Consider the following 223,621-nt stretch of genomic DNA (forward strand, 5'->3'; position numbering starts at 1 on the left):
GGTGCTGCTCGCCTTATATTCGGCGGTAAAGGCTTCCCAGCCTGCATCATGGGGTGGCGGGGCCTTGTCTGCATAACGGGTGATGGTCACGGCATCGCTGTCCGACAAGGGCGCTGCGCTGCCGCGCCGGGCGAGCATGCGCACGATGGTCGTGGTCGTGGTGCTGTCATGCTTTGCATACCATGCCTGATGGTCGGCAACGGCCTTTTCAAAGGTCGCCCATTTGCCGGGAATTACGGCACTGTGCCGGATCGTCGTGTATTGGGTGCCTACAGGGCAGGAGGGGGCCTTGCCGACCGCCGCTTGCGCATGAGCGGCAGGCGCCGCGAACAGCGCGGCCAGAATGAGGATGGATTTCTTCATGATATGCCCCTCCAGTCACATGGCACAAGGCCACATCAACGAAACTGTAGGCCCGGATCATTACTTGGATAAGGCGAATATTGCCGGTGTAACAATATTTAACTGATGCAACTCGGTCTCGAATAATGGGGAACAATCGGAGATTTAGCAAAGACGGCCGGCAATATCATTACCGACCGTCGCCAGGGTTTCCTCGAAATCAGGCGGCGGCGGGCTGAGGCCGGTTGGCGATCAGGCTGTCGACCACCGAAGGGTCCGCCAGCGTCGAAGTGTCGCCCAGGTTCGAAAAGTCGTTCTCGCCGATCTTGCGCAGGATACGGCGCATGATCTTTCCCGAGCGGGTCTTGGGCAGCCCAGGTGCGAACTGGATCACATCGGGCGTGGCGATCGGGCCGATCTCATGGCGGACCCAGGCGATGAGGTCCTTGCGCAGGGCCTCGTCCGGCTCGACTTCGGCATTGGTGGTGACGAAGGCGTAGATGCCCTGCCCCTTGATCTCGTGCGGCATGCCCACCACCGCCGCTTCCGCGACCTTGGGATGAGCGACGAGCGCGCTTTCTACTTCGGCCGTGCCCATGCGGTGGCCCGAGACGTTGATGACATCATCGATGCGCCCGGTGATCCAGTAGTACCCGTCCTCGTCGCGGCGGCAGCCGTCGCCGGTGAAATAGGTGCCCTTGAAGGTGCTGAAATAAGTCTGGAAGAACCGGTCATGATCGCCCCAGACGGTGCGCATCTGGCCGGGCCAGCTGTCGGTGAGGACCAGGCAGCCGTCGCCCGCGCCTTCTATCTCCTTGCCCTCGGTATCGACCAGCCTGGGCTGAACGCCGAACATCGGGCGGGTGGCGGAGCCGGGTTTCAGCGCCGTGGCGCCCGGCAGCGGGGTGATCATGATGCCGCCGGTTTCCGTCTGCCACCAAGTGTCGACGATCGGGCAGCGCCCCTCGCCCACGACTTCGTGATACCACGACCATGCCTCGGGATTGATCGGCTCGCCCACGCTGCCCAGCAGGCGCAGTGATTTGCGGCTGGTCTTCTTCACCCAGTCGTCGCCTTCGCGCATCAGAGCGCGCAGGGCCGTGGGAGCGCCGTAGAATATCTCGACACCGAATTTGTCGACGATCTGCCAGAACCGGCTGGGATCGGGGAAATTGGGCACGCCTTCGAACATGACCGTGGTCGCGCCGTTCATCAGCGGGCCGTAGACGGCGTAAGAGTGGCCGGTCACCCAGCCCACATCCGCCGCGCACCAGAAAATCTGACCGGGGCGGTAATCGAAGACGTATTCATGCGTCATCGAGGCCCATACCGAATAGCCGCCGGTGGTGTGCAGCACGCCCTTTGGCTTGCCGGTGGAGCCGGAGGTGTAGAGGATGAACAGCGGGTCTTCCGCATTCATTTCCTCAGGCGCGCAATCGGCGCTTTGGTCGGCGACGGCGGAGGCCCAGTCGATATCGCGGCCCTCCACCAAAGGCGTACCGCCGCCGGTATGGGCCAGCACGATCACCGTATCGACGCAGGACGAGCGCTGTACAGCCTCGTCGACATTGGCTTTCAGCGGAACTTTCTTGCCGCCGCGCAGGCCCTCGTCGGCGGTGAGCACGATGCGGCTGTCGCAATCGGTAATGCGGCCCGCCAGCGCGTCTGGCGAGAAGCCGGCGAAAACGATGGAGTGGATCGCGCCGATCCGGGCGCAGGCGAGCATGGCGACGGCAGCCTCGGGCACCATCGGCAGGTAGATGGTGACGCGCTCGCCCTTTTTGACGCCCTTCGCCTTGAGGAGATTGGCGAAACGGCAGACCTGTTCATGAAGCTGGCGATAAGTGATGCGGCGTTCCGGCTGGTCCGGGCTGTCCGGCTCCCATAGAATCGCAATGTCATCGCCATGTGCGTCCAGGTGCCGGTCGAGACAATTGGCCGAGAGGTTCAGAGTGCCATCGGTGAACCACGAAATGCCGAAGTCTTCCTCATGGAAGCTGGTCTGCTTGACCACGGTGAATGGCTTGATCCAGTCGAGGCGCTGGGCCTCCTGGCGCCAGAAGGCGTCCGGGTCCGCAACCGACTTTTCGTACATTTCCTGGTAGCGGGCGTCGTCGATCAGGGAATTCTCGGCCCACTCGGTGGGTACGGGATAGACGGCGTCAGCCATTTGGATGCTCTCCTCTCGCGTCATTCGTGCCGGGCTCTTCCGGCCTTGATGCAGCCTTATCACGGCCGGCGCGCGGTCACGACACCGAACATCGGTGTCAGGACAGCAGGCAGTGCCGAAAGTGGGGCCGCTTGTGATCTGGATCAAGACGTGACGCACGGGAGAGGATGCCGCCGGGCAGTCTCGATCGTGAGCCAGGACAACCACGCCGCCATCGATCCTGAACGCGAGAAAGGCTTCACGCCCGAACCCCTTGAAGAAGATCCGAAGCTGTTCGTTCTGGCACGGAATTTCCGGTAAAATCAGACGCTCCACCGTTTTGGAGACACTCTGCGTCGAAACGCTAACGACATGGTAACGCCTTGCGCGCCAAGCGTGCATCTCGTCCAAGGAGAGAACATTGCAGCACGACGGAATCAATGGTCGGAACGATGGGCACGCGGCGCGTTCCACGCGAATCGGCGTCGAGATTCTGTGCGAAGTACGTCAGGGCACCCGCCCCTGGAAAGTGGCGCGGCTGGAAGACCTCTCCCCCGGCGGTTTCCGCATAGCCAGTTTCGCCGACGCGCGGCCCGAAGTGCCGCTGCGCATCCGCATTCCCGGGCTTCAGCTCCTGAGCGCCCGCATCTGCTGGGTGCGTGACGGCGCCGTAGGCTGCGAATTCGCCGAGCCGCTGCATGTCGCGGTGTTCGAACATATCGTCAGGGCAGCCGGGTAACCACAGAAAGCCGCGTCCGGTCATGAACACCGGAGCTGACCCAAACGAAAAGGGGCGGACCTTGCGGCCCGCCCCTTTCGCTTCGCAATGAATGCACGTCACATGTGGAGCGCGCGTCCGTAAGCGGCAAGCGTCGCCTCGTGCATCGTTTCCGAGATCGTCGGGTGCGGGAACACCGTGTTCATCAGTTCGGCCTCGGTGGTTTCGAGGGTCTTGCCCACCACGTAGCCCTGGATCATCTCGGTCACTTCCGCCCCGATCATGTGAGCGCCCAGCAGTTCGCCGGTCTTGGCGTCGAACACCGTCTTGACGAAGCCTTCTGCCTCGCCAAGCGCGATGGCCTTGCCGTTGCCGATGAACGGGAAGGTTCCGGCCTTGACCTCATAACCGGCTTCCTTGGCCTTGGCCTCGGTCATGCCGACCGACGCGATCTGCGGATGGCAATAGGTGCAGCCCGGGATGTTGTTGCGATCCAGCGGATGCGGGTGGACGTCCTTGTTGCCCATTTCCTTGGCGATGGATTCGGCCGTTGTGGTGCCTTCATGGCTGGCCTTGTGCGCCAGCCATGGGCCCTTCACGCAGTCGCCGATGGCCCAGACGCCAGGGACGTTGGTGCGGCCATAGTCGTCCACCTTGACGAAGAACTTCTCGTCCGGCTCGATCTTCAGGTCTTCCAGGCCAATGTTCTCGACGTTGGGCACGATGCCGATGGCGACGATGACGTGGCTGAATTCCTGCGTCTCTTCCTTGCCGCCCTTGGGGGTGATCTTGACGCTGACACCCTTGTCGGACGGCACTACGTCGCCGGCCTTGGCGCCTGTCAGGATCTTGATACCCTGCTTGGTCAGCGACTTTTCCAGGAACACCGAAATGTCCTTGTCCTCGACCGGCACGATCCGGTCGAGCATCTCGACGACCGTCACATCGACGCCCATGTCGTTGTAGAAGCTGGCGAATTCGATGCCGATGGCGCCCGAACCCAGGACCAGCAGCTTGGTCGGCATTTCCTTCGGCGTCATCGCGTGGCGATAGGTCCACACACGGTTGCCGTCGGCCTTGACCTTTGGCAGATCGCGGGCGCGGGCGCGGGCGCCGGTGGCGATGATGATGTGCTTGGCCGACAGGGTTTCAGCGCCCTTGTCGCCGGTCACTTCCAGCTTGCCGGGCGCGACGAGCTTGCCGGTGCCCATGTGCACGGTGATCTTGTTCTTCTTCATCAGGTGCGTGATGCCCTGATTGAGCTGCTTGGCCACGCCGCGCGAACGCTTGACGATGGCGTCGAGGTCGGCGGTGATGTTGTCCGCTGCCAACCCGTAGTCCTTGGCGTGCTTCATGTGGTGCAGGATCTCGGCCGAGCGCAGCAGGGCCTTGGTCGGGATGCAGCCCCAGTTGAGGCAGATGCCGCCGAGCAGTTCACGCTCGACGATGGCGGTCTTCAGGCCCAGCTGCGCCGCGCGGATCGCGGCAACGTAGCCGCCGGGGCCGGAACCGAGAACGATGACGTCGTAAGTATCAGCCACTGAATCAACTCTCCTGTTCGATAGCGCGGGGTTTGCCCGCATCGTCGATCGCAACGAAGGTGAAGACCGCTTCGGTCACCTTCACCTGTTCTTCTTCATGACGGTGGCGCCGCCACGCCTCGATGGCGATGGTCATCGAGGATCGCCCCACCTTGCGCAAGTTTCCGTAGACGGAGACTTCGTCGCCGATCTTCACGGGTTTGTGGAACTGCATGCCGTCCATCGCGATGGTCACCGCGCGGCCGTGCGAATGGCGCGCGGCGATCAGGCCGGCGCCCATGTCCATCAGGCTCATCAGCCAGCCACCGAAGATGTCGCCGTACGCGTTGGCATCGGCAGGCATCGCGGTAATGCGTATGACGGGTTCGCGGTATTCTTCAGTCATATATCAATCGACACCCATGGTCGTGGCGATCGAACGTGGCCGGTCGTTCTCATCCAGCGTAACGAAGGTGAAAGTGCCGGCGGCGACTTCGACCTGATCCTCGCTCGCCCGCGCCCGGCCGAAGCCGCGCGTGACAATGGTCATCGAAGTTCGCCCGGTCCTTGCCACCTGCGCAAAGACGTTGAGTTCATCGCCCACGACCATCGCGCCGGGAAAAGTAAAGTCGGTCGCACCCACGACCACGGCCTTGTGGCCGGTGCGCCGGGTCACCAGAGAAGCGGCGCCAAGGGCAAGCTGGCTCATCAGCCAGCCCCCGAAGACGCCGCCATAGGGGTTGAGGTCGGTCGGCATCGCGGTCACGCGAATGACGAGGTCTCCGGCCTCATGCTCCATCTCAGGCGACCATGCCCAGCGGGTTTTCGACATAGTTGCGGAACGCGGCCATCAGGCGTGCGCCATCGGCGCCGTCCACGGCGCGGTGATCGAAACTGCCGGTTGCTGTCATCACGGTTGCTACTCCCAGCGAACCGTCTGGCATGACCCAGGGACGCTTGTCGCCTGCCCCAATGGCGAGGATGGTCGCCTGCGGGGGATTGATGACGGCAGTGAACTGCTTGATACCCATCATGCCCATGTTCGAGATCGAGGCGGTGCCGCCCTGGTATTCCTCAGGCTTGAGCTTGCCGTCCTTGGCCCGAGCGGCCAGGTCCTTGCTGGCCTTGGCGATCGCCGAAAGCGACTTGCCGTTGGCGTCCTGCACGATCGGGGTGATCAGGCCGCCGGGGATCGAAACCGCCACCGAAACGTCGGCGCGCTCATACTTGATGAGCTCGCCGCCAGCGAAGGTCACGTTGCATTCGGGCACTTCGATCAGCGCCAGGCCAAGGGCCTTGATGAGCATGTCGTTGACCGAAACCTTCACGCCCTGCTTTTCCAGCGCGGTGTTGATGTCGGCGCGCAGGGCCATAAGCTTGTCGAGGCGCACGTCGACCGTGAGGTAGATATGCGGCGCTTCCTGCATGGACTGCGTAAGGCGGCGCGCGATCGTCTTGCGCATGCCGGACAGCTTCTCGACGCTGTGGGGGATGCGCGCGTCGAGCAGTGCGCGGGTTTCCGCGGCCATCTCGACCGTGGAAGCCGGCGCGGCGGGAGCGGTGTCGTTCTGAGCGGCAGGCGCGGCCTTCTTCGCCTTGGCAGCGCCCGGCTGGGCAGCTTCGACGTCAGCCTTGACGACGCGGCCATTGGGGCCGGTGCCGGTCAGTGCTTCGATGTCGACGCCCTTGGCGGCGGCGATACGCTTGGCAAGCGGGGATGCGATCACGCGGCCCTCCTGGGTTGCGGCCGGAGCCTTGGTTTCAGCCTTGGCGGCGGGAGCGGGCTGTGCGGACTTGGTTTCAACCTTAGCGGTTTCGTCCTTGGCGGCCTCATCCTTAGGCGCGTCGGCTTTGGGGGCGTCAGCCTTGGGGGCGGCGTCGATGGCGGAGGCGTCCTCGTCCTCGCCGAGAAGCACGGCGATCACGGAGCCGACCTTCACGCCTTCGGTGCCTTCAGCGATGGTGATCTTGCCGATGGTGCCTTCGTCGACGGCCTCGAACTCCATCGTGGCCTTGTCGGTTTCGATTTCGGCCATGATGTCGCCGGAGGAAACGGTGTCACCTTCCTTGACCAGCCATTTGGCGAGTTTGCCTTCTTCCATCGTGGGCGACAGGGCGGGCATCTTGATCTCGATGGGCATGGAAGCGATTTCGTCCCTTGTTATCCTGGGGAGGGTCTGCGGGTTGGCCTTTCCTTGGACATTTTGGCGCGCGCGCACAAGCGCCTTGGCGTTCCTTTTTTCGCAACTGTGATGGCTTGCGCAGTAGTTCAATCGGCCCGATAAGCCGGGCTGAGAGGGAACGGCCATGCGTATCTACCTGGTGATTGTCGATGAAAGCGACGAAGCGCTGGTCGCGCTGCAGTTCGCTGCAAGGCGCGCGGCCAAGACTGGCGGGGCTTTGCACCTTCTTGCGCTCGTCCCGCCGCAGCCCTTCAACGCATTCGCCGGGGTTCAGGCCACCATCGAGGAAGAGGCCCGCGCACGCGCCGAAACGCTGGTGACGGCGGCTGCCGGAAACCTTTTGTCGCAAGGCGCGAAGATGCCGGTAATATCTGTACGCGTTGGAGAAGACATCAAGGTGGTGCGCAAATACCTTGAGGAACATCCGGAGGTTTCGGCGCTGGTGCTTGGCGCCGCGAACGAAGGCGGACCGGGGCCGCTTGTCGCGCACTTCACCGGCGCGGGCATGGCGCACATGACCTGCCCGGTTTTCGTGGTGCCCGGCGGACTGGACGCGGATGCGATTGAACGGTTGAGCTGAGATTTGCTGCGAAGGCAGCGGATGGTCACGAGGCTTCGACACGCTCGGCATGAGCGGAAAATCGAAGGCGTTCAGACTGCGCTTGCTGGCAGCCCCTGCCCCACCCAACTCCGCTCATCCTGAGCTTTTCGAAGGATGAAGGCAGGGCACGGCGCCAGCCTACCGCTTGTTCTTCCCCTTGTGCCGGATATTCGCCGGCCGCCCGCGCTTGCCCACCAAGTGGTTGCCGCGCTTCTGGAAGGCCTGCTGCTGCGGACGCCCGCGCGGCTCGATGCTGCCTTCGGCGTCCTCCAGCTCGAACTTGAGCGCACCCGTCAGCGGGTTGGCCTCGGCCAAGCGCAGACGCACGATCTGCCCGATGGCATAAGTGGTGCGGGTGCGTTCGCCCACCAGCACCTGTGCCTTCTCGTCATAGCCAAACCGCTCGTCTCCTAATGTCGAGACAGGTACGAGGCCGTCACCGCCGAGGCTGAGGATCGTGGCGAAGAAGCCGAACTTCTGGACCCCGGTGATGCGGCAGTCGAACACCTCGCCCACCCGGCTCGACAGCCAGGCGGCGACGTAGCGGTCGATCGTCTCGCGCTCGGCCTCCATGGCGCGGCGCTCGGCCTTGCTGATCGCGTCGCTGATGCGGCCAAGGTCGCTGCGGTCGCGCTCCGCCAGACCAGAGGTCGCGGGGATGTTACCGTCGGGCCGGGGCTGCTCCAGCCCATAGGCGTCGACCAGCGAACGGTGCACCAGAAGATCGGCATAGCGCCGGATCGGCGAGGTGAAGTGCGCGTACGAACCCAGCGCCAGGCCGAAGTGCCCGGCATTGCTGGGGCCGTAATAGGCCTGCGTCTGGCTGCGCAGCACGGCTTCCATGATGAGCGCCTTTTCGGCCTCGCCGGTGATGTCCTTGAGCATCCGGTTGAACAGGCCCGGCGTGATGACCTGCCCGAGCGACAGCTTCTTTTCGAACGTCGCGAGGTAGTCCTTGAGGGCCATCAACTTCTCGCGGCTCGGCGTCTCGTGGATACGGTAGACCACCGGAGCGACCTTGGATTCCAGCGCCTTGGCGGCCGCGACGTTGGCCGCGATCATGAAGTCCTCGACCACCTTGTGCGCGTCAAGCCGCTCGCGGATGGCGATTTCGGTGATGCGGCCCTTGTCGTCCAACTGCACGCGGCGCTCGGGCAGCTCCAGTTCCAGCGGATCGCGGTTCTTGCGCGCCGTGGCCAGCGCTGCCCAGCAGGCCCAAAGATGCTTTAGGTGATCCTCCGCGCGGTCCTCGTCCATCCGCGCCTGCGCTTCTTCATAGGCGATGACCTCGTGAATGCGGACCAGGGCGCGGGTAAAGCGCCATTCGGTGACGCGACCCTCGGCGTCGATTTTCATGTGGCAGGCCATCGCCGCACGGTCCTCGCCCGAGCGCAGCGAGCAGACATCGGCGCTCAGCACTTCGGGCAGCATCGGTACGACGCGGTCGGGGAAGTAGACTGAGTTGCCGCGTTTGCGGGCCTCGCGGTCGATCTCGCCCCCGGGGCGCACGTAGAACGAGACGTCGGCGATGGCCACGAGGGCATCAAAACCGCCCTTCCCATCCGGCATGGCCCAGATCGCGTCGTCGTGATCGCGCGCATCGGAGGGATCGATGGCGACGATCGGCAGATGCCGCAGGTCCTCGCGCTTGTCATGACTGAGCAGCAGTTTCGCCGCAGCTTGCGCCTCGTCCAGCGTTTCCTGTCCGAAGTGGTTGGGGATGCCGTGCTTGTGGATCGCAATCAGGCTGAAGGCCTTGGGCGCCAGCGGTTCGCCCAGCACCTGCACCACCTTGATCGAAGGCCGCATCGACTTGCCGATCGGCTCGCCCAGCACCAGTTCGCCCGGCTTGGCGCCGCCAAGGTCGGAAATCAGCGAGGAATTGCGGATGCGCTTGTCGACCGGCGCCAGCCAAGCCTTGCCGGCGGTGTCCACCTCGACCACGCCCAGCACCTGGTCCGCGCGCAGTTCCAGCTTCTTCATCGGGTAAGCGCGCCAGCCGGTTTCGCTCTCCTCGGTCCGCGCCAGCACGCGGTCGCCCTTGCGCAGGGCGGCAGGCGGGCGCTGGCCGCGCGGCCCCTTCTCGATAAGGCGAATGCGCGGCGGCGGGGTGGCGTCATCGGGCTGCCAGGTATCGGGCACGGCGATGGCCTCGCCTTCCTCGATATCGATCACACGCAGCACGGTGACCTTGGGCAGCCCGCCCATCTTGTGGAAAGCGGTGCGCTTGCCGTCTATCAGGCCTTCCTCGGCCATGTCCTTGAGAAGCGCCTTGAGCTGGATCTTCTCCGCGCCCTGCAGGCCGAAATGCCGCGCAATCTCGCGCTTGCCCACTGTTTCGGGCGCATTCTGGATGAAGTCGAGGATCTGCTTGCGCGTGGGCAAGCCGGGAGCGGGCCGGTTCTTGAAAGGCATGAGGCCAGCAATGGAGCCGATGGCGCGCTAATGCAATGGGCGCGCCATCGGCCCGGATCAGTAAGACCGTGCCACGTAGATCTTCTCCACCGCCGGACGTCCAGTGAAGACGCACGAACCCGTTGCCGGAGCCGCGCCCAGCGGGGTGTTGCGCATCGTCAGCTTGAGCGTCTTGAGCTTTTGCACCACAGCTTCCAGTTCGTCGCCCGTGGGGCGTGCCCACTCGACTTCGACCCAGCCCGGATAGCGCTTGTCGTCGGAGAAGAACGCGGCGATTTCATCGAAACTGGTGGCGGTCGCAATGTTGGCATCGCGGCGCGCCTTCGCTTCGGCATAGAGCGAGGTCTGGATGTCCTCGATCTCGGCAGCGGCGCGGGCAATGAAATCGTCCTTGGCCATACCGACGAAGTTGGCCTTGGCGGCTTCGTTCCACAGGCGGTCGCGGCGCAGCATCGAAACCTGGCCGCCCGCGGCATCGCGGCCGCCGATTTCCAGCACGATCGGCACGCCCTTCTTGACCCAGGCCCAGCGCTTCTGCGTGGCCTTGCCGGGGCGTTTGTCGAGCAGCACGCGCACCGGCTCGCCCAGCGTGGACTGGCTGGCAAGCGCTTTGCGCAGCTCCTCGCAGTACGCGAGCAGCGCGTCGTCTTCCGGCGTTTCGCGCAGCATCGGCAGGATTACGATCTGCTGCGGCGCGACGCGCGGCGGTACGCGCAGGCCATCGTCGTCGCCGTGAACCATGATGAGGCCGCCGATCATCCGGGTCGACGTACCCCAGCTGGTCGTGTGCGCATATTGCTGCGTGCCTTCGCGGTCCTGGAAGGTGATGCCGGCGGCGTGGGCGAAGCCGGTGCCCAGATAGTGCGAGGTGCCGGCCTGAAGTGCCTTGCCGTCCTGCATCATCGCCTCGATCGAATACGTCGCGACGGCGCCGGGAAAGCGCTCGTTCTCGGGCTTCTCACCAGCGACCACCGGCATCGCCAGCTCGTCCTCGGCGAAATCGCGGTACATTTCCAGCGCGCGCAGGGTTTCCTCCATAGCGTCGCCCTTGTCGGCATGGGCGGTATGGCCCTCCTGCCAGAGGAACTCACTGGTACGCAGGAACATGCGCGTGCGCATTTCCCAGCGCACCACGTTGGCCCACTGGTTGACCATCAGCGGCAGGTCACGCCACGACTGCACCCAGCGCGCCATGGCCTGGCCGATCACCGTCTCCGAGGTGGGGCGCACGATCAGCGGTTCTTCCAGCTTCGCCTCGGGATCGGGCACCAGTCCGCCCTTGCCGTCACCGATCAAACGGTGATGGGTGACGACCGCCATTTCCTTGGCGAAGCCTTCGACGTGCTCGGCTTCCTTGGCGAAGTAGGAAAGCGGGATGAACAGGGGAAAGTAACAGTTCTGGACGCCGGCGGCCTTGATACGGTCGTCCATCAGGCGCTGGATGCGCTCCCACACGCCGTAGCCCCACGGTTTGATGACCATGCAGCCGCGAACGCCGGATTCCTCAGCCATCTCGGCTTCGGAAACGACTTCCTGATACCACTGGGCGAAATCGTCTTCGCGCTTGGTGGTGAGGGCGTGGCGGATGGCGGGCGTCTGGTTGGACTTCTGATTCATGGCAGCGCTGTTAGCGGCACTTGGGCCAAGGTTCAAACGCCGCGAAACGGCTAATCGAGAAAGTCTGCCAGATCTTCGGGAAAGAACTGTTCCTCCAGCGCGGCGAGTGCAGCGCGGTCGAACCAGCGCCAGGTTTTCATGACCGCGCGTTCGAGTTCGGTATGGCCGCCGGTGTCGATCGCATCGGGATCGACACCGGCCGGCAGGCGCACACGGAAATAGCGCTCGTCGGCGATGACCGGCACGCCTTCGATGGTGATGAATTCGGCCCGCTTCTGAGCAATTTCCGGCCCGGGATCGGCAGTGATGCCGGTTTCCTCAAGCAGTTCGCGGCGCGCGGCCTGCTCGAAGGTTTCGCCGCGATCGACGGCGCCGCCTGCCGTGCACCAGAATGGCGCACGGTCCGGCGGATCGAACCGGAACAGCAGAATTCTGCCCGCATCGTCCAGCAGGATGATGCGCGCGGCAGGCCGAGACGCGCGGGGTGCCATCAGTTCGATCCAGATACGGAAGCCGATTACTTGCCCAGAGAGTCGAGCCGCTTCTGGATTTCGGCCATCTGGTCGCGCAGCGCGGAAAGATCGCCTGCCGAGTCGGCGGCGGGCGCCGGGGCTTCGGACGGCGCCTTGGGCGCATCACCCTTTTCAGCGCCGGGCATGAAGGCCGACGACGCCGCGCGGAACATTGCCATGTTCTGCTCGGCCAGTTTGGCCAGAGGGTTGTTGCCGAGGCTGTCCTCGAATGCCTTGGCGAGCTTGGACTGGTTGGCCCGGAAGTTTTCCATCGAGGCTTCCAGATAATGCGGGATCAGAGACTGCATCGAATTGCCGTACATGCTGATGAGTTCGCGCAGGAAGTTCACGGGAAGCATCTGCTCGCCGTTGGATTCTTCTTCCATGATGATCTGGGTCAGGATGGTGTGGGTGATGTCGGCGCCGGTCTTGGCGTCGAGAACCTTGTAGTCCACCCCCTCGCGGGTCATCTTGGAGAGGTGGTCAAGCGTGATATAGCTTGACGAGCGGGTGTTGTAGAGCCGCCGGTTTGCGTATTTCTTGATGATTACGGTGTTGTCGTCAGTCGACGCCGTTTCAGCCATTACCAGTCCCCAATCCTGCGGATGTTTAGGATATCATCCTGCAATATCGCATTGCAACACAAATTGCTGCGCAGCAAAAGAGGGAATATCCGAAATACATCCGATAACTGGCGGAATTTTCGACTAAAACGCTGGCTGAAGGCTCCATGCGGCGCAAGCACACCGGCAGGCGTTAATTTACGTGGGCGAAAGTGCATCCAGGGCAGCATTCCACGGCAGCATCACGGCGCCGTGGCGCGCCGGGTAGTCACGCGCGGCGGCTATGGCGTCAAGGCGCGGCCAGTCCGGGAAGTCACCTTCACCGCCCAGCCAAGCGGCAATCGCGCGGCGTGCTTGCGCAATCTGGTCCGAGGTGAATCCTGCGGCAGCGCTTGCGAAGATGGCGGCCGCCGCCTGCCCGACAGCGCAGGCCTGACTGCGTACGCCGATCCGTTCGACAATGCCGCCGGCCCCGGTCGAGAGACCGAGGGTAATGGTGCTGCCGCAACTCTTCGAGCGCCCCTCACCGCGCAGCGCAAGATCGTCGGTGAGCGGATAGCGCGCCAGTTCAATCGTCAGGCCAAGTACTTCGGGGGTGTAGAGAACCGCCGCGGTCATAGCGCTCAGCGCGCCGTCTCAGCGGCGACAGCTTCGCGGCGGCGCTCGGCGATCACCTGGACGAGCGCTTCGCTGCTGGCGTTTATGAAGGAATAAGTCCGTGCGGTCGTGATCCAGTCAGGCCGGCCGCCTACGCCCCATACGGTATCGTAGCCCAGCACCAGCACCGAGAAACCCAGCACGATGATGATCACGCCCTTCACCGCGCCGAAGCCCAATCCCAGCACCCGGTCGATCGGCCCCAGGACCGAGGCCCTGCTCTTGCTTCCCGCCCATCTGGCGACCAGCTTCACAAGCGCGAAGGGAATGCCGAGGCATAGCGCGAAAGCAAGCACCGCTGCACCCGATTCCGAACCGACATGCGGCTCCAGCCATGCCGTGGCCGGTGTGTGCAGCATGCGGATGGCGAAGATCGCAAAGACCCACGCGGCCAGCGCCAGGATCTCCTGCACGAAGCCGCGGATAAAGCCGGTAATGGCGCCGAGGCCCACGAAGAGCAGCACGGCAATGTCGAAGCCAGTCATAGACGGAGACGATTAGGCATCGGACAGGATGCGGTCAACGAGGTTGGGCAACATTGCCAGCCCGGAAAATTTCAGCCCCTGTTCCGGCGGCGGTCCATTGGAAGGCCCGAACGCGCTCTCAAAACCAAGCTTGGCAGATTCACGCTGCCGGATCGAGCCATGGGCGACCGGGCGAATCTCCCCCGCGAGCGAGACTTCGCCAAACCACACGGCGGTCGTCGGCAGCGGTTTGTCGCCCAGCGCCGATATCAGCGCGGCGGCGACGGCAAGGTCGGCGGCGGGGTCACTCAGGCGGTAGCCGCCCGCGACATTGAGGTAGACTTCGGCGCTGGAGAAACTCAGCCCGCAGCGCGCTTCCAGCACGGCGAGAAGCATTGCCATCCGGCCCGAATCCCAGCCCACCACGGCGCGGCGCGGAGTGGCTCCGCTTTGCAGGCGTACGATCAGTGCCTGGATTTCAACCAGTACCGGGCGGGTCCCTTCCATCGCCGGGAACACTGCGCTGCCCGCCATTGGTTCCTCGCGGCCGGAGAGGAACAGCATCGAGGGGTTGCCGACTTCGGCGAGGCCCGTACCCTCCATCGCGAAGACGCCGATCTCGTCGACCGGCCCGAAGCGGTTCTTCAAGGATCGCAGGATGCGGTACTGATGGCTGCGCTCGCCCTCGAAGCTCATCACCACGTCGACCATGTGTTCCAGCACGCGCGGGCCGGCGATCGAGCCATCCTTGGTGACGTGGCCGACGAGGACCAGAATGACGCCGTTTTCCTTGGCGTAGCGGATCAGTTCGAACGCGCAGCCGCGGACCTGGCTGACCGTGCCGGGGGCGCCTTCGATCTGATCTGAATGCATGGTCTGGATCGAATCGATCACCAGCAGCGCCGGCGGGTCCATCATGCCCAGCGTGGTCAGGATATCGCGCACCGAAGTTGCCGCCGCGAGTTGGATCGGGGCGCTGGAAAGGCCGAGCCGCTCAGCGCGCAGACGCACCTGTCCGGCGGCTTCCTCGCCGCTGACGTAGACAGAAAGGCCGCCGGCCTTCGCCACATTCGCCGAGACCTGCAGCAGGATCGTCGACTTGCCGATACCCGGATCGCCGCCCATCAGGATCGCCGAGCCGGGCACGAAGCCGCCGCCCAGCGCCCGGTCGAACTCGGAGATGCCGCTGGTGCGCCGCTTGGGGATTTCGCCGGGCTGGTCGAGCGGCGTGAACAGGATCGGCCGCCCGCCTGACGACAAGTCGTGCTTGGACGAGAAGATCGTCTGCGGCGCGTCCTCGGCCAGCGTGTTCCACTCGCTGCAATCGGGGCACTGGCCCTGCCAGCGCGTGGAAACGCCGCCGCAGGCCTGGCATATAAATCGACGTTTCGGTTTCGCCATGGCTGTTCGACTAACCGGAACGGAATGAGAACGCAATTGCCATTCTTGTAATGTTGCCAATATCGCCGCGCTGGGCCAAGCTAGGTGAATGCAGCAGAAAGAACTGCGGATCGCGCTGGTCTGCTATGGCGGTGTCAGCCTTGCGGTCTACATGCACGGCGTCACCAAGGAACTGTGGAAGGCCCTTCAGGCCAGCCGTGCGCTATGGTCACGCGAGGACGCGCCCGAGGGCAGCGCGGCGGTTTATCTGGCCCTGCTCAAGCGGCTCGAAAGTGTAGGCAATGTGCGCCTGCGTATCCTGACCGATATAGTCGCCGGGGCTAGCGCGGGCGGCATCAACAGCGTGTTCCTAGCGCAGGCGATTCATTCGGGGCAGTCGCTGGAGCCACTGACCGACCTATGGCTCGACAATGCCGATGTCGACATGCTGCTCGATCCCGAGGCGCGGCCCGGATCGCGCGCGGCAAAGTTCTGGGCCAGCCCCCTCGTCTCCTACCTGCTGCACCGGCCCGGCAATGCGGTGAGCGCCAGCGTTGCGCCCGAGGCGCGTGCGGAAGTACGCGACAAGCTGTCGCGCCTGATCCGCTCACGCTGGTTCGAGCCGCCGTTCAGCGGCATCGGGTTCTCGCGCCTGCTCTACCGCGCGCTGACGGCTATGGCCGAGGCGCCGGCAGGCAAACCATTGCTACCGGCGGAGCATCCGCTGGACCTGTTCGTCACGGCTACCGACTTCAAGGGCCACCTTGAAACGCTGCGGCTCCATTCGCCTGAACTGGTACTGGAGAGCGAGCACCGCCTGACTTTGGGCTTCCATTCAGTGGCCGGGAAAACTAGCGGGCAGCCGCTGGCCGGTATTCCGGAACTGGTGCTGGCGGCGCGGGCCTCGGCCAGTTTCCCTGGCGCTTTCCCGCCGCTAAGGATCGAGGAGATCGACCGTCTTGTCGCCGAACACGGCGCGTCCTGGCCGGAGCGCGACACTTTCCTGGCGCGGGTAATGCCCGAACATGCGCGGCGCGGGGAACTCGGTTCGGTCTCGCTGATTGATGGCTCAGTGCTGGTCAACGCGCCCTTTTCGGATGCGATGGCGGTGCTGCGCGACCGGCCGGCCATGCGCGAAATCGACCGGCGCTTTGTCTATATCGACCCAACACCCGACCACCTGGGCGCAGAGATGCGCCGCGATACCGCCCTGCCCGGCTTCTTCCCGGTGATCTTCGGCGCGCTTTCCGCGATCCCGCGCGAGCAGCCTATCCGAGACAATCTGGAAACCCTCGCCCGCCAGTCGCGTGAGATGGCGACCCTGCGCGAGATCGTTCTCGCCATGCGGCCGCAGATCGAGGACACGGTGGACAGGCTGTTCGGCCATACCCTGTTCCTTGACCGACCGACGCCAAAGCGTCTCGCCGCGTGGCGGGCCAAGGCGCAGGGCGCGGCGTTGGAGCAGGCGGGATATGCCTATCACGGCTATGCGCAGGTCAAGTTCAGCGGCATCGCGGCGATGATCGCCCGCATGGTTCTGGAGGCAGCGCCGGAGCTGGATTTGCCATCGACCGACCCGATCAGGGCTCGGCTCATGCTGCACCTTGCCGCCAGCGGGATCGATCGCATGCAGGCGCTGCGCGAGGCGGTTTCTCCCGCGATGATCGGGTTCTTCCGCGCGCACGATATCGCGTTCAGGGTGCGCCGCCTGCGGCTGCTGGCGCGGCGGGTGACGCAGGAGTGGGAAGCAGAGCCTGACGTCACCGAAGAAGACCGCGATAACGCCCGCGCGGCGATCTATGCCGCGCTCTCGCTTTATATAGAGCGCGAGCCACTGACCGCGCTGGGCGATGATTTTCCGGCGCTGGCGCGGGCATTTTTTGAAGACCCGCAAGCAGTCGTCGATCATATCGAAAAGCGGCGTAACCTGATCGAGGCCGACGCCGCTGTCGACGATCTGCTGGCTCAGGCTCTGGCCGCCATGCCGCAGGCGCTGCGGCGGCGGGTGCTGCTGGCCTATCTGGGATTCCCGTTCTACGACACCGTAACGCTGCCCCTGCTGCGCGGCGAAGGGCTGAACGAGTTCGATCCCGTGCTGGTCGACCGGATTTCGCCCGAGGACTGCCATGCGATCCGGCGCGGGGGCACCGGCGAGACGCTGCGCGGGACCGAGTTCTACAACTTCGGTGCTTTCTTCAGCCGCACCTACCGCGAGAACGATTATCTGTGGGGACGTCTCCATGGGGCGGAGCGTATTATGGACATGATCGCATCGACGCTGGGCGCCGAGCACGCGATGTCGCCGGTGGAACTGCTGGGGTTCAAGCGCCGCGCCTTCATCGCCATCCTAGATGAGGAGAAGACCCGGCTCCGTGCCGATCCCGGGCTGGTCAAGCGCATCCGGCGCGAGGTTCTGGCGGGGGGTGGGCTTACGCCCAGGCGCTAGGATACCTACGCATCCCCCTTGAAAATATTCAAGCGCCGCAAAAGGTTAACGGAGGGGACTTGCGGACTGACGCGAGGCTGCGTCAGGCGGAACTCCCCTCCGCAATCGCTTATTCGGTCAGGTCGTTCCAGGCGTCCTTCAGCCGGTCGAAGAAGCCCTTGGAGCCGGGGCATTCGTCACCCGTCTCGGTCTCCTGCAATTCCCGCAGGATTTCCTTTTGCCGCACGGAGAGCTTGGTCGGTGTTTCCACCGAAATCTCCACGACCATGTCACCACGGCCGCGCCCCTGCAGCACCGGCATCCCGGTGCCGCGTTTGCGCAGCTGCTTGCCCGACTGGATGCCGGCGGGAATGTCGACGGTGATCGCTTCCCCGTCGATGCCGGGAATCTCGATCGATCCACCCAGCGCTGCGGTCGTGAATGTGATCGGTACTCGGGTCAGCAGCGTAGTGCCCTCGCGCTCGAAGACGCGGTGACGCTTGACGTGCAGGAAGATGTAGAGATCGCCCGGAGGTGATCCGAACGGTCCTGCCTCGCCCTTGCCGGACAGACGGATACGGGTGCCGGAATCCACGCCCGGCGGGATGTCCACCTGCAGCGTCTGCGGCTTGTCCACTCGGCCTTCGCCGCCGCACGAACGGCATGGCTTTTCGATGACCTCGCCCCGGCCGTGGCAGGTCGGGCAGGTGCGTTCCACAACGAAGAAGCCCTGCTGCGCGCGCACCTTGCCGTGGCCGGCACACATCGAGCAGCCGCGCTTGGCGGTGCCCGGCTCGGCGCCGGTGCCCTTGCACGGTTCGCACCCCTGCGAGACTTCGATGGTGATCTCGGTGCTCTTACCGCGGAAGGCCTCATCGAGGCTGACTTCCATGTCGTAGCGCAGGTCCGCGCCGCGGCGCTGCTGCTGACGCCCGCCGCCGCCGAACGAGCTGCCGAAGATCGATTCGAAGATGTCGCCGATATCACCGAAGTCACCGCCCTGGCCGCCGCCGCCGCCCGCGCCCTGCTGGAAGGCAGCATGGCCGTAGCGATCGTAGGCCGCGCGCTTCTGAGGGTCCTTGAGGCAGTCGTAAGCGACGCTGATGAGCTTGAATTTCGCTTCGGAATCGGCGCACCCTGGATTTTTGTCCGGGTGATAGCGCATGGCAAGCCGGCGGTAGGACGACTTGATGACCTTGTCATCGGCGCCACGCTCGACTTCGAGCAGTTCGTAAAAATCTATTTCAGTAGCTGACACGTGATAGTTCCCCGCCGGAATACTCTAACCGCCACCGGCGCGATTTGCACCGGTGGCGGTCAGGGTTTTCATCAGGACTGATCAGCCCTTGTTTTCATCGACTTCCGAGAATTCGGCGTCGACCACATCGTCGTCACCGGCCTTGGCCGCTTCGGGCGAAGCAGCCGAAGCCTGCTCCTTCTCGTAGATGGACTGGCCCATCTTCATCGCCACCTGGCTCAGTTCCTGAGCCTTGGCGTTGATTTCCGCAGCATCGTCACCGGCAAGCGCGGTCTTGGCCGCGGCGATCGCGGCTTCGACTTCAGCCTTCAGAGCGGCGTCGATCTTCTCGCCGTTCTCGGCGATCTGCTGCTCGGTCGCATGGACGAGGCTGTCGGCCTGGTTGCGGGCCTCGGCCGATTCGCGGCGCTTCTTGTCCTCTTCGGCGAACTTCTCGGCATCGCGAACCATCTGGTCGATGTCGCTGTCCGAAAGGCCGCCCGAGGCCTGGATGCGGATCTGCTGTTCCTTGCCCGTGCCCTTGTCCTTGGCGGACACGTTCACGAGGCCGTTGGCGTCGATGTCGAAGGTCACTTCGATCTGCGGCACGCCCCGGCGCGACGGCGGAATGCCGACGAGGTCGAACTGGCCGAGCATCTTGTTGTCCTGCGCCATCTCGCGCTCGCCCTGGAACACGCGGATCGTAACCGCCTGCTGGTTGTCCTCGGCGGTCGAGTAGACCTGGCTCTTCTTGGTCGGGATCGTCGTGTTACGGTCGATCATCTTGGTCATGATGCCGCCCAGCGTCTCGATGCCCAGCGACAGCGGGGTCACGTCGAGCAGCAGCACGTCCTTGACGTCGCCCTGCAGCACGCCGGCCTGGATCGCCGCGCCCATGGCGACGACTTCGTCAGGGTTCACACCGGTGTGCGGTTCCTTGCCGAAGAACTCCTTCACGACTTCGCGCACCTTGGGCATGCGGGTCATGCCGCCCACGAGCACGACTTCGTCGATGTCCTTGGCCGAAAGACCGGCATCGGCGATCGCCTTGCGGCAGGGTTCCAGAGTGCGCTGGATCAGGTCTGCGACCATCTTCTCCAGGTCGGAGCGGGTGATCGTTTCGACGAGGTGCAGCGGAGTGGTGGCGCCGCCTTCCATGCGTGCGGTGATGAAGGGCAGGTTGACCTCGGTCGTCGCGGTGGACGACAGCTCGATCTTGGCCTTCTCAGCCGCTTCCTTCAGGCGCTGAAGAGCGAGCTTGTCGGTCTTCAGGTCCATGTTTTCCTTGGCCTTGAACTTCTCGGCCAGCCATTCGACGATCTTCGAATCGAAGTCTTCGCCGCCCAGGAAGGTGTCGCCGTTGGTCGACTTGACCTCGAATACGCCGTCGCCGATTTCCAGGACCGACACGTCGAAGGTGCCGCCGCCAAGGTCATAGACAGCAATGGTCTTGCCGTCCTGCTTGTCGAGGCCGTAAGCCAGCGCAGCCGCGGTCGGCTCGTTGATGATGCGCAGCACTTCGAGACCGGCGATCTGGCCGGCGTCCTTGGTGGCCTGGCGCTGTGCGTCGTTGAAGTAGGCAGGCACGGTGATGACCGCCTGCGTGACCGTCTCGCCCAGATAGGACTCAGCGGTTTCCTTCATCTTCTGCAGCGTGAAAGCCGAGATCTGCGAAGGCGAGTAGTCTTCGCCGCCAGCCTGGACCCAGGCATCGCCATTCTTGCCCTTGACGATGGTGTAAGGGACCAGTTCGGTGTCCTTGCGGGTCACCGGATCGTCGAAGCGGCGGCCGATGAGGCGCTTCACCGCGAAGATCGTGTTGTTGCCGTTGGTGACGGCCTGGCGCTTTGCCGGCTGCCCGATCAGACGCTCGCCATCCTTGGCGAATGCGACGATCGAGGGCGTCGTGCGGGCGCCTTCGGAATTCTCGATGACCTTGGGCTTGCCGCCGTCCATGACGGCGACGCAGCTGTTGGTGGTGCCAAGATCGATACCAATTACTTTAGCCATTATCCCCATTCCTCACGTCAGTGGGTGACACCGTGCGGATCGCCTCCCTTACACAAGGCAAGGCAGCTTGCACGGCTCGGTGACGCTTAACGTCGTCGAGGCGCGATATAGGGGCGGTTTTGCTTGGAACAAGTGTTCTCGAATGGCATTAGGCGAGCGATTTTTCCCCGGCGAAGTCACAAGGATACCTTGACCGTGAAACCACATCGCCCCCTCGCCCTGCTTCTTTGCACTGCCATGGCCCTTGCGCTGGGCGCCTGCGGCAAGGAGCCGGACAGCCCCACCGCCTCGAACGAGGCCACCCTCACCGGCCCCGATGCCAAGCCGGGACTGGTCGCGAGCGACGGCAAGCTGGTGCTTCCGGTGATCGCCGGGCGCCCGGCGGCGGTCTATTTCACCGTGCGCAACGACGGCGCCGAGCCGGTTACGCTGGCCGCCGTCAGTATTCTGGGCGCCGGCAAGGCCGAAATGCACGAGACCAAGGGCGGCTCCATGGGCAAGGTCGATTCGCTGCCGGTCGACCCCGGCGCGTCGGTTGTCTTCGCGCCGGGCGGGCTGCATGTCATGGTCTTCGACCTGCCTGCCGCGCTCAAAGCCGGTGGCAAGGCGGAGTTGACGATGACGTTTTCTGACGGAGACAAGCTGTCGATGCCGCTCGCCGTCGAGGCGATGGGCGGCGACATGGGCGACATGGGCGACATGGAAGGGATGCACCACTGAGCGTCCCACCCGGAGAAGAACGCGCGCTGACGGCGGGCGAGGCGGCGCTGATCCGCTCCGTCTTCGGCGAGGCGATCGATTGCGGCCCGGTGCGAGTGCGGCGGCGCAAATGGTTTCCATTTCAGCCGGTCAACACGGCGATGGCGCCTTGCGGCCACTTGCATTTCCACCCGCGAGCCAGCTTGTACAGAGGCGATTTCTCGCAGGCACCGCTCGGGCTGCAGGGGCTCTTCATTCATGAGATGACGCATGTGTGGCAGACACAGCGCAAGGGACGGTGGTATCTGCCGCTGATGCGCCATCCGCTGTGCCGCTACGACTATTCCTTGCGTCCAGGCTGGACGCTGGAGCGCTACGGCATCGAGCAACAGGCCGAAATCGTACGCCACATCTTTTTGATGGGGCTTGGCGTGGATGTGCCGGGAGCGCCTCCACTGGAAAGCTACCGGGGCATAGTGCCGTTCGACCGCGCCCGCCTCTAAACCAAACTGCGTCGTGAAACGAAACGGGGCGCGGCGATATTTCGTCCGCGCCCCACGTGCGACCCATTTGGGTTATCTAGTCCGCGCCCAGATCAGCAATCGCGATCCCAGTAACGGTCGCCGCGGCGGTCGTAGCGATAGCAGCCGCGATCGCCATCCTTCTTTGCGGTGGAGCCAGCCACAGCGCCTGCTGCCGCACCGATCGCCGCGCCGGTGGCTACGTTGCCGCCCGTAATGGCACCGACGCCTGCACCGAGTGCGCCGCCGGCGAGAGCGCCTTCACCGCCGTAGTTGCTGGCACAGCCAGCCATGCTGAACGCACCGGCTGCGAGGATGGGGAGGATAAACTTACGCATCGATGGTCTCCGAAAAAGTCATGCTATGCCAAGTCAACGGAGAAAAACGCGAGAGGTTCCGCCGCAACAAAACGACACATGCTTCGGAACGCTCGGCATAAGCAGTGTTTGCCGGGAAAATGCCCGACCGCAAACATAACCCCGGCAAAGCACTACGCAAACGCAGCGCCGCCGGGGTCATGCATTTAACAAAATCCGCTCAGGCCGAGCTTGTCGAAGCCCCCTGACCCAAGCGCATCGCTATCAGTCGGGCTTCTTGGCCACGGCCACCATCGCGGGGCGCAGCAGGCGGTCCTTGATCATGTAACCGGCCTGGAGCTCCTGCACGATCGTGCCCGCTTCGACATCGGCCGAGGGAACCTCGATCATCGCCTGATGCTGGTTGGGGTCGAGCGGCATGCCCATGGCGGCGATGCGGGTGATGCCGTGGCTGGTGAACACCTTGTCGATCTCGCGGCCCGTGGCCTCGATCCCGGCGACGAGGCCCTTGAGCTTCTCGTCCTCGCGCATGTCGGCGGGGATCGCCGTCAGCGCGCGGGCCAGGTTGTCCGACACCGACAGGATGTCGCGGGCAAAGCCGGTGGCGGCATAGGCGCGCGTGTCGGCGACGTCCTTTTCCAGACGGCGGCGCACGTTCTGCGTTTCGGCGCGGGCGTAAAGCACTTCCTGCTTCGCGCCGGCCAGTTCCTCACGCAACTGCGCCAGTTCTTCGTTCTCGCCCTTGGAATCCAACATATCCTCGGGAACCCCCTTCAGTTCCTCGGCCACGGCGGCGTCTACAGTCTGGTCTTCGGGAGACTGCTTCTTGTCGTCGGTCATATTCTTCTACTGTTCCAGCTATCCGATGAGCTTGCCCAGGCTCTGGGCAGTGAAATCCACCATGGGCACTACGCGCGCATAATTCAACCGCGTGGGGCCGATAACCCCCACCACGCCGACCACCTTTCCTTCCCGGTCCCGGTACGGCGAGGCAATCACCGAAGACCCGGAAAGCGCGAAAAGCCGGTTCTCCGAGCCGATGAATATCCGCGTCGCCTGCGCCTCGCGCGCGGTGTCGAGCAGGTCGGCGACCGATTGCTTGTTTTCAAGGTCGTCGAGCAGCGAGCGCACCCGTTCGAGATCGGTCAGCGCCGCCTCGTCCAGCAGATTCGCCTGTCCGCGCACGATCAGCACCGGGCGGGCCATGGCGTCCTCGCTCCACACGGCCAGCCCGCGTTCGACAAGGTCGCGGCTGGCGGCATCGAGCGCCGACTTGCCCGAGGATATGTCGGCGCGCATCGCCAGCGCTGCTTCGGCCAGCGTGCGGCCGATCAGATGCGCGGAAATGTAGTTGGAGGCTTCCTCCAGAGCACCGGGCGGCAGGCCCATGGGCAGTTCAACGATGCGGTTTTCCACCCCGCCGTCCTCGCCCACCAAAACGGCCAGCGCCCTTCCCGGCCCCAGCGGCACGAGTTGCAGGTGCGTCAGGCGCGGCTCACGCCGGGGCACCATGACCACGCCCGCGCCCGAGGTGAGGCTGGAAAGCAGCGCACTGGTCGCCTCCAGCGCTGCCTCGATCGGGCCGGGGGTCGAGATGCGGCTCTCGATCGCCAGGCGTTCCTCCACCGTGGGTTCGGCCACCTGCATGATGCCGTCCACGAACAGGCGAAGCCCCGCCTCGGTCGGCAACCGGCCGGCACTGGTATGCGGCGCGGCGAGCAGGCCCTGCCCCTCAAGGTCCGCCAGCACCGATCGGATCGAGGCAGAGGACAGGTTCATGCCCCCGGGCCCGGCCAGAATCTTCGAACCGACCGGCGCACCGGTGGCGAGATAGCCTTCCACCACCAGCCGGAAGATGTCGCGGGCGCGGGTGGTCATTTCGGTGATCGGCGGCGTGGGCATATGTTTCATTTAGGCCATGCCCCGGCTTAGGCAATGCCCCGCTTGGGCACAGTCGACTTCCACAGGACTTGCGGCCCCGCGGCTTATGCGACTAGGGGCCGAGCGTAGTTTCAGACAAGGATGACTCCATGCGACCTTCAGGCCGTGCCGCAGACGAAATGCGCGCCATCGATATCCAGACCGGCTTCACCAAGCATGCCGAAGGCTCGGTGCTGATCTCGTTCGGCGATACGCGCGTGCTGGTCACCGCCTCGGTCGAGGAAAAGGTCCCCCCGTTCCTGCGCGGCAAGGGCGAAGGTTGGGTTACGGCAGAATACTCGATGCTGCCCCGCGCCACTCACACGCGCGGCAGCCGTGAAGCGGCCAAGGGCAAGCAGTCGGGCCGCACCCAGGAAATCCAGCGCCTGATCGGCCGTTCCTTGCGTTCGGTGGTCGACATGAAGAAGCTGGGCGAGCGCCAGATCGTGCTCGACTGCGACGTGATCCAGGCCGACGGCGGCACCCGCACCGCCTCGATCTCGGGCGCATGGGTTGCGCTGCGTCTTGCCGTCGACAAGCTGATGGCCGAAGGCAAGATCAAGGAAGACCCGATCCAGGCCCGCGTCGCCGCCGTTTCCTGCGGCATCTGCGAAGGTACCCCGGTGCTCGACCTCGACTACATCGAGGACAGCGCCGCTGATGCCGACGCCAACTTCGTACTGATCGAAGGCGGCAAGATCGCCGAAGCACAGGCCACCGCCGAAGGCGCGACGTATGACGAAGAAGGCCTGCTGCGCCTCCTGCGCCTTGCCCGCATCGGCTGCGAGGGTATCTTCGCGGCGCAGGCCAAGGCTGTTGGCCGCTAAAACTACCCTGCATGGCCTCCGCCAATGTGGAGGCCATGCGCCTGATGTGTGAGGAATATTCGATGACCCGGAAACTCGACGGACAACGCCTGGTCATCGCCACGCACAACGCGGGCAAGCTGCGCGAGATTTCCGCGCTGCTCGCCCCTTACGGCATCGAGTGCCTGTCTGCCGGCCAGCTCGGACTGCCCGAGCCTGAGGAAACCGGCACCACGTTTGCCCAGAACGCTTTGCTAAAGGCCCACGCCGCCGCCAAGGCCGCGCAGTTGCCGGCGCTTGCCGACGACAGCGGTCTTTCGGTGACGGCGCTGGGCGGGCGCCCCGGCGTCTACACCGCCGACTGGGCCGAGCGGCAGTGGTTTGAAGGCGATCCGGGCCGCGACTGGTACATGGCGATGGGCAAGGTCGAAGGCCTGCTCGCGCAGCAAGGCGCCGAAGTCGACCGTTCGTGCTGGTTTTCCTGCACCCTCGCCATCGCCTGGCCCGAGGGTGATGAGGCCGTCTACGAGGGCCGCGTGAACGGCGCCTTCTGCTGGCCGCCGCGCGGCACGATGGGCTTCGGTTATGACCCCGCATTCATACCCGAAGGCCACGACCAGTCATTCGCCGAGCTGCCGCTCGCGGAAAAGCAACGCATCAGCCACCGCGCCGATGCCTTTGCCAAGCTGGTCGCGGAGCAATTCGGCGCGTAAGCTGATCTGATGGCCCGCGCTCTATACATCCACTGGCCGTTCTGCCTCGCAAAGTGCCCCTACTGCGACTTCAACAGCCATGTCCGCGACCGGGTCGATCATGCCGCATGGCAGGATGGACTGCTCGCCGACATGCGCCACGAACACGCGCTGGCAGGCGGCGAACCGCTCGATTCGATCTTCTTCGGCGGCGGCACGCCATCGCTGATGCCTCCTGCCCTCGTGGCACGGCTGCTGGAGGAAGCGGAAAAGCTCTGGGGCTTTGCGCCCGGCATCGAGATCACGCTGGAGGGCAACCCCTCCTCGGTCGAAGCGGCGAATTATGCCGCGCTGGCAAGCGTGGGCGTCAACCGCGTGTCGCTGGGCATTCAGGCGCTCGACAACGAGACGCTGCGTTTTCTTGGACGGCTGCACGATGCCGGTGAAGGGCTGGCTGCGCTGGATGTGGCGCAGACGCATTTTGACCGGGTCAGCTTCGACCTCATCTATGCCCGTCCCGGCCAGTCGCTGGACGGCTGGCGCGCGGAGCTTTCGCAGGCGCTGTCCTACGGGACGGGGCACCTCTCGCTTTACCAGCTGACCATAGAGCCGGGTACGCGCTTCGAGACGATGGTGCGCAAGGGCGACTTCACGCCGCTGGACGAAGACGCCTGCGCCGACATGTTCGCCCTTACCCGCGAGATGACCGCAACTGCCGGCCTGCCCGCCTACGAAATCAGCAACCACGCCCGCCCTGGCGAGGAAAGCCGCCACAACCTGACGTACTGGCGCTATCAGGACTATTGCGGCATCGGCCCGGGTGCCCACGGACGGCGCGGCGGCGTTGCCACCGTGCGCCACCGCAAGCCGGAGAACTGGCTGGCCGGCATCGACGCCAGGCGCCACGGCGTTGTCGAGGAACGCGGCCTTGGCCTCTCCGAACAGGCGAGCGAGGCCATGCTGATGGGCCTGCGCCTGCGCGAAGGCGTGGACCTCGATGTGATGGCGAAGCGCTTTGGCCACCGTCCGGCGCAGCTATGCGATACGTCCAAGGCGGACTTCTACGAACGACAGGGCCTGATCCGCCGCGAAGGTTCGTGGATCGGCGTGACCGAGGCCGGCATGTGCCTGCTCGACGGGCTGCTCGGCGAACTGGTGCCCTCAAGCCTGGTCGAAGGCTGATGGCCCAAAAGGCCGACCTTATGGAGGCCTGGGGCGCGTATCTGGCACACGATCGCCGCCGCAGCCCGCATACCGTGCGCGCCTATCTGGCAACGGCCTCGCGCCTGCTGGATGCGCTGGGTGACAGCGACTGGGGTTCGCTGGCGAAGATCGAGGCTCCGGCGCTGCGCGGTCATCTCGCGGCGCGGCGGCAGGACGGGATCGGCAATGTCTCCGCCGCGCGGGAGCTTTCGGCGCTCAAGGCCTTCCTTTCCTTTGCCCGCAACCGAGCCGGGATGGCGCAGGCGGCCCCGCCGCGTCTCAAGGGGCCGCGCGTGAAGAAGGGCCTGCCGCGCCCGATCACCCCGGACGAGGCGGTGAACCTTGCCTCCATTGTCGAGGAAGACGCCTCGCTGCCATGGATCGGCGCGCGCGACCGGGCGGTGCTGCTATTGCTCTACGGCGCGGGGCTGCGCATTGCCGAGGCCCTGTCGCTGACCGGCGCGGTGCTTCCATTGGCCGAGACGCTGGTGGTTACCGGCAAGGGCAGCAAGCAGCGCATGGTGCCCTTGCTGCCGATCGTGCGTGCGGGCGTCGCGGATTATGTAGAAAAGTGCCCCTGGCCGGTAGAGCGGGACAAGGCGCTGTTCCGGGGTGCCAAGGGCGGGCCGCTCTCTCAGGGGATGGTGCAAAAGGCCGTGGCGCGCGCGCGCGTGGTGCTGGGCTTGCCGGCAAGCGCCACGCCCCATGCCTTGCGCCACAGCTTTGCGACGCACCTGCTGGGTGCGGGCGCGGACCTGCGTTCGCTTCAGGAATTGCTGGGGCATGTGTCGCTAAGCTCGACGCAGATATATACGCGGGTGGATGCAGCGACTTTGCTGGACGTCTACCGCAACGCGCATCCGAGAGAACAGGGATAATGGAGATTTCCCGCGATCAGCCCTCGCGCGGCTTCCATGTCGCCACGCGCCAGATATAGCCGATCACGGTCGCCACGCCGATCGCCACGGTAGCCCATCCCAGCCACACTTCCGCCTCGGACAGCGTATGGCCAAGCCAGCGCCCGCCCAGGATCAGCAGGGCGTTCCAGATCGCAGCGCCCGCAGCGGTGAACAGAAGAAACCGCAAGTGCCCCATGTGTGCCAGTCCCGCCGGGACCGAGATCATCGTGCGGAACATCGGCATGAAGCGCAGCACGAAAACCACCCAGTGCCCGTGCCGCCGAAGGAATTTACCCGCCACTTCGACATCGTGCCACTCCAGCGTCAGCCAGCGGCCCCAGCGGTTTATGAACGGGCGCAGGCGTTCGTAACCCAGCCGGTCGGCGATGAGGAACAGTACGTAATTACCCAGCGCCGCTCCAGCCGTGCCCCATAACAGGAGCGGCCAGAAGTGCATGTCGCCGCGCGCTACGGCGATCCCGCCAAGGCCCATGATGACCTCGGACGGGATCGGCGGGATGATATTCTCCATCGCCATCAGGAACATGATGCCGAGATAGCCGCCCTGCCGGACGATTTCGTAGATCCACTCAGCCATGGGACGCGCCGATCACATCGCCGCGTGGCGGACCTCGATGGCGTCCCAGATCATGGCCCCGGTGTCGGTGCCGTTGAAGCGGTCTATCGCCACGATGCCGGTGGGCGAAGTCACGTTGATTTCCGTCAGCCATTTTCCGCCAATCACGTCGATACCAACGAAAACCAGCCCGCGCGCTTTGAGTTCCGGGCCAAGCGCTGCGCAGATTTCCTCTTCAGCCGAAGTGAGCTGGCTGGCCTCTGCCGATCCGCCCACCGCAAGGTTGGAGCGGAACTCGCCCTCGCCCGGCTTGCGGTTGATGGCGCCCGCGAACACGCCGTCGACCAGCACGATGCGCTTGTCGCCTTCCGACACGTCGGGGAGGAAGGGCTGGACCATGAACGGCTCGACCCAGGCGTTCTCGAACATCTCGATCAGCGCGCCGAGGTTGGAGCCATCGGCAGGCACCCGGAACACCGCCTTGCCGCCGTTGCCGTGAAGCGGCTTGATGACGAGATCGCCCGGGTTACGCTGGTTGAACGCCTTCACGTCCTCGATCCGGCGGGCGATGAAGGTGGGCGGCATGAACCGCGCATAGTCGAGGACGAAGACCTTCTCCGGCGCATTGCGCACGGCGGCCGGATCGTTGACCACCAGCGTGCGCCCGGCAAGGCGCTCCAGCAGGTGAGTGGCGGTGATGTAGCCCAGGTCGAACGGCGGGTCCTGGCGCATCAGCACCACGTCGATGTCTTCGCCAAGGTCGATCAGCCGGTATTCGCCCCGCGTGAAGTGAGCGCCTTCCACTTTCTGCACGGTGACCGGCGCGCCCCAGCAGGTAAGCCGTCCGGCGGCGCCGTGCGAGGCATCATAGGCCAGAGTGCGTACGTCGTAATGGAACAGCGTATGCCCCCGCGCCTGGGCGCTGAGCATCAGTGCGAACGAGCTGTCGCCCCCGATCTTGACGGTTTCGAGCGGGTCCATCTGGACGGCTACGCGTAAGCTCATGGCAGGTATCGGCCTTTGCGAAAGGGTTGTCGGGCGCGGCTTAGCCGCAACGCCCCAAAGGTGCGACCGGAATTGCGAGTTTCAAGCGTTGAGCTTTGCTAAACTGTCGCCGATCATCCCATCGGCTGCCAGGCATTGATGATCCGGCGTGGCCACTGACCGGGCGCGATGAGGATCACGTCGATGCGCACGTCGTCGCCTGGCCGCTGGTAGCGCGCGGTCAGCAGCGCGGCGCCGTCCGCCACGCGCCGCAGCCGCCGTTCGTCGATGGCGATGTCGAGTTCCTTGCCGGTGCGCCGCCACTTCACTTCCACGAAGCACAGCATCCGTCCGCGCCGCGCGACAAGGTCCACCTCGCCGCGCCGGGTCTTCACCCGCCTTGCCAGCACCCGCCAACCGGTCAGCCACAGGTAGACCGCAGCCAGTGTTTCCCCGCGCCGTCCGTCCCGCTCGGCCCGCGCGCGGGTGTTCATTTCAGTTCCCCCGTCATTTCAGCTCCATCGCCCGCGCGTAAAGCGTCTTGCGATCAAGCCCGGTCGCCTTGGCCACAGCCGCTGCGGCCTGCGAGGCCTTTGCCTCGGCCAGCGCTGCCAGCAGCAGGGCATCTACATCGACCTCGCCCTTGGCCTCATCCCCCGGCGGGGCGATCAGCAGGACGATCTCACCCTTGGGCGGATGCGCCTCGTAGTGCGCGGCGATCTCTGACGGAGCGCCGGTGCGGCATTCCTCGAACTTCTTGGTCAACTCGCGCGCCACGGCAACCTCGCGCCCCGGCAGGACCGCTTCGATCGCCGCCAGCGATGCCCCCAGACGCGGTGCGGTTTCGTAGAACACCAGCGTTGCCGGCACGGCGGCAAGGCTGGCAAGCGTATCCTCGCGCGCCTTGGCCTTGTTGGGCAGGAAGCCGGCGAACAGGAACCGGTCGTTCGGCAGACCCGAAAGCGTCACGCCAACCACCGCGGCATTGGCGCCGGGCAGGCTGGTGACGGCAATGCCCCGCTCCCGCGCGGTACGCACCAGTCGGTAGCCCGGATCGGAGATGAGCGGCGTGCCCGCATCGCTCACCAGCGCCACGGGTTCAGCCTCCATCAGTGCAAGCAGGCGTTCGCGGTCATGCTCGCCTGCGTGATCGTCGTAACGGATAAGCCGTTGCTTTATCCCCAGATGATGCAGCAGCTTTCCGGTGATGCGGGTGTCTTCGCAGGCGACTGCGGCCACACCTTTCAGGGTGTCGACGGCCCGCAAGGTGATGTCCCCCAGGTTGCCAATGGGGGTTGCGACTATGTACAGGCCCGGCGAAAGTGTGTTTTCCATCACCAGACTCATGGCCCATAGACCAAGGGAGCGGCAAGCAATGTTCGACAAAGGCCAAGATCGGCGGATCAATCGGCGCAATCTCCTCGCCGCAGCCGCGATGGCCGTGCTCGCGGGCTGCGCCGTGGTACCCAAGGCGCCGACGTCGACCGCCCCTCCCCCGCCCCCGCCAACGCGCCCCACACAAAGCGACATCCCCGTGGATACCGAGCGCCACCGCGTGGCCCTGCTGGTGCCGGTGACAGGCGCTAATGCGGGTGTCGGCCAGTCGATCGCCAATGCCGCCAACATGGCTTTGCTCGACACCTCGGCAAAGAATCTGCGCGTCACAACCTACGATACCTCGGCCAACGCCGCCGAAGCCGCGCGCAAGGCCGTCGCTGACGGCAACCAGCTGATCCTGGGGCCGCTGCTGGCAGACGACATTCCGGCGATCTCCGCTGTTGCAAGGGCCGCCAAGGTGCCGGTGATCTCGTTCTCGAACGACGAAAAGGCGGCCAACAAGGACGTCTTCATCATGGGCAACCTGCCGGGCCAGTCGGTCACCCGCACGGTCGAATATGCCCGCGCCCAGGGCATTTCGACTTTCGCCGCGCTGGTTCCGCGCGGCGATTATGGCGACCGCACCAGCAGCGCCCTGCTTGGCGCCGTGCGCGCAGGTGGCGGCTCGGTGATCGCGCTCGAACCCTATGAGCGCAGTGCCGCCTCGATCGCTTCGGCCGCGCAGCGGGTGAAGGCCAAGGGCGGCTTCGACGCGCTCCTCATCGCCGACAGCGGCAGCCTTTCGGCCCGCGCCGCGACCGCGTTCAAGGGCCCGGTCAAAGTCGGCGGCTCCACCGTGCGCGTGCTCGGCACCGAACTGTGGAGCGGCGAGCGTGAGCTGACCACCACCCCCGCACTGGCCGGCGCATGGTTCGCCACCGTTTCCGACCAGCGCTTCGGTCAGTTCTCCAAGAGCTACCGTGCCCGCTTCGGCGGCCAGCCCTTCCGCATCGCCACGCTGGGCTACGACGCCGTCCTGCTGACCTTGCGCGTCGCGCGCGACTGGAAGCCCGGTTCACGCTTCCCGGCGGAGGCCCTGCGTGACACCAAGGCTTTCCCCGGCGGGTTCCTGGGCGTGGACGGCGCTTTCCGCTTCACGCGCGGCGGCCTTGTCGAGCGGGCGCTGGAAGTGCGCGAAGTCCAGACCGGCGCCGTCAAGGTCATCAGCCCGGCCCCGGTCAAGTTCGGCGAGTGATTCGCCGCGGGCCTTCAATTGGCCCGCAAGGACCCGGGCGGTTGCTTCCGTTCGTGCCGATAACCCCGGCACGGACGGATAAAACTGTTCCCGATTTGGTCCATACTGCTCTCAAGGCCCGAAAACGGGTGAGCCTGCGGAAAAACCTTGGCTACGCGCTTGCTTGCGGAATCGCGCTCCCCCTATAGTCGCGCTCATGGCCGACGACCTGTTTGACAAGCTCCCCGCCGCAACCGGCGAATCCTACGATGGCTCGGCGATCGAGGTGCTGGAGGGGCTTGAACCCGTCCGGCGCCGTCCCGGCATGTACATTGGCGGCACTGACGAACGGGCGCTGCACCACCTCGCCGCCGAAGTGCTCGACAACGCGATGGACGAGGCCGTCGCCGGCCACGCCAACCGCATCGAGTTCACACTGGAAGAGGAACCCGGCACCGCCGGGCGCATCACCATCACCGACAACGGGCGCGGCATCCCGGTTGACGAACACCCCAAGTTCCCTGGCAAGTCGGCGCTGGAGGTGATCCTCTCCACGCTCCACTCGGGCGGCAAGTTCTCCGGCAAGGCTTATGCCACCTCGGGCGGTCTGCACGGCGTGGGCATCTCGGTGGTCAACGCGCTTTCGGTGAAGACCCGCGTGGAAGTGGCTCGCAACAAGGAACTCTACGCGCAGGAATTCTCGCGCGGGCAAACGCTCGGGCCAATCCAGCGCGTGGGCGCGGCGCCCAACCGGCGCGGCACTTCGGTGACCTTCACCCCAGACATCGAAATTTTCGGCGACCAGAAGTTCAAGCCCGCACGCCTGTTCAAGCTCGTGCGCTCCAAGGCCTATCTTTTCGCGGGCGTCGAAATCCGCTGGAAATGCGCGCCCGCACTGGCCGTCGACGGCGTTCCGGCCGAGGCGACGTTCCAGTTCCCCGGCGGTCTTGCCGACCATCTTGCCGAGCAGATCGGCACCCGCGAATGCGTCACCACGCAGTTCTTCTCCGGCAGCCAGGACTTCCCCAAGGGAGATGACGGTTCCGAACAGGGCCGGGTTGAATGGGCGATCGCCTGGCCGCTCTACTCCGACGGCGCGTATTCCTGGTACTGCAACACCATCCCGACACCCGATGGCGGCACGCACGAACAAGGCCTGCGCGGCGCGCTGACCAAGGGCATCCGCGCCTTTGCAGACCTGGTCGGGCAGGCCAAGAAGGCCAAGGACATAATACCGGACGACGTGGTGACCGGCAGCGAAGTCATGCTCTCGGTCTTCATCCGCGACCCCCAGTTCCAGAGCCAGACCAAGGACCGCCTCACTTCGCCAGAGGCCGCGCGCATGGTGGAAGCGGCTGTGCGCGACCACTTCGATCACTTCCTCACCGACAATCTCGACCGGGGCAAGGCCCTGCTGGGCGCGGTGATGGAGCGTATGGACGACCGCCTGCGCCGCAAGGCGGAGCGCGAGGTCAAGCGAAAGACCGCCACCAACGCCCGCAAGCTGCGCCTTCCCGGCAAGCTGACGGACTGTTCTGGCGAAGGCAGCGGCGAAACCGAACTGTTCATCGTCGAGGGCGATTCGGCAGGCGGTTCGGCCAAGCAGGCCCGTGACCGCAAGACTCAGGCGATCCTGCCGATCCGGGGCAAGATCCTCAACGTCGCCAGCGCCACCGCCGACAAGATCCGCGCGAATTCGGAAATCGCCGACCTCGGCCTCGCGCTTGGCTGCGGCACCCGCAAGGACTGCAACGCCGACAACCTGCGCTATGACCGGGTCATCATCATGACCGACGCCGACGTCGATGGCGCCCACATCGCCACGCTGCTGATGACGTTCTTCTTCCAGGAAATGCCTGACCTGGTGAAACGCGGGCACCTCTACCTTGCCCAGCCGCCGCTCTACCGCCTCGTCTCCGGTTCGACCTCGGCCTATGCCCGGGACGATGCCCACCGCGCGGAACTGGAAGCGACGCAGTTCAAGAACAAGAAAGTCGAGGTCGGCCGCTTCAAGGGCCTTGGCGAGATGAACCCGCAGCAGCTGCGCGAAACCACAATGAGCCCGAAGAGCCGTTCGCTGATCCGCATCACGCTGCCGCCGGAATACGAAGACCGCGCGGCGGTGAAGGACCTTGTCGACCGCCTGATGGGCCGCAATCCCGAACACCGCTTCCAGTTCATCCAGAACCGTGCGGGTGAAATCGACCCGGAACTCATCGATGCGTGAAACCGGTTTGCGCGCCGCTGCTGCGGCCGTGCTTTCCGGGCTTCTCATCGCGCCGATCTGTGCCCACGCGCAGGACGATGCCGCCAGGCTGCTGGAACAGCGAACCGGAGAAGTCGTTGCCGTCCTGCAGGGCAAGCGCGATCCGGCCGATGTGTTCGACGCCAGGTTCCTTGCCGCCGTTCCGCCCGAACAGCTGCGAACGCTTGCCGCAAAACTCACCGCGCAGGGCGGCGAAGTACAGGGTTATAAAGGCTTCCTGCGCGAGAAACGGGGATCGGCCACCTTTACGCTGCGCTTCGCCCATGCCGCCGCCCCGGCGCGGATCGAACTCAACCCGGCGGCGCCGGGCAAAGTGTCGGGTTTCCGCATCTTCGCCCTGACGCCGGCCGGTGACAGTTTTGAACAAATCGACGCCGATTTCGCCGACCTCCATGGCAAGGCAGGCTACGCTGTCTTCCAGCTGGGGGAGGACGGCGGATCGCCGACGCTCACGCACGGCCGCGCTGCGGATACACGGCTGGCGATCGGCTCCACCTTCAAACTCTACGTTCTGGCCGCCCTTACCCGGCAGGTGCAGCAGGGCCAGCGCCGCTGGAGCGACGTGGTGCCGGTTACCGGCAAGTCCTTCCCCGGCGGCACCATTCACAATCTTCCCGAAGGCGCGCCGGTGACGCTGCACACCCTCGCCAGCCTGATGATTTCTATCAGCGATAATTCCGCGACGGATATCCTCGTGCGGCTGGTCGGGCCTGAGGCATTGGAGCGGGAAGTGAGGCTGTCCGGCCATGCCAAACCCGAAGCCATGCTGCCGATCCTGACGACGGGCGAGATTTTTGCCCTGAAAAGGCAGGGCAAGGACGCCGCGCAGCGCTACGCCCGCGCCGCCCCAGCGCAGCGAGCGGCGCAGCGCGCGGCGCTCGATCTTTCCGGGGTTGCCGAGGCGGACCCCGGTGAAGTCTTCGGCCACGGCCCTGTCGCGATCGAGCAGGCCGAATGGTTCGCCTCGCCCGCCGACCTCACCCGGATCATGGACGACCTGCGCAGACTGGGCAGCAAAGAAGCCTTCGATATCCTGGCGATCAATCCCGCGATGGACAACATCACCGTCAAGGACTGGCCCTACGTCGGCTACAAGGGCGGTTCCGAAGACGGCGTGATCAGCATGACGTGGCTGCTGCGCGGCAAAACAGGCGCATGGTCAGTCGTGAGCGGCAGCTGGAACGATCCCAACGCCGTAGTCGACAACGACCGCTTCCAGACGCTGATGCTACGGCTCGCCAAGCTGGCGGGCGGGTAAGCCAGGCGCCACAGCGCGCCGCCAGGCAGCCGCGAACAGCCCCGCCAGCACTAGTGGCATCACAGGAATCCCGGCGTTCATCGCCAGCGGCCGGGCAAACGCCGGAGCGGCAAAGGCGAGCGTAATCGCCAGCTTTTCCCAAGGCGCAAAGCCGCCGCGCAGCCCCTGCCCGGTCAACCACAGCAGCGGAAAGGCAAGGATTACCATGTCGTAATCGAGCACGAACGGCGTTGCCAGCGGCGCCCCGACCAGAGTGCCGGCCGCAAGGGCGGGCGACCAGCGGCGGCGCCAGGCAGCCCATCCCACCAGGCCGGCAACCGCGAGCGAGACGATCGCCTGCACCGCGTAGGCCGGCGTGGTGGAGGCCCCCAGCAGCTTGAGTGCGGCGAAGGGGCTGGTCATCTTGGCGTAGCCGACCCCTCCGGCCGCCATGGCTTCCTCGGCCCGGGCGCTGGCGGCGAGCCAGTCGGGCCAGGTCTGCCACCCGAAGGCGAACGCCGCGATGGCGGCCAGCGTCAGCGCGGTCAGCGCGGCGGCGATGATGACTTTCCATTCGCGTGTCAGCAGCAGGACCAGCGGCAGCAGCACGCCGAACTGCGGCTTGATCGTCGCCAGCCCGAACAATACGCCCGCCAGCACCGGGCGCGAAGGCACCAGCCATGCACCCAGCCCCAGCAGTCCGGCGACGAGGAAGGCGGTCTGTCCATGCGTCACCACGATCGGCACGGCGGGAAACGCCAGGAACAGCAGCCATAGCGGCATCCGCGTGTCCGCCTCTCGCCACCAGCCGCGCAGGGCTGCGAGGTAGACGGCCGCCGTCGCTGTCAGCCAGAGGCCCAGCGCCGGAAAGTACCCCAGCAGCCCGAGCGGCCGGCAGAACGGCAGGAAAGAGGGGGGGTAGAAGAATGCGGTATATCCCGTGTCCGACGCAAACAACAGGCGCTGCGCCGCGATATGCGCTGCCCCGTCATAGGGATTGGCATGGGCGCCCAGCATCTGGCCTACCGTCCAGAAACTGATGAAGTCGCTTCCCAGCAGGAACCCGTTGCGGTCGACCCCGCCATGCGATGTCGCGATCAAGGCGATCAGCATCACGGCATTGAGCAGCGCAAGCAGGCGCAGGTATCCGCGCGCGCGCGCGGCGCCCAGCCAGTCCATCGTGCGCAGGAAATCAGCCCCCATGGCCCGTGCTGTGCAACGCGGTGGCGGGGTTGTCCATCGCCGGTTGCGCACCCACCAAACGACCTTGCCTTGCTGCGACGCACAACTTAGACCTTAACCGGATAGTTAAAGCGGACAGGACGGCCTATGCAGCGTTTCGAAGGCACCAGCGATTACGTCGCCACCGAGGATCTCAAGGTTGCGGTCAATGCCGCCGTGCTGCTGCGCCGCCCGCTGCTGGTCAAGGGTGAGCCGGGCACCGGCAAGACCGTGCTGGCCGAACAGATCGCCGCCGCCCTCAAGGCGCCGCTCATCACCTGGAACGTGAAGTCCACCACCAAGGCGCACCAGGGCCTTTACGAATACGATGCCGTGGCCCGCCTGCGCGACGGCCAGCTCGGCGACGAGCGGGTGCACGATATTGGCAACTACATCCGCAAGGGCAAGCTGTGGGAGGCCTTCACCGCCCCCGAACTGCCGGTCCTGCTGATCGACGAGATCGACAAGGCCGACATCGAATTCCCCAACGACCTGCTCGCCGAACTCGACCGGATGGCCTTCGATGTCTACGAAACCGGCCAGCACATCGCCGCCGCGGAACGCCCGGTGGTGGTCATCACTTCGAACAACGAGAAGGACCTGCCAGACGCATTCCTGCGCCGCTGCTTCTTCCACTACATCAAGTTCCCCGACCGGGAGACGATGGAAGCCATCGTCGACGTGCACTTCCCCGGTATCCAGAAGACGCTGGTGCGCAAGGCCATGGAGATCTTCTACGAACTTCGCGACGTTCCCGGCCTGAAGAAGAAGCCTTCAACCAGCGAACTTCTCGATTGGCTCAAGCTGCTCTTGAACGAGGACATGCCGCTGGACGTCCTGCAGAACAAGGACCCCAGCAAGGCGATCCCGCCGCTCCACGGCGCGCTGCTGAAGAACGAGCAGGACGTGATGCTGTTCGAACGGCTGGCCTTCATGAGCCGCCGGGGCAGCTGAGATGACTGTCCCCTACACCGGGCGCTGCAACTGCGGCGCTGTCACCGTTTCCATCGCGGCGGAACCTGCGGCAACGCGCCAGTGCTGGTGCCGCCAGTGCCAGCGCATCGCCGCAGGTGGGCCGACCAACAATGCGATGTTCCCCACAGATGCGGTTACGATCACCGGCAGCCGCGCCGATCACGCCTATGTGGCAGCGAGCGGCAACGTGCTGACGCATGAGTTCTGTGCGGACTGCGGTACGCCGGTGCTGGCAAGATCGAGCGCCCGGCCGCAGTTTCGCACGATCCGCCTGGGCCTGCTGGACGAAGGCCACGGCCTGAAGCCCACGATGGCGATCTGGACCGACGAGGCGCCCGACGGGGCGGTGATCGACCCCGCGCTGGAACGCTTTCCCGCGCAGCCTCCAGCGCCCGCTCCCTCTTCGGCGAGTTGATCCTTGTCCATGTCGCCCGGCGGGCCGGAGCCGATCCCCCATACGCGCTTTGCCGCGATCCGGGTGCGTCTCGAACGGTTCGAGCCGCGTCCCGGGTGGCGGGCATGGCTTTACGAATTTCTGCTGTTCGGGTTCAAACAGGGGTGGGCCTGCCTGTTTGGCGCACTGCTGCTGGGCCTCTTGCTGGGAACGCACCTGTTCTACCCGGCGAATGCGCCGCTGGCCCGCTACGATTTCCTGACGCTGAGCGCGCTGGGCATCCAGATCGCGATGCTGGCGCTGCGGCTGGAGACGATGGAGGAGGCCAGAGTGATCCTGGCTTTCCACATCGTCGGCACGGTCATGGAACTGTTCAAGACCGCGTTCGGATCATGGCAATATCCCGAGGCCAGCCTGCTGCGCGTGGCCGGGGTGCCGCTGTTCTCCGGCTTCATGTACGCGGCGGTGGGCAGTTACATCGCGCGTGTCTGGCGCATCTTCGACTTCCGGTTCTCACGCTACCCCAGTCCGGCGCTGAGCATAGCGCTGGCAGCGGCGATCTACGTCAACTTCTTCGCCCACCACTGGTTGACGGACATGCGCCTTGTCCTGTTCGCGGCGCTGGCCCTGTTCTTCGCGCGCACCCGTATCTGGTTTCGCGTCTGGCGCGAGGACCGCTGGATGCCGCTGCTGCTGGGCTGGCTGCTGGTGGCGCTGTTCATCTGGTTCGCCGAGAATATCTCCACGTTCTCCCGCGCCTGGATCTACCCGAACCAGCGCGGCGGCTGGGCACTGGTCCATCCTTCCAAGCTGGGCGCGTGGTACCTGCTGATGTATATTTCGTTCGTACTGGTCGCGGCGGTGCACCGACCAAGGGCGAAGGAAGCGCCGCAGCTTGCCGCGTCCGCCCATGCCGAGATGAGGTGATGACCCCATGTTCCTGAACTTCATCGACGAACTGCGCGCCGCCGGCATCCAGGCTTCGCTCAAAGAGCACCTCGTGCTGCTCGAGGCGCTCGACAAGGACGTTATCGACCAGACGCCAGAGGCTTTCTATTACCTTGCCCGCGCCACCTTCGTGAAGGACGAGGGCCTGCTCGACCGTTTCGACCAGGTGTTCCAGAAAGTCTTCAAGGGCATCCTTTCCGACTACGGCCAGCAGCCGGTCGACATTCCCGAGGACTGGCTGAAGAAGCTCGCCGAACGCTATTTCTCGCCCGAGGAAATGGAGAAGGTGAAGGCGCTCGGCTCGTGGGACGAGATCATGGAGACGCTCAAGAAGCGGCTTGAGGAGCAGCAGAAGCGGCATCAGGGCGGCAACAAATGGGTCGGCACCAATGGCACTTCGCCGTTCGGGCACTCGGGCTACAACCCCGAAGGCGTGCGCATCGGCGGTGAAGGCCAGCATGGGCGCGCGGTGAAGGTCTGGGAAAAGCGCGAGTTCGCCAATCTCGACAACACCAAGGAACTGGGCACCCGCAATATTAAGGTGGCGCTGCGGCGATTGCGCCGTTTCGCCCGCGAAGGCGCGGCCGAGGAACTCGATCTCGACGAGACCATCCGGGGCACCGCCAAGCAGGGCTGGCTCGACGTCGTCATGCGGCCAGAGCGGCACAATGCGGTGAAGGTGCTGCTGTTCCTCGACGTGGGCGGTTCGATGGACCCGTTCATCAGCCTCATGGAGGAACTGTTCAGCGCCGCCACCGGCGAGTTCAAGAACATGGAGTTCTTCTACTTCCACAACTGCCTCTACGAAGGCGTGTGGAAGGACAACAAGCGCCGCTGGTCGCAGCGCACTTCAACATGGGACCTGCTTCATAAGTACGGGCATGACTACAAGGTGATCTTCGTCGGCGACGCCGCGATGAGCCCGTATGAGATCAGCCATCCCGGCGGCTCGGTGGAGCACATGAACGAGGAAGCCGGCGCGGTGTGGCTTGGCCGCGTGGTGCAGACCTACCCGGCGACGGTCTGGCTAAACCCCTCGCCCGAGCGGCAATGGAACTATTCCGGTTCGACCAAGATGATCCGCGAGATCGTGGGCGGCTCGATGTTCCCGCTGACGCTGGACGGGCTGGACAAGGCGATGCGGGAACTGACCCGCAAGAAGGGGTAGAGCCTGCCCCCCACCTCCGCTCGTCCTGAGCCTGTCGAAGGACCGCAGCGCAGCGCCAACGCCCTTCGACAGGCTCAGGACCAGCGGAGGTGGGGAGATCGGGTTAAATCAGACCCTGTATGACTGCGCCCGCCTTTCCCGGCTATCTGTTGGCAGCGCGGGTACAGCGGCGTAGACTTGGTCATCAAAGGAGAACGGCGATGATTACGGCTCTGCTTCTGCTTTCCACCGCGCTTGGCGCAGCGGCGGCGCCGGACGGCGACAAGTCACAGGACCGCCGCAAGTGCGAATACGTCATCCAGCGGGCGGCCGAAAAGTCCGCTCGTCAGCCGCAGGCGATATCGCCCTCCCCGCCCTTGCTGCTCAGCGCCGTCGAAAAGCGGGTTCAGGGCTGCCCGGTGCTGGTCGAAGCCGGCACCGGCAGGATGATCGAGCCGCCCGTCTTCAACGACGGACCGGCCCGGAGATCCCCCGCTCAGTAAAGCAGCAGGTCGGCGACTTCTTTCCGCCAGGCCGCTTCATCGCGGGCGGCGACCGTGTCGAGATCGCCCGGTAGCGAGGCGGGGTTATCCACCCATTCGCGCAAGGCCGGGCCGCCATTGATGACGTCGATGGCGAGGCGGTCGAACTCATACTCGTAAGGGAAGTCGCGCCACAGCGGGTAATCCGGCTGTAGACGGCGGATCGCCTTGAACGCCAGCGCCTGCAGCCGCCACGGGCGGAAGCCCTCGTGGTCGTAGAAGCTGCCCTCGGCGTGGATCATGAGGCCGTTGCACAGCGCCTTGGCATGTTTGTGGAAGGTCGGCTCGAACCAGCATTCGCGTAAGGCGCAGCCTGCCAGCCACTCTGGCGCGAAGGCCTGCATTTCAGCCAGCACGGCCTTGGCGTCGATATCCGGCGCGCCGAACAGGACTTCGAGCGGGCGGGTAGTGCCGCGCCCCTCGGAAACCGTTGCGCCTTCGATCATCACCGTACCGGCATAGGCGCGGGCCATGTTGAGATTGGCGGCGTTGGGACTGGGGTTGATCCAGATCCGGTCTTCCGGCCAACCGAAGCCCGGCGCCGCGTCCGGCTGCCAGCCTTCCATGGCGATCACGTGGTAGTCGACGTTCAGGTTGAACTGGCGGATGAACCAGTGGCCCATCTCGCCCAGCGTCAGCCCGTGGCGCATCGGCATCGGGCCGGCGCCGACGAAGCTTTCCTGCCCGGCGATCAGCGTGGTGCCTTCCACCGGGCGACCTGCCGGGTTCGGGCGGTCCAGCACCCAGACGCTCTTGCCCTCGCGCGCCGCTTCTTCCAGCAGGTAGAGCAGCGTGGTGACGAAGGTATAGATGCGGCAGCCCAGGTCCTGAAGGTCGAACAGGAACACGTCGGCGGTGTCCATCATCGCCGGCGTGGGGCGGCGCACTTCGCCGTAGAGGCTGAACACCGGGATGCCGTAGGCCGGGTCGACCTCGTCCATGGTCTCGACCATGTTGTCCTGCTTGTCGCCCTTCAGGCCGTGCTGCGGACCAAAGGCGCTGGTCACGTTCACCCCGGCCGCGATCAGCGCGTCGAGCGAATGGACCAGCCCCTCGGTAACCGAGGCGGGATGGGCGATCAGGGAAACGCGCTTGCCTTCGAGAGGGGCACGCAGGGCGGGGTCCGCAAGCAGGCGGTCGATACCGAACTTCATGGGCCGCTGGGTGCCGCAACCTTTTCGATGAAGCAAGCCGGATCGTGGAAATCCGGTGCATCGCCGGTATGGGCCAGCGACCAGTAGCTCCTGTGGCCGCCCGCTTCCTCGATCACGGCGGTGAACCCGCAGTCCCACGGCGCGGCGGGCAGGCCCGCGGCGGGAATGGCGGCGTCGAAGATCGCCATGTCGGTGCCAAGGCGCAAGGTGCAGTCCGGCTCGCGCGGCATGGGACGCTCGGTCCTGCCTTCGCGCCGAGCGGTGAAGTCGTAGACGTTCCAGCGCTCGGACGGGGAGAGGTTTAGTTCGGTATAGTCCGGCCCCTCGCCCCCCTTCAGGAACAGCTCGAAACAGGTGGTCTGCCACAAGTCGTCGGCGCGGCCCTTGCCCGCGAAGGAGGGCACCGCCAGCTTGCCCGCGCCCATGATCTTCCAGCGCGCACGCAGCCATGTCGCATCGAAACCGATGATGCGCGCCTCGATGCTGCGCACCGACAGGGGAGGATGCGCGGGGTGGAAGGTTAGTTCAGCCATGCCGCCAAGCCTAGGTGGCCGCGGCGCAAGCTGGCAATGCGCAATTCGCCGAGAGGACGTTTCCGCGCGCCGCAGCTATCGTCATCCGGCGGATCGCATGCTACGCGCGCCGCTCCTTACAACACAAGAAGCACGACGATGACCCACACCTCCTCCCTGCTCCGCCTCCTCGACGAGCGCGGCTACATCCACCAGCTGACCGATGCCGAAGGCCTCGACACGCTTGCGGCCAAGCAGGTTGTGCCGGGGTATATCGGCTTCGACCCGACCGCGCCTTCGCTGCACGTCGGGCACCTGGTTTCGATCATGATGCTGCGCCAGCTCCAGCGCGCCGGCCACAAGCCGATCGTGGTGATGGGCGGCGGCACCGGCAAGATCGGCGACCCCAGCTTCAAGGACGAAGCGCGCAAGCTGCTGACCGAGGACACCATCGCGCAGAACGTCGCCTCGATCCGCCGCGTCTTCGAGCGTTTCCTGACCTTCGGCGACGGCCCGACCGACGCGATCATGGTCGACAACGCCGACTGGCTCGACAAGCTGGAATACATCCCGTTCCTGCGCGACATCGGCCAGCACTTCTCGATCAACCGGATGCTCAGCTTCGATTCGGTGAAGACCCGCCTCGACCGCGAGCAGTCGCTCAGCTTCCTCGAATTCAACTACATGATCCTGCAGGCCTACGACTTCCTTGAACTGTCGCGCCGGGCCGGCTGCCGCCTTCAGATGGGCGGCTCCGACCAGTGGGGCAACATCGTCAACGGCATCGAACTGTCGCGCCGGGTCGATGGTACGCAGGTCTTCGGCCTGACCACGCCGCTGCTCACCAACGCCGATGGCTCGAAGATGGGCAAGACGGTCGGCGGCGCGGTCTGGCTGAACGAGGACCAGCTTTCGCACTTCGATTACTGGCAGTTCTGGCGCAACACCGACGACCGCGACGTGGGCAAGCGCCTGCGCCTGTTCACCGACCTGCCGCTGGACGAGATCGAGCGCCTTGAAGCGCTTCAGGGCAGCGAGATCAACGCGGCGAAGATCGTCCTCGCCAATGAAGCCACCAAGCTGTGCCGCGGCGAGGATGCCTCGAAGGCCGCCGAAGCCACCGCGCAGACGACCTTCGCCGGCGGCGGCCTTGGCGAAGACCTGCCGACGATCGAAGTCGGGCCTGAAGGCATCCGCGCGGGCGCTGCCTGCACCGCGCTGGGCTTCGTGGCATCCAATGGCGAGGCCAAGCGCAAGATCGCCGAAAACGCCGTCCGCCTTGACGATCAACTCGTCGAAGATGTCGCACTGCTTATCGCAGTTCCTGCCGGAGAAAGCCGCAAGCTCAGCCTGGGCAAGAAAAAGCACGGCATTATCAAAGGGATCTAATCCATCCACCGCCGGTCACCGCTCTGGAGGAGCCGGCGGAATTTACCGATTGTTTGCCATTTGCGCGTAACGTCTCCGTCACGGCACAGAACAAAGGCAAACAACTCATGAGCTCAGGAGCGCAGCTCACTGTAACCGACAAAAGACGCGCCGCGCGTCACCCGGTCGACTACACCGTGATCGCCGAGCATCGCCAGCTCGGCGATCTGCCGTTGCACATCGTCAACATCTCCGCTCAGGGCTTCATGGCCCAGGGCGAAATCCAGATAGAACGCGGCGAACGACTGGTCATGCGCCTGCCGGTGATCGGCCGCATCGAGGCGCACATGATCTGGGCGCACGAAGGCCGTTCCGGGTTTCAGTTCGAGCGGATCATCCGCATCGACGACTTCCTCAAGCTGGTCGACACGATCCAGCCCAACCCGCGTCTTCGCCCCCGTCGCTGATGCCATGTGGCGGGCTTTGGCTCGCCACTATCCTGTCGATAAATTGCTGAATGACAACGTATCATTGCTCGCACCATCGACGTCTTGTGATAGTATAACATCACAAGTAGCGGGAGCGGATGGACACGCAGACCTCTCGAATCGCCCTGCTCGCTTGCGCCGGCTTCCTTTCCACCTGCATCGCGCTGGCTCTGCCGGCAACCGCTCAGGCGCAGGATGCCCGGCCCGACGCCTCGCTGCCACGCCCCGCCCCGCGCGCCCATGATCCCGCGCATCCCGAGGGCGACGAAGCGGGTAAAGACATCGTTGTCGTCGGCCACCCGCCGACCGATTACGGCCTGCTCGCCGCCACCGCCAGCCTTGCCGGTGACGCCCTCGTCGCCGAGACGCGCGGTCAGATCGGCGAAATCCTGAAGTCCCTTCCGGGCGTTTCTTCCACCAGCTTCTCCCCCGGTGCATCGCGCCCGGTGCTGCGCGGCTTCAGCGGCGACCGCGTCAGCGTGCTGACAGACGGCATCGGCTCTCTCGACGCCTCCAATGTCTCGGTCGACCATGCCGTGGTCTTCGATGCGCTGACGGTCGATCATATCGACGTATTCCACGGTCCCTCGGTGCTGTTGTTCGGCGGCAATGCCATCGGCGGCGCGGTCAACGCCATCGACAAGCGCATTCCCCGCCAGGTGCCGGACCGGATCACCGTCACCGGCATCGGCAGCTACGCCACCGCCGCCAGCGAGCGCGCGGTGAGCGGCGCCATCGACGCCCCGCTAGGTGAGCGGTTCGTCGCCCACATCGACGCCTCCTGGCGCAAGGCCGGCGATCTGCGCATAGGCGGCAATGTCTACTCCAAAGCCCTTCGCCACGACATGCTCCACGCCGCCGAGCACCTTGCCGAAGACGGCGAGGCCGCAGAAGCCGCCGAACTCACCGCAGAGGCCGGCCGCAGGAACCGGGTGCCGAACTCCGCCGCCAGGTCCTCCACCATCGGCGCGGGCCTGGCCTTCATTGACGCGGGCGGCAGCCTGGGCATTTCCTATCAGCGCTATGACAGCCGCTACGGCGTGCCTGATCGCCCGGCAACCGGCCATGGCCACGAGGAGGAGGGCCACGACGACCACGGCCATGAGGAGGAAGGGCACGTCCACGGCGAAGGCCCCGTCACCATCGACCTGCTCCAGAACCGCTTCGACCTGCGCGGCGAACTGAAACTGAGCGGCTTCCTCGAAAGCGTCCAGATCCGCGGCGCCTTTGCCGACTACAAGCATACCGAGTTCGAGGGCGACGAGGTCGGCACAGTCTTCAAGGGCGAAGGCATCGAGACCCGCGCCGATCTTGTCCAGGCGAACCACGGCGGCTGGCGCGGTCGCAGCGGCGTGCAGTACTTGTGGCGCAGCCTGGCGGTGAACGGCGCCGAAGCCCTGATCCCCGACTACGAGGTTGAACGCATCGGCGCGTTCACCCTGCAGTCCTACGAAGTGGGCGGCGGTTTCTCGCTTGACGGATCGGGCCGCTACGACAGCTCGCGCATCCAGTCGCAAGGCGCGGCCTTCCGCAAGTCGTTCGACTTGTGGTCAGGCGCGGCGGGGGCAAGCTGGAAGTCGGGCACGGGCCTGGGCCTCGGCGCGAACTTCGTCCACGGCGAACGCGCGCCCTCGCCCGAGGAACTGCTGAGCGACGGCATCCACATCGCCACCCAGTCCTACGAACTGGGCGACCGCACGCTGGGGATCGAACGCAGCAACGGCTTCGAGGCGTACCTGCGCTACAACACGCCCAAATTCGACTTCTCGCTGACCGGCTACCTGACGGACTTCGACAACTACATCGCCCCGCTTGCGACCGGCGCCGAGCAGGAAGGCCAGCCCGTCTATCAGTACACGGGCGTCGAAGCGCGCTTCAAGGGCTTCGAGGCGGCCGGCAGCGTCCAGGCGGCGGCATGGTCGGGCGGCGAACTGCGTTTCGACGGCGCGGCGGACTATACCCACGCCCGGATCAAGGGCTACGGCGCCGTCCCGCGGATCCCCCCCTTGCGCATTCGCGGCGGCAGCGCCGTGACGCTGGGCGAAGTGCGCCTGCGCGGCGAAGTGGAGTGGAACGCGAAACAGAACCGCGTCAGCGATTATGAGAACCCCACCGCCGCCTTCACCCTCGTGAACATCAGCGCCGACTGGCACCCGCTGGGGGAGAACGGCCCGGTGACGCTGATGCTTTCGGCGGACAATCTGTTCGACGTGATCGGTCGCCGGTCCGCCTCGTTCACCAACGACTTCGTGCCAATCTCGGGCCGCGACGTGCGGATCACTGCAAAGTTCACCTACTGATGCAAAAAGCGCGCGGTGTCTTGGCAACGAGACACCGCGCTGCCATGCAGCATGGCGTGAGTCTCCCCCCTTCCCCGCCCGTAGCTGAACCTGACACTCAGCCCACTTCACCCCTTGCCATCGCCGACTATCGCCGGTTCTGGCTGGCCCGGTTCTTCGCCGTTCTGGCGACCACCGGCACCGTCGTCATCATCGGCTATCAGGTCTATGACGTCGCGCGCAGCGACTATGCCATGTCGATGTCGCAGGCCGCGTTCCAGCTCGGCTTGCTGGGCTTTGCGCAGTTCGTGCCGGTGTTCCTGCTGACCCCGGTGGCGGGCGTCATCGCTGACCGGTTCGACCGCCGCAAGGTGGCCGGCATCGCCTCGCTGCTCGACATGTGCGTGGCGCTGGGCCTCGGCGTGACCACGGCAATGGAAATGCGCAGCCTGCCGGTACTTTATATGTTCGCGGTGCTGCACGGCACCGTGCGCGTCTTCATCAGCCCTTCGATGGCGGCGATCGCGCCCAACATCGTGCCGCCCAGGCTGATCCCGCGCGCGATCGGCTTCAACTCCATCGCCATGCAGGCCGGCACGATCATCGGCCCGGCTGCTTACGGCTTCCTGTTCGCGGCAAACCATGCGCTGCCTTATTGGGCATCGGCGGTGTTCACCCTGGGCGCGTCGATCGCCATCCAGTCGATCCGCAACCTGCCGCCGCCGCGCCCCGATGCGCGCAAGGCGCACCCGGTGCGCCAGATCGTCGAAGGCTTCCAGTTCATCCTGCGCGAGCGGTTTCTACTGGGCTGCCTCTCGCTCGACCTTTTCGCCGTGCTGCTGGGCGGGGCGACCGCGCTGATGCCGGTCTTTGCGCGCGACATCCTGCACGTCGGCCCCGAAGGCCTGGGCCAGATGCGCGCGGCGACCGCGGCAGGCGCGGCGGTGGTCGCCCTGTGGCTTTCGTTCCGCCCCTTGCGCGCCAATGTCGGCGTCAAGATGCTGGTTTCGGTCGCGGGCTATGGGCTGATGACGGTGGCCTTCGGGCTATCCACCCATTTCCTGCTGTCGCTGGGCTGCCTCGCGCTGCTGGGCGCGGCGGACATGATCTCGGTGTTCATCCGCAGTTCGCTGGTCCAGCTACGTACGCCCGACGACGTGCGCGGCCGCGTATCCGCCATTTCCGGCCTGGCTGTCTCGGCCTCCAACGAACTGGGCGAGTTCCAGTCGGGCTTCGCCGCGGCGCTGCTCGGCGCGACCGGAGCGGTTGTTTTCGGCGGCAGCGCTGCCATAGTCATCACCCTGGCGTGGGCCTGGCTCTTCCCGGAGATCCGCCGCGCACGAACCTTCGAAACCCGTTGGGAGCAAAAGCCATGAAGGCTGACAGCATTCTCGCCACGATCGGCAACACTCCGCACATCCGCCTCTCGCGCCTGTTTCCGGACCACGAAGTCTGGGTAAAGGCAGAGCGCGCCAACCCCGGCGGCTCGATCAAGGACCGCATCGGCCTCGCCATGATCGAGGCGGCGGAAGCCGACGGCAGCCTTTCGCCCGGCGGCACGATCATCGAGCCGACCTCGGGCAACACCGGCATCGGCCTCGCTATGGCGGCGGCGGTGAAGGGCTACAAGCTGATCCTGGTCATGCCCGAATCGATGTCGATCGAGCGCCGCCGCCTGATGCTGGCCTACGGCGCGCAGTTCGACCTGACGCCCCGCGAAAAGGGCATGAAGGGCGCGATCGAGCGGGCCAAGGAACTGATCGAGGCCACCCCCGGATCGTGGATGCCGCAGCAGTTCGACAACCCCGCGAACATCTCTGTCCACGTAGCGACGACCGCGCAGGAAATCCTGGCGGACTTCGCCGAAACTCCGGTCGACGCGCTGATCACCGGCGTTGGCACCGGTGGGCACCTGACCGGCTGCGCCGAGGCGCTGAAGGCCGTTTGGCCCGCCATGAAAGCCTATGCGGTGGAGCCGACCCTGTCGCCGGTCATCTCGGGCGGCCAGCCCGGCCCGCACCCGATTCAGGGCATCGGCGCCGGCTTCATCCCCGGCAACCTGCATACCCAGGCGATCGACGGCGCCATCCAGGTCGACCCGGCCGACGCCAAGGACTGGGCGCGCCGCTGCGCGACTATCGAGGGCATGCTGGTCGGCATCAGTTCCGGCGCGACGCTGGCCGCCATCGCCCAGAAGCTGAAGGACCTGCCCGCAGGCAGCCGCGTCCTGGGCTTCAACTACGATACCGGTGAGCGTTACCTATCGGTGCCGGATTTCCTGCCGGAATAACGGCAAGCAGCCCCTGTCCCGGATCAGGTCCGGGACAGGGGCAGACCGTCAGCCTTCGATCCGCGCGAGGCCTTCGCCGTCGATCTTGCGGTAGAAACAGCTGCGCGCGCCCGTGTGGCAGGCCGGGCCTTCAGGCCGGACCCGCAGTTCGAGCGCATCCTGATCGCAGTCCACGCGGATTTCCTCGACCCGCAGGAAATGCCCCGAAGTCTCACCCTTGAGCCACAGCTTCCCGCGTGAACGCGAATGGAAATGCGCCAGCCCGGTTTCCCGCGTCTTTTCCAGCGCCTCGGCGTCCATGTAGGCGACCATGAGGATTTCGCGGGTCGACGAATCGACTGCAATTGCAATCAGCAGGCCCTGCGCATCGAAGCGCGGAAGGAACGCGGTTCCCAGTTCGCGCTCTGCTGCGGTCACGTCTGACATCTTGAAGGTTTCCCTATTTCGGCATTGTGTGGAAGTATTGTTGCACGATAACCACAGCAGACGACCAAAATCCACGTTACCCGCCGAATCCTCTTTCAAAAAAATGCGATTCGATGAATTTTGTAACTGCAGCTGGGGGGCTGCTACTGACCTAGAGGTCGCTGTCAGGCAAGTGTCTGAAAAGACACGACCCTGATTACAAAGGCGCCACGGTTCAGGGAATGCGATCAATGAGGGATCGGATCATGCATGCGGCCAGGGGCACAACGCAGCATGATCCAAGAGTTTCGTCACGAGGACGCCCGGGATCTCAGATCCCGGGCGTTTTCGTATTCAGGCTCACGTGGTATCCAGCGCTTCGTCCAGTACGCGTGCAAAGCAGGCGACCACCACACGCTCTGCCCCGGCGCGCCGCAGCGCAGAGACGCAGGCATTGCTGGTCGCTCCGCTGGTCAGCACATCGTCGACTAGCACCACCTTCCTGCCTTTCAGCGCGTCGGTCCGACCGGGGCGTACAGTGATTACCCCTGACAGCACACGCTTGCGCGCCAGCTTGCCAAGACCGCCCAGCGACGGCGTTGCCTTGCGCCGCTCCAGCACGTCAACGCCAAGGCGGGCGCCTGTGCGCCGGGTGATCTGCCGCGCCAGTTCCGCCGCCTGGTTGTAACCGCGCTTCCACAGGCGCCAGCGGTGCAGCGGCACCGGCACGACCAGCCACTCGGCATCGACGAAGGACAGCTTGGGCACGATCAGCCCCGCCATCATCGGCGCCAGCGCCAGCCGGCTTCCGTGCTTGAAGGCCAGCACCAGCTTGCGCGACGTATCGTTATAAAGTGTCCCCGCAGCGATCCCGGCGTGGCGCGGCGGATCGGCCAGACAAGGCGCGCAGGTTCCGCCAGCGGGCATCGCATCGCCGAATGGGCGGTTGCAGGACCCGCAGGCCGGATCACCGGGTATCGCCAGCGTTGCCCAGCATGTCATGCACAGCCCCGTCTGCGCACCGATCCCCGCCCCGCACAGCGGGCAGCGCGGCGGGAATATAAGGTCAACGAGCGGCAAAAGCGCCTGAGCCAAAGTCATGGATGGACCGTATCCGGCCGCGCAAACGCCACAAGCGGTTGCAAGGATTTCATCGACGCGGCAGGGGAGCAGGCATGGAAAGCAAGGTCCCCCCCCGCATCTTCTCCGCCCGCCGCCGCATCGCCGCCCGCCGGCGCATGCTGGCGCTGCAACAGCAGCCCGACGCGGCGCGCTATCTGATCGACGACATGATCGAAGACGTTCTCGAACGCCTCTCGTTCCTGCGCTTCGAGCCGGCCACCGCGCTGGTCATCGGCGACTATACCGGCGCCCTCGCCCGCACACTGACGGCAGCCGGCGTGGCTGTCACCGAAGCCGAGCCGGCCACGGGCTTCGAGGAAGAACAGCCCTATCCCTTCGAAGGCTTCGACCTGATCGCCAGCCTTGGCACCCTCGACACCGTCAACGATCTGCCCGGCGCGCTGGTCCACATCCGCAAGGCGCTGAAGACCGGCGGGATGATGATCGCCAGCTTCCTGTCCTCAGGCAGCCTGCCCATCATGCGCGAGGTCATGCTGGCGGCGGACGGCGACCGCCCGGCGCCGCGCGTCCACCCAACCGTCGACGTCCGCTCGGGCGGGCAACTGCTCCAGCGCACGCTGTTCGCAGACCCGGTGATCGACCACCGCCATGTGGATGTCGGTTTCCGCAGCATGGAGCGGCTTGTCGGCGATCTTCGCGGACAGGCGCTGACCAATGTGCTCGCCGACCCCGGTCCCGCGCTTGGCAAGGCGGCGCTGGCGCAGGCCCGCGAAACATTTGCGGCCGCCGGTGAAGGCGGCCGCACGGTAGAGCGGTTCGAGATATTGACGCTATCCGGCTGGAAACGCTGAGGCCTTTCGATGCGCAGGCGCCTTAAACAAACACTCCGTCATCCCCGCCTTCGCGGGGATGACTAAATTGTCGATCCGCTCACCCTGAGCTTGTCGAAGGGTCCAGAGGTCGAAGCCCCCTCCGCCAAAGAGGGGGCTTCGTTCAGTTTCAGCCCAGCGCAGCCTGCGCCGCCGCAAGGCGGGCGATCGGCACGCGGTAAGGCGAGGCGCTGACGTAATCGAGGCCGACCTTCTCGCAGAACGCGATGGATGCCGGATCGCCGCCATGTTCGCCGCAGATGCCCAGCTTGATATCGGCATAGGTAGCGCGGCCACGTTCCGCCGCCAGCTGCACCAGCTGCCCCACACCCTCGATGTCCAGCGTGACGAACGGATCGCGCGGGTAGATGCCCTTCTCGACATAGGGGCTGAGGAAGCGCGCCGCATCGTCGCGGCTGACGCCCAGCGTGGTCTGCGTCAGGTCGTTGGTGCCGAACGAGAAGAACTTAGCTTCTTCCGCAATCTCGCCCGCCATCAGCGCCGCGCGCGGCAGCTCGATCATGGTGCCGACCAGATAGTCCAGCGTCATGCCCTTGTCGGCGAAGACCTTGGCCGCGGCTTCGTCGACCACCTTCTTGAGGATTTCCAGCTCGCGCCTGGTGGCGACGAGCGGGATCATCACTTCCGGCACGATCGCCTCACCCGAAGCCTTGGCCACGTCGCAGGCCGCCTCGAAGATGGCTCGGGCCTGCATTTCGTAGATTTCGGGGAAGGTGATGCCCAGACGGCAGCCACGGTGGCCGAGCATCGGGTTGAACTCGTGCAGTTCGTCGGCACGGCGCTTGAGCGTGTCCACGCCGATGCCGATCGTGTCCGAAAGATCGGCGAACTCGGCATCGCTGTGCGGCAGGAATTCATGCAGCGGCGGGTCGAGCAGGCGGATGGTGACGGGCAGGCCCGCCATCACCTCGAAGATCGCCTGGAAGTCCGCGCGCTGTTCCGGCAGCAGCTTGGCAAGGGCGGCGCGGCGGCCGGCCTCGTCTTCGGCCAGGATCATCTGGCGCACGGCCGAGATGCGGCCGGCATCGAAGAACATATGCTCGGTGCGGCACAGGCCGATGCCTTCGGCGCCGAACTGGCGGGCCATCCTGCAATCGGCCGGGGTCTCGGCGTTGGTGCGCACCTTCATGCGGCGGTGCTTGTCGGCCCATACCATGAGCGTGCCGAAATCACCGGCCAGCTCAGGCTCTATGGTCGCCACTTCGCCCGCCATGATTTCGCCGGTCGAACCGTCGAGGGTGATGATGTCGCCCTCCTTCAGTTCGCGGTTGCCGATGCGCAGGGTGCGCGTCTTCATGTCGATCGACAGGCCCGATGCGCCCGAGACGCAGGGGCGGCCCATGCCGCGCGCCACGACGGCGGCGTGGCTGGTCATGCCGCCGCGCGCGGTCAGAATGCCCTTGGCCGCATGCATGCCGTGGATGTCCTCGGGCGAGGTTTCGACGCGCACCAGAACCACGGCGTCGCCGCGTTCCGCGCGCTTTTCAGCGGTGTCGGCGTCGAGCACGATCGCGCCGGAAGCGGCGCCCGGCGAGGCGGGCAGGCCCTTGCCCAGCACGTCGCGCTTGGCCTTGGGATCGAGCGTGGGGTGCAGCAGCTGGTCGAGCGCCATGGGATCGATGCGGCGGATGGCGGTGGCCTCGTCGATGAGGCCCTCTTCCACCATGTCGACCGCCATCTTGAGCGCGGCCTTGGCGGTGCGCTTGCCCGAACGGGTCTGCAGCATCCACAGCTTGTTTCGCTCAACCGTGAACTCGATGTCCTGCATGTCGCGGTAGTGCTTTTCCAGCAGCTCGAACACCGCGGCCAGCTCGCCGTAAGCGGCGGGCATTGCTTCTTCCATCGACAGCGGCTTGGCGCCGGCGCGTTCGCGCGCGGCCTTGGTCAGATACTGCGGCGTGCGGATGCCGGCGACGACGTCCTCACCCTGGGCATTGACCAGCCATTCGCCGTAATAGGCCTTCTCGCCGGTGGCGGGATCGCGGGTGAAGGCGACACCAGTGGCCGAGGTATCGCCCATGTTGCCGAACACCATGGCCTGCACGTTGACGGCGGTGCCCCAGCCGGCGGGAATGTCGTTGAGGCGGCGATAGACCTTGGCGCGGTCGGAATCCCAGCTGTCGAACACGGCTTCGATGGCGCCCCAGAGCTGTTCCTGCACGTCCTGCGGGAACGAGCGGCCCAGTGCGCCTTCGACGATGGCCTTGTACTGCTTGACGATCTTCTGCCAGTCGGCCGCCGTCAGTTCGACGTCGTTGTCGTAGCCGTTGTCTTCCTTGGCGATTTCGAGCGCTTCCTCGAACAGATGATGTTCCACGCCCAGAACGACGTCGGAATACATCTGGATGAAGCGGCGGTAGGAATCCCAGGCGAAGCGGTCATCGCCCGAAGTCTTGACCAGGCCTTCGACAGTCTCGTCGTTGAGGCCCAGGTTCAGGACGGTGTCCATCATGCCCGGCATCGAGACGCGCGCGCCCGAGCGGACCGAGACCAGCAGCGGGTCTGCGGCATCGCCGAAGTTCTTGCCGACGGTCTTTTCGATGTGGGTCAGCGCCTGCGCCACGTCGGCGCGCAGTTCGTCCGAGAAGTTGGCACCTTCCGCGAGGTACTTGACGCATTCCTCGGTGGTGATGGTGAAGCCCGGGGGCACCGGCAGGCCGATGCCGGCCATTTCCGCAAGGTTGGCGCCCTTGCCGCCCGTGATGACCTTGTCGCGCGAGCGGGGGTCTTCATGCTTTACGCCGCCGCCGAACGTGTAGACCTGCTGAACCATCTATCCCCTAACTTTCCTGTACCGGATTAGCGCAAGTTAAACGAACCGAGGGGGAATCCTCCTACCCCTCGATCCGCGAGAAATCTGCCACGTTGTGCACTGCAGCACGAAAACGATCAAGCAGTGCAAGCCGTGAATATCGTTTGTTGGCGTCAGTATCGTTTACTGTCACCTGATCGAAAAACCCGTCGATCGGCGCGCGCAAGGATGCCAGAGCACTCATTGCACCCGCGAAGTCTTCGTCAGCAACTGCAGCAGTGGACTGCGGTTCCGCAGCATCGAGCGCGTCGATGAGATTTTTCTCCGCCGGCTCAGGCTCATAGCCGAGCGCGGAGCGGGCGGCGTAGACTTCCTTCATATCGGGATCGTCGACGTTTTCGAGCGGGTCCTCGTCGCCGGTCAGAGGATGGGCGGCCGCCTCAATCCGGTCGGCCTTCCAGTCCTCCTTGCGCAGGATGTTGGCCGCGCGCTTGTAGCCGGCGAGGAGGTTGGTGCCGTCCTCGCTGCCGACGAACGCCTGAAGCGCATGGACGCGGGCGAGCAGGCGGACCAGATCGTCCTCACCGCCAAGCGCGAACACTGCGTCGATCAGGTCGTGGCGAACGCCGGCTTCCTTCTGCTGAACCTTGAGGCGGTCGGCGAAGAAGTCGAGCAGTACCCGAGTACCTTCTCCCGCCATTTTGACGACTTTGTCACCTTCCTGCGCGGGTGTGGTCTCAGAATGAATCAGAGCTTCAACAACCGCATTTGAAGCCGCATCACGACCTACAATCTTATCCAATTGCACGAATACATCTAGCGACTGACGAGCAACCGAAACTTCGGTAAGCAGCAGCATCGCGCCAGCATGTTTAAATAGCGGATTACCTAATTTTAACCGCACACCGTTTTCAATAAGCAAGCCAATAACGGCGATAGCGGCGCGTCTAAGTGCAAAGGGGTCTTTCGACCCAGTCGGGCGTAGGTCGTAGGCGAAAAACGCCGCCAACGTATCCAGCTTGTCCGCCAGCGAAACCGCCACCGTCACAGGAGCAGTCGGCACATCATCGCCCTGCCCGACCGGCTTGTAGTGGTCGCGGATGGCGTCGGCGACGGCGTCCGGCAGGCCCTCGGCGCGGGCGTAGTAGCCGCCCATCAGGCCTTGCAATTCGGGGAATTCGCCGACCATCTCGGTGACGAGGTCCGCCTTGCACAGTTCAGCTGCCTGGCGCGCCAGGGCGGGATCGCAGTTCGGGACGATGCCTTCGCTCGCGAGCCATTCGGCCAGCTTGGCCACGCGCTCGACCTTGTCGGCGACGGTGCCCAGCTTTTCGTGGAAGGTGATGCGGGCCAGCTTCCTGGCGTGGTCCGAAAGCGCGGTCTTCTTGTCCTGCTCCCAGAAGAAGCGGGCGTCGGAGAGGCGCGCGGCGAGGACCTTGCGGTTGCCGGCGACGATCCCCTCGCCGCCGTCGACCGCGTCGATGTTGGCGGTGCAGACGAAGGCGTTGGCGAGCTTGCCGCTCCCGGTTTCCTTGGCGCCGTCCTCGCACACGAAATACTTCTGGTTCACGCGCGCGGTGAGCTGGATGACCTCGGGCGGCACGTCCAGAAACGCCTCGTCGAAGCGGCCCAGCAGCGGCACCGGCCATTCGGTGAGACCGGCGTTCTCGATCACCAGCCCCTCGTCCTCGACCAGCGTGAGGCCGGCGGCGGCGGCGGCATTGCGCGCTTCGTCGCGGATCAGGTCCTGGCGTTCGACATGGTCGACGATGACGTGGCAGACGGACAGCTTGCGCGCATAATCATGCGCGCCGCCGATGGTGATATCGCCGGGCGCATGGAAACGGTGGCCCTTGGTGGCGCAGCCGGAGACAATGCCGCCGATCTCGCACTCGACAAGGTCTTCGCCCAGGATCGCGACGATGCCGGACAGCGGGCGTACCCAGCGCAGCGATTCGGTGCTGATCGAGGCTTTGCCCCAGCGCTGCGATTTGGGCCAGGGGAAGGCGCGGATGATGGCGGGGACCGCCTCGGCCAACACGTCCTTGACGGCGCGGCCGGGCTTTTCGATCACGGCAAAATACGTGTCCTTGCCCTTGAGATCGCGGACCTGAAGCTGGTCCCTGGTCAGGCCGGTCTTGCGCAGGAAGCCTTCCAGGGCCTGATCGGGCGCGCTGGTGGCGGGGCCTTTGGTTTCTTCGCTCACGGCCTCGGTCACGTCCGGCAGCGTGTTCGCGATCAGCGCGAGGCGGCGCGGGGTGGACCACACGGTGATCTGGCCCAGCTTGACGCCGGCGGCGCCCATTTCCTTGCGGAACAGCTTTTCAAGGTCAGCGCGCGCACCCGCCTGCATCCGGGCGGGGATTTCTTCGCAGCGCAGTTCGAGAAGGAAGTCGGTCATATGGTCCACCCCGGGAACTTGGCTTCCCAGCGATCCTTGTTGGTGTCGATCCACGACTGGCACGATCCCTTGGCGAGATCGCGCACGCGGGCCATGTAGCTGGCGCGTTCCTGCACCGAGATCACGCCGCGCGCCTGAAGCAGGTTGAACAGATGCGAAGCCTCGATCGCCTGGTCGTAGGCGGCGAGGGGAATTTCCGCCTCGATGCAGCGCATGCACTCAGCCTCGGCGGCCTTGAAGCCGGCGAACAGGGCATCGGTGTCGGCGATCTCGAAGTTGTACTTCGACTGCTGCTGTTCATTGGCGAGAAAGACATCGCCGTAGCTGACGCCTTCGTTGTTGAACCTGAGGTCGTAGACCGAGTCCACGTTCTGGATATACATCGCCAGCCGTTCGAGGCCGTAGGTCAATTCCCCGGCGACGGGCTTGCAATCGAAGCCGCCCATCTGCTGGAAATAGGTGAACTGCGTCACCTCCATGCCGTCGCACCACACTTCCCAGCCCAGCCCCCAGGCGCCCAGCGTGGGGCTTTCCCAGTCGTCCTCGACGAAGCGGATGTCATGCGCCAGCGGATCGACGCCGATCGCGGCGAGGCTCTGGAGGTAGAGTTCCTGCAGGTTCTCGGGGTTCGGCTTCAGGATCACCTGATACTGGTAATAGTGCTGAAGACGGTTCGGGTTCTCACCATAACGGCCGTCGGTCGGGCGGCGCGAGGGCTGCACATAGGCGGCCTTCCACGGCTCCGGGCCGAGCGCGCGCAGCGTGGTGGCGGGGTGGAACGTGCCCGCGCCCATGCGCATGTCGTAGGGCTGCAGGATGAGACAGCCCTGTGCGCTCCAGAAATTGTGGAGCGTCAGGATCATGTCCTGGAAGCTGAGCGGCTCTTTAGCGGCGGTCATGCAGTTTCCGTCGATTTATGGGCTTGTCGTATTGTTGCGGGGCCTTTGGCGGATCAGGCCTGCCAAATCAACCGCGCAAAGCCCAAAATGGCGCCAAGTTGCACGGCAAATGCAGCCGAGCGTGTCAATTACGTGACGGCAAGTCATCCGGATGACGCTGCTGGATGGAGGGGCCGCTATCGTGCATAGGGCGCGCCATGTCCCGCTTACGCTTCTGGCTTGCCGCCCCGGCACTGGCCTTCTTCGCACTTCCGTCCGCCACCGCCTTTGCCAGGGAGCAGGCTGCCGCTGCCGCTCCAGCTGTGCGCCCCGCGCTGTGGAAGGTGTCGGATGAGGATACCACGATCTGGCTGTTCGGCACGATCCACGTCCTGCCAGAGCAGGTGAACTGGTACGCCGGCCCGGTCGCCAAGGCGCTCGACAGCGCGCAGCAACTGGTGACGGAGATCCCCATCGACGAGGCCGAGCAGTCGCAAGGCGTGGTCATGAAGATGAGCCTGCGCGAGGACGGCAAGGCCCTGCGCGCGGCGCTGCCAGCCAAGGAACGCGCGGCTTATGAAGCGGCGATGGCCTCGCTGGGCATCCCTGCGGCGGCGTTCGACGGCAACGATACCTGGTTCGCGGCGCTTATGCTGACGCTGCTGCCGCTCAAGACCGCTGGCTACAGCACCGAAAGCGGGATCGACGCCCAGGTCGCCGCAAAGGCACGCACGCGCCATCTGGCCAATTACGCCTTCGAAACCGCCGAGTACCAGATCGGCCTGTTCGACAACCTGCCGGAACAGACGCAGCGCACGTACCTTGGTGAAGTCATCGAAGCGCTGCCGACCGTGAAGGCCGACATCGACGACATGGTGGCGGCATGGAAAACGGGCGACGCCGAACACCTCGCCCAGCTTCTCAACGAGGACGAGAGCGATCCCCAAATGCGCAAGGTGCTGATTACCGACCGCAACGTGGCCTGGGCCAAGTGGCTGAAAGCGCGGTTGGACAAGCCGGGCACCGTCTTCGTGGCGGTGGGCGCGGGGCATCTGGCCGGGCCGGGCAGCGTGCAGGACCAGCTTGCCGCCGCCGGTGTCACCTCCACGCGGGTGCAGTAACTTCGATGCGGGCGCTTGCCTTCCTGCTGCCGCTGGCCTTGCTGGCGTGCTCGCCCGAGCCGAGGGCGGCGCATCCGGCGCTGTGGCGCATCACGGATGCACAGGGCCATGCGGGGTGGCTGTTCGGGACGATCCACTCCTCCGACCGGCCGCTGAAATGGCGCACGGCGGGGGTGGATGCGGCCCTTAAGCAATCGGGCGCGATCATGGTGGAGGTGGGCAACCTTGCCGACGAATCGGAAGTCGCCGCCACGTTCGCCCGGCTCGCCCGCAGCGAAGGCGAGCCGCCGCTGTCGAGCCGCGTGCCCGCGAAGGAGCGCCCTGCCCTTGCGGCGCTATTGAAGAAAAGCGGCCACGGCGATGACGATTTCGCCGCGATGGACACCTGGGCCGCCGCCCTCACCCTCGCCCGCGCCGGGGCCGAGGACGACGATGCGCGCAACGGCGTCGACCGTGCGCTGATCGCGCAGGCGGGCCGGCTGCCGGTGGTGGAGCTGGAAGGCGCCGCCGCCCAGCTCGGCCTGTTCGATGCGCTGCCTGAGCGCGAACAGCGCGGCCTGCTCGCCGCCGTCGTCACCGAGGCGGCGATACCCGACCGCGATCTGGCGAAAAGCTGGCGCACCGGAGACATGAAGGCGATCGAGGCGGAAACCCGCTCGGGCCTGCTCGCCGATCCGCAGCTTCGCGAAGTGCTGTTCACCGGCCGTAACCGCCGCTGGAGCGCACGTATCGGCGAGGCGGTGGGGGCGGGTGAGAAACCGTTCGTCGCGGTGGGCGCCGCGCATATGGCGGGGCCGCAGGGGCTTCCGGCAATGCTGACGGCGCAGGGCTTTACTGTTACGCGGGTGGAGTAGGCGCGGGGGCTTCGACAGGCTCACCCTGAGCCTGCCGAAGGGTTACCCTGAGCGATTTGATGGCATAGAGCGACTTCCGCTCACCCTGAGCTTGTCGAAGGGTCAGGCCGAGCCTGGCACAGCACCCCGCCGCCGATCCCGGCTTGCCTTTTGCCCCTCATGCGGATAAGGGCCGCGCCTTCCCGTCGTGGTCATCCCTGGAGGCGTGACGGGCGGTGCAGGGCCGATGAGCGGTCTCGTACCGAAATTTATCCAGTTTTGAAAGGCACGTCCCATGAGCGATACGCTTAACCTGCCGGCCGAGACGCGTGAACGGAATGGCAAGGGAGCCTCCCGTGATCTGCGTCGTAATGGCCGCGTCCCCGCAGTTGTCTACGGCGGCAAGGAAGAACCCCTGTCGATCCACCTCGAAGAGAAGGAACTGACCCGTCAGCTGATGACCGGCCACTTCTTCAACTCGATCATCGAGGTTGAAGTCGGCGGCAAGAAGTATCGCACGCAGCCCAAGGACGTTGCCTTCCACCCGGTGTCGAGCCGTCCGCTCCACGTCGACTTCCTGCGCGTCGCCAAGGGCGCAACCGTGCACGTCAACGTGCCGGTGGTGTTCGAGAACGAAGAAGCCTCGCCGGGCCTGAAGCGTGGCGGCGTGCTCAACGTCGTTCGTCACGAGCTGGAACTGGTCTGCGACGCCGAGAAGATCCCGCATGAGATCACCATCGACCTCACCGGCTTCGACCTGGGCGAATCGATCCACTTCACGCACGTGACGCTGCCCAAGGGCGTCGAGAGCGCGATCACCGACCGCGATTTCACCATCGCCACCATCGCTACGCCGTCTGCCCTGCGCAGCGCCGAAGGCGAAGAGGCCGAAGCCGAAGCCGAATAAGCTTCGCCGGACTCGAAACGGCCCTTCCCGCCCCGGCGATCCGGTGCGCGGGAAGGGCCTTTTCTTTTTTACGCCCGATCGTATCGAGGAAAGACGCGAATGGCCACGCAGCTCTGGGTCGGTCTGGGCAATCCCGGACCGCAATATGCCTTCAACCGGCATAACGTCGGCTTCATGGTCGCCGATGCGCTGGCGGACATTCACGGCTTTGGCCCGGTGCAGAAGAAGTTCCAGGGCTGGCTTCAGGAAGGCCGCATCGGCAGCGACAAGATCCTGCTGCTGAAGCCCGCCACGTTCATGAACGAAAGCGGCCGCGCGGTGGGCGAGGCAATGCGTTTCTACAAGCTGGAGATGTCCGCCCTCACCGTCTTCCACGACGAGCTGGACCTTGCCCCCTTCAAGGTCAAGATCAAGCAGGGCGGCGGTCATGCCGGCCACAATGGCCTGCGCTCCATCGACCAGCATCTGGGCGCGGAATTCCGCCGCGTGCGGCTTGGCATCGGCCACCCCGGCCACAAGGACCGCGTCAGCGGCTATGTGCTTGGCAATTACGCCAAGGACGAGATCGACCCGCTTTCGGGCATGCTGGGCGCCATCGCGGCGGAGGCCGACCGCCTTGCCGCCGGGGACGATACCCGTTTCATGAACGACGTGGCGCTGCGCCAGAAGGACTGACGTTTGCGCTGTCGAGTTAGTTTACAGATCGCCCACGCACTTAATGTCGTTAACCAACGAAACCCTAGTAAATCCGCGATTGGCACAGTGATTGCGTAGTATCGGTCAATCAATAGGGTAACCAAGGGGTAGACTACGATGTTCCGCAAGACACTGCTCGCGCTTTCGCTCACCACCGCTGCGAGCATGGGCCTGAGCGCACCGGCGCATGCCACCTGGAACTGGGGCGGCAACAGCCACAAGCACTCGTGCGGCTGCGGCCACAGCGCGGGCAAGAAGCTCTGCGGTTCCTCCTCGTCGAGCAGCAGCACTTCGGGCGGCACCACGACCACGTCGACTTCGGGCGGAACGACCACGACCTCGACCTCGGGCGGCACCACGACGACGTCCGGCGGCACCACCACCTCTGGCGGTACGACCACGTCGACTTCGGGCGGCAGCAGCGGCGGTTCGTCGGGCGGCACCGCCGTTCCCGAGCCCGGCATGCTCGGCATGCTCGGCGTGGGCCTGCTCGGCCTGGCCTATGCCCGCCGCCGCAAGGCTCGCGGCTAAGGCGGCGTCATCCCGCCGCCAGCCGTATTTGGCGTGAGTGCGGACACCGGCGGATGATCATGATAGCGAACGGCAAGGCCGCCGCCGGTTTCACCCGGCGGCGGCTTTCGCCTTTTTGAGGTCACGCGCGATGTCGCGGTTGTCCGGATCGGCCAGCGCCGCCGCTTCCAGCAGCCGCCGCGCCTGGGCAAGATCCCTGCCCGCCGCCAGACGCACGGCTCCCGCCATATGGAGATAGTCCGCATTGTCCCGGTCCAGCGCCGCCGCACGGTCCGCATGGGCGATGGCGGCGCCCGCATCCCCCATCCGGCTGTTCGCCAGCGCGAGCCGCTTCAACACCTCGGGATCTTCCCCGCGCTCCAGCAAGCGGGTGTAGACTGACACCGCCGTGGCCCAATCCTGCCCGGCCAAGGCCCCCTCGCCGTGATCGATCAACGCCATGGTCGCCTTTAGCCGCGCCGGATCGAGCCGCGCGCGAAGCCCTGCCGCCTCCGGCGCGCCGATCTGCCGCGCCGCCTGTTCCGCGCGTTCCAGAACGTCCGTCCGTGCCAGGGTGGTGGCCGCCAACGGTTCCAGCGTCGTCCATGCGCCCTGCGCGTCCCCGCTCGCCAGTTGCGCTTCGCCCAGCATCAGCCGCGCATAGGGATTGCCCGGAAGCCGCAGCACCGCCCGGCGAAAGATCACGCGCGCCTGCTCGGGATGGTTCAGCCGCAGCAGCGCCTCGCCATACGTCATGCTCAGCGCCGATCCCGGCTGGAGGGAGGATTCGCGCGATTGCAGCGCGTCCCTGATCTGCTCCCACTCGCCCTTTTCGGACATCAGCTGAAAGCGCAGCTCTTCCACTTCCGGCTCGTTCGGCGCGATCTTGCCCGCTTGCTCCACCAGCGCCGAGGCTTCATCGACCCGGCCCGCCGCATCCTGCAGGTTGGCGAGCGCGAGGAACGGCGGCGCCCTGTCCGGGAACGCCTCGGTCACCTTGCGATAAGCCGCGATCGCTGCCTCGTCCCGCCCCTGCGCGGCGGCAAGGTCGCCCGCCATCACCAGCGCCTCGTAAGACCGGGGCGCCAGTGTCTGCATCCGTCGCAGCACAAAGGCAGCGCGGGGAAGATCGTCGTTCAGCAGCAGATAGCGCGCGTAGGAAGAGGCAAGGCGAATGTCTCCGCCGCCCGCCATGCCTTGCTCGAACGCTTGCCGCGCCGCATCGTCCGCCCCCAGCGCAAGGTGCGATTCCGCGCGGATGCGCCAGCCGTCGGCGCTGTCATCCGCGCCCAGCAAAGCCAGCGCCTGTTCCGGTTTCTGCCGCAACAGCGCGATCTGGGCTTTCATCCGCGCCAGTGCAGGCCCTTTCCCTCCAGCGCGTTCGAGCCGCCGCAGCGCCCCTTCTGCGCCGTCGATGTCACCAAGGCGCAGGTGCGTCTCGACCAGCAGCGCCAGCATCGCGCTGTCTCCCGGCCGCTCGCCCAGCGCAGAACCAAGCGCGATGCGCGCCTCCTGATAGTTCTCGGCGGCGAAATCCGCGCGCGCCTTTTCGAACAAGGCCTCGGGGCTCTCTCCGCAGGCGGTCAGCGCAAGCAGGGCTGCAAGCGGCAGGGCGAAGTGGATGGAAGCCTTCATTCTGCCGAACTAGGGACAATGCCTGAAATTTCCGTCAACCGACCCCTCATTGCAGGCGATCTTTCGCGGCGAACTGGTCAAGTCACGGTAGCAGCGCTATGGGCGCGGCAACAAGGCATCGCTATCGGTGCGCCATAGTTTGTATTCGGAGTTATCGATGGGTTTTCGTTGCGGGATCGTGGGCCTTCCCAATGTCGGCAAGTCGACGTTGTTCAATGCGCTGACCGAGACGCAGGCGGCGCAGGCGGCCAACTATCCGTTCTGCACGATCGAGCCGAACGTCGGCCAGGTGGGCGTGCCCGACCCGCGCCTCGACAAGCTGGCCGCGATCGCCGGTTCGGCCAAGATCATCCCTACCCAGCTGTCTTTCGTGGATATCGCCGGCCTCGTGCGCGGCGCTTCCAAGGGTGAAGGCCTGGGCAACCAGTTCCTCGGCAACATCCGCGAAGTGGACGCGATCATCCACGTCCTGCGCTGCTTCGAGAACGATGACATCCAGCACGTCGACAACAAGATCGACCCCATCGCCGACGCCGAGACGGTTGAGACCGAGCTGCTGCTCTCCGACCTCGAAAGCCTCGAAAAGCGCGTGCCCGCCGCTCAGAAGAAGGCCACCCAGGGCGACAAGGAAGCCAAGATCGCCGCTTCCGTGCTCGGCCAGGCGCTGGACCTGCTGCGTGAAGGCAAGCCCGCCCGCCTGACCAAGCCCAAGGACGAGGACGAGGAGCGGGTCTTCCTGCAGGCCCAACTGATCACCGCCAAGCCGGTGCTCTACGTCTGCAACGTCGAGGAAGAAGCCGCGTCGGAAGGCAATGCCTTCTCCGCGCGCGTGTTCGAAAAGGCCGCGGCAGAGGGCGCCAGCGCCGTCATCGTCTCGGCCGCGATCGAATCCGAACTGACCGGTATGGAGATGGACGACCGGCTGGTCTTCCTTGAGGAAATGGGCCTGCAGGAAGCCGGCCTCGCCCGCATCATCCGCGCTGGTTACGAACTGCTTGAACTGCTGACCTTCTTCACCGTGGGCCCCAAGGAAGCGCGCGCCTGGACCGTTCACAAGGGCGCCAAGGCTCCCGAAGCTGCCGGCACGATCCACTCCGACATGCAGCGCGGCTTCATCCGCGCCGAAACCATCGCCTTCGACGACTTCGTGTCGCTGAACGGCGAGGCCGCCGCCAAGGAAGCCGGCAAGCTGCGTCAAGAAGGCAAGGAATACGTCATCCACGACGGCGACGTGCTGCACTTCAAGTTCAACGTCTGAAGCGGCCGCATTCACCCCGTCATCGTGAAACAAGTTCAGGGTGACGGGGCGGGCTGTAAAAGCCCGGGCCCTCGATTGGCTCTGGCACGGACGATTTCTGGCGCGGCCCTTCGAGTTTCCTACATCGCCGCCGCCTGCTACTATCGCGCCGGCTCTTTCCATCGTCGATCAAACCACCCCGCTCCCGTTCACAAGAACGCGGCGCAGCGCATGTATTTCATCAACTAACTCCAGCCTTTTTGACAGGCGCGTTACCCGCCGGGTTTTTCTTCAAACGCCTCGATGATCGGACAGGGCCCTGATTTGCTCCCGGCGCACTCGCCCGCTAACCGCCGCAGCGATTGCCTGGCCCGCTCCAACGCCGCGATCTCGCTGTCGAGATGAGCAAGCCGCGCCTCCGCCATTTCCCGAGCCCGCGCCCGGTCGTCGCTGGCATCCAGACCCATCAGTTCGGCAATCTCGTCCAGAATGAACCCCGCCGCCTTGGCCGATCGGATGAAGCCGAGCCGGCGCACATCCTCATCCGCGTAATGGCGCTGACCCTTCGCCCTGCCGATCCCGCCCGGCCGGGGATCGCGCAGCAGTCCCTTGCGCTGGTAGAACCGTACCGTCTCGACACCTACGCCGCCACTGCGCGCCAATTCTGAAATCGTCAGGGCCATGCTTGACTCCGTACCATGGTACGGAAGCTATAAGCCCGTTCATGACAAACGACCACTCCTCGAAACCGACCACCATCCTCCACCGCATGGTCTTCGAAAAGCACGTCTGCCCCTGGGGCGTGAAGTCGAAATACCTGCTCGAAAAGCGCGGTTACAAGGTCGAGGATCACTGGCTCACCAGTCGCGAGGAAACCGACGCGTTCAAGGCCGAAAACGGCGTCGCCACCACCCCGCAGACCTTCATTGGCGGCAAGCGGGTCGGCGGCTACACCGACCTGCGCACGCATTTCGGGCTCAAGGTCCACGACCCGAAAGCGAAGACCTACCGCCCGGTGCTGGCCGTCTTCGCCACCGGCGCAGGCCTTGCGATGGCGATCAGCTGGGCGACCTACGGCACACCTTTCACGCCGCGCGCGCTGGAATGGTTCGTGTCGATGACGATGATGCTGCTCGCCATGCTGAAGCTGCAGGACATCGACCAGTTCTCGACGATGTTCCTGGGCTACGACCTGCTGGCCAAGCGGCTGGTGCCTTATGCCTATGCCTATCCGTTCCTCGAATGGACGACCGGCGCATTGATGACCGCCCACGCTTTGCCGTGGATTTCAATCCCCGTGGGCCTGTTCATCGGCGCGATCGGCGCGGTGTCCGTGTTCTATGCGGTTTATATCCAGAAGCGCGAACTCAAATGCGCCTGTGTCGGCGGATCGGGCAACGTGCCGCTCGGCTTTGTCTCGCTGACCGAGAACCTGTTCATGGTCGGCATGGCGCTCTGGATGCTGGCAACAATGCTCTAGCTGCGGCAGGTCATGGTGCCATCGGCGCGGAAGGCCACCCGCTCCTGCGCGTCGTGCACGATCAGGCGCGCCGGCCAGGTGAGATCGTCGCTGCCGGTTCCCGCATCAGGCAGGCGCACGATATCGATCCAGCTGGAAAGCCCGACATAACTTGTGCGCGCACCGCCCGGCAGGTCGGCGCTGACATCCTTGGCGGAAAAGCGCTTGAGGTCCGACCCCACCCGCATGAAGCCCTCGTCCTTGCCGGCGATGAAGATCGGATCTTCGGCATTGGCGGTGCCCTGCCCTTTACGAAACCCGCAGCCGGGTTTGTCGAGGCCGTAACGTTCCACATCATCGCGGGTAATGGCTATAGGGAGGGTCGGCTTGAACGGCGCCTGGTTCATCTTTTCGACCATCGCCACGTCGCGGGCGTCCTGGGCCGCCTCCTGCGCCGAATGTTCTTTTCCGCAGCCCGCCAGAAAAGCGAGCGCTGCCAATATCACTAGCGTCTTTTGCATCACTTTCGCCCGAACAGTTTTTCTATGTCCTGATGGGCAAGCTTAACCCACGTGGGGCGGCCATGGTTGCATTGCCCCGAACGCGGCGTGCGCTCCATTTCACGCAGCAGCGCATTCATCTCGGCGACGGAGAGTACGCGGCCAGCCCGCACCGACCCGTGGCAAGCCATCGTCGCCAGCACGAGATCCAGCTTTTCCCCCAGAAGCAGAGCGTCGCCGTTGCGCGCAAGATCATCCGCGACATCGCGCACCAGCGCGGTCACATCGCTTTTCGACAATACCGAAGGCACCGCCCGCACCAGCATCGCACAAGGCCCGAATCGTTCGAGCACAAGGCCGTGGCGGGCGAGATCGCCGATCTTGTCCTCCAGCGCGTCACAGGCCGGTTCTTCCAGTTCGACCACCTCCGGCAGAAGCAGCGCCTGTGAGCGGTTCATCGCCTCCTCCGCGCCCGCTGCCTTGAGGCGCTCCAGAACAAGGCGCTCATGCGCGGCGTGCTGGTCGACGATGACGAGGCCGTCCTCCGCCTCCGCAACGATATAGGTATTGGAAACCTGCCCGCGCGCAACGCCGAGCGGATACCGCAAATCTTGCGCGCTCGTCTCGGCGGCGGGTTCGGCGCGCGAGGAAGGCTGCGCCATGACTTCGGCTTCGTAGGAACGCCAGGCCGCCCCCGCCTCGGACACCCGCGAGCCTTCGTACCGCTGCGGCGAACCACCATATTCCCGCGCAAACAGCGACCCTAGCGAGGGTGCCGCGGCGGGCGTTGCGGGCTCGACCTGCCACATATTCATCGCCGCCGTGGCAGCAGGTTGTGCGCTCTTCTGTCCTGCGCCTTCCAGCGCATGGCGCAGCGCCCCGACAAGGAAGCCACGCACAAAAGCCGGGTCACGGAAACGCACTTCGGTCTTGGCGGGATGGACATTGACGTCGACATCCTCGGGCGGAATTTCGAGGAACAGCGCCAGCACCGCATGACGATCCCGCGCAAGCATGTCCGAGTAGGCCCCGCGCACCGCGCCTACCAACAGGCGGTCCTTCACCGGCCGCCCGTTGACGAAGAGGTACTGGTGATCTGCGACGCCCCGGTTGTAGGTGGGCAGGCCTGCTACGCCGGTCAGGCGCGCGTCGCCCCGTTCAGCCTCGATCAGCACTCCGTCCTCGGACAGTTCACGGGCGATGAGGCGGGCGACCCGCGCCGCCAATTCCTCGCGCGGCTGAACCGCCAGCACGCGGCGCCCGTCCTGCTCCATTGTGAAGCCGACATCGGGCCGCGCCATCGCCAGGCGCCGAACCACGTCGAGGCACGCGGCATACTCCGAACGCGATGAGCGCAGGAACTTGCGTCGCGCCGGCACTTTGCCGAACAAGTCTTCCACCCTGATGCGCGTACCCGGCGGGAGAGCGGCAGGGGCATCGGATGCAACCACGCCGTGGTCGACCACCCGCTTCCAGCCTTCCTGCGCATTGTGGGGACGGCTTTCAACGGTCAGCCGCGCAACCGAGCCGATCGAGGGTAGTGCCTCGCCGCGAAAACCAAGCGTAGCAACGAGTTCGATCTGTTCGTCAGGCAGTTTCGAGGTTGCATGGCGTTCCAGCGCCAGCGCGATCTCTTCAGGGCGCATGCCGCAGCCGTCGTCGGTGACCTCTATCATGTCGAGGCCGCCCGACGCGAGACGCACGGTAATTTCCGTGGAGCCTGCGTCGATCGCATTCTCGACCAATTCCTTGAGCGCAGCCGCCGGCCGCTCGACCACTTCGCCGGCGGCGATGCGGTTGATCAGGTGTTCAGGCAGGCGGCGGATCGTAGGCATATGATTCTCGACTGATGAGGGAGCGCAGACCGTCAATGACGCGATGCGGCGACGAGAGAGCGAATCTAGCGACGAAGCGCAGGAAATTCGAGACGGGCTTGATGCGTTTCCCCCCGGAAAAGGCCACAATATTTTGGCCTTTCCCAAATCGATGGGCTAAGGGGTGCCCTCCCACCCAAAAACCCCTCTCGCTGGCTCCGAACCCCATTCGGCAAGCGATTGGAAAGAAACGGATTTTAGATGGCCGGCGTCTTCTCGCGATTCTTCAAACTCGGCTCCCAGAACATGGCGATCGACCTCGGGACAGCTAACACGCTTGTCTACGTGCAGGATCGCGGAATTGTCCTGAACGAACCTTCGGTCGTCGCGATCGAGACGCTGAACGGCATCAAGAAGGTCAAGGCAGTCGGCGACGACGCCAAGATGATGATGGGCAAGACCCCGGATAACATCGAGGCCATCCGCCCGTTGCGTGACGGCGTGATCGCCGACATTGAAATCGCGGAAGAGATGATCAAGCATTTCATTCGCAAGGTGCATGGCAAGAAGAACCTCTTCCGCTATCCCGAGATCGTGATCTGCGTGCCGTCGGGTTCCACGTCGGTTGAACGCCGCGCCATCCGCGACGCCGCCAGCAATGCCGGCGCCAGCCAGGTCTACCTGATCCTCGAGCCGATGGCCGCAGCGATCGGTGCCGACATGCCGGTGACCGAGCCGGTCGGCTCGATGGTGGTCGACATCGGCGGCGGCACCACCGAAGTCGCGGTACTCAGCCTGCGCGGCCTTGCTTACACCACGTCGGTACGTGTCGGCGGCGACAAGATGGACGAATCGATCGTTTCCTACGTGCGCCGTCATCATAACCTCCTGATCGGCGACGCTACGGCGGAGCGCATCAAGAAGGATTATGGTATCGCCATCATGCCGGCAGACGGCATCGGCGAAACGATCCACATCAAGGGCCGCGACCTCGTCAACGGCGTGCCGAAGGAAATCACCATTTCCCAGGCGAACATTGCCGAAGCGCTGGCCGAGCCGATTGGGCAGATCATCGAAGGCGTGCGTATCGCGCTGGAGAACACCGCCCCCGAACTGGCTGCCGACATCGTCGACCAGGGCATCGTGCTCACCGGTGGCGGCGCCTTGATCCAGGGTCTGGACGCCTACCTGCGCGAGGAAACCGGCCTTCCGGTCTGCGTCGCCGAGGACCCGCTGTCCTGCGTGGCGCTGGGCACCGGACGCGCGATGGAAGACCCGATCTATCGCGGCGTCCTGATGTCCGCCTGATCCAATGCGAGGTGCGGCGGCCGGTCCTACGGACGGCCGCTTCCCTCATGATGTGCGCGGCGAGCCTTTCCTGCACGGATACGCTGCGAAGATGACAGGAGTGCATGGCGCATGGCACCGCCAGCAAATCGGCGCTCCGGTTTTTCCCGCAGGGCGCAGTACACGACGTTCTTTAGCTATTCTGCCGGCGTCATCGGCGCGGTAGTTGGCCTTGTCCTGCTGGTTGTCGCGATCGTAAATCCCAGCGCTTTTGCTGTGCTGCGTGGGGCTGCCGCTGACGTTACCGAGCCCGCTGCTCAGGCAAGTGCTGGTGGCCGCAGCGCGACGAAGGATTTCTTCGGCGAGGTGTCCGGCTTCTTCAAGACCGGCAGTGAACATGCCCGGCTGGAACGAGAACTCGCGGAAGCCAAGGTCCGCCTTGCTGAGGCGCAGGCCACCAAGGATGAAAATCGCCGTCTCAAGCAGTTGCTGGACTTGCGCAGCGACGATGTGCAGCCGGTTGCTTACGCGCGCCTTGTCGGTTCCACCGGTGCCAGTACGCGGCGTTTCGCCACACTGGGCGCCGGAGCGGATCGCGGCGTTGCCAAGGGTATGCCTATACGCTCGCCGCTGGGCCTCGTCGGCCGCGTGCTCGAAGTCGGCGCGTCGAGTTCCCGGGTACTGCTTATAACCGACACCGAAAGCCTGGTCCCGGTGCGCCGTGCGCGCGATGGTGTTTCCGCTTTCGCACAGGGCCAGGGCGACGGCACTATCCGCATCCGCCTCGTCAACCTGGGGCTCAACCCGCTGCGTCCCGGCGATGTGATGGTGACAACGGGATCTGGCGGCCTTTACCGCCCAGGCACGCCAATGGCCGTCGTAACCAAGCTGCTGCGCGACGGCGCCATCGCCCGCGTGCTCAGCAATCCGTCCGATACGGACTACGTGACCGTCGAAAAGGCCTGGGCACCGGCGCCGCCGCCGCCTGCCGAAGCCCGGCCCGGGAGCGAATAGGCGTGCCGCTGCTATCCCGCACGGAGAGCGTGGTCAGGCAGAGGATCAACCGCAGGCCTTCGCGCGTCCTCGCGAGCAGCCTGCCATGGTTGTCGATCATGCTCGGCTCGGTCGCGCCCGGCTGGCTGCTGATCGCCTCGGCGCCGGTTCTGCCGCCGCTCGGCTTCCTAATGTTCCTCGCTTGGCGCCAACTGCGCCCCGGCCTGATGCCGATCTGGGCGGGCCTTCCGCTAGGCCTGTTCGACGACCTGTTCTCCGGTCAGCCGTTCGGCACGGCGGTTATGCTGTGGTCGATCTGCGCGATCTGCCTCGAAGTGATCGAGGCGCGTCTCCCCTGGCGTAATTTCCTGACCGAGTGGCTGGTGGCGATTGGCTTGATCATCGCTTATATCGTACTGTGTCTTGGCATCTCCAACATTGCCGGCGCCGCAGCCCCCCTTCGTGTCATCGTTCCCCAGGTCGTGATCTCCGTGCTATCCTATCCGCTCGTAGGCCGTTTCGTAGCCTTGATAGACCGTCTCCGGCTAACGCCGTTTATGGTCCTGCGATGAAATTCAGCTTCCAGCGCCTGCTGCGCCAGCCCCACGTCACAACGGGTACGCTGCGCAACAGCTTCGACCGGCGTGCGGTGGTGATGACCGGGATCCAGGGCGGCATCGGCCTGCTGCTGGCTTCGCGCATGACGTATCTCGCCGTGTTCGAAAACGAGAAGTACAAGCTTGAGGCGGAAAGCAACAGGGTCAATCTCTCGCTGATACCGCCTCGCCGGGGCTGGCTGCTCGACCGCAATGGCACCCCGCTCGCTTCCAACCGTGCCGATTTCCGTGTCGACGTCGTGCCCGAACAGATGCAGGATGCTCAACGCACTATCGCTGAACTGGGCCGGTTGCTCTCGCTCACCCCGATCGCGATGCAGGACCTTCAGGACAAGCTCGACAAGTCACACGGTTTCGCGCCCGTGGAAGTCGCCACCGGCCTTGATCTCGAGCGTTTTTCCGCCGTCAGCGTGCGCCTGCCCGATATGCCGGGCGTCGTCACCCAGCGCGGCTTTTCGCGCTTTTATCCAACCGGCCCCTCTGTCGGCCACCTCATCGGCTATGTTGGCGCCGCCTCCGCCGAGGAATACGAAAAAGATCACGATCCGGTCCTGATCACGCCGGGGTACAAGGTTGGGAAGGACGCACTCGAAAAGATCTTCGAAAAGGAACTGCGCGGAAAGCCCGGCGCAAGGCGCGTCGAAGTGACTGCATCGGGCCGCATCGTGCGCAACCTCGACACCCGCGAGGATGTACCCGGCAAGACGATCAAGCTGACCATCGATGCCGGCATTCAGGACTACGCAGCAAGGCGGATCGGCCCCGAATCGGCTGCCGTCGTCGTCATGGACTGTCAGACCGGCGATGTCCTGGCGATGGCGTCGATGCCAAGCTACGACCCCAACAGCTTCTCGGACGGCATCGGCCGGCTGGAATGGAAGATGCTGTCGGACGACGACCATGTTCCTTTGCGCAACAAGGTCCTGCGCGGCCTTTATCCGCCCGGTTCAACGGTGAAGCCCATGGTGGCGCTGTCCTTCATGGAGGCGGGGCTCGATCCTGACGAATCTGTTTTCTGCGGCGGCGGCCTGCGTGTGGGAAACCGCGTGTTCCACTGCTGGAACCGGCGCGGTCACGGCCAGGTCAACATGGCTAAGGGCATCTACCAGAGCTGCGACGTTTACTTCTACCACTTCGCCCAACGCATCGGCATGGATCCGATAGCACTGATGGCTAGGCGGCTTGGTCTGGGGCAGGAATTCGAACTGCCTGTCGTTGGCCAGTCCTACGGCACCGTGCCTGATCCGGCGTGGAAGCTGCGCAAGTATCACAAGGAATGGCAGACCTTCGACACGGTCAATGCCACCATCGGACAGGGCTACTTCCTGGTAAATCCGCTCCAGCAGGCGGTTCAGGCCTCGCGCCTTGCCAGCGGAAAGATCATCATGCCGCGCATGATCCACGATCAGGAGCATAAGGAAATGCCCTCGCTGGGTATCCCGCCTGAGCACCTGGCCTATATCCATCAGGCGATGTCTGACGTGGCCAACGGCCCCGGCTCTGCCCCCCATGCAAGGCTTCCGTTCCCCGACATCAAGCTGGCCGGAAAGACCGGCACCGCGCAGGTCGTCGGCCTCAACATTGGTAACGGCAAGGGCGGCCAGTGGAAGCATCGCGACCACGGCCATTTCATCAGCTTCGCGCCGGTCGAAAACCCGCGCTATGCCTGTGCGGTTGTGTGCGAACACGGCGGTGGTTCCGGCTCGGCCTATCCCATTGCCCGCGACGTCCTGACCTATATCTTCGACAAGCAGAAGGGCATGGATATCCTGACCGACCTTGAGAAGAAATGGGGCGGCACTGCCAAGGAACGGCTTGATGCCCGTTACCGCGCCTATTCCGCGCAGTACGGTGTCGGAGCGCCCGCGGTTTCGCCGGAAGAGGAAAGCCGCAAGGTGCAGGAGGCCGAAGCCGCGCAGGAACCGCGCCAGCCCATCGTCAGCGGCGCACAGTCCCCAGCGCCCGAACCGGACGCAGCCACTGTCCCAGCTGCCCCGGCGGTATCGCCAGGCGCTTTGCCGAGCGCGCCGCAAGGACCTGTCCAAGGTACAGTACGCCCGGGCAACACCGGAGGCGCGCAGTGAGCCGCTCGATAGTACCCGAGGCGATTTCCCGCCAGCCCTGGCTAATGCTGATCCCCCTTTGCGGTCTCGTCGCGCTGGGTGCGGCCGTACTCTACTCGGCAGCCGGGGGCGGACTGCAGCCTTATGCGCTGAGCCATGTCGTGCGCTTCTGCGTTTTCCTCGTCATGGCCGTCGTCATCTCGCACATGAGCCGGAACCTGTTCCGGATGGCCGCCTACCCCGTATTCGGAGCGATTTTGGGCCTGCTGGTGCTCGTGGAGTTGATCGGCGCCGTTGGCGGCGGTAGCCAACGCTGGCTCAACCTTGGATTCATGTCGCTGCAGCCATCGGAATTGATGAAACCGGCGATCGTCCTGGTACTCGCCCGTTTTTACGAGACCCTTCCCCATGCCATGACCGCCAGCTGGCGCGGTCTTGTTCCGGCGGGCGTGCTGATTGCGCTGCCGGCGCTGTTTGTCCTCATCCAGCCCGACCTCGGCACGGCCACCGCGGTCTGCTTCGGCGGCGTAGTCACGATGTTCCTGGCTGGACTACCCCTGTGGTGGTTTGTCAGCGCTGGCGGAGCGCTTCTGGTGATCGCTCCAATCGCGTTCTTCACCCTGCTCCACGACTACCAGCGTAACCGCGTGCTGGTCTTCCTGGACCCTGAAGCCGACCCGCTGGGTACTGGCTACCACATCACCCAGTCTAAGATCGCCATCGGGTCCGGCGGTATCTTCGGCAAGGGCTTCGGCAACGGCACGCAGAGCCACCTGCAATATCTGCCCGAACCCCACACCGACTTCGTGTTCGCGACCATGTCAGAGGAATGGGGCCTCGTTGGCGGATTCTTCGTCCTGCTGGTTTTCGCCATCGTGCTGGGTTGGGGCATGGGCGTGGCCCGCCGCGCGCCCGACCGTTTTTCCAGCCTCCTTGCCGCTGGCATGACCGCGACAATGTTCTTCTACGTCATGATCAACCTGATGATGGTCATGGGCCTTGCCCCGGTGGTGGGCATCCCCCTTCCCTTCATGAGCCACGGCGGCACGTCGATGCTGACCAACATGATCTGCCTCGGCACCATCATGGCTGTAAACCGCTGGAATCAGGGACGCGGCTCGCTTGGTTGAAAGTTTTTTAAGTTCCCTCTTCCCATCTCGAAATAGCCCGTTATAGGGACCTCTCCGCCGCCGAATCAGCGGGGCCGCAAGGCTTCAGAGGCAGGTAGCGTGGACGCATAGCTCAGTTGGTAGAGCAGCTGACTCTTAATCAGCGGGTCCTTGGTTCGAGCCCAAGTGCGTCCACCATACCTACTTCGTCCGGGCCGTTATCGGCTCGATTTGGACGGTAAACCCCTCATGGGGACGCATAGCTCAGTTGGTAGAGCAGCTGACTCTTAATCAGCGGGTCCTTGGTTCGAGCCCAAGTGCGTCCACCATACCATACCAATCCGGCGCCATCGAATGGATCGGGCCGGAACCCCTCGTGGGGACGCATAGCTCAGTTGGTAGAGCAGCTGACTCTTAATCAGCGGGTCCTTGGTTCGAGCCCAAGTGCGTCCACCACTCCCCTTACATCGCTAGCTACATTCCTTGGTTCAAGGCGACGGGCGCCCCAGTCGCGTTCAACCTGACGCGTGCGAAGAAGGCCCGGCTGCGATTCCATAGAGTTCGCCCAGTTCCTCGATCAAGTTGCCATTGAGAGGCGCACGGAACTCGACGCCGACCTTGCCCGGTAACAGCCAGCGGACCTCGGCCTCGATCGGTCTGAGATGGGCCACGCGCAATTGCACGTGCTCACCGCGCGCAAAACTTTCCGAGCTTCCGACGATGCTGCAGCCGCCTTGTGAGAGATCGCCCAGTTCGACCGGGAAGACGTGCCAGGGGCTCTTGCGGCAACGCCCTTGAAGCAGGACCGTGCGCCGGGTGTTCAAACGGTCGCCGTTGTCATTGCCCTGCACCTGAATGCCCCTGTTGCCGCCTTGACCATCACCATAGCAGCCAGAGGTAAACCGAGAGTTTCAAAGCTCGTCCTTATTGTCCTGTTCAGCATCGTCAGGAGGAACACCGGTGCCGGCAATCTGTGCATCGATCGCCTTGGCCTTGTCGACGATGGTCTTGTTGGCCGCGTCGTAGCGTTCCTGGAAATCAGGCTCGCGCTTGCAGCCGCCCAGCAGGGCTGCAAGCGCGAGGACCGGGATCACTGCCTTTCGCATCAGTAGTCCTTCTTGATGCGCACGTTGAGGCTGTTGACGCCCGAACCGCCGGCCTGACTAAGGACCGAGAGCCACTTAGTGACACTCACTTCCAACTGCGTGGCGGTGAAGCCGCGCGCGTCGGTGATCAGTTCGACGTAGATATCGTCCGTCAGGTACTGCCCGGCTGCCACGGCCGTGCCGCGCCCGCTGGCCTCGTCAGGTCCAAGGATACGCAGACGGTCGATCCCTGCTGCCGAGCGCAGCTTGCCGAGTGGATTGAGGCCACCACCGGTGCTGTTCAGCGAATTGAGCGAGGATGCCAACTGCACAGCCTGGAGCGCAGAAAGATTGGCGATCGAACTGCCAAACAGGATGCGCGAGAGCACTTCGTCGTCAGGCAGGCTGGGATCCGACGAGAAGTCTATCTGAGGGTTCTGTGCACGGCCTGTCACGTTCACATTGACCGTCACGTCCTCGATATCGTCAGTCGCGGTGATGGCCACAGTCGGGTTGAACATTTCGCTGTCGTTGAAGGAGATCAGCCCTTCGCTCAGTTCGAACGAGCGACCGGCAAAGCCGAGAGTACCGCGAACCAGCTCGACCTGACCCGCGACGTTGGGGGCCGCACTGGTGCCGGTGATGGTGAAGCGGGCGCTCCACTCAGATTCGATCCCCATGCCCGAGACATAGAGCTTTTCCGGCGCGCGCAAGGTCAGATCGAGGCGAACCAGCGAGAAGGCGCTGGCAACCTTTGGCGGTGTTTCATCGCCAGTGATACGCTGGGGGCCGACAGGCGGTTTGAAACGAACTCCGGTCAGGCGCGGAACCTGGGCCGCGCCTTCGCGCACGATCTTGTAGCGGGTTTCCGGCAGCTTGATCTCACCTGAGAGCAGGGCGACCTGTCCCGCAACCTTGGTTAGCCGCAGTGAACCGGTGGCAGTGGCGGAAAGAGCATCGCTGCGGGCAAGGCGGGCGCGGTCCAACTTGACGCTCAGGTCCATCGGATAGCCGGCATCTGCCGCGAGGCTGACCTTGCCGCTGGCGCTTACGTTGCCATCGCCGGCCTTGGCGGTAAGAGAGGTCAGTTCGAGGGTGCTGCCGGTGAACTTGCCCGCAAGCGTCATCGAGCTGAGGCGGGTGCCATAGGCCTGATTCTCGTAGACCATGTCGCGGCCCTGAACGACACCGTTGATGCAAGGATCAGAGACGCGGCATGAAAAGTCCGCAGCAAGCCCGATCGGTCCTGAGAGCGTCTGCCCAGGCAGTCCAGCGAACGAGAACAGCGTGTCGGCAGGGCCATTGTAGCGGATACCGCCTCCCAGCGGTGCTTCCATCAGGCGGGTCATCCACGGGCCATTCCCGGGTGCCAGTGGCTTCAGGCTGGCGACCATCCGGCCGATGACGGTGCCCCGGCGGCGGAACACCGTGCGGGCCTCCGCGCCGTCGGGGAGCAGCTTGCCGACAAAGTTGATGTCGACCGGCTGGCTAACCGTGCTGGAGCTGGTACGGGTGAAATTGCTGAGCGTCAGACGGGCATCCGCACGCGGGAATGCCGAACCGCCAGACTGCTCGAAGTCTAGGCTGCCGGTCGCCCTGCCGCCGATGCCGTAGCCCGGCACGAAGGCATTCACGAGCGCCATGTCAATGCCTTCCAGACGGCTCTGAACCTTCATGCCCTCCCCGTATGTGCCGGCCAGCTGCATGTTGCCGCCGCCGAAGGCGATGGTGGTAGGGAGCAGTTCATAGCCATCGCCCTTGGGGACGATGCGGGCGGGCGAAGATGTCTTGACGTCGAGGCCGCGCACCCTGCCCTGCAGCGCCACGCGCCACAGTTCGGGTTGAAGGTCGGCATTTACGCCAAGACGGAACGGTACGCCGCTGACGCCTTCGATGAGGCCCTTAGCCTTTCCGCGCCCGTCGCGGTAATCGACGATGACGCGAGCCGCAGCAAGGTCAAGCGCGCCCATGCTGGTGCCCGCGATCTGCGCGTCGGCTACGATGTAGGGCTTGTCATAAAGCACCGCGCGCCCATCGACGATGGCAGAGCCGATCGTGAGCTTTGCCGGCCCCTGGAACGTGGCATCCTTCACACGCAGGTTGAAGTCAGCCGCCTGGTACTTGCCTTCAGGGTCGAGACGGACGAAACCACCCACTCCGTTACCATTGGCCGTCAACTGTCCTGAAAAAGGTCCGGCCGGGGTTTGGACGAGCCGTCCGGCAAAATCGACACCCGAAAGGTTCGCCTTGTTGATTTGTACCGAGACGGCCTTGCCGAGCCCGAGGTTCACATCTGCCGTGAGCGGGCCATAGTCGGTATCAGCCTTGGCATCGAGGCGGTAACCACCCGGCGCACCTTTGATGCGCGCGTCAAGATTGGCGAGGCCGATGCCCAACCCAGGACGCTCGGCCGTAACGTGGGCATCGGGGTTCTGGATGGTGCCGGTCACTCGCACGCCAAGCGCGCCATACTGGCTGGACGTGCCGTTAGCGGCGAGCGAGATGCGCCCATCGGGGGACCAACTTCCCTGCCCGCCAGTGACCCGCAGCAGCGGCGCTGTAAGGCGGACGGCAGAGAACCGGGCAACGCCGTCGGAACCGTAGCGTACGTTCGACGAAGCCGAGAAATTGCCGCCGAGGTAAGTCTGCAGGCTGTCGTTCAGCAGCTTCGTCGAGCGGGCCCGCACCGTGCCTTGCAGCGCGAAGCCCTGTGCCTCGGTCTTGAGGTCCATGTTTGTGCGAATGTTGAAGATGCCGACGCTGTCAACACGGTAGTTGTCGATCTTGCCGTCGATCGCGCCGGTGTAGAGGCCCTTGCTCATGTCTGCAGCGAGCAGCAGCTTGGCATCGATACGGTCGGAACGGATGCGCATGTTGTCCGAAAGGATGCGCGTGCCATCGATCGCGAGGTCACCGTTAAGCGATACATTGGCGAGGCTGCCCCCGGCTACGGTATCGAGCCCGGTGATCCGACGAACTCGCGCGGCTACCGGGATCTTGATATGCGCACCATCGACTTTTGCCGAGCCATTCGCGGTCAGGTTTTCCAGCCCCATGTCGTTCATAACGATGCGCGTGGCCGCGATACGGTAGTCCACCTTGGGCGCGGTGAAAGCCCCGTCGAGTGCGAGGTTGGCACTGAGCCCGGCACCGCTCAGGTTCTCGGCGATGGCCGACGGCTTGAGCAGCACGAAGGCGAGCCTGAGGTCCTCGAAGCTGTTTGTCGACAGGTCGATAAGACCGTTCGGGGTCAGATTGAAAGCATCGCTGGAAATCATGCCTGATAGCTTGGCGCGGCGCTTGTCGAAAGCCGCCGTAACATCGACGTTCATGACCGGGCCAAGCAGGTTGGCGGTCGGGCCGGTGAACATACGCGCGATGTGGGTCGGGCCCTTGATGGTGAAGGTGCCGTTGCGGGCAGTGAGGGCGAGCCTTGCAAGGTCGCCGTCGCCCAGGTCTGCGGCAAGGTTGCCATTCCACGCGGCCCAGTCGCCCTTGCCGTTCAGCTTGAGGGTCGTAGGCTGCGTAAGACCCGCCAAGGTAGCGATAAGGCCGCCCTTGGGTGCTTCCATATCGAGCGCGAGATCAAGGCGATTACGCTCGGGGATCGCGTCCAGCACGGCCGTAAATCGGTCGCCGCCGCCCTTGCCTTCGACGGCGATGGTGCCGCCCTTGGCGTTGATCTGGGCGCGACCGTCGGCGATATGCGCGCGGCCTGATACCGTCATGATACGGCGCTGGCCGGACACCGGAGGTTCCGCGATGAAGCGATCGATGCGCAGCGTGCCGACGTCGATGTCGAGATCGGGCAGTAGCGGAGCGTCGCTCGGCGGGGTTGTGCGGAACTGCGGTGAACGGCGCAGGACGACGCGTTGCGCCGTGGCGCTGCGCACGTCAACGTGGTTTTCGAGGTAGGCGAAAGGGCTCCAGTCGACACGGATTTCGGGCGAGTAAAGGAACTCACCGCGCGGATCACGAACCGATAGGCCGCGTAGGATCATCTTGCCATAAAGCGACCCGTCGATGCGGGCCACGGTGATGCGCATTCCGTTCTCGAATTCGAGCCCGGCGATCTGGTCGGCCACAAAGCGGCGGCCGGGCCCGGTGTTGATGCCCAACACAACGGCGACAACGAAGGCCAGAACGCCCAGCACTATGAACGCCACGGTCTTGACCGCCCGCACCCGTATGCGGTGCCAGCGTGAAGGCCCGGCCGGGGTGATTTCGGCTTCGGTCGAGACGGTATCCACCTGCGGTTCTGGATCCTGGTTCTTGTCGTCGGCCATCAGAACGCCTGCCCGATCGATACGTAGAGATTGAAACGCGACTCGCCTGGTTTGCGGCCGATGGGAGTGGCGATGTCGAGGCGCATAGGCCCGAAGTTAGTGTAGAAACGCCCGCCGATGCCGACGCCGTAGCGCAGATTGCTGAACTGCGGTGTAGTCTCGCGGTAGGCTTGGCCTGCGTCCACGAAAGCCACGACCCCGTAGTTGCCGAAGCGGTAGCGTGCCTCGAACGATCCTTCGTTCAGGCTGCGGCCGCCCACCGGGTTCCGGTCGGGCGCTTGCTCACCCAAGGCCTGATAGGCATATCCGCGTACCGAGCCGCCGCCGCCAGCATAGAGGCGCCGCGAGGGAGCGATGTCGAAAAGGCCCGCGCCCTGGATCGTACCGAAGCGCACACGGCCTGCCAAAACGATACTGTCATTTATGGGGTAATAGGTCGAAGCGTCGATACGTGCTCGGACGTAAGGATCGAAGCCCCCTCGCACTGTAGCTTCCGGCTGTACCAAGGCGGTCACACGGTAACCCTTGGTTGGGTTGAGCAAGTCGTCCGATGTGTCGAAACCGACCTGACCGTTCACGCCCGCAACGTAATATGTGTTGCGCTTTCGGCCGCCCGTGGCGGCGTCATAGTCGGTTTCCGCAGTGCCGAGAAACTCGACGCCGAATGCATAAGTATAACGCTTTTGCCAGATCGGCGTTGAATCCCGGGCAATTCGCGCTGCCAATCGGCCGGTGTAGGCGCTGTAGGCGTCGTAATCGTTGTGGAACGCCTCTGCGACGATCTCCAGCGTGCGATCGCGCTTGCCGGAGTTGGAGCGGCGGAACGTAACACCCGCACCCTGCTGCCGGGTGCCGGCAATGGCATGGGCGATCAGCGCGCCCTCGGGCGGGAACATGTTTCGGTGGGTCCAGTTCGCCTGCGCGGTAATGCCTTCACCGGCGGCAAAGCCCAGCGAGCCGGCGATGGTGCGCGGCGGGCCGGCGTCCTGTTTTACGTGCAAGGTAACGTATTGTGTGCCGTCCCCCGCATCCTCACCGGTCTTCTGCGGTTCTACCGCCACGGTCGAAAACAGGTTCGTAGCGATGAGCGCCTTGCGCAGATCATCGACCTTACGGCTGTCATAGATTTGTCCGCGCTTGAAACGGGACAACACCTGAATGTGCTTGGCGTCGAAGGCGAGATCTCCATCGGTGACGAAACCACCGAAGCGGCCGCGCGGGCCGACCGTCACCGGCAACGTGTAGGCGCCTTCACCGGTCACCTGATCAAGCAGGATATCGCGCTCGCCAACGGCTGCAAAAGGATATCCGTTCTCTGGCAGCGCGACTGCGATCTGCGCCTCGGCCCCTTGCACGCGCTCAGCCACGATCGGTTCACCGACCTTGAGCGCGAAGTTGTCGGCCACAAGATTGGCCGGTTCTGTCGGGTCGGCCTTCAGAATGATGTCGGAGAAAACATAGCGCTTGCCGGGGGTCACCGCGATGACCGCCCCCAGCGCGGGTTTTGCCTGATCTACAGGGGGCTCGAGCCGGGTCCGCACCACCGGGCTGTACCAGCCTTGCGATGCCAGCACCGTTTCCATCAGCTGGCTGTCCTCGGTCAGGCGCGCGGATACCATCGCGGTATTAGCGGCCTTGCCGTCGCCCTTTTCAAGCGCGGAGAGGGACTTGAATTCGCCTTTCAGGTCAGCGTCGGTTTCCTTGTCGGCAAGGTCGAGCCCTTGCAAATCAAGGTGATAGCGAACCTCGACGTCCTTTTCATCCCTCGGCGCATCGTCCGCAAACTGGACGGGTGCCACCTCGAACTGCTCGAGCGGGGGGAGCGGCGCGGCCAGCTCGGTGTCGCGAACCGGAGCGTCGCCGACTGCTTCGACCGCATCACCGTCCGCCAAGGCAGGATCACCTAGCGGGACGGCCTCGGCCGTTTCCGGATTGGCGCCGGACTGTTCCCCCGCGAGCCGCCGCTCGAAAGCGTCGATAGATTCGAGGGGCTTGTTAAGTTCTGCATCATTGGCCGCATCTAGCGGCGGCACGGCAGCGTTGAACTCATCGTCAGGGATGATGGGATCGACCTGCGGTTGCAGCGGTGGTTCGGCAGGCGGCGGAGGCACCGGCACCTTGCCGGCTTCCAGTGTGTCAGCAGGTGCGCCGCTGTCCGTAACTGCCCTGTTCTGCTTCGCCGGAGCGACGGCCTTGTCCGGCATATCCTGCGCCGCGACCGGGGCGGCGACGGACATGGCGGCGACGGCGAGCGTGAAGGCAAGCGCCCCACTTGCGCAGCCATCGCGCAAACGCAGGGAACAAGCCGTCCGGTGGTCAATTAGCCTAAACATGAGCAACGCGACGAATCACCCCTTTGCCGGACCGAGATGCCCGGCCCCTCCTGAAAATGCCTATCGCATTGCAACAGCGAAAGTTCCCTCGTTCACACAGGCCGATGATGAATAACGCAAATTCGACCGGAGATGAACCTCGCTTGGCCGGTTCCGAGTTTGCAGCAAAAGTGACGCCTGGCGCCGATGCGAACACCCCGTGGGCCATGCCGCTGGCAGCCTGGGTACGGGTCGTGAAACGGGTGTGGGTCATGGTGGGCTTTCACGAACTGGGGCTGCTTTCCGCCGGACTGGCGTTCTACACCTTCCTCGCGCTCACTCCGCTGATTGCCGCGACCGTCATGGTCTATGGTCTCGTTGCAGATGTGGGCATGGTGCGCAAGCAGATGGCCAGCATCGTCGAGGTTGTCCCCGCCGATGTCGCCCACCTGCTGGAAGAACAGTTGATGCGTATTATCTCGACTAATTCCGGCGTAACCGGCCTTGCGCTGGTGATCGCGCTGTTTTTCGCCGTCTACGGCGGCATGCGAGCAGCCGGCGGGATGATGAGCGCGCTCAACATTATCAACGAGGAACGCGAAACGCGCGGCTTCTTCGTCAAGACCTTTCGAACCGGCGGCCTGACCCTCGCGGCAGTCCTGCTGGCACTCACGGGCGTACTCTCGGGCGGCGTCTTCGCCTGGCTTCAGATACAGACCAGCGTCTATCTCGGCGGCGTAACGCAATTGCTCTTCAAGATCCTCACCTGGATTTTCGCCGTCGCTCTCGGCAGTTCGGGATTCGCGCTGATAATGCGCTACGGCCCAGACCGCCGCCCAGCCAAGTGGCGCTGGCTGGCGCCGGGTTCGCTGCTTGCGACTTTGCTGTGGCTGGCGGTCTCGTTCGGCTTCTCGCTCTATGTTGCCTATATCTCGGACTACAATGCCACGTACGGCTCGCTTTCTGCCATCGTGGTGTTCCTGATGTGGCTGTTCCTTTCTGCCTATGGCGTATTGCTCGGCGCATTGCTCAATGCCGAGATCGAACGCCAGACCTTCTGCGATACCACCACTGGGCCCACTCGCCCGCCGGGCGAGCGCGGTGCAGTGCTTGCCGACGTGGTCGACGATTTGGTGCCGTCCGCCGAGCAACTGGAAAAGCGCAAGCGCCGCCGGGCAGAGGCCGAACGGCGCCGGGCGGACAGGATGTTCAGCACGCAGAAATAGGCGCCGCAGCTTTCACCCTTTGTCGCGCACTTACCCGTTATCGTGCCCGCGATGACCCGGAGAGCCGGTTGATGCGAACGCCCCGGAGCGCCTAGCTACAGCGCAACTGCATAGGGGCTGCATCCAATCCGCGGCGGTGCGAGAGAAAGGTCAAAAAGATGAACGATGTTCTCGGCTATAGCGGCAAGCGCGTGATCGTCAGCGGCTGCTTCTCTGGCATGGGCGAGGCGACTGCGAAACTGTTGGTCTCGCTTGGCGCCGAAGTTCATGGCTTCGACTTCGAGCAAAGCAGCGTGCCGCTGGCATCGTTCACAAAGATCGACCTACGCGATCCGTCCACGATCGAGGTTGCGGTTGCCGGCGTCGGCGGCAAGGTGGATGCATTGTTCAACTGCGCTGGCCTGCCAGGGGGAGGCGGTTTCCCGCCGATGGACACGATGAAGGTTAACTTCCTGGGCACCCGCCACCTGACCGATCAGGTCGTCCCGCTGATGGGAGCGAAGGGCGCCATCGTCTCCATCGCCTCTACCGGGGGCCTCGGCTGGAGCCGCCGTATTCCCATACACATGCAGCTACTGGCGACGCAGGGCTTTCAGGCCGGTCTCGAATGGTGCGAGGCCAACCTTGAGCACGTGGCTGAGGGCTATGCGTTCTCCAAGGAAGCAGTGATCGTCTGGACCCAATTGATGGGCGCGCGGCTCATCAAGAAGGGCATCCGCATCAACTGCTCGCTGCCCTCTCCCACCCAGACGCCGATGATGGCGACCTTCCACGCGACCTCAGGCAAGGAAGTGGTGGACGCCGCCGCCGAACCGCTCGGCCGCTATACCACCGCAGAAGAGCAGGCCGGTCCGCTGGTGCTGATCAATTCCGCCCTCGCCGGCGTCGTCAACGGTGTAGTCCTGCCCGTCGACGGCGGCTTCATGGGCGGTCTAGCCACGGGGCAGGTCGACATAACCAAGATGATGAACGCGCCTAGGAAACAGGACGCATGACGCCCCGATCTCATAAGGCGTGCTAGCGCCGCAAGGCGACCACCGCTCGCGGGCGGCCCTGATGATGTAATGCTCTCCGGGCGGGAAACAGAACCATTGCGGCGCGCGCCATGCAGGAATTGAATTGTGTAGCCGGTCTTACGGGCTATCCCCTTGCGATCCGGCGTGAACGACATGGCAAGGCGAGATGATGGACGAGGCGGTACTCTACGAAATCGACGATAAAGGCATCGTCCTTCTTACACTAAACCGGCCTGCCTTGCGCAATCCCATCTCTGACCCGGAGGTGATCGAAGCATTGCTCGCAGCCCTTGCCTACCTCGAAGCCGATCCTGCGGCACGCGTCGCAATCCTGACCGGGGCCGGCAAGGGCTTCTCCTCGGGCGGGGATATCAACCAGATGAAGCCGGGCGGCAATCTCAATTCCGGCTCTCCGGCGGTGACCCGCCTGAATTACAAGCGCGGGATCCAGCGCCTGCCGCTCGCCTTCGCGGCGCTCGAAGTGCCCGTGATCGCGGCGGTCAACGGTGCCGCCATGGGCGCGGGATGCGACCTCACCTGCATGTGCGATCTGCGCATAGCGGGCGAGAGCGCGAAGTTTGCCGAAAGCTTCGTCAAACTTGGCCTGATCGCGGGCGATGGCGGCTCCTGGCTCCTCCCGCGCGTCGTCGGCTGGTCGAAAGCCGCTGAGATGGCGCTCACCGGTGACCCCATCGACGCGGCCGAAGCACTTGCCTGCGGCCTCGTCAGCCGCGTGGTTCCGGACGGTGAACTTATGAATGCCGCCCGCGCGCTGGCCCTCCGCATCGCCGTCAATCCTCCCCACGCAGTCCGCATGACTAAACGCCTGCTATGGGAAGGCCGCCGCGCCGACCTCGCCTCGTTGCTGGAGATGGCCTCAGCGATGCAAGCCGCCGCCCACGCCACCGCAGATCACGCGGAAGCCGTAACCGCTTTTCTCGAAAAACGGCCGCCGGAATTCAAAGGTTCTTGATTTCAATGTGTGCCGATCCTATCCATGTCACATCGTAATGTGCGAATGGACATTTCAATGGCTACCGATGTGATCGACAAGGTGCGCAAGCTTATTTCCGAGGGCGGCATGAGCAAGGCCGGTCTCGCCCGCGCCGCAGGCCTCCACGCCAACACCCTGCGCGACTGCACCGAGCCTGACTGGAACCCTACCTCCGAAACCCTCGGTAAACTTGAGCGCGTCCTGTTCGCCAATGACGACCGCGAAGTGCTGGTGCCCATAGAAGAGATCATCGACGAAGCCCGCAACGGGCGCATGTTCATCCTGGTGGACGATGAGGACCGCGAGAACGAGGGCGACCTCGTAATCCCCGCTCAGATGGCGACTCCCGCCGCCGTCAACTTCATGGCGACGCACGGCCGCGGCCTGATCTGCCTAACGCTCACCACCCAGCGCGCCGACGAACTCGGCCTGGACCTCATGAGCCGCAACAACGGCACCCGCCACGAAACCGCCTTCACCGTGTCGATCGAAGCGCGCGAGGGCGTCACCACGGGCATCTCCGCCGGTGACCGCGCCCGCACCATCTCCGTCGCCATCGACGGTACCAAGACTCGCGACGATATCGTCACGCCCGGCCACGTCTTCCCCCTGCGCGCCCGCGACGGCGGCGTTTTGGTACGCGCCGGGCACACCGAAGCTGCCGTGGACATCTCGCGCCTCGCCGGGCTCAATCCCTCGGGCGTGATCTGCGAGATCATGCGCGATGATGGCACGATGGCCCGCATGGACGATCTGGTCGGGTTCGCCCGCATGCACGACCTCAAGATCGGCACGATCCGCGACCTCATCGCCTATCGCCGCCGTCATGACCGCATGATCGAGAAGCGCAACGAAATCACGTTCCATTCGCGCAATGGCGGCGACTGGATCGCACGCTCGTACTTCAACCGCGCAACCGGTGACGAAACCGTGGCGCTGGTGAAGGGGCGCATCGACCCCAACCAGCCCACGTTGGTGCGCATGCACACGCTTTCCCTCTTCGCCGACATTTTCGGCGAGGACACCGGCGACCGCTCCGAACTCCTCCAGCGCTCGATGAACATGATCGCCGAGGAAGGAACGGGCGTCATCGTCGTCATCAATCGGCCCATGAACAAGCTGATGTCCAAGGTGATGGACATCAAGCAGGAGTTCCGCGCCGGCGGCACCCCGGACCTTGAGGAACTGCGCGATTACGGCGTCGGCGCGCAAATCCTGGCGGAGCTTGGTATCCACGACATGGTCCTGCTGACCAACACACACCATTCCCTTGTCGCGCTGGAAGGCTATGGGCTGAATATCGTCGGCGAACGTCCCATCGTCGACACCATCGAAGGATCGAACTGACCATGGCCCGTTTCCTCATCGTCGAAGCCCGCTTCTACGACCACCTCAACGACATGCTGATCGCCGGCGCCAAGGCTGCGCTCAAGGCTGCCGGGCACAAGGCTGAGGTCATCACTGTCCCCGGCGCGCTGGAAATCCCGGCGGCCATCTCACTCGCCGACGCTACCGGCGATTATGACGGCTACGTCGCCATCGGCGTGGTCATCCGCGGCGAGACTTACCACTTCGAAATCGTCGCGGGCGAAAGTGCGCGCGGCATCATGGCTCTGACCATGGACGGCATTGCGATCGGCAACGGCATCCTGACCGTCGAGAACGAAGATCAGGCGTCCGTGCGCGCTGATTCTACGCAGAAGGACAAGGGCGGCGAAGCCGCGCGCGCAGCAGTCGCCCTTTACGATTTGAAGGAACGCTTCGGCGCCTGACACCCCGATTCCCAAAAAAGGCCAGCGCTGCCAATTTCAGAGCGGTGGCCTTTTTGCATCTAATAGACCGTTTGAGAATGGGCTTTGCCCATTCTGCCGCACCAGCCCACTCCCCCACTCGGCCACCCAACGGCAGTATTCTATGGGTGGCCGGATGGGGGAGTGGGCTGGTGTCGCATTCAAAATGCACCCTTCTGCGCATTTTCAAACGGTCTCTAACATCGTAAGTATTTATACTAATACCTGTCTACGTAGCCCTAACTAAAATCGAAATCGTTCATCTTTGCGCAATTCGGCAATGCTAATTCGCTCCTGATGAAATGTTCACATCTAGGACATTGTCAAATTTGCGGTTTTCAATCCTCCGGATTGATGTAGTCGCAATGCAGCTGTCTCCAATTTTGATCTAAAATGGAGATATCTCTAAAGATAATCTACGCCATCCGAAATGGCGGGGTCGCTAACCAAGGCTCGGGGGTTCCGGGCCCCGGTATGGGGATATCCCCTTACCCGTTGGAGAACACTTGGGTGAACAAGGACGAAAATGCGAAATCGCTACTGGCGGAGCTTGAAGCACGCCTGATCGACATGGAATCACTGGGAGCGCTGGTAGCAGCCGCCCATCTCGACTCGGCGATCGTATCGCTATGTCGGGAGTTCAACCTCCCACGCAAAGCATCCGATACGGATTAGGCTAGGCAAGACGCCCGTGCGGATGACTGCTTATGGTTGTATCCGTGGTGAACGAAGCAGACTTGCGAAACCATCCGGATAATTACCCCGGATAAACGCAGCTTTTCTCGCCACATTGGAAATAATCGCCGCGCGGATCATTTGCACTTTCAAAGTCGCGCGGCCTGCGACTGGTGACGCTATTCAATGGAGAACACGGACCAGTTGATGCGCAACCGCGCGAAAGCGATTCGGTTGATCGGCATAGCCAACGAACTACTCGCAATGGCACGCGAACTGGAAATCGGCGAAAGCTCCTCCGCCATTCCCGAATCCCTGTATGTAGGAGGAGACGCACGCGAAGGCGGGAAGCCTGCGGCTAGCCAAGACCACCCGATCTGGGTTGAACTGGCGCGCCAGGCTTATGAAGACAGACGCCGACGCACCAAGATCTTCCGGTCGGAGGAGCTGTTCGGCGAACCCGCCTGGGACATCCTGCTGGACTTGTTCATCGCCGCCAAGGAACGCCGCCGGGTGTCGGTGACCAGTTCATGCATCGGATCGGCGGTCCCGTCGACGACGGCGCTGCGCTGGATTGCGATACTGGAAAAACAGGGGCTCTTGGTGCGGGAAGCAGATCCTGGTGATGCGCGGCGGGTCTATGTCAAGTTGAGCGCACGGGGCTACGCCGCCATGCTCGAATACTTCGCGTCCGCATCGCGGTCGGTCGTGCGATTGGATGATGCTACCAAGGATATTCAACTCCCGCGCTAACGCCGGCAGGCCGGAAATCGGCGCGAGGGTAGCGGGTGTCCAGTGCCACAAAAGCACCGGACACGCGCATCATGCTGTACGCGATCAGGCGCCGAGGCGGCCGAAAGCACCAAGGCCAGCAAAACGCGCCGCCTTGCCCAGTTCTTCCTCGATGCGGATGAGCTGGTTGTACTTGGCAAGCCGGTCCGAACGGGCCAGCGAACCGGTCTTGATCTGCCCGCAATTGGTGGCGACCGCGAGATCGGCGATCGTCGCGTCCTCGGTTTCGCCCGAGCGGTGCGACATAACCGCGGTGTAGCCAGCGCGGTTGGCGATGGAGACTGCTTCCAGCGTTTCGGTCAGCGTGCCGATCTGATTGACCTTAACCAGCAGCGAGTTGGCGAGGCCCTTCTCAATGCCCATGGTCAGGCGCTTGGGATTAGTGACGAACAGATCGTCGCCAACCAGCTGGACCTTGCTGCCGACCTTGTCGGTCAGGGCCTTCCAACCGTCGAAATCGTCTTCGCTCATGCCGTCCTCGATCGAGATGATCGGATAGGCCTCGCACAGGTCGGCAAGGTAATCGGCGAAAGCGACCGGCGAAAGGCTGAGGCCTTCGCCGCTGATCTCGTACTTGCCGTTCTTGAAGAACTCGGTCGACGCACAGTCCAGCGCAAGCATGATGTCGGTGCCTGGCTTGAACCCGGCCTTTTCGACCGAAGCCATGATGAAGTCGAGCGCATCGCGCGTGCTGGCAAGGTTCGGTGCAAAGCCACCCTCGTCACCCACAGCCGTGGCCAGACCCTTTTCATGCAGGCCCTTCTTGAGGGTATGGAAGATTTCCGCGCCCCAGCGTGCTGCTTCGGCCAGCGAACCGGCGCCTACCGGCATGACCATGAATTCCTGGAAATCGATCGGGTTGTCGGCATGTTCGCCGCCGTTGATGATGTTCATCATCGGCACCGGCAGGACATGCGCGGAAACGCCGCCTACGTAGGAATAAAGCGGGAGACCGCGCGCATTGGCGGCGGCCTTGGCGGCGGCGAGGCTGACGCCGAGGATGGCGTTGGCGCCCAGGCGTGCCTTGTTCGGGGTTCCGTCCAGCTCGATCATGGCGAGATCGAGGTCGCGCTGGTCTTCGGCGTCGCTGCCGACGAGCAGTTCGGCGATTTCGTCGTTGACGGCGTCGATTGCTTTCAGAACGCCCTTGCCGAGGTAGCGGCTCATGTCGCCGTCACGCAGTTCGACAGCTTCATGCGCTCCGGTCGATGCGCCCGAGGGAACGGCGGCACGGCCAAAACTGCCGTCTTCCAGCAAAACGTCCACTTCGACCGTGGGGTTGCCACGGCTGTCCAGGATCTCACGGGCATGGATGTCGATGATGGCGGTCATTTTGGCGGTTCTCCTCCTGCGGGCGCGCAGCCCGCGCCACTGGCGGCGGTCTTAGCAGGGGAACTTCGCGTGGCAAGTTGCGTTGCAGCAATAACGGGCAAGTTGTGTTACTCTGTCCGCATATGGCTTATAAGGGATCAAATCCCGCGCCCAGGGCAGAACAAGGAAGGATACCATTATGGTCGACCCCACAGTCACCGCCGGAAACGGCACCGAAAGCGCCAAGAATCACTTCACCAAAGCCGTGGAGCAAGCAAAGGCCGGTGCCCAGGCACTCGCGGGTGAATACAAGGATAAATTCAGCCAGACCAAGGATGAATGGACCAGCGAAGCCAAGGTCAAGTCCGAGGAAGCCAAGGAAAAGGCTGGCACTTTCGCAGCAGATGCAAAGGTGAAGGCTGCTGAATACGCGGTCGAAGGCAAGGCCAAGGCCAGCCAGGCGATCGTCGGCCTGTCCAAGGTGATCGATGACAATTCCGCCCTGATCGATGAAAAGGTTGGCGCCAAGTACGGCGATTATGCCCGCACCGCTTCCAAGTCGATGCAGGACGCCGCGGCAAGGCTGGACGAAAAGTCTCTCGAAGACATCGGCGAGGAGGCCCGCGAATTCGTGCGTAAAAGCCCGGGACTGGCGATCGGCATTGCTGCAGCCACCGGCTTCGTGCTCGCTCGCCTGTTTCGGGGCAAGTGAGGGCAGTCGCCCCGCGCCTGAACACGCAAATGCAGGAAACTGATACGAGCTTCGCGCCACACCCCGACAGGGTCGCTGCCGAGGGGTACGCCGATCCATCGCTCGCCCAGGACCTGCGTCAGCTCGCCGAAGAGGCCAAGACGCTGGCGCAGGCGGAGTTTGCGTTCCAGAAATCGCGCGCATCCTTCGTCGGCACGGAAACCCGCAACATCGCGCTATTGCTGATCGTCGCGACGGTCGTGGTCTTTTTTGCGGTGATGGCCTTCGTGGTGGGAACTGTGATTGCGCTTGGTCCCTTGATTGGGCCTTGGGCCGCAATGGCGCTAGTTACCGTCACCCTTACTGCCGTCTCGTTGTTCTGCGCATGGAATGCCAGATCGCGGGTACGGCGCCTGATGATGATCATCGGCGGCAAAGACGAAACCTGATGAGGTATTGGGGGCAATGAGCAGACTGGCAGCACAAGTCATGACCGACCGCGCGGCCCGCGATGCGGCGCGTGCCAGATTCAACGGCCACTTTGAAGTCTTCAAGGCCGATATCAACGAACGCGGTATTGGCGGCCGCCTCGCTGACGAGGCCATGGAACAGGCCAAGCTGATGTTCGACGAGGCCGTTACCGTAGTCGAAGAGCATCCCGGCGCGGTGGGCGGAACCTTGGCGTTCCTGATGCTTTGGTTAGTACGAAATCCTCTCATGGCCTGGGTCAAGGATACCTTCGACCTCGGCTCTCAATAAGGAGCCTCACGGTGACCAAGACCGATCCCTCCAAGACTGACGCGCTCAAGGGTACGTCCAAAAGCACGAACGTCGTAACCCTGCCCGCTAAGGCCGTCGAGCAGCGTCCGTCTGAAAAAGTAATCGCCTTCGTGAAGCGCCATCCCGTCATCACCGTCGCTGGCGGAGTGGCGGTGGGCATCGCGGTCAGCGCATTGCTGCCGCGCCGGGCTGCCCGGCTGGTGCCTCGCCGTGCGAGCCGCAAGTTGATCGGCAAAGCAGTCGACCTGGCCGAAATAGCGAGCGCAGCGGGCTTGGTGCTCGGCAAACAGGCGAGCGAAAAGGCGATTGATGTCGGCGCTGGCGCCCGCAAGCAGGCACACGTCTTTGCCGACAAGGCCGAAAAGGCTGGTGGTGTCGCCGTGCTCAACCTCGAAAAGTACGGCCTTGCAGTAGTGGCTGCCGCGAGTGCGCTTAGCCGCGCCACTGCCAAGCGCGCAAGCAAACTGGGAGATGTCGCTGCAGATGCGGCACATCGACTTGGCGACACAGCTGCGGAGCGTTCTGCTAAGATGATTGATGCAGCCGAAGACCTCAAAACGCGCGCAAAATTGCGCCGTTGATCGCTATCACTGATATTGATTTGCAGCATCAAATAAAGTGAATGCCGTGAGGGCGATCAACCCTTGCAGCGTAACCTGTCTAAAATTATAGGGGCCGCTCCTCCCCAACCAGGAAAGCGGCCCTCTCCCATGCAAAAGCTTCACCTCGTCATGGGCGGCCGGGTCAAGGACCCGCGCAGCCTCGAATTCGTCGATCTCAAGGAACTGGACCTTGTCGGAGTCTATCCCGACTTTGCGTCTGCTCAGGAAGTTTGGAAGTCTAGCGCGCAGCGCACCGTGGACGATGCGGAAATGAAGTACGTCATCGTACACCTGCACCGCCTGCTCCAGCCCGATATCATCGAAGGCTGAGATACGGCGCTGAAGCCGGACACAATGGCGACAGACAACAAAAAAGGCCGGCAGCGATGCCGGCCTTTTTTGTTGTATCATCAGAAGATCGGATTCAGATAAATTCGATCTTCTGCACGAGGTAGCACTTGTCGCCGGCAGGAACGGTCACTTCGACCTCTTCCTCAGCCTTGCGGCCAATTAGCGCCTTGCCCAGCGGCGAGGCGTAGCTGATGCGGCCGACGCGGGCATCCGCTTCGTACGGGCCGACGATCTGATACTTCACCGGCTTATCATCGTCGTCGAGCAGAGTGACAGTCGCGCCGAAGATAATCTTGTCACTCGTCAGCGTCGCCGGATCAACGATCAGCGAGCGTGTGACCTTGTCTTCCAGATCGGCAACCATAGCCTCGACTTGGCCTTGGCGTTCCTTGGCCGCGTGATATTCGGCGTTTTCGGAGAGGTCGCCGTGGGCGCGCGCTTCCTCGATTGCGTCGACGATCAGAGGGCGCTCTTCACGCAGCGCCTTGAGTTCTGCGGTCAGCCTTGCGTAGCCTTCCGCGAGCATCGGCAGCTTTTCGATACTTGCCATTCTAACGTAATTCCTTTTGCTGCCTCTCCACGCTCGACCGACCTTTCAGAAGAATAGTCTCCTGTCCCGCCCCACGGCATATGCCATATTGGGTCAGGGCCGATCTGCTGCGATGTGGGGAGGCAAGATCGATTTCAGCTATAGTAGTCTTGCAACGAACGCACTTCAAGTTGGCTGCCACGAATCGTCGCAATCGCTTCACTTGCGGCCACACTGGCGGCGGCCGTGGTGAAGATCGATACCTTGCCGGTCAGTGCCGAAGCACGGATCGAGGTCGAGTCCTTGAGACTCTGCCACCCTTCGGTAGTGTTGAAGATCAGGGCGATGTCGCCATCGACGATCTTGTCGACGATGTGAGGGCGGCCTTCGGCAACCTTGTTCACCATTTCAACCGGCAAGCCTGCATCGGCGAGATATTTCTGCGTGCCCGACGTGGCTATCACGCGGAAACCCTGTTCAACCAGGGTGCGGATGGCGGGCAGTATCACCGGCTTGTCGCTGTCCTTGACCGAGACGAACACGGTACCCTCGGTCGGAAGACGCATCCCTGCGCCGAGCTGCGCTTTGGCGAAAGCAGTTGGGAAATCCGCATCGATTCCCATGACTTCGCCGGTGGACTTCATTTCGGGGCTGAGTACGGGGTCGACGCCAGGAAAGCGTGCAAAGGGGAATACCGCTTCCTTAACCGCCATATATGGCAGGTCGCGCTTGAACGGCGGGAAAGTGTCCAGCATCTCGCCGGCCATGACGCGGCTGGCGATCTTGGCGACCGGCTGGCCCAGCGCCTTCGCGACGAAAGGCACGGTACGCGAGGCGCGCGGGTTCACCTCGATGAGGTAGACCTCGCCGTCCTTCACCGCGAACTGGATGTTCATCAGGCCGCGTACGTGGAGGCCGAACGCCAGTGCTTCGGCCTGACGTTCCATTTCAACGATGATCTCCGGCGGCAGGCTGTAGGGCGGCAGGGTGCAGGCGCTGTCGCCGGAATGGATCCCCGCTTCCTCAATGTGCTGCATGACACCTGCCACAACAACCCGCACGCCGTCGCACAGCGCATCGACATCGCACTCGATAGCATCGCGCAGGTACTGATCGATCAGCACCGGGGAGTCTCCCGAAACCTGGACGGCGGTGGTGATGTAGTCATCGAGCTGCTGCTCGCTGTCCACGATCTCCATCGCGCGGCCGCCCAGCACGTAGCTGGGACGCATCAGCACCGGGTAACCGATACGGTTGGCCACGGCGACGGCCTCGTCGCGGCTGCGGGCGATGCCATTGGCCGGCTGCTTGAGACCCAGCTTGTCGACCATCGCCGAGAAACGCTCCCGGTCTTCGGACAGATCGATCGCGTCGGGCGAAGTGCCGAGGATCGGGATGCCCTCGTCTTCCAGCGCCTGTGCCAGCTTGAGCGGGGTCTGCCCGCCGAACTGGACGATGACACCGACGAGTTCGCCGTTCTGCTGCTCGACACGCAAGATTTCCAGCACGTCTTCGGCGGTCAGCGGCTCGAAGTAGAGGCGGTCAGAGGTGTCGTAGTCGGTCGAAACCGTCTCCGGGTTGCAGTTGATCATGATCGTCTCGTAGCCGGCTTCGGACAGGGCGAAGCAGGCGTGGACGCAGCAGTAATCGAACTCGATGCCCTGGCCGATGCGGTTGGGACCACCGCCGAGGATCACGATCTTGCGGCGATCGGAAGGCATGGCCTCATCCTCGGGCTCACCGAAGATCGGGGCCTCATAAGTCGAGTACATGTAGGGCGTCACCGCCTCGAATTCGGCGGCGCAACTGTCGATCCGCTTGAAGACGGGGACAACGCCCAGCTTGCGGCGCAGCTGGCGCACTTCTTTCTCGCTGGTGGCGCCGGCCATGGCGCGCAGGGCGTCATGCAGCAGGCCCGAGCGCTTGGCCTGGGTCTCGCCCAGACCGCCCGCGACGCCCACCGAACGAACTGCCAGAGTGGCGAGGCGCTTGTCCGAGAAGCCCATGGCCTTGATGCGGCGCATGCCGGCTGCATCGATCGGCAGACCATCCTGAAGGATCTTCGCCTCTTCGGCGATGATCTCTTCGATGTGGCGCAGGAACCACTTGTCGTAGTGAGTGATCGCGTGGATTTCCTCCACGGTGAAGCCTTCGCGGAAAGCCTGTGCCGCGTGGAGAATACGCTCCGGCGTCGCCTTGGAAAGCGCGGCGGTGATAACGTCGCGCCCTGCTCCTTCGAGCGCGGGAACACGGTTGAAGCCGTCAAGCCCGGTTTCCAGACCGCGCAGCGCCTTCTGCATGGATTCCTTGAAGTTGCGGCCGATCGCCATGACTTCCCCGACCGACTTCATCGCGGTGGTCAGGTCGTTCTTGGCGCCCTTGAATTTTTCGAAGGCGAAGCGCGGGATTTTGGTGACCACGTAATCGATGGTCGGCTCGAACGCGGCCGGGGTGGCGCCGGTGATCTCGTTGGTGATCTCGTCCAGCGTGTAACCTACCGCCAGTTTTGCAGCGACGCGCGCGATCGGGAAGCCGGTCGCCTTGGAAGCCAGCGCCGACGAACGCGATACGCGGGGGTTCATCTCGATAACGATCAGGCGGCCGTCCTTGGGGTTTACCGCGAACTGAACGTTCGAACCACCGGTCTCGACGCCGATCTCGCGCAGCACCTCGATCGAGGCGGTGCGCATGATCTGGTATTCCTTGTCGGTCAGCGTCAGCGCCGGGGCGACAGTGATGGAGTCGCCCGTGTGGACGCCCATCGGATCGACGTTCTCGATCGAGCAGATGATGATGCAGTTGTCGTGGCGATCGCGCACGACTTCCATCTCGTACTCTTTCCACCCGAGCAGCGATTCCTCGATGAGGACTTCGGTGGTGGGCGAAGCGTCGAGGCCGGAGCGCACGATCGTCTCGAATTCAGCCTTGTTGTAGGCGATGCCGCCGCCGGTGCCGCCCATCGTGAAGCTGGGACGGATGATCGAGGGCAGGCCCGTGCTCTCAAGAACCTTGAACGCCTCGTCCAGCGTATGGGCAACGCCCGAACGCGCGGAATTGAGCCCGATCTTGTCCATCGCCTGGCGGAAACGCTGGCGATCCTCGGCTTTGTCGATGGCATCGGCATCGGCGCCGATCATCTGGACGCCGTACTTCTCAAGCGTGCCGTCGTTGAACAGCGCCAGCGCACAGTTGAGCGCGGTCTGGCCGCCCATCGTCGGAAGCAGCGCATCGGGACGCTCCTTTTCGATGATGCGGGCGACGATCTCGGGCGAGATCGGCTCGACATAGGTCGCATCGGCCATGTCCGGATCGGTCATGATCGTGGCGGGGTTGGAGTTCACCAGGATGACCCGGTAGCCCTCTTCCTTGAGCGCCTTGATCGCCTGCGTTCCCGAATAGTCGAATTCGCAGGCCTGGCCGATGATGATCGGGCCGGCGCCGATGACGAGGATCGAGGAGATGTCGGTACGCTTGGGCATGGGCTGTCCTGGTGTATCCTGTGTGTCGTATATAGGTCGGTATGGTGGCCTAAGCCACCAACTCGCCAAACGCCTTGTCCCAGTACGCTGGTCCTTCGGCCTTGGCTTTCATAATTATCGCGTTCGCCTTCTGCTCCTCGCGGATCACTTCCCGGAAGCGGTCCGCCTGGAACTGGTGCATCGAGCCGCCGTATTCACCCTCGTTGGTGGACCAGGCGCCCTTCTCGATCATCAGATCGATGAAGGTCTTGCCAGCTTCCTTCGAGTGCTTGCGCACCTTGGGGCCGAACTTGCGCACGGCCACGGCGACCTTGTCGTCGAAGATGAGCTGAAGCTCACCGTAAGGGTAGAAGCGCGGCGCAACAGAAAGGTCAGCGGCGGGACCGGCGATGTAATAGGCGAGCATGTGATCGACGAGGTCAGTCATTTCAGGCACCTTGCTTTGCAGTTGTCAGGTGACGAACTGCATAGGCATAGTGCGATGCGGGGTCGAAAGCTCGCTGGAACGCGGCGGCAATGATCGCCGATGCGGCAAACGGCGCCGGCGCCGGCGCCGCTGCGAAAGCCTGACCCCTGGCTGCCATCAACCCAGCATCCCCACGAACTTGTCGAACAGGTAGAAGCTGTCCTGCGGGCCTGGGCTCGCCTCGGGGTGATACTGCACGCCGAAAGCGCGCTTGCCCTTGATCGAGATGCCGCAGTTGGAACCATCGAACAGCGAGACGTGAGTCTCCTCCACGCCGTCCGGCAGGCTGGTGTTGTCGACCGCGAAGCCGTGGTTCATCGAGGTAATCTCAACGACGCCGTCGGCCAGGCGCTTGACCGGGTGGTTGGCGCCGCGGTGGCCCTGGTGCATCTTGCTGGTGGTAGCGCCAGCGGCAAGGCCAAGCATCTGATGGCCCAGGCAAATGCCGAAAACGGGAACGTCACGCTCGATCAAAGACTGGATCACCGGGACCGCGTACTTGCCGGTGGCGGCCGGATCGCCCGGGCCATTCGACAGGAACACGCCCGCAGGCTCCAGCGCAAGGATCTGGTCCAGCGTCGTTTCGGCGGGAACCACGGTAACGCGGGCGCCTGCCTTCACGAGGTTGCGGAAGATGTTGTCCTTGGCGCCGAAATCCATGGCGACGACATGGGGACGCGCATCGCCCTCACCCGCCCCGTAACCGGCACCCAGCGTCCAGATCGAGCCTTCCCAGCCCTCCTGAATCTCGCGGCTGACGATCTTGGCGAGGTCCATGCCCTCAAGGCCAGGCCATTCCTGAGCACGCTTGATAAGCGCGGGGATGTCGAAGTTGCCTTCGGGATCGTGGGCGATCACTGCGTTGGGTGCGCCGGCCATGCGGATACGGCGGGTCAGTGCACGGGTGTCGACGCCCGAGAGCCCGACCTTGCCCTTGCTCGCCAGCCAGGGACCGAATTCGGCATCCGCGCGGAAGCTGGACGAAAGCGTCACGTCCTCGCGGACCACGCAACCTACGGCGCCATCGACTTTCGACTCGAGGTCTTCGTCGTTCACGCCGACATTGCCGATGTGCGGGAAAGTGAAGGTGACGATCTGGCCCGCATAGGACGGGTCGGTCATCACTTCCTGGTAGCCGGTCATGGCGGTGTTGAAGCACACTTCACCAACAGACTCACCGACATGGCCGAAGCCACGGCCCCAGACTACGTGCCCGTCACTGAGGACAAGCACGCCGGTCGCCCCTTCAGGTTTGGGCGCAAGCGAAGATGCGGCGTCGGCCATGATGGGTCGCTCCGTTGCAGGCGTTTTCAGACGTTGTTTGCTAAGGACCCGCCGCTAGAGATGGTTGTGCACTGCGTCAAGGCGCGGACGTGCAAAAACCCCTGCGGCCTGCTAGTTTCAAAGTCGCTTCTGCTCCAACGAGCAATCCCATTCTTGTCAGGACACCGGAAAAACAATGCTTCGTGATTCGATCAAGGCCGCGCAGATCTCTGCCATGAAAGCCGGGGAAAAGCAGCGGCTGGCCGCCATTCGCCTGATCCTTGCCAAGGTCAAGGACCGCGACATCGAACTGCGCACCGCCGAAACCGCGCCCGACGACGACGCGCTGGTGATTGACGTTCTCCAGAAGATGGTGAAGCAGCGCCGCGAATCGATCCAGCTGTTCGAACAGGGCGGTCGCCCAGAAAAAGCCGCCGAGGAACAGGCTGAACTGGAAGTGATCGAAGGCTTCCTGCCCGCCCAGCTATCCGAGGAAGAAACCAAGGTCGCGATCGAGGCGATCAAGGCCGAAGTCGGTGCCACAGGCATGAAGGACATGGGCAAGGTCATCGCACAGCTCAAGGCCCGCCACGGCAGCGAACTCGACATGGGCAAAGCCAGCGGTTGGGTGAAGGCGGCGCTGGCCTGACGCGAAACAGGCAGCAGGCCCCGTGCTTACACCTCAATGGCTCGACCAACTTCGCTCGCGCGTAGCCCTTTCCGCGCTGGTCGGACGCTCTGTCCGGCTGCAGAAGGCCGGGCGCGAGCACAAGGCCTGCTGCCCGTTCCATAACGAGAACTCGCCCAGCTTTTACGTCAATGACGAGAAGGGCTTCTACCACTGCTTCGGCTGCGGGGCGCACGGCGATGCCATCCGCTGGATGACCGACCATCAGGGCATGGCTTTCATGGACGCGGTCAAGGATCTGGCCGCCGAAGCAGGGATGGACGTGCCCGAACCGGACCCGCGCGCTGCAAAAGCGGCGGAAAAGCGCGATTCTCTCCACGACGTGATGGCCGCCGCGCAGGAGTGGTTCAAGACCAGCCTCGCGTCGCCGGAAGGAAATTCCGCGCTCAGGTACTTGGATACGCGCGGCTTTGATGCACACACCATCCAGCGCTTCGGTTTCGGGTTCGCGCCCGAAGGCCGCCAGGCGCTGAAAGGCGCCCTCAGCCGCTTCCCGGAGGAGATGCTGATAGAGGCAGGCCTGCGCATCGCCGTCGAGGAGCGCGATCCCTACGACCGTTTCCGCGGCCGCCTGATGCTGCCGATTGAGGATGCGCGCGGCCGGGTGATCGCGTTTGGCGGGCGTATCCTCGCAAAGACCAAGACCGATGCGCCCAAGTACCTGAATTCCCCGGACACACCGCTATTCGACAAGGGGCGCACGCTCTACAACCTGCACCGCGCCGCACCCGCCGCGCGCCAATCGGGGCGGATGGTCGTGGTCGAGGGGTATATGGACGTCGTCGCAATGGCGGCGGCCGGGATCGCCGAATGCGTCGCCCCCTTGGGCACCGCGCTGACGGAGCAGCAGATCGAGATGCTCTGGCGCCATGTCGAGATGCCGATCCTGTGCTTCGACGGCGACAAGGCCGGTCAGCGCGCCGCCATGCGCGCGATTACCCGCGCCCTGCCCCTGCTGCGCCCTGCCCATAGCCTGCGCATCGTTCGCCTGCCCGAGGGCCTGGACCCCGACGACCTCATCAAGGCCAAGGGCGCCCGCGCCATGGAAGCGCTGCTGAGCGAACCCAAAAGCCTTATCGAAGTACTGTGGGAGGCCGAGCGTGATGCCGTCCCCCTCAACACGCCCGAGGATAAGGCCGGTCTCAAGGCGCGGCTAATGGCGCATGTCGATGCGATCCAGGACCCCGACATCGCCAGCCTCTATCGCCGCGAGGTGCAGGACCGTTACTCCGCGTTCGCATTCCCGAAGCGCGAGAGCAAGTGGCAGCCGGGCGGAGGCGGGCAAAGCGGCTTCCAGCGCGGTTCGAGCCAGAAGGGCGGCAAATGGAACAGCCGCCCTGCCCCCGCCCCGTCCTCGCCCGAATCGATCAGCCGCCTCAACCGGCGCCACGAGCAAGGCGGCACCCGCGACGGCCTTTCTGCGGCGGTGATAGCCGGGCTTATCCGATGGCCGGATATTCTCATGCGTCACGCCGAAGCGCTGGCGCGAACCCCGGACCTTGATCCGCGTTTTGAATTGCTGATCGATTGCTGCGGTGGCAGCGAAGCGCTTGAAAGTGCGCGACTTGAAGCCATATTACGACAAAGTGGTGCGGAACCTCCCACACCCGCGGACTATTACGGATTTCGCTTCGGTTTCCTCGGAAATGGCGAAAATCCCGAAAAGTCGGCGGAGGAACTGACCCAGGCCATTCAGCTTTTGATCGAACGACCGGTTCTCGAATCAGCGCTTCAGGCAGCAACGGCCCGGCATGAACGAGAATTCACCGACGAAACTTTTGCGGAGCAACAGCGGCTACGCGAGAGAAAGCTGGAATTTGACAGTCGCCTAAGGCACATGGCGACAAGACATGCGTCTTCGTGAATTATAATTATACGAAGGCACACGGGATAACGGCGGAAGAATGAGCAAGAACGACAACACTGGCGACAACAGCGACGGTCTTGATGCACCGCTGATCGATCTCAACGAGGGATCAATCAAGAAGCTGATCGCGCGCGCCAAGCGCCGCGGCGTCATCACTGTCGACGAATTGAACGAGGCCCTTCCGCAGGACCAGATGACCACAGACCAGATCGAGGACATTATGTCCGCGATTTCGGAAATGGGCGTGAACATCGTTGAGAGCGATGAAGATGCCGACGCTCAGGCCGACGAAGACCGTGACCGTGACGCAGAAGAAGCCGATGCTGACGGCGAAGAAGTGTCCCAGCGTCTTGTTGTCGACAACAAGAAAAAAGAAACCATCGAACGCACCGACGATCCGGTGCGGATGTACCTGCGCGAAATGGGCGCAGTGGAACTGCTCAGCCGCGAGGGCGAAATCGCCATCGCCAAGCGGATAGAAGCAGGCCGCGACATGATGATCCTTGGCTTGTGCGAGAGCCCGATCACTTTTCATGCCATCATCCAGTGGTCCGAAGCCCTTAACGCCGGTGAAATGCAACTGCGCGAGATTCTTGATCTCGACGCGATGCTGACCAAGGAGCCCGCGCCCGAAAGCCTGAACGAGGACGGGGAAAGCAGCGACGACGGCGAGATCAGCGAAAAGACCGCCGGCCCTTCGTTCAAGGAAGAGGACGACGTCGAAGAGGAATCCGCCGACGACGTCGACGAGGACGGCAACCCGATCCCAAAGCGTGAAGTCGAGGAAGAGGAAGAGGACAACACCCTCTCTCTCGCCCAGATGGAAGCTGCCCTCAAGCCTGAAGCGCTTGAGAAGTTCCTGCTCATCACCGAACTGTTCCGCACGTTCGAACGTCTCCAGTCCGATCGCCTTGACGCGCTGGCGCTGGGTATCGACTTTCCAGGTACCAAGGAAGAACAGTACCAGCATCTGCGCGAAGAACTTACCGCGCAGGTGGAATCGGTCAAGTTTCATGCGACCAAGATCGAGTACCTTGTCGACAACCTCTACGCCTTCAACCGCCGCCTCACCACGCTGGGCGGACAGATGCTTCGCCTCGCCGAACGCCACAAGGTGAAGCGCGCAGACTTTCTCGAAACATACGTCGGCCGCGAACTGGACGACGCCTGGCTTGAGGAAATGGCGAAAAAAGACAAGAAGTGGGCCGCTTTCGCTGCGTCTGAAGCAGACCCGGTCGAGCGTATCCGGGTTGAAGTTTCGGACATCGCGGCTGCCACCGGCATGGCACTGCCCGAGTTCCGCCGCATCGTGAACATGGTCCAGAAGGCGGAGCGCGAGGCGCGCATCGCCAAGAAGGAAATGGTTGAGGCGAACCTGCGCCTGGTGATCTCGATTGCCAAGAAGTACACCAACCGCGGCTTGCAGTTCCTGGATCTCATCCAGGAAGGGAACATCGGCCTGATGAAGGCCGTTGACAAGTTCGAGTACCGCCGCGGCTACAAATTCAGCACGTATGCGACCTGGTGGATCAGGCAGGCGATCACCCGCTCGATCGCCGACCAGGCCCGCACGATCCGCATTCCAGTCCATATGATCGAGACGATCAACAAACTGGTCCGCACGAGCCGCCAGTTCCTCCACGAGCACGGCCGCGAGCCCACGCCCGAAGAAATGGCCGAGCGTCTGTCGATGCCGCTCGAAAAGGTCCGCAAGGTGATGAAGATCGCCAAGGAGCCGATCTCCCTCGAAACGCCGATCGGCGACGAGGAGGATTCGCACCTCGGAGACTTCATCGAGGACAAGAATGCAATCATCCCGGTAGACGCCGCAATTCAGGCGAACCTCAAGGAAACGGTTACCCGCGTCCTTGCCAGCCTAACCCCGCGCGAAGAGCGCGTGTTGCGCATGCGCTTCGGCATCGGCATGAATACCGACCACACACTTGAAGAAGTCGGCCAGCAGTTCTCGGTGACACGCGAACGTATCCGCCAAATTGAGGCGAAGGCGCTGAGGAAGCTCAAGCATCCTAGCCGGTCACGCAAGATGCGCTCTTTCCTGGATCAGTAAAACAAAAGCCCCGCTTCTGCGGGGCTTTTTGTTGTCCCGGGGCAATTCGCAGGTTAGCGACCGCCTCGCCTGCACTCGCCCTGGCCGATCACGTTAAAGCCCTTCGCCCGGGCCATGCAGGCATTACCGAATGTTTCCTGCTTGCGGCCTCTCGCCGCGCATACCGGCGCATATTCACGGGTGCAGATGGCGGGTTTTTCAGGACGGGGAGGCCGTGGTCGATGCGGGCGATCCGGGCCCGGCATGGTTTCCAGGCAACCGGCAAGAACCAGTACGGTGGCAAGGCTCAACGCGTGCACGAGATAAGGCTTCATGACTTCTCCCTTCAGTCCGGTCCATGCCGAAGGACGCACCGTGCGCCTGCAAGGCTTTCGTTGCAAGGCACTGCAAACTGTTAAGCGGCCTCTGCTTAGGATATGACCTGAGCACCGGCAGGCCGCAGAACGCTAAGGATTGCCTACAAGACTCGCCATGCGACGAACTCGCGACTAAGGGAGCCGCAAACGAATCCCTCGCGAGAAGGAAGCTGCTCTCCATGCGCATTGCGATCGCATCCGACCACGCCGCCGTCGACCTCAAGGCGGTCTTGCGCGAATATCTCATCGGAGCCGGGCACGAAGTCGCCGATCTTGGCCCCGAGACGGCCGACCGCGTCGACTACCCCGACTATGGCTACAAGCTGGCATCGGTCGTTGCCGACGGCACCGTGCAGTTCGGCGTCGCCCTGTGCGGCTCGGGCATTGGCATCTCGATGGCCGTCAACCGTGACCCGGCCTGCCGCTGCGCGCTGGTGGGTGAGCCGCTTTCGGCAGCCCTCGCCCGCGAGCACAATGACGCTAACGTCATTGCCATGGGTGCACGCCTGACCGGCGAAGACATGGCCAAGGCCTGCCTCGACGCTTTCTTCTCCACCGAGTTCGGCGGCGGCCGCCATGCAGGCCGCGTCGAGAAGCTCTCCAATCCGTCCTTCTGAAGGAGCCTGAACCCATGACCGTAGAAACCGCCATCCGTTCACCCGGCTTCTTCAGCGACACTCTTGCGCAGAGCGACCCCGCCATTGCCAAGGCGATCGGCAGCGAACTCAAGCGCGAGCGCAAGCAGATCGAACTGATCGCTTCGGAAAACATCGTCTCCAAGGCCGTGCTCGAAGCGCAAGGTTCGGTGCTGACCAACAAATATGCCGAAGGCTACCCCGGCAAGCGCTACTATCAGGGCTGCGAGCCTTCGGATGAAGTCGAAACCCTCGCCATCGAGCGCGCCAAGCAGTTGTTCGACTGCGGCTTCGCCAACGTCCAGCCCCACTCGGGGGCGCAGGCCAACGGCGCGGTGCTGCTCGCGACCGTGAAGCCCGGCGACACCGTCATGGGCATGAGCCTCGACGCCGGCGGCCACCTCACCCACGGCGCCCGCGCTGCACTGTCGGGCAAGTGGTTCAACGCCGTGCAGTACGGCGTGACCAAGGACACCCACCTGATCGACTACGATCAGGTCGAAGCCCTGGCGCGTGAGCATAACCCCAAGCTCATCATCGCCGGTGGCTCCGCCTATCCGCGCATCATCGATTTCAAGCGCATGCGCGAGATCGCCGATGCCGTCGGCGCGATCTTCCAGGTCGACATGGCCCACTTCGCCGGCCTCGTCGCGGCCGGTGAGCATCCCTCGCCCTTCCCCCACGCCCACATCGCCACCACCACCACGCACAAGACCTTGCGCGGTCCGCGCGGCGGCATGATCCTCACCAACGACGAGGCGCTGGCCAAGAAGATCAACTCGGCGGTCTTCCCCGGCCTCCAGGGCGGCCCGCTGATGCACGTCATCGCTGCCAAAGCCGTGGCCTTCGGTGAAGCGCTACGTCCCGAGTTCAAGGACTACTCCAGGCGCGTCATCGAGAACGCCCAAGTTCTGGCCGCAACACTCAAGGCACGCGGTGCGGCGATCGTCTCGGGCGGCACCGACACGCACCTGGCACTGATCGACCTCTCGCCGCTGGGCGTGACCGGCAAGGACGCCGACGAGGCGTTGGAGCGTGCAGGCATCACCTGCAACAAGAACGGCATCCCGTTCGACCCGCTGCCGCCGATGAAGACCAGCGGCATCCGCGTGGGTTCGCCCGCCGGCACCACGCGCGGTTTCGGCCCGGCAGAGTTCCGCCAGATCGGCGAGATGGTCGCCGATGTTCTTGACGGTCTTGCCAAGTGCGGCGAATCCGGTGACGCTCAGGTGGAGCAGAACGTGCGCACGCGCGTTGAAGCGCTGTGTGATCGTTTCCCCATCTACGAGGACTGACCTTATGACTGACCCCCAGCGCCCCAACAACACTGGTGATTTCGTGACCGACGCGCGCCAGGAACTCGCCGGAATGCTCAGCGATGGCCTCAGCCATCCCTCGACCAAGCCGGTTCTGGTATGGGGCGCTGTGGGCGCGGTCGCGGGCGCGTTTCTTCCATTCGTGTCGATCGGCCTCGGCCTGGCGGCAGGTGCGGGCTACAAGTTCTACAAGCGCGTCCGGCCCGAATGATCGCCTCGTATCTGAAAGTACCTGACTGAATGCGCTGTCCTTTTTGCGCCCACGACGATTCCCAGGTCAAGGACAGCCGCCCGACCGAGGATGCCACCGCGATCCGCCGCCGCCGCCAGTGTTCCAGTTGCGGCGCGCGCTTCACCACGTTTGAACGGGTGCAGCTACGTGAGATCGTGGTGGTAAAAAGCAACGATTCTGTCGGTGAACCGCGCCGCGAACCGTTCGACCGCGCCAAGATCGAGCAGTCCGTCACCCTCGCCTGCCGCAAGCGCGCGATCGAGCGCGAGAAGATCGACCGTCTCGTCTCGGGCGTACAGCGCCAGGTCGAAACTTCGGGAGAGACCGAAGTCCCGTCTCGCGTTATCGGGGAACTGGTCATGGAAGGCCTGCGCCAGCTCGATTCGGTAGCCTATATCCGCTTCGCCAGCGTCTACCGCGCCTTCAATGAGGCGAAGGATTTCGAAGAATTTGCAGGAACGGTGCGCGATGTCGGCGTCAATTGAATTGAAGAAGCCGGTCATCGTACTGGTCCGCCCGCAGTTGGGTGAGAACATCGGCAAAACGGCGCGCGCAATGCTCAATTTCGGGCTTACCGAACTGCGCCTCGTCACCCCGCGCGATGGCTGGCCCAATCCGTCGGCCGGTCCCGCAGCGGCGGGCGCCGACGAAGTTCTGGAACATGCGCAGGTGTTCGAATCTCTGGCCGATGCTGTGTCCGACTGCGCCAACGTCTATGCCACCACGGTGCGCAAACGCGGCGTTACCAAGCCTGTCGTGACGCCCGAGCAAGCCGCGCGTGAGGTTCACACCGCGCCGGGCCGCTCAGCCTATGTGTTCGGGCCTGAGCGTTCGGGGCTGGAGACGGAGGACGTGGCGCTGGCCCGCGCGATCCTGACGGTGCCGATCAATCCGCAGTTCGCCTCGCTCAACCTCGCGCAGGCGGTGATCCTGTGCAGTTACGAGTGGTCGAAGGGTGTCCCTACAGGCGTGGAGAGCGGCCTTGCCCAGCCCACCGTCGAGGACCTCCTCCCGCCTGCCCCGCAAGAAGAGCTGGAAGGCATGATCGGCCAGTTCGAGACGCTGCTGGGTCCGACTAAGTATTTCTACCCCGAGAGCCGGGCCAACGCCAGCCGGCTTACCTTGCGCAACATGCTGACCAAGCCGGGCTGGAACAGCCTTGAAGTCCGCACGATGCGCGGCGTCCTGAGCGCTCTGGGCGGTAACCGCAAACCGCGTCCGATCGAATAGGCGGCGATTAGACCGGATCGGGCTGGTATTTGGCTTGGCAGCTTCGCCTAACGCACATATTATTCGGCGACCGTTTATTTCGGGAGCCCGCTGTAATGATCCGCGCTTTGTTGTTTGTTGCCCTTGCCGCGCCCGTCGCCGCGATTGCGGCGCCAGTTCCGGCTGAGGAAAAGGTCGACAAAGCGGCGGCACCCGCTGCGGAAAAGAAGGTATGCCGAAAGATCGGCGAAACAGGCTCGCGTATGGCCAAGCGTTTTTGCCTTACGCCAACCCAATGGCAGCAGGTCGACGCCAACAACAGCCAAAGCGCAAGCACGATCCTTAACCGCAACGCCGATCAGGTTCAGCACTGACTTTCATGCCCTGAAGTTCATTCCGAACCACGCAATCCGCCGGTAACCGACCGGCGCGCAATCTTGGTCGTTGACTCTGCGGCCCAACCCGCTAAGGGCCACCCCTTCACATGGCACCTGCGTTTCGCAGGCCTGCCCATTCGGCCCCGCACCCCGGTGAAGCGGCGGCCGCATCCAGTGCAAATATGGCTGGATGGTGCACCCCGGGAAACTACGGATCGCGCAGCCACAGTGGCAGCGCGGCAGCAGAACGGAAAGTAAGACTATGTCGAAGCGTAACGCATCGAAGTACAAGCTCGATCGCCGCATGGGCGAGAACATCTGGGGCCGTCCCAAGAGCTCGGTCAACCGCCGCAGCTACGGCCCCGGCCAGCACGGTCAGCGCCGCAAGAGCAAGGTTTCGGACTACGGTCTCCAGCTGCGCGCCAAGCAGAAGCTCAAGGGCTACTACGGCGACGTGACCGAGAAGCAGTTCAAGCGCACCTACCAGGAAGCGTCGTCCATGAAGGGCGATACCAGCCAGAACCTGATCGGCCTGCTCGAGCAGCGTCTGGACATGGTCGTGTACCGCGCAAAGTTCGCGCCGACCATCTTCTCGGCTCGCCAGGTCGTTTCGCATGGTCACATCCGCGTCAACGGCGTGAAGTGCAACATTGCGTCGCGCCGCATCCGCGTTGGTGACGTCATCAGCCTCGGCACGAAGGCGAAGGAAATGGCGCTCATCATCGAAGCCCAGAACCTGCCCGAGCGCGAAGTCCCCGACTATGTCGCTCAGGACGGCACCGACAAGGTGACATTCGTTCGCGTTCCGACGCTGGACGAAGTGCCTTACCCGGTGAAGATGGAACCGAATCTGGTCGTCGAGTTCTACTCGCGCTGATCCGGTTTTCCCGGTTGATCGGGGAAAACGAAATACGAAAGGGCGGTCCTGCTGGGCTGCCCTTTTTGCATTCGCTTCGGACATAAAAAATCATACGATTCGCGTGAGTTGTAAGGGAACTGCCGCAGCTTTACGGCATTGACCATTCACCATGACACGCTACCGTTTCGTCACCCCGCACCGCACCGGAAAATGGTATGCGGACCTCAAGACCGCACAGCGCCACGCGTGCGAGATCGGCGCCGGTTTCCTCGATGAAATGACCGGCCGTTTCGTCGCCTACGTCGAGACGATGCTAGAAGTCGCCGCCGACGGACAGGAGCAGGCCGAGGCAGCTTGATCAGGCTGCCTCTCACTACCCCAGTTTGCGAGCAGACCTAGTAATGAGCAATAATGCATCGCTGCGATTTCGCATCGTATTGCGTGCATTCCCGTTTATCAGGGAACGGTGCAGTCCCGGGAATGTAACCGGTTCTAAGGATTGCCAGCGGAGCGCAGCCGGCATTCCATAAACCTAGGCCGTGTCACATCGGCATTCAGATCAAGGTCGCCGTGGACGATCAAGACCGGCATTGTATAGGCCGACCCATTCGGCATGTGATACCCTCGTGACATGCGAGGTCCATGCCCGATCAGTTTGAGACGCGGTGAATATCTTCGCCGAATTGCCGTCGATAGCAATCACATCTGCCGATTGAATCTTACGATCTGCCTGGTGGCATTGCTGGTGATCCCAACGGCGTAGATCAGTTGATTGTCGGTAGGCGAGATCAACGGCCGACTCGTTTGCCCGGCCGCATTGGGGCAAGGATCGGACTAGCCCGCCCCCTTTCACGAAATCGACCGACCAAAGATGTCACCGCGCCCTTGGTAGGCTGGACGACAGCGATCGTGGGACCGCCCAGCGAGAGACCGATGTCGCTTGCCGCTTCACGCTCGCCGAAGGCCGCTGAGAGATGCGCCGCATCCTCCGCGTTCGCCGCCCCTACCCGATTTCGGCCGTAACGCTATTAGCCCTCCTTTATTTTTCTACTGTTTCCGCTTCACTCCTTGCGGAAATAATCCCGACGGAAGTCAGCCGCGAAGGCTGTGAACCGCTGCTCCGCGATCGCATCACGCATACCCTGCATCAGTTGCTGGTAGAACGAGATGTTATGCTCGGTCAGCAACATCGCGCCCAGCATCTCGCCAGCCTTGATGAGGTGGTGCAGGTAGGCGCGGGTATAGGTTGCGCAGGTCGGGCATGAGCAGCGCGGGTCGACCGGGCCGGTGTCCTCTGCATGGCGGGCATTGCGCATGTTGAGAGGGCCGCTCCACGTGAACGCCTGCCCGTTCCGGCCAGAGCGTGTGGGCAACACGCAGTCGAACATGTCGACCCCGCGTTCCACCGCGCCGACGAGATCGTCGGGCTTGCCTACGCCCATAAGGTAACGCGGACGGTCTGCCGGAAGCTGGCCCGGCGCAAAATCGAGCGTCGAGAACATCGCTTCCTGCCCCTCACCCACTGCCAGGCCGCCGATAGCGTAGCCGTCGAAGCCGATCTCGGCCAAGGCGTCGGCGCTGGTCTTGCGCAGGCTTTCGTCCAAAGCGCCCTGCTGGATACCGAACAGTGCCGAACATTCCGCATGATCGCCGCCGGCATCGAAGGCCTCGCGACTGCGCTTTGCCCAGCGCATCGACATTTCCATCGAGCGGGCGATAACATCGCGGGGCTGGTCGATCTTGGGGCACTCATCGAAGCACATGACGATGTCCGAACCCAGCAGGCGCTGGATTTCCATCGACCGCTCCGGGCTTAACATGTGGCGCGAGCCGTCGATGTGGCTGGCGAAGGTCACGCCCTCCTCGGTAATCTTGCGCAGTTCAGACAGGCTCATAACCTGATAGCCGCCGCTGTCCGTCAGGATCGGGCGGTCCCAGTTCATGAACTTGTGCAGACCGCCAAGGCGGGCCATCCGCTCGGCGCCGGGGCGCAGCATGAGGTGGTAGGTATTACCCAGGATGATGTCGGCGCCGGTGGCGCGAACGTCCTGCGGCTTCATCGCCTTGACCGTGGCGGCGGTGCCGACCGGCATGAAGGCAGGCGTCCGGATTTCGCCGCGGCGCATCTGGATGACGCCGGTGCGGGCCTTGCCTTCGGTGGCGTGGATGGTGAACTGGAAACGGGGCTTCATGCCCCGCCCGTTACAGTCATCAGAAGCCGTAGACCAGCGAGAAGCGCGAAATCGTATCGGTCTTAAGCGAACCGATAGGCGGCGAGGTTTCGTGCTCGATCGCGTAGGACAGCTTGGCCTTGAGGCGCTTGCTCATCGCCGTCTCCAGCGCGGTCAGCGAGGTGAAGGTGCTGTTGTCCGACCCGACATAACTGCTGGCGTCCTGGCTCAACTTTATCGTGGAGTTGATCTTCCAGTCGAAATCGATCGAAGTGAGGACCGACCACGTGGTCTCGTTAGGCTCATCCACGTAATTGATGCGGCGCACGGCGGGACCCGCTTCCAGCGAAAGCGTCATCGTGCGGCCATTGAGCACGCGGTAACCAAGACCGCCCGAGAGCGTATAACGATCTTCGAAACCCTGAATGCGGTCGCGTTCATACTGGGTGCGCGCATAGGTGAAGAACCCGTCATTCAGAGTGTAGCGCGGCTGGTAGCTCGCGGAATATTGTTCCCGGGTGACGACGCCGCGATCTTCCTGATAATCGGCGCGGGCCTGCACGATGTGCTCCCACTCGATACCCTTGCGGTTGAAATTGAGGGCCGCAGTGAAGCCGAAGTTGTCAGTGTTGCCGGTGGAACGGAAAGCACCCAGCTCGATCTGGCCCTTCCACAGTTCCAGCGGGCCGGAAGCGCGGATGCGCGCCAGTTCTGCCTCCGTCTTGGCGGCAAGCTCCTTTGCCCGGCGGTCGAGGTAGGCACGGTGCAGACCCTTGATCTCGTCCTTATCATAGGGCTGCGTCGCCTGCGCGAACTTCACCATCGCGGCAACGGCGGCGCTGTCGTCAGTCTTCATCGCTTCGTCGAGCATCGCACGCACCTGCTTGGCCATATGCGGCTGCCCGGCAGGTACGTAGGGCACAAACTCGGGATAAGGCGGGAGATCGAGTTCCAGCGGCGGCGGCGGCATGTCGGGCAGCAGGACAAGCTGATCCTCCGGCTCCTGCGCATGGACAGGAACGGCGATCAACAGGATGGGGAGGCTGGCGAGAACCCGGCGGTGCGTCGTCATCACAGCAGCGTAACCGGTCATGTGCGCAGGCGCCACCCGGTACGGAACACCCAGCTGATGAAACCGACACAAATTACGAGGAAAAGCAGTGTCAAAGCTACCGACAGTCCGATCGGGACATCAGATGTGCCGTAGAACGTCCAGCGCAGGCCGTTGACCAGATAAACGATCGGATTGGCCATCGCCACCGAGCGCCAAGGCTCAGGCAACGTGTCGATCGAGTAGAAGGTGCCGCCAAGAAAGGTCAGCGGCGTAAGGATCAGCATCGGCACGATCGTCAGCTTCTCAAAGCTGTCCGCCCATATGCCCAGGATGAACCCGAAGAGCGAGAAACTCGCCGAAACCAGCAGGATATAGCAGAACGCATAAAACGGATGCGCGATAGAATAATCGACGCAGAAACTGGCCGTTGCCAAGATGATAGCGGCCAGGATCAATGACTTGGTGGCCGCTGCACCTACGAAGCCGACCAGCGTCTCACCCACGCCCACGGGCGCGGAGAGCAGTTCGTAGATCGCCCCGGTGAAGCGCGGCATGTAGATGCCGAAGCTGGCGTTGGAGGTGCTTTCGCCCAGGATCGTGAGCAGCAGCAGGCCAGGGACGATGAAGGCGCCGTAGTTCACCCCGCCGACGCCGCCGGCCATCTGGCTGCCGATGGCAGCGCCGAAGACGACGAAGTAGAGCGTTGTGGTCAGCACAGGCGCCAGGATAGACTGCATCGCCGTGCGGAAGGCGCGCATCAGTTCCTGCTTGTAGATCGTCCAGGCGGAGCGCGGGTTGAACAGGCTCATGCTACGGCTCCCTGCATTTCGGGGCCTTCCAGGAGGTTCACGAAGATGTCTTCCAAGCTGGATTCGTGGATGTCGATGGCGGTGTAGTCGATGCCTGCGCGGGTCAGCGCCTTGGTCAGTTCGGCGACTTCGGCGGTGCCCGAGGAACTGCCCTCCCCGCCGCCGCCGCGATAGCACAGCACGCGGCCGTCCTCGATCAGCGAGACCGGGTAGGCCGACAGCGCTTCGGGCAATTCGGTAAGTGGGCTGGCAAGGGTGATGAGCGCTTCGGTCCGGCCGAGGCGTTCCATCATCGCGGCTTTCTCGTCCACCATGAGGATTTCGCCGCCGCGTATCACGCCGACGCGGTCTGCCATTTCCTCGGCTTCCTCGATGTAGTGGGTCGTGAGGATTACCGTGGTCCCGCGTTCGCGCAGGAGGGCGATCTGCTTCCACATGTCGCGGCGCAGTTCGACGTCTACCCCAGCGGTCGGCTCATCAAGAAACAGCAGTTCGGGTTCATGTGCCAGCGCCTTGGCGATCAAGACGCGGCGCTTCATGCCGCCCGAGAGCGTGCGAATCTGTGCATCGCGCTTTTCCCAGAGGCTGAGCGCGCGCAGGATTTCCTCAATGAGCGCCGGATTGGGCGCCAGGCCGAATAGCCCGCGCGAATGGTTGACCGAGCGCAGCACCGGCTCGAACATGTCGGTAGCCAATTCCTGCGGCACGAGGCCGACCCGGGCGCGAAGGCGGCGCCAGTGTTTGCCCATGTCCTCGCCGAAAGCATGGATGGTGCCCGAAGTCGGTCGTACCAGCCCGCAGACCGCGCCGATCAGCGTGGTCTTGCCAGCGCCGTTGGGGCCGAGAAGCGCGAAGATTTCGCCCTTGTTGATGCTGAGGTCCACGCCCCTTAGCGCGGTGAAGCCGCCTTTGTAGGTCTTGGTCAGGCCGCGAATTTCGAGGATAGGTTGCATGTGCGCATGAATGGGGCGGAAACGTCCGCGTTCCAACCCCCTCGCGCGATAATTTGTCCGATAATTGAGGACGATTCAGGTTTGTCAGGGAATTAGTAGGCTCGAATCTCCATAGCTGTAGAAACGATAGCCGTTTTCGATGGCGTGAGCGTAGACCGCCTGCATCCGCTCCAACCCCATCAGCGCCGAGACCAGCATGAACAGCGTCGACTTGGGCAGGTGGAAATTGGTCATCAGACCGTCGACTGCCTTGAAGCGGTAGCCGGGGGTAATGAAGATCGAGGTGTCGCCCTCGAAAGGCAGGATCACGCCGTCCTCGCCGGTTGCGCTTTCAAGCACGCGCAGGGAAGTGGTGCCTACCGCGATCAGGCGCCCGCCCCCCGCCCGCACTGCGTTGAGGCGATCGGCGGTGGCGGCGTCTATGCGGCCCCATTCGGCGTGCATCCGGTGCTCGGCGGTGTCATCGGCCTTGACCGGCAGGAACGTGCCTGCACCGACGTGGAGAGTCAGCGTTTCGCTGCCGATCCCGGCGGTACCGAGCGCCTTCATCAGTTCAGGCGTGAAGTGCAGCGCCGCCGTGGGCGCGGCTACGGCGCCTTTTTCGCGTGCGAACATGGTCTGGTAATCGGTCGCATCCGCCTCGTCGGTGGGGCGCTTGCCGGCGATGTAGGGGGGCAGCGGCATCCGCCCGGCCCGTTCCAGCAGAACTTCTACCGGCTCGTCACCCTGGAAAGCGAGGGTCCAGCTGCCGTCGTCATGGCGCTCCTCGGCCACGGCGGTGACATCGGCCGGGAAAGCGATGAGGTCGCCGGCCCGCAGGCGCTTGGCGTTGCGAACGAAGGCTTGCCAGCGGCGCAGGTCGATACGCTTGTGCAGGGTGGCGCCGATGCGGGCCTCGCCACGCGTGCCTTCGAGCTGGGCGGGGATGACACGGGTGTCGTTGAACACCAGCACGTCGCCTGCGCGCAACGCATCCGGCAGATCGCGGACATGGCGATTGCAGAAAGGCCGCTCGCCGTCCACCACCAACATCTGCGCCGCATCGCGCGGACGCGCCGGGCGCAGGGCTATGCTTTCAGGGGGAAGGTCGAAGTCGAAAAGGTCAACGCGCATGGCGCGGCGAGCTAAACCAGTGCACGCGGTTCGGCAAGCTCGACCCGCCTGCGTCGTCGTTCCGGTCAGGCCCGGGACGACAGCAAGTTCATCAGTTCGACTTGGAGTTATTCAACTGCGCTGCGGTGGGCACGGGCGCTGCGGCGGCGACGGGCGCGGTTGGGGGCGGCGCCGGCTTGTTCTCGGAAGCCAGCGAGGCCTGAATCACCTTCGTCGGATTCTCGGGCGGTTCTCCGCGCTGGATCGCATCGACATAGTTCATGCCCGCGATCACGCGTCCAAACACGGTGTATTTATGGTCTAGCGCGAAGCGTGGGTAGAACACGATAAAGAACTGGCTGTTCGCGCTGTTCGGCTCGTTAGTGCGGGCCATCGACACGGTGCCACGTAGGTGAGGCATCGAATTGAACTCGGCCTCAAGGTCCGGCAGGTCCGAACCGCCCTGTCCGGTGCCAGTCGGATCACCGGTCTGCGCCATGAAGCCGTCGATCACGCGGTGGAAGATGACGCCGTTGTAGAAGCCGCGCTTAGCCAGCGTCTTGATCCGCTCGATGTGGTGCGGCGCCCACTGCGGCATGAGACGAATGGCAACACGGCCGCCGTCCGACAGGTCGAGCAGCAGGACGTCGTCAGGATCGTGGGTTATGTCGGTGTCGATCACGGTCGGCAACGCGGAGGGTGCCGGGGTGACCGGCTCCTTTTCCTTGGCGAACGCCGGGGCGGCCACGAGCGCGGCGCCGAGCATCAACGCAGTCAGGGGGAGGCGAAACTTCATGAATTACTCACAGGCCAATTATTTCTGGATCCGGCCGATCCCAGGCTTTGCGCGATAGAGCGAGGCCGCTGTCGATACAATGAACGAATTTCCGGTAGGCCCGCCAGCCCGCACAGATCAATAGTCTCCAAGAAGACCGTTCTGGGCGATCCGCGCGACCACGTCCTCGCGCACTGCGGGACTGACGAACTTCGCGATATCCCCCCCGAACATCGCGATTTCCTTCACCAGCTTGGAAGCAATCGGCTGCAGGCCCACGTCCGCCATCAGGAAAACCGTCTCGATAGCGGAATTGAGCTGCTGGTTCATACCTGCCATCTGGTATTCGTACTCGAAGTCCGCGACAGCGCGCAGACCCCGCACGATGACGCTAGCGCCCTGCACCTGCGCGAACTTCATCAGCAGCGCGTTGAAGCCGACCACCGTGACGTTTTCGATGCCCATCGTCGCCACTTCGCGCGTCACCATGGCCATGCGCTCGTCCGGCGTGAAGAGCGGGTTTTTCGATGGATTGGTGGTGACGCCGATGATCAGCTTGTCGACCAGCTTGGCGCCGCGCCGGATGATATCGGCATGGCCCAGCGTGATCGGGTCGAAAGTTCCGGGGTAAACGCCGATGCGTTCAGCAGCCATCAGTGATCCCTCTCGATGATGTAGCGCGCAAGGCTGCGCAGCAGATCCGCTTCGCGCCCGTGTTGAGCAAGGTGGCCAACCGCCTGTTCCACAAGCATCCGCGCCTGGTCGCGCGCGCGGTCCGCACCGAGCAGCGAGACAAAGGTTTCCTTGCCGGCATTCGCATCCTTGCCCACGGCCTTGCCGGCAACGGAGGCATCGCCTTCGTGGTCGATAAGGTCGTCGGCGATCTGGAAGGCCAAGCCGATATCGCGCGCATATCCACGAAGGTGAGCCCGCCCCTCAGGCTGCACGCGGCCAAGAATCGCGCCCATTTCGACTGCTGCACCGAGCAGCGCACCGGTCTTGAGCTGCTGGAGCCGAGTAACCGTCTGCAGGTCGAATTCACTGGTTTCGGCGACGAGGTCCATCATCTGGCCGCCTGCCATCCCCTGCGCGCCGCTGGCAGCGCCAAGCGTGCGCACCAGTTCGATGGCGGTGAAAGGGTCTGGGCTAGTGACCGGGTCCGACAACACTTCGAAGGCGAAGGCATGGAGCGAATCGCCCGCCAGAACAGCGGTTGCTTCGTCGTATGCGATATGCAGCGTCGGCTTCCCGTGGCGCAGGGCATCGTTGTCCATGCATGGCAGATCGTCGTGGATCAGCGAATAGACGTGAATCGACTCGATGGCCACAGCGGCGCGGATCGCGGCCTCGCGCTGGACGCCATACATTTCTGCCACGGATGCCAGCAGCAACGGCCGCAGCCGCTTACCGCCCCCAATCGCGGCATAGCGCATGGCCTCGATGAGACGCGAACGGGCGTCGTCAGGAACAGGAAGCAGCGCGTCGAATGCGCTATCGATCTCTTCGGCGATGCGCAAAAGGCCATCGGCCAGCAGCGAATCGGGGACGCCCACCGCGCTCATGCGTCAGCGATCCAGCGCTTCGAAAGGCTGGGTGCCGATGGCAGCGCCGTCGGGTCCGGCGACGATCTTCTCGATCCTCGCCTGTGCAGCATCAAGCCGTTTCTGGCAGTGCTGGCGCAGTTGCTCGCCCTTTTCGTAGAGCGAGATCGAATCCTCCAGTGGCACGTCGCCGCTTTCCAACTGGCGCACGATGGTTTCCAGCGCGCGCAGGGCGTCTTCAAAGCTGAGGGGATCGATGGTTTGCGTGTCGGAAGCCATGCCGCAGCAATGGCGGGCCGGATTGGGCCGGTCAAGGTGGCGCCCGCGAAATTACGGTGTGATCGCCTGGCCGGACCGCCGCCCGCACAATCGCGCAACAAGCCATCTAGCGCGCGCGCATCGACATGGCTAAGGCGCGTGCCATGAGCACGATCACCGCAGAAGTCGTCGAGGCGCATGGCCTCAACCCCGAGGAATACGCGCGCGTCCTGAGCGCGCTGGGTCGAGAGCCGAACCTCGTCGAACTCGGCATCTTCTCGGTCATGTGGTCCGAGCACTGCTCGTACAAGTCGAGCCGCTTCCACTTGAAGAAGCTGCCGACCGAAGCACCTTGGGTGATCTGCGGCCCCGGTGAGAACGCGGGCATCATCGACATCGGCGACGGCCAGGCCGCCATCTTCAAGATGGAGAGCCACAACCACCCCAGCTACATCGAGCCCTACCAGGGCGCGGCGACGGGGGTTGGCGGCATCCTGCGCGACGTGTTCACCATGGGCGCGCGCCCGATCGCCAACATGAACGCGCTGCGTTTCGGCCGGCCTGATCATCCGAAGATGAAGCACCTAGTCAAGGGCGTGGTCGCGGGTATCGGCGGCTACGGCAACTGCGTGGGCGTGCCCACCGTCGGCGGCGAGACCAACTTCCACAAGGCCTACGACGGCAACATCCTCGTCAACGCGATGACCGTGGGCGTAGCCGATACCAACAAAATCTTCTACTCCGCCGCCACCGGCGTGGGTAACCCGATCGTCTACGTCGGATCGAAGACCGGCCGCGACGGAATCCACGGCGCCACCATGGCCTCGGCCGACTTCGGTGACGATATCGACGAAAAGCGTCCCACGGTCCAGGTCGGCGATCCGTTCGTCGAGAAATTGCTGATCGAGGCCTGCCTTGAACTGATGGCGACCGATGCCATCGTCGCGATCCAGGACATGGGCGCAGCAGGCCTCACCTCCTCATCGGTCGAAATGGCCAGCAAGGGCGGAGCCGGCATCCGCCTGAACATGAACATGGTGCCCTGCCGCGAAGAGGCGATGACGCCTTACGAAATGATGCTCAGCGAGTCGCAGGAGCGCATGCTGATGGTCCTTCAGCCGGGCAAGGAGCCGATGGCCGAAGCGATCTTCAAAAAGTGGGAACTGGACTTCGCGGTGATCGGCGAAGTCACCGACACCGGCCACATGGTCCTGGAGTTCGACGGCGAAGTCGTCTGCGACATCCCGCTTGGCCCCTTGGCCGATGATGCGCCGGAATATGAGCGTCCCTACGTCACCGCTGAGGAATACAAGGCTTGGGCCTCCGTTCCCGCGCTGGGCGACGTTCCTGCGACGACCGACGTCGGCGCGGACCTGCTCAAGCTGCTGGGCGGCGCGGACCTCGCCTCGCGCAAGTGGATCTGGGAGCAGTACGACAGCCAGGTCGGCGCCGACACGATGCAGAAGTCCGGCGGCGACGCTGCCGTGGTGCGCGTGCACGGGACGAAAAAGGCGCTCGCGATCAGCACCGACTGCTCGCCCCGCTATTGCTATGCCGACCCTTACGAAGGCGGCAAGCAGGCCGTGGCCGAGACGTACCGCAACATCAGCGCCGTTGGCGGTCTGCCGCTGGCGATCACCAACTGCCTCAACTTCGCGAACCCGCAGCGGCCCCAGATCATGGCGCAGATCGTCGGCTGCTTGAACGGAATGGGCGATGCGTGCCGGGCCCTCGACTACCCTATCGTCTCGGGCAACGTGTCGCTTTATAACGAATCGAAGGCCACCGGCGGCGGTTCGGCGATCCTGCCGACCCCCGCGATCGGCGGCGTCGGCCTGCTCGCAGACCACGATAAGATGGCGACCGTGGCCTTCAAGGCCGAGGGCGACGACATCTTCCTGCTCGGCGGTGAAGGCACACACCTTGGTCAGTCGCTCTGGCTCAAGGATATCGGCGGCCGCGAGGCCGGTAATGCGCCGGTCGTCGACCTCAAGGCCGAACTCGCCAACGGTGCGACAGTGCGCGGCTGGATCGCAGAAGGCAAGGTCACCGCTGTCCACGACGTGAGCGACGGCGGCCTCATCGTCGCACTTGCCGAAATGGCGCTGGCGAGCGGCCTTGGCTGCACCATCGACGACGAGTTGACCACTGCGCAGGCATTTGGCGAAGACCAGTCGCGCTATGTGCTGACCGCTCCGGCCGGCACTGTTCTTCCGGGCGCTGTGAAGATCGGCACGGTGGCAGGCACCACGGTAGCGAGCCAAGAGATCGCTGCGCTGCGCGAAGCCAACGAAGCGTTCTTCAAGGACTGGATGGAGGCCTGATCTTTGGTCGCTCCGAACCAGTTTCGGGGCGACTCACCCCGGCCCGGCGCTGGCCAGCACGTTCACGCTCAGCGCCAGAATGCCGAGGTTGAAGGCAAAGGCAAACAGACCGTGAAAGGTAGAGACACGGCGCATCGCGGTCTTGGTAATCGTGATGTCCGCTGTCTGGCAGGTCATGCCGATAACGAAACCGAAGTTCACAAAATCTGAAAAATCCGGCGTGCAACCGCCGGGAAATTCGAGACCTTGATGATCCCCGCCTGTGGCCGGCGCGTAATATAGCCGCGCATAGTGGAACGCGAAGATCAGGTTGGTAAACGTCCAACTCGCTATCAGCGTCACCACCAGCAGGGCGATACCGCCCACGCCCAACGCGGCCTTGTCGAGAATCAGCAGGCTAAGCGCAGCCAGCACCACGCTGCTGATCAGCCCGCTAAGCACCAGAAGCAGGAATTGCCCGGCATCGTCCCGGCGCGCCTGATGGCGCATGATTTCTGCATCTCCCCTACACCAGAGCGATACGCATGATGCCGCGAAAGCGAAGACCGCGAGGTCGAAACCCGCGATTACCGCTTCTTCACGCCGCAGAAGCAGGGTGAACGCAGGCGCGGCCAGCGCGAATACGGCAAGGAACAGCAGGTAACGAGGATGGCTCACGCGTACCGACATGTCTGCTCCGTCCTGCCATTTCAGGCTGGCATCATAGAGCGCGATGCAATTTCGCAAAACACTTCGTCATTGCGAGCCAAGCCCGCAATGACGAGTAGCACCTCAACTCACCCACTGGCTCTGGGGGATGCCCAGCAGGCGTAGCACACTTGTCAGATCACCGCGGTTGATCCAGCCATTGGCGGCGATGCGTGCCTTGGGCTTGGCGTGGTAGGCGATGCCGTAAGTTGCCGCTTCCAGCATCGGAATGTCGTTGGCGCCGTCCCCGGTGGCGAGGCAGGTTGCGCCCTCGCCCATCTTCGCCATTTCGGCGAGCAGCGTGGCCTTCTTGACGGCCGAGTCGACGATCCCGCCCTCAAGCCCGCCAGTCAGCTTTCCGTTCGCGACTTCGAGGCGATTGCCCACGACATGCTCGAAACCAAGCCGCGCGGCCACCGGATCGGCGAAGTGATGAAAGCCCCCAGTGACCAGCACGGTTCGGCAGCCCAGCTTCTTCAGCGTCTCGACCAGAGTTTTGGCGCCCGCCATCGGGCGGATGCGGGCGGCGAGGCATTCGTCGATGGCGCTGGTGGACAGGCCCTCCAGCAGGCCGACGCGCTCGTACAGGGCCTGCTCGAAGTCCAGTTCGCCCTGCATGGCCCGTTCGGTGATCGCAGCGATGCGCTCCTTCAGGCCGGCGAAGTCGCCCAGTTCGTCGATGCATTCCTGCCCGATCATGGTCGAATCCATGTCCGAAATGAACAGGCGCGGCACGATCGGCTCCTCGGCGGTAACAAGGCCGTCGGTGGGCTGGAAGTGCGCGTCGAGCGCCTCGCGCATGGCTGCCGCATCATCGTCGGGCGAGTCGATCTGCATGGTCTGGCCGCAGAAATCCAGCATGGAAGCATCGGCAATCCGCACCCCCGCCTGCTGCATCTGGGCCTTCGCGGCTTCGAGTCTTGCCGAAAGGTGGTCCGGTTCTGCTATCAGCCGCGCTATGAGCACTGCGAATTCCCTTGATACGCCATACGATATCGACGCCGGAAACCGGCCGCCGCTGGCGCTCATTGCAGGGCCGACCGCCAGCGGCAAGAGCGATTGTGCCGTCGCGCTGGCGCAGGAACTGGAAAGACGAGGCCGCCGCGCAGTCGTCGTCAATGCCGACAGCTCTCAGGTCTATAGCGATCTCACGGTGCTGAGTGCCCGCCCTACGCTTGAGGAAATGGGTGGTATCGAACACCGCCTGTTCGGCGCCTGGGACGGCATTCAGGGCTGTTCCGCAGCCGATTGGGCAGAGGCCGCGCGCCGCGCTATCGCCGATGTTCACGTGGCCGGCGCGGTGCCGATCCTCGTCGGCGGCACCGGCCTTTATATCCGCACCTTGCTGGACGGCATCGCCCCGGTCCCGCCGATCGATCCCAAGATACGTGAGGCCGTGCGCGCCCTGCCCGTGCAGCAGGCCTATGCCGCGCTCCGGGTGGAAGACCCGGAACGCGCAGGCCGCCTCGCCCCCGCCGACACCACCCGCGTGGCGCGAGCGCTGGAAGTAGTCCGCTCCACCGGGCACGGCCTTGCCCACTGGCAGGCGAAGACCAGCGGCGGCATTGGCCATACCCTCTCCCTCCACCCGGCCATCCTGCTACCCGAGCGGCAAATGCTGTTCGCCCGCTGCGATTTACGCTTCGAGCGCATGATCGAGCGCGGCGCCTTGACGGAAGTCGAGGCGCTGATGGCGCGCGGCCTCGACCCCGACATGCCGGTGATGCGCGCCATCGGAGTGCCCGAACTCGCCGGAGTCGTCGCAGGAAAGTGGAGCATGGAGGAAGCGACCGTGCGCGGATCGCAGTCCACCCGCAATTACGCCAAACGGCAGTTCACATGGCTGAGGCATCAGCCCCCTGCCGGATGGCCTAGAATTTCGTTTCAAAATTACAATTCAAACATCTTGAATGACATTTTATTTCAAGAGATGGGGTTGACCTGACATATCCGGGTGCCTAGAGCCGCGTTCTACCTTGCTGATGGAAGTTATGCAGGGAGGAGAGGGACGGCCCGGTACGGCATTGTCGTGCCGGGTCGGTTTCATTAGAGAGCGCACCGGTGTTACCGGTCTGCGAAATCCGCCGGGATCTATGGTTCCAGACGGAAAGAAGCGCTCTCGGGACAAGCGGCACCATCGCTTAGGGTAGGTAGGCGTCGGCTGCCGATGGAATTTGAGAAGGAACTTGGTGTGAGTGAAGAGCGCAGCGGCGCGAACATCCTGGTCGAAAGCCTGGTCCGGCAGGGCGTCGAATTCGTATTCGGCTATCCGGGCGGTGCCGTGCTCCCGATCTATGACGCCCTGTTCGGCGACGAGCGCCTGCGCCACATCCTCGTGCGCCATGAAGCCGGCGCTGGCCATGCCGCCGAAGGCTATGCGCGTTCCACCGGCAAGCCCGGCGTAGTGCTGGTCACGTCCGGTCCGGGCGCGACCAACGTCATCACCGCCATTGCCGACGCGTTCCTCGATTCGATTCCGCTGGTCGTCATCACCGGGCAGGTTCCAACTGCCCTGATCGGCTCGGACGGGTTCCAGGAAGCCGACACCGTCGGCATCTCGCGCCACTGCACCAAGCATAACTACCTCGTGAAAGACCCGGCTGAACTGGCCGCGGTGATCGACGAGGCATTCCAGATCGCCACCACCGGCCGCCCCGGCCCGGTCCTGATCGACATCCCCAAGGACGTCCAGATCGCCTCCGCCGCGTGGAACGACGGTCCAACCCAGCGCCGCCAGCGTTATGCGCCGCGCACGCAGGGCACAGCGGGGGAGATCGCGCAGGCCGTCGAAATGATCGCGGCCGCCAAGGCTCCCGTGTTCTACACCGGCGGCGGCGTCATCAATGCAGGGCCGCGCGCCACGCAGTTGCTGCGAGAGCTTCAGGCGAAAACCGGCGCGCCTGTCACCTCGACCCTGATGGGTCTGGGCGCATTCCCGGCCGACCATGCCGACTGGCTTGGCATGCTGGGCATGCACGGCACCTATGAGGCCAACCTGGCGATGAACCAGGCGGACCTCATAGTGTGCGTCGGCGCCCGCTTCGATGACCGCGTGACCGGGCGCCTCGACGCCTTCGCGCCCAATTCGAAGAAGATCCATATCGACATCGACCGTTCCTCGATCAACAAGATTGTGCGCGTCGAACTGCCGATCGTGGGCGACTGCGCCGTCGTTCTGGAACAGATGCTGGCCGAATGGGGCAGCCGCAAGGGCCAGGACTTGACCGAATGGAAGGCCCGCGTCGACACCTGGCGCGAGAAGAAAAGCCTCTCCTTCCCGCTCAACGACGATGCAATCATGCCGCAGCTGGCGATTCAGCGGCTGTTTGAGCTGACGAAGGACAAGGACCCGATCATTTCGACCGAGGTCGGCCAGCATCAGATGTGGGCGGCGCAGCACTTCCCGTTCTTCAGCCCGAACAAGTGGCTGACCTCGGGCGGTCTGGGCACCATGGGCTACGGCCTGCCCGCCGCCATCGGCGCGCAGTGCGGCAACCCGGACAGCCTCGTCATCGACATCGCCGGCGACGCCTCGATCCAGATGAACATCCAGGAACTGGGTACCGCCACGCAGTATCGCCTGCCGGTGAAGGTCTTCATCCTCAACAACGAGTGGATGGGCATGGTTCGCCAGTGGCAGGAACTGACCTATGAAAGCCGCTTCTCTAACTCGTACTCTGACAGCCTGCCGGACTTCGTGAAGTTGGCCGAGGCTTACGGCTGGAAGGGCATCCGCATCGAGACCGAAAGCGAACTCGACGCTGGCATCCAGGCGATGATCGACCATCCCGGTCCGGTGATCGTCGACTGCCTGGTCCACAAGGAATCCAACTGCTTCCCGATGATCCCCTCGGGCGCATCGCATGTCGACATGATTCTGTATGGCGACAACGTCGCCGGGACCATGGACGATGAAGCCAAGGCGCTGGTCTGAGAGAGACGAGACAATGATGCACATTCATCAAGAGGCTGAGGAACGCCACGTCCTGACCGTCACGGTCGACAACGAGGCGGGCATCCTCGCCAAGATCGCCGGCCTGTTCACCGCGCGCGGGTACAACATCGACAGCCTGACCGTGGCCGACATCACCGACAACCACGAGGTGAGCCGGATCACGATCGTCACGCACGGTCCTCCCAGCCAGATCGACCAGATCCATGCCCAGCTCGAACGGCTGGTCCCGGTGCACAAGGTAGTCGACCTCACCGAACTGGGGCCGCACGTCGCGCGTGAACTGGCGCTGGTGAAGGTGGCCGGTGTGGGCGACAAGCGCGTCGAGGCGCTGCGCATCGCCGAGGTGTTCCGTGCCCGCCCCGTCGATACCACGACCGAGAGCTTCATCTTCGAGATGACCGGCGCGCCGGACAAGATCGACAGCTTCGTGGCGCTGATGCGCGACCTCGGCCTTGTCGAAGTTGGCCGTACCGGCATCGTCGCGATGGCGCGGGGCCCCGAAGAAGCCTGAATAATTCAAGTTTGCCCTTCCGAGTATCATCGGGCGGGGCATGATCGACAGCGGTCCCGGATGACCTCCGAGACGACCAGAAGGAAGACCGATGAAAGTCTATTACGACGCCGACAGCGACATCAACCTGATCACCGACAAGAAGATCGTCGTGCTCGGTTACGGCAGCCAGGGCCACGCCCATGCCCAGAACCTGCGCGATTCGGGCGTCAAGGAAGTCGCCATCGCGCTCCGCGAAGGTTCGGCCACCGCCAAGAAGGCTGAAGGTGCCGGCTTCAAGGTCATGTCGAACAAGGACGCGGCCGCCTGGGCCGACATCATCATGATCCTCGCACCCGACGAGCATCAGGCCGCCATCTACGCCGAAGACCTGCACGCCAACATGAAGCCCGGCGCGGCGCTTGCCTTCGCGCACGGCCTCAACGTGCACTTCGGTCTGATCGAGCCGCGCACCGATATCGACGTGATCATGATCGCCCCCAAGGGTCCGGGCCACACCGTGCGCAGCGAATACCAGCGTGGCGGCGGCGTGCCCTGCCTCGTCGCGATCCACCAGGACGTGACCGGCAACGCGCATGACGTCGCCCTTGCCTACGCTTCGGGCGTCGGTGGTGGCCGTTCGGGCATCATCGAGACCAACTTCCGCGAGGAATGCGAAACCGATCTGTTCGGTGAGCAGGCTGTGCTGTGCGGCGGCGCCACCGCGCTGGTCCAGGCTGGCTTCGAGACGCTGGTGGAAGCCGGCTACGCCCCTGAAATGGCCTACTTCGAGTGCCTCCACGAGCTGAAGCTGATCGTCGACCTGATGTACGAAGGCGGCATCGCCAACATGCGTTACTCGATCTCGAACACCGCCGAATACGGCGACATCAAGACCGGTCCGCGCATCATCACCGAAGAAACCAAAAAGGAAATGAAGCGCGTTCTGGAGGACATCCAGTCGGGCCGTTTCGTCAAGGACTTCGTCATGGACAACCGCGCCGGCCAGCCCGAACTGAAGGCGTCGCGCAAGGCGGCGCTGCGTCACCCGATCGAGGAAACCGGCGCCAAGCTGCGCGCCATGATGCCCTGGATCGCGGCGAACGCCCTGGTCGACAAAGCCAAGAACTGAGCTCACGGCAGTTCCGTTAAGGCGGGCGGGTGGTCGCAAGGCCGCCCGCCCGTTTTCGTTTGGGCGGGGGCTTCGACAAGCTCAGCCTGACCCTTCGACAGGCTCAGGGTGAGCGGATGTTGCTCTATGCTTCCAACCCCGCTCAGGCCGAGCTTGTCGAAGCCCCCCGCTCCCTACTTCCGCGTCCGCGTCGGCGCGTGGAAGTCGGGTGGCTTGCCCGAGACCCAGCGCACGAAGCGCCCCACATCCTCCACTGCCAGCAGGGCCGCCGCGTTGGGCCCCATCTTCGCCAGTTGCGCATTGGTGAGGCTCGCATGGATTGCCCGGTGGCAGATCGGGTGGAGCGGCACTGTCTCTCGCCCTCCCCGGCTTTTCGGCACGGGATGATGCCGCTCCGTCCGCCGTCCAAGTGGGCGGGCGCAAAGCCAGCAGATATCTCCTTCCCTGCCCATTTGCCTCACCATCCTGTAATCGTGCGCCATTAGTAAGTTATCAAAGTTTCAACCTTAATCATCACCGCAATCGCAGTGTTTCACGCCTGACCATACCGGGCGGTTGAAGGGTTGAAAGTTTCATGACGGCATTTGGTCGGCGTAATTCGGCAGGCGGCATGGGCCAGGGTGTCCGGCCTGCATTCGGCGTTGCAAAGCCGCTCAAGGGCGGCGGCGACAAGCCCGCGGCAGCCGGCACCAACGGCGCCGCGCCTATGCCCGGCGGCGAGCAGTTCCCCCCCATGCCGGGAAGCGACGGCGCTCCCACCACGGCAGCCGCGATGCGCGAGGACGCGATGTCGCGCCTGGCGGACCGCGCCAACGCCGTCCACGACCAGGGCGAGCAGAACGGCTTCGAAGCCTCGATCCACAAGATCAAGGAACAGGTGCTGCCCCGACTGCTCGAACGTGTCGATCCCGAAGCTGCCGCCACGCTGACCAAGGACGAGCTGTCCGAGGAATTCCGCCCCATCATCATCGAGGTGCTGGCCGAGCTGAAGATCACCTTCAACCGCCGCGAACAGTTCGCGCTGGAAAAGGTGCTGATCGACGAGTTGCTTGGCTTCGGGCCGCTGGAGGAACTGCTCAACGACCCCGATATCTCGGATATCATGGTCAACGGTCCGAACCAGACCTACATCGAAAAGAAGGGCAAGCTCCAGCTCGCCCCCACCAAGTTCCGCGACGAACAGCACCTGTTCCAGATCGCCCAGCGCATCGTCAACCAAGTCGGCCGCCGCGTCGATCAGACCACGCCGCTGGCCGACGCCCGCCTCAAGGACGGCAGCCGCGTCAACGTAATCGTGCCGCCCCTGAGCCTTCGCGGCACCGCGATTTCGATTCGTAAGTTCTCGGAAAAGCCGATCACCATCGACATGCTCAAGGACTTCGGTTCGATGAGCGAGAAGATGGCCACCGCCCTCAAGATCGCCGGGGCATGCCGCATGAACGTGGTGATCTCGGGCGGCACGGGTTCGGGCAAGACGACCATGCTCAACGCCCTGTCGAAGATGATCGACCCGGGCGAGCGCGTGCTGACGATCGAGGACGCCGCCGAACTTCGCTTGCAGCAGCCGCACTGGCTGCCGCTGGAAACCCGTCCGCCCAACCTCGAAGGCCAGGGTGCGATCACCATCGGCGACCTTGTGAAGAACGCCCTGCGTATGCGTCCCGACCGGATCATCCTGGGCGAAATCCGCGGCGCCGAGTGCTTCGACCTGCTCGCCGCCATGAACACCGGCCACGACGGTTCGATGTGCACTCTCCACGCCAACTCTCCGCGCGAATGCCTGGGCCGTATGGAAAACATGATCCTGATGGGCGACATCAAGATCCCCAAGGAAGCCATCAGCCGTCAGATCGCAGAATCGGTCGACCTCATCGTCCAGGTAAAGCGCCTGCGTGACGGTTCGCGCCGCACCACCAACATCACCGAAGTGATCGGCATGGAAGGCGACGTCATCGTCACCCAGGAACTGTTCAAGTTCGAATACCTCGACGAAACCGACGACGGCAAGATCATCGGCGAATTCCGCCCGTCCGGCCTGCGCCCCTACACGCTGGAAAAAGCGCGCCAGTTCGGCTTCGACCAGGCGTTTCTGGAAGCCTGCCTCTGAGGCATAGGCAAATCCTACCTCATCGGGAGAGGGGAACGGGGGCCGTGCGCGGCCCCCTTTCGTTATCCCTGGATTGATACCGAAACGGGGTAGAAACCCCATCAACTTCGCCCGCCGCCGCCCCTGCCCCGCGCTGAACGGCGCACATGCGCAAGCTGGGCCAGAAGCGCGCGATTGTCGGCTTTATGCTCGGTCGCGACGTGCCTGCCGCCGTACATCCGCACCTTCAGCAGGCCCTGAAACGCCCGCTGCACGCGCTCATCCACTGTGACCTTCCGTTTAGCGCCGCTCCGCTTGCCGATGACCGCGTCCCAGGCCGCCGCAAAGCTCCCTGCTCCAGGCCGGCGCCGCAGCCGATAGGCCGTCTCGCGCGCCATGCCCACCTTGCGCGCCGCCGCCTCCACCGAACCGGTCTCGGCCAGCGCGCCGAGAAATGCGGCCTGCCGCGCCGGCGTCCACCCATCGACGCGGGCACGCACCGCAACGGGAGCAAATGCGGGAACCCGGACATGCCGGGCACGGCGAGGTGCGTGGGAAGCTGTGTTCATCCATGAGGTTAAACGCGATTTCGCCGATGTAGGAAAGCGAATGGCAAAACGCCGCCCCGGATCAGGTCCGGGACGGCGCCATGCATTTTTCAGACCTTCGTCAGCAAGGCTATGCCCGCTGCGCGTGGATCACTTCGCCTGCTTCTCGAAAGCGGCGGTGATCGCAATCGTAGTGTCATCGCTGACCATCGGCGCATACTTGCTGACGCCGAACTCGGTACGCTTGATGACGCCGGTGGCGTTGAAGCCCAGCGTGTAGGCCTTGTTCATCGGATTGACCGCGCCGGCCTTGAAAGTGGCCTTGAGGGTGACGGGCTTGGTCACGCCGTGAAGGGTCAGGTTGCCGGTGACGTCGGCGGTGCTCTTGCCGGTCTTCACCACCTTCGTCGAAACGAAGCGCATCGTCGGGAACTTGGCCGCATCGAACCATTCGTCGCCGACCAGTTCCGCGTCGAGCACCTTGTTGGTGGTCGATACGGTCGCAACCGGCACCGAGACGTCCAGCTTGGCCGAAGCGACGTTCCTGGGGTCGACCGACAAGGTGCCGCTGGCGCCCGGCAGCGTGCCGAAGAAGTCGCTGATGCCAAAGTGGACAACGCTGAAACGCACCAGCGTGTGATTGCTGTCGAGCGCATAGTTGCCTGCCTGAACTTCGGCCGAATTCTGGTTGGCCTGCTGCGCCACGATAGGCGCAGCCACGACTAGAGAAGCGGCCACGAAGGCCGATGCGAAGATACGCTGCATTGAAATTCTCCGGGGGAGTGAGTGACTTGCCGCCTGTTCCCATTTAGCAGGCAATCTGCCCAGCCGGATAAATTCGACCGGCTTGTTCAACTTTCTCGAACATGCCCTTGTTCAAGAAAGTTGAATGCCTCGAATGGGCTATTTTACCTACAGGTGTTAGCCCCCCAGGACCTTGCGGGCTGAAAGCCCAAGCAGCAGCACCGCCGCCAGCAGCGACCAGAAGAAGATCGGCGTCCAGGGCATGAAGCCCACGCGGTCGATGTCCTTGCGATGATGGCGTCGGCGGTCACCCAGCCAAGCCACGACGGCCAGCACCGCCGACAGGCTCCCGAAAATCGCCATGATCTTGGTCGAATCGTCCATTCGCTGCCCTTGCCTCCAAGCGCGGGCAAGTTAAAGCCCGGTGGTGAATTCCTCCTCCCGTCCACAACCCGCCGCGCACCCTACCCGCGCCGACCGACCGATGTTTGCCATCGGGCTGCGACTGGCAGCGATGGCGATGCTTTCGACGATGTTCATGCTGGCCAAGCTCGCGGGCGAAGCCGGTGTCGCGCTGCCGGAACTGATGTTCTGGCGCCAGGCCATGAGCCTGCCGCTGATTGCCGGCGCACTGCTGGCGACCGGACGCATCCGACTGCTGCGCACGAACCGCATGGCCAGCCATGCGAAACGGGCCACTACCGGCACCGTGGGCCTGTGCTGCAACCTTGGCGCGGCCACCCTGCTGCCATTGCCGGTAGCAACGACGCTGGGTTTCACGACGCCGCTTTTCGCAGTCCTGATAGCCGCGCTCGTCCTGCGCGAAATGGTCGGCAAGTGGCGGTGGACCGCCGTCGTCCTTGGCTTTGTCGGCGTTCTTGTGATCGCCCGTCCAAGCGACGCACCGGTCCCCGCGATGGGCTTGGCGGCAGGTCTGGGCGCCGGCGTCATCGTGGCGATCGTCAGCTTTCAGATCCGGGATCTTGCTCGCACCGAGGCGCCGATCGCCTGCGTGTTCTGGTTCGCGTTCTACGGCTCGCTGTTCACGGCTATCCTGCTGCCCTTTTACGCGCAGCCCCATGGGCTTCGGGAATGGCTGCTGCTGGCGGCGATTGGCCTCAGCGGCGCCCTCGCCCAGTTCCTCATCACCGCTGCGCTGCGCTTCGGACAGGTCGCGACGGTGGTGGTCATGGATTATAGCGCGCTGATCTGGTCCACACTCTACGGGTGGATAATCTGGGATCACCTGCCCGCTGTGTCGATGTGGATGGGGGCGCCGATCATCGTCGTAGCCGGCCTGATCATCACCTCGCGAGAGCATTTCCTTTCGCGGCGCATCTCTCCCACGTCCGCACTGGATGAAGCCGCGACCGAAGAAGCGCAGCCGGTGAAAATACCCGCGGGAACCTGACCCGCACACGTGTGTTTTCACGGATGCGCGGATCGGGCCTTCCCGGGCCGCACCGACAAAAGGAATATGGACATGGTCAAGAAGCTTGTTCTCGCGCTCGTCGCCGGTGGTATCGTTTTCTCCGCAGCTGCCTGCAACACCGTCAAGGGCGCGGGCCGCGACGTTTCGTCGGTCGGCCAGGCTGGCGAAGACGCAATCAAATAAGCCGGCAACGGCTTGCAGGCGGGTCAGGATATTCGGCGCCACCGAGTTTCCTGGCCCGCCGGCAAAATCTTGAAGGGCGCTTCCCAGTGCCTGATCTATCGGATAACCGGGCGAAACTCTTAACGGAACGCTCGATTGATGATCAAAAGACTGGTGCTTGCCCTCGCTGCCGGGGGCATTTTAATTTCGGCCTCGGCCTGTAATACAGTCAAGGGCGTAGGCCGCGATATCGAATCCGTCGGCAAGGCGGGTGAGCGCGCCATCAACTGAACCTAAAGCTCTACGGTAACCGATCGTCAGGCGTCGAAGACGTGATTGGCGACCATTTCGCGTGCCCGCATCCATAGCACCAGACGGCTGAACACCACCATGCCGAGCGCAAAACCCAGCATCGCATCGGTAACCAGCAAGGCGTGGGCAGAAGGATGCCCCTGATCCATCGTCATCCCAGTGGGCAGCAGCACCCTGCGCATCACGAAAACGCCGACGATCAGCATCAATGCCAGCGGCGACTGGCGCACCATCACCCGCGCTTCGCTACCTTCACCCTCGACATGCAGGCGCATCAGCCTTGAGCGCTGCGCCCCGATTGCGCCGCCGATCGCCAATCCGGCGCCAAGTGCCAGCCAGCCTGGCCCGGTAGGCGGCAAGGCGGCGAGTGCAAAGCACACCGCCGCCATCACGATCAACGGCATGAGCCACAGCAGGGGGAGGCGCAGCGGCCGCGCCTTCTGCAGGTTGCGCAGTCGCCAGGCCATGATCCCGGCAATGATGAACAACGGCAGATAGGCCGAAAGCCCGCTCCCCCCGCCCGGCACAGCCTCAGCTCCCGCCGATTTCGCTGAGCGAAGGCGTGCCCGGAACGCCCGGCTCACCCTTCCACACCAGCACCGGCTTTCGCGCGGCCAGCGTTTCATCAAGCCGCCGGCGCGGCGCGAAGTGCGGCGCGGAGTGCAGGCTTTGGTCGCCGGCCTTGGCGCGCTGGGCCAAGCTGCGCAGCGAGCCGATGAAGCGGTCGAGACCGGCCTTGCTCTCGGTTTCGGTCGGCTCGACCAGCATCGCGCCCTTTACCACCAGCGGGAAGTAGACCGTCATCGGGTGGAAACCTTCGTCGATCAGACCCTTGGCGATATCCAGCGTGGTGAAGCCCTCGGCCAGCCCCGCATCGCTGAACAGCGCCTCGTGCATGCACGGGCCGCTGTCGGCGAAGGGGGCGGGCAGCAGGTCCTCGCACGAACGCAGCACGTAGTTGGCGTTGAGCACCGCGTCCTCGGCAACCTGTCGCAGGCCGTCGGCGCCGTGGCTGAGGATATAGGTCAGAGCGCGGGTGAACATGCCCATCTGGCCGTGGAAGGCGACCATGCGGCCGAACGCCTGTGCGTGGCCCTCGCTGGCGTTCTCCTCCTCGACGAGGTGGATCGAGCCATCAGCCCCGCGCGTCACGAAAGGCAGCGGCGCGAACGGCGCCAGCGCTTCGGACAGGACCACCGGACCCGCGCCGGGACCGCCGCCGCCGTGGGGCGTGGAGAAGGTCTTGTGCAGGTTGATGTGCATGGCATCCACGCCCAGGTCGCCGGGGCGCACCTTGCCGACGATGGCGTTGAAGTTCGCGCCGTCGCAGTAGACATAGCCGCCGGCTGCGTGAACCGCGTCGCCGATTTCCTTCATGTCCGGCTCGAACAGGCCGCAGGTGTTGGGGTTGGTGATCATCACCCCCGCCACGTTCGGACCCAGCTTTGCCTTGAGCGCGGCCACGTCGACCCGGCCTTCCGGCGTCGCGGGGATCGATTCCACCTTGAAACCCGCGAAAGCCGCCGTCGCCGGATTGGTGCCGTGGGCGCTTTCGGGCACCAGCACCACGTCGCGCTTTTCGCCCCGCGCATCAAGAGCGGCGCGGATGCACAGCAGACCGCACAGCTCGCCGTGCGCGCCGGCCTTGGGCGACATTGCCACCGAAGCCATGCCGGTCAGGGTGATGAGCCAGTCAGCCAGCTGCTCGATCACTTCGAGCGCGCCTTCGATGGTTTTTTGCGGCTGCATCGGGTGCACGTCGGCGAAGCCCGGCAGGCGCGCCATCTTCTCGTTCAGGCGCGGGTTGTGCTTCATCGTGCACGAACCCAGCGGGAACGGCCCGAGGTCGATCGCATAGTTCTGGCGCGACAGGCGCGTGTAGTGGCGCACCGTCTCCGGCTCGGTCAGGCCGGGAAGGCCCGGCGCTGCCTTGCGCAGGAACTTGCCCAGCCCGGCCACGGGCGCGCGGTCCGCCGGATCGAGATCGACGCCGCACTTGTCAGGCGAGCCGAGTTCGAAACTCAGGGCTTCTTCGAGCATAAGCCCGTAATCGCCGCTAGACGTTGTAAATTTTGCGTCTCCGGCCTCACCCATAGAGGGGCGCCATCCGCCTGCGTTGATGTCGCTCATGCCGAAGCTCCTTCCAGCACTGCTTCCAGTTCGAGGGCGAATGCCTCGATATCTTCGTCCGTGGTCGTCTCGGTCGCCGCGACCAGCAGGCCGTTGCGCAGTCCTTCCCCTTGCGGGAACAGGCGGCCCAGTGAAACGCCGCCAAGCACCTTGCGATCCGCCAGTTCGCGCACGACCTCGCGTGCGTCGCGCGGCAGGATCAGCGTGGCCTCGTTGAAGTAGGCATCGTTCATCAGCGAGACGCCCGAAATACGCGTCAGGCGCTCGAACGTCGCCTGCGCGCGGGCATGGTTGATGCCGGCCAGACGGGCCAGACCTTCACCGCCGAGCAAGGTCAGGTGAATACTGAAGGCCAGAGCGCAAAGCCCTGAATTCGTGCAGATATTGCTCGTCGCCTTCTCGCGGCGAATATGCTGCTCGCGAGTGGAGAGGGTGAGCACGAAGCCGCGCTTGCCCTCGACGTCGACGGTCTCGCCGCAGAGGCGGCCCGGCATCTGGCGCACGAACTTCTCGCGGCAGCCGAACAGGCCGAGGTAGGGCCCGCCAAACTGCAAGCCGACGCCGATCGACTGGCCCTCTCCCACGACGATGTCGGCGCCCAGAACGCCCGGTGCCTCGATCAGGCCCAAGGCCACCGGCTCGGTGACCACCACCACCAGCAGCGCGCCCTTGGCGTGCGCGGCTTCCGCGATGGCGGCAAGGTCGGGGATGCGGCCCATGACGTCGGGGTACTGGACCACGACGCAGGAGGTCTTGTCGTCGATCGCGGCGATCACGGCGGCGTCATCGGCCTCTGCGACCATCTTCGCGGGCAGGCTGATGATGTCGTCCTGGGTGAACTTGGCCATCGTGCGCACCACTTCGCCGTAGTGCGGGTGCAGACCGCCGGACAGCACGCTGCGGCCCCTGCGAGTGACGCGCGCGGCCATCAGGATCGCTTCCCAGCACGCGGTCGAGCCGTCGTACATCGAGGCATTGGCGATATCGGTGCCGAACAGGCGCGCCACCTGGGTCTGGAACTCGAACAGCACCTGCAGCGTGCCCTGCGCGATTTCCGGCTGGTAAGGCGTGTAGGCGGTGAGGAATTCGCCGCGCTGGATCAGATGGTCGACCGAGGCCGGGACATGGTGGCGATAGGCGCCCGCGCCCAGGAAGAACGGCGCGGAACCCGCGCTCACGTTCTTGGCGGCCAGCGCGCTCATGTGGCGCTCTACGGCCATTTCGCTGGCGTGGGCGGGCAAGCCTTCGATCGGGCCGGCGAGGCGGGCCGCTTCGGGCACGTCGATGAACAGATCATCGACCGTGTCGGCGCCGATTTTCGCCAGCATGGCGATGCGGTCGGCGGGGGTAAGGGGAAGGTAGCGCATCGAGGCTCCTAATTGGGTATCTTCCCCTATGCGGGGATCTGGCAGTCGCGAAGCGGCCGACGGAGGGGATCTGCGGCCTTGCGCAAGGGTTACGCCGCGGCGAAACTCCCCTCCACCACCGCCTGTGGCGGCGGTCCCCCTCCCCGTTTCGGGGAGGACAGGGTTCGTCAGAGGCTTTCGACGTAGCTTTTATAGGCGGCATCATCCATCAGCGCGCCCAGTTCGGCGGCGTCTGAAAGGGTCACGCGGAACAGCCAGCCACCGGTTTCGGCCTGGGTGTTCACCAGTTCCGGCGCATCGGCCAGAGCGCCGTTCACTTCGGCGACAGTGCCCGATACCGGCGTGTAGACATCCGAGGCGGCCTTCACGGAATCCACCACCGAAACGGAATCGCCCTTGCCGACGGTGCTGCCCTCGGCGGGGAGTTCAACGAAGGTGATGTCGCCAAGCTGGCCTTGCGCATAGTCGGTGATGCCGACAGTGCCGAGGTCGCCTTCGACTTCGATCCACTCATGATCTTCGGAAAAAAAACGGGTCATGAAAAAGTTCCTCAGCGGTGATAGCGATGGGGGACGAAAGGCATCGCAGCGACTGTCGCGTCTAGCCGCTTGCCGCGCATTTCGATGGTAAGGGCAGTGCCTGGTGCGACAAGTGCCGCATCGACGTAAGCCATGGCGATCGGATGCTGCAACGAAGGTGAGAAACCACCTGAGGTCACGATGCCAACCTCCTGATCTCCATTGAAAACCTTGGCGCCTTCCCGCGCAGCCATGCGGCCTTCAAGGGTCAGGCCGATACGGCGGCGCGCGGTGCCATCGGTGAAGTCGGCGATCACGCGCTCGGCTCCGGGGAAGCCGCCTTCGGTGCGGCGGCGCTTGTTGACGGCGAACTTCAGGTCCGCATCGACAGCGCTGGTTTCAGGCGAAAGATCGTGGCCGTAAAGCGGAAGACCGGCCTCCAGACGCAGCGAATCGCGTGCGCCTAGTCCAATCGGCTTCACCTCAGGCTCACCGCACAGCAGGCGCGAGATGTCTTCGGCAGCTTCGCCCGGGATCGAGATTTCGAACCCGTCCTCGCCGGTGTAGCCGGACCGGCTGATCCAGGCATCGACGCCGCCAAGGGTGAACTGACCGCCCTTCATGAACGTCAGCGCCGAGAGCGGATATTCGCCCTTGGCATGGCGTTCCAGCGCGGCAAATGCCTTGGGGCCCTGCAGCGCCAGCAGCGCGCTTTCGTCAAGGTGGTTGAGCGTGACTTCATCGGCCAGAAGTTCGCGCAAGGTGCCGATGTCGTCCCACTTGGTCGCGCCATTGACGACGAGGTAGAAGCCCGTCTTCCAGCGGGTGACCATGAGATCGTCAAGGATGCCGCCCTCTTCGTCCAAGAGCAGCGAATAGCGCACCGCGCCAAGTTTCAGCGTGGACAGGTCGATCGGCAGCGCCGTCTCGATGGCGGCTTCCAGATCGGCGGTGATACCGTCTTCGCTGGAAACATAGACCTGGCCCATGTGGCTGACGTCAAACAGACCGGCATTCTCGCGGGTCCACAGGTGCTCGGCCATGATGCCTTCGTACTGGACGGGCATCATGTAGCCGGCGAATTCGACCATGCGGCCGCCCTGCTCGCGGTGCCAGGCATCGAGAGGCAGGGTCAGCGGGGCGAGATCCTCCGCTTCGTCTTCATCAGGGGTAACAGGGTATTCGCTCAAGACACGACTCCGCGACTAGCATGGCACACCATTTCCGGTGCCCCCTCTGTCACGGAAACCTGAGAGCTTCCCCGGCGTCATCCCTTATGGGACAGGCCGGGTTACACCGTCGGCGGCCACGACCTTAAAGGCACGGGGCACTTTCCAGAGTATCGCTGTCGACGCCGCGCGGTCCTTTTGCCTGAGAGATTCCGGGGCGGTTGCTCCTTCGGCGCCTTGTCCCATCCGCCCTGAGGCGAATCGGCAAGGTCTCTCCCGCGCGTGTCAGCGAGTTGCCCAAGCCTTGGTGGAGCGCCCTGCGCAAGTCAACGCCCGGCTTGTGCAACTGCGAGCTAATCCACGGGGTTGGGTGCTGGCGATGGGGCTTCGACAAGCTCAGCCTGAGCGGGATTTGGGCGAACCATCACCCCTACCCGCTCACATTGCTATCCCTCCCCGCTCATCCTGAGCTTGTCGAAGGATGCGCGCCCTTACCCCTGCGTGCGCGCGAACCGGCGCAAGGCATCATGTTCCTGCACGAAACGCCCCTGCCCCTTCTCGCGCGTGAGAGCGAGGATCGCGCGGGCCACGTCCCGCGCGCGGATCGAGCGGAATCGGCGCCATTGTCCGTAGAGCACGAGGCGATCGGCCAGTGGTCCCAGCACCTGCCCTGCCCGTTCCAGCCCGCGCCGCTCCTCGCGCTGCCCGCGCAGCAGGCCGGGGCGGAGCATATCAAGCCGGCGGAAACCCAGCTTGCCCAAGGCCTCCTCCGTCTCGCCCTTGACGCTGAGGTAGAAGTTCTTCGCACCCGTTTCTGCGCCGACCGAGGAGACGACGATCATGTGCTCGATGCCAGCCTCGCGCGCGGCTTCGGCGCTGAAGCGGACAAGGTCGTAATCGATGGCACGGAACTGCTCCTGGCTACCGGCGGCCTTGATCGTGGTGCCCAGCGCGCAGACCAGCACGTCGGCGCACGCGGCCTTGATGAGCTGTGGCCAGTCGATCGGCTCGCCGACCAGCATCTCCATGCGCGCACCCGGCGGCAGCACCGCCTCGCGCCGGCCGACGCCGATCACGCGCACGTCATCGCGCCCGACGGCCTCGGCCATCAGCGCAGACCCGATCAGCCCGGTCGCGCCGACCAGGCATATGCGAACAGCCCCCTGTTCCATCCTTCAGCGCCTAGACATTGCTCAGGCCCTCGGGCGTGCGGCCGTATATGTCGGCGTGCCGGGCGATGGCGAAACGGTCGGTCATGCCGGCGATATAGTCGGCGATGTGGCGGCTGCGGTCCGGCTCGAAGCGCGGCATGTTGTCGATCCAGCTTTCCTCCATCAGCACCGGCTCCTGCGAGTAGGCGGCGTAGAGTTCGGCCAGCAGCGCGCGGGCGCGCCGCGCGGTTTCAAGCTGCTCGGGATGGTAGTAGAGCTTGTCGTACATGAAGCGCTTGAAGGTGCGCTCGGCCTCCGCCATTTCCGGCGAGAAAGCGACCAGCGTGCAGCCCGCATGGCGAACGTCATCGATGCTGCCCACGCCGACGAGGTTTGCCTGGGTCTGCTCGACAAGATCGTTGACCATGACGCCGATCTGGCTGCGGATCAGCTCCGCCAGTTGCCGGTCGAGCGGGGCATCGGGATAGCGGCGCTCCACCTCGCCCCAGCGCGCGGCTATGAAGGGCTGGGCCAGCAGTTCGTCGAGATCGAGGAAACCGGCGCGCAGTCCGTCGTCGATATCGTGGTTGTCATAAGCGATGTCGTCGGACAGCGCCGCCACCTGCGCTTCCAGCGAGGCGTGGGTGGTGAGGTCGAAATTGTACGCGGCGTCTAGTTCGGCCAGCGCCCAGGTCGGCTCGGCCACGGGGCCGTTGTGCTTGGCGAGGCCCTCCAGCGTCTCCCACGTCAGGTTCAGGCCGTCATGCTCGCAGTAAGGGCTGTCGATGCGCATCAGCGTGCGCAACGTGTGGGCGTTGTGGTCGAAGCCGCCTGCCTTGTGGAGCGCAGCGTCGAGGGCGTCCTCTCCGGCGTGGCCGAAGGGCGGGTGGCCGATGTCGTGGGCCAGCGCGAGGGCTTCGGTCAGGTCTTCATCGAGGCGCAGGATACGGGCGATGACGCGGGCGATCTGCGCCACTTCCAGGCTGTGCGTCAGGCGCACGCGGTAGTGATCGCCGTCCGGCGCCACGAAGACCTGGGTCTTGTAGCGCAGGCGGCGGAACGCGATCGAGTGGATGATACGGTCGCGATCACGCTGGTAGGGGCTGCGGGCGCCCCGGGCGAGGCCGTTCTCGGTGGAGAATTCACGCCCGCGCGAACGGGCCGGATCGGAAGCATAGGGAGCTAGAGTCAAGCGCGCGGTCTCCGCGTGGGTGCGACGAGTTGCCCTGCCCTAGCGGGCAAATCCCGTTGTACACAAGAGCGCCGAGGTGGCTGTCACCTTGGCGATGCGCGGATCGTCCATTCGCTCCACGGCTTTCACCACCCCGTGAAGCGAACGATGCTCCTCCTGAAGCCCGGCCAGCTTGCCCAGCTGCCCCAGCGAGAGGCGCTGCACGAGACGGCGGCCCATGCAGGCGGCGGCCTCGTCGGTCATCCCGGCGTTAGTGAACGCGGTGCGCACGCGCTGCTCGGCATACCAGTGCGCGCCGTACCACAGCGCGGCGGCAAGGACGGCGATCAGCACGGCGGCTGTGATGAGACGGGTCATGAAAGGCGCCATAAGTCCGAAGGCCAGTGCGTGTCGAGCGGACTGGCCTCGCAAAAACTCAGTCCGCCAGCGCCTTGTTGATATCCTCGACCATCTTCTTGGCATCGGCGAGGAGCATCATCGTCTGGTCCATGTAGAACACGTCGTTGTCGACGCCGGCATAGCCCTGGCCGCCCATCGAGCGCTTGATGAAGAAGATCGTCTTGGCCTTGTCCACATCGAACACCGGCATGCCGTAGATGGGCGAGGATTTGTCGGTCTTGGCGGCCGGGTTCACCACGTCGTTAGCGCCGATGATGAAGGCGACGTCGGCCTGCGCGAACTCGCCGTTGATGTCTTCCAGTTCGAAGACCTCGTCATAGGACACCTGCGCCTCGGCCAGCAGCACGTTCATGTGGCCGGGCATGCGGCCCGCAACCGGGTGGATCGCGTATTTCACGTTGACGCCGTGGGCTTTCAGCTGGTCGCCCATCTCGCGAAGCACGTGCTGGGCCTGCGCCACCGCCATGCCATAGCCGGGTATGATGATGACACTCTCTGCCTCTTTCATGAGGAAGGCCGCATCTTCTGCCGAGCCGCGCTTCCACGGGCGCTGCTCCTTCGCATCGCCGCCGGCCGGGCCGCTTTCGACGCCGAAACCGCCCGCGATGACGGAGAGGAAGCTGCGGTTCATCGCCTTGCACATGATGTACGACAGGATAGCGCCCGATGAACCCACCAGCGCGCCGGTGATGATCATCGCGGTATTGTGCAGCGTGAAGCCCATGGCCGCCGCCGCCCAGCCCGAATAGCTGTTGAGCATAGAGACGACCACCGGCATGTCGGCGCCGCCAATCGGGATGATCAGCAGGAAGCCGATCAAAAAAGCCAGCCCGACCAGCACCCAGAACAGCGGATTCTCGCCCGGTCCCGCCGCCCCCGAATGGGCGAACAGCGCGGTCAGCACGATGATCGCGCCCAGCGTCGCAAGGTTGATGACATGGCGGCCCGGCAGCATGATCGGCGAGCCGGACATATTGCCGTTGAGCTTGGCGAAGGCGATCACTGAACCGGAAAAGGTAATCGCGCCGATCGCCGCGCCCAGCGCCATCTCTACACGGCTGACGGGCAGGATATTGCCCCCCTCACCCAGAATGCCGAACGCTTCGGGGTTGAGGAACGCGGCCACCGCCACGAGCACCGCCGCCAGCCCGACCAGCGAGTGGAACGCGGCGACAAGCTGCGGCATATCGGTCATCTTGATGCGCCGGGCGATGAGGAAGCCGATACCGCCGCCGATGGCGATGGCGGCCAGGATTTCAGGCAGACTGGCGATCTCGTGCGTCACCAGCGTGGTGACCACGGCGATGCCCATGCCGATCATCCCATAGCGGTTGCCCTTGCGGCTTGTCGCCGGAGAGGACAGCCCGCGCAGGGCGAGGATGAAACAGACGCCGGCAACAAGGTACAGGACGGCGACCCAGGGGTTTACGGCATGGGCCTCCATCAGTGCGTGCCTCCACCGGAGCCAGGTTTCGGCGCGGGTTTATCCTTCTTCTTGTACATCGCCAGCATCCGTTCGGTGACGGCAAAGCCGCCGAAGATGTTGACGCTGGCCAGCACCACCGCCCCGAGACCCAGCCACTTGGCGGCGGGGCTACCCGCAGCCGCACTCGCCACCAGAGCGCCTACCACGATAACCGAGGAAATCGCATTGGTGACAGCCATAAGCGGCGTGTGCAGCGCCGGGGTGACGGACCAGACGACATAATAACCCACGAAGCAGGCCATCACGAAGATCGACAGGATCGAGACGAAATCCATTCAAAAGCTCCGGTCAGATCCTCCCCCCTCGGGGGAGGTGGCAGCGCGAAGCGCTGACGGAGGGGGTGCAGCCGCGCACAAGAGGACGATCGACTGCACTACGGCGTCTGCATTCTTCAAAACGTGTGCAGCGGGAATGCGCACCACCACAAAGCCCTGCTCTTCCAGCCAGTTGTCGCGTGCAGGGTCTCGCTCCGGGCGATCGCCCATGGTGTGCGAAATTCCATCGATCTCGATCACTGTTCTGGCGGCGTCACGGTAAAAATCCGCAACGTATGAACCGACCGGATGCTGCCATCTGAACTTCAGACCCATTGGCCGGGCACGAAGGACGCGCCAGAGCAGCACCTCGGGCAATGTCATTTCCGACCAGAGACGGCGTGCGGACTGCAATGCCTGTTCGGTGTGGTTACGCATCAGATTGGATTCGGCGCTTGGCGGCACCTCCTCCACCACCGCTTCGCGGCGGTCCCCCTCCCCCGGTGGGGGAGGATCGAAAAAGGGCCGTCTTTCAACCCAGCAATCTCGGATTGACTACTTGCCCACCTCTGGTCAGCCGCACTGCATCTCCGATTTCCTCATCCAGAACCGGACCGCCGTGCTCCTTGTCCCAGAAGGCCGACACGAAGTTGAACAGGTTGCGCGAATAGAGCGCCGAGGTATCCGCTGGAAGATGCGCCGGCGTGTTCGAGTACCCGATGATCTTCACACCGTGCCGCTCGACGACCTGATCCGCCACGCAGCCTTCGACATTACCGCCCTGCGGCGCTGCCAAATCAAAGATCACGCTGCCCGGCTTCATGGTCGCGATCTGCGCGTCGGTGACGAGGCGCGGGGCGGCACGGCCGGGGATAAGCGCGGTGGTGATGACGATGTCCTGCTTGGCGATATGGCTGGAGACCAGATCCGCCTGTGCGCGCTGGTATTCCTCACTCATTTCGGTGGCATAGCCGCCTGAACCTTCGCCTTCGATCCCCGCCACGTTCTCGACGAAGATCGGCTTGGCGCCCAGCGACTGGATCTGTTCCTTCGTCGCCGAACGCACGTCCGTGGCCGAGACCTGCGCGCCCAGACGCCGGGCGGTGGCGATGGCCTGAAGCCCCGCAACGCCCACACCCATGACGAAGCACTTGGCCGCGCTGACCGTACCCGCCGCCGTCATCATCATGGGAAAAGCACGGCCATAGGCGCTCGCAGCAGCGAGGACCGCCTTGTAGCCGGACAAGTTGGACTGGCTGGACAGCACGTCCATCGACTGCGCGCGGGTGATGCGCGGCATGAACTCCATCGCCAGCGCTTCCAGCCCGGCGGCGGCATAAGCGTCGATCCGCGCGCGCTGCGCGAACGGGTCGAGTATCCCGACGATCCACGCGCCGGGCTTTACGCCTGCAAGGAGAGCCGGCTCCGGCCCTTGCACCGCGAACACGATATCGGCGCCCGCCAGAACCACCTCCACCGGACCAACTTCGGCCCCGGCGGCGCGGTAGTCCTCGTCCGAAATGCTGGCGGCGATGCCGGCCCCGCTCTCCACCGCGACGACAGCGCCCAAAGCGGTCAGTTTCCTGACCGTCTCTGGGCTGGCCGAAACGCGAGTCTCTCCCGAAGCGCGCTCCTTGAGGACTGCGATCCGCTGCTCCCGCGGTGAAGGCAAGTCAGCGGCCCCGGATCAGGACGAAATAAGAGCGACGACGCCCGCCACAACCACGATGCAGAAAATCGTGCCCCAGGTCGCAGCCTTGATGAAGCCGTTATACGTTTCCGTGGCGGCCTTGATGTCGTTGCCCGAAGCCATGTAGTTCATCCCCTGTCCGTTTGACTTTGCTTGCCCCCGCTTTAGCCGCGCCAGGGCGCCTGCTCAAGCAAAGATGGCTAACCCTGCCTGAACGAACAGATCGGCTGGTCCCAGGCTCACCCTTAATCCGCTATTTACCGGTTTGCGCTAAGTCTGCTTGCTCAAACCGTGGAGGCGAAGCAAAGCAGCGACAATGGCGGAACTCGATCAACGCCTCCTCATGCTCATCGACGATGAACCGGCCCAGAGCCGGCTCATCTCCGCGCTGGCGTCGCGCGAAGGATGGCGCACACTCATCGTACGCGACGCCGAGACAGCGATCGCGACGCTGGGCACGCGCCAGGGCATGCAGCTTTCGGCGATCGTGCTGGACCAATGGGTGCCAGGCGACGACGCGTGTGCGCTCATCGCAGAGCTGAAATCCCGCCGTCCGGCCCTGCCGATCCTGATGCTGACCGCCAGCACCTCGCCGCTCCTGGCGGTCGAGGCGATGCGCGCGGGCGCCACCGATTATCTTGTGAAACCGGTCGCCCCGGACCGTCTGATGCACGCTCTGCGCGCCGCCACGACTCGCGAAGCGCCGCGCGACGAACTCGCGCCGCTGACCGAAAAGATGACCGCCAACCCCGATTTCGAATCGATGATCGGGGCCTCGCCGAATTTCCGCAAGGCGCTGGCCGTGGCCGCCAAGGCCGCGCGCGGGCATTCGCCGGTGCTGATCGAGGGCGAAAGCGGCTCGGGCAAGGAAATGCTGATCCGGGCAATGCACGCTGCGTCTCCGCGCACCCGCCTGCCGCTGCGTATCGTCAATGTCGGTGGGATGCCCGCCAATTCTATCGAGTCCACCCTGTTCGGCCACGAAAAAGGCGCCTTCCCGGGCGCTTTCGACCGTCAGATCGGGGCACTCCAGCACTGCGACGGCGCCACGCTCGCGCTCGACGAGATCGACAGCCTGCCGCTCTCGGTCCAGGAACGCCTGCTGGAAGCCGTGCGCAAGGGTGACTGCCGGCCGATCGGCGCGCGCCATTCGTTCCGCGTCGACGTGCGGATCATTGCCGCCAGCAACCTGCCCCTCGCCGATATGGTGAGCCAAGGGCACTTCATGCCGGAACTGCTGGAGGCGCTGTCGGCCACAAAGGTCCACCTGCCCGCCCTGCGTGAGCGGACCGGCGACCTTCCCGCCCTCACCCGCTATTTCCTGGCCCGCATCGGCGAGCAGCCGGGCCTGCGCGAACTGGGTGTGACCGACGGCGCGCTTGCGCTGCTGGCCGCCTACGACTGGCCGGGCAATGTCCGCCAGCTTCAGGCCGTGCTGTTCCGAGCAGCAGTGTTCTGCGATGGCGACGCTCTTACCGCAGAGGATTTTCCACAGCTTCTCAACATCATTGGCACAGGGGCATCCACAGTCGTGGGCAACCCTATGCAGGAGAGTTCCGGGGTCATGCTCTACACGCCCGACGGCCACCTGCGCCCACTGGAAGAAATCGAAGCGGACGTCATCCGCCTCGCCATCGGCCTTTACCGTGGCCGCATGACCGAAGTGGCGCGCCGTCTCGGAATCGGCCGCTCGACCCTCTATCGCAAGCTGAGCGAGCTGGGCATCGACAACGCCGCCTAATCCATAAAAAAGGGCCGGAAAAACCGGCCCTTTTCAATCAGTTCGCAACTAAACCTCACATGCCTTCGATGTAGACGCTCGGCACGCGGTAGCCCTTCTTCGCCATGGCCTTGACGTAAGTTCCACGTTCGTGACGCAGTTCCGAACCATATTCCTCCCAGGCGTCGCGCTGGTCCTCGATATCACTGGCGCCGCGAAGGTCGCTCGTCAGCTCCTTCTGAGTTTCGTTCACATTGGCGCGGTAGTTGAACCAGTACTTGGTCTGGATGCCGCCGATCGGCGAGTGGATAATCCGGTCCTCCTCGGCGCGGGCAACGCGTTCCTCATACATCGCCGGCACGACGGCGATGGCGACAGTGGGAACAGCGGTTGCGGCCAGAACGGCGGCGGCGATGATCTTGGTCTGCTTCACGGGTGATTCCCCTTTTCGCTTTCCAGTGCCAGGGCGGGATTGCCTTGGCGGTTCGATAGCAGAACGGGCAGCGGGACAATTGGTCCCAGCGCCGGGGACGAACCGGGCCTGAGACGGGACGTGGCGGTGTTATGCGCGCTGGGGCACACAACTGCGCCGTTGGCGTTCATCGAACGGAAAGCCAGGGTTCACCCGGCGTCCAGATTTGTATCAGTCGGGGATCTGGGAAAAGTCGGTCAGCGCCGCATCGCGCAGGCCCCGCCATACCCGAACGGCCTGAACCGTCTCGGGCACATCGTGAACACGCAGGATGTGCGCGCCTGCCTCCATCGCCTTGAGCGCCAGCGCCACGGAGCCGCCGAGCCGCTGGTGCGCGGGCGCCTCGTTCGACAGCGCACCGATCATGCGCTTGCGGCTGACACCGACCAGCAGCGGCTGACCCAGCGCGTGGAACAAAGGCAGCGCATTGAACAACGCCAGGTTCTGCGCCAGCGTCAGGCCAAAGCCGAAACCGGGGTCGAGGATGATCCGTTCGGCTGCGATACCTGCGGCGATGGCCGCATCGCGGCGGGCCTCCAGCCAGTCGAATATGCCAAGCACCACGTCGTCATAGGTTGCGGCCGAATGCAGGTCGTCAGCCTTGCCGGGCGCATGCATCAGCACCACCGGCGTCCCGCTGTCAGCGGCAAGGCCCAGGCTGCGCGGGTCGTAGCGCAGCGCCGAAACGTCGTTGATGATATGCGCGCCCGCCGCAAGGCCCGCTTCCATTACCGCGGGTCGCCGCGTGTCGAGGCTGATCGCGGCGCCCATGGCGGCGAGCTTTTCCACCATCGGCAGCACACGCTTGATCTCGTCCCCTTCCCACACCGCGCCGGCGCCGGGACGGGTGGATTCCCCGCCCACGTCGATGATCGCCGCCCCCGCCTCCAGCATGGCAGAGGCATGGGCGGAGGCTTCCCCGGCGTCGTCGAGGAACTGGCCGCCATCGGAAAAGCTGTCGGGCGTCATGTTGAGGATGCCCATGACCTGCGGCTGTTCGAGCCGGATCGTGCGGGCACCGCACTGGATCGCGGAGTGTACCTTGCGCAAGTTCGCCCACTGCGCTTCCGCCGCCGCCCCAAGGTCTGCCGGCAAGGCGCCCAGTGCGGCGGGCAGCTGCGACGCCGACACCCGTGTCCGCGACACCACGCGCCCGCCGTCGCGCACGATCAGCGCAAAGCGGCTGGCCCAGGCCATCGCCCCGCCCAGACGCACCGCGTCGCCCTCTTCGGTCTGCGGGCTATCGGCGAGGGCAATTGGGCGGATGTAGAGCTTGCGGGTCATGGCGCGGCCTTAGCGTCTCTCACACGCATGCTGAACTGGTTTTGAAAGCAAGGGCGCCCGGGCCGTTATCACGGCTCCGTGGCGAGGAGGTACAACTGGCGGATCGCATCGAGCGGCTTGACCACGCCGTCATGCTCCAGATGCCAGAAGGTCCAGCCATTGCACGAAGGCGCATCCTGCACCGCCGAGCCGACACCGTGGATCGAGCCGGTAAGGTCACCCGTCGCCAGCGAGCCATCGGCGCGCACAGTGGCAACGAAGCGGCGCTTCTTGTCCCAGACTTGCGTGCCTGGTTCGATCCAGCCGGTTTCCACCAGCGTGCCGAAGGCCACCTTGGGCGCGGAGCGCTTCGACTGCATGGTCTTGAGCGCGCTTTCGTCCAGCGGCAGCGCCATCTCGATACGTTCGATCGCGGCATCGCGGTAGTCGCTCTCGCGCTCGCAGCCGATCCATTCACGGCCCAGACGCTTGGCGACGGCGCCGGTGGTGCCGGTGCCAAAGAACGGGTCGAGCACGACGTCGCCCTTATTGGTCGTCGCCAGCATCACGCGGTAAAGCAGGGCCTCGGGCTTCTGCGTCGGGTGGACCTTGCGGCCGTCCTTCTTGAGACGTTCGGCGCCGTTGCAGATCGGCAGCACCCAGTCGGAGCGCATCTGCAACTCGTCGTTGAGAGTCTTCATCGCACGGTAGTTGAAGGTGTACTTCGACTTTTCACCCATGCTCGCCCAGATCAGCGTCTCGTGCGCGTTGGTGAAGCGGGTGCCCTTGAAGTTCGGCATCGGGTTGGCCTTGCGCCACACGATGTCGTTCAGGATCCAGAACCCCATGTCCTGCATGATCGCACCGAGGCGGAAAATGTTGTGGTACGACCCGATCACCCACAGCGAGCCTTCGGGTTTCAGCACGCGGCGCGCCTCGGTCAGCCATTCGCGGGTGAACTGGTCGTAAGTCGCGAAGCTGGCGAACTTGTCCCAGTCGTTGGTCACGGCATCGACGTGGCTACCGTCCGGGCGCGAAAGGTCGCCGCCCAGTTGCAGGTTGTACGGCGGATCGGCGAACACCATGTCGACGCTGGCGTCGGGAATGGTGCGCATCGCCTCGATGCAATCGCCGGGAATGATGTGGCCGAGCGGAAGCAGTTCCTTCGGGGTCGGCGCGGGTGCGCGCGCCCGAATCCGTTCCTTGACCAGTATCTGCCCCATGACCGCTCCGAATAAGAATAACTGTGGATAGGCCCCTAAAGTGAGTCATTCGGGACTCTGCGTCAACCCGCGACTCGTGGAGATTCCTTATGATTCAGGTGTTCAGCGCGCGGAACAAAAGGAATCCGACACAACATGTCGAGTCAGGGTGAATCATCCGGACTCAAGATGTGGTGGGTGTGGCCCTGACGACTCGTGGATAACTTTTTGTCGATTCGCCACGGCTGATGACACCACCAGTTGCGTTTTACGCAACTTCAATCGACTTGGTTGCATTTGCAGCAAGTGTCCTGACAATCCAGATAGAGCGCAATGCTGCGATGCAGCAATCCTCTCTTCTCAAGGTCTGCCATGTTTTCCCTGATCTCGCTCTACTTCTCCTATCGCCGCGAAACCGTTCTTGCAGAACGCTACATCGCCGGCCTTGCCGAAACCCCGGATGTCGCTGCCAAGCAGGTGGCGGCAGAGGCGCCTGAGCAGACCTCGGCAGAAAAGATCAGGCTCGCAGCCTGAGACCTAGACCAGCAGTTCCAACTGGGCGACCGGCGCGAAGCTGCGCCGATGATGCGGGGTCGCCCCGTGCAGCCGCAGCGCCGCCAGGTGCTGGGCCGTGCCGTAACCGGCATTGCGTTCCCAGCCATAGTGCGGATGCGCCAGCGCCAGATCGCGCATGATCCGGTCGCGGTGTTCCTTGGCGATGATCGAGGCGGCCGAAATACATGGCTCGATCGCATCGCCGCCGACGATCGGCCGCGCGTTCCAGCGCCATTCGGTGCGGCGTCCGAACGGCGTCATGTTGCCATCCACCAGTACTTCGCCCGGCTCCTCGCCAATGACCTCGCATAGCGCCTGAACCGCGCGGGTCATCGCCAGCATCGTTGCCCCGAAGATGTTGAGCCGGTCGATCTCCTCGACATCGACCACGCCCACCGCCCAGCGGCAACGCCGCTTGATCACGGTTTCCAGTTCGCCCCGGCGCTTGCCCGACAGCTTCTTGGAATCGTCCAGCCCAGACGGTCGCGGCTTGCACAGCACAACGGCCCCAGCCACTACCGGTCCTGCCAGCGGTCCACGGCCTGCCTCGTCGACACCTATGACAAGGCTGCCTTTCGGGGAACCCGATACTTCGCTGGGCATTGCAGTGGCCATGAACGCAAGAAATCTCCTCACCGCCCTATCGCCTCTCGCAGTGACCCTCGCAAGCTGCGGCAGCGCCGCGACCGGGGAAAATACCGGCGGCAAGCCCTTCGCGGCGGAAACCTTTGCCCAGTTCGACGAGCCCTGGGCCATGGCATTCGACGAAGGCACCGGCACTCTGTTCGTTACCGAGCGCAAGGGCGCCATCCGTTTCATGACGCCGGACCGCAAGATCGGCGAAGTCAGCGGCGTTCCCAAGGTCGACTACGGCGGCCAGGGCGGGCTGGGCGATATCCTGTTCGCCCCCGGTCAGAAGAGCGCCAAACTTGATCGGCGTACCGTATATATCAGTTGGGTCGAAGCGGGCAGCGGCGATACGCGCGGCGCGGTGGTCGGCAAGGCGGACCTCGTCTGCCCCGCCCCGCTGAAATGCCAGCTGGACGGTCTCAAGGTGATCTGGCGCCAGCAGCCCAAGGTTACCGGACGCGGTCACTTCTCGCACCGCCTCGCCTTCTCGCCCGATGGCAAATACCTGTTCGTCAGCTCGGGCGAACGGCAGAAGTTCACCCCTGCGCAGGACATCAAGGTAAATCTCGGCAAGATCGTGCGGCTGCTGCCAGACGGCACGCCTGCCCCCGGGAACCCCTTCGCCGACAAGCCTTCGCCCACGAACCAGATCTGGTCTTACGGCCACCGCAACGTCCTGGGCCTCGCCTTCGACGAACAGGGCCGGCTATGGGACCTCGAACACGGGCCCGCCGGCGGCGACGAACTCAACCTCGTCAAACCGGGCACCAACTACGGGTGGCCGCTGGTTTCGGACGGTGACCACTACGATGGTAAACCGATCCCCCGCAATTCCACCCGCCCCGACCTTGCAGCCCCCGCGATCAGCTGGAATCCAGTGATCGCGCCCGGTGATTTCATCTTCTACACCGGCGACAAGTTTCCTGCTTGGAAAGGTCAGGCCCTGATAACCGGCCTCGTCGCCACAGGCCTTGTCCGCGTGAGCATCAACGGCGAGAAGGCGACCGAAGAAGCGCGCTATCCCATGGACAACCGCATCCGCGACATCAGTCAGGGCCCGGACGGCACGATCTGGCTGATCGAGGACGGCGAAGGCAGTGACAGCGGCCACCTGCTGCACCTCACCCCTGCAGCGACTAACGCGAAATCGGCGAATTGAATCGACATTGGTGCGCTGCCAACCTATCGGGCGCGCGCCATGACCGCATCTGAAACAGCCACCGTCATCCCGCTCGACAACGTCGATCCGGCGCTCGTCGAAGCCTTGCTCGACAGCGCATTCGAGCCTGAGCGCCACAAGCGTACCGCCTACAAGGTTCGCGAAGGCACCGACTGGTTGCCGGGCCTCAGCTTCGCCGTGCTCGACGCGGACGAAATGCTGGTCGGTTCGATCCAGTGCTGGCCGGTCGCTCTGAACGATCCCGCGGGCCGCGCTCATCCGATGATAATGGTCGGCCCGGTCGCGGTCATGCCCGAACATCAGGGGTCGGGTTACGGCCAGGCGCTGGTTGCCGCCGTCATCGCCGGTATCGACGAACGCGCGCCGCTGCCGCAGGTCATGGTCGGCGATCCCGAGTATTACGGCCGCTTCTGGGGCTTCTCGAACGAGCGCACCGGCGGCTGGGATCTTCCCGGCCCCTTCGAAAAGCACCGCCTGCTGGTTCGCTGCGCCAACCCGGCCGTCCTGCCCGAAAGCGGCATGCTGGGACCGTGGTTGCGGTAAACCGAAGCGCCGCGCCGCCGCTCTGCACAATGTCGGGCTTGGCGCGGGAAGGCCGATCTGGCATCGCCGGACCATGCCCTATGAACCGCCTCCTGAACTCGCCGGCCTGTCGTTAGCCGAAGTCGCCGAACTGGTGGCAGCACGCAAGCTGCCCCCGGTGGACCAATGGTCGCCGCCCGAACAGGGCGATAGCGAAATGCGCATCGCCGCCGATGGCCGCTGGTTCCACCAGGGCGGCGAAATCCGCCGCCCCGCCATGGTTCGCGCCTTCGCCTCGCTCCTGCTGTGCGACGAGGCTGGTCAGCACTGGTTGGTCACCCCCACGCAGAAGCTGTCGATCGAAGTCGAGGACGCCGCCTTCATCGCCATCGACGTGAAGCGCGAAGGCGATAAACTGGCGTTCCGCCTAAACAGCGACGACCTTGTCATCGCCGGGCCGGAGCATCCGATAACTGCCGAGGGCGATCCCGATACGCCCGCGCTCTACCTTGCGATAAGGCACGGCGCCCGGGCCAGACTTAATCGCAGCACTTACGCGCAGCTCGTTGAAATCGCTGTAGAACAAAGCGACGAACTGACCGTGTCCAGCAACGGTGAACGCTTCCCGCTGATCCCGGCATGAGCGCTCTGTTCGACGACGTTTCGCGCCGGTTCGCGGCAGGCCATGCAACCGCCCCGCCCGACATGTGGACCGACCCGCGCATCCATGACATCGAGCGGTTCACCCCGGCAGCGGTCCTGATCGCCATCACCGACCGCGAGTGCCCTGGCATTCTTCTGCTGCACCGGCCCTCGACGATGCGCGCCCATCCCGGCCAGATCGCCTTTCCCGGCGGGCGCATCGATGCGGGCGAAAACCCTGTCCAGGCAGCCCTACGCGAGGCCAACGAGGAACTGGGTATCCGTAGCGAAGACGTGCGCGTGATCGGCTCCAGCGACCTTTACCGAACCGGCAGCGGCTACGAGATCACTCCGGTCGTCGCGGTTATCCGGGCCGACATCGACATCCATCCCAACCCGGCGGAAGTGGCGCAGTGGTTCGAGGTCCCGGTCGATTTCGTGCTGAACCCTGCCAACCACCGTACCCGCACTCTCGACTACGAAGACCGCAAAATCAGCTTCGTCGAGATCATCTGGAACGACACACGGCAGGATCACATCATTTGGGGCGTGACCGGCGCTATCCTGCACAATCTGGCGAACCGGCTGAACTGGCATGATTGATACCCTGGACGCCCCCTGGATGCACCGCGACGACATCGCCGCACTGGTCGCCGCGCTGGGCCATGACAATGTCCGCTACGTCGGCGGCGCCGTTCGCGACACCCTGCTCGGACTGCCGGTCAAAGACATAGACATGGCAACCGTCCTGCACCCGCAAGCGGTAATAGAACGGCTGACGGCGGCGGGCATCCGCGGTGTCCCCACCGGCATCGAGCACGGCACCGTCACGGCGGTGCTGCCCGGCGGTCCGGTCGAGATCACCACTTTGCGCCACGATGTGTCCACAGACGGCCGCCGCGCGACCGTCGCCTTTGCCCAGGACTGGCGCGAGGACGCCGCGCGGCGCGATTTCACGATAAACGCGCTTTACGCCGACCCGCTCACCGGCGAAATCTTCGACTGGTTTGGCGGACGCGAAGACCTCGAATCTCGCCGCGTCCGCTTCATCGGCGATGCCCGCCAGCGCATCCGCGAGGACCACTTGCGCATCCTGCGCTACTTTCGCTTTCAGGCCCGCTTCGGAGGCTCTGCCGCCGACGACGAGGCGGAAAGCGCCTGCGCCGAACTGGCCGCGACGCTCAAGGGCCTCTCCCGCGAGCGGGTCGGCATGGAGACGATGAACCTCCTTGGCCTCCCCGACCCGGCGCCTACCGTGCAACGCATGGCCGAGCTTGGCGTGCTGGCGGTAATCCTGCCCGAAGCCGATCCCGAAAGCCTGACCGCGCTGGTCGCCGCCGAAACCGCGCAGGGCCGCGCGCCCGACCCGATCCGCCGCCTCGCCGCCCTCCTCCCGGCGCAGCCCGCGCTGGCCGAGCAGGTCGCCGCCCGCTTCCGGCTTTCCACCGCGCAGAAGAAACGCCTGTCGCTGGCGGCGGCGCGTGAAGGCGCACCCGGCAATGCCCGCACTCTCGCCTACCGCCTCGGCCGGGAATCCGCGCTCGACCGGCTACTGATCGCAGGTGCGGACACGGCAACCCTGAATGGCTGGGACATCCCCCAACTGCCGCTCAAAGGCGGACAGATCGTGGCGCGAGGGACCGCTGCCGGTCCCGATGTCGCGCGCATCCTGCAAGAGGTCAAGGACGCCTGGATCGAAGAGGGCTTCCCCGATGAAGTTCGCGTCGAGGCGCTGCTGGATGCCATCCTGGCGGCGCGCCCGGCATGAACCTTGGCGAGCTGGGCGGCTTCCTGTTCGATCAGCCCCTGCTTACGCTGACGATCGCGGCGATCCTGCTGGCGGTGACGGCGGGCATGGTCTCCGCCGCGCGCCCGCGCGTGGGTCAAGTCATGCGCAATGCCGCCTACCTCGGCCTTGTCGCGGCGCTGCTGCTGACGGTGGCCCAGCTTGCCGGCCATAACGGCCGCTCGGAAGCCGCGCTCTGGCTAGACCGCACCCGCCCCGCCGAGATCGTCGGCAAGGAAACCGTGATCGCCATGCGCGCCGACGGTCATTTCTGGGTGGAAGCCCGGCTCAACGGCGAGCCGGTCGATTTCCTGATCGACACCGGCGCCACGTATACCGGCGTCTCGAACCGCGTTGCCAGGCGCGTCGGGCTTCGGCCCAATGAGAAGGACGAGGGCGTGCTGATGGATACCGCCAACGGCACCATAGTCGCGCAAATGGCATCGGCGAATTCGCTGCGCTTCGGCGGGATCGAGGCCAATACCCTGCCCGTCGCCATCGGCCCGGACGGTGAGGTCGACACCAACGTCATCGGCATGAACCTGCTCTCGCAGCTGGCCTCATGGCGCGTGGAAGGCAGCCGCCTGATCCTGGTGCCGAAGGGCCGCTGACAGTCAGCCTTGCGAAAGCTGCAATGTGCTAGGGACACACAAATGGACCTTTCGCACATTCTCGGCTTCCTGGCCGGACAGCCCCTGCTTGCACTCGCCTGCGTCGGCATTGTCGTAAGCCTGCTGGGCGGAGTTCTGCGCGGCCCGGCCCCGCTTCTGGGCGGTTTCGTGCGCGGAGTAGGCAATCTCGGCCTGCTGGCGGCCATGCTGCTGACGATCGCGCAGGTCACCCGCCTGACCACCGGCGCCGACTTTGCATTCCCGCAGTTGGGCCTGACCCGCCAGAGCGTGGAAGGCGGCGAAACGCGCGTGCCGATGAATTCCGATGGCCACTTCTGGATCAATGCGACGGTGAACGGAGTAAAACGCGACTTCCTCGTCGATACCGGCGCCACGCTCACCGCAATTTCGCCCGCCACCGCGCAGGCAGCGGACCTGAAAGCCAATCCGCTCAACCGCTCGGTGCTGATGCGCACCGCCAATGGGACCATTGAGGCAAAGCTGGCGACGATCGACGAACTGCGCATCGGAAACGTGGTTGCCCGCGAACTCGACGCGGTGGTCGCACCGGGCATGGGCGACACCAACGTCATCGGCATGAACGTGCTGTCGCGCCTCGCCAGTTGGCGGGTGGAGGGCAGGACGCTGATCCTGGTGCCCCATCACCCGCAGGCGGTAGAGGAGACCTGAGGGCGGCGGCCCCGGATCAGGTCCGCCGAGCCCTTACCCCTGAAACTTGTTGTCGCGCGGGAAGCCCACCGGCGGTAAACGCCCCGCCGCGCCGCGCGCGACCTTCCAGAGCGTCATGTCTTTCTCGGTCCGGGTACGGGCGCTCTCGCCGCCCATCGTCCAGGACAGCCCGTCTTCCAGCTTGAGCGTGATGACATCCGACATACCGCCATCGCGGTAACGCTGGAGGGTAACGCCCTGGCCCTTGGCCATGACCGGCAGTTCCTCGAGACTAAAGATCACCAGCTTGCGATTGTCACCCACAACGGCGACGTGGTCATGCTCGGCCGGAATCTCGCGGACGGTGACGAGCGTGACACCCGGCTTGGTCGACATGACCGCCCGGCCCTTGCGAGTTTCGGCCAGCAGTTCATCCGTCTCAGCTGCAAAGCCGCGACCGACGTTCGAGGCCAGCAGAAGCTGGGCCTTGGGCTTGTAGACCATGGCCGAGACGATATGCGCCTCGGTGTCGATATCGACCATCGTGCGGATCGGTTCACCAAAGCCCCGCGCGCCCGGCAGTTTGTCGGCGCCCAGCGTGTAAAACCGGCCATTGTCGAGCGCGATCAGCACCTTGTCGGTGGTCTGCGCGTGGAAGGCATAGCCGGGGCCGTCGCCTTCCTTGAACTTGAAATCGCCGTCCAGCGGCACGTGCCCGCGTGCGGCCTTGATCCAGCCCCTGGCCGAGAGGATCACCGTGACCGGCTCCTTCTCGATCATCGCGTCCATGCTGAATTCGACGGTTTTGGTCGCCTGCGCAATAGTGGTGCGGCGACGGCCGAGTTCGGTGTCCTCGGCATAGTCCTTGCGCAAGTTGGCAAGATCGCGCTTGATCCGGGTGCGCTGGCGAGCCGGACTTTCGAGCAGCTTGTTCAGCTCCTCCTGCTCTTTCAGCAGTTCGGCGTGCTCCTTGCGAAGCTCCATTTCCTCCAGCTTGCGCAGTGAGCGCAGGCGCATGTTGAGAATGGCTTCCGCCTGACGGTCGGTAAGCTCGAACTCCGCCATCATAACCGCTTTGGGCTCATCCTCCGTGCGGATGATCTCGATGATCCGGTCGAGGTTGAGATAAGCGATGATGTAGCCGGAAACCAGTTCCAGCCTGGCGGCGATCTTGTCGAGCCGATGGTTGGTCCGGCGCAGCAAAATGTCGATCTGGCAGAAAACCCACTCCTGAAGCAGAAGCTTCAACCCCATGACACCCGGAGTTCTGTGAGAATCCAGTACGTTGAGGTTGAGACTGAACCTGCTTTCGAGATCGGTAAGCCGGTAGAGGCTTTCCTTCAGCAGCTCGGGATCGACATTGCGGCTCTTGGGGACGAGCACGAGACGGATCTCCTCGTCACTCTCGTCGCGCACGTCTTCCAGAATCGGCAGCTTGCGGTCGCCGATCAGGGCCGCGATCTGTTCGATCAGCTTGCCCTTCTGGAGCATATACGGGATTTCGGTGACGACGAGCTGCCACTGGCCCGCGCCCAGTTTCTCTATGCCGCTTTCTTCCCACGAACCGTCTGCGTTACGCCCGGTGGAGAAACGCCCGCGTACGCGAAAACCACCCTTACCGGTCGCATAGGCGTGGCTGATCGCCTCAGGGCTGTCGACCACGAGGCCGCCGGTCGCGAAGTCCGGACCGTGGAACACTTCCATCAGCTGCGGATGCTCGACATGGGGATTGTCGATCAGCAGGAGCGTCGCGTCGATGATCTCGGCGACGTTGTGGCTGGGGATCGAGGTCGCCATGCCGACCGCAATGCCAACGGCGCCGTTGGCCAGCAGATTGGGGAACATGCCGGGGAAAATTTCCGGCTCGTTTTCCTCACCGTTGTAGGTGGGAATCAGGTCCACGGTGCCTTCGTCCAGCCCGGACATGAGCTGGATAGCAGTCTTGGTCAGGCGCGCTTCGGTATATCGATAGGCGGCCGCGTTATCGCCGTCGATATTGCCGAAGTTGCCCTGCCCCTGCACCAGCGGATAGCGCAGCGAGAAATCCTGCGCGAGGCGGACCATCGCGTCGTAGACCGAGGCATCGCCATGCGGGTGATATTTACCGATCACGTCGCCGACGACGCGCGCCGATTTCTTATAGGCATTGCCCGGGTCCAGCTTGAGCTGGCGCATCGCCCAGAGCAGGCGGCGGTGGACCGGCTTCAGCCCATCGCGAAGATCGGGCAGCGAGCGCGCCGTGATCGTCGACAGCGCGTAGACGAGATAACGCTCCGACAGCGCCGCATCGAAGGGCGCGTCGACGATGGCGTCGAACGGATCGGAGTCGTCGTCAGTCTTGGTCACCATGGTGGGCGGACCCTAGCAGGGCGCCCGGCCATGCCAAGCCGCGTTAGGCCGTTTTCCAGAGGTTCAAGCTGGGATAGCGTCGCTGACGAATCACACCGCATGCCAGGGAGACGACAATGCACCGCTCAAAGATTTCCGCGGGATTGCTGGCGCTTGCTCTTGCCGGATGCGGAAGCGCGCCTGCACCCGATGCCGCGGGGCCGGAAACCGTCGACATCCGCGAGGAAGCCCCTGCCTCCGTAAAGGCGCAAGGCGGCGGGGATGCCAAGCCGGGCGAGGCCATTGCGGTCAGCGCGGCCAATGGCCCACGCATCGCCTACGTCTATGAATACGGCTATCGACTGGCTGCCGAGCGTATTGCCGAGGTGCAGCGCAGTCAGGCGGACCTTTGTGAAAAACAAGGCCCGCAGGTGTGCCGCATCCTGGATATGAAGCAGAACGGATCGGAAGGGCGTTATGCCGCTGGATCGCTGGCGCTTGCAGTTGCAGCGCCGCGCGCCCGCGCTTTCGGCGCCGAACTGGGCAAGCTGGCTGGAAACGCCGGAGGCACGCAAGTTTCCAGCGCGATCTCGGGTGAGGACCTGTCAAAGCAGATCGTCGATACCGAAGCACGCCTGCGAGCCCGCACGGTGCTGCGCGACCGGCTGATGGAAGTGCTCGCCACCCGCAAGGGCACCGTGGCCGAACTGGTCGAGGCCGAACGCGGGGTCGCGCAGGTGAACGAGGAAATCGACGAGGCGCGCAGTTGGCTGACGGAGATGCAGGGCCGCGTGAATTTCAGCCGGGTAAACCTGAGCTATGAAGCAGGATCGCCCAGTGACGGCGGCTTCCTGTCGCCGATACGCAGCGCTTTGGGGAACGTGAGCACGGTGCTTGGCACGATCTTCGCGGTCGTCATCATGCTCACGGCCATCGCGGTTCCGCTCGGACTGATCGGCTTGGCGATCCGCTGGGCAATCCTGAACTGGAGGAAGCGCTTCGGCGCGAAGGACTGAGCGACCCGGCGGGTTCGCCCGCCGGTTCTCAGCCGATCTGCATGTCCCGCACCACGCCGGGGATGCGTACCGCGAGCCCGTCCAACGCCTCAGTCACTTCGATCTGACAGGAAAGGCGACTGGTGCGGCCCACTCCGGCGGCCAGGTCGAGCATGTCCTCCTCCTCGGTCGAGGCGGGGGGCAACTTGTCGAACCAGTCGGGCGAGACGATGACGTGGCAGGTTGAGCAGGCCATCTGCCCCTCGCACGTCCCTTCAAGCGGCATACCCGCGTTCTGACCCACTTCAAGCAGCCGGGACCCCGGCTCGGCCTGCGCCGAAACCCTGGATCCGTCGACGGTAACGAACGTCACGTTAACCAAATCATACTCCCTGCACCGCTGCGGCGGCTTCGATTTTGGCGCAGGCATCCTCAAGTTCCCGGATCGGAGTATATCTCCCAAATCCCAGACGGATAGAGGCTTTGGCCTCTCTGTCCGAAAGGCCCAAAGCCCGCAGGACGTGGCTCGGCCTGCCGGAACCGCTTGCACAGGCCGATCCTGCGGAAAAAGCCAGGTCTCGCAACTCTGACATTAACCGGGCCACGTCGAGGCCATCGAGGCGCAAGTTGAGGTTGCCCTGCCAGCGCCGCGCCGCTGAACCGTTCAGTTCCCAGCGGGAAAGGATGGTGCGCGCGCGCTGCCAGAGACGGGCAACATGGGCGGCGTCCTCATCCATCCGGGCCAGGGCAAGTGCCGCCGCGGCGCCGAACCCGGCGCATAGCATCGGGCTGAGCGTGCCGGAGCGCAGCCCCTGCTCCTGCCCGCCGCCCCGGATCAACGGCGCAAGCTCAAGCCCGTCCCGCAGCCACAGGGCGCCGATACCTTTGGGGCCGTAGAGCTTGTGGGCGCTCACCGCGATGAGGTCGGCATTGGCGGGCGGAGCGAGCTTGCCCGCGCCCTGGACTGCGTCGCACAGAAACAGCGCCCCGGCGGCGTGAGCGCGCTCGGCCAGATGCTCCACCGGCTGAACCGTGCCGATTTCGTTGTTGACCTGCATGACGGCGACGAGGCCAGTACCGGCGGCAATCGGCGCTTCGGCATCGACCAATCCCTCGGCATCGACTGGCAGGACCGCATGAGTGGGATCGACCACGCGCGCGGTATCGAGCACGGCGGCATGCTCAATTGCGGAAACCGCGAGCTTACGCGCGCCGCTGCCCAGGATGCCGAGATTGATCGCCTCCGTTGCGCCGGACGTGAAGATCACCCGCCCTCCCGGCGGCATGAGTCTGGCGACCTGCGCGCGTGCTACTTCCACCGCTGCCGCAGCCGCGCGACCGGGGCGATGCGGGCTATGGGGATTTGCGAAGCCGCTGGTTTCAGGTCCGCCGAGCCAGGGCATCATGGCCTCGCGCGCCTCGGGTGCCAGCGGCGTGGTTGCCTGATAGTCGAGATAGATCATGCGGTTACCTTGGCCCATGCATCGGCGAAGGCGTCAAGATCCTGCGGCGTCGTGCTCCAGCCCATGGAGACGCGTACGGTTCGCTTCGCCAGATCCGCGTCGATGCCGAAGCCCTGCAACACACGGCTCTGCTTGAGCGTGCCGGAAGAACAGGCGCTGCCCGCCGAGATCGCGAAGCCCAACGCGTCCATGCGGATCAGCATCGCAGTTGCGGACGTTTTTGGCGCCGCGACAGCAAAGATGTGAGAGCATTGCGCCCCCGGTTGCAGCACCTCCCCATGCGCCTGCAGCCTGTTCCTGAAGTCGAAGCGCTGCTCGGCGGTGGTTGCCCAGCTTTCGATCCCGCCCGCCTCAAGCCCAGCAGCGAAAGCCAGGACGGCGGGCAGGTTCTCGGTCCCCGCACGGTAGCCGCGCTCCTGCCCCCCGCTGGGCTCCAGCATGGCGAAATCGCGCACCAGCAGCGCGCCGATGCCGACCGGGCCGCCCAATTTGTGGCCAGAGACGACCACCATGTCAGCATCAGGCAAAGGCGCCTTTCCGGCCGACTGCGAACAGTCGGCAAGCAGCAGCCCGCCGGCCTCGCTAATCTGCGCGGCCACGGGATTTGTCCCGCAAGGAAGCAGGACGGTGCCGGTCTCGGAATTGATCGACTGTAGCGCGACCACCGCCCTGCCCCCGCCGGACAGCGCATCGGCAAGCACTTGCGGATCAACCTCGCCGCCGACTACCGGCAGGACCGCCGCATCGGGCGCGGCGCGGAACACCGCATCGTGCTCCACTGCAGAGACCAGTCGCCGCTGCACCTTTGCCCGCCCCAGCCCAATCGCCAGCGCCTCGCTCGCCCCGGACGTGAAGAGCACTTCGCCATCCCAGTCCAGCGCCGTCTTCACCCGTGCCCGCGCATCTTCCAGTGCGGCGCGGGCAGCGCGTCCCGGCGCATGGGGGCTTGAGGGATTGGCCCAGATCGCCGCGCCTTCCAGCCAGGCCTCACGCGCAGGAGCAAGCATCGGTGTAGTCGCGGCATGATCTAGATAAATGATAGGAACTGCCCTTGCTTGCGAAGTTGTTTTCGGACGCAATGTTTCTATATAGCGAACCTTTCCCATTTCCACTCCCGCGATGCTCGGCGCTGCCTTGCGCGCGGGAGGTTCAACAAGTCAGGCCGCAAACAGACATGCCCGCAGTCATCTTTCCCGGTCCCGAAGGTCGTCTCGAAGGTCGTTTCCAGCCCGCTCCGCGTCCACGCGCGCCGGTGGCGATGATCCTCCATCCGCACCCGCAGGCGGGCGGCACGATGAACGACCGCATCACCCAGCACCTTTACAAGACCTTCGTCGCGCGCGGTTTCGCGGTACTGCGCTTCAACTTTCGCGGTGTTGGCCGCAGCCAGGGCAGCTTCGACAACGGCATCGGCGAACTGTCAGACGCAGCGGCCGCGCTTGACTGGGTACAGTCGATCCATCCCGAGGCTTCGACCACCTGGATCGCCGGCGTCTCTTTCGGCGCGCTGATCGGCATGCAATTGCTGATGCGCCGCCCCGAAATTCGCGGCTTCATCTCGGTCGCCCCGCCGGCCAACATGTACGACTTCAGCTTTTTGGCACCCTGCCCCGCCTCGGGCATCATCATCCAGGGCACAGGCGATACGGTGGTCACGCCCAACGCCGTGCAGAAGCTGGTCGACAAGCTGCGCACGCAAAAGCACATCACCATCCACCATGATGAAATCCCCCGCGCCAACCACTTCTTCGAAAACGAGGTGCCGGACCTGATGAAGTCGGTCGACAACTACCTGGACATGCGCCTCGCGCCGGATTGCCCGATCAAGTAATCCGCCGGTCGATGGATCATAGCAGGCGTCGGAGCATCACTCCGGCGCCTGTTCCTTTTCAGCCTCGCGCGACAGGGAGCGGCCTTCGGGTGTGGGCAGGGTCCAGATGGCGATGTTCATGATCATCACCCCTGCCAGAACCAGCATCAGTACCGCCTGCTTGCGGTGCCCCCCGCGCCGAAGCAGGACAAGCGCGCCCAGCACGAGCGCGATGACGGTGAGCACGAGAAGCGAAAGCGCGATGTTCATGGCGCCTTCCTAGCGCAGCCTGCGCCGAGGCCCAAGATGGTTTGCCAGGCCGGTTTGACAGCATCGGCAGGCGCGGCCATCGTTCCGGTCATGCACGATACTTTCCTTCCCGAACTCGGCCCGCGCGCGCCCCTCTCGCGGCGCAGCGCCCTCCATCTGCTGGCAGCCGGAACCGCCGCCGTCGCCCTTCCCGGCTGCGCTCAGGCCCGCGGCCCCGCTCCGATGCCTGCCGCCCCGGCCACACCGCCAAACGCCGCCGCTCTGCTTGACAGCATCGCCTGGAACCTCCTGGAACACGTCCCCGAAGGCGCAACCGGCCTTGGTGTGGACATCGGCGAACATGCGGCGCTGCGCTCACGGCTGGAGGATCGCTCGCAAGGCGGGCGCGATGCCTATGCCGCAAGCCTGAGGCAGGGCCTCGCCTCGGTCGAAGCCTTCGATGCGAGCGGGCTGGACCATTCCACCCGCACCAGTCTCGCCGTGGTCAAAAGCGCTTTCTCCACCGCGCTCGACGGTTTTGCGCTGCCTTATGGCGATGTCGCCGTGGGCGGGTGGCGCAACACGCCTTACGTCGTCATCCAGAACGTGGGCGCCTATCTGGACTTGCCGCGCTTCCTCGATGCCGACCATCCGGTGAAGACGCGTGAGGACGCCGACGCCTATGTCGCCCGCCTCGGCCAGTTCGACGCGCAGCTGGACGGGGAACTCGGCCGGATCAAGGCCGCCACCGCGATCGGCCTCGTGCCGCCTGACTTCCTGCTCGACCGGGCCATCGCGCAGATGACCAGCACCATAACTGACGCACGCGCGGACGGCGGCGGCCTCGTCACCTCGATCGCCGGACGCACGAAAGACATGAGCGGCACCTGGACCGCCGATGCGAAGCGGATCGTCGCCGGGGAAGTGGTGCCCGCGCTGGAACGGCAACTGGCCGAACTCAAGCACCAGCGCGCCCTCGCCAAGAGCGATCCCGGCATGCGCGAACGCCCGCGAGGCGCCGAGTATTACGCCTGGGCCCTGCGCGCCAGCACGACCACGCCGCTCGCGCCGGAGGAAATCCACCAGCGCGGTTTGCAGGAACTGGCCGCGCTTCACGCCCGCATGGACCCGATCCTGAAGTCGCTGGGCTATACCACCGGCACCGTTGGCGCGCGCATGGCGGCGCTGGGCGAGGACAAGCGCTTCATGTTCCCCGCAGGCGACCCCGGCCGAGCCGAAATCCTCGCCTTCATCCGCACCCGTGTCGACTGGATACGCGGGCAGATGCCGCGCGCTTTCCGCCAGCTGGTTCCCGGCAATGTCGAAGTGCGCCGCCTGCCGCTGTCCGAGGAACCGGGCGCCCCGACCGCCTATGGCGGGGCCGGCTCCAAGGACGGCAGTGTCCCCGGCAAGATGTGGATCAACCTGCGCACCACCGACCTGCACCGCAAGTACGACCTGCCCACGCTGGTGCATCACGAGGCGATCCCCGGCCACGTCTGGCAGGGCGAATATGCCAATCGCCTGCCGTTGATCCGCTCGATCCTGGCGTTCAACGCCTATTCCGAAGGCTGGGCGCTCTACGGCGAGCAACTGGCGGACGAACTGGGCGCCTACGACGACGATGCGGTGGGCCGGCTCGGCTACCTGCAGTCCCTTGCGTTTCGCGCCTGCCGCATGGTGGTGGACACCGGCCTCCATTCGAAGGGCTGGAGCCGCGATGCGGCCGTGCGTTTCTTCATGGAGCAGAACGGCAACAAGCGCGAAGAAGTGGTCAACGAGGTGGACCGCTACTGCTCATGGCCCGGACAGGCCTGCGGCTACAAGATGGGTCACTCGCAGATCGTCAGCCAGCGCACGCGGGCGCAGCAGGCCCTGGGCTCAGCCTATGACTTGCGCGATTTCGACCAGGCAGTGGTCGATGGCGGCAATGTGCCGCTGGACGTGCTGGCGCTCAACGTAGAGGCGTATATCGCCGGCAAAAAAGCCTGAGGTGCCGTGTCATCCCGGGCCTTGCTGGCCCAGGATGACACGCGCTCAATTTCAGCTCTTACCGCCGAAAAAGCCCTTGGCCATGCCGGTCAGGTCGTCGATGACGCTGCCGTCACCATCCTTGTCGAAGAAGCTGGCGATCTTGCTGGGATCGGATGCGATGGCGCTGGCGAACTGGGTGAGAGAACCCTCGCCGCCGATCTGCTCGATGAGCTGCTGCATGACCCCGACGTCAAGCCCGGTGCGCTCCGATGCAAGCTGCGCGGTATCGCCTTCCTGCTGATGCGCGATGCCAAGAGCGGCGATGGCTTTTTCGGCAACCGCAGGGGAGATCCCGAGCTTGCCCGCGAGGTTGGCCACGTCAGCGTGCTCGCTCACTTGTCCGAGTATACCGTCGAAAAATCCCATTGCCGTTCTCCTTTGGCGTAGTCGTGTACATTGCACCCAAACCATGACGAACGGAAGGCTTGGAAAAGACCAACAGGCCCGGCCCTGCGATTGCTGTTCGTCCTGCCTGCACCGCGCTGGAAAGCCGGCGCCAAGGGAAAAGGCCCCGAAACCGAAGTTTCGGGGCCTCCGAGTGCATTTCAGGTCGTGAAGGTCAGGCCGAAACGGGCGCAGCCTTGCGCACGCCTTCATCGACATGCTCTTCGAACTGCTCGAAGTTGTCGATGAACTGCTTGACCAGGGTCTGCGCCGTGCGATCATAGTCCAGCGGATCAGCCCAGGCGCCGCGCGGGTCGAGCAGCTTGGTGTCGACACCGGCGACCTCGACCGGCACTTCGAAGCCGAAGTTGGGATCTTCCCTGAACTCGGCGGCGTTGAGGCTGCCGTCGAGCGCGGCGTTGAGCAGAGCGCGGGTCGCCTTGATCGGCATGCGCTTGATGCCTTCCATCGTCGCTTTGCCGCCCGACCAGCCGGTGTTGACCAGCCAGCACTTCACGCCGCCCTTGGCGATACGCTCCTTGAGGAGGTTGCCATAGATGGACGGGTGACGCGGCATGAACGGCGCGCCGAAGCAGGTCGAGAACGTCGCTTCCGGCTCCGTCACCCCGATCTCGGTGCCGGCAACGCGCGCGGTATACCCCGAGAGGAAGTGGTACATCGCCTGGTCCGGGGTCAGCCGCGCGATCGGCGGCAGGACGCCGTAAGCGTCGGCGGTCAGGAAGATGATATTCTTCGGCACCGGCCCAAGGTTCTTCTCCGAGCAGTTCGGGATGAAGTCGATCGGGTAGGAACCGCGGCTGTTCTCAGCCAGCGAGTTGTCATCAAGGTCGATCTTACGAGTGACTGGATCGATCACCACGTTTTCCAGCACCGTGCCGAAGCGGCGGGTGGTGGCGTAAATTTCCGGTTCGGCTTCTTCCGAAAGGCGGATCATCTTGGCGTAGCAGCCGCCTTCGAAGTTGAACACGGCCGTGTCCGACCAGCCATGCTCGTCATCGCCGATCAGCGTGCGCGAAGCGTCCGCCGAAAGCGTGGTCTTGCCGGTGCCCGACAGGCCGAAGAACACAGCGGTGTCCCCGTCCGCGCCGATGTTGGCCGAACAGTGCATCGGCATCACGCCCTTCACCGGCAGCAGGTAGTTGAGGATGCCGAAGACCGACTTCTTCATTTCGCCCGCATAGGACGTGCCGCCGATCAGGATCAGCTTCTCCGAGAAGTTGACCGCGACCACCGTCTCGCTGCGCGATCCATGACGCTCGGGATCGGCGCGGAAGCTGGGCAGGTCGATGATGGTGTATTCGGGCGCGAAGCCTTCCAGTTCCTCGCTCGATGGGCGGACCAGCAGCGTCTTGATGAACAGGTTGTGCCAGGCGAACTCATTGATCACGCGCACCTTCACGCGGTGCTCCGGCTGCGAGCCACCGAACAGGTCGGCGACGTAGAGCGTGTCCTTCTGCGCGACGGCAGCAAGGAAATCCTCCTTGAGCGCGGCAAAATGTTCGGGCGTCATCGGCACGTTGGTCTTGCCCCACCACACCGTCGATTCCGTCTCGGCGTCGCGGACGATGAACTTGTCCTTCGCCGATCGTCCTGTGTGCTTGCCGGTGGCGACGACGAACGGACCATCGGCCGAAAGCACGCCTTCCCCATTCTTCACCGCATGTTCGACCAGGGGGGCCGTGCCGAGGTTCGCGAAGATCGTAGCCTTCGTCTCAATGCCCTGTTTATCGAGCGGATAGCTAAGCGAAGTGGTCAATGTCATCTCCTCCAAAAGATGTCGCCCTACGGGTATTCCCGAGGGCGCATTCGCGATTCCTGCGCAAGAATCGAGCCACGAATAGGCAGCTGTCTCTTTTCCGTCAATTTGGGGGAAATTGGAACCGTCAAGGTCCTATGCGTAGGAGTTTTAATCGCGCAGACGCAACGGACTGGACCAATTGCCACAGCGCTCCGTTCCGCCCGCACCGCAGATTGTCATCCGCGCGCGCAGCCGCTAGGCAAATCGTCCCATGCAGTAAAAGGGAAACTGCGCGCGCCCATGGCCGATGCATCCACTCCCCCGCCCCTAGCCGGTCCTCTGGCAGACGACGCCGCCTTGCCTGCGGCGCCATCGGGCAGTTCGCCTGCGGCCGCTCCGTCTGCGCCGCGGCAGCACACGATCGCGCTGGTCGATGACGACCGCAACATTCTCACCACGCTGTCCATCAGTCTCCACGCAGAGGGCTTCGCCACGCGGGTCTACGCTGATGGCGAGACAGCGCTGAAAGCTCTGCTGGACAACCCACCGGACCTTGCCATCTTCGACATCAAGATGCCGCGCATGGACGGCCTGCACCTGCTGCAGGCCCTGCGCGCGCAGTCCAGCCTGCCGGTGATCTTCCTGACATCGAAGGACGAGGAGCCCGACGAAGCCCTGGGCCTGGCGATGGGCGCGGACGACTATATCGCCAAGCCCTTCAGCCAGCGCCTGCTTGTCGCGCGCATTCGCGCCATCCTGCGGCGTAGCGAACTGGCGCGAACACCGCCCGAAGACGAAGCCCCTGCCAACCTGCCCGATCCGGTGATACGCGGCAGGTTGATGCTTGATCCCGCACGCCACCAGGTGACATGGGATGATCGGCCCGTATCGCTCACCGTCACCGAATTCCTGCTCCTGGAAGCCATGGCGACCCGCCCCGGCGTGGTCAAAAGCCGTAACCAGCTGATGGACGCGGCCTATAGCGACGACGTCTATGTGGACGACCGTACCATCGACAGCCACATCAAGCGCCTGCGCCGAAAATTCCGCGCGGTAGACCCTGAATTCGGTGCGATCGATACGCTGTACGGCGCCGGATACTCTTTTGCCGATGGCTGAAAAGTCACGCGCCAAACCGCGCCCGCGCGTTGCGGTACGGCTGGGGCTGGCGTGGAGCTTATCGCTCACCGCGCGCATTCTCGCGGTGAATGTGATCGCCCTCGCCCTGCTGGCGGGCAGCCTGTTCTACATCGACAGCTACCGCAACGAACTGCTCGCCGAACGCTACCGCCTCGCCAAGACCGAGGCCGAGATCACCGCCGACGCCCTCGCCGACGAAAACCCGGCCGGCCGCCTCGCCCTGATTGCCCGGATCGGCACCACGCAGGACCTGCGCCTGCGGCTCTTTGGTCCCGCCGGCAAACTTTCCGGCGACAGCTTCGTTCTGGCACCGCCTTCCTACCGGTTGATCGACCCGGCCAGCGAACCCTGGTTCCAGGACGCTGCGCGCATGCTCGACCGGGGCATGGATTTCATCCTTGGCGCGCCCCCCATCCCGGACTACCGCGATCCGGCCCACGCAGATGCCGGCGCCTGGCCTGAAATCGCCGCCGCATTGGGCTCCGGGCAAACGCGGATCAACCACAAGGCCGCGCCTGACCGCACACCCGTCATCATCGCCGCCACTCCGGTAGGGAATGACGGCTCCGCGCTTCTGGTTACCCGCAACGCCCGCGACATCACCGAGAACGTGCGCATGGCCCGCCAGACACTGGCCTTCATCGTCGGCGGCGCGCTGGGCGTTTCGATCCTGCTGTCGCTTTTCCTTGCCCGCACCATCGTCGAACCGCTGCGCAAACTGGTCCGCGCCGCCGTGCGCGTGCGGCTGGGCCGTGATCGCAGCGTCGTCGTCCCCCGCCTGCCCGACCGCCGCGACGAGATCGGGCTCCTCGCCCGCGCCATTTCCGACATGAGCAGCGCACTGCGCCAGCGCATCGACGAAGTGGAGAGCTTCGCCGCCGATGTCGCCCACGAACTCAAGAACCCGCTGACCTCGCTGCGCAGCGCGCTGGAAAGCCTCGACCGGGTGGAAGCGCCGGACCTGCGCCGCCAACTCCTCGGCATCGCCCAGGACGACGTGCGCCGCATCGACTTCCTCGTCACCGAGATCGCCGATGCAAGCCGCATCGACGCGCAGATCAGCCGGACCACCTTCGAACCTTTCGACATGGGCGGGCTCGTCCGCGCGCTCGTCGCCGAACGCGACCAGCGCGGCGTCAACGGCGGCTGCCCGGTCTCGATCCTGCGCAAAGACAGCGCGGACCTGACCGTTGCCGGCGACGCGCCCCGTCTCGAACGCGTGCTCCAGAACCTGCTGGACAATGCCGTGTCCTTCTCGCCGCCAGGCAGCCCGATCGAAATCTCGCTCTCGCGTATCGACAGCCGGGTAAAAATCGCCGTTGCCGACCATGGCCCCGGCATTTCCGCCGCCGCCCGCGAACGCATCTTCGAACGCTTCCACTCGCTGCGCCCCTCGCGTGAGGAATTCGGCAAGCACAGCGGTCTCGGCCTCGCCATCGCACGCACCATCGTCGAGGCCCACTTCGGCAAGCTCGTCGCGACCGATCGCACCGATGGCGCCTCAGGCGCGCGTCTGGTGTTCTCACTACCCGCATGGCAGAGCGAGAGATGAGCCGGCCCGCCCCCGCCACCGCCCCGGCCCAGCGCCAATCGACCTGCATTGCCATTGCCGGGCGCGCGGTGTTGATCGAAGGCCCTCCCGGCAGCGGCAAATCCAGTCTCGCCCTCGCCCTTATCGACCGGGGCGCAGAGCTTATCGGCGACGACTCGGTGCTGTTTAAAGCGGACGGCCGTCGGCTGATCGCCATGCCGCATCCGCATACGCGCGGCTTGATGGAAGTGCGCAACCTCGGCGTTCTTCCCTTTCCCTGCATCGATGATGTGCCGGTTGCCCTCGTTCTGAGGCTGGACAGCGCCGCGCCCCGCTACATCGAAACGCCCGAGCGCTTCACCATCGCCGGAATCGAACTCCCCCTCGTCCGCCTCTGGCCCGAGGGGGGATCGCTCGCCCTCAAGGCCGAACTGGCGCTGGGGCGCTACGGATTGGCGCCATAGCAGTCCCAACAGGGCACAGCTTTTTTCGCCCTCTTCCCTTTCCGGCCTGCTGCGCGCAGATAGAGTGGATATGGGGACCGAAGCGGGAATGAGCGCCGATCAGCCGGCACGCCAGCGCGTATTGCTGGTGACTGGAATGCTGGGCGCCGGCAAGACCACGGCGCTACGCGTGCTTGAGGATCTCGGCTGGGAAATCGTCGACAATTTCCCGATCCGCATGCTCGACGCCCTGCTCGACGCCGGCTCCAGCGGCGCGGACAGCGACCCTGCGCCGCTTGCCATAGGCTTCGATTCCCGCACCCGCGGCTTCAATCCAGAACGTATCATCGCGCAGGTCAAAGCCCTGACAGAGCGGCGCGACATCGAACTGACTACCCTGTTCCTCGATTGCGGCAGCAACGAGCTTGAGCGCCGCTACAACGAAACCCGCCGCCGCCATGTCCTTGCCGGCGATGCGCCCGTCTCCACCGGCATCCGCGCCGAGCGCGAACTGCTCGCCCCGCTGCGCCGCTGGGCCGACCTGTTGATCGACACCACCGAATTCACCTCCAACGACCTGCAACGGGTGATTCGTGAACGCTTCGCCTCCAGCGAACCGGGTGAACTGACCGTAACCGTCTCCAGCTTCGGGTTCTCGCGAGGGATGCCGCCGGTGGCGGACCTCGTTTTCGACATGCGCTTCATCGAGAACCCGCACTGGGATCCCGTCCTGCGCCCGCAGACCGGGCAGGACCAGGCCGTGGGCGACTACATCCGCAAGGATCCGGCCTACGAAGAGGCATTCACGCGCATCCGCGATCTGCTGCTTCTGCTGCTCCCCCGATACCGGGCGCAGGGCAAGGCTTACGTGCATATTGCATTTGGCTGCACTGGCGGGAGGCACCGCTCCGTATTTACTGCGGAGCAAATGGGAGCAGCCTTGCGCCAGGCAGGATTTTCGCCCACATTGTTGCACCGCAACCTGGGCTCGCGGGCAGCAGATCTTCTTGAAGGAGGGCTGCGACGTGAAAAATGAAAACGGCGCCCGGGCGCGATTGCAGGAATTTCGGAGCGCATTCCCGACATGATCGGCATGATTCTGGTTACTCACGGCAATCTCGCCGAGGAGTTCGTACACGCGATGGAACACGTCGTCGGCGATCAAGCCGACGTCGCGACGATCTGCATCGGCCCGAACGACGACATGGAACAGCGCCGCTCGGAAATCGCCGACGCCATCACCAAGGTCGACAGCGGTGAAGGCGTGATCATCCTCACTGACCTGTTCGGCGGCACCCCTTCCAACCTCGCGATCTCGCTGATGCAGGCGGGCAAGGTCGAAGTAATCGCCGGCATCAACCTGCCGATGTTGATCCGCCTCGCCAAAGCGCGCGGTTGCATGCCGGTGCGCGAAGCGGTCGCCGCGGCGCGCGATGCGGGCCGCAACTACATCACCATCGCCAGCGAATATCTGGGGCAGGACGCATGATCGACTGCCGTGAAACGGTGCTGATCGTGAACAAGCGCGGCCTCCATGCCCGCGCCAGCGCCAAATTCGTGAACCATGTCGCAGAACTGCCTGACACGGTGAAAGTCAACGTCACCAAGGACGGCGGCAGCGCGGAAGGCGGTTCGATTCTGGGCCTCATGATGCTCGGCGCCGCCAAGGGCGATTCGATCGAGATCGCCTGTTCGGGCGACGGCGCCGAAAGCGCGCTCGCCGTGCTGACCGGCCTCGTGCGCGATGGCTTCGGCGAAGAATAACACAGGCGGACTGAACGAAGTGTCTTCGTATGACGAGCCTTGGGACGCCGGTTCACGCCGAACCATCACCGGCTTTTCCAACCCACTGGTCAAGTTCCTGCGTTCGCTCAGGGACAAGAAGCACCGCAAACGTGAAAAGCGCTTCCTGGCCGAAGGCCTGCGCCTGCTCACCGACGCCCGCGAATGCGGTATCGTGCCGGAAATGCTGGTCATGGCGATCGGGCGCGATCCCCACCCCCTGCTCGATGCACTCGAAGACGCGGTGACGGCAGCGGGCGGCGAAGTCGTCGAGATGGACGTCGAAATCCTCGCCAAAGTTACCGGCAAGGATAATCCGCAAGCGGTTGCGGGCGTGTTCGCCGAATTTGACACCGGTCTTGCCAATCTGGACCGCGCATCCGCGCCGATCTGGCTGGTGGCGCAGGCACTGCGCGATCCGGGTAATCTGGGCACGATGCTACGCACCGGCGACGCCGTGGGCGCGGGCGGGCTGATCCTGATCGACGACTGCGCGGACCCGTTCTCGGTCGAAGCGGTGCGCGCAAGCATGGGCGCGATCTTCACTCAGAAACTGGTGATCGCACGCTGGGACGAATTCATCGCCTGGCTGCACGCCGGAGAAGGCCAGCTTGTAGCCGCCTCGCTGCGCGACCCGACCGACTACCGCGAGGCCGCTTATGCCGATCCGTGCTTCCTGATGGTAGGCAACGAATCGCAAGGACTTCCCGCTGAGTACGAAGAGGCCTGCGACCTGCGCGTCACCATCCCGATGCTGGGCCGCGCAGACAGCCTGAACGCCGCCGTCGCCGGCGCAGTTCTGGCTTACGAAGCACTGGCGCACTTGCGGCGGGCCTGATCCGGTACAACCTGACCCGGTGCGTTCATCCGATCCTCACATCCGCTATGGCAGGGTGTACCGACAATGCGTCGAATCGGTATCTTCCTGATAGCCCCAGCCCTTCTGGTCGGATGCTCCGAAAGCGGTAATCGCTCGCGCCTTGCCGAGAGCAGCTGGCGGTTCGACCGTATCGACGGCGAACGCCCCATGTCCCAAGCCTCGGGCATTACCTTTGAAGATGGCAAGATCGGCATTGCAGTCGGCTGCAGCAGCCTGGGCGGACCCTGGCGCATGGATGCCGACCGCCTTGTCGCCGGCCCACTCGACCAAAGCGAAACGACCTGCCCTGACCCATCATGGCATCAAAGCAGCGCCGTCAACGCCCTGCTCGTCGCCACCCCGCGCGTCGCGGTGGAAGGGAACCGGATGACCTTGCAATCGAGCGGGCACACAGCGGAACTGGTGCGAGTCGACAACCAGGTATTTCATCGTTGATTTGAAGGGAAAACCTGGGGCCATCGCCCCAGACCCCTTTTTAATGCCGTCGTTGAACATGCAGGAGCCTCACCCGCTCCTTGCTGCCGCCAGCCATCATGTCTCCCGGCTCACTTCTTTTAACTACTCTGCCACCTCCACCTGCTCACCGACAAGATCCTCGATCTGCCCCGCGGTGTCCGAAAAACGCGGCGCGGACTCCACCAGCGGCACATCGTCGGAAATTTCGCGCTTGCCGATCTTGATATGCTTTTCGCTGAGACGCCGTGCCCAGCTCATCACATTGCCCTCATAAGTCCGTGCGAAGTCATTGAAACTATTGACCGCCCGGCCAAGATGAATGCCTACCTTGCCAAGATCATCCTGTGTCTTGGCGATGCTGTCGTACAGGTCGCTGCCCAGCTTGCCGATTTCCCGCGCCTCTCGGGCAAGGCCTTCCTGCTGCCATACCTGCGCGATGGTGCGGGCGATGGCGACAAGGTTGGTCGGGCTGGCGAGCAGCACCCGGCGATCGAACGCGTAGTCCCATAGGCCCGAGTCGTGGTCGAGGGCAGCGGCGATGAAATGTTCGCCCGGTACGAACATGATGACGTAGTCCGGCGCGTTTTCGAACTGGCTCTGGTAGCTTTTGGTGCCCAGTGTCTGGATGTGATTACGCATCGAGGCTGCATGCGCATCGAGGAAGGCCGCGCGCTTTGTCTCATCCTCCGCCTCAAAGGCATCCTGATAGGCGTTGAGCGAGACCTTGGCGTCAATCACAAGCTGCTTGTTACCGGGGATACGCACAATCGCATCTGGGCGCAGGCGCCCTTCTTCCGTATTGACGGAGTGCTCCGTCACGAAGTCCGTGTGTTCGGTCAACCCGCACTGTTCGAGGACGTTCTTGAGTTGCTGTTCGCCCCAGCGCCCCCGCGCCTTGGGCGCATTTCGCAGTGAATTGCCGAGGCGCACGGCCTCTGCCCGTACTTGCTCCTGCCCCACGCGCAGCGCTTCGATCTGGCCACCCAATTGCCCGAAAGCATCGATCCGCTTGGCCTCCAGCGCCGAAACCTGTTCCTCATAGCTTTTGAGCCGCGCGCCGACAGGGGCCAGCAGTGTGGCTATACGCTCTGCGTTGGTCTTTTCGCTCTGCTCGAAGCGGGCGCTGGCGCGGTTGAGGAATGCCTCCTGCGCGCCGGCGAGTACTTTGGCTCCAGCGTTTTCAAACTCCTTGCGCAAGGCTTCCTGGGCCTGGATCAAAAGTCGCTTCTGTTCGTCGAAATTCGCGGATTTCTCACGAAGTGTGGCCAGTTCGGAGGCCAAGTCGCGCTGTTCGCGGCGCAAGGCGTCGACCTGTGCGGCGTTCTCCGTCCGGGTTCTGTCCAGAATCGCGGCCATTTCACCGCGCGCACGGTCCAGCATGACAGCGCCGTGCTGGCGCAAGCGTTCGCTTATCGCTTCATGTTCGCTGCGGGCGCGGTCCAGTTCCTGGGCGAGAGCATCGGCCCGGCTTGCCCGTTCGCGAGCTGCTTCCAGATCAGCGAAGGCCCGCAAATACCTGGCATCGCCTTCACGCACTTCACGTTCGCGTCCCTCAGCCAGCGCCCGCCACTGTGCAGCGGGGCGCGAGCCGAAGAACCAACCGGCAGCAAGGCCGATGACGAGGGCGACAATCGCGGCGACAGCAAATTCCATCGCCCGAGACTAAGCGGAACGTTTGGAGAACGCCAGCCCTATGCATCAGATTTTCGCGCCCCGGATCACCGAGGCGTGCAATCACGCCGCGCGGCGGAGCTTTTCCAGCTTCTTGAGCGCCATCTGGCGCTTGAGGCGCGAGAGGTGGTCGATGAACAGCACGCCTTCGAGGTGGTCCATCTCGTGCTGGAGGCAGATGGCCATCAGGCCTTCCATCTCCTCCTCGTGCGCGGTGCCGTCAAGGTCCTGCCAGCGCGCGCGGATGCGCGAGGGGCGCTCAACGTCCGCGAAGATTTCGGGGACCGAAAGGCAGCCTTCCTGATAGGCGATGAAATCGTCCGACGGGTCCAGAATCTCGGGGTTGATGAAGACCCTGGGTTCCTTCTTCGTGGGCTGATGGGTGTGGTGGTGATCGCCGTGCGCGGTGCAGGCCTCAGGCTCGGCATCCTCGTCGTCGGGCTGGAGGTCGATCACCAGCACGCGCTGCGGAACGCCAACCTGGATCGCTGCCAGGCCGATGCCGGGTGCGTCGTACATCGTCTCGAACATGTCGGCGACGAGAGTGCGCAAATCATCGTCGAACTTGTCGACGGGGACCGATATCTGCTTGAGGCGCGCATCGGGAACTTCGAGGATTTCAAGAATAGCCATTACGGCCAGATAATCCCGATGAAGCAATTTCGCAAGAATGCGCGCGTCGATCACTCTGATCGAGTGACCAAGCCGTTTCAGCCGACCGGACGACGCGCCCGGATCGCCTGAGCCAGAGTGCCCTCGTCGAGATAATCAAGCTCACCGCCGACCGGCAGGCCGTGGGCCAGCTGGGTGACGCGCACCGGGAAAGCCTCAAGCCGTTCGGCGATGTAGTGGGCCGTCGTCTGCCCCTCCAGCGTGGCGTTCATGGCAAGCACGACTTCGTCAATACCGCCCTCACCGACGCGGCGCAGCAGGCCCTCGATGGCCAGATCCTCGGGCCGCACCCCGTCCAGCGCCGAGAGCCGGCCGCCCAGCACATGGTAATGCCCGGTGAACAGCCGCGCGCGGTCCAGCGCCCAGAGGTCCGCCACTTCCTCCACCACGCAGATCGAGCGGGCATCGCGCCTGGTGTCCACGCAGATACCACAGGGGTTGGTCGTATCGATGTTACCGCAGGTCTCACACTCGACAAGAGCTTCGCGCACTTCTCCCAGCGCATCGAGCAATTGCACAAGCGCGGTCTCTCGCCGCTTTATCAGCCACAACACGGCGCGCCGCGCCGAGCGCGGGCCAAGGCCGGGTAGACGTGAAAGGGCTGCGGTCAGCGTCTCGATCTCTTGCGATGCCATGGATGGGGAGATAGGGCCTGCGCCTGCCCTTAGGAAGCCCGTCGGAGAGTTCCCCACATCATGCGCATCATCTTCATGGGAACGCCCGATTTCGCCGTCCCTGCGCTTGTCGCGCTGATCGAGGCGGGGCACGAGGTTGTGGCCGCCTATTCGCAGCCTCCCCGGCCCGGCGGCCGGCGCGGCAAGGAGCTGACGCCCTCGCCCGTTCACATCGAAGCGCAGGCACGCGGGATCGAGGTGCGTCACCCGGTTTCGCTGAAAGGCGCCGAGGAACAGGCCGCCTTCGCCGCGCTGAACGCCGATATCGCGGTGGTTGCCGCTTATGGGCTGATTTTACCGCAAGCGGTGCTGGACGCACCGCGTCTGGGGTGCCTGAACATCCATGCCTCGATCCTGCCGCGCTGGCGCGGGGCGGCGCCGATCCAGCGCGCGATCCTGGCCGGTGACCCGACGACGGGGATCACCATCATGCAGATGGAGGCCGGGCTAGACACCGGGCCGATGCTGGCGACGCTGCGCACGGTGATCGAGCGCAAGACCGCCGGCGAACTGACCGCCGAGCTGGCCGATCGCGGCGCACAGCTCCTGATCGGCACCTTGCGCGATCTTGCCGTGCACCGGGCAGTGCGCCAGCCCGAGGACGGCGTCACTTATGCGAAGAAGATCGACAAGGCCGAGGCCCGGCTCGACTTCGCGCAAAGTGCCGAGGCCGCCGAACGACAAGTGCGCGCTTTCATGCCCGCACCGGGGGCTTTCTTCGAGCTTGAGGACGAGCGCTACAAGGTGCTGGCGGCAGACGTGGCCGAGGGCAGCGGCGAGGCCGGGACGACACTTGACGATTCGCTGACCGTGGCCTGCGGTTCCGGTGCCTTGCGGATCACCCGCATTCAGCGCGCGGGCAAGCCGGCGATGGCGAGCGGCGACCTGCTGCGCGGACGACCGGTTCCGGCGGGTACGCGGCTGGGCTGAACCTCAGGCCTTTTCAGGCATCCGGCGCACCGGGGGCTGCTCGTCGGCCCAGCGGGCGTGACCTTCGCGCAGGATGCCTGCCAGCTTCTCCCACGCTGGGACGGGCTTGTCCCTGACCTTGATGTTGAAGCTGTCGGTGGTGCGAAATTCCAGCACTTCGGCGCCTTCTGGTCCGGCAGTATAGGCATAGGGCACTTCGCTGCCGACGAACAAGCCGTCTCCGGCCGCCAGTGTTTCCGTGCCCATGCGGATTGAGCCCGCGACAACGTAGTACAGGCAATCGCAGTCGTGGCTGTGCAGCGGGAGCGGAAAGCCGCTTTTCACCCACAGGCGCGCCAGGCTCATGCCCTCGCGTCGATAGGGGACGTCTGCATATTCGCCGCGCACCTGCATCGCGTCCGCCAGCTTCGACTGGGCGGCGATAAGGTTGGGTGTCTCGCCTTCGTAAGTCATGCAGGCGCAGTCGTCGAGCGTGGGGGCGTCGGCGCCTCGAAAGATCTCGAAGCGGGGCAGCTGCATTTCGGCCATTTTCGGCTCCTTCCCGGTCAGGGACAGATGATGCCACCGCGCTCCGTCGGCGCCAAGCCCATTGCATGGCCGCGCCAGTCCTGTATCGGCGGGGCGAATATGACACGCTTTGCGCTGACCCTGGAATTCGACGGTGGACCCTACATGGGGCTGCAACGCCAGTCTCACGGCCCCTCGGTACAGCAGGCGGTCGAGGATGCGGCCTTTGCTGTGACTGGCGAGAGGGTCATCATGTATGCGGCCGGCCGCACTGACGCCGGAGTTCATGCGCTGGGGATGCGGGCGCACATCGAGGTGGAGAAGCCCTTGGCCCCGTTCCGGCTGATGGAAGCGCTCAACGCCCTGCTCCGCCCCGCCCCGATCGCAGTTCTGGACTGCAAGGTCGTGACCGAAGACTGGCACGCTCGCTTCTCATGTCTGGGGCGCGCCTATATCTACCGCATCGCCAACCGACGCGCGCCGCTGACGCTGGAGCGGGGCAAGGCGTGGCAAGTGACCAAGCCGCTCGATGCTGACGCCATGCACCGGGCCGCGCAGGCGCTGGTCGGCCTGCACGATTTCACGACGTTCCGTTCGACACACTGCCAGTCGGCATCGCCGCTCAAAACGCTGGACCGGCTTGCCGTGCGCCGCGAAGGCGAGATGGTGTTGATCGAAACCGAAGCGCGCAGCTTCCTGCACCATCAGGTCCGCTCGATGGTGGGCTGCCTTGCGCTCGTCGGCATGGGACGCTGGAGCAAGGAAGACGTGGTCGCTGCGCTGGCAGCCAGGAAGCGTCAGGCCCTGGGCCTTAATGCGCCGCCAGATGGCCTTTATTTCGTGCGGGCGATCTACCCGGAAACCTGAACCAACTCAGGCTTCTTCGATGACGCTGCGATCCGCCTGCAGGGTCCAGCGCACTCCGTCCGGCAAATAGGACAGCACGCCTTCTCCGCCGAGGTCCGATCGAAGGCCATTGGTCATCAGGCGGGTGCCGAAACCCTGCCGGGTCGGCTCGGACACCAACGGACCGCCCACTTCCTGCCAGACGACTTCGACAATGGGCCGCCCTTCAGCCTCGCGATATGTCCAGTGCATGTCGACATAACCCTGATCTTTAGACAGCGAACCGTACTTGATCGCGTTCGTGGACAGTTCGTGCAGCGCCATCGCCAAAGCAAGAGCAGCGCGCGGCTTGAGCGCGATATTCGGGCCCGAAAGATGCACCCGGCCCTTGTGCGCCCCGGCAATATCGACGGCGCCGTCGACGATCGATTCCATCGGGGCGGCAGTCCAGCTGGTCTGGGTCAACAGATCGTGCGCGCGCGCCAGCGACGCCAGCCGGTCGCCGATGGCATCGCGCGCCTCCATCGGCGTGCCGACGCCGCGCAGCGACTGACCGACGATGCCCTGGACTACCGCCAGAGTATTCTTGACCCGGTGCTGAAGCTCGTTGGTGAGCATTGCGCGGTGCTCGTCCGCCTGCGCGCGCTCGGTTACGTCGCGCACAGTGCCGACAAGCCGGGCGGGCTGGCCGTCATTCTCGATCAGGCGGCCCCGTGCGTGGATGCTGCGGAACTTGCCGCCCGGTGCGAATACCCGGTATTCGACGTCGAGCCGGTTGTCGGCTCCTGGATCAAGCGCATGGGCGACGGCAGCAGCAACATCGTCGCGGTCGTCGGGATGAACGACGTCCGTGAAGGATCTGCCGAATTCGAGCGGGTGATCCAGGCCCACGCCGAGAAGTTCACGGGTGCGAGCATCCCATTCAAGAAGCCGGAGCGCAGGAACGGCGTCCCAGGTGCCCAGTTCCGCCGCCTCCACCGCCAGTTCGAAGCGGCGCTCCGTGGCCTCCAGTTTCTCGCGGCTGAGGCGCTGTTCAGTGCGATCACGCAGGATTTTCAGGAAGCCGACAGGAATGCCGTCATCGTCCACCAGCGGCATCATCTCGCCATTGGCCCAGAAACGTCCGCCATCCTTGCGCAAATGCCAGCGCTCGTCAGTGCCATAGCCAGAACGCAGGGCGGCGCCCATTTCTTTGGCGGGCAGGCCCGCCTCGCGGTCCTCGGGTGTAAAGAATTCATCGCAGAGGCGGCCGCACATCTCTTCCTCGGTCCACTGCAGGATGCGGCGGGCACCCTCGTTCCAGCTAGTGACGCGGCCTGAGAGGTCCATGGTGATGATGGCGTAATCGATGGCGCTGTGCAGTATCTGGCGGTGACGCGCCTCATCGGCCTTCTGCTGGGCCAGCAGACGGCGGTGTTCCATCTGCGTCATGACCTGGCGTGCCAGCGCCAGGAGCGCCGAACGCTGGTCGTCACTCAATTGGTGAGGCTTGCTGTCCAATACGCACAGCGTTCCCAAAGGATAACCATCGGGCGTTTCCAGCGGCGCGCCGGCGTAAAACCGCAGGGAGGGATCGCTGGTGACCAGCGGATTTTCAGCAAACCGGGGATCGCGCGAGGCATCCTGGACTTCGAAGACACCGAGTTGTTGGATCGCGTGACCGCAAAAGGCCCACTCGCGCGGTGTTTCGCCGGCGGCAATGCCCAGCTTGGCCTTGAACCATTGCCGCTTGTCGTCGAGCAGGCTGACGAGGGCCATGGGAACGCCGCAAATTTGGGCTGCGATGCGCGCAATATCATCGAAATCCCCCTCGCTGGGGGTGTCCATGATCTTATAGCGTTCCAGCGCCTCCAAGCGATCCGCTTCGGCCCAACGCTTCATATCCGCTTCTCTTAAACCTCTGGATTGCCTTATACCCGAGGCATAGGGGACAGTCCGTGCGATGTCACCAACGACTTTGGCTTCCCCGCCGCCGCCACACGCGACAGCGGGAAGCCATAAGCTCTAGGGCCGGTCAGGCCTTGGCGACGACGCTTTCCGGCAGGTCCTGCCCGAATACGCGCTGGTAGTATTCGGCCACCAGCATACGCTCGGTCTCGTCGCACTTGTTGAGGAACGAGAGACGGAAGGCGAAGCCCACGTCGTTGAAGATCGCGGTGTTCTGCGCCCAGGTGATGACGGTACGCGGGCTCATCACGGTGGAGATATCGCCGTTCATGAAGCCCTGGCGCGAGAAATCCGCCACCTTGACCATCTGCGCGATCACGCCGGAGCTGATCTGCGGCACCTTTTTGGAGACGATCGCCGTCTCGGTGTCGGCCGGCAGGTAATTGAGCGCGACGACCATGTTCCAGCGGTCCATCTGGCCCTGGTTGATCTGCTGGGTGCCATGATAGAGGCCCGAGGTATCGCCAAGGCCCACCGTGTTGGCGGTGGCGAAAAGACGGAAATGCTTGTCGGGGCGGATCACGCGGTTCTGGTCGAGCAAGGTCAGCTTGCCCTCGGTCTCCAGGATGCGCTGGATCACGAACATCACGTCCGGGCGGCCGGCGTCGTATTCGTCGAATACGAGCGCCACCGGGTGCTGCAGCGCCCAGGGCAGCAGGCCCTCACGGAATTCGGTCACCTGCATCCCGCCGCGCAGGACGATCGCATCGCGCCCGATCAGGTCGATACGGCTGATATGCGCATCGAGGTTGATGCGGATGCACGGCCATTTGAGGCGCGCGGCGACCTGTTCGATGTGAGTCGATTTGCCGGTGCCGTGGTAGCCCTGCACCATGACGCGGCGGTTGTAGGCAAAGCCCGCCAGGATCGCGAGGGTGGTGTCCGGGTCGAACACATAGGTCTCGTCCAGGTCGGGTACGCGCTCGTCCGCGACCGAGAAGGCCGGAACCTTCATGTCGATGTCGATCCCGAAGGTTTCGCGCACATCGACTTCGATATCGGGAGCGGCCAGCACGGTGGCGTCGCGGTTCTCGGCGATCAGGTTCTTGGATTCTGTCATTGCGGGGTATCGACTAATGGACGCAGGCCCGCATCGCAATAAGGTTTGGAAGGTTCAACCGGCTTAGCTGGCGCATTTGGGAGGTAGGCTGAACAGGTCGATGAACTTTTGCGCCAGCGCGGGGTCGCCCTCGATCCGCAGCCCGACCGTTTCCGATGCCCGTTTGCCGTAGAATGCGGCGAGAAACGGGAGCCCGGCCTCGGCAGAGAAACGCAGGTCCGGCGCGGGATCGCCCTCGGCGGCGGGATGAATTGCCAGTTCACCCGGCCCCAGCAGCGCCGTGAAATGTTTGTCACCCACAGCCAGCGCCGCTGTAAGCCGCAGATCGCCGATGCGCTGCGCCACGATCATGGTGCGCATCGAGAGCATCAGCGAGACCGGGGTGATCGGCAGCGTAGGGTCATGCAGCGTCGACCTAACCGCCCAGCGCCCCAGTTCCTGCATCACCGGTTCAAGCGCCAGGCCCCACTCAGTCAGGCGGTAGACCTGCACCGAGGCGGGTGGCGGCAGGGTTTCGCGCCGCACGATGCCAGTCTCTTCCAGGCTCTCCAGTCGCTCGGTCAGCGTCTTGGCGCTCAGGCCCGGAAGTTCAGCGCGGATTTCTCCGAAACGGCGTGCGCCCAACATCATTTCGCGAATGATGGGGATCGCCCAGCGCTCTCCGATAAGCTCCATGGCGAAAGCCGCCCCGCATGCATCGCCATACCAGCGGCCATGCGCTCGGGCCTTTTCGCCATCTGTCGCGGATTTACCTCGTTTCGTTTCTTTTTGCAACTTCATGGTTGCTTTTAGTTACCACCAGAGTCACCGTCAGGCAAGAGGCGATTCGGGACATTCCGGCAAGCGCCCATCGCAAGGAGAGCACCGATGACCCGCATGCTGTTCGTGAACCTGCCCGTCACCGACCTGACCCGCGCCAAATCGTTCTATTCCGCGCTCGGCTTCGTGAACGAGCCACGCTTTTCCGACGACAGCGGTGCCTGCATGGTCTGGTCCGACGCAATCTTCGTGATGATCCTCACCCATGACAAGTGGCGCACATTCACCAGCCGCCCCATCCCCGATACCGGCTCCAGCGAAGTCATGCTGTGCCTCTCATGCGAGAACCGAGACGAGGTGAACGCACTGGCCGACACCGCCGGCAGCAACGCCGGCACCGCCGATATCAATCCTTCGCAGGATTATGGCTTCATGATGAGCCGCAGCTTCGCCGACCCGGACGGCCATGTCTGGGAAGTGATGTGGATGGACCCGGCGGCAGTTTCAGGCGAAGCTCCGGCCCAAGAGACGGCCTGAACCGCACAACAAGACAAGCGAGAGAGACGATGCCGATCGATCCGAACGCCGCCCTTGAAATCACCGCTTTCGAATGGGTGCCACCCTTCGCGCAGGGGCTGGTCCGGGATTTACGACCGCGCTGGGCCTGCGAGGAATATGGCCTGCCCTACAAGGTACGCCTCATCAGCGCGGTGGAGCGGCCCACCTGGTATTTCCAGGACCAGCCATGGGGACAGGTTCCTTTCGTGCGCGACAGCGAGGTGGGAATATTCGAAAGCGGCGCCACCCTGCTGCACATCGCCGAGAAGGCCGGCGCCCTCCCCCCGGTCGGCTCGCAGGAACGCGCCAAAGTGCTGAGTTGGCTGCTGGCCGCGTTCAACTCGGTCGAACCGTTCGTGATGGAGTTCGTCAATTGCACCGTCTTCTCCCGCAAGGAGGAATGGGCGCAGCTGCGCAAACCCTCGCTGGTCGAGACCCTGACCGGGCGGCTGTCCAGGCTGGAAACCGCGCTCGGGGATGATGAATGGCTGGCAGGCGAATTCTCGATCGCCGACATCGCCATGGTCACCGTCCTGCGCGCCCTGCCCGACCCAGCGCTGCTGGCCGAATGCTCTACCCTTACCGCCTATGTCGAGCGTGCCACCGCCCGCCCCGCGTTCACACGCGCACTTGAGGCGCAGCTACAACCCTTTGCCGAACATGATCCCAAGCAGCAGAAGGAAGGAGTTTGACCATGACCTACGTCGACGGATTCGTGCTCGCCGTTCCCAAGGCGAACAAGGAAAAGTTCATCAAGCACGCGCAGCAGGGCGACTCGGTCTTCATGGACCAGGGCGCGACCCGCATTGTCGAGTGCTGGCAGGATGACGTGTCGCCCGGCAAGCAGACCGATTTCTTCCGCAGCGTCGATGCGAAGGAGGACGAGGCGGTGGTCTTCAGCTGGATCGAATGGCCCGACAAGGCCACGCGCGACAAGGCCATGTCGAAGATCGAGGACCTCATGAAGAGCGACCCGCGCATGAACCCCGAAACGAACCCCATGCCGTTCGACGGCATGCGCATGATCTACGGCGGCTTCACCCCCGTCGTGACTTTGGGAGATTAGCTATGGGCAACCCTGTGGGCAGCTTCATCTGGTATGAACTGATGACCGGCGATGCCGATGCCGCCGCCGCGTTCTATGGCACCGTCGTGGGCTGGAAGATCGGCGCCAACGTCATGCCGGACGCGGGCATGGACTACCGCATGATCGAGCGTATCGACGGCGGCGGCGCGGGCTGCGGCTATTCCGGCGGCGTCCTCGCCCTCACCGACGAGATGATCGGCGGCGGCGCGAAGCCGGGCTGGCTCGGCTACATCCATGTCCCCGATGTCGACGCTGAAGTTGCCGCGATCGTGGCTGAGGGCGGCGCTGTCCATATGCCTGCCACCACCATGGACGGCGTGGGCCGCATGGCCATGGTTGCCGACCCGCTCGGCGGCGCCTTTTACCTGATGACCCCGCAGCCGCCCGAAGACGATCCCGATGCGACCAGCGACGTTTTCACCGTCGATAAGCCGCAGACGATCCGCTGGAACGAGCTCGTCACCCCGGACGACGATGCGGCGGTGGCGTTCTACACAAAGCACTTCGGCTGGACCCAGGAAGGCGCGATGCCAATGGGTGAGCTGGGCGATTACCGCTTCATCCAGAACGAGGGCATCGGCATCGGCGCCGTGATGAAGAAGGCCGATTTCATGCCGGTCTCGGGCTGGGCCTATTACATCGGTGTCGACGACATCGACCGCGCCCTGGCCGCCGTAAACAACGGTGGCGGCAAGGCGATGGGGGATCCCCGGCAGATCCCCGGGGGCGAATACACCGTCCACGCATTCGACCCGCAGGGCGCCTATTTCGGGCTGGTCGGGCCAAGGGCGGGATGAGCAACCAGGGCGGTTGACGCCGCCCTGATGTTCCATCAATGTTCCACCGATTGAAGTACACTGCGGGAGACAGCCGATGGCCGACTACACCTTCTTCACGAACCCCATGTCGCGCGGCCAGATCGCCCGCTGGGCTCTGCACGAAGCTGGCGCAAAGTACGAACAGGTGCTGGTCGACTGGAAGGACAAGCCAAGCGCCTTCCTTGCCGCCAACCCGATGGGTAAGGTGCCCACCATCGTCCATCACGTAGAGGCCGGCGACCGCGTAGTGACCGAGGCCGCTGCGATCTGCCTCTACCTCGCGGAGATGCACCCCGAGGCGGGCCTGCTCCCCAACGATGGCGAGATGGCGGACTACTACCGCTGGACGCTGTTCGCCTCCGGCCCGATCGAGCAGGCGATCACCTCGCGCGCGCTCAAGTTCGAACCCAAGCCCGATCAGGAGATGATGGCCGGCTGGGGCAGTTTCGAGCGGACAATCCACACCATCGACGAAAAGCTGACCGCCGACACCTGGGTCTGCGGAGAACGCTTCACCATGGCCGATGTCTATGTCGGCAGCGCTATCGACTGGGGGCTGACCTTCGGCATCATGCCGCCGATGCCCTCGCTGGTCGGCTATGCCGAGCGTTGCCAGGCCCGCCCCGCCTACAAGGCCGCAAAGTCCATAGACGGCAAGCTGATAGAGGAGATGAAAAAATGACAGGCGTAACTAAAGCCCGCATCTGCCTTTGGTACAACGGCGACGCCGAAGATGCCGCGAACTTCTACTCAACGGTGTTCCCCGATACCCGCGTGGTTTCCGTGCAGCGATCCCCCGCCGACTATCCTGATGGCCTGTTGGGCAACGTGCTGGTGGTCGAATTCTCTGTGATGGGGATCGACTGCATCGGCCTCAACGGCGGCGACCAGTTCCCGCAGTCCGAGAGCTTTTCGTTCCAGATCGCGACCGACACCCAAGAGGAAACCGACCGCTACTGGAACGCCATCGTCGACAACGACGGGCAGGAAAGCATGTGCGGCTGGTGCAAGGACAAGTGGGGCCTCAACTGGCAGATCACCCCGCGCGCTCTCACCAATGCGATGTCCAGCCCCGACCGCGCGGCGGCGGCCCGCGCCATGCAGGCCATGATGACAATGCGCAAGATCGACATCGCCGGCATCGAAGCGGCCTTTGCGGGCGAAACGGCCTGATCCCGCCATGGGCGTCGAACTCAACCACACCATCGTCTGGTGCCGCGATCGTCAGGTCTCGGCTGACTTTTTCGCCGCAATCTACGGCTTGGCCGAACCGTTCGACCTGTTCCGCTTCCGCGTGGTCAAACTGGCGAATGGCGTATCGCTCGATTTTGCGGAAAAACACGGGCTGGTCGCGCCCCAGCACTATGCAATGCTGGTCGACGAAAGCACCTTCGACGCCGTTCTCTCACGCATCGAAGCACGAGGACTGACGTACTGGGCCGATCCCATGCGCACCCGCGCAGGCGAGATCAATCGAAACGACGGCGGCCGCGGCCTCTACTTCGAAGACCCGGACGGTCACGTCCTCGAAGCCCTGACCGTGCCTTACGGCGGATTTGCACGAAAGGATGAGGGATGACCCTCGCACTCTACGGCCACCCCTTCTCGTCCTACACCTGGAAGGCTCGAATCGCGCTGCTTGCGGCCGAGCTGGACCACGAATTCCTGATTCTCGACGCCGACCATCCCGAACATGCGCAAGCCGTTCGATTTGCCGGACCTCAGGGCAAGTTCCCTGTGCTGCGCGACGGCGAGAACCTGCTGTTCGAGGCTACCTCGATCATCGAATATCTCTCCGTCCACCACGCCCCTGCCGACATGCTGGTCCCGTCGGACCCGGACGCAGCGATTGGAATCAGGATGATGGACCGGGTCTTCGACAACTACGTCATGGGCCCCATGCAGGACGTCGTGAACGAATACCTTCGGGACGGTGACAACCCCGACACGGTGCGGGTTGCCGAAGCCCGCGCCCGGCTGGAACGCAGTTACGCATGGCTGGAAGGCTGGCTGCATTTCTATCCCGAGATGGATTACGTCACCCTGATCGAATGCGCCGCCGCGCCGTCGCTGTTCTATGCCGACTGGGTTCACCCGATCCCCGAAGCCCTGCCGCGCCTGCGCGAGTGGCGCGCCCGCCTGCTCAGCCTGCCCGCCGTGCGCACCTGCGTCGAGGAAGCGCGCCCCTACCGCGCCGGCTTCCCGCTCGGCGCTCCTGACAGAGACTGAAGGAGAAACCGATGTCCAACGAACTGTCGATCACACGCCTCATCGCCGCGCCTCCGGCAAAAGTCTGGGATGTGCTGGCGGAACGGCAGAACGAATGGTGGTGCCCGGTTCCGTGGCGCGCCGAAGTCGACCATCAGGACCGCCGCCCCGGCGGTGTCTGCAAGATGACGATGTACGGCCCCGAGGGCGAAGTGATGCCCCAGAACGGCATGTACCTCGCCTATGACGAGGGCCGCCGCTTCATCACCACCGACGCCGTGGTCGACGATTTCCAGCCAAACGGCCCTTTCATGATCGGCATCTGGGAAATCGCCCCGGAAGGCGAAGGCACCCGCTATACCGCCACCGCCCGCCACTGGACGGAGGACACCATGAACCAGCACGCAGAAATGGGCTTCACCGAAGGCTGGACCGCCTGCGCCGACCAACTCGCCGCCATCTGCGAGAACGAAGCGGGATGACCACCCTCGAGGGCGGCTGTTCCTGCGGTGAAGTGCGCTATCGCCTGCTCGGCGCCCCGATCGTCGTCCACTGCTGCCATTGCAGGGCGTGTCAGCGCGAATCGGGAGCATCCTTCGCCCTCAACGCGGTGATCGAGGCTCACCGGGTAGAAACCCTCAGCGGCGCGCCGGAATGCGTGGACACTCCTTCCGAAAGCGGCAAAGGCCAGGCAATCTTGCGCTGCCGTTCGTGCCGGGTCGCCCTCTGGAGCCATTATGGCGGGCCCGGCCCGGCCGCCAGTTTCGTGCGCGTCGGCACGCTCGACGATCCCGATGCCTGCCCCCCGGATGTCCATGTGTTTGCCCGTAGCCGTCAGAAGTGGGTGAAGATTCCCGAAGGCGCCGAAAGCTATGAGATTTTCTATTCCGGCAAGGACGTGCCGCGCATCTACGGCGAAGAAGGCGCGGCCCGCTGGCGCGCCGTCATGGGCCGCTAGATCACGCGAACGCCGCCGCCTTCTTCAATGTCTGATACGCCTCGACCACGCCCTGCAATTTCACCGCATGACTATGATCGCCCCCGTTGTGGTCGGGGTGATATTGCCGTAGCAGCCGCGTGTAGCGCATCCGCAGCGTCTTGCGGTCTATGCTCGCATCCAGCCCCAATACGCCCAGCGCCTGCCGCTCGGCAGGTGAGAAGCCTGCCTTTTCGGCCTGCATTTCCGCGCGGCGCCGATTTACATGCGCTTTCGCCCGCGCCGAGATCGCTTCCAGCGGATCGGCGTAGTCCCGCCAGCGCGGCGCCTCGTCCACGCCTGCATCCGGGCGGAACGCGCGGGTCTGCGTCTCCCAGCCATGCAGCGGCGACTGCGCGCGCAGGATCTCCTCGGTGTCCATGCCGTCGAAATAATCGTAGCCGGAATTGAACTGGCGAACATGGTCGAGACAGAACCAGAGGTAGTCGCCCGGACCGTCAAAACCGGAGGGGCGACCGCCCGGCGCACGGAACTCACCCGCTTCCTCGCACCCCGGCCATGTGCACTCGCGCCCGCCGGATTCGACCCTGCCATGAAATCTATGCTGTCTCACCGGCTTTCAGATGGGGCAAGGATCGCCTAAATGGAACCCCATGACCGGACCACTTGCACTTGAAATGCAGCAATTGCTCATTGCTGCCTTCGCACCCACCGCGCTCGACGTGGTCAACGACTCCGCCAGCCACAGCGGCCACAGCGGCGACGATGGCAGCGGCGAATCGCATTTCACAATCTTGATCGAGAGCGAAAAATTCGCCGGCGTCTCTCGCCTTCAACGCCAACGTCTGGTGAACGCCGCGCTGGGCGACATCCCCGGAAACCGCGTCCACGCCGTCGCCATCAAGGCCCGCGCCCCCGGAGAATGAAGGGCAACCGCCCGGCCCGCCACACGAACGGGCCGGGCCACGATATTCATCACCATTGCCCTTTGCGGCCTTCCCGCCTAAACGCGCGCACCATGCCGACACCTCTGACTTTCGCCGTGCCCAAGGGCCGTATCCTTGACGAAGCGTTGCCCCTGATGGCGCGCGCCGGTGTGGTGCCCGAGGCAGAGTTCCACGACAAGAAGTCGCGCGCGCTCTCCTTCGCCTGCGAAAACAGCGACATGCGCCTGATCCGCGTGCGCGCTTTCGACGTTGCAACCTTCGTTGCGCACGGCGCCGCGCAAGTCGGCATCGTCGGTTCCGACGTGGTCGAGGAGTTCGCCTACTCCGACCTTTACGCGCCTGTAGACCTCGACATCGGTCATTGCCGCCTCTCGGTGGCGGAACTCGTGGGCGAAACCGGCGGCCCCCTACCCTCGCACTTGCGCATCGCCAGCAAGTACCCCAGCCTCACCCGCCGCCACTTCGAAAAGCTGGGCGTGCAGGCAGAGGTGGTGAAGCTGAATGGCGCGATGGAACTGGCCCCCATGCTCGGCCTGTCGAGCCGGATCGTCGATCTGGTCTCCACCGGCCGCACGTTGAAGGAAAACGGCCTCGTCGAGACCAGCCGTATTCTCGACATTTCCGCGCGCCTGATCGTCAACCGCGCGGCGCTCAAGACCGATGACCGCGTCGCCGCTCTGGTCGAGGCGTTCCGCGCCCTCGTGGCCGAAAAAGTACCGGCCTGATGCTGCGTCTTTCAAGCAGCGATCCCGATTTCGCCGAGGCGTTCGCCCGCGTCGTCAGTGACCGCCGCGAGAGCGCGGTCGATGTCGCCGATGATGTCGCCGCGATCATCAAGGCTGTGCGCGCTCGCGGTGACGAAGCGCTGGCCGAATACACCGCGAAGTTCGACGGCCATGACCTCGACGTGACCGGCTGGCAGGTTGACGCAGAAGCCTGCAAGGCGGCGTTCGACGCGCTGACGCCTGAGCTTCGCAGCGCCCTCGAACTCGCCGCGAGCCGCATCCGCGCCTATCATGAGGCACAGGTTCCCGAAGACCGCGATTACACCGACGATGCCGGGGTGCGCCTCGGCGCGACCTGGAGCCCGGTCGATGCCGCCGGGCTCTATGTTCCCGGTGGACGCGCGGCCTATCCCTCCTCATTGCTGATGAACGCCATTCCGGCCAAGGTGGCAGGAGTAGAGCGCCTCGTGGTCGTAACCCCGACGCCCAAGGGGGACGTAAATCCGCTGGTCCTGGCCGCCGCCCACCTTGCAGGCGTGGACGAAGTATGGCGCGTGGGCGGGGCCCATGCCGTAGCCGCGCTGGCCTATGGCACCGATCGGATCGCGCCCGTGGACGTAGTCACCGGCCCCGGCAATGCCTGGGTAGCCGAGGCCAAGCGCCAGCTTTACGGCGTCGTTGGTATCGACATGGTAGCCGGCCCCAGCGAAATCCTCGTCATCGCGGACGCCAGGAACGATGCTCACCGGATCGCCGCCGACCTGCTCAGCCAGGCGGAGCACGACCCGACCTCGCAGTCGATCCTCATCACCGACGACACGTCGTTCGCACAGGCCGTTGCAGACGCCGTCGAAGTGGAACTTTCGGCCCTCGCCACGCAGGAAACCGCGCGGACCAGCTGGACCGACAACGGCGTCATCATCAATGTCGCCAGCTTCGATGAAGCCCCCGCGCTCGCCAATGCGCTGGCCGCCGAACACGTCGAGATCGCCACCGACGATCCGGAGGGCCTGATGCGCAGCATCCGTCATGCAGGCTCGGTATTCCTTGGCCGCATGACCCCAGAAGCGGTCGGCGATTACGTCGCCGGTCCCAATCACGTCCTGCCCACCGGGCGGCGTGCACGGTTTTCCTCGGGGCTTTCGGTTCTCGATTTCATGAAGCGCACCAGCTTCATCCAGCTCGACCAGGCGGCTCTGGAGGCTATCGGCCCCGCCGCCGTCGCCCTTGCCGATGCGGAAGGGCTTCCCGCGCACGCGCGCTCCATTTCCATAAGGCTCGGCCAGTCATGACCACCAGCAAGACCCAAGCAAAGCAGGCGCGCGCAGCAGCCCGCTTGTCCGCCGTCCAGGCGCTTTACCAGTTCGACATGGAAGGCACTCAGCTGCCGATCCTGCTCGACGAGTTCCATCGCCACCGCCTCGGCATGGAAATCGACGACGCGCAATTCGCCAGGGCTGACGTCGCGTTCTTCGACGATGTGGTGAAGGGTGTGGTCGCACGCCGCGACGAGATCGACGAACTGCTGTCGTCCAAGCTCTCTGAGGGCTGGTCGCTGGGCCGTCTCGACAAGACCATGCTTCAGATCCTGCGCGCCGGCGTATACGAGCTGATGGCCCGCCCCGACGTGCCCACCGGCGCCGCGATCAGCGAATACCTTGACGTGTGCCACGCCTTCTTCGACCCGCGCGAGGCGAAGTTCCTCAACGGTGTGCTGGATTCGGTGGCGAAGTCGGTTCGCTGAGCTGGACTCGACTTGCGAATCCGCTGAGCGCATCACCGCCTGATGGCTGGTGAATTCGCCCTCATCCACGCCCTGCGCGCGATAGCGACGGACCCAGCCGCGCGCGCGCTGGCTGACGATGCCGCCGTGCTCGCGATTGGCGGCGAGACGCTGGTGCTGACGCTCGATACCGTTGTGGAGAGCGTCCATTACCTCGCCACCGATCCGGCCGCCGATGTGGCATGGAAGCTGGTGGCGGTGAACGTATCCGATCTTTCCGCCAAGGGCGCCATCCCGCTGGGGTGCCTCTATTCTCACGCCCTGGGCGAGGAGGAGTGGGACCGCGCCTTCCTTGAAGGGCTGGACGAGGCTTGCCGCCATTTCGCCATGCCGCTGCTCGGCGGCGACACGGTGCGAATGCCTGAAGGAGCCCCCCGCAGCTTCTCCCTGACCGCGCTGGGCACCGGCCCCAAGGACTGCGCCGTGCCCAGCCGTACGGCCGCCAAGCCCCGCGATCAGGTGTGGGTCAGCGGGACCATCGGTGACGCCGGGCTGGGTCTTGCCGCTGCGCTCGGAACGCTAACCGGACCGCCCGAACATCTGGCTGCCCTCGCCGCGCACTATCGCCGGCCTATGCCCAAACCACGCCTTGGCGCGGCCTTGGCACCATTGGTCCATGCGATGATGGACATATCGGATGGCCTGCTCGTCGATACCGCACGGATTGCCGAAAGCAGCGGCGTGGCGATCCGCATTGAGGCCGAGGCCGTGCCGCTGTCCCTTGCCCTGCAAGCCGTAACAGGCGGCGCTATCGAAGCGCGGATCGCCGCGATGACGGCAGGCGACGACTACGAACTGCTGTTCACGGCCCCTCCTGAAAATGCTGTCAGCATCCGGGAGACCGCGGAAAAGGCGAACTGCAGTGTAGCGGTAATCGGTACGGTTGATGCTGGCGGCGGTCTGACGCTTGTCCATCAAGGCAAGCCCCTGCCCCTGCCCGAGCGCCTCGGCTACCAGCACTGAGCTTGCGACGTCCTGGACCGGACCCGGGACCGCTGGCCCCACCGCGCCCACTTTCCCGCAAGGTTGGGCCTTAAGTATTGCCAAGGGTCCTGGATCAAGTCTGGGGCGACGAAAACTTGGTCGCTTCTACTGCCACGCGTCCAACCTGCTTGCCAGTCCCCCACCTTGTCTATAGCCCTTGTGCCTTCGAGCGGGAAAAACTCGCCGAAACAACATAAACCCATTGGGAAGGGGGCGTTCAGTGAACTTGATCACGATCGCAATTGTCTTGGGACTACTCGCCATAGTCTATGGCGTCGTCACCTCTCGTCAGGTCCTGAGGTCTCCGGCAGGTTCTGAAAAGATGCAGGAGATCGCAGCCGCCATTCAGGAAGGCGCTCAGGCCTACCTCAAGCGGCAATATTCCACCATCGCCGTCGTCGGTGTCATCGTCGCGATCATTCTGGCGCTGACGCTGGGGCCGATCTCGGCCACCGGTTTCGTCATCGGGGCGATCCTTTCAGGCCTTACCGGGTTCATCGGCATGAATATCTCGGTGCGCGCGAACGTGCGCACCGCCGCCGCCGCGCAAAAGGGCCTGCAAGCTGGCCTGACCCTGGCGTTCCGCGCCGGCGCGATCACCGGGATGCTGGTGGCGGGGCTGGCCCTGCTCGCGATTTCGGTGTTCTTCTGGTATCTGACCGGCGTGACCGGCCACACCGTGGGCGGCGAAGACCGCACCGTGGTCGAGGCGCTGACCGCTCTCGCCTTCGGCGCGTCGCTGATCTCGATCTTTGCGCGTCTGGGCGGCGGCATCTTCACCAAGGCAGCCGACGTGGGCGCGGATCTGGTCGGCAAAGTCGAGGCCGGCATCCCCGAGGACGACCCCCGCAACCCCGCCGTCATCGCCGATAACGTAGGCGACAACGTCGGCGACTGTGCCGGCATGGCGGCTGACCTGTTCGAGACTTACGTCGTGACCGTGGGCGCGACGATGGTGCTTTCCGCGCTGCTGGTGAAGGATCTGGGCGATGCCCTGATGACTTTCATGACGCTGCCGCTGCTGATCGGCGGCGCATGCATCGTCACCTCTATCATCGGCACCTATTTCGTGCGGCTGGGATCGAGCCAGAACATCATGGGCGCTATGTACAAGGGCTTCCTGGTGACCGCGATTCTGTCGATCCCGGCAATCTACGGATGCATCTGGGTTACCCAGCAGGGCGACATGGCTTCCCTGATCGGAAACCAGGCTTTCAACGGCATGGACCTGTTCTGGTGCTCACTGCTGGGCCTTGTCATTACCGGGCTCATCATCTGGATCACCGAGTATTACACCGGCACCCAGTACCGCCCGGTCCGCTCGATCGCCAAGGCGTCGGAGACGGGTCACGGCACCAACGTGATCCAGGGCCTCGCCATCAGCCTTGAGGCTACCGCCCTGCCGACCATCGTCATCGTTGCCGGGATCATCATCGCCTATCAACTCGCCGGACTGCTGGGCATTGCTTATGCGGCCACCGCCATGCTGGCTCTGGCGGGCATGGTCGTCGCCCTCGACGCCTATGGTCCGGTCACCGACAATGCCGGCGGCATTGCCGAAATGGCCGGACTGGACGACAACGTGCGCACCAAGACCGACGCCCTCGACGCCGTGGGCAACACCACCAAGGCCGTCACCAAAGGCTATGCGATCGGTTCGGCGGGTCTTGCCGCGCTGGTGTTGTTTGCCGCCTACACCACCGACCTGCGTGAGTTCTTCCCGCAACTCGACGTCGATTTCAGCCTGGAGAACCCTTACGTCATCGTCGGCCTCCTGCTGGGGGCGCTGCTGCCTTACCTGTTCGGGGCCATGGGCATGACCGCCGTGGGCCGCGCGGCGGGCGACGTCGTCCTCGACGTCCGCGCCCAGTTCCGGGAGAAGCCTGGCATCATGACTTACGAGGAAAAGCCCGACTACGCCCGCACCGTCGACCTCGTCACCAAGGCGGCGATCAAGGAGATGATCATCCCCTCGCTGCTGCCGGTGCTGGCACCGATTGCAGTCTACTACGTGATCGGCTGGGTTGGCGGGCAGGCCAATGGCTTCGCGGCGCTGGGCGCGCTGCTGCTGGGAGTGATCGTCAGCGGTCTGTTCGTGGCGCTTTCGATGACATCGGGCGGCGGCGCGTGGGACAATGCCAAGAAGTACATCGAAGACGGCCACCACGGCGGCAAGGGCTCGGACGCCCACAAGGCTGCGGTGACCGGGGATACGGTGGGCGATCCCTACAAGGATACCGCCGGGCCTGCGGTGAACCCGATGATCAAGATCACCAATATCGTCGCCCTGCTGCTGCTGGCGGCGCTGGCGGCCGGTTAATGCACTGAACTGCTTTGAAACCCCGCCGGCATGACGGCCGGCGGGGTTTCCCTTGGATTGCCGCACGCATCTCGCCAATGCCATAAGAAGCCCATCCCACGTCACATCCCCAGCATCGCACCGTTAGCATTTCCTTGATGGATGCCCGCTATCCTGCCGATGAACAGGTAATCCTTCAGCAATCGGGAAATCCGCCCAAGTGGCATTCGAGGCACACGACGCGATCGCGCTTGCGGCATCCGATGCCCTCGCCGCATCTCCGCGCCAAGTGTCCGGCCCCGCGTCGGGGCGCCTGACCTGCGTCCCCTGGCGCGCCCTCGAAGCCGAAGTCCCCGCTTGGGATCACCTTGCCAGGGTCGCCAGCGAACCCAATCCCTTCTTCGAGAGCTGGTATCTTTTGCCGTCACTGCGCCATCTCGCGCAGACTGATGCGGTTCGAATATTGCGTTTCGAGCGAAACGGCGTGCTAACTGGGCTCCTGCCGATAGTCCGTGCGGGGCGCTACTACCGCTGGCCAGTGCCACACCTATCAAGCTGGCTCCACGCCAACTGCTTCTGCGGCGTTCCGCTGGTCGCGACGGGCGCCGAGACGGCGTTCTGGCACGCCGTACTGCGCTGGGCGGACAATGAGCCCGGTGCAGCCTTGTTCATGCACCTGCGCGGCATCGTGCTCGGCGGTCCGCTTCACGCCGCGCTGGAAGCCGTCGCGGCCAGCGACGGCCGGAAGATGGAAGTGGTCCACACCGAGGCCCGCGCGATGCTCGCCTCCGATCTTCCGCCCGAAGCTTATCTGGAAGCCTCGCTTTCGGGCAAGAAACGCAAGGAACTGCGCCGCCAGGCCAACCGCCTCGCCGACGAAGGCGCAGTTGCTTTCGAGCACCGCACTGACGCCGAGGATATCGCTCCATGGTGCGAGAACTTTCTCGCGCTTGAACGCGCAGGGTGGAAAGGAGAGGCCGGCTCTGCGCTTGGCTGTGACGAAGGCACCGCCCGCCTCTTTTGCGAGAGCCTGAGCGGTGCCGCCACACGCGGAAGGCTAGAGCGCCTTACCCTAACTCTCGACGGGCGGCCGCTGGCAATGCTGGTGACCTTTCTGACCGCACCGGGCGCCTATTCCTACAAGACCGCCTTCGACGAGGACTTTGCACGCTTTTCGCCGGGCGTCCTGCTCCAGCGCGAGAACCTGGCGATCCTTGACCGCCAGGACATCGCATGGAGCGATAGCTGCGCCAGCGCTGACCATCCGATGATCGACCACCTCTGGCGCGAACGGCGCGCCATTGGCCGGCTCTCGATCGCAATCGGAGGCACCTTGCGCCGCTCGGCATTCCGCCACTTCGTTCGCGCCGAAACCGCGCGTCGCCCCGCAGGCCAGCCCCCGAGAGAGCCATGATGAACGCGCCTGTCACCCTGTCGCCCGGTGCCGCCTTCCCCAATACCGCACGCGCGGCTTTCGCCGAGAACTACCCGGAAATCCCCCATAAGCTGACCCACACCCTGGGCGCGCATCCGCTGATGGAACTGGAAGCACTGGCTGCGCTGGCCGAAGCCCTGCCCGCTGGCTCGATCGAATACAACGCCGCCGACCAGCCCATCGGCATCGACGGCAAACCCGCGCCGACCGGCATCCCGATCGGCCGAACCATCCGCGAGATCGAGACGACCCGTTCCTGGGCCGTCCTCAAGAACATCGAGCAGGACCCGGCCTATGCCGCGCTGCTGGCCGGCCTTCTCGCCGAAATCCGCCCTGCGATCGAGGCCCGCACGGGCCGGATGCTCAAGACGCAGGGCTTCGTCTTCGTGACCTCGGCGGGCGGAGTTACTCCCTATCACTTCGATCCCGAGCACAATATCCTGATGCAGGTGCGCGGCTCAAAGGTCATGACCCAGTTCCCCGCCGGCGAGGCTACTTATGCCCCCGACGAGATCCACGAAACCTACCACACCGGCGGCGGGCGCGAACTCAAGTGGCGCGAGGAATTGCTGGCAGGCGGGCGCGAATTCCCGTTGAAGACAGGCGAGGCGCTTTACGTGCCCGTCATGGCCCCGCATTTCGTGCGCAACGGGCAGGAACCTTCGGTCTCGCTTTCGATCACGTGGCGCTCGGAATGGAGCTTTGCCGAAGCGGACGCGCGAGCCTTCAACGGGTTGCTGCGCAAGTTGGGCCTCAACCCGTCACCGCCGGGCCGCTGGCCGGCCACGAACCGCACCAAGGCGCTTGGCTGGCGGATCGCACGAAAGCTGGGCGCACGCTGATCTTTCAGCCTTTCACGAGCGTCACTTGCGAGACCTCGATACCGCCGCCCAGAAAGCCGCCTTCGCAGTACATCAGATAGTACCGCCATAACTGCACGAAACGCTCGTCAAAGCCGCTCGGCAAGCGCCCTTCCTCCACCGCGATGTCGAAGTTGCAGCGCCATTGGCGCAAAGTCCGGGCATAGTCGGCCCCGAAATTATGCTGGTCTTCCCATGACAGCCCCCGCTCGGCGGCAAGTGCGCGGAACTCACTCTCCTTGATAAGCATCCCGCCGGGAAACACGTATGTCTGGATAAAATCCGCGCTGGCGGCATAGCGCTCGAAGATTTCATCGCGGATCGAGATGTACTGGATACCGGCACGGCCACCGGACCGCAGATTGCGCGCCACGCAGTCGAAGAAATCGGGCCAGTAGTCACGTCCCACCGCCTCCACCATCTCGACGGAGGCGATCGCGTCGTACCCGCCATGGACGTCGCGGTAATCCTGTTTGCGAAAGTCCACGCTACCGGCGTCGAGCTTCCAGCGAGAGCGGGCATAGGCCAGTTGTTCGTCCGACAGGCTGATGGCATCGACGTGGACACCCTGATTACTGGCGAGAAACGCCGCCAGAGTACCCCAGCCGCAGCCGATCTCGAGCACCTTGTCGCCCTCTGCCAGTTCCAGCCGCTCGATGATCGCGGCTACCTTGTCCGACTGTGCGCAGTCCAGTTCGGTAACGAACTGACTGTAGGCGTTGGGCCCAACCTCAATGTCGGAATAAAGCGCGCTGGAATAGATCATCGTCTCTCCCAGCCACGCCCGGTAGAAGTCGTTGCCGAGATCGTAGTGGGCATGGATATTCTTCAGCGAACCGGCGCGGGAATTGCCGTTAAGGCCGTGCAGCATCCTGCCCAGCAGCCGCCATGGACCATGGGCCCGGGCGACGCCGCCCAGCGCCGCGGCATTGGCCATGAACAGCGCAAACAGCGGCACCGGGTCGGGGCTGTCCCACTCTCCCGCAGCCCAGGCCTGATACCAGCCCACTGAGCCCCCCGTCGCCAGCCGCAGCAGCGCACGCCAGCTCCTTAGTTCAACGACAGCGTCAAAACCCGCATTGCGGCCGCCTAGCAGCCGCGTCTCTCCGCCAGGCAATGTCGCCATGATGGAACCGGTTTGCAGGCCTCGATCGATGCGGTCGAGGATCTTGTGAACCCCGCCCGACCACAGCCGCGCAAGCCATTGCGGCCCGGCGCCGATCCGCCGTCCGCGTCCAACCAGATCGCCGCCTCGGCCCGATACGTGAGCATTCATGGCGCATGATATGAACGCGAATCGAACCCTCGGCAATTGGCCAGGGATGAAAGTTCGCTAATCTGCTTTCGCTTTCTGCCAGGCTGCGAGCGCCCGCTCCCTTGCTGTCCGGTGGTCAACCAGCCGGTCGGGGTATTCCTTTGGCCGGGATATCGGCGAAGGATCGTGGATTTCGCCATCGGGCAAGCCGCCCAGTTCGGGCACCCATTCCCGAATATAGCCAGCGCAATCAAACTTCTCGGACTGGGAGAGCGGCGCCATTATCCGCACGAACATGTTGGCATCGACGCCGGAACCCGCAGTCCACTGCCAGTTCACCGCATTGGAGCCATAGTCGGCATCGACGAGCGTGTCCCAGAACCACTTCTCGCCCTCACGCCAGTCGACCAGCAGGTGCTTTACAAGAAAACTCGCGGCGATCATGCGCACGCGGTTATGCATCCAGCCGGTGTGCCAAAGCTGGCGCATCCCGGCATCGACAATAGGATAGCCGGTGCGGCCCTGCTGCCACGCGGCGATCTGCGCGCTCACCTCGCCGCCGCTGCGCCACGGAAAATCGTCAAAGGGTTCCCGCGCCGGTTTGGCGCCATAGTCGGGATATTGGAGGATCACATTCTGGGCATAGTCGCGCCAGCCCAGTTCACCCAGGAAAGTGCCTACCGTGCCACCGGCATCGGCCACCGAATGCCATATCTGCGCCGGCGAGATCTCGCCAAAATGGAGATGCGGGGATAGCATCGACGTGCCCTCCACCGCCGGGAGGTTACGCTGCCTCTCGTAGGCGGAGGCTTCTTCAATGAAAGCATGAAGCCGCTTTTTCGCACCGGCCTCGCCCGGTTCCCACGTATCGCGCATACCGCCCGCCCAGTCAGGTTTCGTGGGAAGCAGCGCCCATTCCTTCAGGTTGTCCGACCGGGGCCATGAAGGCGGGGCTGCTATCACTTGGGGGCGGCGCGCCGGCGGCGGGGGCGGCAGGCGTTCGCGCAAGGTTCGCCAGAACGGGGTGTAAATCTTGTAGAGCCCACCCGCACCCGTGGTCACCGAACCAGCGGGCGCAAGGTAGTTACCGTGGTGCAGGCATAGCTGTGTATGCTTGGCCACGGCCTTCTCGGCATTACGCCACCACGGTTCGTAGTGATGCAAAGCGTGGATCTCCCTGGCGCCGGTTTCCTCGGCCAACTGTGCCAGCACATCTTCGCTCCTGCCTCGGCGCAGGATCAGCTGCGAGCCTTTCTCCCGCAGCGCCGCATCAAGGCTGGCCAGTGAGTGATGCAGCCACCAGCGAGAAGCGCCGCCCATGGCACGGTGCCGGGGCGTTTCGTCATCCAGGACGTAGACCGGAAGCACGGGGCCTTTTCGAGCGGCCTCGGCAATGGCAGGCTGGTCGGACAGACGAAGGTCGCGCCGCAGCCAGACGATGACAGGGGAATTCATGGACACGCAACGCCTTTTCAACAAGCGCGTTCCCTAGACCAATGGTCGTGGCTTCCGAAACCCTCACGCTGCCGAAACGCGGCTATCGTATCGACCCACGCAAAGCGCTGGTCTGCGCGGCCTTGTGCTGGTCAGGCGCGGCCATTGCCGCATGGGCGGTGCAAACCGGGCATGTTCAGGCGCTCGACCGCACCGGACTGCTGTTCTGGCGCGATGATACGCTCCAACCCGAAGGACCCGCCGGGTTACTCGAAGCCGTTCGCGACGTTACCGCGCTGGGCGGCGTCGTGCTGCGTAACCTATTCGCGATCGCCGCCCTGGTAGCGCTATTGTTCCTGCGACTGCGCCGCGAAGCCACGCTGCTGGCGCTGACAGTGGCCGGCGGATGGCTGGTCAACAGCGCGGTAAAAGGGCTGGTCGGAAGACCCCGGCCTCAGATCGTACCGCACTTGATGGAAGCGGGCGGCAACAGTTTTCCCAGCGGACACAGCTTCAATGCCGCCGTCGTCTATATCGCCGTCGCCTTGGCGTTCGCTGCCCTTAGCAATCGCGCGTCGGTGCGGGCGACCGTTATCGCCGCTGCCATGGCGCTCAGCCTGGTCATTGCCTGGACCCGGGTCTGGCTGGGCGTCCATTGGCCCAGCGACGTCGTTGCCGGATGGCTGGGCGGTGCCGGCTGGGCCTTCCTTGCGAGCGCCCTGCTCTATCGCCCGGCAAAAGCCACGGTAGACGCCGCCGAGGACTTCAGCGAGCCGGACACCCCGGAGCAATCGTCGGCACCGTAGCGGAGACATTGAAATTGCGGCTGAGCGCCGGGCCGGAATAACGCGCGTCGCCGAACGTCACCGTCGTCCGGCAGCCATGGGGCTCTATGCGGGCCACCGGCATCTGCGACCAGGCGAGGAATTTCACCACCTCGGGGTCCGCTGCGGAGGCGCGCCGGACCAGCGGGTCGGTCATGTTGTCGGCCACCGGCTGACCGGCTTCAACGAGAGCGGTCAGACCATGCAAGGGATCGTAGCGCCCCTGCGTGATCGCTCCGCGCTCACGCCAGATCACATCGCGGCGCCAGAACAGCAACGGTTCTGGCGACGCGAATATGCGGTCGGGCTTTGCGTGCGACGGGGAATTGCCAGGTGCCTGCCAAGCGAGTGCCGAGATTCCGATGTTCGCCACAATGAAGCCGCTCACGCCCGCGAGCGCGGCAACGGCGGGCTTTCCCGCTCTCCTGGCCCTGCGTTTCCAGCGCCCGCGCGCCAGCCACAGGCCGGTACCCAGAATCGCCAGCAGCCAGGGCGAGATAATGAAAAGGCCATCGGTGTGGAACCACCGTTCGCTCGACGGCGACAGCAACTGGATCGCATAAACATTCTGCAGGTCGAGCAGCGGATGGGTCAGCGCTCCCAGATAGCAAAGCGCCAGCAGCCAACCGGCGTTCATCGGCAAGCCGCTTTTGAACACCGCGCCCCGGCTTATCTGCCAGCGGTCGAGCAGCAGCAACAGCCCTGCCAGCAAGGGCGGCATCAGCAACACTCCGCCGACAAGGCCATGGGTGAAGCCCCGGTGCATAGCGAGCGGCGCCCACGGCGCCCAGCCGAAGAACACGTCGATATCCGGCATGTTCGCGGCAAGTATGCAGGCGGCCAGCCCCTTGCGGGTGCGGCGCTTCAGCCCCGTCTCGGCCAGAGCCCAGCCAACGAGGCTGTGGGTGAGATTATCCATGATCTTCCGGGAGTTGCATCGCGCATCACTATCAACTGCCCAATGCGACATGGCAACCCACGGCGGCCGTCAATCCATCAACCCGTGCGCATCACTCGATTCCGGCACCGTCCACGTTTGTCCTTTGGACAGCAGTTTGCCCAAGTCAGCCGTCTTGCCTGCGATCAGGCTGGCGCGTTCGGCGATGACGGCGCTCTCGAATGTCGGCGCGGGATCGTCGTAAATCACACCCAGCGCCATCGGGAACGCGCCAAAGGGCATCTCGATGAGCATATGCGCCAGCCCCCGATTACGCGGGTTGTGAACGGCCACTCCCGCCGCTTGCCAATCCCCGTCCAATACGGGGACGACTTTCAGCGACAGAGTCTTAAGATCGAGTGACAGGCCTTTGGTGTTCTTGGCGAAAAGTAACGGCTCGCCATCCCTGCACATTATCTGGTTATCGGCCGCGACCGCCTTTGCTATGAAGTCGTCGAAGCGGTCCTTGTTGTAGACGATGCAGTTCTGGAAAATCTCGATGAAGGCCGCGCCCTTGTGGCGGTATGCCGCGATCAGGACTTCGGGAAGGTCCTTCGAAACGTCGTAGCCGCGCGCCACGAACCGCGCGCCCGCGCCCAGGGCGAATGCACAAGGCAGTGCCGGACGGTCGACCGATCCAATCGGCGACGTCGGCGAGGGCGTGCCCACCCGGCTTGTCGGCGAATATTGCCCCTTGGTGAGGCCGTAGATCTCGTTGTTGAACAGCATTATCTGGCAGTCGAGATTGCGGCGCAGGATGTGCATCGTATGGTTGCCGCCGATCGACATGCCATCACCGTCGCCCGTCACCAACCATACGTCGAGGTCCGGGTTGGCCAGCTTGATCCCTGTCGCAAAGGCCGGTGCGCGGCCATGGATTGTGTGGAAACCGTAGCTCTCGATATAATAGGGAAACCGGCTGGAGCAGCCGATGCCCGATACGAACACGGTGTTCTTCGGGTCCGCGCCGACCATCGGCAACGTACGCTGTACCGCCTTCAGAATAGCATAGTCGCCGCAGCCCGGGCACCAACGTACTTCCTGGTCAGTTTCCCAGTCCTTGAGGGTGGTCTGGATCGGGGTCATGTCGTTCATGATGCGCTTCCGTCCTGTGGCTCAAGGATGTTCGATTTCGGGGGCGGGAAGCTGGGTATCGTTGACCGCCACCTCGCCGCCCTCGTTATCCGATATGCCGTCGAAGAAGGCGGCGATGGCCGCCTCGATTTCGGCGATGGCGAAGGGCTGGCCGCTGGTCTTGGCCAACGGTACCGCGTCAACAAGGAACTGGTCGCGCAGCACTGTCTTGAACTGACCGGTGTTCATCTCCGGCACCAGCACATGGTCAAACCCACCGAGTAATTCGCCCAGGTTCGCCGGCAACGGCCATACATGCCGCACGTGGATATGGCTCACGTCGAATCCTGTGCGGCGCGCCCGGCGCACGGCCTGGTGGATCGGCCCGAAAGTCGAGCCCCAGCCCACCACCGCCAGCGTGCCGCGAGCCTCGCCCAGCGCCGCCTCCTGCGGTGGAACATCGCGGGCGATCCCGTCGATCCTGGCCTTGCGCGCGTCCGTCTGCGCCTGGTGGACATCGGGGGCGTAGTCGATGTTGCCCGTGTCGATGGCCTTTTCGATCCCGCCTATGCGGTGCATCAGGCCTGGCGTGCCCGCCTTGATCCACGGCCGCACCCCGCGCGCGTCGCGTTTGAAAGGCAGCACCTTGCCCGCGGGGTTGTTGCTCTCCTCCAGAAAGCTCACCGGGAACGGCGTGAACGAGGTCGGGTCAGGCACTTTCCAGGGTTCGGAGGCATTGCCGATGTAGCCGTCCGTCAGCAGGATCACCGGGGTCATGTACGATACGGCGATCCGGCAGGCCTCGACAGCGCATTCGAAGGCGTCCGCGGGAGAGCGGGCGGCGATCACCGGCAGCGGCGCATCGCCATTGCGCCCGTAGACCGCCTGATAGAGGTCCGACTGCTCGGTTTTGGTCGGAAGGCCGGTCGAGGGTCCTCCCCGCTGCGAATTGACGATGACCAGCGGCAGTTCGGTCATGATCGCCAGCCCCATCGCCTCGCCCTTGAGGGCTATGCCGGGACCAGACGAGGACGTGACGCCGAGCTGCCCGGCATAGGACGCCCCGATCGCCGCGCAGATCGCGGCAATCTCGTCCTCGGCCTGGAAGGTCGTGATGCCGAACTCCTTCATCTTCACCAGGTTGTGAAGGATCGCCGAAGCCGGAGTGATCGGATAGCCACCGAAGAACATCGGCAGCCCCGCCAGCTGCGCGCCCGCGACAAGGCCCAGACTGACCGCTTCGGCCCCGGTGATCGTGCGATAGAGGCCTGGTTCGCTGGCAACCGGATCGACGTGCAGCTTCCGAAGCGGTCCGGCCAGTTCGGCCGTCTCGCCGTAAGCATGGCCTGCGTTGAGCGCGGCGATGTTCGCCTGCGCCAGGACCGGATTCTTGGCGAACTTGGCGTTCAGCCAGTCGATCAGCGGCTGGCGGTCACGGTCGAACATCCATAGCGCCAGCCCCAGCGTCCACATGTTCTTGCAGCGCAAGGCCTCCTTGTTGCCGAGGCCGAGGGGCTTCACAGCCTCCATCGTCAGGGCGGAAATATCGAAGGCTAGAACATCCCATCTGGCCAGACTGCCATCATCCAGCGGGCTGACCTCGTACCGGGCTTTTTCGAGGTTGCGCTTGTTGAACTCCCCGGTGTCGGCGATCACGAGGCCGCCGGGTTTCAGGGCCTGCACGTTGGTCTTGAGCGCCGCCGGGTTCATCGCCACGAGAACGTCCGGCGCATCGCCGGCAGTGGTTATCTCGCTCGATCCGAAGTTGATCTGGAAGGCTGAAACGCCGAACAGCGTACCTTGAGGAGCGCGGATTTCGGCAGGAAAATCAGGGAAGGTGGCAAGATCGTTACCGGCAAGCGCGGTGGACAGGGTGAACTGGCCCCCGGTCAACTGCATCCCGTCCCCGGAGTCGCCCGCGAAGCGGACCACGACCGCTTCGGGAGAGGCTTCATGCACGGATGCCTGCGCATCTTGCCCGGCTCCGTCGGCTGAACCGTACTGGGCAGATCGTGTCGCCATTTTCTGATCCTCTCCGGCAGTTTTCTGCCTGAAATTCCTCTCTCCTGAGGCTGCTCGCTCCTGCCGCGGCTTGCAATCCAGAAAACTCTCGCGCGGACAAATCTGTCATTTGTCCGTCGGCAGTAGCGGTCCGTTAGTGATGTGGACCACAATACCTGCTAGTCAAGGGGACTGGCGTAGGCCATCCTGTCCTGCGATGGTCCACGCCCCGGTGACGAACCTGTGAAATCCCTCTCAGGCACCTTCCCGTAAGCCGGTCCTGACCTTGTCCCTTCAATTTCGGAAATACGCATCTCGATGAATGACTTTTCGTCCCTTCCCTATCGCCCCTGTGTGGGTGTCATGCTCGTTAATGCCGACGGCAAGGTTTTCGTCGGTAAGCGAATCGACACGCGCGAAGGTGACTGGTGGCAGATGCCCCAAGGCGGGGTCGACGATGGCGAAGACCTTAAGGCCGCTGCATTCCGCGAACTGTGGGAAGAAACCGGCGTTACCCAGGAGCACGTCAAGCTTCTCTCCCAGACCAGGGAAGAACTGCTCTACGATCTGCCTGAGGAGCTTCTCGGCAAGCTGTGGAAGGGCAAGTATCGCGGCCAGCGCCAGCACTGGTTTCTCGCCCGCTTCGACGGCAGCGACGACGGCATCGACCTTGAAGCACACAAGCCGGCAGAATTCTGCGACTGGAAATGGGTGGACGCCGAACTGCTGCCCGACCTTATCGTGCCGTTCAAGAAGCGGGTCTACCGCGCTGTTCTGGAAGAATTCCGCGCACTGATCTGAATGGTCTCGCCTGCACCCGTCTACAAGTTCATGGTGAGCGGAAGTCGGTCGAACTCGGATCGGGAGGGGTCAGGTTGAACTGCCCCTTACCCCGTTCACGCAGGCGCAGACCCCATCGAAATCAGTTCTCCGAAACCACCGGCTTGCTCGTCACCGCATCGGCGCTGACCATGCGCGGCGACGGGCCCTTGGCGATAGCTGCCGCCAGGTTCTGCGTTTCCGAGCAGGACTTGCCGCAAAGCGTCTGCAGCCGGGCAAGGTTGCGGTTGGCCTTCTCGGTCGCGCCTTTTTCAGCCAGAGCCATGCCCTCCCCCGCGATGGCCACGAGGTTGCGCGGATCATTGTTCAGCGCGACGCGGTAATAATGGAGCGCCTTACCCTGCATGCCCTGGCGGCGCGTGGCTTCGGCAAGGCCCAGGAGGACCGTGACGCTGCCCGGTTCGACCGTCAGCGCCGATTCATAAGCATCCACCGCGCCATCAACCCGCCCTGCGGCCAACGCGCTACGCCCTTCCGCGATCAGCGCGGCAGCGCGCGGATCCAGCGCCTGTGGCGACTGAGAGTGCGAGACGCTGGATGAAATGACGGCAAGAAGGGAAAGAGCAACAGCAACGGGCGTATAGCGCATCAGCAAGTCCTTGGCCGAGGTCTTCGTCCTCATCATAGCGGCCGACGCTATCACAGCCGAACGAAGCGTGCGACGAAAAAGCCGTCGGTTCCGTCACGATACGGAGACAATCTGAGGCCCGCACCGCGCGGGGTGCCAGCAGGCAACCCCGGTGTTTCGGCGCGGAAGCCGGGATTTCGGGCAAGGAAGCCAGCCGCCTGCCCCGCGCCTTCCGCATCAAGCAGTGAGCAGGTGACGAACACCAGACGCCCGCCCGGCCGGACCAGCCGTGCCGCGATATCCAGAAGGCGAGACTGGATCGCGGCGTAGCGGTCCAGTTGCTTATCGGTCAGCCGCCAGCGCGCCTCGGGGTTGCGCCGCCAGGTGCCGGTGCCCGAACAAGGCGCATCGACCAGTACCGCATCGGCCTTGTCCACGAAGGGAGCAAGTGCCTCCATTTCGCGATTGGCGTCGAGCAGCAGTGTCTCGATCCCCGTCGCTCCGGCACGCTGCGCGCGGGGCGCAAGACGCGACAAGCGCATGCGGTCAGCGTCGGCGGCGATGAGCCTGCCTGTATTCTCCATCGCGGCGGCAAGGGCGAGGGTCTTGCCCCCTGCACCGGCGCACAGGTCGATCACCGTCTCTCCCGGCCGTACGGCAACTGCTTCGCAGGTGAGCTGCGAGCCGGCGTCCTGCACCTCGACCATGCCTTCGAGATAGGCGCTGGTTTGTTCGATCCGGGTTTCAGGCGGATAGCGCCAGCCATTGGCAGCAACGGAGCGCTGACCGCCCTCGGGCAGTTCCAGCACACCCGCTCGCAGCGTGTTGACGCGAATGTCGAGCGGAGCGCGGTCCAGAAGCGATTCTGCCTGCGCCGCATCGATGCCGCTTTCGGCAAGGCGCTGCATCAGCCAGGCCGGGGCGATACCGCCCGCAGCCGCCTGCTCCCCCGCCACGATAGCAGCCGGAGCATGGCGAGAACCGTCGAACAGCGCGGCAACCTGCGGGTCCTCCCCGGCAACGCGCAGCATTGCCGCACGGCCGGTTTCAGGCACTTCGCCGCAGAGGCGGATCGCGCGGTAGGCCAGCTCGCGCACGGCGCGGCGGTCACCGCTGCCGGCGAAGCGGCGGGTGCGGAACCAGTCGCCGATCAGGCGATCAGCCGGCGCGCCGTTCGAACGGGCCGCCTCGATCACGAGGTCCAGCACTTCGATCGCGGCCTGGACGCGGGCGGCGGGGGTCATGAAACTCTTTCCCGGTAAGGAGAGACTGCGGGCAAAGCGACAAAAGGGCACGCCATCGTTCGCGTGCCCCTCCACCATCGCCGCGCGATGGCTCCCTCCCCCGGTTCGGGGAGGAAAGTCGGTTTATCAGCGCGTGGGATAGTTCGGCGCTTCGCGGGTGATCGTCACGTCGTGAACGTGGCTCTCGCGAAGGCCCGCACCCGTGATGCGGATGAACTTCGAGTTGCGGCGCATGTCGTCGATGGTTGGCGAGCCAGTGTAACCCATTGCCGCCTTGATGCCGCCGACCAACTGATGGATCACGTCGCGCGCAGGGCCCTTGTAGGCCACCTGGCCTTCGATACCCTCGGGCACCAGCTTCATCTGGTCCTTGATGTCACCCTGGAAATAGCGGTCGGCCGAACCCCGGCCCATCGCGCCCACCGAACCCATGCCGCGGTACGACTTGTAGGCGCGGCCTTGGTAGAGGAACGTCTCGCCCGGCGCTTCCTCGGTTCCGGCCAGCATCGAGCCGACCATGATCGTCGAGGCACCAGCGGCAAGTGCTTTGGCAGCGTCGCCCGAAGTGCGCAGGCCGCCATCGGCGATCACCGGAACGCCGGACTTGTCGGCTTCCTCGGCGGCTTCCATGACGGCGGTCAGCTGCGGCACGCCGACGCCCGCGACGATGCGCGTGGTGCAGATCGAACCCGGGCCGATGCCCACCTTGATGCAGTCCGCACCGGCATCGATCAGAGCGCGCGCTGCCTCGGCGGTGGCGACATTGCCGGCGATGACCTGCGCCGAATTCGACAGGCGCTTAACGCGCTCGACGGCCAGCGCCACGTCCTTGTTGTGGCCATGTGCGGTGTCGATGACGACCACGTCGCACTCGGCGGCGAGCAGCGCCTCAGTGCGCTCGAAGCCCTTGTCGCCCACGGTGGTGGCGGCGGCAACGCGCAGGCGGCCGGCGCCGTCCTTGGTTGCGTCCGGGTACGTTACGGCCTTCTCGATGTCCTTGACGGTGATCAGGCCCACGCAGTGGAAGCCTTCATCGACGACCAGCAGCTTTTCGATCCGGCGCTGGTGCAGCAGACGACGCGCCTCTTCCTTGCCGACGCCGATGCCCACCGTCGCAAGGTTCTCATGCGTCATCAGTTCGCGCACCGGTTGCATCGGGTTGTCAGCGAAGCGAACGTCGCGGTTGGTAAGGATGCCCACCAGCCGGCCCGAAGCCTCGACCACCGGAATGCCGCTGATCTTGTTGGCCATCATCAGCGCCTGCGCCTGGCCCAACGTGGCGTTGGGATCGATGGTGATTGGGTTGACCACCATACCGCTCTCAAAACGCTTGACCTGGCGGACGGCGGCGCACTGTTCCTCGATGGTGAGGTTGCGGTGAAGTACGCCGATGCCGCCCATTTGCGCCATGGCGATCGCCATGTCCGCCTCGGTCACGGTGTCCATCGCCGAGGAGATGACGGGAATGTTAAGCCCGATGGTGCGGGTCAGCATGGTACGGGTATCGGCCTGGGTAGGCACGATGTCGGACTTTGCTGGACGCAGCAACACGTCGTCGAAAGTAAGTCCGAGCTGGATATCCATGTGCGCCACCAATGCCTTTGCGGGGAGAATCGTGGCGGCCCATGTAATCAAAGGCACCCCCGGGCGCTAGGGGGTCATTTCGCGGCGGCGGGTGACTTTACCGCGGCTTTCGCGGATGGGCCTGCAACCGGAACCCTGCGGGCATCCCCGAACCATCGGCCAAGCGCGGTAAGCATCTTGACATCATCGACCGCGCCCTCAAGCAGAAGCGGGTGCGAAAGGTCGTCGCTGGGGCGGTGATAGTCGGTGTCGAAAAAGGCGCGCATCCGGTCGATGTCACCGTAAGCCGTCGTGACCATTACCGCTGGAATATCGTGCTGTAGCAAGGCCCAGCCGTCCTGCCGCTTGACGAATTCGTTGGCCTCGTCGTTTTCGCGCAGCTTGAAGCCCTCGGCCTTGGCGACGCGTGCAATATCCTTGTCCAGCCCGGTCATGCCGCGCCCGACGATGGCGAAAGGCGTCTTGCGCGGGGCGATCGCGATCGAATCGATGTTGAAGGCAGCGACAATCTTTTCCAGCGGGAGCGGCGGCTCTTCGGCAAAGGCATGAGCGCCCAACAGGCCCAGTTCCTCACCGGTGGTGGCGAGGAAATAAACGTCGCGGTCCATCTGCTGAGTGCGTGCCAGCCGGCGAGCGATCTCGGTCATCGCCGCGACGCCGCTGGCATTGTCTATCGCGCCATTGCAGATCACATCTTCGGCAGGCGCTTCTCCGCATTCTCCGAAATGGTCCCAATGGGCCACGAACATCACTGCGCCCGCCTGCCTGTTGCGGCCCGGCAGCTTGCCGATGAGGTTGTGGGTGCGGATCGTCGTCTCGTTCGTACTGGCTTCCAGTGAGGCGGTAACGTCCAGCATGATCGGCACGAAATCGGGGGCGGCCGCCGCCGCTTCCAGCGAGGCAAGGCTATGCGCCGTACCCTTGAGCAGCGTCTCCATCGTCGCGCGGCCGACAAAAGCCTCGAGATCGCCGCCCAGCGAATCCTCTGACAGGGCATAGCCGGTGCGCTGCCGCCGCGCGGCGACTTCCTCAAGGCTGCGCTCCCCATCCAACACAGTCAGCACCGCGGAGGCGCCTTGCGTCAGCAGATCGTTCTGCCGGGCGCTGTCGGGCGTATCGCCATCGAGCACGACCGCGATGCGGCCCGCCAGTTCGGTGCGCGAAAAGTCCTGGCTGCGGGCCTTGCCCACGAACAGCAGCGGCGCATTGCGCACAAGACTGCGCTTGCCCGATGTCAGGACCAGCACATCCTTGGGTGCGATCGTCGTGCGGTAACCCCGGCGCAGAAACTGCGCGGTGCCCGTCTCGGGTTCGCGGGCGACAAGAGTGACGGGTGCGAACCACTCGTTACCAGGATCGTTGGTGCCCGAAACCAGGCCGATGTCGAACCACTGCCGGGCAAGGTAGCGAAGGGTCTTCGCCTCGCCCTCGGTGCCGGGTTCGCGGCCGTCAAAATCGTCGCTGGCGAGAATGTCGATATGCGCGCGCAGCCGGGCCTCGATCTCGCGGTCGGCGCGGCTGACGCTGGCGGCTATCATCGACACAGGTATCAGAGCAGCTGCAAGCGCCAAGCCCGCAGCCGTTCTCCAAACCCATGCCCCTGCTGTAAAAGCACCCGCCTTCATCGTCCCGCACCTATACGACACAAAATCGGCAACGGTTGAAAAATCTCCGCCGCTGCGGGCACTTCGCATCATTTTTAACCGCGCCATCCTCACATGACGCGATGGAGCAACAGTCACCGTGCTGCGCACGTGGGGCGGAACAGTGGCGGCGATTGCGAATTGATCAGCCCGCTGCAAGAAGGTTTAGTGCGGCAGGAACAGAGGGAAGGACTATTCACCGATGAGGCTAACCAGGTTCGATCCCAGCAACATCCGCGTCTCCGGTGGGGGCGGCGGTGGTTTTCCCGGCGGCGGCGGCGGAAAGATGGGCTGCGGCACCATCGTGATCGTGCTGATCGGTGCGCTGGTCTTCGGGGTCGATCCCGGTCAGATGCTTGGCTCGCTGCAAAACGTACAGCAACAGACATCCACGTCTGCACCGGCTGCCCCGCCCAAGACGGTGGAGGAATATTGCACCGAGAATGCCTATGCGACCGAATCTTGCAATGCGCTCGATTCGCTCAACCGCACCTGGCAGCCACTGTTCCAGAAGGCGAATATCTCCTTTGAACAGCCGACCCTGAATTTTTACAAAGGCGGCACGCGCAGCGGCTGCGGAGCAGCGCAGAGTTCCATGGGCCCGTTCTACTGCCCGGCAGACCAGGGCATATACATCGACACCAGTTTCTACGACCAGCTCGACAAGGAACTGGGCGCCAAGGGCGATTTCGCCCGATATTACGTGATGGCCCATGAATACGGCCACCACCTGCAGCAATTACAGGGCATAAATGCGCAGGTCCGGCAGGCGCAGCAGCGCAGTCCCTCGCAGTCCAACGCGCTTCAAGTGAAGATGGAACTTCAGGCAGACTGTTATGCCGGTGTATGGGCGGGCAAGAACCGCGAACTGATCGAGCCGGGCGATATGGAAGAAGGCCTTACCGCCGCCAGCGCCATCGGCGACGATACGCTAATGAAAAATTCCGGCCAGGCCGTCAGCCCCGAGAGCTTCACCCACGGTTCCAGCGCCGAACGCATGCGCTGGCTGAAACGTGGCCTGGATACCGGGAACGAGGACGCGTGTGACACGTTCACGTGAATGAAATGAACTTGCGCAGGTCCGGTCGACCTGCAGATACGCGGCGCGGTTCGATCGGGCGGCTCCAATTCGGAGGTCGCCGCGCCGGAACGGACAGAAGGATACAGGGATGCGCAAATACTGGCTCAACGCGGTCATCGTCGCGGGAATTCTCGCGACGCCCGCAATCGCACGGCAGGACGACAAGGCGATCACCAACCGCGATCCCGACGCCGTGGATGTCGCCAAGACCCCGATGAACGATCTTAACGTGGGCCGCGATGGCGAGATTCCGCCTTTGCTGGTGAAGGCGACCGCGCAGCCCTATGCCATGGCGGGGCTGGGCAAGTGCCGCCAGATCGCTGGCGCGATTCAGGAACTGGACGAAGTACTGGGGCCCGACATCGATCTGCCTCAAGCTGAACGTGACCGGATAAGCGCTGGCCGCGTGGGGAAGTGGGTGGTCGCGTCCTTTATCCCCTTCCGCGGCCTTATCCGCGAAGTCTCGGGCGCCAACGCGCAGGACCGCAAGGTCAACGCGGCGATCCAGGCGGGCCTCACCCGGCGCGGATATCTCAAGGGCCTGGGCCAGGCGAAGGGGTGCCGCTATCCGGCATCGCCCGCGCCCGCCAGCGTCGTTCAGGCGCGTCTCGACGAGATAAAGAGTGCGGAAAAGAAGGAGGCCAAGAGCGGCAAGAGAAAAGGCAAGGACGACGGCGAACTGGCCTTCAAGTCCGAGCCCGACGTAAGGCAGCCCGTCCCCAAGAACTGAGTCCTCACCAAGGGCTGCATCCGCCGCGTCGACTCCGCTGCTCGACGCGGCTGCAGGAACATGGCCTGGGCTTTTCCGTTGTGATCGCAGGCCGACAGCACAGGCCGGGATGACGATGAGGATTGCCGGATGAGATTTTCCAACCATCTGACCGTGCCGCTGCTGGGCATATTCGCGCTGGTCGCCTCCGGGTGCGGCGATAGCGGCGAGCAGCCCGCACCGGCGCCCTCCAGCAAGTCCGCCGAGCTAAGCGGCGATGCCGCGACCAGCGAGCTGGCGTCGCCATCATCTTCGTCGAGCCTCGCGGTCCAGGAGAAGCCGGCGACCGCTATCCAGGCACCTTCATCCTCCGCCCCCCTATCCTGCGCGGCGGACATCGGCGAGAGCGCCGCGCGCAAGCTGGTCGCGCAGTGCCGGGCCGTATCGCCCGCTACGCGCCCGCCGTGCAACGCGGAAAACTCCTGCGCCATGATCCGCAACGAAGTCGCGCGCGGCTGCGCTATCCTTGGCGAAGACTTCGTAAAGACACCTGCTTGCGCTTCGGATCCCATTGGCCGCGAGGCCGCTGCCGACCTTGTCCGGCGCTTCTACGATGCCGTCAACGCGCGTGACTATGCCGCAGCATGGTCGCTATGGGGGCCAGACGGCAATCCCGCGCAGACGCTTGACCAGTTCGCCAGCGGCTACGCCCAGACCCGCCGAACCCATGTGGAGATCGGCAAGGTCTCAAGCATCGAGGGCGGCGCCGGGTCGATTTATGTGACGGTGCCTGTAACGATCGACGCCGAACTGGACGATGGCAGACACCAGCGTTTCACCGGCAGCTACGACCTGCGCCAGATCAATCGCGGCATGGGCATCTCGCAAGGCTGGCATATCACGACCGCGAAGCTGCGCCCCGCATGACCGGAAAGCCGTTTTATCCGCGCGGGTGGTAAAAGTCGTAGATCGTTTGAGCGACGGCTACGCTTACCCCCGGTGCACGCTGAAGATCTTCCAGGCTGGCCGCGCGCACTTTGCCCGCCGTGCCGAAATGCAGCAATAGCGCTCTCTTCCTCGCCGGGCCAATGCCGGGGATTTCATCCAGCGGACTGGCGCTGATCGCTCGGCTGCGCTTGGCGCGGTGGGCGCCGATGACGAAGCGATGGACTTCGTCGCGGAGACGCTGAAGATAGAACAGCACCGGCGAATTGACCGGCAGCATCTTTTCGCGGCCATCAGGGAAGTGGAACACCTCGCGCCCTTCGCGGCCGTGATGCGGGCCCTTGGCGATGGCGATCAGCGCCACGTCCTCGATGCCGAGTTCCTCCAGCGCATCCTTCACCGCGTTCATCTGCCCCTTACCGCCATCGATAAGGACGAGATCGGGCCAGGTTCCGCCCTGCCGTTCCGGGTCTTCCTCCTGCACCCGGCCGAAACGGCGGGTCATGACCTCGCGCATCATTGCGAAGTCGTCGTCGCTCTGCGCGGTCTTGATGTTGAACTTGCGGTACTGGTTGTTGATGAAACCCTCAGCCCCGGCGACGATCATGGCGCCGACGGCTTGCGTACCCTGGATATGGCTGTTGTCGTAGACCTCGATCCGCTGCGGTATGTCCGGCAGTTCGAGGAACTCTGCCATTTCGCGGTGGGTCCTGGCCTGCGTACCCCGCTCGGCAAGGCGGCGTTCGAGGGCCTCCACCGCGTTACGCGTGGCCTGCGCAACCAGCTGCCGGCGACTGCCCCGCTGGGGGACCGAGATTTCCACCTTGCCGCCCGCCCCTTCGCGCAGGGCTTCGGCCAGAAGATCCGCCTCGGGCAGTTCGCGGTCGATCAGGATACAGCGCGCCGGGGGCACCTCCTCATAGAACTGGGCAAGGAAGCTCTGCATCACTTCCTCCTCGCTCAACCCCTCGGTGTGGGAAGGGAAGAACGCGCGGTGGCCCCAGTTCTGGCCGCCGCGGATGAAGAACGCCTGCACGCCCACCTGCCCGCCATGCGTTGCCATCGCAAAGATATCAGCGTTGTCGACGCCTTCGGCATTGATCGCCTGACTGCCTTGAATGAACGTGGCGGCGCGCAGGCGGTCGCGCAGCATAGCCGCGCGCTCGAAATCGAGATCCTGCGCGGCCTGCGCCATCTGCACCTCGATCTTGCGCTGCACCGCGTTGGACTTGCCGCCGAGGAAGTCCTTCGCCTCGCGCACCAGTTCCTCGTAGCCGGCCTCGTCTATGCGGCCCACGCACGGAGCCGAACAGCGCTTGATCTGGTAAAGCAGGCAGGGCCGGTCGCGCCGGGCAAAAAAGCTGTCGGTGCAGCTTCGCAGCAGGAACAGCTTCTGCAGGGCGTTGATCGTGGTGTTCACCGAACCGGCGCTGGCGAAGGGGCCATAGTAATTGCCCTTCAGCCGCCGCGCGCCGCGATGCTTCATGATGCGGGGATATTCATGATCGGTACGCAGCAGGATGAAAGGGAACGATTTGTCGTCGCGCAGCAGTACGTTGTATGGCGGGCGGAAGCGCTTGATAAGCTGCGCTTCGAGCAACAGCGCCTCGGCCTCGGAATTGGTGGTGACGATGGTCATCGAGCGTGTCTGGCTGACCATGCGCTGCAGGCGGCCGGGCAGGCGTTCCCATTGCGTATAGTTGGCTACGCGGTTCTTCAGCGCCCGCGCCTTGCCGACATAGAGCACATCGCCGCGCGCATCCTGCATGCGGTAGACGCCGGGCTTGACCGGCAGGGTGCGTACGGTGTCGCGGATCACCTCGACCCCTGCCTGGAGATCGGGCTGTTCAGAGCCGCGTATGCTCGAAACCGCGCGCTCCTCGTTGAAGCGTTCGGTGCCATTGGGGGTGCCTTGAGTACCGGCAGGTGTTCGCGCCATGCCCGTCAGATAGGGCATGGCGCGAAGGATCGGTAGACCCGCCGGTCCTATATCCTCAGAACATCTTGCGGAAATCGATGCCGACCACGCGGCCCTGCGGATTGCGATAAGCGCGCTGGTAGGCAAGCGGCACCGCACCGTTCTCATCCGTGACGCGCTGACGCGAATCGAGGAGGTTGTCGGCCACGAAGGAAAGGCGCGTGCCCTTGAGGAACGGCATTTTCGCGACGAGTGCCTCGTTGCGGCCCAGATCGGCGAAGATGCGCAGCGAAAGATCGAACGTGCTGCCGAAGCGCAGATCCGAACTGCCCGGCTGGCCAGAGCCATTGACCTTCGCAGGTGCTTCCCACTCGGCCTTCAGGCGCAGGCCGTAGCCGTTCTTGAACAGCCCGCCCTCTGCCTCGATAGCATGGCGCGGCGTGCCGCCTGCGCCGATGGCATCGCCGTTGAGCTGATCGAGGATCGGCACGCCCGGCGCGATGCGGACCGTGTCGGTAAAGCGCCAGGTATGGTAGACCGCGATGTTCCAGCGGCTGCCGGGGCCGCGCCCGCCGGGGCCCATACCCATGCCGCCGCCGGGACCGCCTGGGCCTCCGGCACCGCGCGGGCCGCTTCTGTCGCCGGAACCTTCCGCGCGGGTTCCACCCGGACCGCCGGCTTCCGCCGCAGGAGGACCGCCCGCAAAGCGCATCTCGCGCATGGTATCGCCCGCCTGCGCGGGCGCAGCGCCCTGCCCGGTCCCATCGGCGGAGCAAAACCGTTGGCGCAGCTGTGCCAGACGCTCGGGATCGACCTTGCCGTCCGCGCCCATCAGCCGCTCCCGCATACGGTCAGGCAGGCTGGCAACATCCGGCGGACCGCTGCCACCCGCACACAGCGCGGTACGAAGTCGCTCGAAGCGCTGCGGATCGGGGACACCGCCCGCACCCGGCCCGGCAGCTCCCTCGGCCGCGCAGGCGCGCGTCTTGAATTCGGCCAGCTTGGCCGGGTCGATCTTGCCGTCCGCGCCGATGAGACGCTCGCGCATACGTTCGGGAATCTTCGAAAGATCGGGCTCACCGGCCCCGGGCGCGCAAAGCTGCTGGCGCATCGCCGCAAAGCGCGAGGGGTCAAAGGACGGACGCGCGCCCGGCGTCGCCGAAGACTGCCCCTCCCGCGTCTGCCCGCCCAGCGTCTGGACGCCCGGCATCGGCCCGGTCGCCCCGACGACCGGCCCGCCGGTGCCTGCGCTGCGCCGCGCCGAAGCGCCCTCGGAACCGCCCCGGGCCTCGCCGCTGCCCGAACCCGACGACCCAGCGCCGCCAAGACTGCCGGACAGATTGATACCCCAGCGCAGCGACGAGCTTTTGACCTCGTCGAATGTCACCGCGCGGCGGTCGATGGCGATCAGGTTGCCGTCACCGTCGCGGGTCACGCGGCCGGGGAATGCCGACTCGATCGCCGGGGTGAGCAGCGGGAACGCCTGCGTCACATCACTCGAACGGTTGCGGAAATATTCGACGAGAAGATTGGAGCGCTGCATGAACGGCAGCTTCCACTGCGCCGAAATCTTCCAGTCGCGCTGCGTTTCCTTCTTCAGATCGGGATTGCCGCCGCTGGTCACGTTGACCAATGCGCTGGTCGCCTTGGTGAAATCGTAGACGGCAACATTGTAGGTCAGGATCGTCGGCGCGGCCAGCTGCGTCAGCTTGGGCGCCGCTTCGTCGACGATATAGCTGGCCTGAAGAGTCAGAGTGTCGGTGGGCGACCACGTGAGGCCCGCGCTCCAGTCCTTGAGCGTGCCGAAATCGGAAAGGTGGTCCAGCCCGCCGCTCAGATTCAGGGTGATATCGCCTACCGCGCCGAGGAAATCCTCACCCTTGCTGGTCAGCGGCAGAGCCAGGTTGACGCCGCCCAGCACGTCGCCGCGCTTGAGAGTGACGGCGCCGAAGGTTGTACGGGTATCCTCGCTTACCGAGCGGTCGAAATCGTATCCGGCCTTGACGGTCAGGTTCGCCTCGCCCGCGGGCATGCGGAACGGCTTGCCCGAGATAGTCGCGAGGTTGGACAGCGTCAGCTGGCGCGTGGTGGCGACATCAACCCCGGCGCCGGGCACGAAGGGCAGCGCCCCGTCTATCGCCAGCGTTCCGGCCAGCGCCGCATCAGCCAGCGCAGAGGTGTCCCGCCTGCGATCGACGCGGGTATTGGTATCGACATAAGTGGCGTTGGACGTGGCGCTAAGCTGCCATTCCCCGATCAGCGTCGAATAACCGAGGCCGCCCTCGAACGTGTCGGATACCGAGCGGGTGGTAAGCGGATCAGGTAGCGTACGCAGCGCGTTTTCGCCTGCGCCGTTGGTCAGCGTGACGGCATCCAGACCCGATAGCGACGTCGTCTGCGAGCGCGTGTAACCGCCCGTCGCCGTGAGCGAGCCACCAAAGCCGCCATCACCAAGGCCTTGAGTCATCGTGCCTTCCAGCACAAATTCGGAATCGCTCGCCGCCAGGCTGCGATAGCGTGCAGGATCGGGATCGCCGGTGACGTTCGAAACGCGCGAGGCTTCCTGTTCGATGTTGCGCTCCGCCTCGGTCAGCATGGATGTCTGGTCAAGCTTGGCGGTGACGTTGTAGCGGCGCGGCCCGGCGACTTTGAACAGGCCGGTTTCCAGCTCGTAATTGTCATAGCCGCCGCGCGTCGGGCGGTTGTACTCGTCCGAGGTGGTGACGGCGGCAAACTCGTTCTTGAGGATGATGTTCACCACCCGCTGGCTCGCCGCATAGCCAAAGCGCAGCGCCACTTCCTCGGGCAGCACCTCAAGGCGGCGGATCGCCTCTGGCGGGATATTGCGCATCTCGCGGAAGCTGGTGATGCGCTGGCCGTTGAGCAGCATCACCGGCCGACCGTCGCCGCGCCCGCGTCCGCTACCGGTCTGCGGGCTGATCGCGTCGAGCAGTTCCTCGATCGAGCTTACGCCGTAGGAGGCAATGTCCTCTTCGTCGAATACTTCGATCGGTTGCTGCGGCACGTCGATCTGGCCGATGATGCGCGGCGACATGACGAGGATCTCGTCGCCGTGAACTTCGAGCGAATCGTCGTTTTTATCGTCTTTCTCGACCATTGGCGCCGGCGCTTCCGCGGCCATCGCAACAGCAGGCATGCCCAGACATGCAACCAGGCTGATCAGAGGTAAGGAACGCAAGTGCAGTCTCCGCCAAGAGCATTTGTTCAAAATTCGATGTTCCTCGCCCTGACGTCCCATTGCCTCGGGCTCATTCGAACCACAAGCCACTGCGCCGTATCATTTTGTCGCAATTGTCTTGCGCTGCGATGAACCGGGAAACGCGCATTAAGACCGCGCAGCGCCCCGCACTTCATCGCGCACCCTTGCGTAAGTATAGTTCCCGGGCACGTCGGCCGGCATCAAGGCCCGAACCCCAAAAACTGCCCCCTGTGGATTTCCCAACCCTTTGCCGAGGCTTCCATTTTGGCAAGGCGCTGGTTATGCCACTTGCGACACACCGGAAGGTACGGACCCGATCGCCAATGGCGAAAGAAGAACTCCTGGAGATGCGCGGCCGCGTGGTCGAACTTCTACCCAACGCGATGTTTCGCGTGGAGTTGGAAAACGGTCATGAAATCCTGGGACATACTGCTGGCAAGATGCGCAAGAACCGAATCCGCGTGCTGGTCGGCGACGAGGTTCTTGTGGAACTGACGCCTTATGATCTTTCCAAGGGCCGCGTTACCTATCGTTTCATGCCCGGTCGCGGCGGTCCCGGTCAGTTTGGCGGTTGATCTGCCACCCGGCAACGCTACAGGCGAAGCCCCTTCCCTCGACACTGGTGCCAAAGCTGATGCCCCAACTAGTCCTGGCATCGGCCAGCCCCCGCAGGCGCGAACTGATCGCCCGCCTTGGCATAACGCCGGACGCCATCGAAGCCGCCGACATCGACGAAACCCCGCAGCCCCGCGAAGTGCCGCGCGACTATGCCCGCCGCATGGCCCGCGAAAAAGCGCTGGCCATCTGCGCGCCGGATGCCTGCGTCCTGGCGGGTGACACGGTGGTCGCCTGCGGCCGCCGCATCCTGTCCAAGGCCGAGGACGAGGCCACTGCGCGCGCCTGCCTGGCGCTGCTCTCCGGCCGCCGTCACCGTGTGCTCTCGGCCATCGCGCTGCGCAGCCCCGACGGCACCCTGCGCGAACGCCTGAGCGAGACGATCGTGCGCTTCAAGCAGCTCAGCCATGCCGAGATCGAAGCCTACATCGCCGGCGGCGAATGGGAGGGCAAGGCCGGCGGCTATGCCATTCAGGGCAGCGCCGAGGGGCTCATCGTATCTATTTCCGGCAGCCACTCGGGCGTCGTCGGGCTCCCCCTGTTCGAAACGCGCGCGCTGCTGCTCGCGGCGGGCTTCGCCCTTGGCTGAATGGCTCATCGAGGACGGGATCGGCGAAACCCGCGCGATCCTGGTAGAGGACGGCCAGGTCCTTGCCGCCCGGCTGGACTGGCCCGGCCGCCTTGCCGCCGGTGAAGTGGCCGATGCCGTTCTGACTTCCCGCCGCGCCGGATCGCCGCGCGGCACCGTTCGTTTCGATTCGGGTGAGGAAGCCCTGGTGGACGGCCTGCCGACTTCCGCCAGCCAAGGCGCCCGCCAGCGCGTGATCGTGACCCGCGCCGCCATGGCCGAAACCGGACGCCTCAAGCGCGCGCAGGCCCGGGCCAGCGACCTGCCTGTCCGCCCGGCCCCGACGCTCGCACAATCCCTGCAGGCAGGCGGCCTCCCGGTGCGCACCCTGCGCCGCTTCCCCGAAGACCCATGGCCGGAAATCATTGCCGAAGCGCTGGACGGCGTTATTGATTTCGAAGGCGGCTCCCTGGTGGTGACGCCGACGCCCGCCATGACGCTGATCGACATCGACGGCACCCTACCCCCCCGCGCACTGGCGCTGGCTGCCGTGCCCGCGATCGCCGACGCCGTGGGGCGGCTCGACCTTGCAGGGTCGATCGGCATCGACTTCCCGTCGCTTGAACGCAAAGAGGACCGCCGCGCGGTGGACGAGGCGCTGGCCGCCGCGCTGGACCACTGGCCCCATCAACGCACGGCGATGAACGGCTTCGGCTTCGTCCAACTGGTCGCCCGCCTCCAACGCCCCTCGATCGCGCAGCGCGTGCGCGCGGACCCCGCCGGCGCCGCTGCCCGCCTCCTGCTGCGCCGCGCCGAATCGGTGAGCGAGCCGGGCGCGTTGCTGCTTACCGCCCACCCCGCCGTGCGCGCAGCCACAACGGACGAGTGGCTCGCCCAGCTTGCCCGCCGCACCGGGCGCGTGCTTCGCTGGAACGAGGATCGCACCCTTGCGCTTGGCGGCGGATTCGCGCAGGCGCTGTCGTCATGACGACAACCGGACGCAAATGCCCCATCTGCGGCAAACCCCGCGTGGCAGAGCATACCCCCTTCTGCTCTAAGCGCTGCCGCGACCGCGATCTCCTGCAGTGGCTGGAAGATGGTTATGCCCTGCCCGGCCACCCTGCCGATCTGACCAGCGATGCGCCTGGCTTTGAGGACAATCCACAGGACGATTGAAATTTTCTCGTCATCAAGGGCTTGCCAAGCTCCGCTGGCTTGGCCATAGGCCCGCCACCAACCGCTGGTTACTCCCTTTCGGAGCGACCATGCAGGCAGTGCCCGAGTAGCTCAGTTGGTAGAGCATGCGACTGAAAATCGCAGTGTCGGCGGTTCGAATCCGTCCTCGGGCACCACTTTCCCCGTTCCTGAAAAATCGCTATGCAGATCACCTCGTTATTGAGGCCTTTTCTGGATGACCATGTGCCGTCCACATCGTTAGATGTCGCGGCATGTTGATCTTTAGTCGCAAATTGTCGCACCTGCGAAATGCACGCTTGCGAGGCTGCGGCATTGCTTCAATAGAACGAGACCTGACCTAGAAGGCGTGCGACTTGAAAATCTATCCCCCCAAGGCCCTCCGCTGGCGGCATGGCAGGCCCTTGTCCGTTGTTCTGTTTGCAGCCGCTGCCCTTTCCGCCTGTTCGGGCGAATCGAACAAGGATGCGGGCCAGAAGCCCGGCGCGGCGGTTGGATACATCGTCGCCGGCGCCACCAGCGTTCCGATGGCCGTCACGCTGAGCGGCCGCACCGTCGCGTTCGAGACTTCCGAGGTCCGCCCGCAGGTCAACGGCGTCATCCGCAAGCGTTTCTTCACGGAAGGCAGCCTGGTGAAAGCCGGCCAGCCTCTGTTCGAGGTCGACCCCAGCCTTTACCGCGCCGCCGTGAACCAGGCGCAGGCGAACCTCGCCAGCGCCCGCGCTTCGGCGGAGGCCGCTGGCGTCAAAGCTGAACGCTATCGCCCGCTCGCCGAGATGGAGGCCGTCGCCAAGCAGGACTACACCGATGCCTTGTCCGCATCGCGCGTCGCCAAGGCCGCCATCGCCCAGAACGCCGCCACGCTGGATACTGCGCGCATCAACCTGCGCTTCACCACCGTACCCGCCCCGATCAGCGGCCGCATCGGACGGTCACTGGTTACCGTCGGCGCGCTTGCCAGCGCCAGCCAGACCGATCCGCTCGCCGTCATCCAGCGCATGGACCCGATCTACGTCGACATGCAGCAGTCCGCGGCCGACCTCGTGGCGCTGCGCCGCAAGCTGGCTGAAGGCGGCGTCCAGCCCGGCAGCACCGAAGTCCACCTGCAGCTCGATGGCGGAACCCGCTATCCGCAGACCGGCACGGTTCAATTCTCCGAAGTGACGGTCGACCAGACCACCGGCACCGTAACCCTGCGCGCCCGCTTCCCCAATCCCGACGGCCTGCTCCTGCCCGGCATGTTCGTGACTGCGATGTTCGACCAGGCGTCAGACCCCAACGCGATCCTCGTTCCCCAGAATGCGGTCCAGCGCGATTTCGACGGAACCGCCTACGTCATGCTCGCCGGCGCCGACAACAAGGCCGTGCGCCGCAAGGTCATCGCAGACCGCACTTATGGCGAAAACGCTGTGATCACCTCCGGCCTCGCCAAAGGCGACAAGGTCATCGTTCAGGGACTGAACGGCCTGCGCCAGGGTGCGGCGATCAAGGCCGTGGCCAGCACCGCCCCGCAGACCGTGGCGCCTCCGAAGGATGGCGGGGCCAAAGGCGGCGCTCCCGGCGCGCCAGCGAACAAGGGCGGCTGACGCCAGATGTCCCGCATATTCATCGATCGCCCGATCTTCGCCTGGGTGCTGGCGATCATCGTCATGCTCGCCGGCCTCGGCGCGCTCAACTACCTGCCGAACGAGCAGTACCCCGATATCGCGCCGACCCAGGTCAACATCCGCGCGACCTATCAGGGCGCCTCGGCGCAGACGATCGAAAATTCGGTCACCCAGATCATCGAGCAGCAGCTGACCGGCATCGATGGCCTGCTCTACTTCAGTTCCTCGTCGAGCAACCGTGGATCGGCCTCGATCAGCGCGGTCTTCGCCAAGGGCACCGACCCCGACATCGCGCAGGTCCAGGTCCAGAACAAGGTTCAATCGGCCCTCCCGCGCCTGCCCCAGACGGTGCAGGCACAGGGCGTCACGGTCACCAAGTCGAACCCCGACCAGCTGCTGCTGGTGGCTGTCTACGACGAGACCGACACCCGCTCCAACCAGGACGTGTCGGACTATCTGACCTCGAACATCCAGGACCCACTTTCGCGCGTTCAGGGCGTGGGCGACGTCAACGTGTTCGGCGCCCCCCACGCAATGCGAATCTGGCTCGACCCGCGCAAACTCGCTGCGGTCGCGCTGATGCCCAGCGATGTCACCTCTGCGATCCAGGCACAGAATACCGAGGTCGCCGCCGGTGAAGTGGGCGGCCTGCCCGCGCCGCAGGGCCAGGCGATCAACGCCGTCCTCACCGCCGGATCGCGCCTGCAGACCCCCGAACAGTTCCGCGCGATCGTCCTCAAGACAAACGCAGACGGTTCCGCAGTCACCGTGGGCGACGTGGCCCGCGTCGAGATCGGCGCAGAAAACTACACTTCGGTCAGCCGCGTCAACGGCCACCCCGGCGCCGGCATCTCCATCTCGCTCTCTCCCGGCGCCGATGCGCTGGCCACCGCAGAGTCGGTCAAGGCCAAGATGCAGGCCCTCGCGGCGGATATGCCCGATGGGGTGAAATACATCTACGGCAGCGATTCCACCGATTTCATCAAGCTGTCGGTCGAAGAAGTCGAGAAGGCGCTGTTCGAGGCGATCATCCTCGTCGTCATCGTCATGTTCGTGTTCCTGCAAAGCTGGCGCGCCACGCTGATCCCGGCGATCGCGGTGCCGGTGGTGCTGCTGGGCACGTTTGCGATATTCTATCTCGCCGGTTTCTCGATCAACACGCTGACCCTGTTCGGGCTTGTGCTTGCCATCGGCCTGCTGGTCGACGACGCCATCGTCGTGGTGGAGAACGTCGAGCGACTGCTGGAGGAAAATCCCGGCATGACCCCGCGTGATGCGACGATCAAGTCGATGGAGGAAATCCAGACGGCACTGGTCGCAATCGCCCTCGTGCTATCGGCGGTGTTCCTGCCCATGGCCTTCTTCGGCGGATCGACGGGGGTTATCTACCGCCAGTTCTCGCTGACGATCGTAGCAGCCATGGTACTGTCAGTGCTTGTGGCGCTGATCCTCAGCCCGGCCCTTACGGCCACCCTGCTCAAAGCCAAGGTGCCCGAGGAAGAACGCGAACCGACCTGGATCGAACGCCACCTGCCCTGGCTGGCGCGCGGTTGGGAAAAGTTCCACATCTGGTTCAACAGCAGTTTCGAGCGCATCACCGAGAGCTACGCCAGCAAGGTCGAGCGCGTGGTCGAGCACAAGTGGCGCTGGCTCGGGCTGTTCGCAGTAACCTGCGTGATCACGCTCATGATGTTCCAGCGCCTGCCGACCGGGTTCCTACCCAACGAGGATCAGGGCAACATCATGATCCAGTGGCGCCTGCCCGCCGGTACGCCCCGCGCTCGCACCGAAGAAGTGCAGCACGAGGTCGAAAAGTACTTCATGACCTACGAAAAGAACAATTACGCAGGCATGTTCACCATTTCCGGCGGCGGTCAGGGCGCAGCCGGGCAGAACAGCGGCCAGGGCTTCGTCAACCTCACCGACTGGTCGCAGCGCACCGATCCCAAGGACAGTGCGGACGCCATCGTGAAGCGCGCCAGCGCCGCCTTCCGGGGCCTTCGCGATGCGCAGGTCTTTGCTCTCGTGCCGGGTTCCGTGCGCGGTCTTGGCTCATCTTCGGGCTTCACTCTCGAACTGCAGAATGCCAATGGCCTCAGCGCCGACAAGTTCGCCGAAGCGCGCGACAAGCTGCTTGCCGCCGCCAATGCAGATTCGCAGCTGTCCGGCGTGCGCCTGAGCAATCTGCCCGATGTCTCTACGCTCAAGCTCGATACCAACACACGCGCGCTCACGGCCTTCGGCCTGACGCCTGCCAATGTGAATTCCACCCTGTCCACCGCATGGGGCGGCAACTACGTCAACGACTTCATCGACAAGGGCCGCGTCAAGCGCGTCTATGTGCAGGGAGACGCGCAGTTCCGCTCGCGTCCGGAAGACCTGGCGCAGTGGTTCGTGCGTGGATCGGACGGCCAGATGTCGCCATTCTCGGCATTCTCGACGATCAGCTGGTCGACGGCGCCCAGTTCCACTTCGCGTTTCAACGGCTTGCCAGCCTACGAATTCTCCGGCGATGCCGGGTCGGGCGTCAGTTCGGGCACGGCCATGAACCTCATGGAAAAACTGGCGTCCGACATCCCCGGCGTCAGCGTGGCCTGGGCCGGTTCATCCTATCAGGAGCGGTTGTCCTCGGGTCAGGGCCCGGTGCTTTATGCGCTGTCGCTGCTGGTGGTGTTCCTGTGCCTTGCCGCGCTTTACGAAAGCTGGTCGATCCCGGTCGCGGTCATCCTCGTGATCCCGCTCGGCCTGCTTGGCGCTATCGCTTTCGTGACGCTGCGCGGTCTTGAAAACGACGTCTACCTGCAGATCGGTCTGCTCACCACGATGGGCCTCGCCGCCAAGAACGCGATCCTCATGATCGAGTTCGCGGAGCAGGCGGAACGTCAGGGCAAGCGCGTCATCGACGCCGCGCTGGAGGCCGCACGCATCCGCCTGCGCCCGATCCTGATGACCAGCTTCGCGTTCATCTTCGGCGTGCTGCCGCTGGCGCTGGCGACCGGCGCCGGTGCCAACAGCCGCGTCGCCATTGGCACGGCGGTGGTCGGCGGCATGCTCACTGCTACCTTGCTGGCGATCTTCTACATCCCGCTGTTCTTCGTCATCGTGCGCCGCAGCGTGCGCGACGGTATCGCCAAGGCACGGGAAAAGCTGGCCGAGCGCAAGCAGCGCGCGGGAGACACCGCATGAAGCGCCTGACCGCAGTGACCACCCGGCTGATGGCGGGGGTTCTCCCTGCCCTCGCTCTTGGCGCCTGTTCGCTGGCGCCCAAGTATGTGGCTCCCGCCCCGCCGGTCCCAGCATCGTGGCCGGTCGGCGATGCCTATCTCGCACAGAGCGAGGCCTCGCTGCCGCTGGTGTCTTACAAGGAAGTGTTCCGCGATCCGCGCCTGCAGGCGCTGGTGGAGCAGGCCCTGACCAACAACCGCGACCTGCGGGTTGCCGCGGCCAACATCGCCGCCGCGCGGGCGCAGGTGCGCGTCACGCGGGCCAATCAGTTCCCGGCAGTCACCGCCACAACCTCCGCGACCGATAGCGAAACCGGCGGCGGTTTCGGCCAGAACGGGATGAACTATACCCTGCGAGGCGGCATCTCCAGCTTCGAGTTGGATCTGTTCGGCAAGCTGGCCAACGCCACCCAGTCCCAGCGCGATACCGCGCTGGCGACCGAGGCCTCGGCGCGCACCGTGCGTCTCGGCCTCGTCGCCGATCTCGCGCTCGGCTGGGCGACCTATGCCGCCGACCGCGACCTGCTGAATATCGCGCAGGCGACCGCCGCCAACGCCGCAGGCAGCGTGCGCCTGTCCGGCGCGCGCCTGAAGGGCGGCGTCGCGGCGCGTACCGAACTGCGCCAGGCAGAACAGGTGCTCGAAACCGCCAACGGCGACGTCGCTTCGCAAAAGGCACAGTTGGCGCAGGACATCAACGCCATCCGCCTGCTCATCGGCGCCGATTTCGATCAGACCCTGCTTCCTGCCGGGATCGACGAGGTCAACGCCGGCCTGAGCGAACTGCCCGCCGGAACCAGCACGCAGGTCCTGCTGCGCCGCCCGGACGTTGTTCAGGCCGAGTATCAGCTTCGTGCCGCCAATGCCGACATAGGCGTTGCCAGGGCGCAGCTGTTCCCGTCGATTTCGCTCAGCGCGCTGATCGGTTTTGCCAGCACTTCGCTTTCCTCGCTGTTCGACGGCGCATCGCGCACGACGACGCTGGGCGGCGATGGCAGCTGGTCGATCTTCAACGCCGGCGGCCTGTCGGCCAATGTCGCGGTATCGAAAGCCCAGCGTGATGCCGCGCTGGCGACTTACGAGAAGGCGATCCAGACCGCGTTCAGCGAAACCGCCGACGCGCTCGCCGATCAGGGCACGCTGGCCGAGCGGCTACGCGCAGCCTCCGCCTTCACGGCGGCCACACAGGACGCCGCGCGGCTGACCGAGGCGACCTACCGCCGGGGCATCGCCAGTTCTCTCGACAATCTCGACGCCCAGCGAACCCTTTATTCGGCGCGCCGGACGGAGATCGCGGTACGGCTTCAGCAGGCGACCAACCGCGTCACGCTCTACCGCGTGCTGGGCGGCGACCAGTCGACGGCGCCCGCTCAGCCGTAAAGCGGGATGACCTGCGGCAGATCGACCGTGGTGCGGATGCCCGGCGCGGCTGCGCAGACGGCCGGGATCGCGTTGATCGGCCGATGCGCCGTCAGGCCCGGCGTATAATCCGGGTAATCATCCGCCGAGACCGGGAAGGTGATGTCGACCTTCACCGGCGTGTCGCCTTCGGTGACGATTCGCCAGCCGGATTCGCGCAAGTCCCAGTCGTGCTCAATGTCGGTGGTAACGTACCAGTTCGCGCGAAACCGCAGGACCGGACGGCCCTGATGCTTACAGGTGATCGTCGTTCGCATCGCCCCTACCGTTCCCGCCGGAACCTTGCCTGCGGCGATGTCGAGGTCGTGTTTTGCCGCTGACAGTTCGCCCTCCGCCTCGACCTCGTCGCAGGTCAGGCCGATGGCCTCGGCGATCTGGGACAGCGAGCTGCCGAA

General features: G+C 64.3%; 224 protein-coding genes, 4 tRNA genes and 2 riboswitches (2 of these 230 running past the window's edge). Of the genes, 124 read left to right on the plus strand and 104 right to left on the minus strand.

The window, feature by feature from the left end; all coding sequences use genetic code 11:
• Positions 1–363: the 5' portion of a hypothetical protein gene (locus V474_RS03810; protein WP_059150182.1), read on the minus strand. 45 nt of this gene lie to the left of the window's left edge; 363 of the gene's 408 nt are visible here — the first part of the coding sequence; its start codon is at positions 361–363; its stop codon lies off the left edge, out of view.
• 199 nt (positions 364–562) lie between these two features.
• Positions 563–2,512, minus strand: coding sequence for an acetate--CoA ligase (acs, locus tag V474_RS03815; RefSeq protein ID WP_059150183.1), 1,950 nt, complete (start codon positions 2,510–2,512; stop codon positions 563–565).
• A gap of 48 nt (positions 2,513–2,560) precedes the next feature.
• Between acs and V474_RS26490 the strand changes: the two genes are divergently transcribed.
• Positions 2,561–2,812: a hypothetical protein gene (locus V474_RS26490; protein ID WP_236710621.1), complete on the plus strand. Its 252-nt coding sequence runs from the start codon at positions 2,561–2,563 to the stop codon at positions 2,810–2,812.
• A gap of 100 nt (positions 2,813–2,912) precedes the next feature.
• Positions 2,913–3,230 (plus strand): PilZ domain-containing protein, encoded by a 318-nt coding sequence (locus tag V474_RS03820; protein WP_236710623.1) that lies wholly within the window; start codon positions 2,913–2,915, stop codon positions 3,228–3,230.
• Positions 3,231–3,328: 98 nt separating this feature from the next.
• On the opposite strand, the gene lpdA is transcribed toward V474_RS03820, so the two are convergent.
• The 4 genes from lpdA to V474_RS03840 are packed head-to-tail and all read right to left on the minus strand — an operon-like array spanning position 3,329 to position 6,870.
• Entirely contained in the window at positions 3,329–4,750 is a 1,422-nt protein-coding gene (gene lpdA / locus V474_RS03825; RefSeq protein ID WP_059150184.1) for a dihydrolipoyl dehydrogenase, read from the minus strand.
• A gap of 4 nt (positions 4,751–4,754) precedes the next feature.
• Entirely contained in the window at positions 4,755–5,135 is a 381-nt protein-coding gene (locus V474_RS03830; RefSeq protein ID WP_059150185.1) for an acyl-CoA thioesterase, read from the minus strand.
• Positions 5,136–5,138: 3 nt separating this feature from the next.
• Entirely contained in the window at positions 5,139–5,528 is a 390-nt protein-coding gene (locus tag V474_RS03835) for an acyl-CoA thioesterase (protein WP_059150186.1), read from the minus strand.
• A 1-nt stretch (position 5,529) separates the two neighbouring features.
• Entirely contained in the window at positions 5,530–6,870 is a 1,341-nt protein-coding gene (locus V474_RS03840) for a pyruvate dehydrogenase complex dihydrolipoamide acetyltransferase (protein WP_059150187.1), read from the minus strand.
• Between the two features lie 166 nt (positions 6,871–7,036).
• Here V474_RS03840 and V474_RS03845 point away from each other — a divergent pair, with 166 nt between their 5' ends.
• Positions 7,037–7,492 (plus strand): universal stress protein, encoded by a 456-nt coding sequence (locus V474_RS03845; RefSeq protein WP_059150188.1) that lies wholly within the window; start codon positions 7,037–7,039, stop codon positions 7,490–7,492.
• A gap of 159 nt (positions 7,493–7,651) precedes the next feature.
• On the opposite strand, the gene rnr is transcribed toward V474_RS03845, so the two are convergent.
• The 7 genes from rnr to radA all read right to left on the minus strand — a co-directional run bounded on the left by rnr (position 7,652) and on the right by radA (position 15,142).
• On the minus strand, positions 7,652–9,928 hold the full coding sequence (gene rnr / locus V474_RS03850) for a ribonuclease R (RefSeq protein WP_059150189.1): 2,277 nt from the start codon (positions 9,926–9,928) through the stop codon (positions 7,652–7,654).
• Between the two features lie 57 nt (positions 9,929–9,985).
• A complete protein-coding gene (gene proS, locus V474_RS03855; protein ID WP_059150190.1) occupies positions 9,986–11,545 on the minus strand; it encodes a proline--tRNA ligase in 1,560 nt (519 codons plus the stop codon).
• Between the two features lie 50 nt (positions 11,546–11,595).
• Positions 11,596–12,036, minus strand: coding sequence for an NUDIX hydrolase (locus V474_RS03860; RefSeq protein ID WP_059150191.1), 441 nt, complete (start codon positions 12,034–12,036; stop codon positions 11,596–11,598).
• A gap of 26 nt (positions 12,037–12,062) precedes the next feature.
• Positions 12,063–12,641, minus strand: a complete 579-nt coding sequence (gene phaR / locus V474_RS03865; RefSeq protein ID WP_059150192.1) for a polyhydroxyalkanoate synthesis repressor PhaR — start codon at positions 12,639–12,641, stop codon at positions 12,063–12,065.
• 177 nt (positions 12,642–12,818) lie between these two features.
• Positions 12,819–13,238 (minus strand): iron-sulfur cluster assembly scaffold protein, encoded by a 420-nt coding sequence (locus V474_RS03870; RefSeq protein ID WP_059150193.1) that lies wholly within the window; start codon positions 13,236–13,238, stop codon positions 12,819–12,821.
• A 5-nt stretch (positions 13,239–13,243) separates the two neighbouring features.
• Complete coding sequence (locus tag V474_RS03875; protein ID WP_059150194.1) at positions 13,244–13,762, minus strand: CvpA family protein; 519 nt, start codon at positions 13,760–13,762, stop codon at positions 13,244–13,246.
• Between the two features lie 12 nt (positions 13,763–13,774).
• Positions 13,775–15,142 (minus strand): DNA repair protein RadA, encoded by a 1,368-nt coding sequence (gene radA / locus V474_RS03880; RefSeq protein WP_059150195.1) that lies wholly within the window; start codon positions 15,140–15,142, stop codon positions 13,775–13,777.
• Positions 15,143–15,230: 88 nt separating this feature from the next.
• On the opposite strand from radA, the gene V474_RS03885 reads away from it, so the two are divergent.
• Positions 15,231–17,567, plus strand: coding sequence for a patatin-like protein (locus tag V474_RS03885; RefSeq protein ID WP_059150196.1), 2,337 nt, complete (start codon positions 15,231–15,233; stop codon positions 17,565–17,567).
• Between the two features lie 109 nt (positions 17,568–17,676).
• On the opposite strand, the gene dnaJ is transcribed toward V474_RS03885, so the two are convergent.
• Both dnaJ and dnaK read right to left on the minus strand, forming a co-directional pair.
• On the minus strand, positions 17,677–18,804 hold the full coding sequence (gene dnaJ / locus V474_RS03890) for a molecular chaperone DnaJ (RefSeq protein WP_059150197.1): 1,128 nt from the start codon (positions 18,802–18,804) through the stop codon (positions 17,677–17,679).
• Between the two features lie 81 nt (positions 18,805–18,885).
• Positions 18,886–20,793, minus strand: coding sequence for a molecular chaperone DnaK (gene dnaK, locus V474_RS03895; RefSeq protein WP_059150198.1), 1,908 nt, complete (start codon positions 20,791–20,793; stop codon positions 18,886–18,888).
• A gap of 195 nt (positions 20,794–20,988) precedes the next feature.
• Here dnaK and V474_RS03900 point away from each other — a divergent pair, with 195 nt between their 5' ends.
• Together V474_RS03900 and V474_RS03905 are read left to right on the plus strand one after the other, a co-directional pair.
• A complete protein-coding gene (locus V474_RS03900; RefSeq protein WP_236710625.1) occupies positions 20,989–21,513 on the plus strand; it encodes a copper chaperone PCu(A)C in 525 nt (174 codons plus the stop codon).
• On the plus strand, positions 21,510–21,995 hold the full coding sequence (locus tag V474_RS03905) for a hypothetical protein (RefSeq protein WP_059150200.1): 486 nt from the start codon (positions 21,510–21,512) through the stop codon (positions 21,993–21,995). The genes V474_RS03900 and V474_RS03905 overlap by 4 nt, the downstream gene beginning before the upstream one ends.
• A gap of 92 nt (positions 21,996–22,087) precedes the next feature.
• Here the strand turns inward: V474_RS03905 and V474_RS03910 are convergent, their stop codons facing one another.
• The 3 genes from V474_RS03910 to hrcA form a co-directional block, all read right to left on the minus strand.
• Complete coding sequence (locus V474_RS03910; protein WP_043973094.1) at positions 22,088–22,351, minus strand: glycine zipper domain-containing protein; 264 nt, start codon at positions 22,349–22,351, stop codon at positions 22,088–22,090.
• A gap of 243 nt (positions 22,352–22,594) precedes the next feature.
• Positions 22,595–23,170 carry a nucleotide exchange factor GrpE gene (gene grpE / locus V474_RS03915; RefSeq protein ID WP_043973093.1) on the minus strand — a complete coding sequence of 192 codons (576 nt, stop codon included), beginning with the start codon at positions 23,168–23,170 and terminating at the stop codon, positions 22,595–22,597.
• A gap of 18 nt (positions 23,171–23,188) precedes the next feature.
• Complete coding sequence (gene hrcA / locus V474_RS03920; RefSeq protein WP_043973091.1) at positions 23,189–24,232, minus strand: heat-inducible transcriptional repressor HrcA; 1,044 nt, start codon at positions 24,230–24,232, stop codon at positions 23,189–23,191.
• A gap of 128 nt (positions 24,233–24,360) precedes the next feature.
• On the opposite strand from hrcA, the gene rph reads away from it, so the two are divergent.
• The 4 genes from rph to V474_RS03940 all read left to right on the plus strand — a co-directional run bounded on the left by rph (position 24,361) and on the right by V474_RS03940 (position 27,829).
• On the plus strand, positions 24,361–25,077 hold the full coding sequence (gene rph / locus V474_RS03925; protein ID WP_059150201.1) for a ribonuclease PH: 717 nt from the start codon (positions 24,361–24,363) through the stop codon (positions 25,075–25,077).
• A gap of 62 nt (positions 25,078–25,139) precedes the next feature.
• Entirely contained in the window at positions 25,140–25,769 is a 630-nt protein-coding gene (rdgB, locus tag V474_RS03930) for an RdgB/HAM1 family non-canonical purine NTP pyrophosphatase (RefSeq protein WP_059150764.1), read from the plus strand.
• Positions 25,770–25,778: 9 nt separating this feature from the next.
• A complete protein-coding gene (gene hemW / locus V474_RS03935; RefSeq protein ID WP_059150202.1) occupies positions 25,779–26,930 on the plus strand; it encodes a radical SAM family heme chaperone HemW in 1,152 nt (383 codons plus the stop codon).
• Positions 26,930–27,829 carry a tyrosine recombinase XerC gene (locus V474_RS03940; RefSeq protein WP_059150203.1) on the plus strand — a complete coding sequence of 300 codons (900 nt, stop codon included), beginning with the start codon at positions 26,930–26,932 and terminating at the stop codon, positions 27,827–27,829. The genes hemW and V474_RS03940 overlap by 1 nt, the downstream gene beginning before the upstream one ends.
• Positions 27,830–27,845: 16 nt before the next feature.
• Here the strand turns inward: V474_RS03940 and V474_RS03945 are convergent, their stop codons facing one another.
• From V474_RS03945 to rsmI, 4 genes are all read right to left on the minus strand, one after another.
• Complete coding sequence (locus tag V474_RS03945) at positions 27,846–28,448, minus strand: DedA family protein (RefSeq protein ID WP_059150204.1); 603 nt, start codon at positions 28,446–28,448, stop codon at positions 27,846–27,848.
• Positions 28,449–28,460: 12 nt separating this feature from the next.
• A complete protein-coding gene (gene gshB, locus V474_RS03950; protein WP_059150205.1) occupies positions 28,461–29,432 on the minus strand; it encodes a glutathione synthase in 972 nt (323 codons plus the stop codon).
• A 113-nt stretch (positions 29,433–29,545) separates the two neighbouring features.
• Entirely contained in the window at positions 29,546–29,905 is a 360-nt protein-coding gene (locus tag V474_RS03955) for a YraN family protein (protein ID WP_059150206.1), read from the minus strand.
• A 13-nt stretch (positions 29,906–29,918) separates the two neighbouring features.
• A complete protein-coding gene (gene rsmI, locus V474_RS03960) occupies positions 29,919–30,746 on the minus strand; it encodes a 16S rRNA (cytidine(1402)-2'-O)-methyltransferase (RefSeq protein WP_059150207.1) in 828 nt (275 codons plus the stop codon).
• Positions 30,747–30,786: 40 nt separating this feature from the next.
• Between rsmI and V474_RS03965 the strand changes: the two genes are divergently transcribed.
• The 3 genes from V474_RS03965 to V474_RS03975 all read left to right on the plus strand — a co-directional run bounded on the left by V474_RS03965 (position 30,787) and on the right by V474_RS03975 (position 35,486).
• A complete protein-coding gene (locus tag V474_RS03965; protein ID WP_059150208.1) occupies positions 30,787–31,983 on the plus strand; it encodes a penicillin-binding protein activator in 1,197 nt (398 codons plus the stop codon).
• A 196-nt stretch (positions 31,984–32,179) separates the two neighbouring features.
• Positions 32,180–34,189, plus strand: coding sequence for a DNA topoisomerase IV subunit B (gene parE, locus V474_RS03970; RefSeq protein WP_059150209.1), 2,010 nt, complete (start codon positions 32,180–32,182; stop codon positions 34,187–34,189).
• The gene (locus tag V474_RS03975; protein ID WP_059150210.1) at positions 34,182–35,486 is read left to right on the plus strand and encodes a serine hydrolase; all 1,305 of its coding nucleotides are present in this window, start codon (positions 34,182–34,184) and stop codon (positions 35,484–35,486) included. The genes parE and V474_RS03975 overlap by 8 nt, the downstream gene beginning before the upstream one ends.
• Here V474_RS03975 and V474_RS03980 read toward each other — a convergent pair.
• A complete protein-coding gene (locus tag V474_RS03980; RefSeq protein ID WP_059150211.1) occupies positions 35,457–36,668 on the minus strand; it encodes a glycosyltransferase family 87 protein in 1,212 nt (403 codons plus the stop codon). The two genes, V474_RS03975 and V474_RS03980, sit on opposite strands and share 30 nt — an antisense overlap.
• Before the next feature lie 126 nt (positions 36,669–36,794).
• Here V474_RS03980 and V474_RS03985 point away from each other — a divergent pair, with 126 nt between their 5' ends.
• The 5 genes from V474_RS03985 to V474_RS04005 all read left to right on the plus strand — a co-directional run bounded on the left by V474_RS03985 (position 36,795) and on the right by V474_RS04005 (position 40,653).
• Positions 36,795–37,640 (plus strand): AAA family ATPase, encoded by an 846-nt coding sequence (locus tag V474_RS03985; RefSeq protein WP_059150212.1) that lies wholly within the window; start codon positions 36,795–36,797, stop codon positions 37,638–37,640.
• 1 nt (position 37,641) lies between these two features.
• Positions 37,642–38,076, plus strand: a complete 435-nt coding sequence (locus tag V474_RS03990; protein ID WP_059150213.1) for a GFA family protein — start codon at positions 37,642–37,644, stop codon at positions 38,074–38,076.
• A gap of 9 nt (positions 38,077–38,085) precedes the next feature.
• Positions 38,086–38,982, plus strand: coding sequence for a DUF817 domain-containing protein (locus V474_RS03995; protein ID WP_059150214.1), 897 nt, complete (start codon positions 38,086–38,088; stop codon positions 38,980–38,982).
• A 7-nt stretch (positions 38,983–38,989) separates the two neighbouring features.
• Positions 38,990–40,171 carry a vWA domain-containing protein gene (locus V474_RS04000; protein WP_059150215.1) on the plus strand — a complete coding sequence of 394 codons (1,182 nt, stop codon included), beginning with the start codon at positions 38,990–38,992 and terminating at the stop codon, positions 40,169–40,171.
• Between the two features lie 200 nt (positions 40,172–40,371).
• A complete protein-coding gene (locus V474_RS04005; RefSeq protein WP_059150216.1) occupies positions 40,372–40,653 on the plus strand; it encodes a hypothetical protein in 282 nt (93 codons plus the stop codon).
• Here the strand turns inward: V474_RS04005 and V474_RS04010 are convergent.
• Positions 40,647–41,846 carry an exo-beta-N-acetylmuramidase NamZ family protein gene (locus tag V474_RS04010; RefSeq protein WP_059150217.1) on the minus strand — a complete coding sequence of 400 codons (1,200 nt, stop codon included), beginning with the start codon at positions 41,844–41,846 and terminating at the stop codon, positions 40,647–40,649. The two genes, V474_RS04005 and V474_RS04010, sit on opposite strands and share 7 nt — an antisense overlap.
• Complete coding sequence (locus V474_RS04015; protein WP_059150218.1) at positions 41,843–42,379, minus strand: DOMON-like domain-containing protein; 537 nt, start codon at positions 42,377–42,379, stop codon at positions 41,843–41,845. Before V474_RS04015 ends, V474_RS04010 begins: the two co-directional genes overlap by 4 nt.
• Positions 42,380–42,517: 138 nt before the next feature.
• Between V474_RS04015 and tyrS the strand changes: the two genes are divergently transcribed.
• The 5 genes from tyrS to cysK all read left to right on the plus strand — a co-directional run bounded on the left by tyrS (position 42,518) and on the right by cysK (position 48,783).
• Positions 42,518–43,747 (plus strand): tyrosine--tRNA ligase, encoded by a 1,230-nt coding sequence (tyrS, locus tag V474_RS04020; RefSeq protein ID WP_059150219.1) that lies wholly within the window; start codon positions 42,518–42,520, stop codon positions 43,745–43,747.
• Positions 43,748–43,854: 107 nt separating this feature from the next.
• The gene (locus V474_RS04025; RefSeq protein WP_059150220.1) at positions 43,855–44,193 is read left to right on the plus strand and encodes a PilZ domain-containing protein; all 339 of its coding nucleotides are present in this window, start codon (positions 43,855–43,857) and stop codon (positions 44,191–44,193) included.
• Between the two features lie 119 nt (positions 44,194–44,312).
• Positions 44,313–46,514, plus strand: coding sequence for a TonB-dependent receptor (locus tag V474_RS04030; protein WP_059150221.1), 2,202 nt, complete (start codon positions 44,313–44,315; stop codon positions 46,512–46,514).
• Positions 46,515–46,558: 44 nt separating this feature from the next.
• A complete protein-coding gene (locus V474_RS04035; protein WP_059150222.1) occupies positions 46,559–47,869 on the plus strand; it encodes an MFS transporter in 1,311 nt (436 codons plus the stop codon).
• Entirely contained in the window at positions 47,866–48,783 is a 918-nt protein-coding gene (gene cysK, locus V474_RS04040; RefSeq protein ID WP_059150223.1) for a cysteine synthase A, read from the plus strand. Before V474_RS04035 ends, cysK begins: the two co-directional genes overlap by 4 nt.
• A gap of 48 nt (positions 48,784–48,831) precedes the next feature.
• Here the strand turns inward: cysK and hisI are convergent, their stop codons facing one another.
• Positions 48,832–49,209, minus strand: a complete 378-nt coding sequence (gene hisI, locus V474_RS04045; protein ID WP_059150224.1) for a phosphoribosyl-AMP cyclohydrolase — start codon at positions 49,207–49,209, stop codon at positions 48,832–48,834.
• Between the two features lie 339 nt (positions 49,210–49,548).
• Positions 49,549–50,289: a ComF family protein gene (locus V474_RS04050; RefSeq protein ID WP_059150225.1), complete on the minus strand. Its 741-nt coding sequence runs from the start codon at positions 50,287–50,289 to the stop codon at positions 49,549–49,551.
• A gap of 74 nt (positions 50,290–50,363) precedes the next feature.
• On the opposite strand from V474_RS04050, the gene V474_RS04055 reads away from it, so the two are divergent.
• Positions 50,364–51,122 (plus strand): methyltransferase domain-containing protein, encoded by a 759-nt coding sequence (locus tag V474_RS04055; RefSeq protein WP_059150226.1) that lies wholly within the window; start codon positions 50,364–50,366, stop codon positions 51,120–51,122.
• A gap of 148 nt (positions 51,123–51,270) precedes the next feature.
• On the opposite strand, the gene ppdK is transcribed toward V474_RS04055, so the two are convergent.
• The 3 genes from ppdK to V474_RS04070 all read right to left on the minus strand — a co-directional run bounded on the left by ppdK (position 51,271) and on the right by V474_RS04070 (position 57,213).
• Positions 51,271–53,934: a pyruvate, phosphate dikinase gene (gene ppdK / locus V474_RS04060; protein WP_059150227.1), complete on the minus strand. Its 2,664-nt coding sequence runs from the start codon at positions 53,932–53,934 to the stop codon at positions 51,271–51,273.
• A gap of 61 nt (positions 53,935–53,995) precedes the next feature.
• A complete protein-coding gene (gene glyS, locus V474_RS04065) occupies positions 53,996–56,314 on the minus strand; it encodes a glycine--tRNA ligase subunit beta (RefSeq protein ID WP_059150228.1) in 2,319 nt (772 codons plus the stop codon).
• Entirely contained in the window at positions 56,311–57,213 is a 903-nt protein-coding gene (locus tag V474_RS04070) for a glycine--tRNA ligase subunit alpha (RefSeq protein ID WP_043973040.1), read from the minus strand. Before V474_RS04070 ends, glyS begins: the two co-directional genes overlap by 4 nt.
• 197 nt (positions 57,214–57,410) lie before the next feature.
• Between V474_RS04070 and V474_RS04075 the strand changes: the two genes are divergently transcribed.
• From V474_RS04075 to V474_RS04095, 5 genes are all read left to right on the plus strand, one after another.
• Positions 57,411–58,313: a TraB/GumN family protein gene (locus V474_RS04075; RefSeq protein ID WP_059150229.1), complete on the plus strand. Its 903-nt coding sequence runs from the start codon at positions 57,411–57,413 to the stop codon at positions 58,311–58,313.
• Positions 58,314–58,318: 5 nt separating this feature from the next.
• Positions 58,319–59,167, plus strand: a complete 849-nt coding sequence (locus tag V474_RS04080; protein WP_059150230.1) for a TraB/GumN family protein — start codon at positions 58,319–58,321, stop codon at positions 59,165–59,167.
• 274 nt (positions 59,168–59,441) lie between these two features.
• Positions 59,442–60,053 carry a 50S ribosomal protein L25/general stress protein Ctc gene (locus V474_RS04085; protein ID WP_059150231.1) on the plus strand — a complete coding sequence of 204 codons (612 nt, stop codon included), beginning with the start codon at positions 59,442–59,444 and terminating at the stop codon, positions 60,051–60,053.
• Positions 60,054–60,152: 99 nt separating this feature from the next.
• Positions 60,153–60,728 (plus strand): aminoacyl-tRNA hydrolase, encoded by a 576-nt coding sequence (gene pth / locus V474_RS04090; RefSeq protein ID WP_043973032.1) that lies wholly within the window; start codon positions 60,153–60,155, stop codon positions 60,726–60,728.
• A gap of 138 nt (positions 60,729–60,866) precedes the next feature.
• Positions 60,867–61,280 carry a PEP-CTERM sorting domain-containing protein gene (locus V474_RS04095; protein ID WP_059150232.1) on the plus strand — a complete coding sequence of 138 codons (414 nt, stop codon included), beginning with the start codon at positions 60,867–60,869 and terminating at the stop codon, positions 61,278–61,280.
• A gap of 90 nt (positions 61,281–61,370) precedes the next feature.
• On the opposite strand, the gene V474_RS04100 is transcribed toward V474_RS04095, so the two are convergent.
• The gene (locus V474_RS04100) at positions 61,371–62,894 is read right to left on the minus strand and encodes a tetratricopeptide repeat protein (RefSeq protein ID WP_059150233.1); all 1,524 of its coding nucleotides are present in this window, start codon (positions 62,892–62,894) and stop codon (positions 61,371–61,373) included.
• Between the two features lie 157 nt (positions 62,895–63,051).
• Between V474_RS04100 and ychF the strand changes: the two genes are divergently transcribed.
• Positions 63,052–64,152 (plus strand): redox-regulated ATPase YchF, encoded by a 1,101-nt coding sequence (gene ychF, locus V474_RS04105; protein WP_059150234.1) that lies wholly within the window; start codon positions 63,052–63,054, stop codon positions 64,150–64,152.
• Between the two features lie 251 nt (positions 64,153–64,403).
• Here ychF and V474_RS04110 read toward each other — a convergent pair whose 3' ends face one another.
• On the minus strand, positions 64,404–64,814 hold the full coding sequence (locus tag V474_RS04110) for a MerR family transcriptional regulator (RefSeq protein WP_059150235.1): 411 nt from the start codon (positions 64,812–64,814) through the stop codon (positions 64,404–64,406).
• 41 nt (positions 64,815–64,855) lie between these two features.
• On the opposite strand from V474_RS04110, the gene V474_RS04115 reads away from it, so the two are divergent.
• Positions 64,856–65,611, plus strand: coding sequence for a MauE/DoxX family redox-associated membrane protein (locus V474_RS04115; RefSeq protein ID WP_059150236.1), 756 nt, complete (start codon positions 64,856–64,858; stop codon positions 65,609–65,611).
• Here the strand turns inward: V474_RS04115 and V474_RS04120 are convergent.
• Positions 65,608–66,111 (minus strand): hypothetical protein, encoded by a 504-nt coding sequence (locus V474_RS04120; RefSeq protein ID WP_059150237.1) that lies wholly within the window; start codon positions 66,109–66,111, stop codon positions 65,608–65,610. The two genes, V474_RS04115 and V474_RS04120, sit on opposite strands and share 4 nt — an antisense overlap.
• On the minus strand, positions 66,111–67,925 hold the full coding sequence (mutL, locus tag V474_RS04125; protein ID WP_059150238.1) for a DNA mismatch repair endonuclease MutL: 1,815 nt from the start codon (positions 67,923–67,925) through the stop codon (positions 66,111–66,113). The genes V474_RS04120 and mutL overlap by 1 nt, the downstream gene beginning before the upstream one ends.
• Before the next feature lie 240 nt (positions 67,926–68,165).
• Here mutL and V474_RS04130 point away from each other — a divergent pair, with 240 nt between their 5' ends.
• The 8 genes from V474_RS04130 (at position 68,166) to V474_RS04165 (ending at position 74,429) form a co-directional block, all read left to right on the plus strand.
• A complete protein-coding gene (locus V474_RS04130; protein WP_043973018.1) occupies positions 68,166–69,212 on the plus strand; it encodes a rod shape-determining protein in 1,047 nt (348 codons plus the stop codon).
• A gap of 111 nt (positions 69,213–69,323) precedes the next feature.
• On the plus strand, positions 69,324–70,205 hold the full coding sequence (gene mreC, locus V474_RS04135; RefSeq protein ID WP_059150239.1) for a rod shape-determining protein MreC: 882 nt from the start codon (positions 69,324–69,326) through the stop codon (positions 70,203–70,205).
• A 2-nt stretch (positions 70,206–70,207) separates the two neighbouring features.
• The gene (gene mreD, locus V474_RS04140) at positions 70,208–70,756 is read left to right on the plus strand and encodes a rod shape-determining protein MreD (RefSeq protein WP_082699584.1); all 549 of its coding nucleotides are present in this window, start codon (positions 70,208–70,210) and stop codon (positions 70,754–70,756) included.
• Complete coding sequence (gene mrdA, locus V474_RS04145) at positions 70,753–72,885, plus strand: penicillin-binding protein 2 (RefSeq protein WP_148649275.1); 2,133 nt, start codon at positions 70,753–70,755, stop codon at positions 72,883–72,885. The genes mreD and mrdA overlap by 4 nt, the downstream gene beginning before the upstream one ends.
• Positions 72,882–73,994, plus strand: coding sequence for a rod shape-determining protein RodA (gene rodA / locus V474_RS04150; protein WP_059150241.1), 1,113 nt, complete (start codon positions 72,882–72,884; stop codon positions 73,992–73,994). The genes mrdA and rodA overlap by 4 nt, the downstream gene beginning before the upstream one ends.
• 101 nt (positions 73,995–74,095) lie before the next feature.
• Positions 74,096–74,171, plus strand: a tRNA-Lys gene (locus V474_RS04155).
• A gap of 55 nt (positions 74,172–74,226) precedes the next feature.
• A tRNA-Lys gene (locus V474_RS04160) sits at positions 74,227–74,302 on the plus strand.
• Between the two features lie 51 nt (positions 74,303–74,353).
• Positions 74,354–74,429, plus strand: a tRNA-Lys gene (locus V474_RS04165).
• Positions 74,430–74,488: 59 nt separating this feature from the next.
• On the opposite strand, the gene V474_RS04170 is transcribed toward V474_RS04165, so the two are convergent.
• Genes V474_RS04170 through V474_RS04185 form a run of 4 tightly spaced genes read right to left on the minus strand, consistent with a single transcriptional unit; the run spans position 74,489 to position 81,581 of the window.
• Entirely contained in the window at positions 74,489–74,824 is a 336-nt protein-coding gene (locus tag V474_RS04170; protein WP_059150242.1) for a PilZ domain-containing protein, read from the minus strand.
• Between the two features lie 60 nt (positions 74,825–74,884).
• Positions 74,885–75,079, minus strand: coding sequence for a hypothetical protein (locus V474_RS04175; protein ID WP_059150243.1), 195 nt, complete (start codon positions 75,077–75,079; stop codon positions 74,885–74,887).
• Positions 75,079–79,344, minus strand: coding sequence for a translocation/assembly module TamB domain-containing protein (locus tag V474_RS04180; protein ID WP_059150244.1), 4,266 nt, complete (start codon positions 79,342–79,344; stop codon positions 75,079–75,081). Before V474_RS04180 ends, V474_RS04175 begins: the two co-directional genes overlap by 1 nt.
• Entirely contained in the window at positions 79,344–81,581 is a 2,238-nt protein-coding gene (locus V474_RS04185) for an autotransporter assembly complex protein TamA (protein ID WP_236710627.1), read from the minus strand. The genes V474_RS04180 and V474_RS04185 overlap by 1 nt, the downstream gene beginning before the upstream one ends.
• Positions 81,582–81,781: 200 nt before the next feature.
• Here V474_RS04185 and V474_RS04190 point away from each other — a divergent pair, with 200 nt between their 5' ends.
• The 7 genes from V474_RS04190 to V474_RS04220 all read left to right on the plus strand — a co-directional run bounded on the left by V474_RS04190 (position 81,782) and on the right by V474_RS04220 (position 88,110).
• Positions 81,782–82,882, plus strand: coding sequence for a YihY/virulence factor BrkB family protein (locus tag V474_RS04190; protein WP_236710630.1), 1,101 nt, complete (start codon positions 81,782–81,784; stop codon positions 82,880–82,882).
• Positions 82,883–83,040: 158 nt separating this feature from the next.
• Positions 83,041–83,877, plus strand: a complete 837-nt coding sequence (locus tag V474_RS04195) for a coniferyl-alcohol dehydrogenase (RefSeq protein WP_059150246.1) — start codon at positions 83,041–83,043, stop codon at positions 83,875–83,877.
• A gap of 190 nt (positions 83,878–84,067) precedes the next feature.
• Positions 84,068–84,871 carry a crotonase/enoyl-CoA hydratase family protein gene (locus tag V474_RS04200; RefSeq protein WP_059150767.1) on the plus strand — a complete coding sequence of 268 codons (804 nt, stop codon included), beginning with the start codon at positions 84,068–84,070 and terminating at the stop codon, positions 84,869–84,871.
• A 57-nt stretch (positions 84,872–84,928) separates the two neighbouring features.
• A complete protein-coding gene (ribB, locus tag V474_RS04205) occupies positions 84,929–86,239 on the plus strand; it encodes a 3,4-dihydroxy-2-butanone-4-phosphate synthase (RefSeq protein ID WP_059150247.1) in 1,311 nt (436 codons plus the stop codon).
• 2 nt (positions 86,240–86,241) lie between these two features.
• On the plus strand, positions 86,242–86,664 hold the full coding sequence (gene ribH, locus V474_RS04210) for a 6,7-dimethyl-8-ribityllumazine synthase (RefSeq protein ID WP_059150248.1): 423 nt from the start codon (positions 86,242–86,244) through the stop codon (positions 86,662–86,664).
• 528 nt (positions 86,665–87,192) lie between these two features.
• The gene (locus tag V474_RS04215; protein WP_236710633.1) at positions 87,193–87,357 is read left to right on the plus strand and encodes a hypothetical protein; all 165 of its coding nucleotides are present in this window, start codon (positions 87,193–87,195) and stop codon (positions 87,355–87,357) included.
• 186 nt (positions 87,358–87,543) lie between these two features.
• Entirely contained in the window at positions 87,544–88,110 is a 567-nt protein-coding gene (locus V474_RS04220; RefSeq protein WP_059150249.1) for a helix-turn-helix domain-containing protein, read from the plus strand.
• Between the two features lie 84 nt (positions 88,111–88,194).
• Here the strand turns inward: V474_RS04220 and eno are convergent, their stop codons facing one another.
• Positions 88,195–89,481, minus strand: a complete 1,287-nt coding sequence (gene eno, locus V474_RS04225) for a phosphopyruvate hydratase (RefSeq protein WP_059150250.1) — start codon at positions 89,479–89,481, stop codon at positions 88,195–88,197.
• A 178-nt stretch (positions 89,482–89,659) separates the two neighbouring features.
• Here eno and V474_RS04230 point away from each other — a divergent pair, with 178 nt between their 5' ends.
• The 5 genes from V474_RS04230 to V474_RS04250 all read left to right on the plus strand — a co-directional run bounded on the left by V474_RS04230 (position 89,660) and on the right by V474_RS04250 (position 91,863).
• On the plus strand, positions 89,660–90,172 hold the full coding sequence (locus V474_RS04230; RefSeq protein ID WP_059150251.1) for a hypothetical protein: 513 nt from the start codon (positions 89,660–89,662) through the stop codon (positions 90,170–90,172).
• 29 nt (positions 90,173–90,201) lie between these two features.
• Complete coding sequence (locus V474_RS04235) at positions 90,202–90,600, plus strand: phage holin family protein (RefSeq protein ID WP_059150252.1); 399 nt, start codon at positions 90,202–90,204, stop codon at positions 90,598–90,600.
• 40 nt (positions 90,601–90,640) lie between these two features.
• Entirely contained in the window at positions 90,641–90,910 is a 270-nt protein-coding gene (locus V474_RS04240) for a hypothetical protein (RefSeq protein ID WP_236710636.1), read from the plus strand.
• Positions 90,911–90,921: 11 nt separating this feature from the next.
• A complete protein-coding gene (locus V474_RS04245) occupies positions 90,922–91,512 on the plus strand; it encodes a hypothetical protein (RefSeq protein ID WP_059150254.1) in 591 nt (196 codons plus the stop codon).
• A 129-nt stretch (positions 91,513–91,641) separates the two neighbouring features.
• Entirely contained in the window at positions 91,642–91,863 is a 222-nt protein-coding gene (locus V474_RS04250; protein ID WP_059150255.1) for a DUF4170 domain-containing protein, read from the plus strand.
• A gap of 94 nt (positions 91,864–91,957) precedes the next feature.
• Here V474_RS04250 and greA read toward each other — a convergent pair whose 3' ends face one another.
• The 5 genes from greA to carA all read right to left on the minus strand — a co-directional run bounded on the left by greA (position 91,958) and on the right by carA (position 97,642).
• On the minus strand, positions 91,958–92,434 hold the full coding sequence (greA, locus tag V474_RS04255) for a transcription elongation factor GreA (protein WP_043972988.1): 477 nt from the start codon (positions 92,432–92,434) through the stop codon (positions 91,958–91,960).
• 134 nt (positions 92,435–92,568) lie between these two features.
• On the minus strand, positions 92,569–95,892 hold the full coding sequence (carB, locus tag V474_RS04260) for a carbamoyl-phosphate synthase large subunit (protein WP_059150256.1): 3,324 nt from the start codon (positions 95,890–95,892) through the stop codon (positions 92,569–92,571).
• Positions 95,893–95,941: 49 nt separating this feature from the next.
• A complete protein-coding gene (locus V474_RS04265; protein ID WP_059150257.1) occupies positions 95,942–96,319 on the minus strand; it encodes a hypothetical protein in 378 nt (125 codons plus the stop codon).
• 1 nt (position 96,320) lies between these two features.
• Positions 96,321–96,476: a hypothetical protein gene (locus V474_RS26070; protein WP_169795003.1), complete on the minus strand. Its 156-nt coding sequence runs from the start codon at positions 96,474–96,476 to the stop codon at positions 96,321–96,323.
• Positions 96,476–97,642 carry a glutamine-hydrolyzing carbamoyl-phosphate synthase small subunit gene (gene carA, locus V474_RS04270; RefSeq protein WP_059150258.1) on the minus strand — a complete coding sequence of 389 codons (1,167 nt, stop codon included), beginning with the start codon at positions 97,640–97,642 and terminating at the stop codon, positions 96,476–96,478. The genes V474_RS26070 and carA overlap by 1 nt, the downstream gene beginning before the upstream one ends.
• A gap of 175 nt (positions 97,643–97,817) precedes the next feature.
• Between carA and V474_RS04275 the strand changes: the two genes are divergently transcribed.
• Genes V474_RS04275 through rpoD form a run of 3 tightly spaced genes read left to right on the plus strand, consistent with a single transcriptional unit; the run spans position 97,818 to position 102,244 of the window.
• Positions 97,818–98,270 (plus strand): GatB/YqeY domain-containing protein, encoded by a 453-nt coding sequence (locus V474_RS04275; protein WP_059150259.1) that lies wholly within the window; start codon positions 97,818–97,820, stop codon positions 98,268–98,270.
• Positions 98,271–98,292: 22 nt separating this feature from the next.
• Complete coding sequence (gene dnaG / locus V474_RS04280; RefSeq protein WP_059150260.1) at positions 98,293–100,173, plus strand: DNA primase; 1,881 nt, start codon at positions 98,293–98,295, stop codon at positions 100,171–100,173.
• Positions 100,174–100,213: 40 nt separating this feature from the next.
• A complete protein-coding gene (gene rpoD / locus V474_RS04285) occupies positions 100,214–102,244 on the plus strand; it encodes an RNA polymerase sigma factor RpoD (RefSeq protein WP_059150261.1) in 2,031 nt (676 codons plus the stop codon).
• Between the two features lie 53 nt (positions 102,245–102,297).
• On the opposite strand, the gene V474_RS25460 is transcribed toward rpoD, so the two are convergent.
• Complete coding sequence (locus tag V474_RS25460) at positions 102,298–102,558, minus strand: hypothetical protein (RefSeq protein WP_148649276.1); 261 nt, start codon at positions 102,556–102,558, stop codon at positions 102,298–102,300.
• Between the two features lie 221 nt (positions 102,559–102,779).
• On the opposite strand from V474_RS25460, the gene rpiB reads away from it, so the two are divergent.
• From rpiB to V474_RS04325, 8 genes are all read left to right on the plus strand, one after another.
• A complete protein-coding gene (gene rpiB / locus V474_RS04290; protein WP_059150262.1) occupies positions 102,780–103,217 on the plus strand; it encodes a ribose 5-phosphate isomerase B in 438 nt (145 codons plus the stop codon).
• A gap of 14 nt (positions 103,218–103,231) precedes the next feature.
• On the plus strand, positions 103,232–104,530 hold the full coding sequence (glyA, locus tag V474_RS04295; RefSeq protein WP_059150263.1) for a serine hydroxymethyltransferase: 1,299 nt from the start codon (positions 103,232–103,234) through the stop codon (positions 104,528–104,530).
• 4 nt (positions 104,531–104,534) lie between these two features.
• Complete coding sequence (locus tag V474_RS04300) at positions 104,535–104,762, plus strand: hypothetical protein (RefSeq protein ID WP_043972965.1); 228 nt, start codon at positions 104,535–104,537, stop codon at positions 104,760–104,762.
• Between the two features lie 29 nt (positions 104,763–104,791).
• Positions 104,792–105,268 carry a transcriptional regulator NrdR gene (gene nrdR, locus V474_RS04305; protein WP_059150264.1) on the plus strand — a complete coding sequence of 159 codons (477 nt, stop codon included), beginning with the start codon at positions 104,792–104,794 and terminating at the stop codon, positions 105,266–105,268.
• Positions 105,252–106,013 carry an RNA methyltransferase gene (locus V474_RS04310; RefSeq protein WP_059150265.1) on the plus strand — a complete coding sequence of 254 codons (762 nt, stop codon included), beginning with the start codon at positions 105,252–105,254 and terminating at the stop codon, positions 106,011–106,013. The genes nrdR and V474_RS04310 overlap by 17 nt, the downstream gene beginning before the upstream one ends.
• Positions 106,014–106,108: 95 nt before the next feature.
• Positions 106,109–106,366 (plus strand): hypothetical protein, encoded by a 258-nt coding sequence (locus tag V474_RS04315; RefSeq protein WP_059150266.1) that lies wholly within the window; start codon positions 106,109–106,111, stop codon positions 106,364–106,366.
• A 265-nt stretch (positions 106,367–106,631) separates the two neighbouring features.
• On the plus strand, positions 106,632–107,246 hold the full coding sequence (gene rpsD / locus V474_RS04320) for a 30S ribosomal protein S4 (RefSeq protein WP_059150267.1): 615 nt from the start codon (positions 106,632–106,634) through the stop codon (positions 107,244–107,246).
• A gap of 151 nt (positions 107,247–107,397) precedes the next feature.
• Complete coding sequence (locus V474_RS04325) at positions 107,398–107,586, plus strand: hypothetical protein (protein WP_059150268.1); 189 nt, start codon at positions 107,398–107,400, stop codon at positions 107,584–107,586.
• A gap of 703 nt (positions 107,587–108,289) precedes the next feature.
• Here the strand turns inward: V474_RS04325 and tgt are convergent.
• From tgt to V474_RS04370, 9 genes are all read right to left on the minus strand, one after another.
• A complete protein-coding gene (tgt, locus tag V474_RS04330; protein ID WP_059150269.1) occupies positions 108,290–109,420 on the minus strand; it encodes a tRNA guanosine(34) transglycosylase Tgt in 1,131 nt (376 codons plus the stop codon).
• Positions 109,421–109,439: 19 nt separating this feature from the next.
• Complete coding sequence (locus tag V474_RS04335) at positions 109,440–110,471, minus strand: DUF481 domain-containing protein (protein WP_059150769.1); 1,032 nt, start codon at positions 110,469–110,471, stop codon at positions 109,440–109,442.
• 17 nt (positions 110,472–110,488) lie between these two features.
• Positions 110,489–111,262, minus strand: coding sequence for an ABC transporter permease (locus V474_RS04340; RefSeq protein ID WP_059150270.1), 774 nt, complete (start codon positions 111,260–111,262; stop codon positions 110,489–110,491).
• Complete coding sequence (locus V474_RS04345) at positions 111,259–112,215, minus strand: ABC transporter ATP-binding protein (protein WP_059150271.1); 957 nt, start codon at positions 112,213–112,215, stop codon at positions 111,259–111,261. Before V474_RS04345 ends, V474_RS04340 begins: the two co-directional genes overlap by 4 nt.
• Before the next feature lie 84 nt (positions 112,216–112,299).
• Entirely contained in the window at positions 112,300–113,328 is a 1,029-nt protein-coding gene (gene queA / locus V474_RS04350) for a tRNA preQ1(34) S-adenosylmethionine ribosyltransferase-isomerase QueA (RefSeq protein ID WP_059150272.1), read from the minus strand.
• 91 nt (positions 113,329–113,419) lie between these two features.
• Positions 113,420–114,103: a peptidylprolyl isomerase gene (locus V474_RS04355; RefSeq protein WP_059150273.1), complete on the minus strand. Its 684-nt coding sequence runs from the start codon at positions 114,101–114,103 to the stop codon at positions 113,420–113,422.
• 117 nt (positions 114,104–114,220) lie between these two features.
• The gene (coaD, locus tag V474_RS04360) at positions 114,221–114,736 is read right to left on the minus strand and encodes a pantetheine-phosphate adenylyltransferase (RefSeq protein WP_059150274.1); all 516 of its coding nucleotides are present in this window, start codon (positions 114,734–114,736) and stop codon (positions 114,221–114,223) included.
• Entirely contained in the window at positions 114,736–115,644 is a 909-nt protein-coding gene (locus V474_RS04365; RefSeq protein ID WP_059150275.1) for a polyprenyl synthetase family protein, read from the minus strand. The genes coaD and V474_RS04365 overlap by 1 nt, the downstream gene beginning before the upstream one ends.
• Before the next feature lie 3 nt (positions 115,645–115,647).
• Positions 115,648–115,902, minus strand: a complete 255-nt coding sequence (locus V474_RS04370; RefSeq protein WP_059150276.1) for an exodeoxyribonuclease VII small subunit — start codon at positions 115,900–115,902, stop codon at positions 115,648–115,650.
• Between the two features lie 143 nt (positions 115,903–116,045).
• On the opposite strand from V474_RS04370, the gene purL reads away from it, so the two are divergent.
• Positions 116,046–118,205 (plus strand): phosphoribosylformylglycinamidine synthase subunit PurL, encoded by a 2,160-nt coding sequence (purL, locus tag V474_RS04375; protein WP_059150277.1) that lies wholly within the window; start codon positions 116,046–116,048, stop codon positions 118,203–118,205.
• Positions 118,206–118,238: 33 nt separating this feature from the next.
• Here the strand turns inward: purL and V474_RS04380 are convergent, their stop codons facing one another.
• Positions 118,239–118,874, minus strand: coding sequence for a DUF1345 domain-containing protein (locus V474_RS04380; protein ID WP_059150278.1), 636 nt, complete (start codon positions 118,872–118,874; stop codon positions 118,239–118,241).
• A gap of 102 nt (positions 118,875–118,976) precedes the next feature.
• Entirely contained in the window at positions 118,977–119,753 is a 777-nt protein-coding gene (serB, locus tag V474_RS04385) for a phosphoserine phosphatase SerB (protein WP_236710639.1), read from the minus strand.
• Positions 119,754–119,850: 97 nt separating this feature from the next.
• On the opposite strand from serB, the gene miaA reads away from it, so the two are divergent.
• The 4 genes from miaA (at position 119,851) to ilvC (ending at position 124,469) form a co-directional block, all read left to right on the plus strand.
• On the plus strand, positions 119,851–120,837 hold the full coding sequence (miaA, locus tag V474_RS04390; protein ID WP_059150770.1) for a tRNA (adenosine(37)-N6)-dimethylallyltransferase MiaA: 987 nt from the start codon (positions 119,851–119,853) through the stop codon (positions 120,835–120,837).
• 246 nt (positions 120,838–121,083) lie between these two features.
• Positions 121,084–122,826, plus strand: a complete 1,743-nt coding sequence (ilvB, locus tag V474_RS04395) for a biosynthetic-type acetolactate synthase large subunit (RefSeq protein ID WP_059150772.1) — start codon at positions 121,084–121,086, stop codon at positions 122,824–122,826.
• A gap of 13 nt (positions 122,827–122,839) precedes the next feature.
• Entirely contained in the window at positions 122,840–123,358 is a 519-nt protein-coding gene (gene ilvN / locus V474_RS04400; RefSeq protein ID WP_043972923.1) for an acetolactate synthase small subunit, read from the plus strand.
• Positions 123,359–123,449: 91 nt separating this feature from the next.
• The gene (gene ilvC / locus V474_RS04405; RefSeq protein WP_059150279.1) at positions 123,450–124,469 is read left to right on the plus strand and encodes a ketol-acid reductoisomerase; all 1,020 of its coding nucleotides are present in this window, start codon (positions 123,450–123,452) and stop codon (positions 124,467–124,469) included.
• Between the two features lie 173 nt (positions 124,470–124,642).
• On the opposite strand, the gene V474_RS04410 is transcribed toward ilvC, so the two are convergent.
• Positions 124,643–124,921 carry an HNH endonuclease family protein gene (locus V474_RS04410; protein ID WP_059150773.1) on the minus strand — a complete coding sequence of 93 codons (279 nt, stop codon included), beginning with the start codon at positions 124,919–124,921 and terminating at the stop codon, positions 124,643–124,645.
• 122 nt (positions 124,922–125,043) lie between these two features.
• Between V474_RS04410 and V474_RS04415 the strand changes: the two genes are divergently transcribed.
• Positions 125,044–126,576, plus strand: a complete 1,533-nt coding sequence (locus V474_RS04415; protein WP_082699585.1) for a CpaF family protein — start codon at positions 125,044–125,046, stop codon at positions 126,574–126,576.
• A gap of 101 nt (positions 126,577–126,677) precedes the next feature.
• Here V474_RS04415 and V474_RS04420 read toward each other — a convergent pair whose 3' ends face one another.
• The 3 genes from V474_RS04420 to V474_RS04430 form a co-directional block, all read right to left on the minus strand.
• Entirely contained in the window at positions 126,678–127,124 is a 447-nt protein-coding gene (locus V474_RS04420; RefSeq protein WP_148649277.1) for a Rossmann-fold NAD(P)-binding domain-containing protein, read from the minus strand.
• 129 nt (positions 127,125–127,253) lie between these two features.
• Entirely contained in the window at positions 127,254–127,868 is a 615-nt protein-coding gene (locus tag V474_RS04425; RefSeq protein WP_059150281.1) for a YceI family protein, read from the minus strand.
• 156 nt (positions 127,869–128,024) lie between these two features.
• Positions 128,025–128,231 carry a hypothetical protein gene (locus tag V474_RS04430; RefSeq protein WP_059150282.1) on the minus strand — a complete coding sequence of 69 codons (207 nt, stop codon included), beginning with the start codon at positions 128,229–128,231 and terminating at the stop codon, positions 128,025–128,027.
• 100 nt (positions 128,232–128,331) lie between these two features.
• On the opposite strand from V474_RS04430, the gene V474_RS04435 reads away from it, so the two are divergent.
• The 3 genes from V474_RS04435 (at position 128,332) to V474_RS04445 (ending at position 129,732) form a co-directional block, all read left to right on the plus strand.
• Positions 128,332–129,258, plus strand: coding sequence for a DMT family transporter (locus tag V474_RS04435; protein WP_059150283.1), 927 nt, complete (start codon positions 128,332–128,334; stop codon positions 129,256–129,258).
• A 72-nt stretch (positions 129,259–129,330) separates the two neighbouring features.
• Complete coding sequence (locus tag V474_RS04440) at positions 129,331–129,462, plus strand: entericidin A/B family lipoprotein (RefSeq protein ID WP_043972909.1); 132 nt, start codon at positions 129,331–129,333, stop codon at positions 129,460–129,462.
• A gap of 138 nt (positions 129,463–129,600) precedes the next feature.
• On the plus strand, positions 129,601–129,732 hold the full coding sequence (locus V474_RS04445) for an entericidin A/B family lipoprotein (protein WP_059150284.1): 132 nt from the start codon (positions 129,601–129,603) through the stop codon (positions 129,730–129,732).
• Between the two features lie 26 nt (positions 129,733–129,758).
• On the opposite strand, the gene V474_RS04450 is transcribed toward V474_RS04445, so the two are convergent.
• From V474_RS04450 to V474_RS24790, 13 genes are all read right to left on the minus strand, one after another.
• Entirely contained in the window at positions 129,759–130,280 is a 522-nt protein-coding gene (locus V474_RS04450) for a CcdC protein domain-containing protein (RefSeq protein ID WP_236710640.1), read from the minus strand.
• A 4-nt stretch (positions 130,281–130,284) separates the two neighbouring features.
• Positions 130,285–131,883, minus strand: coding sequence for an aminomethyl-transferring glycine dehydrogenase subunit GcvPB (gene gcvPB / locus V474_RS04455; RefSeq protein WP_059150285.1), 1,599 nt, complete (start codon positions 131,881–131,883; stop codon positions 130,285–130,287).
• The gene (gcvPA, locus tag V474_RS04460; RefSeq protein ID WP_059150286.1) at positions 131,880–133,250 is read right to left on the minus strand and encodes an aminomethyl-transferring glycine dehydrogenase subunit GcvPA; all 1,371 of its coding nucleotides are present in this window, start codon (positions 133,248–133,250) and stop codon (positions 131,880–131,882) included. The genes gcvPB and gcvPA overlap by 4 nt, the downstream gene beginning before the upstream one ends.
• A 167-nt stretch (positions 133,251–133,417) precedes the next feature.
• The gene (gene gcvH / locus V474_RS04465) at positions 133,418–133,789 is read right to left on the minus strand and encodes a glycine cleavage system protein GcvH (RefSeq protein ID WP_059150287.1); all 372 of its coding nucleotides are present in this window, start codon (positions 133,787–133,789) and stop codon (positions 133,418–133,420) included.
• Between the two features lie 11 nt (positions 133,790–133,800).
• Positions 133,801–134,958, minus strand: coding sequence for a glycine cleavage system aminomethyltransferase GcvT (gene gcvT / locus V474_RS04470; RefSeq protein WP_059150288.1), 1,158 nt, complete (start codon positions 134,956–134,958; stop codon positions 133,801–133,803).
• Positions 134,959–134,994: 36 nt separating this feature from the next.
• Positions 134,995–135,116: riboswitch (glycine riboswitch) on the minus strand.
• A gap of 1 nt (position 135,117) precedes the next feature.
• A riboswitch (glycine riboswitch) is annotated at positions 135,118–135,226 on the minus strand.
• Between the two features lie 202 nt (positions 135,227–135,428).
• Positions 135,429–136,109 carry an NAD(P)H-binding protein gene (locus V474_RS04475; RefSeq protein WP_059150289.1) on the minus strand — a complete coding sequence of 227 codons (681 nt, stop codon included), beginning with the start codon at positions 136,107–136,109 and terminating at the stop codon, positions 135,429–135,431.
• 10 nt (positions 136,110–136,119) lie between these two features.
• Positions 136,120–137,280, minus strand: coding sequence for a deoxyguanosinetriphosphate triphosphohydrolase (locus V474_RS04480; RefSeq protein WP_059150290.1), 1,161 nt, complete (start codon positions 137,278–137,280; stop codon positions 136,120–136,122).
• A 39-nt stretch (positions 137,281–137,319) separates the two neighbouring features.
• The gene (locus tag V474_RS04485; RefSeq protein WP_059150776.1) at positions 137,320–137,637 is read right to left on the minus strand and encodes a hypothetical protein; all 318 of its coding nucleotides are present in this window, start codon (positions 137,635–137,637) and stop codon (positions 137,320–137,322) included.
• 58 nt (positions 137,638–137,695) lie between these two features.
• Positions 137,696–139,123: an NAD(P)(+) transhydrogenase (Re/Si-specific) subunit beta gene (locus V474_RS04490; RefSeq protein WP_059150291.1), complete on the minus strand. Its 1,428-nt coding sequence runs from the start codon at positions 139,121–139,123 to the stop codon at positions 137,696–137,698.
• Complete coding sequence (locus V474_RS04495) at positions 139,123–139,440, minus strand: proton-translocating transhydrogenase family protein (RefSeq protein ID WP_059150292.1); 318 nt, start codon at positions 139,438–139,440, stop codon at positions 139,123–139,125. The genes V474_RS04490 and V474_RS04495 overlap by 1 nt, the downstream gene beginning before the upstream one ends.
• Entirely contained in the window at positions 139,441–139,857 is a 417-nt protein-coding gene (locus V474_RS04500) for an endonuclease domain-containing protein (RefSeq protein WP_082699587.1), read from the minus strand.
• A gap of 94 nt (positions 139,858–139,951) precedes the next feature.
• Positions 139,952–141,091: an NAD(P) transhydrogenase subunit alpha gene (locus tag V474_RS04505; RefSeq protein ID WP_059150293.1), complete on the minus strand. Its 1,140-nt coding sequence runs from the start codon at positions 141,089–141,091 to the stop codon at positions 139,952–139,954.
• Positions 141,092–141,106: 15 nt separating this feature from the next.
• Positions 141,107–141,241: an aa3-type cytochrome c oxidase subunit IV gene (locus V474_RS24790; protein WP_236710642.1), complete on the minus strand. Its 135-nt coding sequence runs from the start codon at positions 141,239–141,241 to the stop codon at positions 141,107–141,109.
• A 184-nt stretch (positions 141,242–141,425) separates the two neighbouring features.
• On the opposite strand from V474_RS24790, the gene V474_RS04510 reads away from it, so the two are divergent.
• The gene (locus V474_RS04510; protein ID WP_059150294.1) at positions 141,426–142,850 is read left to right on the plus strand and encodes a sigma-54-dependent transcriptional regulator; all 1,425 of its coding nucleotides are present in this window, start codon (positions 141,426–141,428) and stop codon (positions 142,848–142,850) included.
• Between the two features lie 55 nt (positions 142,851–142,905).
• Here V474_RS04510 and V474_RS04515 read toward each other — a convergent pair whose 3' ends face one another.
• From V474_RS04515 to V474_RS04525, 3 genes are all read right to left on the minus strand, one after another.
• On the minus strand, positions 142,906–143,262 hold the full coding sequence (locus V474_RS04515; protein ID WP_059150295.1) for a hypothetical protein: 357 nt from the start codon (positions 143,260–143,262) through the stop codon (positions 142,906–142,908).
• 210 nt (positions 143,263–143,472) lie between these two features.
• Entirely contained in the window at positions 143,473–144,585 is a 1,113-nt protein-coding gene (gene folP, locus V474_RS04520) for a dihydropteroate synthase (RefSeq protein WP_059150296.1), read from the minus strand.
• Positions 144,586–144,653: 68 nt separating this feature from the next.
• Entirely contained in the window at positions 144,654–145,787 is a 1,134-nt protein-coding gene (locus V474_RS04525) for a site-specific DNA-methyltransferase (RefSeq protein ID WP_059150297.1), read from the minus strand.
• Between the two features lie 351 nt (positions 145,788–146,138).
• Here V474_RS04525 and V474_RS26075 point away from each other — a divergent pair, with 351 nt between their 5' ends.
• Entirely contained in the window at positions 146,139–146,300 is a 162-nt protein-coding gene (locus V474_RS26075) for a hypothetical protein (protein WP_169795004.1), read from the plus strand.
• Between the two features lie 3 nt (positions 146,301–146,303).
• On the opposite strand, the gene V474_RS04530 is transcribed toward V474_RS26075, so the two are convergent.
• A complete protein-coding gene (locus tag V474_RS04530) occupies positions 146,304–146,936 on the minus strand; it encodes a ribonuclease HII (RefSeq protein WP_059150298.1) in 633 nt (210 codons plus the stop codon).
• On the opposite strand from V474_RS04530, the gene V474_RS04535 reads away from it, so the two are divergent.
• The 7 genes from V474_RS04535 to V474_RS04565 all read left to right on the plus strand — a co-directional run bounded on the left by V474_RS04535 (position 146,935) and on the right by V474_RS04565 (position 152,382).
• Positions 146,935–148,110 carry a PQQ-dependent sugar dehydrogenase gene (locus V474_RS04535; RefSeq protein ID WP_059150299.1) on the plus strand — a complete coding sequence of 392 codons (1,176 nt, stop codon included), beginning with the start codon at positions 146,935–146,937 and terminating at the stop codon, positions 148,108–148,110. The two genes, V474_RS04530 and V474_RS04535, sit on opposite strands and share 2 nt — an antisense overlap.
• A gap of 39 nt (positions 148,111–148,149) precedes the next feature.
• Positions 148,150–148,674 (plus strand): GNAT family N-acetyltransferase, encoded by a 525-nt coding sequence (locus V474_RS04540; protein ID WP_059150300.1) that lies wholly within the window; start codon positions 148,150–148,152, stop codon positions 148,672–148,674.
• 73 nt (positions 148,675–148,747) lie between these two features.
• Positions 148,748–149,296 (plus strand): DUF1285 domain-containing protein, encoded by a 549-nt coding sequence (locus V474_RS04545; RefSeq protein WP_059150301.1) that lies wholly within the window; start codon positions 148,748–148,750, stop codon positions 149,294–149,296.
• Positions 149,293–149,898 carry a CoA pyrophosphatase gene (locus V474_RS04550; RefSeq protein WP_059150302.1) on the plus strand — a complete coding sequence of 202 codons (606 nt, stop codon included), beginning with the start codon at positions 149,293–149,295 and terminating at the stop codon, positions 149,896–149,898. The genes V474_RS04545 and V474_RS04550 overlap by 4 nt, the downstream gene beginning before the upstream one ends.
• Positions 149,891–151,063, plus strand: a complete 1,173-nt coding sequence (locus V474_RS04555) for a CCA tRNA nucleotidyltransferase (protein WP_059150303.1) — start codon at positions 149,891–149,893, stop codon at positions 151,061–151,063. Before V474_RS04550 ends, V474_RS04555 begins: the two co-directional genes overlap by 8 nt.
• Positions 151,060–151,692, plus strand: a complete 633-nt coding sequence (locus V474_RS04560; protein WP_059150304.1) for a retropepsin-like aspartic protease family protein — start codon at positions 151,060–151,062, stop codon at positions 151,690–151,692. Before V474_RS04555 ends, V474_RS04560 begins: the two co-directional genes overlap by 4 nt.
• A 42-nt stretch (positions 151,693–151,734) precedes the next feature.
• Positions 151,735–152,382 (plus strand): retropepsin-like aspartic protease family protein, encoded by a 648-nt coding sequence (locus V474_RS04565; RefSeq protein ID WP_059150305.1) that lies wholly within the window; start codon positions 151,735–151,737, stop codon positions 152,380–152,382.
• A 33-nt stretch (positions 152,383–152,415) separates the two neighbouring features.
• Here V474_RS04565 and parC read toward each other — a convergent pair whose 3' ends face one another.
• Complete coding sequence (gene parC / locus V474_RS04570; protein WP_059150306.1) at positions 152,416–154,710, minus strand: DNA topoisomerase IV subunit A; 2,295 nt, start codon at positions 154,708–154,710, stop codon at positions 152,416–152,418.
• A 116-nt stretch (positions 154,711–154,826) separates the two neighbouring features.
• On the opposite strand from parC, the gene V474_RS04575 reads away from it, so the two are divergent.
• The gene (locus tag V474_RS04575) at positions 154,827–155,705 is read left to right on the plus strand and encodes a DUF4349 domain-containing protein (protein ID WP_059150307.1); all 879 of its coding nucleotides are present in this window, start codon (positions 154,827–154,829) and stop codon (positions 155,703–155,705) included.
• Between the two features lie 28 nt (positions 155,706–155,733).
• Here the strand turns inward: V474_RS04575 and V474_RS04580 are convergent, their stop codons facing one another.
• The 3 genes from V474_RS04580 to V474_RS04590 are packed head-to-tail and all read right to left on the minus strand — an operon-like array spanning position 155,734 to position 158,253.
• Entirely contained in the window at positions 155,734–156,066 is a 333-nt protein-coding gene (locus V474_RS04580) for a 2Fe-2S iron-sulfur cluster-binding protein (RefSeq protein ID WP_059150308.1), read from the minus strand.
• Between the two features lies 1 nt (position 156,067).
• Complete coding sequence (locus V474_RS04585; protein ID WP_059150309.1) at positions 156,068–157,147, minus strand: cysteine desulfurase family protein; 1,080 nt, start codon at positions 157,145–157,147, stop codon at positions 156,068–156,070.
• Entirely contained in the window at positions 157,144–158,253 is a 1,110-nt protein-coding gene (locus V474_RS04590; protein WP_059150310.1) for a cysteine desulfurase family protein, read from the minus strand. The genes V474_RS04585 and V474_RS04590 overlap by 4 nt, the downstream gene beginning before the upstream one ends.
• 68 nt (positions 158,254–158,321) lie before the next feature.
• Between V474_RS04590 and V474_RS04595 the strand changes: the two genes are divergently transcribed.
• The gene (locus tag V474_RS04595) at positions 158,322–158,978 is read left to right on the plus strand and encodes an alpha/beta hydrolase (RefSeq protein WP_043972847.1); all 657 of its coding nucleotides are present in this window, start codon (positions 158,322–158,324) and stop codon (positions 158,976–158,978) included.
• A 36-nt stretch (positions 158,979–159,014) separates the two neighbouring features.
• Here the strand turns inward: V474_RS04595 and V474_RS04600 are convergent, their stop codons facing one another.
• Complete coding sequence (locus V474_RS04600; protein WP_059150311.1) at positions 159,015–159,227, minus strand: hypothetical protein; 213 nt, start codon at positions 159,225–159,227, stop codon at positions 159,015–159,017.
• Between the two features lie 90 nt (positions 159,228–159,317).
• Here V474_RS04600 and V474_RS04605 point away from each other — a divergent pair, with 90 nt between their 5' ends.
• A complete protein-coding gene (locus tag V474_RS04605) occupies positions 159,318–161,198 on the plus strand; it encodes a DUF885 domain-containing protein (protein ID WP_059150777.1) in 1,881 nt (626 codons plus the stop codon).
• A gap of 51 nt (positions 161,199–161,249) precedes the next feature.
• Here V474_RS04605 and V474_RS04610 read toward each other — a convergent pair whose 3' ends face one another.
• Positions 161,250–161,606: a hypothetical protein gene (locus V474_RS04610; RefSeq protein WP_059150312.1), complete on the minus strand. Its 357-nt coding sequence runs from the start codon at positions 161,604–161,606 to the stop codon at positions 161,250–161,252.
• Between the two features lie 193 nt (positions 161,607–161,799).
• On the minus strand, positions 161,800–163,401 hold the full coding sequence (locus tag V474_RS04615; RefSeq protein ID WP_059150313.1) for a phosphoenolpyruvate carboxykinase: 1,602 nt from the start codon (positions 163,399–163,401) through the stop codon (positions 161,800–161,802).
• A gap of 282 nt (positions 163,402–163,683) precedes the next feature.
• Here V474_RS04615 and V474_RS04620 point away from each other — a divergent pair, with 282 nt between their 5' ends.
• The 8 genes from V474_RS04620 to V474_RS04655 all read left to right on the plus strand — a co-directional run bounded on the left by V474_RS04620 (position 163,684) and on the right by V474_RS04655 (position 169,594).
• On the plus strand, positions 163,684–164,502 hold the full coding sequence (locus V474_RS04620; protein WP_236710648.1) for a response regulator transcription factor: 819 nt from the start codon (positions 163,684–163,686) through the stop codon (positions 164,500–164,502).
• Positions 164,495–166,075, plus strand: coding sequence for a sensor histidine kinase (locus V474_RS04625; RefSeq protein ID WP_059150314.1), 1,581 nt, complete (start codon positions 164,495–164,497; stop codon positions 166,073–166,075). Before V474_RS04620 ends, V474_RS04625 begins: the two co-directional genes overlap by 8 nt.
• Positions 166,072–166,518, plus strand: coding sequence for an HPr kinase/phosphorylase (locus V474_RS04630; RefSeq protein ID WP_059150315.1), 447 nt, complete (start codon positions 166,072–166,074; stop codon positions 166,516–166,518). Before V474_RS04625 ends, V474_RS04630 begins: the two co-directional genes overlap by 4 nt.
• A gap of 88 nt (positions 166,519–166,606) precedes the next feature.
• On the plus strand, positions 166,607–167,533 hold the full coding sequence (rapZ, locus tag V474_RS04635; protein WP_236710650.1) for an RNase adapter RapZ: 927 nt from the start codon (positions 166,607–166,609) through the stop codon (positions 167,531–167,533).
• A gap of 48 nt (positions 167,534–167,581) precedes the next feature.
• Complete coding sequence (locus V474_RS04640; RefSeq protein WP_059150317.1) at positions 167,582–167,986, plus strand: PTS sugar transporter subunit IIA; 405 nt, start codon at positions 167,582–167,584, stop codon at positions 167,984–167,986.
• On the plus strand, positions 167,983–168,261 hold the full coding sequence (locus V474_RS04645; RefSeq protein WP_043972826.1) for an HPr family phosphocarrier protein: 279 nt from the start codon (positions 167,983–167,985) through the stop codon (positions 168,259–168,261). Before V474_RS04640 ends, V474_RS04645 begins: the two co-directional genes overlap by 4 nt.
• Positions 168,242–169,117: a TrmH family RNA methyltransferase gene (locus V474_RS04650; RefSeq protein WP_236710653.1), complete on the plus strand. Its 876-nt coding sequence runs from the start codon at positions 168,242–168,244 to the stop codon at positions 169,115–169,117. The genes V474_RS04645 and V474_RS04650 overlap by 20 nt, the downstream gene beginning before the upstream one ends.
• 66 nt (positions 169,118–169,183) lie before the next feature.
• Positions 169,184–169,594 (plus strand): META domain-containing protein, encoded by a 411-nt coding sequence (locus tag V474_RS04655; protein WP_082699588.1) that lies wholly within the window; start codon positions 169,184–169,186, stop codon positions 169,592–169,594.
• Positions 169,595–169,717: 123 nt separating this feature from the next.
• Here V474_RS04655 and rmuC read toward each other — a convergent pair whose 3' ends face one another.
• The 3 genes from rmuC to recR all read right to left on the minus strand — a co-directional run bounded on the left by rmuC (position 169,718) and on the right by recR (position 172,593).
• Positions 169,718–171,268 carry a DNA recombination protein RmuC gene (gene rmuC / locus V474_RS04660; protein ID WP_059150318.1) on the minus strand — a complete coding sequence of 517 codons (1,551 nt, stop codon included), beginning with the start codon at positions 171,266–171,268 and terminating at the stop codon, positions 169,718–169,720.
• A gap of 81 nt (positions 171,269–171,349) precedes the next feature.
• Complete coding sequence (def, locus tag V474_RS04665; RefSeq protein WP_059150781.1) at positions 171,350–171,919, minus strand: peptide deformylase; 570 nt, start codon at positions 171,917–171,919, stop codon at positions 171,350–171,352.
• Positions 171,920–171,996: 77 nt separating this feature from the next.
• A complete protein-coding gene (gene recR / locus V474_RS04670) occupies positions 171,997–172,593 on the minus strand; it encodes a recombination mediator RecR (RefSeq protein WP_059150319.1) in 597 nt (198 codons plus the stop codon).
• 60 nt (positions 172,594–172,653) lie between these two features.
• Here recR and fmt point away from each other — a divergent pair, with 60 nt between their 5' ends.
• Positions 172,654–173,562 carry a methionyl-tRNA formyltransferase gene (gene fmt / locus V474_RS04675; protein ID WP_059150320.1) on the plus strand — a complete coding sequence of 303 codons (909 nt, stop codon included), beginning with the start codon at positions 172,654–172,656 and terminating at the stop codon, positions 173,560–173,562.
• A gap of 3 nt (positions 173,563–173,565) precedes the next feature.
• Here the strand turns inward: fmt and V474_RS04680 are convergent, their stop codons facing one another.
• Positions 173,566–174,090, minus strand: a complete 525-nt coding sequence (locus tag V474_RS04680; RefSeq protein WP_059150321.1) for a cupin domain-containing protein — start codon at positions 174,088–174,090, stop codon at positions 173,566–173,568.
• Positions 174,091–174,189: 99 nt separating this feature from the next.
• On the opposite strand from V474_RS04680, the gene truA reads away from it, so the two are divergent.
• A complete protein-coding gene (gene truA / locus V474_RS04685) occupies positions 174,190–174,936 on the plus strand; it encodes a tRNA pseudouridine(38-40) synthase TruA (RefSeq protein WP_059150782.1) in 747 nt (248 codons plus the stop codon).
• Between the two features lie 6 nt (positions 174,937–174,942).
• On the opposite strand, the gene V474_RS04690 is transcribed toward truA, so the two are convergent.
• From V474_RS04690 to V474_RS04700, 3 genes are all read right to left on the minus strand, one after another.
• Positions 174,943–176,796, minus strand: coding sequence for a PAS domain S-box protein (locus V474_RS04690; protein WP_059150322.1), 1,854 nt, complete (start codon positions 176,794–176,796; stop codon positions 174,943–174,945).
• 133 nt (positions 176,797–176,929) lie between these two features.
• Entirely contained in the window at positions 176,930–177,922 is a 993-nt protein-coding gene (cobS, locus tag V474_RS04695; RefSeq protein WP_059150323.1) for a cobaltochelatase subunit CobS, read from the minus strand.
• Between the two features lie 63 nt (positions 177,923–177,985).
• The gene (locus V474_RS04700) at positions 177,986–178,597 is read right to left on the minus strand and encodes a winged helix-turn-helix transcriptional regulator (RefSeq protein ID WP_407938312.1); all 612 of its coding nucleotides are present in this window, start codon (positions 178,595–178,597) and stop codon (positions 177,986–177,988) included.
• Between the two features lie 192 nt (positions 178,598–178,789).
• On the opposite strand from V474_RS04700, the gene V474_RS04705 reads away from it, so the two are divergent.
• The 10 genes from V474_RS04705 (at position 178,790) to V474_RS04750 (ending at position 184,310) form a co-directional block, all read left to right on the plus strand.
• Entirely contained in the window at positions 178,790–179,218 is a 429-nt protein-coding gene (locus tag V474_RS04705; RefSeq protein ID WP_059150325.1) for a VOC family protein, read from the plus strand.
• Positions 179,219–179,247: 29 nt separating this feature from the next.
• Positions 179,248–179,931, plus strand: a complete 684-nt coding sequence (locus tag V474_RS04710) for a glutathione S-transferase family protein (RefSeq protein ID WP_059150326.1) — start codon at positions 179,248–179,250, stop codon at positions 179,929–179,931.
• Positions 179,932–179,933: 2 nt separating this feature from the next.
• Positions 179,934–180,305 carry a DUF1428 domain-containing protein gene (locus V474_RS04715; RefSeq protein ID WP_059150327.1) on the plus strand — a complete coding sequence of 124 codons (372 nt, stop codon included), beginning with the start codon at positions 179,934–179,936 and terminating at the stop codon, positions 180,303–180,305.
• 2 nt (positions 180,306–180,307) lie between these two features.
• Positions 180,308–181,123: a VOC family protein gene (locus V474_RS04720; protein ID WP_059150328.1), complete on the plus strand. Its 816-nt coding sequence runs from the start codon at positions 180,308–180,310 to the stop codon at positions 181,121–181,123.
• A 76-nt stretch (positions 181,124–181,199) separates the two neighbouring features.
• Positions 181,200–181,826 carry a glutathione S-transferase family protein gene (locus tag V474_RS04725; protein WP_059150329.1) on the plus strand — a complete coding sequence of 209 codons (627 nt, stop codon included), beginning with the start codon at positions 181,200–181,202 and terminating at the stop codon, positions 181,824–181,826.
• Positions 181,823–182,317 (plus strand): VOC family protein, encoded by a 495-nt coding sequence (locus tag V474_RS04730; protein ID WP_059150330.1) that lies wholly within the window; start codon positions 181,823–181,825, stop codon positions 182,315–182,317. The genes V474_RS04725 and V474_RS04730 overlap by 4 nt, the downstream gene beginning before the upstream one ends.
• A gap of 7 nt (positions 182,318–182,324) precedes the next feature.
• Positions 182,325–182,723 carry a VOC family protein gene (locus tag V474_RS04735; protein ID WP_059150331.1) on the plus strand — a complete coding sequence of 133 codons (399 nt, stop codon included), beginning with the start codon at positions 182,325–182,327 and terminating at the stop codon, positions 182,721–182,723.
• Entirely contained in the window at positions 182,720–183,373 is a 654-nt protein-coding gene (locus tag V474_RS04740) for a glutathione S-transferase family protein (RefSeq protein WP_059150332.1), read from the plus strand. Before V474_RS04735 ends, V474_RS04740 begins: the two co-directional genes overlap by 4 nt.
• Before the next feature lie 11 nt (positions 183,374–183,384).
• On the plus strand, positions 183,385–183,834 hold the full coding sequence (locus tag V474_RS04745) for an SRPBCC domain-containing protein (RefSeq protein WP_059150333.1): 450 nt from the start codon (positions 183,385–183,387) through the stop codon (positions 183,832–183,834).
• A complete protein-coding gene (locus V474_RS04750) occupies positions 183,831–184,310 on the plus strand; it encodes a GFA family protein (protein ID WP_059150334.1) in 480 nt (159 codons plus the stop codon). The genes V474_RS04745 and V474_RS04750 overlap by 4 nt, the downstream gene beginning before the upstream one ends.
• Position 184,311: 1 nt before the next feature.
• Here the strand turns inward: V474_RS04750 and V474_RS04755 are convergent, their stop codons facing one another.
• Positions 184,312–184,902, minus strand: a complete 591-nt coding sequence (locus V474_RS04755) for a J domain-containing protein (RefSeq protein ID WP_059150335.1) — start codon at positions 184,900–184,902, stop codon at positions 184,312–184,314.
• 40 nt (positions 184,903–184,942) lie between these two features.
• On the opposite strand from V474_RS04755, the gene V474_RS04760 reads away from it, so the two are divergent.
• The 8 genes from V474_RS04760 (at position 184,943) to V474_RS04795 (ending at position 193,304) form a co-directional block, all read left to right on the plus strand.
• Positions 184,943–185,215: a BolA family protein gene (locus V474_RS04760; RefSeq protein WP_043972783.1), complete on the plus strand. Its 273-nt coding sequence runs from the start codon at positions 184,943–184,945 to the stop codon at positions 185,213–185,215.
• A 92-nt stretch (positions 185,216–185,307) separates the two neighbouring features.
• A complete protein-coding gene (gene hisG / locus V474_RS04765; RefSeq protein ID WP_059150783.1) occupies positions 185,308–185,961 on the plus strand; it encodes an ATP phosphoribosyltransferase in 654 nt (217 codons plus the stop codon).
• On the plus strand, positions 185,961–187,253 hold the full coding sequence (hisD, locus tag V474_RS04770; RefSeq protein ID WP_059150336.1) for a histidinol dehydrogenase: 1,293 nt from the start codon (positions 185,961–185,963) through the stop codon (positions 187,251–187,253). Before hisG ends, hisD begins: the two co-directional genes overlap by 1 nt.
• Entirely contained in the window at positions 187,250–187,705 is a 456-nt protein-coding gene (gene nusB / locus V474_RS04775) for a transcription antitermination factor NusB (RefSeq protein ID WP_059150337.1), read from the plus strand. Before hisD ends, nusB begins: the two co-directional genes overlap by 4 nt.
• A gap of 42 nt (positions 187,706–187,747) precedes the next feature.
• A complete protein-coding gene (thiL, locus tag V474_RS04780) occupies positions 187,748–188,707 on the plus strand; it encodes a thiamine-phosphate kinase (protein ID WP_059150338.1) in 960 nt (319 codons plus the stop codon).
• 241 nt (positions 188,708–188,948) lie between these two features.
• Positions 188,949–191,048 carry a sodium-translocating pyrophosphatase gene (locus tag V474_RS04785; RefSeq protein ID WP_059150339.1) on the plus strand — a complete coding sequence of 700 codons (2,100 nt, stop codon included), beginning with the start codon at positions 188,949–188,951 and terminating at the stop codon, positions 191,046–191,048.
• A 268-nt stretch (positions 191,049–191,316) separates the two neighbouring features.
• Positions 191,317–192,441 carry a GNAT family N-acetyltransferase gene (locus tag V474_RS04790; protein ID WP_236710770.1) on the plus strand — a complete coding sequence of 375 codons (1,125 nt, stop codon included), beginning with the start codon at positions 191,317–191,319 and terminating at the stop codon, positions 192,439–192,441.
• Positions 192,441–193,304 (plus strand): cupin domain-containing protein, encoded by an 864-nt coding sequence (locus V474_RS04795; protein ID WP_059150785.1) that lies wholly within the window; start codon positions 192,441–192,443, stop codon positions 193,302–193,304. The genes V474_RS04790 and V474_RS04795 overlap by 1 nt, the downstream gene beginning before the upstream one ends.
• 4 nt (positions 193,305–193,308) lie before the next feature.
• Here the strand turns inward: V474_RS04795 and V474_RS04800 are convergent, their stop codons facing one another.
• Positions 193,309–194,598, minus strand: a complete 1,290-nt coding sequence (locus V474_RS04800; protein WP_059150340.1) for an SAM-dependent methyltransferase — start codon at positions 194,596–194,598, stop codon at positions 193,309–193,311.
• 57 nt (positions 194,599–194,655) lie between these two features.
• Positions 194,656–196,032 (minus strand): cryptochrome/photolyase family protein, encoded by a 1,377-nt coding sequence (locus V474_RS04805; RefSeq protein ID WP_059150341.1) that lies wholly within the window; start codon positions 196,030–196,032, stop codon positions 194,656–194,658.
• A gap of 41 nt (positions 196,033–196,073) precedes the next feature.
• On the opposite strand from V474_RS04805, the gene V474_RS04810 reads away from it, so the two are divergent.
• A complete protein-coding gene (locus V474_RS04810) occupies positions 196,074–196,817 on the plus strand; it encodes a phosphatase PAP2 family protein (protein WP_059150342.1) in 744 nt (247 codons plus the stop codon).
• On the opposite strand, the gene V474_RS04815 is transcribed toward V474_RS04810, so the two are convergent.
• The 3 genes from V474_RS04815 to V474_RS04825 all read right to left on the minus strand — a co-directional run bounded on the left by V474_RS04815 (position 196,777) and on the right by V474_RS04825 (position 200,868).
• Positions 196,777–197,754 carry a metal-dependent hydrolase gene (locus V474_RS04815; protein ID WP_059150343.1) on the minus strand — a complete coding sequence of 326 codons (978 nt, stop codon included), beginning with the start codon at positions 197,752–197,754 and terminating at the stop codon, positions 196,777–196,779. The genes V474_RS04810 and V474_RS04815 overlap by 41 nt on opposite strands.
• Before the next feature lie 69 nt (positions 197,755–197,823).
• Positions 197,824–198,867 (minus strand): 2-oxoacid:ferredoxin oxidoreductase subunit beta, encoded by a 1,044-nt coding sequence (locus tag V474_RS04820; RefSeq protein ID WP_059150344.1) that lies wholly within the window; start codon positions 198,865–198,867, stop codon positions 197,824–197,826.
• Positions 198,868–198,888: 21 nt separating this feature from the next.
• A complete protein-coding gene (locus tag V474_RS04825; protein ID WP_059150345.1) occupies positions 198,889–200,868 on the minus strand; it encodes a 2-oxoacid:acceptor oxidoreductase subunit alpha in 1,980 nt (659 codons plus the stop codon).
• 297 nt (positions 200,869–201,165) lie between these two features.
• Between V474_RS04825 and V474_RS04830 the strand changes: the two genes are divergently transcribed.
• Positions 201,166–201,648: an RNA pyrophosphohydrolase gene (locus tag V474_RS04830; RefSeq protein WP_043972766.1), complete on the plus strand. Its 483-nt coding sequence runs from the start codon at positions 201,166–201,168 to the stop codon at positions 201,646–201,648.
• Positions 201,649–201,769: 121 nt separating this feature from the next.
• Here the strand turns inward: V474_RS04830 and V474_RS04835 are convergent, their stop codons facing one another.
• From V474_RS04835 to V474_RS04850, 4 genes are all read right to left on the minus strand, one after another.
• Positions 201,770–202,312 carry a tetratricopeptide repeat protein gene (locus tag V474_RS04835; RefSeq protein WP_059150346.1) on the minus strand — a complete coding sequence of 181 codons (543 nt, stop codon included), beginning with the start codon at positions 202,310–202,312 and terminating at the stop codon, positions 201,770–201,772.
• Between the two features lie 14 nt (positions 202,313–202,326).
• Entirely contained in the window at positions 202,327–203,499 is a 1,173-nt protein-coding gene (locus V474_RS04840; RefSeq protein WP_059150347.1) for an RsmB/NOP family class I SAM-dependent RNA methyltransferase, read from the minus strand.
• 126 nt (positions 203,500–203,625) lie between these two features.
• Positions 203,626–205,083: an IMP dehydrogenase gene (gene guaB, locus V474_RS04845; protein WP_059150348.1), complete on the minus strand. Its 1,458-nt coding sequence runs from the start codon at positions 205,081–205,083 to the stop codon at positions 203,626–203,628.
• A gap of 74 nt (positions 205,084–205,157) precedes the next feature.
• Positions 205,158–206,708 (minus strand): M28 family peptidase, encoded by a 1,551-nt coding sequence (locus V474_RS04850; RefSeq protein ID WP_082699589.1) that lies wholly within the window; start codon positions 206,706–206,708, stop codon positions 205,158–205,160.
• A gap of 220 nt (positions 206,709–206,928) precedes the next feature.
• Here V474_RS04850 and ypfJ point away from each other — a divergent pair, with 220 nt between their 5' ends.
• The 3 genes from ypfJ (at position 206,929) to V474_RS04865 (ending at position 209,443) form a co-directional block, all read left to right on the plus strand.
• Entirely contained in the window at positions 206,929–207,786 is an 858-nt protein-coding gene (gene ypfJ / locus V474_RS04855) for a KPN_02809 family neutral zinc metallopeptidase (protein ID WP_059150350.1), read from the plus strand.
• Positions 207,787–207,895: 109 nt separating this feature from the next.
• Positions 207,896–208,537 (plus strand): hypothetical protein, encoded by a 642-nt coding sequence (locus V474_RS04860; RefSeq protein ID WP_059150351.1) that lies wholly within the window; start codon positions 207,896–207,898, stop codon positions 208,535–208,537.
• Positions 208,538–208,666: 129 nt separating this feature from the next.
• Positions 208,667–209,443 carry a Cif family virulence factor gene (locus V474_RS04865; protein ID WP_059150352.1) on the plus strand — a complete coding sequence of 259 codons (777 nt, stop codon included), beginning with the start codon at positions 208,667–208,669 and terminating at the stop codon, positions 209,441–209,443.
• 13 nt (positions 209,444–209,456) lie between these two features.
• On the opposite strand, the gene uvrC is transcribed toward V474_RS04865, so the two are convergent.
• Both uvrC and V474_RS04875 read right to left on the minus strand, forming a co-directional pair.
• On the minus strand, positions 209,457–211,418 hold the full coding sequence (gene uvrC, locus V474_RS04870) for an excinuclease ABC subunit UvrC (RefSeq protein ID WP_059150353.1): 1,962 nt from the start codon (positions 211,416–211,418) through the stop codon (positions 209,457–209,459).
• Positions 211,419–211,455: 37 nt separating this feature from the next.
• Complete coding sequence (locus V474_RS04875) at positions 211,456–214,536, minus strand: TonB-dependent receptor domain-containing protein (RefSeq protein WP_236710658.1); 3,081 nt, start codon at positions 214,534–214,536, stop codon at positions 211,456–211,458.
• 386 nt (positions 214,537–214,922) lie between these two features.
• Here V474_RS04875 and infA point away from each other — a divergent pair, with 386 nt between their 5' ends.
• The 8 genes from infA to V474_RS04915 all read left to right on the plus strand — a co-directional run bounded on the left by infA (position 214,923) and on the right by V474_RS04915 (position 223,187).
• A complete protein-coding gene (infA, locus tag V474_RS04880; protein WP_059150355.1) occupies positions 214,923–215,174 on the plus strand; it encodes a translation initiation factor IF-1 in 252 nt (83 codons plus the stop codon).
• Positions 215,175–215,233: 59 nt separating this feature from the next.
• The gene (locus tag V474_RS04885) at positions 215,234–215,803 is read left to right on the plus strand and encodes a Maf family protein (protein WP_059150356.1); all 570 of its coding nucleotides are present in this window, start codon (positions 215,234–215,236) and stop codon (positions 215,801–215,803) included.
• Complete coding sequence (locus tag V474_RS04890) at positions 215,796–216,770, plus strand: ribonuclease E/G family protein (protein ID WP_059150357.1); 975 nt, start codon at positions 215,796–215,798, stop codon at positions 216,768–216,770. Before V474_RS04885 ends, V474_RS04890 begins: the two co-directional genes overlap by 8 nt.
• On the plus strand, positions 216,767–216,958 hold the full coding sequence (locus tag V474_RS04895; protein ID WP_059150358.1) for a DNA gyrase inhibitor YacG: 192 nt from the start codon (positions 216,767–216,769) through the stop codon (positions 216,956–216,958). The genes V474_RS04890 and V474_RS04895 overlap by 4 nt, the downstream gene beginning before the upstream one ends.
• Before the next feature lie 100 nt (positions 216,959–217,058).
• Positions 217,059–217,134, plus strand: a tRNA-Phe gene (locus V474_RS04900).
• 246 nt (positions 217,135–217,380) lie between these two features.
• Positions 217,381–218,562, plus strand: coding sequence for an efflux RND transporter periplasmic adaptor subunit (locus V474_RS04905; RefSeq protein ID WP_059150359.1), 1,182 nt, complete (start codon positions 217,381–217,383; stop codon positions 218,560–218,562).
• Positions 218,563–218,568: 6 nt separating this feature from the next.
• The gene (locus tag V474_RS04910) at positions 218,569–221,769 is read left to right on the plus strand and encodes an efflux RND transporter permease subunit (RefSeq protein WP_059150360.1); all 3,201 of its coding nucleotides are present in this window, start codon (positions 218,569–218,571) and stop codon (positions 221,767–221,769) included.
• Positions 221,766–223,187, plus strand: coding sequence for an efflux transporter outer membrane subunit (locus V474_RS04915; protein WP_059150361.1), 1,422 nt, complete (start codon positions 221,766–221,768; stop codon positions 223,185–223,187). Before V474_RS04910 ends, V474_RS04915 begins: the two co-directional genes overlap by 4 nt.
• Here V474_RS04915 and V474_RS04920 read toward each other — a convergent pair.
• A protein-coding gene (locus V474_RS04920) for an NAD(P)H-dependent amine dehydrogenase family protein (protein WP_059150362.1) crosses the window boundary here: on the minus strand, positions 223,178–223,621 show its 3' end. The gene runs 609 nt beyond the window's last position; 444 of the gene's 1,053 nt are visible here — the last part of the coding sequence; its start codon lies off the right edge, out of view; the stop codon is at positions 223,178–223,180. The genes V474_RS04915 and V474_RS04920 overlap by 10 nt on opposite strands.

The organism is Novosphingobium barchaimii LL02 (assembly GCF_001046635.1).
GTDB lineage: Bacteria > Pseudomonadota > Alphaproteobacteria > Sphingomonadales > Sphingomonadaceae > Novosphingobium > Novosphingobium barchaimii.

Excerpts from the sequence above, each read along its gene's own strand:
- acs (WP_059150183.1), bottom strand. The coding sequence starts at position 2,512 with ATGGCTGACGCCGTCTATCCCGTACCCACCGAGTGGGCCGAGAATTCC.
- V474_RS26490 (WP_236710621.1), top strand. The coding sequence starts at position 2,561 with ATGCAGCCTTATCACGGCCGGCGCGCGGTCACGACACCGAACATCGGT.
- V474_RS03830 (WP_059150185.1), bottom strand. The coding sequence starts at position 5,135 with ATGACTGAAGAATACCGCGAACCCGTCATACGCATTACCGCGATGCCT.
- V474_RS03835 (WP_059150186.1), bottom strand. The coding sequence starts at position 5,528 with ATGGAGCATGAGGCCGGAGACCTCGTCATTCGCGTGACCGCGATGCCG.
- V474_RS03840 (WP_059150187.1), bottom strand. The coding sequence starts at position 6,870 with ATGCCCATCGAGATCAAGATGCCCGCCCTGTCGCCCACGATGGAAGAA.
- V474_RS03845 (WP_059150188.1), top strand. The coding sequence starts at position 7,037 with ATGCGTATCTACCTGGTGATTGTCGATGAAAGCGACGAAGCGCTGGTC.
- rnr (WP_059150189.1), bottom strand. The coding sequence starts at position 9,928 with ATGCCTTTCAAGAACCGGCCCGCTCCCGGCTTGCCCACGCGCAAGCAG.
- proS (WP_059150190.1), bottom strand. The coding sequence starts at position 11,545 with ATGAATCAGAAGTCCAACCAGACGCCCGCCATCCGCCACGCCCTCACC.
- V474_RS03860 (WP_059150191.1), bottom strand. The coding sequence starts at position 12,036 with ATGGCACCCCGCGCGTCTCGGCCTGCCGCGCGCATCATCCTGCTGGAC.
- phaR (WP_059150192.1), bottom strand. The coding sequence starts at position 12,641 with ATGGCTGAAACGGCGTCGACTGACGACAACACCGTAATCATCAAGAAA.
- V474_RS03870 (WP_059150193.1), bottom strand. The coding sequence starts at position 13,238 with ATGACCGCGGCGGTTCTCTACACCCCCGAAGTACTTGGCCTGACGATT.
- V474_RS03875 (WP_059150194.1), bottom strand. The coding sequence starts at position 13,762 with ATGACTGGCTTCGACATTGCCGTGCTGCTCTTCGTGGGCCTCGGCGCC.
- radA (WP_059150195.1), bottom strand. The coding sequence starts at position 15,142 with ATGGCGAAACCGAAACGTCGATTTATATGCCAGGCCTGCGGCGGCGTT.
- V474_RS03885 (WP_059150196.1), top strand. The coding sequence starts at position 15,231 with ATGCAGCAGAAAGAACTGCGGATCGCGCTGGTCTGCTATGGCGGTGTC.
- dnaK (WP_059150198.1), bottom strand. The coding sequence starts at position 20,793 with ATGGCTAAAGTAATTGGTATCGATCTTGGCACCACCAACAGCTGCGTC.
- V474_RS03910 (WP_043973094.1), bottom strand. The coding sequence starts at position 22,351 with ATGCGTAAGTTTATCCTCCCCATCCTCGCAGCCGGTGCGTTCAGCATG.
- grpE (WP_043973093.1), bottom strand. The coding sequence starts at position 23,170 with ATGACCGACGACAAGAAGCAGTCTCCCGAAGACCAGACTGTAGACGCC.
- hrcA (WP_043973091.1), bottom strand. The coding sequence starts at position 24,232 with ATGCCCACGCCGCCGATCACCGAAATGACCACCCGCGCCCGCGACATC.
- rph (WP_059150201.1), top strand. The coding sequence starts at position 24,361 with ATGCGACCTTCAGGCCGTGCCGCAGACGAAATGCGCGCCATCGATATC.
- rdgB (WP_059150764.1), top strand. The coding sequence starts at position 25,140 with ATGACCCGGAAACTCGACGGACAACGCCTGGTCATCGCCACGCACAAC.
- hemW (WP_059150202.1), top strand. The coding sequence starts at position 25,779 with ATGGCCCGCGCTCTATACATCCACTGGCCGTTCTGCCTCGCAAAGTGC.
- V474_RS03940 (WP_059150203.1), top strand. The coding sequence starts at position 26,930 with ATGGCCCAAAAGGCCGACCTTATGGAGGCCTGGGGCGCGTATCTGGCA.
- V474_RS03945 (WP_059150204.1), bottom strand. The coding sequence starts at position 28,448 with ATGGCTGAGTGGATCTACGAAATCGTCCGGCAGGGCGGCTATCTCGGC.
- gshB (WP_059150205.1), bottom strand. The coding sequence starts at position 29,432 with ATGAGCTTACGCGTAGCCGTCCAGATGGACCCGCTCGAAACCGTCAAG.
- V474_RS03955 (WP_059150206.1), bottom strand. The coding sequence starts at position 29,905 with ATGAACACCCGCGCGCGGGCCGAGCGGGACGGACGGCGCGGGGAAACA.
- rsmI (WP_059150207.1), bottom strand. The coding sequence starts at position 30,746 with ATGGAAAACACACTTTCGCCGGGCCTGTACATAGTCGCAACCCCCATT.
- V474_RS03965 (WP_059150208.1), top strand. The coding sequence starts at position 30,787 with ATGTTCGACAAAGGCCAAGATCGGCGGATCAATCGGCGCAATCTCCTC.
- parE (WP_059150209.1), top strand. The coding sequence starts at position 32,180 with ATGGCCGACGACCTGTTTGACAAGCTCCCCGCCGCAACCGGCGAATCC.
- V474_RS03975 (WP_059150210.1), top strand. The coding sequence starts at position 34,182 with ATGCGTGAAACCGGTTTGCGCGCCGCTGCTGCGGCCGTGCTTTCCGGG.
- V474_RS03980 (WP_059150211.1), bottom strand. The coding sequence starts at position 36,668 with ATGGGGGCTGATTTCCTGCGCACGATGGACTGGCTGGGCGCCGCGCGC.
- V474_RS03985 (WP_059150212.1), top strand. The coding sequence starts at position 36,795 with ATGCAGCGTTTCGAAGGCACCAGCGATTACGTCGCCACCGAGGATCTC.
- V474_RS03990 (WP_059150213.1), top strand. The coding sequence starts at position 37,642 with ATGACTGTCCCCTACACCGGGCGCTGCAACTGCGGCGCTGTCACCGTT.
- V474_RS03995 (WP_059150214.1), top strand. The coding sequence starts at position 38,086 with ATGTCGCCCGGCGGGCCGGAGCCGATCCCCCATACGCGCTTTGCCGCG.
- V474_RS04000 (WP_059150215.1), top strand. The coding sequence starts at position 38,990 with ATGTTCCTGAACTTCATCGACGAACTGCGCGCCGCCGGCATCCAGGCT.
- V474_RS04005 (WP_059150216.1), top strand. The coding sequence starts at position 40,372 with ATGATTACGGCTCTGCTTCTGCTTTCCACCGCGCTTGGCGCAGCGGCG.
- V474_RS04010 (WP_059150217.1), bottom strand. The coding sequence starts at position 41,846 with ATGAAGTTCGGTATCGACCGCCTGCTTGCGGACCCCGCCCTGCGTGCC.
- V474_RS04015 (WP_059150218.1), bottom strand. The coding sequence starts at position 42,379 with ATGGCTGAACTAACCTTCCACCCCGCGCATCCTCCCCTGTCGGTGCGC.
- tyrS (WP_059150219.1), top strand. The coding sequence starts at position 42,518 with ATGACCCACACCTCCTCCCTGCTCCGCCTCCTCGACGAGCGCGGCTAC.
- V474_RS04025 (WP_059150220.1), top strand. The coding sequence starts at position 43,855 with ATGAGCTCAGGAGCGCAGCTCACTGTAACCGACAAAAGACGCGCCGCG.
- V474_RS04030 (WP_059150221.1), top strand. The coding sequence starts at position 44,313 with ATGGACACGCAGACCTCTCGAATCGCCCTGCTCGCTTGCGCCGGCTTC.
- V474_RS04035 (WP_059150222.1), top strand. The coding sequence starts at position 46,559 with ATGCAGCATGGCGTGAGTCTCCCCCCTTCCCCGCCCGTAGCTGAACCT.
- cysK (WP_059150223.1), top strand. The coding sequence starts at position 47,866 with ATGAAGGCTGACAGCATTCTCGCCACGATCGGCAACACTCCGCACATC.
- hisI (WP_059150224.1), bottom strand. The coding sequence starts at position 49,209 with ATGTCAGACGTGACCGCAGCAGAGCGCGAACTGGGAACCGCGTTCCTT.
- V474_RS04050 (WP_059150225.1), bottom strand. The coding sequence starts at position 50,289 with ATGACTTTGGCTCAGGCGCTTTTGCCGCTCGTTGACCTTATATTCCCG.
- V474_RS04055 (WP_059150226.1), top strand. The coding sequence starts at position 50,364 with ATGGAAAGCAAGGTCCCCCCCCGCATCTTCTCCGCCCGCCGCCGCATC.
- ppdK (WP_059150227.1), bottom strand. The coding sequence starts at position 53,934 with ATGGTTCAGCAGGTCTACACGTTCGGCGGCGGCGTAAAGCATGAAGAC.
- glyS (WP_059150228.1), bottom strand. The coding sequence starts at position 56,314 with ATGACCGACTTCCTTCTCGAACTGCGCTGCGAAGAAATCCCCGCCCGG.
- V474_RS04070 (WP_043973040.1), bottom strand. The coding sequence starts at position 57,213 with ATGACCGCCGCTAAAGAGCCGCTCAGCTTCCAGGACATGATCCTGACG.
- V474_RS04075 (WP_059150229.1), top strand. The coding sequence starts at position 57,411 with ATGTCCCGCTTACGCTTCTGGCTTGCCGCCCCGGCACTGGCCTTCTTC.
- V474_RS04080 (WP_059150230.1), top strand. The coding sequence starts at position 58,319 with ATGCGGGCGCTTGCCTTCCTGCTGCCGCTGGCCTTGCTGGCGTGCTCG.
- V474_RS04085 (WP_059150231.1), top strand. The coding sequence starts at position 59,442 with ATGAGCGATACGCTTAACCTGCCGGCCGAGACGCGTGAACGGAATGGC.
- pth (WP_043973032.1), top strand. The coding sequence starts at position 60,153 with ATGGCCACGCAGCTCTGGGTCGGTCTGGGCAATCCCGGACCGCAATAT.
- V474_RS04095 (WP_059150232.1), top strand. The coding sequence starts at position 60,867 with ATGTTCCGCAAGACACTGCTCGCGCTTTCGCTCACCACCGCTGCGAGC.
- V474_RS04100 (WP_059150233.1), bottom strand. The coding sequence starts at position 62,894 with ATGAAGGCTTCCATCCACTTCGCCCTGCCGCTTGCAGCCCTGCTTGCG.
- ychF (WP_059150234.1), top strand. The coding sequence starts at position 63,052 with ATGGGTTTTCGTTGCGGGATCGTGGGCCTTCCCAATGTCGGCAAGTCG.
- V474_RS04110 (WP_059150235.1), bottom strand. The coding sequence starts at position 64,814 with ATGGCCCTGACGATTTCAGAATTGGCGCGCAGTGGCGGCGTAGGTGTC.
- V474_RS04115 (WP_059150236.1), top strand. The coding sequence starts at position 64,856 with ATGACAAACGACCACTCCTCGAAACCGACCACCATCCTCCACCGCATG.
- V474_RS04120 (WP_059150237.1), bottom strand. The coding sequence starts at position 66,111 with ATGCAAAAGACGCTAGTGATATTGGCAGCGCTCGCTTTTCTGGCGGGC.
- mutL (WP_059150238.1), bottom strand. The coding sequence starts at position 67,925 with ATGCCTACGATCCGCCGCCTGCCTGAACACCTGATCAACCGCATCGCC.
- V474_RS04130 (WP_043973018.1), top strand. The coding sequence starts at position 68,166 with ATGGCCGGCGTCTTCTCGCGATTCTTCAAACTCGGCTCCCAGAACATG.
- mreC (WP_059150239.1), top strand. The coding sequence starts at position 69,324 with ATGGCACCGCCAGCAAATCGGCGCTCCGGTTTTTCCCGCAGGGCGCAG.
- mrdA (WP_148649275.1), top strand. The coding sequence starts at position 70,753 with ATGAAATTCAGCTTCCAGCGCCTGCTGCGCCAGCCCCACGTCACAACG.
- V474_RS04175 (WP_059150243.1), bottom strand. The coding sequence starts at position 75,079 with ATGCGAAAGGCAGTGATCCCGGTCCTCGCGCTTGCAGCCCTGCTGGGC.
- V474_RS04180 (WP_059150244.1), bottom strand. The coding sequence starts at position 79,344 with ATGGCCGACGACAAGAACCAGGATCCAGAACCGCAGGTGGATACCGTC.
- V474_RS04185 (WP_236710627.1), bottom strand. The coding sequence starts at position 81,581 with ATGTCCGTCGCCGCCCCGGTCGCGGCGCAGGATATGCCGGACAAGGCC.
- V474_RS04190 (WP_236710630.1), top strand. The coding sequence starts at position 81,782 with ATGATGAATAACGCAAATTCGACCGGAGATGAACCTCGCTTGGCCGGT.
- V474_RS04195 (WP_059150246.1), top strand. The coding sequence starts at position 83,041 with ATGAACGATGTTCTCGGCTATAGCGGCAAGCGCGTGATCGTCAGCGGC.
- V474_RS04200 (WP_059150767.1), top strand. The coding sequence starts at position 84,068 with ATGGACGAGGCGGTACTCTACGAAATCGACGATAAAGGCATCGTCCTT.
- ribB (WP_059150247.1), top strand. The coding sequence starts at position 84,929 with ATGGCTACCGATGTGATCGACAAGGTGCGCAAGCTTATTTCCGAGGGC.
- ribH (WP_059150248.1), top strand. The coding sequence starts at position 86,242 with ATGGCCCGTTTCCTCATCGTCGAAGCCCGCTTCTACGACCACCTCAAC.
- V474_RS04220 (WP_059150249.1), top strand. The coding sequence starts at position 87,544 with ATGGAGAACACGGACCAGTTGATGCGCAACCGCGCGAAAGCGATTCGG.
- eno (WP_059150250.1), bottom strand. The coding sequence starts at position 89,481 with ATGACCGCCATCATCGACATCCATGCCCGTGAGATCCTGGACAGCCGT.
- V474_RS04230 (WP_059150251.1), top strand. The coding sequence starts at position 89,660 with ATGGTCGACCCCACAGTCACCGCCGGAAACGGCACCGAAAGCGCCAAG.
- V474_RS04235 (WP_059150252.1), top strand. The coding sequence starts at position 90,202 with ATGCAGGAAACTGATACGAGCTTCGCGCCACACCCCGACAGGGTCGCT.
- V474_RS04240 (WP_236710636.1), top strand. The coding sequence starts at position 90,641 with ATGACCGACCGCGCGGCCCGCGATGCGGCGCGTGCCAGATTCAACGGC.
- V474_RS04250 (WP_059150255.1), top strand. The coding sequence starts at position 91,642 with ATGCAAAAGCTTCACCTCGTCATGGGCGGCCGGGTCAAGGACCCGCGC.
- greA (WP_043972988.1), bottom strand. The coding sequence starts at position 92,434 with ATGGCAAGTATCGAAAAGCTGCCGATGCTCGCGGAAGGCTACGCAAGG.
- carB (WP_059150256.1), bottom strand. The coding sequence starts at position 95,892 with ATGCCCAAGCGTACCGACATCTCCTCGATCCTCGTCATCGGCGCCGGC.
- V474_RS04265 (WP_059150257.1), bottom strand. The coding sequence starts at position 96,319 with ATGACTGACCTCGTCGATCACATGCTCGCCTATTACATCGCCGGTCCC.
- V474_RS26070 (WP_169795003.1), bottom strand. The coding sequence starts at position 96,476 with ATGGCAGCCAGGGGTCAGGCTTTCGCAGCGGCGCCGGCGCCGGCGCCG.
- carA (WP_059150258.1), bottom strand. The coding sequence starts at position 97,642 with ATGGCCGACGCCGCATCTTCGCTTGCGCCCAAACCTGAAGGGGCGACC.
- V474_RS04275 (WP_059150259.1), top strand. The coding sequence starts at position 97,818 with ATGCTTCGTGATTCGATCAAGGCCGCGCAGATCTCTGCCATGAAAGCC.
- rpoD (WP_059150261.1), top strand. The coding sequence starts at position 100,214 with ATGAGCAAGAACGACAACACTGGCGACAACAGCGACGGTCTTGATGCA.
- V474_RS25460 (WP_148649276.1), bottom strand. The coding sequence starts at position 102,558 with ATGAAGCCTTATCTCGTGCACGCGTTGAGCCTTGCCACCGTACTGGTT.
- rpiB (WP_059150262.1), top strand. The coding sequence starts at position 102,780 with ATGCGCATTGCGATCGCATCCGACCACGCCGCCGTCGACCTCAAGGCG.
- glyA (WP_059150263.1), top strand. The coding sequence starts at position 103,232 with ATGACCGTAGAAACCGCCATCCGTTCACCCGGCTTCTTCAGCGACACT.
- V474_RS04300 (WP_043972965.1), top strand. The coding sequence starts at position 104,535 with ATGACTGACCCCCAGCGCCCCAACAACACTGGTGATTTCGTGACCGAC.
- nrdR (WP_059150264.1), top strand. The coding sequence starts at position 104,792 with ATGCGCTGTCCTTTTTGCGCCCACGACGATTCCCAGGTCAAGGACAGC.
- V474_RS04310 (WP_059150265.1), top strand. The coding sequence starts at position 105,252 with ATGTCGGCGTCAATTGAATTGAAGAAGCCGGTCATCGTACTGGTCCGC.
- V474_RS04315 (WP_059150266.1), top strand. The coding sequence starts at position 106,109 with ATGATCCGCGCTTTGTTGTTTGTTGCCCTTGCCGCGCCCGTCGCCGCG.
- rpsD (WP_059150267.1), top strand. The coding sequence starts at position 106,632 with ATGTCGAAGCGTAACGCATCGAAGTACAAGCTCGATCGCCGCATGGGC.
- V474_RS04325 (WP_059150268.1), top strand. The coding sequence starts at position 107,398 with ATGACACGCTACCGTTTCGTCACCCCGCACCGCACCGGAAAATGGTAT.
- tgt (WP_059150269.1), bottom strand. The coding sequence starts at position 109,420 with ATGAAGCCCCGTTTCCAGTTCACCATCCACGCCACCGAAGGCAAGGCC.
- V474_RS04335 (WP_059150769.1), bottom strand. The coding sequence starts at position 110,471 with ATGACGACGCACCGCCGGGTTCTCGCCAGCCTCCCCATCCTGTTGATC.
- V474_RS04340 (WP_059150270.1), bottom strand. The coding sequence starts at position 111,262 with ATGAGCCTGTTCAACCCGCGCTCCGCCTGGACGATCTACAAGCAGGAA.
- V474_RS04345 (WP_059150271.1), bottom strand. The coding sequence starts at position 112,215 with ATGCAACCTATCCTCGAAATTCGCGGCCTGACCAAGACCTACAAAGGC.
- queA (WP_059150272.1), bottom strand. The coding sequence starts at position 113,328 with ATGCGCGTTGACCTTTTCGACTTCGACCTTCCCCCTGAAAGCATAGCC.
- V474_RS04355 (WP_059150273.1), bottom strand. The coding sequence starts at position 114,103 with ATGAAGTTTCGCCTCCCCCTGACTGCGTTGATGCTCGGCGCCGCGCTC.
- coaD (WP_059150274.1), bottom strand. The coding sequence starts at position 114,736 with ATGGCTGCTGAACGCATCGGCGTTTACCCCGGAACTTTCGACCCGATC.
- V474_RS04365 (WP_059150275.1), bottom strand. The coding sequence starts at position 115,644 with ATGAGCGCGGTGGGCGTCCCCGATTCGCTGCTGGCCGATGGCCTTTTG.
- V474_RS04370 (WP_059150276.1), bottom strand. The coding sequence starts at position 115,902 with ATGGCTTCCGACACGCAAACCATCGATCCCCTCAGCTTTGAAGACGCC.
- purL (WP_059150277.1), top strand. The coding sequence starts at position 116,046 with ATGAGCACGATCACCGCAGAAGTCGTCGAGGCGCATGGCCTCAACCCC.
- V474_RS04380 (WP_059150278.1), bottom strand. The coding sequence starts at position 118,874 with ATGTCGGTACGCGTGAGCCATCCTCGTTACCTGCTGTTCCTTGCCGTA.
- serB (WP_236710639.1), bottom strand. The coding sequence starts at position 119,753 with ATGCTGGATTTCTGCGGCCAGACCATGCAGATCGACTCGCCCGACGAT.
- miaA (WP_059150770.1), top strand. The coding sequence starts at position 119,851 with ATGAGCACTGCGAATTCCCTTGATACGCCATACGATATCGACGCCGGA.
- ilvN (WP_043972923.1), top strand. The coding sequence starts at position 122,840 with ATGATGCACATTCATCAAGAGGCTGAGGAACGCCACGTCCTGACCGTC.
- ilvC (WP_059150279.1), top strand. The coding sequence starts at position 123,450 with ATGAAAGTCTATTACGACGCCGACAGCGACATCAACCTGATCACCGAC.
- V474_RS04410 (WP_059150773.1), bottom strand. The coding sequence starts at position 124,921 with ATGGGCAGGGAAGGAGATATCTGCTGGCTTTGCGCCCGCCCACTTGGA.
- V474_RS04415 (WP_082699585.1), top strand. The coding sequence starts at position 125,044 with ATGACGGCATTTGGTCGGCGTAATTCGGCAGGCGGCATGGGCCAGGGT.
- V474_RS04420 (WP_148649277.1), bottom strand. The coding sequence starts at position 127,124 with ATGAACACAGCTTCCCACGCACCTCGCCGTGCCCGGCATGTCCGGGTT.
- V474_RS04425 (WP_059150281.1), bottom strand. The coding sequence starts at position 127,868 with ATGCAGCGTATCTTCGCATCGGCCTTCGTGGCCGCTTCTCTAGTCGTG.
- V474_RS04430 (WP_059150282.1), bottom strand. The coding sequence starts at position 128,231 with ATGGACGATTCGACCAAGATCATGGCGATTTTCGGGAGCCTGTCGGCG.
- V474_RS04435 (WP_059150283.1), top strand. The coding sequence starts at position 128,332 with ATGTTTGCCATCGGGCTGCGACTGGCAGCGATGGCGATGCTTTCGACG.
- V474_RS04440 (WP_043972909.1), top strand. The coding sequence starts at position 129,331 with ATGGTCAAGAAGCTTGTTCTCGCGCTCGTCGCCGGTGGTATCGTTTTC.
- V474_RS04445 (WP_059150284.1), top strand. The coding sequence starts at position 129,601 with ATGATCAAAAGACTGGTGCTTGCCCTCGCTGCCGGGGGCATTTTAATT.
- gcvPB (WP_059150285.1), bottom strand. The coding sequence starts at position 131,883 with ATGAGCGACATCAACGCAGGCGGATGGCGCCCCTCTATGGGTGAGGCC.
- gcvPA (WP_059150286.1), bottom strand. The coding sequence starts at position 133,250 with ATGCGCTACCTTCCCCTTACCCCCGCCGACCGCATCGCCATGCTGGCG.
- gcvH (WP_059150287.1), bottom strand. The coding sequence starts at position 133,789 with ATGACCCGTTTTTTTTCCGAAGATCATGAGTGGATCGAAGTCGAAGGC.
- V474_RS04475 (WP_059150289.1), bottom strand. The coding sequence starts at position 136,109 with ATGGAACAGGGGGCTGTTCGCATATGCCTGGTCGGCGCGACCGGGCTG.
- V474_RS04485 (WP_059150776.1), bottom strand. The coding sequence starts at position 137,637 with ATGACCCGTCTCATCACAGCCGCCGTGCTGATCGCCGTCCTTGCCGCC.
- V474_RS04490 (WP_059150291.1), bottom strand. The coding sequence starts at position 139,123 with ATGGAGGCCCATGCCGTAAACCCCTGGGTCGCCGTCCTGTACCTTGTT.
- V474_RS04495 (WP_059150292.1), bottom strand. The coding sequence starts at position 139,440 with ATGGATTTCGTCTCGATCCTGTCGATCTTCGTGATGGCCTGCTTCGTG.
- V474_RS04500 (WP_082699587.1), bottom strand. The coding sequence starts at position 139,857 with ATGCGTAACCACACCGAACAGGCATTGCAGTCCGCACGCCGTCTCTGG.
- V474_RS24790 (WP_236710642.1), bottom strand. The coding sequence starts at position 141,241 with ATGAACTACATGGCTTCGGGCAACGACATCAAGGCCGCCACGGAAACG.
- V474_RS04510 (WP_059150294.1), top strand. The coding sequence starts at position 141,426 with ATGGCGGAACTCGATCAACGCCTCCTCATGCTCATCGACGATGAACCG.
- folP (WP_059150296.1), bottom strand. The coding sequence starts at position 144,585 with ATGACCCGCAAGCTCTACATCCGCCCAATTGCCCTCGCCGATAGCCCG.
- V474_RS04525 (WP_059150297.1), bottom strand. The coding sequence starts at position 145,787 with ATGGGGCAGATACTGGTCAAGGAACGGATTCGGGCGCGCGCACCCGCG.
- V474_RS26075 (WP_169795004.1), top strand. The coding sequence starts at position 146,139 with ATGTTTTCCCTGATCTCGCTCTACTTCTCCTATCGCCGCGAAACCGTT.
- V474_RS04535 (WP_059150299.1), top strand. The coding sequence starts at position 146,935 with ATGAACGCAAGAAATCTCCTCACCGCCCTATCGCCTCTCGCAGTGACC.
- V474_RS04530 (WP_059150298.1), bottom strand. The coding sequence starts at position 146,936 with ATGGCCACTGCAATGCCCAGCGAAGTATCGGGTTCCCCGAAAGGCAGC.
- V474_RS04540 (WP_059150300.1), top strand. The coding sequence starts at position 148,150 with ATGACCGCATCTGAAACAGCCACCGTCATCCCGCTCGACAACGTCGAT.
- V474_RS04545 (WP_059150301.1), top strand. The coding sequence starts at position 148,748 with ATGCCCTATGAACCGCCTCCTGAACTCGCCGGCCTGTCGTTAGCCGAA.
- V474_RS04550 (WP_059150302.1), top strand. The coding sequence starts at position 149,293 with ATGAGCGCTCTGTTCGACGACGTTTCGCGCCGGTTCGCGGCAGGCCAT.
- V474_RS04555 (WP_059150303.1), top strand. The coding sequence starts at position 149,891 with ATGATTGATACCCTGGACGCCCCCTGGATGCACCGCGACGACATCGCC.
- V474_RS04560 (WP_059150304.1), top strand. The coding sequence starts at position 151,060 with ATGAACCTTGGCGAGCTGGGCGGCTTCCTGTTCGATCAGCCCCTGCTT.
- V474_RS04565 (WP_059150305.1), top strand. The coding sequence starts at position 151,735 with ATGGACCTTTCGCACATTCTCGGCTTCCTGGCCGGACAGCCCCTGCTT.
- parC (WP_059150306.1), bottom strand. The coding sequence starts at position 154,710 with ATGGTGACCAAGACTGACGACGACTCCGATCCGTTCGACGCCATCGTC.
- V474_RS04575 (WP_059150307.1), top strand. The coding sequence starts at position 154,827 with ATGCACCGCTCAAAGATTTCCGCGGGATTGCTGGCGCTTGCTCTTGCC.
- V474_RS04585 (WP_059150309.1), bottom strand. The coding sequence starts at position 157,147 with ATGATCTATCTCGACTATCAGGCAACCACGCCGCTGGCACCCGAGGCG.
- V474_RS04590 (WP_059150310.1), bottom strand. The coding sequence starts at position 158,253 with ATGGGAAAGGTTCGCTATATAGAAACATTGCGTCCGAAAACAACTTCG.
- V474_RS04595 (WP_043972847.1), top strand. The coding sequence starts at position 158,322 with ATGCCCGCAGTCATCTTTCCCGGTCCCGAAGGTCGTCTCGAAGGTCGT.
- V474_RS04600 (WP_059150311.1), bottom strand. The coding sequence starts at position 159,227 with ATGAACATCGCGCTTTCGCTTCTCGTGCTCACCGTCATCGCGCTCGTG.
- V474_RS04605 (WP_059150777.1), top strand. The coding sequence starts at position 159,318 with ATGCACGATACTTTCCTTCCCGAACTCGGCCCGCGCGCGCCCCTCTCG.
- V474_RS04610 (WP_059150312.1), bottom strand. The coding sequence starts at position 161,606 with ATGGGATTTTTCGACGGTATACTCGGACAAGTGAGCGAGCACGCTGAC.
- V474_RS04620 (WP_236710648.1), top strand. The coding sequence starts at position 163,684 with ATGGCCGATGCATCCACTCCCCCGCCCCTAGCCGGTCCTCTGGCAGAC.
- V474_RS04625 (WP_059150314.1), top strand. The coding sequence starts at position 164,495 with ATGGCTGAAAAGTCACGCGCCAAACCGCGCCCGCGCGTTGCGGTACGG.
- V474_RS04630 (WP_059150315.1), top strand. The coding sequence starts at position 166,072 with ATGAGCCGGCCCGCCCCCGCCACCGCCCCGGCCCAGCGCCAATCGACC.
- rapZ (WP_236710650.1), top strand. The coding sequence starts at position 166,607 with ATGAGCGCCGATCAGCCGGCACGCCAGCGCGTATTGCTGGTGACTGGA.
- V474_RS04640 (WP_059150317.1), top strand. The coding sequence starts at position 167,582 with ATGATCGGCATGATTCTGGTTACTCACGGCAATCTCGCCGAGGAGTTC.
- V474_RS04645 (WP_043972826.1), top strand. The coding sequence starts at position 167,983 with ATGATCGACTGCCGTGAAACGGTGCTGATCGTGAACAAGCGCGGCCTC.
- V474_RS04650 (WP_236710653.1), top strand. The coding sequence starts at position 168,242 with ATGGCTTCGGCGAAGAATAACACAGGCGGACTGAACGAAGTGTCTTCG.
- V474_RS04655 (WP_082699588.1), top strand. The coding sequence starts at position 169,184 with ATGCGTCGAATCGGTATCTTCCTGATAGCCCCAGCCCTTCTGGTCGGA.
- rmuC (WP_059150318.1), bottom strand. The coding sequence starts at position 171,268 with ATGGAATTTGCTGTCGCCGCGATTGTCGCCCTCGTCATCGGCCTTGCT.
- def (WP_059150781.1), bottom strand. The coding sequence starts at position 171,919 with ATGGCTATTCTTGAAATCCTCGAAGTTCCCGATGCGCGCCTCAAGCAG.
- recR (WP_059150319.1), bottom strand. The coding sequence starts at position 172,593 with ATGGCATCGCAAGAGATCGAGACGCTGACCGCAGCCCTTTCACGTCTA.
- fmt (WP_059150320.1), top strand. The coding sequence starts at position 172,654 with ATGCGCATCATCTTCATGGGAACGCCCGATTTCGCCGTCCCTGCGCTT.
- V474_RS04680 (WP_059150321.1), bottom strand. The coding sequence starts at position 174,090 with ATGGCCGAAATGCAGCTGCCCCGCTTCGAGATCTTTCGAGGCGCCGAC.
- truA (WP_059150782.1), top strand. The coding sequence starts at position 174,190 with ATGACACGCTTTGCGCTGACCCTGGAATTCGACGGTGGACCCTACATG.
- V474_RS04690 (WP_059150322.1), bottom strand. The coding sequence starts at position 176,796 with ATGAAGCGTTGGGCCGAAGCGGATCGCTTGGAGGCGCTGGAACGCTAT.
- cobS (WP_059150323.1), bottom strand. The coding sequence starts at position 177,922 with ATGACAGAATCCAAGAACCTGATCGCCGAGAACCGCGACGCCACCGTG.
- V474_RS04700 (WP_407938312.1), bottom strand. The coding sequence starts at position 178,597 with ATGGAGCTTATCGGAGAGCGCTGGGCGATCCCCATCATTCGCGAAATG.
- V474_RS04705 (WP_059150325.1), top strand. The coding sequence starts at position 178,790 with ATGACCCGCATGCTGTTCGTGAACCTGCCCGTCACCGACCTGACCCGC.
- V474_RS04710 (WP_059150326.1), top strand. The coding sequence starts at position 179,248 with ATGCCGATCGATCCGAACGCCGCCCTTGAAATCACCGCTTTCGAATGG.
- V474_RS04715 (WP_059150327.1), top strand. The coding sequence starts at position 179,934 with ATGACCTACGTCGACGGATTCGTGCTCGCCGTTCCCAAGGCGAACAAG.
- V474_RS04720 (WP_059150328.1), top strand. The coding sequence starts at position 180,308 with ATGGGCAACCCTGTGGGCAGCTTCATCTGGTATGAACTGATGACCGGC.
- V474_RS04725 (WP_059150329.1), top strand. The coding sequence starts at position 181,200 with ATGGCCGACTACACCTTCTTCACGAACCCCATGTCGCGCGGCCAGATC.
- V474_RS04730 (WP_059150330.1), top strand. The coding sequence starts at position 181,823 with ATGACAGGCGTAACTAAAGCCCGCATCTGCCTTTGGTACAACGGCGAC.
- V474_RS04735 (WP_059150331.1), top strand. The coding sequence starts at position 182,325 with ATGGGCGTCGAACTCAACCACACCATCGTCTGGTGCCGCGATCGTCAG.
- V474_RS04740 (WP_059150332.1), top strand. The coding sequence starts at position 182,720 with ATGACCCTCGCACTCTACGGCCACCCCTTCTCGTCCTACACCTGGAAG.
- V474_RS04745 (WP_059150333.1), top strand. The coding sequence starts at position 183,385 with ATGTCCAACGAACTGTCGATCACACGCCTCATCGCCGCGCCTCCGGCA.
- V474_RS04750 (WP_059150334.1), top strand. The coding sequence starts at position 183,831 with ATGACCACCCTCGAGGGCGGCTGTTCCTGCGGTGAAGTGCGCTATCGC.
- V474_RS04760 (WP_043972783.1), top strand. The coding sequence starts at position 184,943 with ATGACCGGACCACTTGCACTTGAAATGCAGCAATTGCTCATTGCTGCC.
- hisG (WP_059150783.1), top strand. The coding sequence starts at position 185,308 with ATGCCGACACCTCTGACTTTCGCCGTGCCCAAGGGCCGTATCCTTGAC.
- hisD (WP_059150336.1), top strand. The coding sequence starts at position 185,961 with ATGCTGCGTCTTTCAAGCAGCGATCCCGATTTCGCCGAGGCGTTCGCC.
- nusB (WP_059150337.1), top strand. The coding sequence starts at position 187,250 with ATGACCACCAGCAAGACCCAAGCAAAGCAGGCGCGCGCAGCAGCCCGC.
- thiL (WP_059150338.1), top strand. The coding sequence starts at position 187,748 with ATGGCTGGTGAATTCGCCCTCATCCACGCCCTGCGCGCGATAGCGACG.
- V474_RS04795 (WP_059150785.1), top strand. The coding sequence starts at position 192,441 with ATGAACGCGCCTGTCACCCTGTCGCCCGGTGCCGCCTTCCCCAATACC.
- V474_RS04800 (WP_059150340.1), bottom strand. The coding sequence starts at position 194,598 with ATGAATGCTCACGTATCGGGCCGAGGCGGCGATCTGGTTGGACGCGGA.
- V474_RS04805 (WP_059150341.1), bottom strand. The coding sequence starts at position 196,032 with ATGAATTCCCCTGTCATCGTCTGGCTGCGGCGCGACCTTCGTCTGTCC.
- V474_RS04810 (WP_059150342.1), top strand. The coding sequence starts at position 196,074 with ATGGTCGTGGCTTCCGAAACCCTCACGCTGCCGAAACGCGGCTATCGT.
- V474_RS04815 (WP_059150343.1), bottom strand. The coding sequence starts at position 197,754 with ATGGATAATCTCACCCACAGCCTCGTTGGCTGGGCTCTGGCCGAGACG.
- V474_RS04820 (WP_059150344.1), bottom strand. The coding sequence starts at position 198,867 with ATGAACGACATGACCCCGATCCAGACCACCCTCAAGGACTGGGAAACT.
- V474_RS04825 (WP_059150345.1), bottom strand. The coding sequence starts at position 200,868 with ATGGCGACACGATCTGCCCAGTACGGTTCAGCCGACGGAGCCGGGCAA.
- V474_RS04830 (WP_043972766.1), top strand. The coding sequence starts at position 201,166 with ATGAATGACTTTTCGTCCCTTCCCTATCGCCCCTGTGTGGGTGTCATG.
- V474_RS04835 (WP_059150346.1), bottom strand. The coding sequence starts at position 202,312 with ATGATGAGGACGAAGACCTCGGCCAAGGACTTGCTGATGCGCTATACG.
- V474_RS04840 (WP_059150347.1), bottom strand. The coding sequence starts at position 203,499 with ATGACCCCCGCCGCCCGCGTCCAGGCCGCGATCGAAGTGCTGGACCTC.
- guaB (WP_059150348.1), bottom strand. The coding sequence starts at position 205,083 with ATGGATATCCAGCTCGGACTTACTTTCGACGACGTGTTGCTGCGTCCA.
- V474_RS04850 (WP_082699589.1), bottom strand. The coding sequence starts at position 206,708 with ATGAAGGCGGGTGCTTTTACAGCAGGGGCATGGGTTTGGAGAACGGCT.
- ypfJ (WP_059150350.1), top strand. The coding sequence starts at position 206,929 with ATGAGGCTAACCAGGTTCGATCCCAGCAACATCCGCGTCTCCGGTGGG.
- V474_RS04860 (WP_059150351.1), top strand. The coding sequence starts at position 207,896 with ATGCGCAAATACTGGCTCAACGCGGTCATCGTCGCGGGAATTCTCGCG.
- V474_RS04865 (WP_059150352.1), top strand. The coding sequence starts at position 208,667 with ATGAGATTTTCCAACCATCTGACCGTGCCGCTGCTGGGCATATTCGCG.
- uvrC (WP_059150353.1), bottom strand. The coding sequence starts at position 211,418 with ATGCCCTATCTGACGGGCATGGCGCGAACACCTGCCGGTACTCAAGGC.
- V474_RS04875 (WP_236710658.1), bottom strand. The coding sequence starts at position 214,536 with ATGCCTGCTGTTGCGATGGCCGCGGAAGCGCCGGCGCCAATGGTCGAG.
- infA (WP_059150355.1), top strand. The coding sequence starts at position 214,923 with ATGGCGAAAGAAGAACTCCTGGAGATGCGCGGCCGCGTGGTCGAACTT.
- V474_RS04885 (WP_059150356.1), top strand. The coding sequence starts at position 215,234 with ATGCCCCAACTAGTCCTGGCATCGGCCAGCCCCCGCAGGCGCGAACTG.
- V474_RS04895 (WP_059150358.1), top strand. The coding sequence starts at position 216,767 with ATGACGACAACCGGACGCAAATGCCCCATCTGCGGCAAACCCCGCGTG.
- V474_RS04910 (WP_059150360.1), top strand. The coding sequence starts at position 218,569 with ATGTCCCGCATATTCATCGATCGCCCGATCTTCGCCTGGGTGCTGGCG.
- V474_RS04915 (WP_059150361.1), top strand. The coding sequence starts at position 221,766 with ATGAAGCGCCTGACCGCAGTGACCACCCGGCTGATGGCGGGGGTTCTC.